Source organism: Streptomyces sindenensis, assembly GCF_014649035.1.
GTDB lineage: Bacteria > Actinomycetota > Actinomycetes > Streptomycetales > Streptomycetaceae > Streptomyces > Streptomyces sindenensis.
In genome coordinates, this window is sequence record NZ_BMSG01000001.1 from 1 (window position 1) to 230,686 (window position 230,686).

200 protein-coding genes, 2 tRNA genes, 3 pseudogenes and 1 riboswitch (1 of these 206 cut by a window edge) are annotated in these 230,686 nt (G+C 72.1%); of the genes and pseudogenes, 83 read left to right on the forward strand and 122 right to left on the reverse strand.

Annotated features, from left to right (window positions below):
* Positions 1-108: 108 nt before the first annotated feature.
* Positions 109-1,515, reverse strand: coding sequence for a family 2B encapsulin nanocompartment shell protein (locus IE145_RS00005; protein WP_189517571.1), 1,407 nt, complete (start codon positions 1,513-1,515; stop codon positions 109-111).
* 177 nt (positions 1,516-1,692) lie between these two features.
* Here IE145_RS00005 and IE145_RS00010 point away from each other — a divergent pair, with 177 nt between their 5' ends.
* From IE145_RS00010 to IE145_RS00020, 3 genes are all read left to right on the forward strand, one after another.
* Positions 1,693-2,139, forward strand: coding sequence for an RrF2 family transcriptional regulator (locus IE145_RS00010; protein ID WP_189517573.1), 447 nt, complete (start codon positions 1,693-1,695; stop codon positions 2,137-2,139).
* Positions 2,140-2,236: 97 nt separating this feature from the next.
* Complete coding sequence (locus IE145_RS00015) at positions 2,237-3,433, forward strand: globin domain-containing protein (RefSeq protein ID WP_189517575.1); 1,197 nt, start codon at positions 2,237-2,239, stop codon at positions 3,431-3,433.
* Positions 3,434-3,470: 37 nt separating this feature from the next.
* On the forward strand, positions 3,471-4,409 hold the full coding sequence (locus IE145_RS00020) for a 1-aminocyclopropane-1-carboxylate deaminase/D-cysteine desulfhydrase (protein ID WP_189517578.1): 939 nt from the start codon (positions 3,471-3,473) through the stop codon (positions 4,407-4,409).
* Here IE145_RS00020 and IE145_RS00025 read toward each other — a convergent pair.
* Entirely contained in the window at positions 4,385-5,986 is a 1,602-nt protein-coding gene (locus IE145_RS00025) for a Na+/H+ antiporter (RefSeq protein ID WP_189517581.1), read from the reverse strand. The two genes, IE145_RS00020 and IE145_RS00025, sit on opposite strands and share 25 nt — an antisense overlap.
* Positions 5,987-6,020: 34 nt before the next feature.
* Here IE145_RS00025 and IE145_RS00030 point away from each other — a divergent pair, with 34 nt between their 5' ends.
* The 3 genes from IE145_RS00030 to IE145_RS00040 all read left to right on the forward strand — a co-directional run bounded on the left by IE145_RS00030 (position 6,021) and on the right by IE145_RS00040 (position 7,878).
* Complete coding sequence (locus IE145_RS00030; RefSeq protein ID WP_189517584.1) at positions 6,021-6,281, forward strand: UBP-type zinc finger domain-containing protein; 261 nt, start codon at positions 6,021-6,023, stop codon at positions 6,279-6,281.
* 230 nt (positions 6,282-6,511) lie between these two features.
* Entirely contained in the window at positions 6,512-6,925 is a 414-nt protein-coding gene (locus IE145_RS00035; RefSeq protein WP_003966375.1) for an ATP-binding protein, read from the forward strand.
* Complete coding sequence (locus IE145_RS00040; protein ID WP_373296552.1) at positions 6,922-7,878, forward strand: RNA polymerase sigma factor SigF; 957 nt, start codon at positions 6,922-6,924, stop codon at positions 7,876-7,878. The genes IE145_RS00035 and IE145_RS00040 overlap by 4 nt, the downstream gene beginning before the upstream one ends.
* Positions 7,879-7,908: 30 nt before the next feature.
* Here IE145_RS00040 and IE145_RS00045 read toward each other — a convergent pair whose 3' ends face one another.
* Positions 7,909-8,358 carry a hypothetical protein gene (locus IE145_RS00045; protein ID WP_189517590.1) on the reverse strand — a complete coding sequence of 150 codons (450 nt, stop codon included), beginning with the start codon at positions 8,356-8,358 and terminating at the stop codon, positions 7,909-7,911.
* Positions 8,359-8,522: 164 nt separating this feature from the next.
* On the opposite strand from IE145_RS00045, the gene IE145_RS00050 reads away from it, so the two are divergent.
* Entirely contained in the window at positions 8,523-9,491 is a 969-nt protein-coding gene (locus tag IE145_RS00050) for a diacylglycerol/lipid kinase family protein (RefSeq protein ID WP_189517593.1), read from the forward strand.
* Positions 9,492-9,810: 319 nt separating this feature from the next.
* The gene (locus IE145_RS00055) at positions 9,811-10,068 is read left to right on the forward strand and encodes a WhiB family transcriptional regulator (protein ID WP_003953983.1); all 258 of its coding nucleotides are present in this window, start codon (positions 9,811-9,813) and stop codon (positions 10,066-10,068) included.
* Positions 10,069-10,267: 199 nt separating this feature from the next.
* Here the strand turns inward: IE145_RS00055 and IE145_RS00060 are convergent, their stop codons facing one another.
* Together IE145_RS00060 and IE145_RS00065 are read right to left on the reverse strand one after the other, a co-directional pair.
* A complete protein-coding gene (locus IE145_RS00060; protein ID WP_189518545.1) occupies positions 10,268-11,734 on the reverse strand; it encodes a sensor histidine kinase in 1,467 nt (488 codons plus the stop codon).
* Between the two features lie 367 nt (positions 11,735-12,101).
* A complete protein-coding gene (locus IE145_RS00065) occupies positions 12,102-13,193 on the reverse strand; it encodes an SIS domain-containing protein (protein ID WP_189517597.1) in 1,092 nt (363 codons plus the stop codon).
* A 200-nt stretch (positions 13,194-13,393) separates the two neighbouring features.
* On the opposite strand from IE145_RS00065, the gene nagB reads away from it, so the two are divergent.
* A complete protein-coding gene (nagB, locus tag IE145_RS00070; RefSeq protein WP_097991286.1) occupies positions 13,394-14,179 on the forward strand; it encodes a glucosamine-6-phosphate deaminase in 786 nt (261 codons plus the stop codon).
* 165 nt (positions 14,180-14,344) lie between these two features.
* Here the strand turns inward: nagB and IE145_RS00075 are convergent, their stop codons facing one another.
* The 4 genes from IE145_RS00075 to IE145_RS00090 form a co-directional block, all read right to left on the reverse strand.
* Complete coding sequence (locus IE145_RS00075; protein ID WP_189517600.1) at positions 14,345-15,874, reverse strand: glycoside hydrolase family 3 protein; 1,530 nt, start codon at positions 15,872-15,874, stop codon at positions 14,345-14,347.
* 9 nt (positions 15,875-15,883) lie between these two features.
* The gene (locus IE145_RS00080; RefSeq protein WP_189517603.1) at positions 15,884-16,747 is read right to left on the reverse strand and encodes a carbohydrate ABC transporter permease; all 864 of its coding nucleotides are present in this window, start codon (positions 16,745-16,747) and stop codon (positions 15,884-15,886) included.
* Positions 16,744-17,751, reverse strand: coding sequence for a carbohydrate ABC transporter permease (locus tag IE145_RS00085; RefSeq protein ID WP_189517606.1), 1,008 nt, complete (start codon positions 17,749-17,751; stop codon positions 16,744-16,746). The genes IE145_RS00080 and IE145_RS00085 overlap by 4 nt, the downstream gene beginning before the upstream one ends.
* Positions 17,752-17,865: 114 nt before the next feature.
* Positions 17,866-19,164 carry a sugar ABC transporter substrate-binding protein gene (locus IE145_RS00090; RefSeq protein WP_189517609.1) on the reverse strand — a complete coding sequence of 433 codons (1,299 nt, stop codon included), beginning with the start codon at positions 19,162-19,164 and terminating at the stop codon, positions 17,866-17,868.
* Positions 19,165-19,443: 279 nt separating this feature from the next.
* Between IE145_RS00090 and IE145_RS00095 the strand changes: the two genes are divergently transcribed.
* Positions 19,444-20,208, forward strand: coding sequence for a GntR family transcriptional regulator (locus tag IE145_RS00095; protein ID WP_189517612.1), 765 nt, complete (start codon positions 19,444-19,446; stop codon positions 20,206-20,208).
* Between the two features lie 90 nt (positions 20,209-20,298).
* On the opposite strand, the gene IE145_RS00100 is transcribed toward IE145_RS00095, so the two are convergent.
* The 11 genes from IE145_RS00100 to IE145_RS00150 are packed head-to-tail and all read right to left on the reverse strand — an operon-like array spanning position 20,299 to position 31,869.
* The gene (locus tag IE145_RS00100) at positions 20,299-21,309 is read right to left on the reverse strand and encodes an aldo/keto reductase (protein WP_189517615.1); all 1,011 of its coding nucleotides are present in this window, start codon (positions 21,307-21,309) and stop codon (positions 20,299-20,301) included.
* On the reverse strand, positions 21,266-22,405 hold the full coding sequence (locus tag IE145_RS00105; protein WP_189517618.1) for an endonuclease/exonuclease/phosphatase family protein: 1,140 nt from the start codon (positions 22,403-22,405) through the stop codon (positions 21,266-21,268). The genes IE145_RS00100 and IE145_RS00105 overlap by 44 nt, the downstream gene beginning before the upstream one ends.
* On the reverse strand, positions 22,405-23,571 hold the full coding sequence (locus IE145_RS00110) for a glycosyltransferase family 4 protein (RefSeq protein WP_189517621.1): 1,167 nt from the start codon (positions 23,569-23,571) through the stop codon (positions 22,405-22,407). The genes IE145_RS00105 and IE145_RS00110 overlap by 1 nt, the downstream gene beginning before the upstream one ends.
* Positions 23,568-24,740: an endonuclease/exonuclease/phosphatase family protein gene (locus IE145_RS00115; protein WP_189517624.1), complete on the reverse strand. Its 1,173-nt coding sequence runs from the start codon at positions 24,738-24,740 to the stop codon at positions 23,568-23,570. Before IE145_RS00115 ends, IE145_RS00110 begins: the two co-directional genes overlap by 4 nt.
* Complete coding sequence (locus IE145_RS00120; protein WP_189517627.1) at positions 24,737-25,768, reverse strand: glycosyltransferase family 2 protein; 1,032 nt, start codon at positions 25,766-25,768, stop codon at positions 24,737-24,739. Before IE145_RS00120 ends, IE145_RS00115 begins: the two co-directional genes overlap by 4 nt.
* 52 nt (positions 25,769-25,820) lie before the next feature.
* A complete protein-coding gene (locus tag IE145_RS00125; RefSeq protein ID WP_189517630.1) occupies positions 25,821-26,906 on the reverse strand; it encodes a UbiA prenyltransferase family protein in 1,086 nt (361 codons plus the stop codon).
* Between the two features lie 17 nt (positions 26,907-26,923).
* Positions 26,924-27,970 carry an NAD-dependent epimerase/dehydratase family protein gene (locus IE145_RS00130; RefSeq protein ID WP_088573030.1) on the reverse strand — a complete coding sequence of 349 codons (1,047 nt, stop codon included), beginning with the start codon at positions 27,968-27,970 and terminating at the stop codon, positions 26,924-26,926.
* Complete coding sequence (locus tag IE145_RS00135) at positions 27,958-29,406, reverse strand: aspartate aminotransferase family protein (RefSeq protein ID WP_189517633.1); 1,449 nt, start codon at positions 29,404-29,406, stop codon at positions 27,958-27,960. Before IE145_RS00135 ends, IE145_RS00130 begins: the two co-directional genes overlap by 13 nt.
* Positions 29,403-30,485 carry a lysylphosphatidylglycerol synthase domain-containing protein gene (locus IE145_RS00140; protein WP_229825134.1) on the reverse strand — a complete coding sequence of 361 codons (1,083 nt, stop codon included), beginning with the start codon at positions 30,483-30,485 and terminating at the stop codon, positions 29,403-29,405. Before IE145_RS00140 ends, IE145_RS00135 begins: the two co-directional genes overlap by 4 nt.
* Positions 30,482-31,492, reverse strand: a complete 1,011-nt coding sequence (locus tag IE145_RS00145) for a glycosyltransferase family 2 protein (RefSeq protein WP_229825223.1) — start codon at positions 31,490-31,492, stop codon at positions 30,482-30,484. The genes IE145_RS00140 and IE145_RS00145 overlap by 4 nt, the downstream gene beginning before the upstream one ends.
* Positions 31,489-31,869, reverse strand: coding sequence for a hypothetical protein (locus IE145_RS00150; protein ID WP_189517639.1), 381 nt, complete (start codon positions 31,867-31,869; stop codon positions 31,489-31,491). The genes IE145_RS00145 and IE145_RS00150 overlap by 4 nt, the downstream gene beginning before the upstream one ends.
* A gap of 533 nt (positions 31,870-32,402) precedes the next feature.
* Between IE145_RS00150 and IE145_RS00155 the strand changes: the two genes are divergently transcribed.
* The 10 genes from IE145_RS00155 to IE145_RS00200 all read left to right on the forward strand — a co-directional run bounded on the left by IE145_RS00155 (position 32,403) and on the right by IE145_RS00200 (position 43,929).
* Positions 32,403-33,395, forward strand: coding sequence for a helix-turn-helix transcriptional regulator (locus tag IE145_RS00155; protein ID WP_189517642.1), 993 nt, complete (start codon positions 32,403-32,405; stop codon positions 33,393-33,395).
* Between the two features lie 162 nt (positions 33,396-33,557).
* Positions 33,558-35,783, forward strand: a complete 2,226-nt coding sequence (locus IE145_RS00160) for a carbon starvation CstA family protein (RefSeq protein WP_189517645.1) — start codon at positions 33,558-33,560, stop codon at positions 35,781-35,783.
* Positions 35,780-35,983, forward strand: a complete 204-nt coding sequence (locus tag IE145_RS00165; RefSeq protein WP_189517648.1) for a YbdD/YjiX family protein — start codon at positions 35,780-35,782, stop codon at positions 35,981-35,983. Before IE145_RS00160 ends, IE145_RS00165 begins: the two co-directional genes overlap by 4 nt.
* 151 nt (positions 35,984-36,134) lie before the next feature.
* Positions 36,135-36,836, forward strand: coding sequence for a hypothetical protein (locus IE145_RS00170; protein WP_189517650.1), 702 nt, complete (start codon positions 36,135-36,137; stop codon positions 36,834-36,836).
* A complete protein-coding gene (locus IE145_RS00175) occupies positions 36,836-37,345 on the forward strand; it encodes a GNAT family N-acetyltransferase (protein ID WP_189517655.1) in 510 nt (169 codons plus the stop codon). Before IE145_RS00170 ends, IE145_RS00175 begins: the two co-directional genes overlap by 1 nt.
* A 64-nt stretch (positions 37,346-37,409) precedes the next feature.
* A riboswitch (cobalamin riboswitch) is annotated at positions 37,410-37,533 on the forward strand.
* Between the two features lie 137 nt (positions 37,534-37,670).
* A complete protein-coding gene (locus IE145_RS00180; RefSeq protein ID WP_189517658.1) occupies positions 37,671-40,094 on the forward strand; it encodes a ribonucleoside-diphosphate reductase subunit alpha in 2,424 nt (807 codons plus the stop codon).
* Positions 40,094-41,113, forward strand: a complete 1,020-nt coding sequence (locus tag IE145_RS00185) for a ribonucleotide-diphosphate reductase subunit beta (protein ID WP_189517661.1) — start codon at positions 40,094-40,096, stop codon at positions 41,111-41,113. The genes IE145_RS00180 and IE145_RS00185 overlap by 1 nt, the downstream gene beginning before the upstream one ends.
* Before the next feature lie 184 nt (positions 41,114-41,297).
* Positions 41,298-42,269 (forward strand): ABC transporter ATP-binding protein, encoded by a 972-nt coding sequence (locus IE145_RS00190; RefSeq protein WP_189517664.1) that lies wholly within the window; start codon positions 41,298-41,300, stop codon positions 42,267-42,269.
* On the forward strand, positions 42,266-43,123 hold the full coding sequence (locus IE145_RS00195; protein WP_189517667.1) for an ABC transporter permease: 858 nt from the start codon (positions 42,266-42,268) through the stop codon (positions 43,121-43,123). The genes IE145_RS00190 and IE145_RS00195 overlap by 4 nt, the downstream gene beginning before the upstream one ends.
* Before the next feature lie 5 nt (positions 43,124-43,128).
* Positions 43,129-43,929 carry an ABC transporter permease gene (locus IE145_RS00200; RefSeq protein WP_189517671.1) on the forward strand — a complete coding sequence of 267 codons (801 nt, stop codon included), beginning with the start codon at positions 43,129-43,131 and terminating at the stop codon, positions 43,927-43,929.
* Between the two features lie 153 nt (positions 43,930-44,082).
* On the opposite strand, the pseudogene IE145_RS00205 reads toward IE145_RS00200, so the two are convergent.
* A pseudogene (locus tag IE145_RS00205) lies at positions 44,083-44,286 on the reverse strand (hypothetical protein); the annotation flags it as partial.
* A gap of 81 nt (positions 44,287-44,367) precedes the next feature.
* Between IE145_RS00205 and IE145_RS00210 the strand changes: the two are divergent.
* The gene (locus IE145_RS00210) at positions 44,368-45,348 is read left to right on the forward strand and encodes a GlxA family transcriptional regulator (protein ID WP_189517674.1); all 981 of its coding nucleotides are present in this window, start codon (positions 44,368-44,370) and stop codon (positions 45,346-45,348) included.
* A gap of 16 nt (positions 45,349-45,364) precedes the next feature.
* Here the strand turns inward: IE145_RS00210 and IE145_RS00215 are convergent, their stop codons facing one another.
* From IE145_RS00215 to IE145_RS00255, 9 genes are all read right to left on the reverse strand, one after another.
* Positions 45,365-46,102 carry a D-Ala-D-Ala carboxypeptidase family metallohydrolase gene (locus tag IE145_RS00215; protein ID WP_189517677.1) on the reverse strand — a complete coding sequence of 246 codons (738 nt, stop codon included), beginning with the start codon at positions 46,100-46,102 and terminating at the stop codon, positions 45,365-45,367.
* Between the two features lie 167 nt (positions 46,103-46,269).
* Positions 46,270-46,908, reverse strand: coding sequence for a peptide deformylase (gene def, locus IE145_RS00220; protein ID WP_075264312.1), 639 nt, complete (start codon positions 46,906-46,908; stop codon positions 46,270-46,272).
* A 74-nt stretch (positions 46,909-46,982) separates the two neighbouring features.
* A complete protein-coding gene (locus tag IE145_RS00225) occupies positions 46,983-47,978 on the reverse strand; it encodes a tetratricopeptide repeat protein (RefSeq protein ID WP_006127468.1) in 996 nt (331 codons plus the stop codon).
* Positions 47,979-48,070: 92 nt separating this feature from the next.
* Complete coding sequence (locus IE145_RS00230) at positions 48,071-49,360, reverse strand: HD-GYP domain-containing protein (protein ID WP_189517680.1); 1,290 nt, start codon at positions 49,358-49,360, stop codon at positions 48,071-48,073.
* Complete coding sequence (locus tag IE145_RS00235; protein WP_189517683.1) at positions 49,357-50,820, reverse strand: HD-GYP domain-containing protein; 1,464 nt, start codon at positions 50,818-50,820, stop codon at positions 49,357-49,359. Before IE145_RS00235 ends, IE145_RS00230 begins: the two co-directional genes overlap by 4 nt.
* 99 nt (positions 50,821-50,919) lie before the next feature.
* Positions 50,920-51,240, reverse strand: a complete 321-nt coding sequence (gene rsrA, locus IE145_RS00240; protein WP_189517686.1) for a mycothiol system anti-sigma-R factor — start codon at positions 51,238-51,240, stop codon at positions 50,920-50,922.
* Positions 51,237-51,893, reverse strand: coding sequence for a sigma-70 family RNA polymerase sigma factor (locus tag IE145_RS00245; protein ID WP_010061546.1), 657 nt, complete (start codon positions 51,891-51,893; stop codon positions 51,237-51,239). Before IE145_RS00245 ends, rsrA begins: the two co-directional genes overlap by 4 nt.
* Positions 51,894-52,204: 311 nt before the next feature.
* Entirely contained in the window at positions 52,205-52,846 is a 642-nt protein-coding gene (locus tag IE145_RS00250) for an alpha/beta hydrolase family protein (RefSeq protein WP_189517689.1), read from the reverse strand.
* 148 nt (positions 52,847-52,994) lie between these two features.
* Positions 52,995-53,810: an SOS response-associated peptidase gene (locus IE145_RS00255; RefSeq protein ID WP_189517692.1), complete on the reverse strand. Its 816-nt coding sequence runs from the start codon at positions 53,808-53,810 to the stop codon at positions 52,995-52,997.
* A 53-nt stretch (positions 53,811-53,863) separates the two neighbouring features.
* Between IE145_RS00255 and IE145_RS00260 the strand changes: the two genes are divergently transcribed.
* From IE145_RS00260 to IE145_RS00275, 4 genes are all read left to right on the forward strand, one after another.
* Positions 53,864-54,577, forward strand: coding sequence for a M50 family metallopeptidase (locus IE145_RS00260; RefSeq protein WP_189517695.1), 714 nt, complete (start codon positions 53,864-53,866; stop codon positions 54,575-54,577).
* A gap of 103 nt (positions 54,578-54,680) precedes the next feature.
* Entirely contained in the window at positions 54,681-56,033 is a 1,353-nt protein-coding gene (gene aroA / locus IE145_RS00265) for a 3-phosphoshikimate 1-carboxyvinyltransferase (RefSeq protein WP_189517698.1), read from the forward strand.
* A gap of 3 nt (positions 56,034-56,036) precedes the next feature.
* Positions 56,037-57,053, forward strand: a complete 1,017-nt coding sequence (rsgA, locus tag IE145_RS00270; protein WP_189517702.1) for a ribosome small subunit-dependent GTPase A — start codon at positions 56,037-56,039, stop codon at positions 57,051-57,053.
* Between the two features lie 178 nt (positions 57,054-57,231).
* Positions 57,232-57,555: a DMT family transporter gene (locus IE145_RS00275; RefSeq protein WP_069737525.1), complete on the forward strand. Its 324-nt coding sequence runs from the start codon at positions 57,232-57,234 to the stop codon at positions 57,553-57,555.
* Between the two features lie 60 nt (positions 57,556-57,615).
* Here IE145_RS00275 and IE145_RS00280 read toward each other — a convergent pair whose 3' ends face one another.
* Positions 57,616-58,194 (reverse strand): TetR/AcrR family transcriptional regulator, encoded by a 579-nt coding sequence (locus tag IE145_RS00280; protein ID WP_189517704.1) that lies wholly within the window; start codon positions 58,192-58,194, stop codon positions 57,616-57,618.
* 119 nt (positions 58,195-58,313) lie between these two features.
* Here IE145_RS00280 and hisN point away from each other — a divergent pair, with 119 nt between their 5' ends.
* Positions 58,314-59,114 (forward strand): histidinol-phosphatase, encoded by an 801-nt coding sequence (hisN, locus tag IE145_RS00285; protein WP_069737523.1) that lies wholly within the window; start codon positions 58,314-58,316, stop codon positions 59,112-59,114.
* Positions 59,115-59,335: 221 nt separating this feature from the next.
* A complete protein-coding gene (locus tag IE145_RS00290) occupies positions 59,336-59,740 on the forward strand; it encodes a CBS domain-containing protein (protein WP_189517705.1) in 405 nt (134 codons plus the stop codon).
* Between the two features lie 86 nt (positions 59,741-59,826).
* Here the strand turns inward: IE145_RS00290 and IE145_RS00295 are convergent, their stop codons facing one another.
* A complete protein-coding gene (locus IE145_RS00295) occupies positions 59,827-61,278 on the reverse strand; it encodes a catalase (protein WP_189517706.1) in 1,452 nt (483 codons plus the stop codon).
* 164 nt (positions 61,279-61,442) lie between these two features.
* Here IE145_RS00295 and IE145_RS00300 point away from each other — a divergent pair, with 164 nt between their 5' ends.
* Positions 61,443-61,862: a Fur family transcriptional regulator gene (locus tag IE145_RS00300; RefSeq protein ID WP_006127442.1), complete on the forward strand. Its 420-nt coding sequence runs from the start codon at positions 61,443-61,445 to the stop codon at positions 61,860-61,862.
* A 159-nt stretch (positions 61,863-62,021) separates the two neighbouring features.
* On the opposite strand, the gene IE145_RS00305 is transcribed toward IE145_RS00300, so the two are convergent.
* The 4 genes from IE145_RS00305 to IE145_RS00320 form a co-directional block, all read right to left on the reverse strand.
* A tRNA-Met gene (locus IE145_RS00305) sits at positions 62,022-62,095 on the reverse strand.
* A 93-nt stretch (positions 62,096-62,188) separates the two neighbouring features.
* Positions 62,189-64,261: a tetratricopeptide repeat protein gene (locus IE145_RS00310; protein ID WP_189517707.1), complete on the reverse strand. Its 2,073-nt coding sequence runs from the start codon at positions 64,259-64,261 to the stop codon at positions 62,189-62,191.
* Positions 64,262-64,486: 225 nt separating this feature from the next.
* Positions 64,487-64,560, reverse strand: a tRNA-Met gene (locus IE145_RS00315).
* A 42-nt stretch (positions 64,561-64,602) separates the two neighbouring features.
* Entirely contained in the window at positions 64,603-67,599 is a 2,997-nt protein-coding gene (locus IE145_RS00320) for a UPF0182 family membrane protein (protein WP_189517708.1), read from the reverse strand.
* A 126-nt stretch (positions 67,600-67,725) separates the two neighbouring features.
* Here IE145_RS00320 and IE145_RS00325 point away from each other — a divergent pair, with 126 nt between their 5' ends.
* Complete coding sequence (locus IE145_RS00325) at positions 67,726-68,295, forward strand: PPA1309 family protein (protein WP_268246788.1); 570 nt, start codon at positions 67,726-67,728, stop codon at positions 68,293-68,295.
* Between the two features lie 88 nt (positions 68,296-68,383).
* Here the strand turns inward: IE145_RS00325 and IE145_RS00330 are convergent, their stop codons facing one another.
* The 4 genes from IE145_RS00330 to IE145_RS00345 form a co-directional block, all read right to left on the reverse strand.
* Entirely contained in the window at positions 68,384-69,496 is a 1,113-nt protein-coding gene (locus IE145_RS00330; protein ID WP_189517710.1) for a YlbL family protein, read from the reverse strand.
* A gap of 101 nt (positions 69,497-69,597) precedes the next feature.
* Positions 69,598-69,768, reverse strand: a complete 171-nt coding sequence (locus tag IE145_RS00335) for a hypothetical protein (RefSeq protein ID WP_164873541.1) — start codon at positions 69,766-69,768, stop codon at positions 69,598-69,600.
* A gap of 126 nt (positions 69,769-69,894) precedes the next feature.
* Positions 69,895-70,356, reverse strand: a complete 462-nt coding sequence (locus tag IE145_RS00340) for a molybdenum cofactor biosynthesis protein MoaE (protein ID WP_006127436.1) — start codon at positions 70,354-70,356, stop codon at positions 69,895-69,897.
* Positions 70,357-70,462: 106 nt separating this feature from the next.
* Positions 70,463-71,614 carry an SDR family oxidoreductase gene (locus tag IE145_RS00345; protein ID WP_189517711.1) on the reverse strand — a complete coding sequence of 384 codons (1,152 nt, stop codon included), beginning with the start codon at positions 71,612-71,614 and terminating at the stop codon, positions 70,463-70,465.
* Between the two features lie 190 nt (positions 71,615-71,804).
* Between IE145_RS00345 and IE145_RS00350 the strand changes: the two genes are divergently transcribed.
* Complete coding sequence (locus tag IE145_RS00350) at positions 71,805-73,265, forward strand: zinc-dependent metalloprotease (protein WP_189517713.1); 1,461 nt, start codon at positions 71,805-71,807, stop codon at positions 73,263-73,265.
* A complete protein-coding gene (locus IE145_RS00355; protein WP_189517715.1) occupies positions 73,262-73,837 on the forward strand; it encodes an NUDIX hydrolase in 576 nt (191 codons plus the stop codon). Before IE145_RS00350 ends, IE145_RS00355 begins: the two co-directional genes overlap by 4 nt.
* A 95-nt stretch (positions 73,838-73,932) precedes the next feature.
* Here IE145_RS00355 and IE145_RS00360 read toward each other — a convergent pair whose 3' ends face one another.
* From IE145_RS00360 to IE145_RS00375, 4 genes are all read right to left on the reverse strand, one after another.
* A complete protein-coding gene (locus IE145_RS00360) occupies positions 73,933-74,688 on the reverse strand; it encodes an AIM24 family protein (RefSeq protein WP_189517717.1) in 756 nt (251 codons plus the stop codon).
* 19 nt (positions 74,689-74,707) lie between these two features.
* Positions 74,708-75,388, reverse strand: a complete 681-nt coding sequence (locus IE145_RS00365) for an AIM24 family protein (RefSeq protein WP_189517718.1) — start codon at positions 75,386-75,388, stop codon at positions 74,708-74,710.
* Between the two features lie 11 nt (positions 75,389-75,399).
* Positions 75,400-77,064 carry a TerD family protein gene (locus IE145_RS00370; protein WP_189517720.1) on the reverse strand — a complete coding sequence of 555 codons (1,665 nt, stop codon included), beginning with the start codon at positions 77,062-77,064 and terminating at the stop codon, positions 75,400-75,402.
* 120 nt (positions 77,065-77,184) lie between these two features.
* A complete protein-coding gene (locus tag IE145_RS00375; RefSeq protein WP_189517722.1) occupies positions 77,185-77,838 on the reverse strand; it encodes a M48 metallopeptidase family protein in 654 nt (217 codons plus the stop codon).
* A gap of 251 nt (positions 77,839-78,089) precedes the next feature.
* On the opposite strand from IE145_RS00375, the gene IE145_RS00380 reads away from it, so the two are divergent.
* Positions 78,090-79,214: a ThiF family adenylyltransferase gene (locus IE145_RS00380; RefSeq protein ID WP_189517724.1), complete on the forward strand. Its 1,125-nt coding sequence runs from the start codon at positions 78,090-78,092 to the stop codon at positions 79,212-79,214.
* 63 nt (positions 79,215-79,277) lie between these two features.
* Positions 79,278-80,738 carry an ABC1 kinase family protein gene (locus IE145_RS00385; RefSeq protein ID WP_189517726.1) on the forward strand — a complete coding sequence of 487 codons (1,461 nt, stop codon included), beginning with the start codon at positions 79,278-79,280 and terminating at the stop codon, positions 80,736-80,738.
* Positions 80,739-80,765: 27 nt separating this feature from the next.
* On the opposite strand, the gene IE145_RS00390 is transcribed toward IE145_RS00385, so the two are convergent.
* From IE145_RS00390 to IE145_RS00410, 5 genes are all read right to left on the reverse strand, one after another.
* The gene (locus IE145_RS00390) at positions 80,766-80,966 is read right to left on the reverse strand and encodes a hypothetical protein (protein ID WP_189518547.1); all 201 of its coding nucleotides are present in this window, start codon (positions 80,964-80,966) and stop codon (positions 80,766-80,768) included.
* Between the two features lie 255 nt (positions 80,967-81,221).
* Positions 81,222-81,581: a putative WhiB-interacting protein gene (locus IE145_RS00395; protein ID WP_065491122.1), complete on the reverse strand. Its 360-nt coding sequence runs from the start codon at positions 81,579-81,581 to the stop codon at positions 81,222-81,224.
* A complete protein-coding gene (locus tag IE145_RS00400) occupies positions 81,578-81,946 on the reverse strand; it encodes a WhiB family transcriptional regulator (protein WP_065491124.1) in 369 nt (122 codons plus the stop codon). The genes IE145_RS00395 and IE145_RS00400 overlap by 4 nt, the downstream gene beginning before the upstream one ends.
* Positions 81,947-82,122: 176 nt before the next feature.
* Complete coding sequence (locus tag IE145_RS00405; RefSeq protein WP_006127423.1) at positions 82,123-82,455, reverse strand: hypothetical protein; 333 nt, start codon at positions 82,453-82,455, stop codon at positions 82,123-82,125.
* 176 nt (positions 82,456-82,631) lie between these two features.
* Positions 82,632-84,911, reverse strand: a complete 2,280-nt coding sequence (locus tag IE145_RS00410; RefSeq protein ID WP_308427776.1) for an ATP-dependent DNA helicase UvrD2 — start codon at positions 84,909-84,911, stop codon at positions 82,632-82,634.
* 257 nt (positions 84,912-85,168) lie between these two features.
* On the opposite strand from IE145_RS00410, the gene IE145_RS00415 reads away from it, so the two are divergent.
* Complete coding sequence (locus IE145_RS00415) at positions 85,169-85,423, forward strand: glutaredoxin domain-containing protein (RefSeq protein WP_030113660.1); 255 nt, start codon at positions 85,169-85,171, stop codon at positions 85,421-85,423.
* Positions 85,424-85,512: 89 nt separating this feature from the next.
* Here the strand turns inward: IE145_RS00415 and nudC are convergent, their stop codons facing one another.
* From nudC to IE145_RS00440, 5 genes are all read right to left on the reverse strand, one after another.
* Positions 85,513-86,469, reverse strand: a complete 957-nt coding sequence (gene nudC, locus IE145_RS00420; RefSeq protein ID WP_189517730.1) for an NAD(+) diphosphatase — start codon at positions 86,467-86,469, stop codon at positions 85,513-85,515.
* A 70-nt stretch (positions 86,470-86,539) separates the two neighbouring features.
* The gene (locus IE145_RS00425) at positions 86,540-87,928 is read right to left on the reverse strand and encodes a dipeptidase (RefSeq protein ID WP_189517733.1); all 1,389 of its coding nucleotides are present in this window, start codon (positions 87,926-87,928) and stop codon (positions 86,540-86,542) included.
* Between the two features lie 10 nt (positions 87,929-87,938).
* Positions 87,939-91,598, reverse strand: coding sequence for an ATP-dependent DNA helicase (locus IE145_RS00430; RefSeq protein ID WP_189517735.1), 3,660 nt, complete (start codon positions 91,596-91,598; stop codon positions 87,939-87,941).
* A 114-nt stretch (positions 91,599-91,712) separates the two neighbouring features.
* A complete protein-coding gene (locus tag IE145_RS00435; protein WP_189517737.1) occupies positions 91,713-95,084 on the reverse strand; it encodes an ATP-dependent helicase in 3,372 nt (1,123 codons plus the stop codon).
* Between the two features lie 205 nt (positions 95,085-95,289).
* Positions 95,290-95,739 (reverse strand): MGMT family protein, encoded by a 450-nt coding sequence (locus IE145_RS00440; protein ID WP_189517740.1) that lies wholly within the window; start codon positions 95,737-95,739, stop codon positions 95,290-95,292.
* Positions 95,740-95,960: 221 nt separating this feature from the next.
* On the opposite strand from IE145_RS00440, the gene IE145_RS00445 reads away from it, so the two are divergent.
* The 3 genes from IE145_RS00445 (at position 95,961) to IE145_RS00455 (ending at position 102,266) form a co-directional block, all read left to right on the forward strand.
* Positions 95,961-98,804 (forward strand): lysylphosphatidylglycerol synthase transmembrane domain-containing protein, encoded by a 2,844-nt coding sequence (locus IE145_RS00445; protein WP_189517742.1) that lies wholly within the window; start codon positions 95,961-95,963, stop codon positions 98,802-98,804.
* Between the two features lie 191 nt (positions 98,805-98,995).
* Entirely contained in the window at positions 98,996-100,588 is a 1,593-nt protein-coding gene (locus IE145_RS00450; RefSeq protein ID WP_189517744.1) for an alpha/beta hydrolase, read from the forward strand.
* A gap of 82 nt (positions 100,589-100,670) precedes the next feature.
* Positions 100,671-102,266 carry an alpha/beta hydrolase gene (locus IE145_RS00455; protein WP_189518549.1) on the forward strand — a complete coding sequence of 532 codons (1,596 nt, stop codon included), beginning with the start codon at positions 100,671-100,673 and terminating at the stop codon, positions 102,264-102,266.
* Positions 102,267-102,338: 72 nt separating this feature from the next.
* On the opposite strand, the gene moeZ is transcribed toward IE145_RS00455, so the two are convergent.
* From moeZ to IE145_RS00490, 7 genes are all read right to left on the reverse strand, one after another.
* On the reverse strand, positions 102,339-103,517 hold the full coding sequence (gene moeZ, locus IE145_RS00460) for an adenylyltransferase/sulfurtransferase MoeZ (RefSeq protein WP_189517746.1): 1,179 nt from the start codon (positions 103,515-103,517) through the stop codon (positions 102,339-102,341).
* A 99-nt stretch (positions 103,518-103,616) separates the two neighbouring features.
* A complete protein-coding gene (locus IE145_RS00465) occupies positions 103,617-104,504 on the reverse strand; it encodes a spherulation-specific family 4 protein (protein ID WP_189517748.1) in 888 nt (295 codons plus the stop codon).
* Positions 104,492-105,457, reverse strand: a complete 966-nt coding sequence (locus IE145_RS00470; protein ID WP_189517751.1) for an NAD-dependent epimerase/dehydratase family protein — start codon at positions 105,455-105,457, stop codon at positions 104,492-104,494. The genes IE145_RS00465 and IE145_RS00470 overlap by 13 nt, the downstream gene beginning before the upstream one ends.
* A gap of 226 nt (positions 105,458-105,683) precedes the next feature.
* On the reverse strand, positions 105,684-106,973 hold the full coding sequence (locus IE145_RS00475) for a hypothetical protein (RefSeq protein WP_373296553.1): 1,290 nt from the start codon (positions 106,971-106,973) through the stop codon (positions 105,684-105,686).
* A complete protein-coding gene (locus tag IE145_RS00480) occupies positions 106,966-108,855 on the reverse strand; it encodes a DUF3492 domain-containing protein (protein WP_189517753.1) in 1,890 nt (629 codons plus the stop codon). Before IE145_RS00480 ends, IE145_RS00475 begins: the two co-directional genes overlap by 8 nt.
* 237 nt (positions 108,856-109,092) lie before the next feature.
* Positions 109,093-110,544: a DUF3152 domain-containing protein gene (locus IE145_RS00485; protein WP_189517755.1), complete on the reverse strand. Its 1,452-nt coding sequence runs from the start codon at positions 110,542-110,544 to the stop codon at positions 109,093-109,095.
* An 8-nt stretch (positions 110,545-110,552) separates the two neighbouring features.
* Positions 110,553-111,518, reverse strand: coding sequence for an alpha/beta fold hydrolase (locus IE145_RS00490; protein ID WP_189517757.1), 966 nt, complete (start codon positions 111,516-111,518; stop codon positions 110,553-110,555).
* 119 nt (positions 111,519-111,637) lie between these two features.
* Between IE145_RS00490 and IE145_RS00495 the strand changes: the two genes are divergently transcribed.
* The 4 genes from IE145_RS00495 (at position 111,638) to IE145_RS00510 (ending at position 113,551) form a co-directional block, all read left to right on the forward strand.
* Complete coding sequence (locus tag IE145_RS00495) at positions 111,638-111,853, forward strand: Rv3202a family protein (RefSeq protein WP_189517759.1); 216 nt, start codon at positions 111,638-111,640, stop codon at positions 111,851-111,853.
* Between the two features lie 168 nt (positions 111,854-112,021).
* Complete coding sequence (locus IE145_RS00500; RefSeq protein ID WP_098899267.1) at positions 112,022-112,663, forward strand: TetR/AcrR family transcriptional regulator; 642 nt, start codon at positions 112,022-112,024, stop codon at positions 112,661-112,663.
* 140 nt (positions 112,664-112,803) lie between these two features.
* Positions 112,804-113,031 carry a DUF3107 domain-containing protein gene (locus IE145_RS00505; RefSeq protein WP_010061602.1) on the forward strand — a complete coding sequence of 76 codons (228 nt, stop codon included), beginning with the start codon at positions 112,804-112,806 and terminating at the stop codon, positions 113,029-113,031.
* Between the two features lie 241 nt (positions 113,032-113,272).
* A complete protein-coding gene (locus tag IE145_RS00510) occupies positions 113,273-113,551 on the forward strand; it encodes a hypothetical protein (protein ID WP_189517761.1) in 279 nt (92 codons plus the stop codon).
* 14 nt (positions 113,552-113,565) lie between these two features.
* Here the strand turns inward: IE145_RS00510 and IE145_RS00515 are convergent, their stop codons facing one another.
* Positions 113,566-114,312 (reverse strand): ferritin-like fold-containing protein, encoded by a 747-nt coding sequence (locus IE145_RS00515; protein WP_189517763.1) that lies wholly within the window; start codon positions 114,310-114,312, stop codon positions 113,566-113,568.
* A gap of 314 nt (positions 114,313-114,626) precedes the next feature.
* On the opposite strand from IE145_RS00515, the gene IE145_RS00520 reads away from it, so the two are divergent.
* Together IE145_RS00520 and IE145_RS00525 are read left to right on the forward strand one after the other, a co-directional pair.
* Positions 114,627-117,008, forward strand: a complete 2,382-nt coding sequence (locus tag IE145_RS00520) for a DEAD/DEAH box helicase (protein ID WP_229825148.1) — start codon at positions 114,627-114,629, stop codon at positions 117,006-117,008.
* 134 nt (positions 117,009-117,142) lie between these two features.
* Positions 117,143-118,000 carry an alpha/beta fold hydrolase gene (locus IE145_RS00525; protein ID WP_189517765.1) on the forward strand — a complete coding sequence of 286 codons (858 nt, stop codon included), beginning with the start codon at positions 117,143-117,145 and terminating at the stop codon, positions 117,998-118,000.
* A 48-nt stretch (positions 118,001-118,048) separates the two neighbouring features.
* Here the strand turns inward: IE145_RS00525 and IE145_RS00530 are convergent, their stop codons facing one another.
* Positions 118,049-118,969 carry an NYN domain-containing protein gene (locus tag IE145_RS00530; protein ID WP_189517767.1) on the reverse strand — a complete coding sequence of 307 codons (921 nt, stop codon included), beginning with the start codon at positions 118,967-118,969 and terminating at the stop codon, positions 118,049-118,051.
* Positions 118,970-119,177: 208 nt separating this feature from the next.
* Between IE145_RS00530 and IE145_RS00535 the strand changes: the two genes are divergently transcribed.
* On the forward strand, positions 119,178-119,330 hold the full coding sequence (locus tag IE145_RS00535; protein ID WP_006127395.1) for a DUF8834 family protein: 153 nt from the start codon (positions 119,178-119,180) through the stop codon (positions 119,328-119,330).
* 86 nt (positions 119,331-119,416) lie between these two features.
* Here IE145_RS00535 and IE145_RS00540 read toward each other — a convergent pair whose 3' ends face one another.
* From IE145_RS00540 to IE145_RS00550, 3 genes are all read right to left on the reverse strand, one after another.
* On the reverse strand, positions 119,417-120,022 hold the full coding sequence (locus IE145_RS00540) for a MarC family protein (RefSeq protein ID WP_189517769.1): 606 nt from the start codon (positions 120,020-120,022) through the stop codon (positions 119,417-119,419).
* A 141-nt stretch (positions 120,023-120,163) separates the two neighbouring features.
* Positions 120,164-121,030: a PHP domain-containing protein gene (locus tag IE145_RS00545; RefSeq protein ID WP_189517771.1), complete on the reverse strand. Its 867-nt coding sequence runs from the start codon at positions 121,028-121,030 to the stop codon at positions 120,164-120,166.
* 99 nt (positions 121,031-121,129) lie between these two features.
* On the reverse strand, positions 121,130-121,807 hold the full coding sequence (locus IE145_RS00550; protein ID WP_189517773.1) for a DUF6758 family protein: 678 nt from the start codon (positions 121,805-121,807) through the stop codon (positions 121,130-121,132).
* 180 nt (positions 121,808-121,987) lie between these two features.
* On the opposite strand from IE145_RS00550, the gene IE145_RS00555 reads away from it, so the two are divergent.
* Positions 121,988-123,226, forward strand: a complete 1,239-nt coding sequence (locus IE145_RS00555; protein WP_189517775.1) for an MFS transporter — start codon at positions 121,988-121,990, stop codon at positions 123,224-123,226.
* A gap of 36 nt (positions 123,227-123,262) precedes the next feature.
* On the opposite strand, the gene IE145_RS00560 is transcribed toward IE145_RS00555, so the two are convergent.
* A complete protein-coding gene (locus tag IE145_RS00560; protein WP_189517776.1) occupies positions 123,263-123,847 on the reverse strand; it encodes a suppressor of fused domain protein in 585 nt (194 codons plus the stop codon).
* A gap of 468 nt (positions 123,848-124,315) precedes the next feature.
* Between IE145_RS00560 and IE145_RS00565 the strand changes: the two genes are divergently transcribed.
* Both IE145_RS00565 and IE145_RS00570 read left to right on the forward strand, forming a co-directional pair.
* Positions 124,316-125,431 carry a magnesium and cobalt transport protein CorA gene (locus IE145_RS00565; RefSeq protein WP_189517778.1) on the forward strand — a complete coding sequence of 372 codons (1,116 nt, stop codon included), beginning with the start codon at positions 124,316-124,318 and terminating at the stop codon, positions 125,429-125,431.
* A 58-nt stretch (positions 125,432-125,489) separates the two neighbouring features.
* Positions 125,490-126,023 carry a hypothetical protein gene (locus IE145_RS00570; RefSeq protein WP_189517780.1) on the forward strand — a complete coding sequence of 178 codons (534 nt, stop codon included), beginning with the start codon at positions 125,490-125,492 and terminating at the stop codon, positions 126,021-126,023.
* 88 nt (positions 126,024-126,111) lie between these two features.
* Here IE145_RS00570 and IE145_RS00575 read toward each other — a convergent pair whose 3' ends face one another.
* Complete coding sequence (locus tag IE145_RS00575; protein WP_189517782.1) at positions 126,112-126,879, reverse strand: hypothetical protein; 768 nt, start codon at positions 126,877-126,879, stop codon at positions 126,112-126,114.
* Between the two features lie 287 nt (positions 126,880-127,166).
* Between IE145_RS00575 and IE145_RS00580 the strand changes: the two genes are divergently transcribed.
* Genes IE145_RS00580 through IE145_RS00590 form a run of 3 tightly spaced genes read left to right on the forward strand, consistent with a single transcriptional unit; the run spans position 127,167 to position 130,195 of the window.
* Complete coding sequence (locus IE145_RS00580; protein WP_189517784.1) at positions 127,167-128,471, forward strand: magnesium transporter MgtE N-terminal domain-containing protein; 1,305 nt, start codon at positions 127,167-127,169, stop codon at positions 128,469-128,471.
* Positions 128,458-129,018 carry a DUF1003 domain-containing protein gene (locus IE145_RS00585; RefSeq protein WP_189517786.1) on the forward strand — a complete coding sequence of 187 codons (561 nt, stop codon included), beginning with the start codon at positions 128,458-128,460 and terminating at the stop codon, positions 129,016-129,018. The genes IE145_RS00580 and IE145_RS00585 overlap by 14 nt, the downstream gene beginning before the upstream one ends.
* A gap of 43 nt (positions 129,019-129,061) precedes the next feature.
* The gene (locus tag IE145_RS00590) at positions 129,062-130,195 is read left to right on the forward strand and encodes an Mrp/NBP35 family ATP-binding protein (RefSeq protein WP_189517788.1); all 1,134 of its coding nucleotides are present in this window, start codon (positions 129,062-129,064) and stop codon (positions 130,193-130,195) included.
* Positions 130,196-130,292: 97 nt separating this feature from the next.
* Here IE145_RS00590 and IE145_RS00595 read toward each other — a convergent pair whose 3' ends face one another.
* From IE145_RS00595 to sigE, 5 genes are all read right to left on the reverse strand, one after another.
* Positions 130,293-130,964: a hypothetical protein gene (locus tag IE145_RS00595; RefSeq protein WP_189517790.1), complete on the reverse strand. Its 672-nt coding sequence runs from the start codon at positions 130,962-130,964 to the stop codon at positions 130,293-130,295.
* Positions 130,965-131,089: 125 nt separating this feature from the next.
* Positions 131,090-131,590: a sec-independent translocase gene (locus IE145_RS00600; RefSeq protein WP_189517792.1), complete on the reverse strand. Its 501-nt coding sequence runs from the start codon at positions 131,588-131,590 to the stop codon at positions 131,090-131,092.
* Between the two features lie 167 nt (positions 131,591-131,757).
* A complete protein-coding gene (locus tag IE145_RS00605; protein WP_189517794.1) occupies positions 131,758-133,722 on the reverse strand; it encodes a S1C family serine protease in 1,965 nt (654 codons plus the stop codon).
* A 92-nt stretch (positions 133,723-133,814) separates the two neighbouring features.
* Complete coding sequence (locus IE145_RS00610; protein ID WP_189517796.1) at positions 133,815-134,882, reverse strand: zf-HC2 domain-containing protein; 1,068 nt, start codon at positions 134,880-134,882, stop codon at positions 133,815-133,817.
* Positions 134,879-135,640 carry an RNA polymerase sigma factor SigE gene (gene sigE, locus IE145_RS00615; protein WP_172593797.1) on the reverse strand — a complete coding sequence of 254 codons (762 nt, stop codon included), beginning with the start codon at positions 135,638-135,640 and terminating at the stop codon, positions 134,879-134,881. The genes IE145_RS00610 and sigE overlap by 4 nt, the downstream gene beginning before the upstream one ends.
* Before the next feature lie 177 nt (positions 135,641-135,817).
* On the opposite strand from sigE, the gene IE145_RS00620 reads away from it, so the two are divergent.
* On the forward strand, positions 135,818-136,483 hold the full coding sequence (locus tag IE145_RS00620; RefSeq protein ID WP_189517798.1) for an O-methyltransferase: 666 nt from the start codon (positions 135,818-135,820) through the stop codon (positions 136,481-136,483).
* 109 nt (positions 136,484-136,592) lie between these two features.
* Here the strand turns inward: IE145_RS00620 and IE145_RS00625 are convergent, their stop codons facing one another.
* Positions 136,593-136,760, reverse strand: a complete 168-nt coding sequence (locus tag IE145_RS00625) for a DUF3117 domain-containing protein (RefSeq protein ID WP_003966491.1) — start codon at positions 136,758-136,760, stop codon at positions 136,593-136,595.
* Between the two features lie 315 nt (positions 136,761-137,075).
* Between IE145_RS00625 and chcB the strand changes: the two genes are divergently transcribed.
* Positions 137,076-137,888 (forward strand): 2-cyclohexenylcarbonyl CoA isomerase, encoded by an 813-nt coding sequence (chcB, locus tag IE145_RS00630; RefSeq protein ID WP_189517800.1) that lies wholly within the window; start codon positions 137,076-137,078, stop codon positions 137,886-137,888.
* A gap of 7 nt (positions 137,889-137,895) precedes the next feature.
* Here the strand turns inward: chcB and IE145_RS00635 are convergent, their stop codons facing one another.
* Together IE145_RS00635 and IE145_RS00640 are read right to left on the reverse strand one after the other, a co-directional pair.
* Positions 137,896-138,489 carry a DNA-3-methyladenine glycosylase I gene (locus IE145_RS00635; RefSeq protein WP_189517801.1) on the reverse strand — a complete coding sequence of 198 codons (594 nt, stop codon included), beginning with the start codon at positions 138,487-138,489 and terminating at the stop codon, positions 137,896-137,898.
* Positions 138,486-138,899 (reverse strand): DivIVA domain-containing protein, encoded by a 414-nt coding sequence (locus IE145_RS00640; protein WP_373296558.1) that lies wholly within the window; start codon positions 138,897-138,899, stop codon positions 138,486-138,488. The genes IE145_RS00635 and IE145_RS00640 overlap by 4 nt, the downstream gene beginning before the upstream one ends.
* 129 nt (positions 138,900-139,028) lie before the next feature.
* Here IE145_RS00640 and folP point away from each other — a divergent pair, with 129 nt between their 5' ends.
* Positions 139,029-139,901, forward strand: coding sequence for a dihydropteroate synthase (folP, locus tag IE145_RS00645; protein ID WP_189517803.1), 873 nt, complete (start codon positions 139,029-139,031; stop codon positions 139,899-139,901).
* 95 nt (positions 139,902-139,996) lie between these two features.
* Here folP and IE145_RS00650 read toward each other — a convergent pair whose 3' ends face one another.
* Positions 139,997-140,782 (reverse strand): LOG family protein, encoded by a 786-nt coding sequence (locus IE145_RS00650; RefSeq protein WP_069740230.1) that lies wholly within the window; start codon positions 140,780-140,782, stop codon positions 139,997-139,999.
* A gap of 103 nt (positions 140,783-140,885) precedes the next feature.
* Positions 140,886-141,977, reverse strand: a complete 1,092-nt coding sequence (dapE, locus tag IE145_RS00655) for a succinyl-diaminopimelate desuccinylase (RefSeq protein ID WP_189517804.1) — start codon at positions 141,975-141,977, stop codon at positions 140,886-140,888.
* Between the two features lie 61 nt (positions 141,978-142,038).
* On the opposite strand from dapE, the gene IE145_RS00660 reads away from it, so the two are divergent.
* A complete protein-coding gene (locus IE145_RS00660) occupies positions 142,039-142,965 on the forward strand; it encodes a hypothetical protein (RefSeq protein WP_444545668.1) in 927 nt (308 codons plus the stop codon).
* 290 nt (positions 142,966-143,255) lie between these two features.
* Complete coding sequence (locus IE145_RS00665; RefSeq protein WP_189517805.1) at positions 143,256-143,723, forward strand: ATP-binding protein; 468 nt, start codon at positions 143,256-143,258, stop codon at positions 143,721-143,723.
* Positions 143,724-143,892: 169 nt separating this feature from the next.
* On the opposite strand, the gene dapC is transcribed toward IE145_RS00665, so the two are convergent.
* Together dapC and fdxA are read right to left on the reverse strand one after the other, a co-directional pair.
* Complete coding sequence (dapC, locus tag IE145_RS00670) at positions 143,893-144,987, reverse strand: succinyldiaminopimelate transaminase (RefSeq protein WP_189517806.1); 1,095 nt, start codon at positions 144,985-144,987, stop codon at positions 143,893-143,895.
* Between the two features lie 110 nt (positions 144,988-145,097).
* Positions 145,098-145,418: a ferredoxin gene (gene fdxA, locus IE145_RS00675; protein WP_007446848.1), complete on the reverse strand. Its 321-nt coding sequence runs from the start codon at positions 145,416-145,418 to the stop codon at positions 145,098-145,100.
* Between the two features lie 117 nt (positions 145,419-145,535).
* Here fdxA and IE145_RS00680 point away from each other — a divergent pair, with 117 nt between their 5' ends.
* The 3 genes from IE145_RS00680 (at position 145,536) to IE145_RS00690 (ending at position 148,392) form a co-directional block, all read left to right on the forward strand.
* Positions 145,536-146,531 (forward strand): GNAT family N-acetyltransferase, encoded by a 996-nt coding sequence (locus IE145_RS00680; RefSeq protein ID WP_189517808.1) that lies wholly within the window; start codon positions 145,536-145,538, stop codon positions 146,529-146,531.
* A 70-nt stretch (positions 146,532-146,601) separates the two neighbouring features.
* Positions 146,602-147,483, forward strand: coding sequence for a transglutaminase-like and tetratricopeptide repeat-containing protein (locus tag IE145_RS00685; RefSeq protein WP_189517810.1), 882 nt, complete (start codon positions 146,602-146,604; stop codon positions 147,481-147,483).
* 303 nt (positions 147,484-147,786) lie between these two features.
* Complete coding sequence (locus IE145_RS00690) at positions 147,787-148,392, forward strand: response regulator transcription factor (RefSeq protein WP_189517812.1); 606 nt, start codon at positions 147,787-147,789, stop codon at positions 148,390-148,392.
* On the opposite strand, the gene IE145_RS00695 is transcribed toward IE145_RS00690, so the two are convergent.
* The 5 genes from IE145_RS00695 to IE145_RS00715 form a co-directional block, all read right to left on the reverse strand.
* Complete coding sequence (locus IE145_RS00695) at positions 148,361-150,211, reverse strand: ATP-binding cassette domain-containing protein (protein WP_189517814.1); 1,851 nt, start codon at positions 150,209-150,211, stop codon at positions 148,361-148,363. The genes IE145_RS00690 and IE145_RS00695 overlap by 32 nt on opposite strands.
* Positions 150,208-152,058, reverse strand: a complete 1,851-nt coding sequence (locus IE145_RS00700) for an ABC transporter ATP-binding protein (RefSeq protein ID WP_189517816.1) — start codon at positions 152,056-152,058, stop codon at positions 150,208-150,210. The genes IE145_RS00695 and IE145_RS00700 overlap by 4 nt, the downstream gene beginning before the upstream one ends.
* 96 nt (positions 152,059-152,154) lie before the next feature.
* The gene (locus tag IE145_RS00705) at positions 152,155-152,286 is read right to left on the reverse strand and encodes a SapB/AmfS family lanthipeptide (RefSeq protein ID WP_003966507.1); all 132 of its coding nucleotides are present in this window, start codon (positions 152,284-152,286) and stop codon (positions 152,155-152,157) included.
* A 25-nt stretch (positions 152,287-152,311) separates the two neighbouring features.
* The gene (gene lanKC / locus IE145_RS00710; RefSeq protein WP_189517818.1) at positions 152,312-154,999 is read right to left on the reverse strand and encodes a class III lanthionine synthetase LanKC; all 2,688 of its coding nucleotides are present in this window, start codon (positions 154,997-154,999) and stop codon (positions 152,312-152,314) included.
* Between the two features lie 218 nt (positions 155,000-155,217).
* On the reverse strand, positions 155,218-156,195 hold the full coding sequence (locus IE145_RS00715) for a helix-turn-helix domain-containing protein (RefSeq protein WP_189517820.1): 978 nt from the start codon (positions 156,193-156,195) through the stop codon (positions 155,218-155,220).
* 246 nt (positions 156,196-156,441) lie between these two features.
* On the opposite strand from IE145_RS00715, the gene IE145_RS00720 reads away from it, so the two are divergent.
* Positions 156,442-157,686, forward strand: coding sequence for an MFS transporter (locus tag IE145_RS00720; protein WP_189517822.1), 1,245 nt, complete (start codon positions 156,442-156,444; stop codon positions 157,684-157,686).
* The gene (locus IE145_RS00725) at positions 157,683-158,267 is read left to right on the forward strand and encodes a sugar O-acetyltransferase (protein ID WP_189517824.1); all 585 of its coding nucleotides are present in this window, start codon (positions 157,683-157,685) and stop codon (positions 158,265-158,267) included. Before IE145_RS00720 ends, IE145_RS00725 begins: the two co-directional genes overlap by 4 nt.
* A 51-nt stretch (positions 158,268-158,318) precedes the next feature.
* Here the strand turns inward: IE145_RS00725 and IE145_RS00730 are convergent, their stop codons facing one another.
* The 5 genes from IE145_RS00730 to IE145_RS00750 all read right to left on the reverse strand — a co-directional run bounded on the left by IE145_RS00730 (position 158,319) and on the right by IE145_RS00750 (position 163,135).
* Positions 158,319-158,825: a DUF4265 domain-containing protein gene (locus IE145_RS00730; protein ID WP_189517826.1), complete on the reverse strand. Its 507-nt coding sequence runs from the start codon at positions 158,823-158,825 to the stop codon at positions 158,319-158,321.
* A gap of 192 nt (positions 158,826-159,017) precedes the next feature.
* Entirely contained in the window at positions 159,018-161,279 is a 2,262-nt protein-coding gene (locus IE145_RS00735) for a hypothetical protein (RefSeq protein WP_189517828.1), read from the reverse strand.
* Between the two features lie 175 nt (positions 161,280-161,454).
* Positions 161,455-161,943: a DUF6113 family protein gene (locus IE145_RS00740; protein WP_189517830.1), complete on the reverse strand. Its 489-nt coding sequence runs from the start codon at positions 161,941-161,943 to the stop codon at positions 161,455-161,457.
* Positions 161,940-162,857: an N-acetyl-1-D-myo-inositol-2-amino-2-deoxy-alpha-D-glucopyranoside deacetylase gene (gene mshB / locus IE145_RS00745; RefSeq protein WP_189517832.1), complete on the reverse strand. Its 918-nt coding sequence runs from the start codon at positions 162,855-162,857 to the stop codon at positions 161,940-161,942. Before mshB ends, IE145_RS00740 begins: the two co-directional genes overlap by 4 nt.
* Before the next feature lie 83 nt (positions 162,858-162,940).
* Positions 162,941-163,135 (reverse strand): membrane protein, encoded by a 195-nt coding sequence (locus tag IE145_RS00750; RefSeq protein WP_006127350.1) that lies wholly within the window; start codon positions 163,133-163,135, stop codon positions 162,941-162,943.
* Between the two features lie 191 nt (positions 163,136-163,326).
* On the opposite strand from IE145_RS00750, the gene IE145_RS00755 reads away from it, so the two are divergent.
* Entirely contained in the window at positions 163,327-165,453 is a 2,127-nt protein-coding gene (locus IE145_RS00755; RefSeq protein WP_189517834.1) for a S9 family peptidase, read from the forward strand.
* Between the two features lie 30 nt (positions 165,454-165,483).
* Here the strand turns inward: IE145_RS00755 and IE145_RS00760 are convergent, their stop codons facing one another.
* The 13 genes from IE145_RS00760 to IE145_RS00820 all read right to left on the reverse strand — a co-directional run bounded on the left by IE145_RS00760 (position 165,484) and on the right by IE145_RS00820 (position 183,930).
* Complete coding sequence (locus IE145_RS00760) at positions 165,484-166,503, reverse strand: hypothetical protein (RefSeq protein ID WP_189518557.1); 1,020 nt, start codon at positions 166,501-166,503, stop codon at positions 165,484-165,486.
* A 252-nt stretch (positions 166,504-166,755) separates the two neighbouring features.
* On the reverse strand, positions 166,756-168,015 hold the full coding sequence (locus tag IE145_RS00765) for an ABC transporter ATP-binding protein (protein WP_189517836.1): 1,260 nt from the start codon (positions 168,013-168,015) through the stop codon (positions 166,756-166,758).
* Complete coding sequence (locus IE145_RS00770; RefSeq protein ID WP_189517838.1) at positions 168,005-168,982, reverse strand: ABC transporter ATP-binding protein; 978 nt, start codon at positions 168,980-168,982, stop codon at positions 168,005-168,007. The genes IE145_RS00765 and IE145_RS00770 overlap by 11 nt, the downstream gene beginning before the upstream one ends.
* 13 nt (positions 168,983-168,995) lie before the next feature.
* Positions 168,996-169,973, reverse strand: a complete 978-nt coding sequence (locus tag IE145_RS00775; protein ID WP_189517840.1) for an ABC transporter permease — start codon at positions 169,971-169,973, stop codon at positions 168,996-168,998.
* The gene (locus tag IE145_RS00780; RefSeq protein WP_189517842.1) at positions 169,966-170,889 is read right to left on the reverse strand and encodes an ABC transporter permease; all 924 of its coding nucleotides are present in this window, start codon (positions 170,887-170,889) and stop codon (positions 169,966-169,968) included. Before IE145_RS00780 ends, IE145_RS00775 begins: the two co-directional genes overlap by 8 nt.
* A gap of 104 nt (positions 170,890-170,993) precedes the next feature.
* A complete protein-coding gene (locus IE145_RS00785) occupies positions 170,994-172,631 on the reverse strand; it encodes a peptide ABC transporter substrate-binding protein (RefSeq protein WP_189517844.1) in 1,638 nt (545 codons plus the stop codon).
* A gap of 163 nt (positions 172,632-172,794) precedes the next feature.
* Positions 172,795-173,943, reverse strand: coding sequence for an ABC transporter ATP-binding protein (locus tag IE145_RS00790; RefSeq protein ID WP_189517846.1), 1,149 nt, complete (start codon positions 173,941-173,943; stop codon positions 172,795-172,797).
* On the reverse strand, positions 173,936-174,994 hold the full coding sequence (locus tag IE145_RS00795) for an ABC transporter ATP-binding protein (protein WP_189517848.1): 1,059 nt from the start codon (positions 174,992-174,994) through the stop codon (positions 173,936-173,938). The genes IE145_RS00790 and IE145_RS00795 overlap by 8 nt, the downstream gene beginning before the upstream one ends.
* A gap of 11 nt (positions 174,995-175,005) precedes the next feature.
* On the reverse strand, positions 175,006-175,962 hold the full coding sequence (locus IE145_RS00800) for an ABC transporter permease (protein WP_189517850.1): 957 nt from the start codon (positions 175,960-175,962) through the stop codon (positions 175,006-175,008).
* Complete coding sequence (locus IE145_RS00805) at positions 175,955-176,884, reverse strand: ABC transporter permease (RefSeq protein ID WP_189517852.1); 930 nt, start codon at positions 176,882-176,884, stop codon at positions 175,955-175,957. The genes IE145_RS00800 and IE145_RS00805 overlap by 8 nt, the downstream gene beginning before the upstream one ends.
* A 128-nt stretch (positions 176,885-177,012) precedes the next feature.
* On the reverse strand, positions 177,013-178,632 hold the full coding sequence (locus IE145_RS00810; protein ID WP_189517854.1) for a peptide ABC transporter substrate-binding protein: 1,620 nt from the start codon (positions 178,630-178,632) through the stop codon (positions 177,013-177,015).
* 580 nt (positions 178,633-179,212) lie between these two features.
* A complete protein-coding gene (gene typA / locus IE145_RS00815) occupies positions 179,213-181,087 on the reverse strand; it encodes a translational GTPase TypA (protein WP_006127336.1) in 1,875 nt (624 codons plus the stop codon).
* Positions 181,088-181,455: 368 nt separating this feature from the next.
* Positions 181,456-183,930, reverse strand: a complete 2,475-nt coding sequence (locus IE145_RS00820) for an ABC transporter family substrate-binding protein (protein ID WP_189517856.1) — start codon at positions 183,928-183,930, stop codon at positions 181,456-181,458.
* Positions 183,931-184,387: 457 nt separating this feature from the next.
* On the opposite strand from IE145_RS00820, the gene IE145_RS00825 reads away from it, so the two are divergent.
* Complete coding sequence (locus IE145_RS00825) at positions 184,388-185,458, forward strand: LacI family DNA-binding transcriptional regulator (protein WP_189517858.1); 1,071 nt, start codon at positions 184,388-184,390, stop codon at positions 185,456-185,458.
* A 105-nt stretch (positions 185,459-185,563) separates the two neighbouring features.
* Positions 185,564-186,757 carry a PP2C family protein-serine/threonine phosphatase gene (locus IE145_RS00830; protein WP_189517860.1) on the forward strand — a complete coding sequence of 398 codons (1,194 nt, stop codon included), beginning with the start codon at positions 185,564-185,566 and terminating at the stop codon, positions 186,755-186,757.
* A 143-nt stretch (positions 186,758-186,900) separates the two neighbouring features.
* On the opposite strand, the gene IE145_RS00835 is transcribed toward IE145_RS00830, so the two are convergent.
* Entirely contained in the window at positions 186,901-187,914 is a 1,014-nt protein-coding gene (locus IE145_RS00835) for an acetylxylan esterase (protein WP_189517862.1), read from the reverse strand.
* A 314-nt stretch (positions 187,915-188,228) separates the two neighbouring features.
* On the opposite strand from IE145_RS00835, the gene IE145_RS00840 reads away from it, so the two are divergent.
* From IE145_RS00840 to IE145_RS00860, 5 genes are all read left to right on the forward strand, one after another.
* Positions 188,229-189,473 (forward strand): sugar ABC transporter substrate-binding protein, encoded by a 1,245-nt coding sequence (locus IE145_RS00840; protein WP_189517864.1) that lies wholly within the window; start codon positions 188,229-188,231, stop codon positions 189,471-189,473.
* 2 nt (positions 189,474-189,475) lie between these two features.
* Positions 189,476-190,462, forward strand: a complete 987-nt coding sequence (locus tag IE145_RS00845; RefSeq protein ID WP_189517866.1) for a carbohydrate ABC transporter permease — start codon at positions 189,476-189,478, stop codon at positions 190,460-190,462.
* Positions 190,459-191,343, forward strand: a complete 885-nt coding sequence (locus IE145_RS00850; protein ID WP_189517868.1) for a carbohydrate ABC transporter permease — start codon at positions 190,459-190,461, stop codon at positions 191,341-191,343. Before IE145_RS00845 ends, IE145_RS00850 begins: the two co-directional genes overlap by 4 nt.
* 155 nt (positions 191,344-191,498) lie before the next feature.
* Positions 191,499-192,725 carry a glycoside hydrolase family 1 protein gene (locus tag IE145_RS00855; protein WP_189517870.1) on the forward strand — a complete coding sequence of 409 codons (1,227 nt, stop codon included), beginning with the start codon at positions 191,499-191,501 and terminating at the stop codon, positions 192,723-192,725.
* A gap of 507 nt (positions 192,726-193,232) precedes the next feature.
* The gene (locus IE145_RS00860) at positions 193,233-193,760 is read left to right on the forward strand and encodes a hypothetical protein (protein WP_189517871.1); all 528 of its coding nucleotides are present in this window, start codon (positions 193,233-193,235) and stop codon (positions 193,758-193,760) included.
* 7 nt (positions 193,761-193,767) lie between these two features.
* Here IE145_RS00860 and IE145_RS00865 read toward each other — a convergent pair.
* Together IE145_RS00865 and IE145_RS00870 are read right to left on the reverse strand one after the other, a co-directional pair.
* Positions 193,768-194,983: pseudogene (locus IE145_RS00865) on the reverse strand (low temperature requirement protein A).
* Between the two features lie 259 nt (positions 194,984-195,242).
* Positions 195,243-196,202: a helix-turn-helix domain-containing protein gene (locus tag IE145_RS00870; RefSeq protein ID WP_268246791.1), complete on the reverse strand. Its 960-nt coding sequence runs from the start codon at positions 196,200-196,202 to the stop codon at positions 195,243-195,245.
* 173 nt (positions 196,203-196,375) lie between these two features.
* On the opposite strand from IE145_RS00870, the gene IE145_RS00875 reads away from it, so the two are divergent.
* The 4 genes from IE145_RS00875 (at position 196,376) to IE145_RS00890 (ending at position 200,552) form a co-directional block, all read left to right on the forward strand.
* On the forward strand, positions 196,376-198,697 hold the full coding sequence (locus tag IE145_RS00875; protein ID WP_189517875.1) for a glycoside hydrolase domain-containing protein: 2,322 nt from the start codon (positions 196,376-196,378) through the stop codon (positions 198,695-198,697).
* A 40-nt stretch (positions 198,698-198,737) separates the two neighbouring features.
* Complete coding sequence (locus tag IE145_RS00880; RefSeq protein WP_229825155.1) at positions 198,738-199,481, forward strand: hypothetical protein; 744 nt, start codon at positions 198,738-198,740, stop codon at positions 199,479-199,481.
* Positions 199,482-199,548: 67 nt separating this feature from the next.
* Positions 199,549-199,992, forward strand: a complete 444-nt coding sequence (locus IE145_RS00885) for a peptidoglycan-binding domain-containing protein (protein ID WP_189517877.1) — start codon at positions 199,549-199,551, stop codon at positions 199,990-199,992.
* A 62-nt stretch (positions 199,993-200,054) separates the two neighbouring features.
* The gene (locus tag IE145_RS00890) at positions 200,055-200,552 is read left to right on the forward strand and encodes a hypothetical protein (protein ID WP_229825156.1); all 498 of its coding nucleotides are present in this window, start codon (positions 200,055-200,057) and stop codon (positions 200,550-200,552) included.
* A 75-nt stretch (positions 200,553-200,627) separates the two neighbouring features.
* Here IE145_RS00890 and IE145_RS00895 read toward each other — a convergent pair whose 3' ends face one another.
* From IE145_RS00895 to IE145_RS00910, 4 genes are read right to left on the reverse strand one after another with little or no spacing between them, the layout of a single operon-like run.
* Positions 200,628-201,008: a hypothetical protein gene (locus tag IE145_RS00895; protein ID WP_189517880.1), complete on the reverse strand. Its 381-nt coding sequence runs from the start codon at positions 201,006-201,008 to the stop codon at positions 200,628-200,630.
* Between the two features lie 27 nt (positions 201,009-201,035).
* Positions 201,036-201,536, reverse strand: a complete 501-nt coding sequence (locus tag IE145_RS00900; protein ID WP_189517882.1) for a hypothetical protein — start codon at positions 201,534-201,536, stop codon at positions 201,036-201,038.
* A gap of 4 nt (positions 201,537-201,540) precedes the next feature.
* Positions 201,541-202,005 (reverse strand): hypothetical protein, encoded by a 465-nt coding sequence (locus tag IE145_RS00905; RefSeq protein WP_189517884.1) that lies wholly within the window; start codon positions 202,003-202,005, stop codon positions 201,541-201,543.
* A complete protein-coding gene (locus IE145_RS00910) occupies positions 202,002-202,262 on the reverse strand; it encodes a hypothetical protein (protein ID WP_189517886.1) in 261 nt (86 codons plus the stop codon). Before IE145_RS00910 ends, IE145_RS00905 begins: the two co-directional genes overlap by 4 nt.
* A gap of 93 nt (positions 202,263-202,355) precedes the next feature.
* On the opposite strand from IE145_RS00910, the gene IE145_RS00915 reads away from it, so the two are divergent.
* The 3 genes from IE145_RS00915 to IE145_RS00925 are packed head-to-tail and all read left to right on the forward strand — an operon-like array spanning position 202,356 to position 203,661.
* A complete protein-coding gene (locus IE145_RS00915) occupies positions 202,356-203,195 on the forward strand; it encodes a DUF5753 domain-containing protein (protein WP_189517888.1) in 840 nt (279 codons plus the stop codon).
* Entirely contained in the window at positions 203,192-203,398 is a 207-nt protein-coding gene (locus IE145_RS00920; RefSeq protein ID WP_189517890.1) for a DUF397 domain-containing protein, read from the forward strand. Before IE145_RS00915 ends, IE145_RS00920 begins: the two co-directional genes overlap by 4 nt.
* Positions 203,399-203,445: 47 nt before the next feature.
* Positions 203,446-203,661, forward strand: coding sequence for a DUF397 domain-containing protein (locus IE145_RS00925; protein WP_189517892.1), 216 nt, complete (start codon positions 203,446-203,448; stop codon positions 203,659-203,661).
* 95 nt (positions 203,662-203,756) lie between these two features.
* Here IE145_RS00925 and IE145_RS33225 read toward each other — a convergent pair whose 3' ends face one another.
* Positions 203,757-204,038, reverse strand: a complete 282-nt coding sequence (locus IE145_RS33225; RefSeq protein ID WP_229825159.1) for a hypothetical protein — start codon at positions 204,036-204,038, stop codon at positions 203,757-203,759.
* A 208-nt stretch (positions 204,039-204,246) separates the two neighbouring features.
* Positions 204,247-204,750, reverse strand: coding sequence for a nitroreductase family deazaflavin-dependent oxidoreductase (locus IE145_RS00935; protein ID WP_189517894.1), 504 nt, complete (start codon positions 204,748-204,750; stop codon positions 204,247-204,249).
* Between the two features lie 206 nt (positions 204,751-204,956).
* On the opposite strand from IE145_RS00935, the gene IE145_RS00940 reads away from it, so the two are divergent.
* The 3 genes and pseudogenes from IE145_RS00940 to IE145_RS33825 all read left to right on the forward strand — a co-directional run.
* Positions 204,957-205,958, forward strand: coding sequence for a PP2C family protein-serine/threonine phosphatase (locus tag IE145_RS00940; RefSeq protein ID WP_189518563.1), 1,002 nt, complete (start codon positions 204,957-204,959; stop codon positions 205,956-205,958).
* 59 nt (positions 205,959-206,017) lie between these two features.
* Positions 206,018-206,542 carry a MarR family winged helix-turn-helix transcriptional regulator gene (locus IE145_RS00945; protein WP_229825161.1) on the forward strand — a complete coding sequence of 175 codons (525 nt, stop codon included), beginning with the start codon at positions 206,018-206,020 and terminating at the stop codon, positions 206,540-206,542.
* Between the two features lie 87 nt (positions 206,543-206,629).
* Positions 206,630-206,704, forward strand: a pseudogene (locus IE145_RS33825) (peptidase M15); the annotation flags it as partial.
* A gap of 148 nt (positions 206,705-206,852) precedes the next feature.
* Here the strand turns inward: IE145_RS33825 and IE145_RS00950 are convergent.
* The 4 genes from IE145_RS00950 to IE145_RS00965 all read right to left on the reverse strand — a co-directional run bounded on the left by IE145_RS00950 (position 206,853) and on the right by IE145_RS00965 (position 215,221).
* Positions 206,853-209,225, reverse strand: a complete 2,373-nt coding sequence (locus IE145_RS00950) for a serine/threonine-protein kinase (protein WP_189517896.1) — start codon at positions 209,223-209,225, stop codon at positions 206,853-206,855.
* Between the two features lie 84 nt (positions 209,226-209,309).
* Positions 209,310-211,949 carry a serine/threonine-protein kinase gene (locus IE145_RS00955; protein WP_189517899.1) on the reverse strand — a complete coding sequence of 880 codons (2,640 nt, stop codon included), beginning with the start codon at positions 211,947-211,949 and terminating at the stop codon, positions 209,310-209,312.
* A 171-nt stretch (positions 211,950-212,120) separates the two neighbouring features.
* Positions 212,121-213,629 (reverse strand): DUF6056 family protein, encoded by a 1,509-nt coding sequence (locus IE145_RS00960; protein WP_189517901.1) that lies wholly within the window; start codon positions 213,627-213,629, stop codon positions 212,121-212,123.
* An 8-nt stretch (positions 213,630-213,637) separates the two neighbouring features.
* A complete protein-coding gene (locus IE145_RS00965) occupies positions 213,638-215,221 on the reverse strand; it encodes a glycosyltransferase (RefSeq protein WP_189517903.1) in 1,584 nt (527 codons plus the stop codon).
* Between the two features lie 492 nt (positions 215,222-215,713).
* Here IE145_RS00965 and IE145_RS00970 point away from each other — a divergent pair, with 492 nt between their 5' ends.
* Together IE145_RS00970 and IE145_RS00975 are read left to right on the forward strand one after the other, a co-directional pair.
* Positions 215,714-217,816, forward strand: a complete 2,103-nt coding sequence (locus IE145_RS00970; RefSeq protein WP_189518572.1) for a TPM domain-containing protein — start codon at positions 215,714-215,716, stop codon at positions 217,814-217,816.
* 58 nt (positions 217,817-217,874) lie between these two features.
* The gene (locus IE145_RS00975; protein WP_189517905.1) at positions 217,875-218,591 is read left to right on the forward strand and encodes a PspA/IM30 family protein; all 717 of its coding nucleotides are present in this window, start codon (positions 217,875-217,877) and stop codon (positions 218,589-218,591) included.
* Between the two features lie 13 nt (positions 218,592-218,604).
* Here IE145_RS00975 and IE145_RS00980 read toward each other — a convergent pair whose 3' ends face one another.
* From IE145_RS00980 to IE145_RS01000, 5 genes are all read right to left on the reverse strand, one after another.
* Entirely contained in the window at positions 218,605-221,172 is a 2,568-nt protein-coding gene (locus IE145_RS00980) for a SpoIIE family protein phosphatase (protein WP_189518574.1), read from the reverse strand.
* A 214-nt stretch (positions 221,173-221,386) separates the two neighbouring features.
* Positions 221,387-221,830 (reverse strand): ATP-binding protein, encoded by a 444-nt coding sequence (locus IE145_RS00985; RefSeq protein WP_189517906.1) that lies wholly within the window; start codon positions 221,828-221,830, stop codon positions 221,387-221,389.
* Between the two features lie 164 nt (positions 221,831-221,994).
* Positions 221,995-222,399 (reverse strand): NUDIX hydrolase, encoded by a 405-nt coding sequence (locus tag IE145_RS00990; RefSeq protein WP_189517908.1) that lies wholly within the window; start codon positions 222,397-222,399, stop codon positions 221,995-221,997.
* A gap of 214 nt (positions 222,400-222,613) precedes the next feature.
* On the reverse strand, positions 222,614-222,814 hold the full coding sequence (locus IE145_RS00995; RefSeq protein ID WP_189517910.1) for an SPOR domain-containing protein: 201 nt from the start codon (positions 222,812-222,814) through the stop codon (positions 222,614-222,616).
* A gap of 198 nt (positions 222,815-223,012) precedes the next feature.
* Positions 223,013-223,765, reverse strand: a complete 753-nt coding sequence (locus IE145_RS01000; protein ID WP_189517912.1) for a GntR family transcriptional regulator — start codon at positions 223,763-223,765, stop codon at positions 223,013-223,015.
* Between the two features lie 268 nt (positions 223,766-224,033).
* Here IE145_RS01000 and IE145_RS01005 point away from each other — a divergent pair, with 268 nt between their 5' ends.
* The gene (locus IE145_RS01005; protein WP_189517913.1) at positions 224,034-225,443 is read left to right on the forward strand and encodes a glycoside hydrolase family 18 protein; all 1,410 of its coding nucleotides are present in this window, start codon (positions 224,034-224,036) and stop codon (positions 225,441-225,443) included.
* A 115-nt stretch (positions 225,444-225,558) separates the two neighbouring features.
* Here the strand turns inward: IE145_RS01005 and IE145_RS01010 are convergent, their stop codons facing one another.
* Positions 225,559-227,145, reverse strand: coding sequence for a S8 family peptidase (locus tag IE145_RS01010; protein ID WP_229825164.1), 1,587 nt, complete (start codon positions 227,143-227,145; stop codon positions 225,559-225,561).
* Between the two features lie 242 nt (positions 227,146-227,387).
* On the opposite strand from IE145_RS01010, the gene IE145_RS01015 reads away from it, so the two are divergent.
* Entirely contained in the window at positions 227,388-228,497 is a 1,110-nt protein-coding gene (locus IE145_RS01015) for a threonine synthase (protein ID WP_373296554.1), read from the forward strand.
* Between the two features lie 134 nt (positions 228,498-228,631).
* Positions 228,632-230,686, forward strand: partial view of a glycosyl hydrolase family 65 domain-containing protein gene (locus IE145_RS01020; RefSeq protein WP_189517917.1) — the 5' portion only. Its footprint extends 639 nt past the window's final position; the window shows 2,055 of its 2,694 coding nt (coding positions 1-2,055); the start codon lies at positions 228,632-228,634; its stop codon lies beyond the right edge, outside the window.

Here is a 230,686-nt window from a genome sequence, read left to right on the forward strand (position 1 = left end):
TGCGTCCGTACTGGTCATGGTCACGGTCAACTCCCTGGGGCGAGGCGATGGGTGCGGACCCGGGGGTCCGGGCGGCGACTGCCGCCCGGACCCCCGGGGTGACTGGGATCAGCGCCAGCGGCTGACCTCGACGTTCTCCAGCACTCCGAGGGCGTCCGGTACCAGGATGGCGGCGGAGTAGTACGCCGTCACGAGGTAGGAGATGATCGCCTGCTCGTCGATCCCCATGAAGCGCACCGAGAGGCTCGGTTCGATCTCGTCGGGGATGCCGGTCTGCTGGAGGCCGATGACGCCCTGCTCGGCCTCGCCGGTCCTCATGCAGATGATGGAGGTGGTACGGGCGTCGGTGACGGGGATCTTGTTGGACGGGAAGATCGGCACCCCGCGCCAGGCGGGCACGTGGTGACCTCCGATGTCAACGCTCTCCGGGACGAGCCCCCGCCGGCTGCACTCACGGCCGAAGGCGGCGATGGCCTTCGGGTGGGCGAGGAAGAGCTTCGATCCGCGGCGGCGGGAGAGCAGTTCGTCCATGTCGTCCGGGCTGGGCACCCCGTCGTGCGGCTGGATCCGCTGCCCGTAGTCGCAGTTGTTGAGAAGTCCGAACTCCCTGTTGTTGATCAGCTCGTGCTCCTGGCGCTCGCGCAGCGCCTCGACCGTGAGCCGCAACTGCTGCTCGGTCTGGTTCATCGGCTGGTTGTAGAGGTCGGCGACCCTGCTGTGGACCTTCAGCACGGTCTGGGCGACGCTCAGTTCGTACTCGCGGGGCGCCGCGTCGTAGTCGACGAAGGTGTGCGGGACGACCGCCTCGCCGACGTGACCGGCGGAGAGGTCGATCGCCGCCTCGCCGTAGTGGTTGGTCCGCTGTTCGGGGATCGAGAGCAGTCCGGCGAGATGGCCCCGCAGGGATTCGGCGCGCTCCGCGAGGTTGTACACATCGGCCCGGCTCAGGGTGAGGAGCGTGCACGGGGTGAGCGCGCGGGCCGTGTACTCCCAGACGGCATCGCCGTCGATCAGGCTCTGGTCGCCGAAGTACGCGCCGTCGGCGAGGACGCCGAGCTCCGTCTCGTCCCCGTAGAGGCCGGAGCCGATCTTCTCGATCTTGCCGTGCGCCAGGAAATAGACCCGGTCCGCCGCTTCCCCCGAGGCGGCGAGCACCTCCCCCGCGTCCACGTCCCGCTGCTCGCACCTGCGGGCGAGCTCGGCGAGGACCTCCTCGTCCCCGAAGTTGCGCAGAGCGGGCAGCTCCCCCAGCTCCGCGGGGATCACGGCCACCCGGTCCCCGGTCTGGACGAAGGTCACCCGGCCGTCACCGACCGCATAGCTGAGCCGACGGTTCACCCGGTACGTACCGCCCTGTACCTGCACCCACGGCAGCATCTTCAGCAGCCACCGCGAGGTGATCTCCTGCATCTGCGGCGCGGATTTGGTGGTCGTCGCGAGGTTCCGCGCAGCTGCCGTCCCCAGACTCTGCTGCGGCGGTGCCTGCGTGTCGCGAACCTCTTCACCAACGGACATCTGACGTCCTCTCGATCATGGGCTGACCTGCGAGGAAAAGACTTTCAGCAGGAGGGGCGGGACCGCCATTACACAAAAGAGTGTGACTAATCCACCTTCAGGCGGGGCACGTTGAGCCCCGCCGCCGAACCACCTCTTTAATTTGCATCTGCTGTGCAATTTATCTACGCTGCCCCCATGCGGTTGACGAGATTCACGGACGTGGCACTCCGCGTCCTCATGCGGCTCGCCGTGGCCGAGGACTCGGAGGCGCCGACCACCCGCGAGGTGGCGGCCGCCATGCGGGTCCCGTACACCCATGCCGCGAAGGTCGTCGCCCGCCTCCAGCACCTCGGCCTGCTCGACGCCCGGCGCGGCCGGGGCGGCGGACTCACCCTGACCCCGGCCGGCCGCTCCGCGTCGATCGGCTCGCTGGTGCGGGAGCTGGAGGGTCCGGAGGAGGTCGTCGAGTGCGAGGGCGACACCCCCTGCCCCCTCCGCTCCGCCTGCCGGCTGCGCGGGGCCCTGCGGGGAGCCCAGGAGGCCTTCTACGCCGCACTGGACCCGATCACCGTTCCCGACCTCGTCGCCTCCCCCACCGGCCCGCTCCTGCTCGGCATCGGCAGCGGGCCGCCACCCGACTGACCCACCCCGGACCCACCCCCTCGGACACGTCCGCCCGCCGGGGCCGATTCCTCCTGCCCTTAAATACGCATCCAACATTCCAATACAAGGAGCCTCCATGCTCTCCGACCGGTCCACCGCCACCGTCCGCGCCACCCTTCCCGCCGTCGGCGCGGCCATCGGGGACATCGCCGACCTCTTCTACGAGAAGCTCTTCGCCGCCCACCCCGAGCTGCTGCGGGACCTGTTCAACCGCGGCAACCAGGCCTCCGGCGATCAGCGCAGAGCCCTGGCCGGATCCATCGCCGCGTTCGCGACCGCGCTGGTCGAGCAGCCCGGCACCCGGCCCGACGTGATGCTGGACCGGATCGCCCACAAGCACGCCTCGCTCGGGGTGACCCCGGAGCAGTACGAGGTGGTGCACACCCATCTGTTCGCGGCCATCGCCGACGTCCTGGGCGACGCGGTCACCCCGGAGGTCGCCGCCGCCTGGGACGAGGTCTACTGGCTGATGGCGAACGCCCTCATCGCCATCGAGGAACGCCTCTACGCCCAGCAGGGAGTCGCGGCGGGAGACGTGTGGCGGGAATGGGAGGTCGCCGCCCGGGCCGAGGAGACCGAGGACGTCGCCACGTTCCTGCTGCGTCCCGCCGAGGACACTCCCGCGCCCGCCTTCCGGCCCGGCCAGTACGTCTCCGTCCAGGTCGAACTCGCGGACGGTGCCCGCCAGGTGCGCCAGTACAGCCTCTCCGGCGCCCCCGGCTCCGGGCTCCGGTCGATCACCGTGAAGCGCGTGCGCGGCCAGGGTTCGCCCGACGGCGAGGTCTCCCGGCACCTGCACGAGCACACCCGCGTGGGCGACGTGCTGCGCGTCTCCGCCCCCTACGGGGACCTGGTGCTCGACCACCTGGACGCGCCCTTGCTGCTGGCCTCGGCGGGCATCGGCTGCACCCCGATGCTGTCGATGCTGGAGCACCTCGCCCAGGAGGGCCACCAGGGCCCGGTCACCGTCGTGCACGGCGACCGCTCACCGGCCGACCACGCCCTGCGCACCGACCACATACGGCTGACGGAGAAGCTCCCGGACGCCGAGGCGCACTTCTGGTACGAGGTCCCGGAGGCCGGACATCCGGCGAACCGCACCGGCCTCGTCGACCTGGCCGGCATCACCGTACGACCGGGAACGCACGCCTATCTGTGCGGCCCGCTCCCCTTCATGCGGGCCGTCCGGGCCCAGCTGCTGGAGGCGGGGGTCCGGCCGGCCGACGTCCACTACGAGGTGTTCGGCCCGGACCTCTGGCTGGCCGCTTCCTGAAACGCGGCGGACACGGCGGGCGGGCGACAATGGCGGGGTGACCAGCCCGCCCCCCGGCCCGCCCCGCCTCGACGCCCTCCTCCGCCCCCGGCTCCCCTCCCCCTTGCAGGAGGTCCACGACGAGGGCTTCGCCCGCCACGGGGTGCGGCTCTTCCTGAAGCGGGACGATCTGGTCCACCCCGATCTGCCGGGCAACAAGTGGCGCAAACTCGCCCTCAATCTGGAGGCCGCCGCCGGGCGGACCGTGCTCACGTTCGGCGGCGCGTACTCCAACCACCTCCGGGCCACCGCGGCGGCCGGGCGGCTGCTGGGCTTCGGGACCGTCGGTGTCGTCCGCGGCGACGAGCTGGCGCACCGGCCGCTCAACCCCTCGCTGTCCCGGTGCGCGGCCGACGGGATGCGGCTGCACTTCGTGGACCGTACGACGTACCGGGCGAAGGCCTCCCCCGAGGTCCTGGAGGGGCTGCTGAGCCGGTTCGGGGATGTGGTGGTCGTCCCGGAGGGCGGCAGCAACGCCCTGGCCGCACAGGGCTGTACGGCGCTGGGGCGCGAGTTGGCCGGAGAGGTCGATGTGGCGGCCGTGGCCTGTGGGACCGGCGGCACCCTGGCCGGGCTCGCCGCCGGGCTGGATCCCGGGCAGCGGGCGCTGGGCGTGCCGGTGGTCGGCGGGGGCTTCCTGGCCGGGGAGGTGGCGCGGCTCCAGCACGAGGCGTTCGGCGGCCCGGCCGGGGACTGGTCGCTGGAGGAGCGCTTCACCTTCGGCGGCTACGCCCGTACGACCCCGGAGCTGGACGCCTTCGCCGACGGCTTCGAGGAGCGGCACGGGCTGCCCGTGGAGCGCGTCTACGTCGCCAAGCTGCTGTTCGCGCTGACCGCACTGGCCGGCGAGGGGGCGTTCGCGCGGGGCAGCCGGGTGGCCGCCGTGATCACCGGCACCCCGGACGTGCCGCTTCAGGAACCGTCCGGCTCCCGGTAGGCGGCCGCTTCTTCCAGGTCCAGTCGGCGCAGCAGCGTACGCATCATCTCGTCGTCGATCCGCCGCTCGTCCCGGAGCCGGACGAAGACCGCGCGTTCGGCCCCGATCATCTCCCGTGAGAGCCGCCGGTAGGTGTCGTCCGCCGATTCCCCGGTGACCGGGTCGGCGACGCCCAGCCGCTCCCAGACGGCGTTGCGGCGGCGCTCCAGCACACTGCGCAGCCGGTCGGCCAGCGGTGGCGGGAGACGGTTGTGCGGGTCGTCGAGCAGTTCCCGCAGCCGGGCCTCCGCCGCCTCTGACGCCTCACTCTGCGCCTGCGCCTCGATGAGCGTGACGGCCTGCGGGTCGCGGTGCGGCAGCTTCAGCACGCGGACGAGCACGGGCAGGGTCAGGCCCTGGATCACCAGCGTCCCGATGACGGTGGTGAAGGTCAGGAACAGCACCAGGCTGCGGGCCGGGAACGGTTCGCCGTCCTGCGTGACCAGCGGGATGGAGAAGGCGACGGCGAGCGAGACGACCCCGCGCATCCCGGCCCAGCCCACGATGAGCGGTGCCGTCCAGTCCGTGCCGGGCTCGCGCTCCCGAACGCGCCGGGAGAGCCACCGGGGCAGATAGGTGGCCGGGTAGACCCAGACGAAGCGGACCACGACGACGGCCACGAAGACCGCGACCGCGTAGCCGATGGCTTCCTGGACACCGAACGGGCCGAGCTCCTTCAGGACGAACGGCAACTGGAGGCCGATCAGGGCGAACACCGCGGACTCCAGGATGAACGCCACCATCTTCCAGACGGCCGCTTCCTGAAGACGCGTGGCGAAGTCGACCTGCCACAAACGGTGGCCCAGATAGAGGGCGACGACGACCACGGCCAGGACACCGGAGGCGTGCACCCGCTCGGCCGCCGCGTACGCCACGAAGGGGATCAGGAGAGACAGCGTGTTCTGGAGGAGCGCCTCCTTGAGGTGGGTGCGCAGCCAGTGCAGCGGGACCATCAGCACCAGCCCGACGCCGACCCCGCCGATCGCGGCGAGCAGGAACTCGCCGATTCCGGCGCCCCAGCTCATCCCCTCCCCCACCGCCGCGGCCAGCGCCACCCGGAAGGCGGTGATCGCCGTGGCGTCGTTCACCAGGGACTCGCCCTGGAGGATCGTGGTCACCCGGGCGGGCAGCCCGACCCGGCGGGCGATCGCGGCGGCCGTCACGGCGTCCGGCGGGGCGACGACCGCCCCCAGGACCAGCGCGGCGGTCAGCGGCAGGTCCGGGATGATCCGGTGTGCCAGCCAGCCCACCGCCACGGTGGCGAAGAGGGTGTAGCCCACGGAGAGCAGGGCGACCGGCCGGATGTTGGCCCGCAGATCCAGGTAGGAGCTGTCCAGGGCCGCGGTGTGGAGCAGCGGCGGAAGCAGCAACGGGAGGACGACATGGGCGTCCAGGTGGTACGTCGGAACGCCCGGCAGATAGCCGGCCACCAGCCCCGCGGCGACGAGCACGAGCGGGGCGGGCACCGGGGTGCGGCGGGCGACGCCGGCCACCGCGGCACTCGCGGCGACCAGGGCGATCAGCGGCAGCGCGTCCATCCCACCGGCCTCCATCCGTCGTAACCTGCCCAGCATGAGCCAGTGTGCGCACGTAGCGGAACTGCCACGCCCCGAGCCCGTGCCGCTCGGTGAGACGTGTCCCGAGTGCCTGGAGGCGGGCACCCACCCGGTGCATCTGCGGCTCTGTCTGACCTGCGGGCACGTCGGCTGCTGCGATTCGTCGCCGCTGCGGCACGCCACCGGACACTTCCGGGCGACCGGTCACCCCGTGATGCGGAGCTTCGAACCGGGCGAGAGCTGGCGCTGGTGCTTCGAGGACGGTTCGATCGTCTGACGCCTGGGTACGTCAATGCGGCGCCGGTTCTTCGTAATTGGACGCCGCAGACCCCTAGCCACTTTCCGTACTCATGGAGTTACCATGAGTGACGGACGCGGTGTGGGGTCCGTACGACACGGCATCATGGATCCGATAACGTCGCCGAGCCGAAGAACCGTCGACGGACCGCATGGCTCCGGGCCCTTTCCCGGAACCTCGAAAGAGTTTGTGCCACCTTGGAGGTGAGGGTGTCCCAGATCGCAGGCGAGCCCGGGAATCAGGACTTCGTGGAAGTCCGGCTGCCCGCTGCGGGTGCCTACCTGTCGGTGCTGCGAACGGCCACGGCCGGTCTCGCAGCGCGTTTGGACTTCACTCTCGACGAGATCGAGGACCTTCGCATCGCGGTCGACGAGGCCTGCGCGATCCTGCTCCAGCAGGCCGTGCCGGGCTCCGTCCTCAGCTGCGTCTTCCGTCTCGTCGACGACTCCCTCGAAGTGACGGTGTCGGCGCCCACCACCGACGGCCGGGCGCCCGAGCGCGACACCTTCGCCTGGACGGTGCTCTCCGCACTGGCCGGCAAGGTCGACTCCACGGTCGCGGACGACCGTACGGTCAGCATCAGCCTCTACAAACAGCGCGGCGCGGGCCCCGGGCCGGCGTGAGCGACGGGAACGGGGACGGTCCTGTGCGGGACGAGACGATCCGATCCGGGGTGGTGCGCCCAGCAGGCATCCCGGAGCAACAGGCCCGGCCGCATCCGGAGCACGGAGCGGACGGGCCCGAGGGCTTCGACGTCGCGGTGGAGCAGCAGTCGCAGGCAGAGCGGGCGGGCCAGATGAGCGAGCACGGGCACCACGATCCACACGACCGCAGCGGGGCCCGGGCCCTGTTCTTCGAGCTGCGGGAGCTGCCCGACGGTTCCCCGGAGAAGGCCGAGCTGCGCAACCGGCTGGTGCGCATGCATCTGCCGCTGGTGGAGCATCTGGCCCGCCGGTTCCGCAATCGCGGCGAGCCGCTGGACGACCTGACGCAGGTCGCGACGATCGGGCTGATCAAGTCCGTGGACCGGTTCGACCCGGACCGGGGGGTGGAGTTCTCGACGTACGCCACCCCCACGGTCGTCGGCGAGATCAAGCGTCACTTCCGGGACAAGGGCTGGGCGGTGCGGGTGCCGCGCCGCCTCCAGGAGCTGCGTCTTTCGCTCACCACGGCCACCGCGGAGCTCTCCCAACAGCACGGCCGTTCGCCGACCGTGCACGAGCTGGCGGAGCGGCTCGGCATCTCCGAGGAGGAGGTGCTGGAGGGCCTGGAGTCGGCCAACGCGTACAGCACGCTCTCGCTGGACGTGCCGGACACGGACGACGAGTCGCCGGCCGTGGCGGACACGCTGGGCTCGGAGGACGAGGCGCTGGAGGGCGTGGAGTACCGGGAGTCGCTCAAGCCGCTCCTGGAGGACCTGCCGCCGCGCGAGAAGCGGATCCTGCTGCTGCGCTTCTTCGGGAACATGACCCAGTCGCAGATCGCCCAGGAGGTCGGCATCTCCCAGATGCACGTCTCGCGGCTGCTGGCCCGCACCCTGGCGCAGCTCCGCGAGCGACTGCTCGTCGAGGAGTGAGCCGAGCGGTGACGAGCGGGGCCGGGAGGCTCAGGCGTCGGGGGTCACCCTCGGCCCCCGACGGATGCCCAGGTCCTGGGTGGTCGCCGGGTTCAGGACGAGCACGAGGCCGGTGACGGCGACCACCGCGAGCACGATCCCGGTGGGGATCAGCGCGCCCTGCGAGCGCAGCAGCGTCCAGGCCACCGGCAGCGCCATGATCTGGGTGATCAGCGCGGGTCCCCGGCTCCAGCTGCGCAGCAGCAGCAGCCCGCGGGCGGCGATCAGCGGGATGGCGCCGAGCGCGACCAGGGTGATCCCGACCGTCTCCGCCTGCTGCGTGCTCTCCAGCTTCCCGAGCAGCCCCATGACCAGCAGGTAGATCCCGCCGACGGCGAGAGCCACGCCTTCGAGGGCGTTGACCCCGGCGAGGACGGTGATCCTGGTCGGGCGCTCCGCGGTGGAGGAGGGCGGCGTGGACGGTGTCTGCTGAGTGCTCACGCCTTTCAGGTTGGCATCCCCGGCGCCCGGAAGTGAAGCCGGGGTGTGCGGGGGCCGTACCCGTTCGGCGGTGGACCGGGGCGGGGCGTCACGCTCCGTCACCGCCCCGGAGCGCAGTGAACCGGGCTTCGGTCTCGAACCGCCCGGTAGGTAGGCTGGCCGTCATGCGCGCACTCCTCGTGGTCAATCCAGCTGCTACCACCACCAGTGCCCGCACCCGTGACGTGCTCATCCACGCGCTGGCCAGCGAGATGAAGCTGGAGGCGGTGACCACGGAGTACCGGGGGCACGCACGGGATCTGGGACGGCGGGCCGCGGACAGCGACGACATCGATCTGGTGGTCGCCCTCGGCGGCGACGGCACGGTGAACGAGGTCGTGAACGGGCTGCTGCACCAGGGTCCGGACGTGGACAACCTCCCGAAGCTCGCCGTGGTCCCCGGCGGGTCCACGAACGTCTTCGCGCGTGCCCTGGGGCTGCCGAACGACGCGGTGGAGGCGACCGGCGCGATCCTGGACGCCCTGGAGAACCGGACCGAACGCACGGTTGGTCTGGGCCTGGCCGCCGGCACCCCGGGGACCGAGGACGAATCCGTTCCCGAACGCTGGTTCACCTTCTGCGCCGGGCTCGGGTTCGATGCCGGAGTCGTCGGCCGGGTCGAACAGAAACGCGAGGGCGGCAAGCGTTCGACGCACGCCCTGTACGTACGCCAGGTGGTGCGGCAGTTCCTGAACGAGGCCCACCGCAGACACGGGACGATCACGCTCGACGTGCCCGGCCAGGACCCGGTGACCGACCTCGCGCTCTCCATAATCTGCAACACCGCCCCCTGGACCTACCTGGGCAATCGTCCGGTCTACGCCTCGCCGAAGGCCTCCTTCGACACCGCGCTGGACGTCCTCGGACTGAAGCGTCTGTCCACTCCGGCGGTGGCCCTGTACGGCACCCAGCTGCTCACTTCGAGCCCCGAGAAGGGGCCCCGCGGGAAGCATGCCGTTTCACGCCATGACCTCACGGACTTCACCTTGCATTCAAAGGTCCCACTGCCCTTCCAGATGGACGGTGACCACCTGGGACTGCGTACGAGCGTGACGTTCACAGGCGTACGCCGTGCACTGCGTGTGATTGTGTGAGTGGAAGGGCCGAAAGTCCTTTAACTCGAACGTTTGGACTGGGTCCCACCCCCAAGAAGTGCGCCTGTGACCTAGTCGACACCGAGGAATCAAAAAAAACTTTCCAGAAGGGGTTGTATCCGTCGCCGAGGTTTGGGAATCTCTTCATGGCGATCGGGACGGCCCGCAACACCGGCCTCCACTGAGAGCCAGAACCCCTCCTCACCATCACAGACCACACCCAGTTCATCTGGGGGTCGGCCCGTCATCTGCGGGGGGATTCGTGAAAGCGTTCACATTCACAAGCACCAGCGTGTAATACCAAGGAGAGGTAGCAGCCATGGACTGGCGTCACAACGCCGTTTGTCGTGAGGAAGACCCCGAGCTGTTCTTCCCCATCGGCAACACCGGTCCTGCGCTGCTGCAGATCGAGGAAGCCAAGGCTGTCTGCCGCCGCTGCCCCGTCATGGAGCAGTGCCTGCAGTGGGCGCTCGAGTCCGGTCAGGACTCCGGCGTCTGGGGTGGCCTCAGCGAGGACGAGCGCCGCGCGATGAAGCGCCGCGCCGCTCGCAACCGGGCGCGTAACGCCAGCGCCTGAGCGACCCCCCGCACCAAGCCTCAGCCCGGCGGCGCGTACAGAGCGTACGCACAGCCCCGCCTTCGAGTCGCAGCGCGCAGTATCCCGAAGCGCATCGCAACGTGAGCATCACGGAGCGGGCCCGGACCGTCACCACGGTCCGGGCCCGCTCTGCTGTGTGCGCCCGGCGTCGCGCGTGTTCGGCGTTGCGCGTACGCGGCTACTTGAGGCCCTGCACCGGAAGGTCCAGCACCACCTGGGTGCCGCGCTCGGGGGCCGGGACCATACCGAACGTGCCGCCCAACTCCCCCTCCACCAGGGTCCGTACGATCTGGAGCCCGAGGTTGCCGGCCTGCTTCGGGTCGAACCCCTCGGGCAGGCCGCGCCCGTCGTCGGTGACGGTGATCAGCAACCGCCCCTCGGTGGGCGATCCGCCGCGCACGGCGGAGACCTCGACCGTGCCGTGGTCGGCCAGGGCGAAGGCGTGCTCCAGGGCGTTCTGGAGCACCTCGGTCAGGACCATGGACAGCGGGGTGGCGACCTCGGCGTCGAGGATGCCGAAGCGCCCGGTGCGGCGGCAGGTCACCTTGCCCGGGGAGATCTCCGACACCATCGCGATGACCCGGTCGGCGATCTCGTCGAACTCCACCCGCTCGTCCAGATTCTGGGACAGCGTCTCATGGACGATGGCGATCGAACCGACGCGCCGGACCGCCTCGTTGAGGGCCTCGCGGCCCTGCGCGGAGTCCATCCGGCGGGACTGGAGACGCAACAGGGCGGCCACCGTCTGGAGGTTGTTCTTCACCCGGTGGTGAATCTCCCGGATGGTCGCGTCCTTGGTGATCAACTCGCGCTCGCGGCGGCGCAGTTCGGTGACGTCCCGGAGGAGGACCAGGGACCCGATCCGGACGCCCTTGGGCTTGAGCGGGATGGCCCGCAGCTGGATCACCCCGCCCGCGCACTCCACCTCGAACTCGCGGGGCGCGTAACCGCTGGCCACCTTGACCAGGGCCTCGTCCACCGGCCCCCGCGACGGGGCCAGTTCGGCGGTGACGGTGCCGAGGTGCTGGCCGACCAGGTCGGAGGCGAGGCCGAGGCGGTGGTAGGCGGAGAGGCCGTTGGGGCTGGCGTACTGGACGATCCCGTCGGCGTCGAGCCGGATCAGGCCGTCGCCCACGCGCGGGGAGGCGTCCATGTCGACCTGCTGGCCGGGGAAGGGGAAGGACCCGGCGGCGATCATCTGGGCCAGGTCGGAGGCGGACTGGAGGTAGGTGAGCTCCAGCCGGGAGGGGGTGCGCACGGTGAGCAGGTTGGTGTTCCGGGCGATCACGCCGAGGACCCGGCCGTCACGGCGTACGGGGATGGACTCGACCCGTACGGGCACCTCCTCACGCCACTCCGGGTCACCCTCGCGCACGATCCGGCCCTCGTCCAGGGCCGCGTCGAGCAGCGGGCGGCGACCGCGCGGCACCAGGTGGCCGACCATGTCGTCCTGGTAGGAGGTGGGCCCGGTGTTGGGCCGCATCTGGGCGACGGAGACGTACCGCGTGCCGTCGCGGGTGGGCACCCACAGCACGAGGTCGGCGAAGGACAGGTCGGAGAGCAGCTGCCACTCCGAGACCAGCAGATGGAGCCACTCGAGGTCGGTGTCGCTCAGAGCGGTGTGCTGGCGGACGAGGTCGTTCATGGAGGGCACGTGGGGAGCGTACCCGGGGATACCGCAGGCGTTCGAACCGCCGGGGCCGGTGAGCCGTGCAGGTCTACGGGGTATGGCGATGGACAGGGGCGGCGGCCGGGCCGAGAATGTCGTGCACACGGATGGACACGGGTATTGGTCTAGTCCACAATGTTCATCAAGACCTCCGCTCTCCCCGCACAGGAGAGCGGACCGAGGCACCCGGCGCTCTCTGCCCTGACCGCGCCGGTGCCTCCAGTGGCCGGGGGCACCGCACACCGCCGGCCAGGTAGCTCCGGGCTGCGGTGCCGGATGGGCTGAGGGTCCCATCCCGGCGCCGCGGCCCGCGGGTGTTTCCGGGGCCGCACCGGCACGGCCCTCAGCGGGTCTCGGTGACCTTCGCCAGGGCGCGGGGCGCGTCCGGGTCCTGGCCCCGGGCGATCGTCACCTCGTACGCCAGCATCTGCAGCGGCAGGATCTCCAGGACCGGCTGCAACTCCTCCGGGACGCCCGCCGTGGGCAGCGAGAAGCCGGCCGACGCCGCCTCCACCTGGGCCTTCGGGCCGACCACGAAGAGATCCGCGCCGCGCCCGCGCAGCCGGTCCAGCACCGGCTGGAGCGCCTCGCCGCCCCGGCCGTCGGTGACCACGGCGATCACCGGGGAGATGTTGTCGACCATCGCCAGCGGTCCGTGCAGCAGATCCGCGCCGGAGTAGGAGAGAGCGGGGATGTAGCTGGTCTCCATGAGCTTCAGGGCCGCTTCCTTGGCCGTCGGATAGCCGTAGCCGCGCGAGGTGATCACCATGCGTTCGGCGAAGCGGTAGCGGGCGGCCAGCGCCCTGACCTCGGCCCGGCGGCCCAGGATCGCGCCCGCGAGGTCGGGCAGCCCCGCGGCGGCGTCGGTGCCGTCGCGGCCGCCCAGGCCCTCCACGAAGAGGTACAGGGAGAGCAGGGAGGCGGTGTACGTCTTGGTGGCCGGGAGCGCCTTCTCCGGGCCCGCCAGGATGTCGATGTGGTACTCGGAGACGGCGGCGAGCGCGGAGTCCGGGTTGTTGGTGACGGCGAGGGTGACGGCCCCGGCCTCCCGGGCGGCCCTCGTGGAGGCCACCAGGTCCGGTGAGCCGCCCGACTGGCTGACGGTGACCACCAGGACGTCCCGCAGGTCCGGCTTGGCCCCGTACGCCGTCGTGGTGGACATCGAGGCGAGGCCGCAGGGCAGGCCGAGGCGGATCTCCAGCAGGTACTTCGCGTACAGGGCCGCGTTGTCGGAGGTCCCGCGCGCGGTGAGCAGCACGAACCGGGGCTTGCGGGCGGCGATCTCCGCGGCGACCTCGCGGATGCGGGGCGCGCCCCGGTCGAGGATGCGGCGCAGCATCGCGGGCTGCTCGGCCATCTCGCCGGACATGATGCGGCCGGGCCGGTCGCCCTGGCCGCCCGGGTCGGCCGGGTCGGCCGGAAAGGTGGCGGACATGTGGAGACCTCCCTGTGCTGTCGGCTGCGGTGTCGCCGTACCGGACAAGTCGACCAGGCAATTCCGCGGGCCGCCAGCGGGCCGGGACGGGAGGGGGCGCCGGTGCGTGGACTCTTCTCCGTACGGCTGCCCGATTCTGCTAAATTGGAGTTTGATTGGTCTATACCACCTCCTCCCCTAGTCAGATCGGCAGGCACAGCGTGGAAGTTGTCATCGTCCCGGACGCCACGGCAGGCGGCGAACTGATCGCGGAGGCCATCGCCGCGCTGCTCCGCCGCAAGCCCGACGCCCTGCTCGGCGTTGCCACCGGCTCGACCCCGCTGCCCATCTACCGCGCGCTCGCCTCGAAGGTCGCCTCCGGCGCGGTCGACGCCTCGCGCGCCCGGATCTGCCAGCTCGACGAGTACGTCGGGCTGCCCGCGGGCCACCCGGAGTCGTACCGCTCCGTGGTGCTGCGCGAGGTCGTCGAGCCGCTCGGGCTCTCCGAGGCGTCCTTCATGGGCCCCGACGGCTCGGCCGAGGACGTCCAGGCGGCCTGCGAGGCGTACGACCGGGCGCTGGCGGAGGCGGGCGGCGTCGACCTCCAGCTGCTGGGCATCGGCACGGACGGGCACATCGGCTTCAACGAGCCGTGCTCCTCGCTCGCCTCGCGCACCCGGATCAAGACGCTGACCGAGCAGACGCGGGTGGACAACGCGCGCTTCTTCGACGACGACATCGAGCAGGTGCCGCACCACGTGATCACCCAGGGCATCGGGACGATCCTGGACGCCCGGCATCCGATCCTGCTGGCCACCGGCGAGGGCAAGGCGGAGGCCGTCGCCCAGACGGTGGAGGGGCCGGTCGCCTCGATCGTGCCGGCGTCGGCACTCCAGCTGCACCCGCACGCGACGGTGGTGGTGGACGAGGCGGCGGCGTCGAAGCTGAAGCTGGCGGACTACTTCCGGGCCACGTATGCGGCGAAGCCGGGGTGGCAGGGGCTGTAGGGCTTCGCCCCCCGCCCCCTTGCTCCTGTACGGCTCAGGGCCGGGACGCCGTTGCGGTGTCCCGGCCCTTTGCCGTGTGGTGCGGTGTGCGGTGTGCTGAAGGGTGCAGCCCGTCCGGCGGGAGGCTCTGTCCTCAATCGCCGGACGGGCTGGACAGGGCCGGTGTCAGGACTTCGTGCCGGTCAGCGCTTCCGCCGCTGCCTGGCCGCAGACCCTCGCCGCGCCGTGGGTGGCCACGTACAGGGCGCCCCTCGGGTCCGACTGGGGCAGGCCCATCTCGACCACCACCGTGTCCGGGCGGGCCGCCAGCAGGGCGTCGAGCGCCGCGCCCATCCAGGCGTACCGGTGCTCGTCGCGGACCACGGCGACGATGCGCCGCTCCCCCGCCGCCGCCAGGATCGCGTCCGCCGGTGCGGAGGCGTCGGCTGTGTAGGCGTCCGTGCCGGTACCGGGCAGGATCCGCTCCAGCTCGGCGGCGATGCCCCACGGGGTCTCGTCGCCGACCGCGATGTTGGCCTCCGCGCTGAACGAGGCCACGTACGCCGCCTCGGTCAGCCGGTCGCCGGAGCCGGTCACCCGGACCGCGCGGCGGGCGGCGATCAGACCGATGTCGGAACTGACTCCGGTGCCGGGCGCGGTCCCCTCCTGCACTGCCGCGCCCGACTCCCGGATGTCCCCCCGAACCCTCTGCGTCCAGGACGCCAGGGCTCGTACACGGGCGGCCGCGTCGGCGAGCCGCTCCTCGGTCAGTTCCCCGGCGCGCACGGCTGCGACGAGGGCGTCGCGCAGCCGCAGCACCGTCTCCTCGTCGGCCAGGCCGCCGCCCACACAGATGGCGTCGGCACCCGCCGCGAGGGCGAGGACGGACCCGCGCTCGATTCCGTACGCACCGGCGATGGCGTCCATCTCCACGGCGTCCGTGACGATCAGGCCGTCGTAGCCCAGCTCCTGGCGCAGCAGACCGGTCAGGATCTGCGGGCTCAGGGTCGCCGGGCGGTCCGGATCGAGTGCGGGAAGCAGGATATGCGCGCTCATCACCGATTTGGAACCCGCGGCGATGGCCGCCCGGAAAGGCACCAGCTCACGGGCGTGCAGGGTGTCGAGGTCCACATCGATGCGGGGCATCGCGAGGTGCGAGTCGACCGCGGTGTCGCCGTGTCCGGGGAAGTGCTTGGTGCAGGCGGCGACGCCGGCGGCCTGGAGCCCCTCGATGTACGCGGCGGTGTGCCGGGCGGCGAGCCGGGTGTCGGCGCCGAAGGAGCGTACGCCGATGACCGGGTTGCCCGGGTTGGAGTTGACGTCGGCGGACGGCGCCCAGTTGAGGTTGACGCCGCACTCGGCGAGCCGGCGGCCGAGCTCCTGGGCGACGGACCGGGTGAGGTGGACGTCGTCCACCGAGCCCAGTGCGAAGTTGCCGGGGAACGAGGAACCGTGCGTGACCTCCAGCCGGGTCACGTCACCGCCCTCCTCGTCGATGGCGACGAGGACGTCGTCCCGCTCGGCGCGCAGCCGCGCGGTGAGGGCGGTGAGCTGCTCGGGCGAGGTGATGTTGCGGCCGAACAGGCCCACGGAGGCGAGGCCCTCACCGACGCGGCGCAGCAGCCAGTCCGGTGCGGTGGTACCGGTGAATCCGGGCTGGAGCACGGCGAGCGCGTCGCGCGTCACGGTGTCGGTGGTGGAAACGAGGGTGGTCATGGGCCCGCACTATCCCTTCACGGCGCCGGAAGTCAGGCCTGCGGCCATCTTCTTCTGGATGATCATGAAGAACACGACGACGGGGATGGCGATCATGGTCGATGCGGCCATGAGGGCGCCGTAGTCCGTTCCGCGCTCGGTCGTGAACGTCATCAGCCAGACGTTCAGCGTGTACTTGGAGTTGTCGTTGATCAGGATGTACGCGAAGAGGTACTCGTTCCACGCGTTCACGAGGGCGAAGATCGACGCGGCGGCGAGCCCGGGGGCGAGCAGCGGGAAGATCACCCGGCGGAAGGCCTGGAAGCGGGTGCAGCCGTCCACCATCGCGGACTCCTCCAGCTCCACCGGGATGTTCACGACGAAGCCGCGGATCATGATGGTGGCGAAGGGCAGCGTGGAGACGAGGTAGACGACGATCAGGCCCCAGTACTCGTCGACGCCGCCCATCGCGTTGAGCTGGGCGTAGATGGGGATGAGCATCGCCGTCGGCGGCAGCATCTGGACCAGGATCATGATCAGGACCAGGGCCTTGCGGCCGAAGAACCGGAACCGGCCGATCGCCAGGGCCGCCAGGGTCGCGATGATCATGCCGCCGACCACCGCGGTGACCGCGACGATCAGGCTGGACTGGATGGCGGTGGTGAAGTTCGGCTGCTCGGTGGCCCGGACGAAGTTGTCGAAGGTGATCGACGTGGGCCAGAGCGTCTGGTCGTAGCTGCGGATCTCCCGGTTGGGCCGCAGGGCGCTGATGACCAGCCAGTAGACCGGGAAGACCATGACCAGGGCGATGCCGAGGCCGAGCAGGTCGAAGTGGAGCCGGGTCTTCTTGCGGTCGGGCCGCAGCGCCTGTGTCGTCTGGGTCGTGCTGCTCATTCGACCTCTCCCGTCTTCATGAGCTGGCGCAGGTAGTACACGGCCACGCCGGACAGCAGCAGCACCGTGATCAGAGCGATGGCGGAGCCCTGGCTGAAGGATGTGGACTCGAACGCCTTGGAGTAGGAGTAGAGGCCGAGGGTCTCGTACTCCGGCTCGGGCTTGTTGCCGCGCAGCAGCCAGATCTGGCCGAAGACGTTGAAGTCCCAGATCACCGAGAGGGTGGTGACCATGACGAAGACCGGCTTGATGACCGGCCAGGTGACGAACTTGTAGATGCCGTAGGCGCTGGCACCGTCGAGGGCGGCGGCCTCCTCCAGCTCCTGGGGGACCTGGGTGAGGGCGGCGTACAGGGTGACGACGACGAACGGGATGGCGCCCCAGACGACCAGCAGCGTGATGATGCCGAAGCCCTGGACGGGGTTGAGGTACCAGTTGTGTCCGAGCCAGTCCTCGCCGGCCACCTTGGCGATCAGGGTGTTGATGAGGCCGTAGTCGGAGTCGGCCATGAAGCGGAAGATCGAGGCGGCGACCATCAGCGGCATCGACCAGGCGGCGATGAGGCAGGCGGTGAGCACCAGCCGGACCCAGGTGGTGAGCTTGCGCATGAGCAGGGCGACCAACAGCCCGATGCCCATCGTCAGCGTCACGCAGATCGCCATGAAGACGACCGTGCGGAAGGTCACCCACCAGAACTCGGGGTCGCCGAGGATGTTGGTGAACTGCTCGAAACCGACCCAGGGGGCCGGCTCTCCGGACCACAGTTCGCGGCGGCCCATGTCCTGGAAGGACATGACCACGGTCTTGCCGAGGGGGTAGAGGTAGACGGCGGCGATCGCCACGATCGCCGGGAGGATCAGGAAGTAGGGAAGGAGCTCGCCCTTCTTCCGCTTCCTCTTCTGTACCCGGGGCGCGTCGTCGTCGGGGGACGACTTGCCGATCGCCTGCGGGTCGGGTGGTACGGGGACCGGCGGCCCGGCGGCCTTGGTATCAGCGGCAGACACGTGGCTGACCTTCCATCGCGGGTCCGGGGCGGGCCCCGGAATTCACGGCGTACTTTTGCGGGAAAGGCGCGGGGGCCCGGCACAGTGCCGGGCCCCCGCCTGGCGATCGGAAGGTCAGGATTCCTTGTTGATCAGCTCGTTGATCTTCTCGTCGGCCTTCTTGCTGGCGTCGGCGACGGAGGCGCCCTTGACGATCTCCAGGAGCATGTTCTGGAGGATCTCCTCCTTCTCCACGGAGGCCCAGCCCGGCGCGATCGGCGTGAACCAGGCGTCCGGCACCGCGTTGGCGATGGCGGCGGTCTCCGGCTTGGCCTTCAGCGGCTCAAGCTGCTTCTCGTTGTTGGGGAGGATGTTCTTCGACGCGAGGACCTCCATGGACTTCGCGTTGGTGAAGAGGGAGATCCACTCCTCGCCGAGGTCCTGGATCTTGGACTTGGAGATGGTCGCGAGGTCCGAGCCGCCGATGAAGGACGGGAGGGCCTTGCCCTCGGGGCCGGGCATACCGGCCGTGGCGATCTTGCCCTCGAGCTTCGGGTTGCCGTTCTCGCCCGTGGTGACGCTGCCGGCCTCCCAGGCCTGGCCGTAGATCACGGCGGCCTTCTCGTTGGCCATGACGTTGGCGTGGTCCTGCTCGTCCTTCGTCACGTCGGCCTTGTTGTACTTCTTGACCAGGTCGACAAAGTGCTGGAGGCCCTTCTGCGCCTCCGGGGTGGACAGGGCGGCCTTCCACTCCTTGCTGCCCTCGTCGTACGTGGCTATCTGGCCACCGTAGGCGGCGACGTAGGACATCGCGGCGTACCAGTAGCGGCCCGGGTAGTAGAGGGAGGAGGCGCGCTTGTCCTTCTTGCCCAGCTCGGCGTCGACCTTGTCCATCGCGGCGAGGAACTCGTCCTCGGTCTGCGGGAGGACGTCGCTGCCGGTGCCGGCCTTCAGCATGTCCTTGTTGTACACGGCCAGACGGGCGCTGGCGTAGTAAGGAACGCAGTAGGTCTTGCCCTCGAAGGAGCACGTGTCCTTCAGACCCTTGATCCAGGTGTCCGAGTTCTCGTACTTCTTGGGGTCGATTTCTCCGAGCGCACCGTTGAGGATGTACTGCATGGTCTCGGTGTTGCCGAGTTCGACGACGTCCGGGAATTTGTCGCCACCGAGGGAGGTGTCCAGCTTCTTGACCTTGTCGGCCCACTGCTGGTACTGAACCTGGACCTTGACGCCCGGGTACTTCTTGTTGAACTCGGCGTTGACGTCCTTGACCAGCTCCGGCCAGGTGGACTGGGCCTCGCCCATGAGCCAGACGGTCAGGGTTTCCTTGCGGTCCTTCGGGTCGGCGGACGAATTCTTGTCGTCCGAACCACACGCCGCGACCGAAACCAACATGCCCGCGACACCGATCGCCGCGATGAGCTTGCGCTTCACGTCAAACCCTCCTCAGGGATGCTGCAACCCCACCCACCGCGAAGACATTCGACGAGTTCTGCTGGGGCTGGACCTGGTCTTTAATGGTTTAGACCAGTACCGGGAGCTTGGCCTAGACCTTTAGGGGTGTCAAGGGTGTATAAGAAGTGCACTCGCGTCCGTTATAGGACCGACACCTAAGGGAGGGCGACGACCCGTGACCGGACCGTGCCACCATGTGAGCCGCGACAGACGGAGGAGCCGGTGACGGCAGCAACGCAAGCGTCGGGAAGGCGGGCCATGAGTGCCGACGGGGGCAGTACGGGGAGCGAGACCGGTACGGGTACGCGCACGGCGCGCGTACCGAAGTACTACCGGCTCAAGCGGCATCTCCTCGATATGACGGACACCTTGCCGCCGGGCACCCCGGTGCCGCCCGAACGCACCCTGGCCGCCGAGTTCGACACCTCGCGCACCACCGTGCGCCAGGCCCTCCAGGAACTGGTCGTCGAGGGCCGGCTGGAACGCATCCAGGGCAAGGGCACCTTCGTCGCCAAGCCGAAGGTCTCCCAGGCCCTCCAGCTCACCTCGTACACCGAGGACATGCGCGCCCAGGGGCTGGAACCGACATCCCAGCTACTGGACATCGGCTATGTCACGGCGGACGACACCCTCGCCGGTCTGCTGGACATCTCGACGGGCGGCCGGGTGCTGCGCATCGAGCGGCTCCGGCTCGCCAGCGGCGAACCGATGGCGATCGAGACCACGCACCTTTCGGCCAAACGCTTCCCCGCGCTGCGCCGTTCGCTGGTGAAGTACACCTCGCTCTACACCGCGCTCGCCGAGGTGTACGACGTCCGCCTCGCCGAGGCGGAGGAGACCATCGAGACCTCGCTCGCCACGCCCCGGGAAGCGGGGCTGCTGGGCACCGATGTGGGCCTGCCGATGCTCATGCTGTCCCGCCATTCGGTGGACGGCCGGGGCGAACCGGTGGAGTGGGTGCGCTCGGTGTACCGGGGCGACCGCTACAAGTTCGTGGCGCGCCTGAAGCGTCCGACGGACTGAGCGCCGAAGGCGACGGCAGCACGGACACAAGGCGGTGGCCCGGGGATCGACTCCCCGGGCCACCGCCCGTTTTCGGTCACACGAGGAGCGTCAGCGCAGTTCGGGGTCCATCTCGATCACGCTGTACGGGTACGGGAGCGCCTGGTCGCTCGCCGCGGTGAGCAGGGCCGCGTCGGCCGGGTCCAGGTCCAGGTCCGCGGCTCCCAGGTTGGTCTCCAGCTGCTCCAGGGTGCGCGCGCCCACGATGGGGGCGGTGACGCCGGGCCGGCCGAGCAGCCAGGCGAGGGCCAGCACCGGCACCGCCAGGCCCGTGCGCCCCGCGACCTCGTGCAGGGCGTCCAGCACCCGCCAGGTGCGCTCGTCGCCCTCGTACGCGCTCCAGGACTCGCCCCAGCCGAGCCGCTCGGCGGTCTCCACGCGGGTGCCCGTGGGCGGCCGCTGTGCACCGCGCCGGATCGCGCCGCTCAGCCAGCCGCCGCGCAGCGGGCTCCACGGGATGACGCCGAGGCCCTCGTTGCGGCTGACCTCCAGCAGTTCCCACTCGGCGGAGCGGTCCAGCAGGTTGTAGAGCGGCTGGAGGGCGGTGAAGGGCTCCCAGCCGTTCGCACGGCTGAGGTCGACGGCCTTCTGGAGCTGCCAGCCGGAGAAGTTGCTGGCCCCGATGTAGCGCACCTTGCCGGAGGTGACCAGGGCGTCCAGCGTCGAGAGGGTCTCCTCCAGCGGGGTGCCGGGGTCCCAGGCGTGCACCTGGTAGAGGTCGATGTGGTCGGTGCCCAGCCGTCGCAGGCTCGACTCGACCCCGGCGATCAGGTGCGCCCGGCCCAGCCCCCGGTCGTTCTGGCCTTCCCCGGTGCCGTACCGGACCTTGGTGGCGATCACCACGTCGTCACGGCGCTGTCTCTTCAGCCAGCGGCCGAGGATCTCCTCGGAGGCTCCGGCGGAGTAGATGTCGGCGGTGTCCACGAAGGTGCCGCCCGCCTCGGTGAAGCGGTCCAGCAGGGCGTGGCTGGTGGACTCGTCGGCCTCCCGGCCGAACGTCATGGCGCCCAGGCAGAGTTCACTGACCCGCAGGCCGGTCTTGCCGAGGTAGCGGTAACGCATGGTGGGTTCCTTCGTCGTGGTGGTGGACACGGAGGGCGGCCGGGGGCCGTTCGTCCGGTTCGGCGAGCGAGACGGACACTTCCTGGACGCAGTGGTCGGACAGTCCGCGCGGATCGCGGAAGCGGTAGCTGTGCACGCGGGCGCCCGGTGTGCTGAGCACCCAGTCCAGCCGCCACCAGCGCAGGCCCGGGCGAGGCTGCCAGGAGACGGGGCAGACCTTCCCGGCCAGGGCGACGGCATCGGCGCCCAGGCGGGCGATGCGGCGGGCGTCCCCGATCGCGGGGGTGGTGTTGAAGTCCCCGGCGATCAGGGCCGGGTGGGGGCAGCCGGCGACGTCCGCGAGGAGTCCCCGGTACTCCTGCCGCCGGTCGGCGGCCCGGGAGCGGACCGCGCGGTAGAAGTCTGCGCGCAACGGGCTGATCAGCCGCAGCTGTACCGGGATGTGGACGTTGAACGTGGCGAGAATCCGACCGTCGCCGGGCATCTCCAGATCCACCCGCAGGGTCCGGCGAGCGGCCGTCTCGACGGTCGCGGCGACCGGCAGGCGGGACAGGGTGATCAGGCCGCGGGCGATGACGGCCTCGTGATCGGGGAAGGCCGCGCGCAGCCGCCACTCGTCGTCGATCAGCCGGTAGGTGCCGTCGAACCGGTCGTGGTGGTACTCCTGGAGGAGGTAGACGTCAGCGTCGAGCTCGCGCAGGAAGGCGTAGAACGCCTCGGGGTCGGTGCTCTGGCACCAGTGCTGGGTGTTCCAGGAGACGATGCGCACGGCCCCGTCCGGCGGTGGGCGGCGCGCTCCCCTGACCAGTGCGCCGGGCACCAGACCGGACTGCCGGACCCCCAGCAGCAGAGCCGCGGCCGCCACCGCTCCGGCCGCGAGGTCCCCCGTCACCCCGGCGAGCGCCAGGAGCAGGGCGGGCACCACGGCGAAGAGGGGCGGCGGCAGCAGCGAGGGCAGCAGCCAGAACCACCAGCGGCCGTTGAGGGCGAGGTGGGCGGCGAGGAATCCGGCCCAGGCCAGCGCGGCCCACAGCGGCGGGCCCGGCTCCCCCGCAGCCGCGTTCGTGAGGGCCCCGCCGAGGGCGACGGCTGCCATCACGCGGGGGCTCCCTGGACGCCCCGCCGTGCCCCGGCCTCCCGGAACAGGGCGTCGTAGGCGTCCAGGCAGTGGTCCGTCCCGTACCGGGCACGGGCATCGCGGCCTCCCTCGGCGCGGCGCTCCGGCGGGTAGGCGGCCACCTCGCGCAGGGCCGCGGCCAGGGCGTGGGCGTCGCCGGGCGGGAAAAGACGGCCGAAACCCGTCTCCGTCACCGGGACGCGCATCCCGGGGGCATCGCTCGCGACCGAGGGGACGCCGAGCATCATCGCCTCCGCCTGCGAGATGCCGAAGGACTCCTCGGCGACGGACGGGAGGGCGAAGGCGTCCAACGAGGCGTAGAACCCGGCCACCTGGTCGTCGGGGAGGAAGCCGGTGAAGCGGATGCGGGCGTCGTCCCCGGCGCGGGCGCGCAGCGCCCCGACGACGCTGCCGCCGGCGACCTTGGAGTAGTCCCCCGCGATCAGCAGCCGGGCCTCGGGGTCCGGGAAGGCCCGGAAGGCGTCGACCAGGTGGTGCAGCCCCTTCTCCGGGGCGATCCGCCCGAGGAAGCCGATGTGCGGGCCCGTCGTCTCGCGGAAGGCGGCGGGCGCGGGCGCGCGCTCCCGGCAGGGCGGTGCGATGGAGAGCAGACGGCGCTCGCGCATCAGGGGCCAGTGGCGTGAATGCTCCGCGTGGTCCACGTTGTTGACGACGACGGCCGCCGAGCGGCGCAGCGCCCCGGCGACCGAGGCGTCGACCACCCTGACCTGGAGCGGGGCGAGCACGCCGCCGGGCAGCCAGACGTCGTCGTGGTGGGTGGCGACGACCGGGGTGTCCTGGGCGAGCCGGGCGACGATCCCGGCCTCCAGCATCGGCAGATGGAGGTTGACGACCCGGGAGGCGCGGGCGACCCGTCCGGCGAGCGGGGCGAAGGCGGGGCTGACCACGCCGCGTCCGACGCGGGCGACGACCGGGGCGCGGAACACCTCCACGCCGTTCACGGTCTCCCGCGCGGGGTGTCCGGGTTCGTGCCGGCAGGCGACGACGGCGACCCGGCGGCCCCGCGCGGCCAGCCCTTCGGCGACCGTGCGGGCCACTTCGGTGAGCCCGCTGGTGTACGGGAGGTAGTAGGTGAGCACGATCGTCGCGTCGAAGCGGGGCGAGCGCGCGGAGCGCCGGGTCATGACCGGTCCTTCTCGGTGGCCGGGGCGGTGGTGGCCCCGGAGGCGGGCAGGGAGAGGTCCAGCTCGATCAGCCGGTGGGTGGAGAGCGCGGCGGGCGGGTCCTGGACGGACTGCCGGTGCAGGTCCACGCGGGGCGACACGAACGCCCAGTCGAGCCGCCAGAGGGCCGGGCCGCTCACCGGGAACGTCGCCGGGTACACCGAGTCCCCGGCGTCGGCGGCGTCCCGCAGTCCGTCGAACCAGCGCAGGTCCCCGGTGCCCGGCAGCACGTTGAGGTCCCCGGCGAGGACCACCGGGTTCTCGTTGGCGTCGAGGTCGTCGCGCAGAGCCCGGAAGTGGCGGTCGCGGCGGTCGGAGAGCTGCCGTACGGAGCGGTGGTAGGAGGCGGTCAAGGGGTTGCGGTCGACGTTCAGCAGATCGGGCAGGTGCGTGTTGTAGAGGGACAGGGTCTCGCCGTCCACCACGATGTCGGTGCGCAGGACGCGGATGTTCCAGTAGTCGGCCCAGGAGGTGTCGGGCGGGGCGAGGCCGTCGGGCCGCAGCGCCCGCACCGAGGTGATCGGGAAGCGGGACAGGGTGAGGAACTCCCCCTCGGTGGCGATGTGGAAGCCGGGGAACTCCCTTCGGATCCGGGCCAGATCATCGATCGGGGCGGGTTCGTCGCCCCGGGCGTTCTGGTACTCCTGCAGGAGGTAGACGTCGGCGGAGCGGGACTTCAGGTAGCCGTAGAAGGCGTCGGTGTCGCTGTCCTGGTCCCAGAAGAAGGTGTTCCAGTTGACCACCTTCAGGGCGCCCGGGGGCACGGCCGGCTGTCCGCGCAGCAGCGCCCCGGGGTGCAGTCCGGTCTGCCAGGAGCCCAGCAGCAGCGAGACCAGGACGACGCCCACGGCCGCCCGCCGCCGGTGGCGGATCAGCGCGGCCGGGATCAACAGGACCAGCGGGAAGAGGAGATGGAGGACGGGCGGGGCGAGGCCGAGCCCGTTCCACACCCACCACCGGCCGCTGAGGAGCGCGCGGGCGGCGACGAACAGGGCCCACAGCACGGCCACGGCGAGCAGCAGCCGGCCGGGCCACCGGCGGACGTCCCTCTCCCGCTCTCCCGGCCGGGGGGCGTCGGCCGCGTCCGGGTCCGCGGGGGCGGCGCTGGCCGCCGTCAGGCCCCCCGTCATGGCGTGGCCCGTACCGTGTCGAGGTGCGCCCCCGGCTCGTACAGGCGCCGGAAGCGGCGGGAGGCCAGCCACTGGAGGACACCGACGCCCGCGCCCACCGCGATGACCGCGTTGACGACAGTGTGCGCGAAGGCGAAGTAGGCGGCGAACAGGGGGCCCCTGCGGCCCAGCACGAAGCGGTACAGGGCGGTGTCGGCGAGCAGGGCGAGGGCGAGCAGGGCGGCGGGGACCAGCAGCCAGGGCGCGGCGAGCAGGCCGAGCGGCAGGGTGGTCAGGGCGAGCAGGGCCGCGACGCTGGCCCCGGCCCGGGGTCCGGTGGCGATGCCGCCGGGAAGGTCGCCCCGGCGCACGTACAGCGGGATGTGCAGCCGGGTGCGGTGGAAGACCTTGCGCAGCACGACCCGCCAGGTGTCGTCGTGGTCGTGCCGTCCCCGGACGGCGGTGGAGCTGTGGACCTCGTAGCTCCGGCAGATGCGGGCGGCGTAGTCGCCGTCCTCGGTGTGGCGCAGCCGGGGGTTGAAGGGGCCGATCTCGGCGAAGACACGGGCGGGCATGGCGCAGATCGCGGTGTGCAGGGTGCCGATGCGGCCCTCGGTTTCGGCCAGCCAGTAGAACTGGTGCAGGCAGCGGTACTCCTCGATCAGGCTGTCGCGGATGAGGGGTTCGGCGTCGTAGGTGCCGCAGACCGCGCCGATGCGGGGGTCCGAGTCGAGCAGGGCGACGGCGTTGGCGATCGCGTCCGGTTCCATCGCCACGTCGGAGTCGACGAACACGACGATCTCGCCCCGGGCGTGGGCCGCCCCCGTGTTGCGGGTGGTGGCGACCCCGCTGTTGACGCCGGTGCTGATCACCCGCACCCCGCAGGCCTCGGCGACGGCGACGGAGTCGTCGGTGGAGCAGTCGTCGACGAGCAGCACCTCCAGGGGCTCGTAGGTCTGGGCGAGGGCGGCGCGCAGGCAGAGTTCCAGGGCGCGGCCGTAGTTGTAGTTGGGGATGACGATGGAGACGAGGGGGTGCTTCCGGTTCATGGGACGCCTTCGGGCGGTCGGAGGGGCGGACGGGCGGGCCGGACGGAGACCGTCAGCCGGAGGGGCGCGTGAGGAGGGCGAGGACGACGAGGACCGCCCACAGGCCGGCGTTGACGAGGGTCACGCGGTCCCGGAGGAGGACGTGGACGGGGTTGCCGCCGCCCTCCTCGACCAGGAGGAGCTGGAGGTAGCGGGCGAGGCCGAAGACGGCGCAGGGGGCGGAGAGCAGGATGACGAAGGAGGCCCCGGCGGCGAGCGCCGCGTCGTCGCGGAGGTAGAGGACGTAACTGACGGCGGTCAGCGCGGCGACCAGGACGACCAGGTGGTCGAGGAAGGCGGGCGTGTAGCCGCGCAGGGCGGGGCGGTGGGCGCGGCCCGCCGCCGTCATCTCGTGCCGCCGTTTGCCGAGGGACAGCATCAGGCAGAGCGAGAAGACGCAGAGCGCCAGCCATTCGGAGAGCCGGCCTCCGATGAGCAGCGCCCCCTGGAGGAGCCGGAGGACGAAGCCGGTCGCCACGATGAAGGCGTCCACCAGCGGTACGTGCTTGAGCCCCTGGGAGTACGCGAGGCTCAGCGCCAGGTAGAGGGCGGTGGGCCACCACTGCCAGGCGGGACCGGCCACCGCCCAGCCGGTCAGCGACAGGGCGAGGAGCCCGGTCAGGACGGTGGCGGCGGCCGGGGAGACGCGGCCGGAGGCGATCGGGCGGTGGCGTTTGACCGGGTGCAGGCGGTCCCGCTCCCGGTCTGCGAGGTCGTTGACGACGTAGACGACGGCGGAGGCGAGGGTGAAACCGAGGATCGCCCAGCCGGTGCGCAGGAGTTCGGCGGCCCCCCAGGGGTGGGTGTCGAGGAGTGCGAGCGGGACGACGGCCAGGTTCTTCACCCACTGGCCGGGGCGCACCAGCGCGAGCAGGTCACGGGGACGGCTGCGGCGGCGGCGTTCCTCCGGTACGGCGGTGGGGGCGACGGCCGTCTCCGGCCGGTCGTGGGCGGACCCGGGCCGCACGGTGAGGTCGGTGGGCTCGGGCAGGGACGTCAGGTGGGCGGGCTCGGACAGAGCCGTGAGGTCGACGGGTTCGGGGTCGGGCGGGACTGCCACCACGCGCGGGGGCGCGGGGGACGACCGGGTGATGTCCACGGCAGGGCTCCAGGGGATCAGAAGAAGACCTTGGCCAGGCCGAGCGCCCCTTGGCGCCACGGGTCCCGGCTGGTCCGGCCGGCTCCGGGAGCGGGGGCGCCGCCCCGCCGCTGCGTCCGCCACCACGCGTAGGTGGAGAGGATGGCGTCCTGGTTGGAGAGCGCGGGACGGAAGCCGAGGCGCTCGGTGGCCCGGGCGATGTCCACGTAGCTGTCGTCGAGGAGCTTGAACAGCAGCCTCCCGTAGACCGGGGAGAGCTTGGTGCGCTCCAGTGCGCGCAGGACCGCCAGAGCCGGTGCTGCCGGCAGCGGGACCACGCGTTTGCCGTGCCCGGCCGCGTCCAGCACGGCCTGGAAGTCCTCGCGCAGGGTGCCGAATTCGGCGGCGCCCAGGTTGTAGACGTCGTTCGCGACCTCGGGCGGGGCGTGCAGGGCGAGCACCACGGCGTCGACCAGGTCGGCCATGCCGAACATCTGGATGCGGACGTCGCCACGGCCCAGGACCGGGAAGTTGCGCCGTTCCTCGGCCCATTCGAAGAGCATCGAGAAGAGGCCCATCCGGCCGGGTCCGAGGAAGGTCTTGGGGCGCAGGACCGGCAGGCACATCCCGCGCCCCCGGAACTCCTCGCAGACCTCCTCGGCCTCGGCCTTGGCGCTGCTGTACGGGTCGACGGGTTCGCGGGGGTGGTCCTCCGGGGTGGGGACCCGCTTCGGCAGCCCGTAGACGGCGGTGGAGGAGATGTGCACGACCCGTTCGACACGGGCCCGTCGAGCGGCGGTCAGGACGGCCCGGGTGCCGTCGACGGTGATCGAGCGGATCTGGTCGACGGGGTAGGAGGGCAGGGCGGCGGCACAGTGCACCAGCGCGTGGGCCCCGTCGAAGGCGCGGGCGAGCGCGGCCCCGTCCCGGATGTCGGCGACGACGTGCCGGGCGCCGGCGGGCGGGTGGGGGTCCTCGCGCAGGTCGATCCCGACGACGTCGTGGCCGTCGGCGGCGAGCCGGGCGACGAGGTGGGAACCGAGCATGCCCGCGGCGCCGGTCACGGCGATGGTCAGGCCGCCCATCGGGACACCGCCTTGTCCTTGAAGAAGGCGGCGAGAAGGCGGTTCATGCCTTTGGCCAGGGTCCGGTCGAAGGCGTCGAGGAAGATCTCCACCTCGTCGGGGCCCGCGACCAGGCAGGGGGCGGCCACCAGGGGGCTGCGGCCGTTGAGCGTGTAGTACATGTACACGTCGTGGTCGTGGTACATCGCGTTGACGACCGCGCAGGTGATGACCTTGGTGCGCAGCAGCGGGTCGCGGGCGAGGCCGCCGGGGGCGATCTTCGCGGCGAGGTCCAGGAGGCGGGGGCCGCCGTCGAGGAAGATCCCGTACAGCGCACCGGCGCCCCGGACGTCGGCGATGAGGTCGGGGTACTGCTTGCGCAGCCTCTCCAGGCCCGGCTTCAGGACGCGTTCGATGGCGCGGGCGCGGGCCGGGTAGTCGTCCTCGACCGCGATGTTGACGGCTTCCAGCGCGGTGGCGGTCTCTTCGCCGAAGCCGTAGTAGGTGGTGCTGGTGGACTGGAGCATGGCGTCGCCGAGGCTGTCGTAGGCCGCACGGAAGACGGGCTCGCGGGCGACGAAGGCGGAGATGGAGGACTTGCCGCCGCCGAAGGACTTCGAGGTGGTCACGACGTCCGGGACGAGGTCCGGGTAGCGCATGAAGTGGAAGAGGCTGCCCGTCTTGCCCCACCCGGTGTATATCTCGTCGAAGATCAGCACGATCTTCTCGGCGGTGCACAACTCCCGCAGCCCGCGCAGGAACTCCTCGGAGCACTCGGTCATGGTGGAGGCCGAGAAGGGCTCGATGAGGATCGCGTAGACGTCGCAGCGCCCCTTTGCGTCGCGGGCCCCGGCGACGGCCTGCCGTACGGAGTCGAGGTCGCCGTACCGGAAGGCGGAGACACCGGGGATGCCGGGGAAGGCGAAGGCGTTCTGGGCGCTGCCGGTGAGGCTGCCCGAGCCGAGGAGCTTGCCGTGGAAGCTGATGTCGGCGTGCAGGATCTGCCGGCGGCGGCCTCCGTGGAACTTGTACGCGAGTTTCACCGCGCCCTCGACGGCTTCCGCCCCGGAGTTGGGGAAGAAGGAGAGGTTCAGGTCGCCGGGGAGGAGCCGGGCGAGGTTGTGGCCGAGGGCGGCGATGTAGGGCGAGAAGTAGGTCTTGTGGACCTCCATCCGGCGCCGTTCCTGGAAGCGGCGGCGGGCGGCGAGGACGCGCGGGTGGTTGTGGCCGTGGTTGAGGACGCCGACGCCGCCGGTGAAGTCGAGGATCCGGCGGCCGTCCCGGGTGTGGATCCAGGACCCTTCGGCGTGGTCGACGAGTTCGCGGCCGAAGCCGAAGGAGGTCATCAGGGAGACCTGGCTCTTGTTGACGTGGGACCGGTACAGCTCGTGCACCTGGCTCGTCGACAGTCGTTCGCAGTCGTCCACGGTGAGCAGGGGGGTGGCGTCGGAGGTCATGCGGCTCCTTCCCGGAGCGCGGGTCGTGGGGCGGGCAGGGGTCCGGCGGCGCGGGCCCAGGCGAGAGCGGCACCGGTGACGGCGACCTCGCTGAGCACGCAGACGAGCCGGCTGGCGATGACGGCGGCGGTGGCGGCGGAGAGCGGCATGACCGCGCCCAGGGGGACGAGGAGGACGAGCTCGCGCGCTCCCCAGCCGTCGGGCAGGACGAAGGCGAGGCTCCCGGCGACGGTGGCCAGGGCGAAGCCGCCGACGCAGACGGGCAGGGAGAGCAGCGGCGGGGCGCCGAGCAGGACGGCGATGACCCACAGGTGGAGTCCGGAGACCGCCCAGGAGGCGCACGCCCAGCCGATGGAGAGCCGCAGGGCGCGGGGCGAGCTGTCGGCGGCCCCGGCGGGTCGGCGGGCCAGCCGCATCGTCCAGGCGACGAGCCGGCCCACCCAGCCGGGCCGGGCCACGGCGGCCGCGGCGACCAGCACGAGCGGGGCGAAGACCCAGGCGCCCGCGCCGAACACGGCCGGGGCGACGAGGAGTCCGGCGGCGGCCCCGGTGGTCATCCCGATGACGAGGCCGAGTCCGAAGGCGGCGATCATCCGCTCGGGGGTGATGCCGACGGCCTTGCCGAGCTGGACGTGGGCGAGGACGCCCCAGATCCGGCCGGGGACGAACTTGGCTATGACGCCGATGAAGAAGATGCGGGCGGTGTCGCTGGTACGGGCGGGGGAACCGCCGTCCACGACCAGGACCCGCCAGGAGAGCATCGACAGGACGAGTCCGGCGGCGTTGGCGGCCACGGCCGCGCTCAGCAGGAGCACTCCCCCGGGCCGGCCGGCGGCGTCGGCCAGCTCCGTCCCGGCCGCGCGGAGCGAACCGCCGACGGCGAAGCAGGTGGCCGCGACGAGGACGAGCGCGGCGGCGGGACGCAGCACCCGGGCCCACCGGGAGGGACGGGACGCGGTTTCTGGCGCCGCCCGGTCCACGGGTGCGGCGTCCTGCGCCACCCCGTCCCCGGGTGCGGCGTCCTGCAACGGTCCTCGGGCCCGTACGGCTTCCGGCTCCCGGTTCCGTCCGGCGCTCACGGTGCCGCCGCCGGGGCCGGATCGTCGCTGCGGGCGCGGCGTCCCCGCACCGAGGGGCCGAAGCGCGGGTCCACCAGCCAGCGCACGCCGCCGGCCACCGCGCCGAGCACGAGGGCCAGGTGCACCGCGAAGTGCAGCGCGGTGAAGCGGAGCAGGAAGGGCCACCCCTTGCGGCGCGCCACGAAACGGGACAGGCCCACGTCCGCCAGGGCGAAGGCGGCCGCGCAGGCGAGCGGCACCGCGAGGAGCCAGGGGGTGAGCAGGACGAGCGGCAGCGTGAGCGGGACCAGGCCGGCGGCGAGCACGCCGCCCGTACGGTTGGCCCGCAGTCCGCCGCCGCGCCGGCGTTCCACGGCGGCGACGGGGACGAGGAGCTGGGAGCGGCGGTACTGCTCGGCGAGCATCGGCAGCAGCCGGTCCACGTCGTCGTGGCGGCCGGTCACCCGTTCGCTGAGCCGGATGCGGTGGGTGGCGGCGAGGCGGTCGCTGTACTCGACGTCCTCGGAGTCGCGGAGGTTCTCGTCGAAGGGCCCGGTGGCCTCGAAGACGGAGCGCTCGATCGCGGCGAGCGCGAAGAAGGCGGTGCCGACGACTCCGGCGCTGCGGCGCCGCCAGAAGTGCGCGTGCAGGCAGTGGTAGACCTCCACCGGGCCGTCGTCGAAGAGCGGTTCGGGGTCGAGGACGCCGTGGACGCAGCCGGTCTCCGGATCGTCCATGAGCAGGTCGACGGCGTTCTCGATCGCGTCGGGGGCCAGGGCTATGTCGGAGTCGAGGAAGAACAGCACCTGCCCGGAGGAGGCGGCGACGCCCAGGTTGCGGGCGGCGGAGACCCCGCCGTTCTCCGGGCGGGCCACCAGGACGCACGGGAAGGCGCGGGCGATGTCGCGGGAGCCGTCGGTGCTGGCGTCGTCCACGACGACCACGTCCAGCGGGCGCAGGGTCTGGGCGTAGACGGACTCCAGGCAGGCCCGCAGGGTCTTCTCGTAGTTGTGGTTGGGGATGATCACTGACACGGAGGGGCGCTCCCGTGGCATGGCGGGTCCGGTCCTTTCGGGTCGGGGGATCGGTGCGGGACCGGGCGGGCGAAGACGCCGCCGAGTGCGGCGGGCCGCCAGTCGAGGGAGGAGGGCCCGGCGGCGCACAGGGCCGCCAGAAGGTGCTCCAGGGCGGCCAGTTCGGCCTGGAGGGGGTCGGGGCTCTCCATGTAGAGCGCGGCGCGGACCGTGCCGTCCGGGCCCTCGACGACGTACACATGGACCGGTCCGGGCGTGGGCGGTCCGGCCCGGACGCGGTGGGAGCGCAGCCAGCGTGCCAGGTCGCGGGCGGTCCACCGGTCGGTGCGCGGGGGCCCGGTGCACACGAGGAGCGCGGTCACCAGGAACACGGAGGCGTCCCGTTCCCCCGGGTCACCCCCAGGAGAAGCCGTCCCGGGCCGGGGCGGCGCACAGGGCCGCCCCGCGGGCGGGAGAGCCGGCGGTCGACGCGCGGCGGAAGGCAGGGAGGGGAAACGCCCGCATGGGAAGACTCCTCGGAACGTAGCGGTGTGTGAATGACTTGTGACGGCCAGATCCTGTCGCCATCGCCGCGCCGGGGGCCACGGTTACCGGGTGGCCGAAAGCTGCGGGGCAGCAGAGTGCCAGCCGGGGGAACGGCCTTACGGGGCCCGCTGCCTGGGACGATGGGGTGGTGGCAGCGGACTGCCAGGCACCTTGCGGCCATCCGCCGCCGCCTTCGGGGCACCGTGCGGTCATCGCCGGGGGCCGCCGTTTTCGGCCCTGAACGCCCCGCTGGGCCCATCCATCCCGTGGACCTGGTCTATACCTTCACAACGCACCGCCCCTACACTCGCGCCCGGTGCTGAAGGGGCGTCCCGCACCGGCGTGCGGGGGCAGCGTGACATCTGCGGGGGAGCCAGGGATGTTAGAGGTACTGGGGCTGGACGAGCGGACGGAGCTGGTCTACCGGCTCGTCCTGGAGGAACCGGAACTGCGGCTCGACGAGATCGTGGCCCGGCTGGGGCGGAGCGAGGACGATGTGCGCCGGGCCCTGGACCAGTTGGCGGAGCTGTGCCTGCTGGACGACGGCCCCCACGGGGCGGAGCAGGGCCCGCCGGTCTTCCGGGCCCTGGACCCGGCGACCAGCCTGCCGTTCCTCCTCTCCCGCCGGGAGGCCGAACTGGCGCGGCAGCAGCGGGGGCTCGAAGTCGCCCGGGACGCGATGTCGGCCCTCACCACGGACCGGGGGCGGCGGGCCGGCGGCGGATTCGACGCCGTCAAGCGGCTGGAGGGGCTCGACGCGGTACGCGAGCGGCTGACCGAACTGGCCGAGCTGGCCAGGGCGGAATGCCTCTCGCTGCTGCCCGGCGGCGCGCAGTCCCCGGACACGCTGGAGGCGAGCTGGCCTCTCGACCGGCGGGCGCTGGAGCGCGGGGTGCGGCTGCGCAGCATCTACCAGGACAGCTTCCGCAACGACCCGCTGACCCTGCGCTACGTGAACCGGCTGGGGTCGCTCGGCGCGGAGAACCGGACGCTGCCGACGCTGCCCCTGGTCATGGTGGTGGTGGACGGTGAGGTCGCGCTGGTGCCGCTGGACCCCGACGACGGGCGGGCGGGCGCCCTGGAGTTGCGCAGCAAGGGGGCGGTCGCGGTGGCCCGGACGCTGTTCGAGCAGCTGTGGGTGAACGCCACCCCGCTCGGCTCCGCTCCGGCCCGCGACGACAACGGGCTGACCCCGCAGGAGGACGAGCTGCTGTCGCTGCTGGCGAAGGGGCACACGGACGCGACTGCGGCCCGCCGCCTGGGGGTCTCGCTGCGTACCGTGCGCCGGATGAACGCGGAGCTGACGGCCCGGATGCAGGTCCGCAGCAGGTTCCAGGCGGGTGCGGAGGCGGCCCGGCGGGGCTGGGTCTGAGCGGCCCGCGCCCGGTGAACCGGGCCGGCGTGCCGCCCGTGTCCTGTTGCGACACATCACCGTTGCCGGACCGCAATGCGGACAGGGGGTGACGCTGGTCGGACGCGTCCCCTAGATTTCCTGCCCATCGCACCGGTGATCAGCGAGGGGACGGAGCACCACATGGCGAAATCACCCACACCAGCACCACCTGTCTCACCCGCAGCAGGGCGGCGCGGGCCGACCCCGAAGTCCCTGGCCGTATGGAGCCTGGTGGCCCTGGTCGGCGCCATCGGCTGGGCCACCCTCGCGCTCTCACGGGGTGAGGAGGTCTCCGCCGCCTGGATGCTGGCGGCGGCCCTCGGTTCGTACGCCATCGCGTACCGCTTCTACTCCCGGTTCATCGCCAACCGGGTCCTGAAAGCCGACAAGAACCGCGCGACCCCGGCCGAACGGCTGGACAACGGTGTCGACTTCCATCCCACCGACCGCCGGGTGCTGTTCGGCCACCACTTCGCCGCCATCGCCGGGGCGGGCCCCCTGGTCGGCCCCGTGCTCGCCGCGCAGATGGGATATCTGCCCGGCACGATCTGGCTGGTCGTCGGCGTCATCTTCGCCGGCGCCGTCCAGGACATGGTGACGCTCTTCTTCTCGACCCGCCGGAACGGCCGTTCGCTCGGCCAGATGGCGCGTGACGAGATCGGGCCGGTCGGCGGGATCGCTGCCCTGGTCGCGGTCTTCATCATCATGATCATCCTGCTGGCGGTCCTCGCGCTGGTCATCGTGAACGCGCTCGCGCACTCGCCGTGGGGCGTCTTCTCCATCGGCATGACGATCCCGATCGCCCTCTTCATGGGTGTCTATCTGCGCATCCTGCGGCCCGGCAGGGTCAGCGAGGTCTCCGTCATCGGCGTCGCCCTGCTGCTCCTCGCGATCGTCGCGGGCGGCTGGGTCGCCGAGTCGTCCTGGGCGGACTTCTTCACGCTGGAGCCGGGCACGCTGGTCATCTGGATGGTCGTGTACGGGTTCCTCGCCTCCGTGCTCCCCGTGTGGCTGCTGCTGGCCCCGCGCGACTACCTCTCCACCTTCATGAAGGTCGGCACGATCGCGCTGCTCGCCGTCGGCGTGGTCGTCGCGCTGCCGACCCTGAAGATGCCCTCGGTCACCGACTTCGCCACCAACGGCCAGGGGCCGGTCTTCGCCGGCTCGATGTTCCCGTTCGTCTTCATCACCATCGCCTGCGGCGCCCTCTCCGGTTTCCACTCCCTGGTCTCCTCCGGCACCACGCCGAAGATGGTCCAGAAGGAGACGCAGATCCGGATGATCGGCTACGGCGCCATGCTGACCGAGTCGTTCGTGGCGATCATGGCGATGATCACCGCCTGCATCATCGACCCCGGCCTCTACTTCGCCATCAACGCGCCCGTCGGCGTGATCGGCGACAGCGTCCAGTCCGCTTCCCAGGCCGTGGCCGGCTTCGGCTTCACCATCACCCCGGACGCCCTGGCCCAGGCCGCCAAGGACGTCGAGGAGGCGAGCCTGCTCTCCCGGACCGGTGGCGCGCCCACGTTCGCGCTCGGTATGTCGGAGATCTTCTCCGCGGTGATCGGCGGGACCGCGATGAAGGCGTTCTGGTACCACTTCGCCATCATGTTCGAGGCGCTCTTCATCCTCACCACCGTGGACGCCGGGACCCGGGTCGGGCGCTTCATGCTCCAGGACATGCTGGGCAACGCCTACAAGCCGTTCCGCGAGGTCAGCTGGAAGCCGGGCGTCTGGTTCGCCAGTGCCGTCGTGGTCGGCGGCTGGGGCTACTTCCTCTGGGTCGGTGTGCACGACCCGCTGGGCGGCATCAACCAGCTCTTCCCGCTCTTCGGCATCGCCAACCAGCTGCTGGCCGCCGTCGCCCTGGCCGTCTGCACCGTCCTGCTCGTCAAGTCCGGCCGGCTGAAGTGGGCGTGGGTCACCGCGGTCCCGCTCGCCTGGGACGTGGCGGTCACGCTCACCGCGAGCTGGCAGAAGATCTTCTCCGACGACGTGAAGGTCGGCTTCTTCGCCCAGCGCGACAAGTACCAGGCGGGCATCGACGCGGGCGAGGTGCTGGCCCCCGCGAAGTCCATGGACGACATGCGGACCGTCGTCACCAACTCCACGGTCGACGGGGTGCTCAGCGCGCTCTTCGCCCTCCTCATCATCGTGGTGCTCGTGGACGCCGGCCGGGTCTGCTACAAGGCCATCCGCGACCCGGAGAGCGTCAAGCTCCACGAGGCGCCGTACGTCGAGTCCAGGCTCGTCGCCCCGGCGTCGCTCTTCGCCACCAAGGAGGAGAAGGCCGAACTGCGCGCCGCCGGTGTCGGCCCCGAGGGCGGCATCCGCAAGGAGCCGGTGGAGACGGGGAGCCGGACATGACGGTCGCGGACGTACGACGGGTGGCCGGGCGGATCCGCTGGTACGTCCGTGAGCTGACCGGCGAGTCCACGTACGACCGCTATGTGGCGCACGCGAGGGCGCACGATCCGGAGGCCCGGGTGATGACCCGCCGCGCCTTCGAACGCAGCCGCACGGACGCCCGCGAGGCGGATCCCCGCGAGGGCTTCCGCTGCTGCTGAGCACCGCCGGCCGAACCGGGGCCGCCGCATCCCGTCCAGGGGCACGGCGGCCCCTTTCCGTCTCCCCGTCCGGCCTCGGGCGGGCGGGACGCGGCGCCCTCACCGTACGGGCGCGGGACGCGGCGCCCTCACCGTACGAAAGGATGTGCCCATGACATCGCGCTCCCGATCGCCCCGGCTCCGGCCCCTCCGCCTGACCACGACGCTGACCATGACGCTGGCCCTGGCCCTGACGGCGACGGGCTGCGGCACCGAGCCGGCGCCCGGCACCCGGGCGGCGGGCCCGAGCGGTTCGGCCGGTCCAGCACCCGACCGGGCGGAGTTGGAGGCACGGGCGAGCGCCGCCCAGCTCGTCGCGGAGCACGTGTGGGTGACCGAGGCCGCCGGCTACGCCCTGGCCCGCCAGTCGGTCGGGGTGCTCGGCGACGACGGATTCGGCAGCGTCTACACCGAGCCGGACGGCGGGCAGATCAAGCTGTCGGTGGAACGCCTCCCGCACGCCGACGCCGACTGCACGGACGGACCCGCGACGGGCAGCGAGCAGGAGCCCCTGGTGACGTGCGAGCGGGACGGCGAACAGTGGTACCGGGCCACGGAGTCGGGTCATGCGTACGCCCGGGAACAGGGCGATCTGGTGGTGACGTTGAGCGGAAAGCGCCAGGAGGTGGACCGGGCGACGCTGCGGTCGGCGGCCCTCGCCGCCCATCGCGCCGACGACTACGAGCTGGACCGGGTCCTGCCGCCCGCCGGGGAGCCCGCCGGGGAGCCCGCCGAGCGGCAGCCGGTCGAGCGCGGCGATCTGCCGCCGGTCGGCGACGGCGCGCCGAACAACGAGGTGGGAGCGAGCGGCTGATGGACCTGACGATCAGAGTGGCGGAGCCCGCCGAGTACGGCGTGCTCGGCGAGATCGTCGCCGAGGCGTATCTGGGCGACGGTCTGCTGGACGGGCCCCAGGACCCGTATCTCGTCAGACTGCGGGCGGTGGAGCAGCGGGCCGCCGAGGCGGAGGTGCTGGTCGCGCTCGACGCGGACGGGGTGGTGCTCGGCGGTGTGACGTATGCCGCTCCCGGCACGCCGTGGCGTGACATCGCCGGTCCGGGCGAGGCCGAATTCCGGATGCTGGCCGTGGCCCGTGCGGGGCGCGGACGGGGTGTGGGGGAGGCTCTCGTACGGGCGTGCGTCGACCGGGCCCGGTCGACGGAAGGTGTCCGGGCGCTGGTGCTGTCGACGCAGCCGGCCATGCTCTCGGCCCATAGGATCTACCGTCGGCTCGGCTTTCTGCGGACCCCCGAACGGGACTGGGAGCCGGTGCCGGGCCTGCGGCTCATGGCCTTCCGGCTGCCGCTGGAGGCGGTGTCCTGAGGGGCACCGGAAATCGACGCGACACAACATGTGGGGGCCGCAGCTTCTGGCGGCCCCCACATGTATGCTCGACCTCGCTGTCGCCGCAGGGGAATCCGGTGTGAATCCGGAACTGTCCCGCAACGGTGTGATCAGTGCGCTTTTGCGCACCTGCAAGTCCGAAGACCTGTCGACAGCGCGTCCGGCTCGACCGAACCGGACGCCAGACGTCCGGGCCTCGCGGATAGGCCGGTGGACGCCGTCAGCAGTGCCGCCCCGACCCGGGTTTCACGCTGCCCGGCTCCCCCTCCTTCCGCCGGCCCCCTGCCGAGCGAGGGAAAGCCCCGTGACCATCGCGCCCGCCGATCCGGTTTCAGCCACCGAATCCGCCGTGTCCGCAGCGTCCACCACGGCCGGGAAGGCCTCCGACGACGGACCCGGGACCGCCCTGCTGCGGACCCTGACCGACCTCACCGTCGACCTTCCCGACACCGACCCCGGACGGGTCGCCGCCGCGGCCCTGCGCGGGCGCAACGCCCGTTCCGACGAGGCCGAGCTGCGCTCGCTGGCCACCGAGGCGGCGGCGGGGCTGATCTCCGAGGACCCGGCGTACTCCCGGCTGGCCGCCCGGCTGCTGACCCTCTCGATCGCCGACGAGGCGGCCGGCCAGGGCGCGACGTCCTTCTCCGCCTCGGTCGCCGTGGGCCACCGCGAGGGCCTGATCGCCGACCGCACCGCCGCCTTCGTCGAGCTGCACGCGAAGGCGCTGGACGAGCTGGTCGAGCGGACGCTGGCCGAGGGCGCGGACGACCGCTTCGGCTACTTCGGTCTCCGTACGCTGCACAGCCGTTACCTGCTGCGCCACCCGATCACCCGGCAGGTCATCGAGACCCCGCAGCACTTCATGCTGCGCGTGGCCGCGGGCCTGGCCGAGGACGAGTCGGTGCGGGCACTGGACGAGGTCGCCGCGCTCTACGGGCTGATGAGCAAGCTGGACTACCTCCCCTCCTCCCCCACCCTCTTCAACTCCGGCACCCGGCACCCGCAGATGTCCTCGTGCTACCTGCTGGACTCGCCGAAGGACGAGCTGGACTCGATCTACGACCGCTACCACCAGGTGGCGCGGCTCTCGAAGCACGCGGGCGGCATCGGTCTGTCGTACTCCCGCATCCGCGCCCGGGGTTCGCTGATCCGGGGCACCAACGGGCACTCCAACGGCATCGTGCCGTTCCTCAAGACGCTGGACGCCTCGGTGGCGGCGGTGAACCAGGGCGGCCGGCGCAAGGGCGCCGCAGCGGTCTACCTGGAGACCTGGCACGCGGACATCGAGGAGTTCCTGGAGCTCCGCGACAACACCGGTGAGGACCAGCGGCGTACGCACAACCTGAACCTGGCGCACTGGATCCCGGACGAGTTCATGCGCCGGGTCGAGGCGGACACCGAGTGGTCGCTGTTCTCCCCGGCGGACGTGCCCGAGCTGGTCGACCTGTGGGGCGACGCGTTCGACGCGGCCTACCGGGCGGCCGAGGCCAAGGGGCTGGCCCGCAAGACGATCCCGGCGCGTGAGCTGTACGGCCGGATGATGCGGACCCTCGCGCAGACCGGCCAGGGCTGGATGACGTTCAAGGACGCCTCCAACCGGACCGCGAACCAGACCGCCGAGCCGGGCCGGGTCGTGCACTCGTCGAACCTGTGCACGGAGATCCTGGAGGTCACCGACGACGGCGAGACGGCCGTCTGCAACCTGGGCTCGGTCAACCTGGGCGCGTTCGTGGCCGACGGCTCGATCGACTGGGACCGCCTGGACTCCACGGTCCGTACGGCCGTGACCTTCCTGGACCGGGTCGTCGACATCAACTTCTACCCGACCGAGCAGGCCGGGAACTCCAACTCCCGCTGGCGGCCGGTGGGCCTGGGCGCGATGGGCCTCCAGGACGTCTTCTTCCAGCTGCGGCTGCCCTTCGACTCGCCCGAGGCGCGCGCGCTCTCCACGAAGATCTCCGAGCGGATCATGCTGGCCGCGTACGAGGCGTCCTGCGACCTCGCCGAGCGGTCGGGTCCCCTGCCCGCCTGGTCCGAGACCCGGGCCGCGCGCGGAGTGCTGCACCCCGACCACTACGACACCGAGCTGAACTGGCCGGAGCGCTGGGACGCCCTGCGGGCCCGGGTCGCGAAGACCGGTATGCGCAACTCGCTGCTGCTGGCCATCGCACCGACCGCGACGATCGCCTCGATCGCCGGTGTGTACGAGTGCATCGAGCCGCAGGTCTCCAACCTGTTCAAGCGCGAGACGCTCAGCGGTGAGTTCCTCCAGGTCAACGCCTACCTGGTGGACGAGCTGAAGAAGCTCGGCGTGTGGGACGCCCGGACCCGTGAGGCGCTGCGCGAGGCCAGCGGCTCGGTGCAGGGCTTCGCGTGGATCCCCGATGACGTCCGGGCGCTGTACCGCACGGCGTGGGAGATCCCGCAGCGCGGTCTGATCGACATGGCGGCGGCCCGTACGCCGTTCCTGGACCAGAGCCAGTCGCTCAACCTGTTCCTGGAGACGCCGACGATCGGCAAGCTCTCCTCGATGTACGCGTACGCCTGGAAGCAGGGGCTCAAGACGACGTACTACCTGCGTTCGCGCCCGGCGACCCGGATCGCCCGTGCCGCGTCCGGCCAGGCGTCGGCCGCCGCCCCCATTCCCGTACAGCAGGCGCAGGCGCCCGACGCGGACGCCATCGCCTGCTCTCTCGAAAACCCCGAGTCCTGCGAGGCCTGCCAGTGATGAGCACCACCAACGAAGAGAAGAACCTGCTCGACCCGGGATTCGAGCTGACCCTGCGTCCCATGCGCTACCCGGACTTCTACGAGCGCTACCGGGACGCGATCAAGAACACCTGGACCGTGGAGGAGGTCGACCTCCACTCGGACGTCGCCGACCTCGCGAAGCTGTCGCCGGGCGAGCAGCACATGATCGGCCGGCTGGTGGCGTTCTTCGCGACCGGTGACTCGATCGTCTCGAACAACCTGGTCCTGACGCTGTACAAGCACATCAACTCCCCCGAGGCGCGGCTGTACCTGTCGCGGCAGCTCTTCGAGGAGGCCGTGCACGTCCAGTTCTATCTGACGCTGCTGGACACCTATCTGCCCGACCCGGACGACCGGGCGGCGGCGTTCGACGCGGTCGAGGAGATCCCGTCGATCCGCGAGAAGGCGCAGTTCTGCTTCAAGTGGATGGACTCGGTCGAGAAGATCGAGCGGCTGGAGACGAAGGCGGACCGCCGGCGCTTCCTGCTGAACCTGATCTGCTTCGCGGCCTGCATCGAGGGGCTGTTCTTCTACGGTGCGTTCGCGTACGTGTACTGGTTCCGCTCCCGGGGTCTGCTGCACGGTCTCGCCACGGGCACCAACTGGGTGTTCCGTGACGAGACGATGCACATGAACTTCGCGTTCGAGGTCGTGGACACGGTCCGCAAGGAGGAGCCGGACCTCTTCGACGACGAGCTCCAGCAGCAGGTCACCGACATGCTGAAGGAGGCCGTCGACGCGGAACTGCAGTTCGGCCGCGACCTGTGCGGCGACGGGCTGCCGGGCATGAACACCGAGTCGATGCGCGAGTACCTCCAGTGCGTCGCCGACCAGCGGCTCGCCCGCCTCGGCTTCCCGACGGTGTACGGCTCACAGAACCCGTTCTCCTTCATGGAGCTCCAGGGCGTCCAGGAGCTGACGAACTTCTTCGAGCGCCGTCCGTCCGCCTACCAGGTGGCCGTCGAGGGCTCGGTCGGGTTCGACGACGACTTCTAGGACCTGTCGTCAAACTGCCGTCTGCCCCACCGTGCTGCTGAGCACGGTGGGGCCGTCCGCGTCCCCGTCACGGCATGACGAGGACCGGCCCACCGGTAAATGGTTGGACTAGACTAAGTCTCCCCGTGCACACTCTCGGCTGGACTTCGCCCCGCAGGGCCGACTCGCTCCAGGAGAGGCGCACATGCCCGTCATAGAAGTGGCAGACCTCGTCAAGGAGTTCAGCCGACCGACCCGGCAGGAGGGCCGCTTCGCGGGCCTCCGTACGCTGCTGACGCGTGAGCAGACCGTCAAGCGCGCCGTCGACGGCGTGAACTTCACGGTGCGGCAGGGCGAGATGGTCGGCTATCTCGGCCCCAACGGCGCGGGGAAGTCCACCACCATCAAGATGCTCACCGGCATCCTCGTCCCGACCTCCGGCACGGTCACGGTCGCCGGCGCCACGCCCTGGCGGGACCGGTCCCGCAACGCCCGCCGGATAGGCGTGGTCTTCGGCCAGCGCAGCCAGCTCTGGTGGGACCTGCCGCTGCGCGACTCGCTCTGGCTGATCAGCCGCCTCTACGACGTTCCAGAGGCCCGGTTCCGCGAGAGGCAGCGGCAGTTCAGTGAGGTGCTCGACCTCGGTCCGTTCCTCGACACTCCCGTCCGCCAGCTCTCCCTGGGCCAGCGGATGCGCGGCGACCTCGCCGCCGCGATGCTCTACGACCCGGACATCCTGTATCTGGACGAGCCGACCGTCGGGCTCGACGTCATCGCCAAGGAGCGGATACGCACCTTCGTCGGGGAGCTGAACCGCGCGTCGGGCACCACGGTCGTCCTCACCACCCACGATCTCGACGACGTCGAGGAACTCTGCGACCGGATCATCCTCATCGACCACGGCAGGGTCGCCTACGACGGCGCGGTGGACGAGCTCAAGACCCGCTACGCGCCGCACCGCGAACTCGTGGTGCAGACCGACCGGCTGGAGAGCGTCGAAGGAGCGGAGGTCGTCCGCCGCGAGGACGGCAAGGTGTGGCTGCGCTTCGACCCCGTCCGCACCCCGCCCGCCGAGCTGGTGGCCGCGGTGCTGGCGCGGCACCGGGTGACCGACCTCTCGATCGTGGAACCCGAACTGGAGAGCGTCATCCACCGGATCTACGCGGACCGCGGATGAACGCCCCGACGGCCTCCGCCACCATGACGGCCCCCACCTCCGCGAAGCGGCCGGCCGGGACACTGCTGCGGGCCTGTCTCGCCTGCGCGCGGATGGAGTTCCGGGCCGCCCTCACCTACCGCACGGCCTATCTGTCGTCCTTCGCCATGATGCTCCTCCAGATCTGGCTGCTGACGGTGGTCTGGAAGGCCCTCTACGACGGCCGCGCGGAGGTGGACGGGCTCAGCCTCACCACCATGACGGCGTACGCGACGCTGACGACGCTCCAATACCAGCTCGTCAGCCCGTGGCGGTCCTCCCCCATCGACCAGCGGGTACGGGAGGGCAAGGTCGCCGTGGACCTGCTGCGGCCCGTCGGATTCCCCGCACAGATGCTCTCCGGCCAGCTCGGGTGGGCATCGGCCGCCGTCCCGGTCCTGCTGGTGGCACTGCCGTTCGCGCTGCTGATCGGCGCGGGCCGGGCGCCCGCCTCGGCGGCCGCGGGGTTCGCCTACCCGGTGGCGCTGATCGGCGCGCTGCTCGTGAACCAGCTGCTCGGGCTGCTGCTCGGCATGGTCTCCTTCTGGACCTTGGAGGTGAGCGGCGCCCTGATGGCCTACCGCTTCGTCGCGCAGTTCTTCTCCGGGGCCCTGGTCCCGTTGTGGTTCATGCCGGGACCCGTGCGGGCGGCCGCGGAATGGCTGCCCTTCCAGGCCACCGCGTACACCCCCGCGGCCGTCTACCTCGGCCGGGTCGAGGGGCTGGGCATCATAGCCGCTCTCGGGGTCCAGCTCGCCTGGATCTGCGCGCTCGGCGCGCTGGCCGCGTTCGTCTGGTCGCGCGCCCGGCGCCGCGTCATGTCGCAGGGAGGATAAGGGCGATGCGGGGTGCGCGCGTCTATCTGCTGCTGGCCGGTGCGGCGTTCCGGGCCGAGTTCCAGTACCGGGGGAACCTGTTCATCAACATCATCGGCGGCCTGTTCTACCAGGGCGTCGGGCTGGCGTTCATCTGGGCGGTGCTGGACCGCTTCGGGCAGGTCGGCGGCTGGGGACTGGCGGAGATCGCCTTCCTCTACGGAATCAGGCTCACCGCCCACGGCCTGTGGCTGCTCCCCGGCCACCAGCTGATCCACGTCGACGAGGTCGTCGTCGAGGGCGACTACGACCGCTATCTCGTCCGTCCGGTGCCACCGCTTGTCCAGCTCCTCACCCGCAGGGTCCGGCTGAGCTCGCTCGGCGACCTGGCGGGCGGCGTGGTCCTCCTGTCCATCGCCTCGGCCTCCGCACCGGTCGACTGGTCACCGGGAGCCGTCTGCTTCCTCCTGCTCGCCGTGGCGGGTGGTGCGCTGGTGGAAGGCTCTCTGCAACTGGCCGCCTCCGCGCTGGTCTTCAGGATGAAGCGGGTCTCTCCCATCAAGTTCGCCATCGACATGATCTTCAGCGACTTCGGGAACTACCCGCTGAAGATCTTCGGCCCGGTGGCCGGCTTCGGGCTGACCTTCGTCTTCCCCCTGGCCTTCGTCGCCTATCTGCCGGCGACCGTGCTGATGGACCGGGGGGAGGAACTCGCCGTGCCGGAATGGCTCGCCTGGGGCGCTCCGGCCATCGGCGTCGTGCTCATGTACGCCGCGTACCGCTTCTGGGAGCGGCAGTCCCGCCATTACGAGAGCAGCGGGCACTGAGCCGGACCGGCCCCGCAAACCTCTGGGGAGAACGCGCCCGGAGACCGGGTTCCGGCCGATGCGGAAGGCCGGGCCCGCCCTCACGTCCTACTGCGAGGTGCTGGACCGGATCGGCCCCGGCCTCAGGTACGACCCGAGCGAGCCGACCGAGGCCCTCGCCCCGCTCGTCGGGGAGGAGCGCCGCGTGGCCGCGACCGGCCGCGCGGCCCTTTCCGTTTCCGTGGGCTCCGCCTCCCCCCGTGCGGCGTCGCGCAGCTGGCGGTCGATGCGGCGCTCACGGGCGATGCCGAGGCCCGCGGGGAGGAGGACGAGGGCGAACAGGGCGGTCACGACGAGGTAGTCCAGGAAGAGGTTCATGCCTCTACCTTCGTCCGCCCGGGGGATTCTGGTCAGTGGCAGCACTGCCACACAGCATCAAATTACTGCCACACTGACTCCATGCTGAAAAATGTCGCCGTTCTGCTGCTGGACGATGTCCACCCCTTCGAACTCGGCGTGTTGTGCGAGGTGTTCGGCCTCGACCGCAGCGAAGAGGGCCTTCCGGTGCACGATTTCGCGGTGGTCTCCGCCGAGGGGCCCCACCTGCGCACCCACGCGGGCTTCACCATCAGTACGCCCCATGGCCTGGACCGGCTGGAGGAGGCCGACCTCATCGCTGTCCCCGCGAGCGGCGACGCCATGGCCAGGACGTATCCGGAGGCGGCCTTGTCGGCGCTCCGCCGGGCCGTGGGGCGCGGTGCGCGGGTGCTGAGCGTCTGCTCGGGAGCGTACGTCCTGGGCGCGGCCGGGCTGCTGGACGGCCGCCGCTGCACGACGCACTGGCGGCACGCGGCGGATCTGGCCCGCCGCTACCCGACGGCGATCGTGGAGCCGGACGTGCTGTACGTCGACGAGGGCCCGGTCATCACCTCCGCCGGGACCGCCGCCGGGATCGACGCCTGCCTGCATCTGGTCCGCCAGGAGTACGGGCAGGACGCGGCCAACACCATCGCCCGGCGGATGGTGGTCCCGCCGCACCGGGACGGCGGGCAGGCGCAGTACATCAGCCGCCCGCTGCCCCGGAACGCCTGCGACACGGTCGGCGGGACCCTGGTGTGGATGGAGCAGCACCTCGACCAGGAGATGACGGTGGAGCAGTTGGCCGCGCAGGCGCACATGTCGCCGCGCACCTTCGCCCGGCGGTTCCAGCAGGAGACCGGGACCACCCCGTACCGCTGGCTGCTGCGGCAACGGGTACTGCTGGCCCAGCATCTGCTGGAGACCTCCGACCGCACGATCGACACGATCGCGGGGCAGACGGGCTTCGGTACGGCGGCGACACTGCGACACCAGTTCGTGCGGTCACTGGGCACCACGCCGAACGCCTACCGCCGTACGTTCCGGGGCCCGGCGGCCACGGCCGTGCCCGACGTCGCCTGAGCGCGGCGCGGAAGGGTCAGACGCCGCAACTGGGCGCGGACCAGTGGCGGTTGGGGCCCTGGTTGACGTGCACGTGGTCGTTGTGGCCGACGTAGCCCGGGCCGAGGATCCCGCGGAAGCCGTGGTAGCGGGCCTGCTTGGCCAGCGTGCACAGGGAGTGGGGCGAGGCGCCGAGGTCGACCGCGTCGCCGTACAGGTGACGGCTGTTGCTCGCTCCGCCGACGGCCGAGTTGCAGGGGTAGGAGCGGAATCCGCTGGTGACCCGGATCGACTTGTCACCCAGCGCGTGGCGCAGCGCCTCCAGCTTCCACATGCTGCTCAGCGCGTTGGCCCTGGCCGTGCCCGCCGCGACCGCGCCGCCGGCCCAGGTGCTGTTGCACTTGTTGAGCTCGGGGTACGTGAAGTGGATCGGCGTGCAGTCGGCGTCCTGGAGCGCGTAGAGCTTGGCCTGGGTCGCGGGTCCGGCGATCCCGTCGGCGGCCAGGCCGTAGGCCGCCTGGAACCGCTTGACGGCGGCGGTGGTGGCGGGGCCGTACGAGCCGTCGATGGCGAGCACCGCGTTGTAGCCCGGATATCCGGCCACCCGGATCTGGAGCTGGGTGACGTCGCTGCCGGTGGCACCGGGCCTCAGGGTGCGGGTCCAGGTGTAGCAGCCGTCGGCCTGCGCGGTGCCGGCGGTCAGCGCCACACCACCCAAGGCGAATGCAATGGTCATGACAAATCCGAGCAGAACGCGTGCGGTGCGTTTCAGCACGGGGGCCTCCCTCTGAACGTCACGGTCAATTGAGAGCGAGCCTGGCCCAGTCAGCTACGCGCGTCAACTACCCGTGGGTAAACTGCAGTTAGCTGCCAGGGGGTTCCACGGAACGTGGCGGGGGCCCGGTGCCGGCGAACCGGCACCGGGCCCCCGCCACGGCGTACTCAGCTGTTCGGGACGGTCTCGTAGCGCGGCGTGCCTTCTTCCATCTGCCGCAGTGCGTCCTTGCGCTCCCGCTTGGAGAGCCGGTCGATGTACAGGTATCCGTACAGGTGGTCCGTCTCGTGCTGGAGGCAGCGCGCGAAGTAGCCGGTGCCCTTGACCCGGATCGGGTTGCCCTGGGCGTCCTGGCCGCGCACCACCGCGTAGTCGGGGCGGGCGAGGGAGGCATACGCGGTCGGGACCGAGAGGCAGCCCTCGTTGGAGTCGTCGAGCACCCGCATCTCGGGGGCCAGCTCCTCCAGGACCGGGTTGCAGACGACGCCGGTGTGGCGCTTGCCGTCGTCGTCCGGGCAGTCGTAGACGAAGACCTTCAGGTCCACGCCGATCTGGTTGGCCGCGAGACCGACGCCCTCGGCCGTCTTCTGGCTGGCGAACATGTCGTCGATCAGCTGGGCCAGCTCGTCGTCGAACGCGGTGACGTCCTTGCACTCCTTGTGCAGCACCGGGTTGCCCACGACCGTGATCGGACGCGAGGTGCCGCGCGCACGGTAGGCCGCCTCACGCTCCTCGCAGTCCTCGGTGTCGACGACGAACCCCTCGTCGTCCACGTCGATCCGCCCGTCCGTCTCCTGCTGCGACATGTCCGCCGTACGCCTTCCTGCAAAACCTGGGGAACCGCACCGCGACCGGTGCGCCTACAGCCTACGGGCAGCGGTCAGCAGACTTCTTCGAGATCCCGCCACTCGCGGCTGTCCGGGCTGTCGGCGACCCAGCCGTCCAGCAGCCCGCGCACCAGTCCGGCGGGGGCTGCGAGACCGCACTCGCGCTCCGGCACCCAGAGGTCGCCGGCCCCGGCGGTGCGGTGGCCCAGCGGCCCCGGGTGGCCCGGTTCGCTGTGATCGTGCGGGTCCAGGTGCTCCCCGTCGCCCTCGTCGCTCTCCATCCGGCTCTCCGAACACGCCCGGCACAGCAGGCGCACGGACGAGGACCAGTCCTCGGCGGCGAACCCGGCGTCGGAGGCCAGCTTCTCCAGCGCGTCCCGGTCCTCCTCGGTGGCCGCCTCGAGGAGCACCACCCAGGTCGGCACCGGGGAGGGCGCCCACAGCTCGATCTCGTCGAACACCGGATACGCGGGCCCGGCCGCGGTGACCCGCTCGCCGTTGGGCACCCCGTCGTGCAGGACGACCTCGCCCCAGCGCCGCCCCGAGGACGGCAGCGGGATCGAGAGCACCTCGATCCGGGCCGGGTCGAGCCGGCGGCCCCAGACCACCTCGGCCTCGCCCTCCGGCGAGAGCCGCACGGCCGCGCTGCCCAGCTCCATGCCGGTCGGCTCGGTGGTGGCCGCGCTGTGCTGGCCGCCGCCGGGAACCTTCAGTCCGTACGCCTGCCAGGCCCGCCGCGCCAGCGGCCAGTCCTGCAGCGCGGTGGCCGCGATCCCCACGTTCCACCAGTCCGGGGCGCCCGACTCGCGGTCCAGCAGCGCGACGGCCCGCAGGCCCGCCGCGCGCGCCTGCTCCCAGTCGTGCCGGAACTTGTGCAGCAGCGCCAGATTGAACCAGGACTCCGAGAGCCAGGGCTCCAGATCCGCCGCACGCGTCAGCAGCGCCCCCGCGTCCTCGTACCGGCCGTCGCCGATCAGCGTGAACGCGCGGTCCGTGGCCTGCCGCCAAGAGGCGGACGGGCGATGCCGTACCTTCCCGAAGATCCTCACGATTCCCGCCTGTCCCGACTGGGCACCCTCGTCATCCACTCTGCTTTCGCATCCAACCATGCCCGGCCGGACGCCCGCTCATTACCCATGGGTTACCCAGCTCCGGCCCGGGCCAGACCGCCCCGCGCGAGGACGCGTCCCAGCGCCTCGACCACCTGTGGCTGGTGGTCGTGCCCGGTGCCGAGCCTGAGGTGCTCCAGCGCGCCGAGCGGCCCGCCGACGCCTTCCCCGCACAGGTCGTCGTATGCGTTGACCGTCCTGACGATCCTGGCGGCGAGCGGTTGCTCCCGGTAGGGATCGGCCTGCCGCTCCACCACCGCCGCGACCTCCGGACCGGCCCCGGTACGGCGGACCACCGCCCCGCCGAGGAGGGCGATCCGGCGCTGCTCGGCGGCGGGCAGCAGGGCGGTCGCACCCCCGGCGACCGGGTCGACGAGGGAGAGCTGGCCGGTGTCGTGCATCAGGGCGGCGTGCTCCAGCACGGTCAGCCGGGGCCCGGTCAGCCCCAGCTCCCGGCCCACGGCGGTGGCGAGCGCGGCGACCCGGCGGGCGTGGCCGGGCGGGGTGTACCCGGCGATCTCGGTGGCGCGGGCGAGCGAGGCCATCGTCTGCCGGCAGGTCGTGCGGACGGCTGCGTACCGGCGGGCGGAGACCTGGGTGAGCAGCAGCGGGCCGCACAGCACGGCGGGCGCCCACGGCCCGGCGACCGCGACACCCAGCGCCGTCACGACCCCGGTCACCCCGATCGCGGTGCCGGTCCCGGCGAGCGCGCGCACCTCGTCGGCCAGGAGCGATCCGTACGGGGGCAGGGCGCCGGGCCCCTCCTCGGCACGGGCCGCCGAACGCGCCAGGAGGGCGGCGAGCACGGCGTCGCACAGGGCGGTCAGCGCCAGGACCGCGAGCGGGAACAGCGGGAAGTACGGCCCGTCGCCGAACCAGCGCTCGGCCTGCCCGGAGTCGTACAGAGGCTGGAAGCAGACCGCCGTGAAGCCCACGGTCAGGGTCCGGCGGGCGGCCCGGTCGGCGTCCGTGCGACGGCCCCGCGCTCTGCGCGGCGCGGCGGCGAGCGCCTGCGCGACGACCACCACGGCGATCACCTGGAGCGCCCCGTGCGTGGTCGGCCGCCCGGCGCTCTCCCCGAGCAGGGCGTACGCGAGGGCCCCGGCCGCGGCGAGCGGCGCGGGCTCCCGCTCCCCGGCGGCGGAGTCCCGGCGGATCAGCTCCCCGGCGGCGACGAGGAGCCCGAAGACCAGGGCGAGGCCCGGCTCGGCGAGTCCGTGCACCAGGGTGTGGGCGAGCGCGACGAGGGCGAGGAGCAGGGCGGCCCCGCGCACCGCGAGGACGGCCGGGGCGAGTGGGCCGCTGCCGTACGGGGCCCTCACCGGCGACGGTCCCGGGACGGCCCGGACAGCGGAGCGGCGCTCCGGGCGGGCGGGGCGGGAGGCGTGTCCCGGCGGGCGGCGGGCACCACGCCTCGGGGCTCACGGGCCCCGTGGGGCCCCTGCGGCTCAGGCGTCTTAAGCGATACGAACGGCTCGCGCGGTTCGTCGGCCGTGACGGCGGTGTCGGCCTCGCTCCAGCCGTGCCGGCGCAGGGCGCGGTCCAGCGCCCCCACCATCCGGGGGTCGAATTGGCTGCCCGCGCACCGCTTCAGCTCGGCGAGCGCGGCGTGGACCGGGCGGGCACGGCGGTAGGAGCGGGTGGAGGTCATCGCGTCGAAGGCGTCGGCGACGGCCACGACCCGGGCGAACTCGGGGATGCGCGAGCCGCTCAGCCCGTACGGATAGCCGCTGCCGTCGAGCCGTTCGTGGTGGTGCAGGATCGCGTCGCGGGCCTCGTCCAGGAAGCCGATGCCCCGGACGATCTCGTGCCCGTACTCCGGGTGCAGCTCCATGATCCGCCGTTCCTCGGGGGTGAGCGGCCCGTCCTTGCGCAGCACCCGGGTGGGGACGCCGAGCTTGCCGATGTCGTGCAGGATCCCGGCGAACCGGAGCCCCTCCACCCGGTGGTCGTCCATGCCGAGTTCACGGGCGATCAGAACGGAGGCGCGGCCGACGCGTTCGCTGTGGCCCCGGGTGTAGGTGTCCTTGATGTCGACGGCGTGCACCAGGGCGCGGATGGTGGCGCGGTGGGCGGCCTGTTCGCGGTGGTACTGCGCGAAGACCCAGCAGGAGAGGTACATCGGGAGCAGCACGAGGAGCGCGGAGAGCGGGCCGTACGGGCTCCGCCACAGGACGGCCGTCATCAGCCCGGCGAGCGCGTGCACCACATGCGGACCGAGCGCGAGCGGCAGGATGCTGTACACGCTGCGGTGCACGGGCCTGCGTTCCGCCGCGGCGAGGACGATGCCGTCGAGCGCGGTCAGCACCAGGCTGAAGGCGACCGCTGCGGCGCAGGCGGGCGGCAGGGCGAGAGGGAAGTCCGGGGCCGCTCCCGCACCGCCGAGGGTCGCGGGCCCGTCGAGCGCCGCATACGTCCAGGAGGCGGCGGCGCAGGTGAGGGCGAGCTGCGCGGCCCGCCAGATCCGACGGGCCGCGTACGGCGGTTGCTCCACCCGTCCGGCCAGAGAACCGCTCGCCGCCACCAGCGCGGCGGCCGAAGGCGGCAGCAGGAAGGCGGCGGCGAGGAGGATCGGGAGGAACGCTCCGGCGGCGACCGGTCCGGGGCCTCCGGGCGGCGACCGCCGGCCGGCCGCCTCGCAGCCGAGCCCGAGGGCGGTCAGCAGGGTCGCAGTGCCCCACGGGACCGGGGCGTCGGCGGCGTACGCCGGAAGCGTGCACCAGCCCGCACCGAGGACGGCGGCCAGGACGCAGACCCGCGCCGCCGCCGGTGTGCCGCTCACGGCCCGCACTCGCCCCCCAGCATGGTCGATGGACGCGCCACGCTAGCGAGTTGCGCGGCTCACCGAGCCGCTACGGGTCCGATTAGCACATTCGGGTGACTATTCGGCGGCGGTCGCCGACCGGTCCGTGCCCTGCACGGTCACGTCCTGATCGGGCACGGCCTCGCCGGCCCGGATCAGATCGATCCGGCCCATCACCTTGGAGCGCAGGTCGGTCGGGACGTCGTCCTGTCCGCAGCAGCGCTTGACCAGCTTCTTCACGGCCTGTTCCAGACCGTACTTCTCCAGGCACGGGGAGCACTCCTCGAAGTGCACCTCGAACTTGGTGCAGTCGCCCTCGGGCATCTCCCGGTCGAGAAACTCGTAGAGGTGGTCGAGGACCTCCGAGCAATCCGTCTCGTGCGGCTCTCCGCAGCTCATGAGGCCGAGCCCTTCCGATCGTCCGAGTCACCGGCACCGGCCGCGACGAGCCCGCGCTCACGGGCGTAGTCCTCCAGCATGCCGCGCAGCTGGCGACGGCCGCGGTGCAGCCGGGACATCACCGTACCGATGGGAGTCCCCATGATGTCCGCGATCTCCTTGTAGGCAAAGCCCTCGACATCGGCGAGATACACCGCGATGCGGAACTCCTCGGGGATCGCCTGGAGCGCCGACTTCACGTCGGAGTCGGGGAGATGGTCGAGGGCCTGGGACTCCGCCGAGCGCAGACCGGTCGACATGTGCGACTCGGCCCGGGCCAGCTGCCAGTCCTCGATCTCCTCGGCGGCGCTGCGCTGGGGCTCCCGCTGCTTCTTGCGGTACGAGTTGATGAAGGTGTTGGTGAGGATGCGGTACATCCACGCCTTGAGGTTGGTGCCCTCACGGAACTGGTGGAAGGAGCCGTACGCCTTCGCGTAGGTCTCCTGGACCAGGTCCTCGGCATCGGCGGGGTTGCGCGTCATGCGCAGCGCGGCCGAGTACATCTGGTCGAGAAAGCCGAGCGCGTCCCGCTCGAAGCGCGCGTTGCGCTCGGCGGGCGTCTCGGGTGCGCGGCCGTCGTCGGTCCCTGTGTCGGTCCCAGTGACCGGACCCACCTCCTCCAACGATGTGGCGGAGCCGAAACCGGACCCGCTCGCCTCGGAGAATAGTCGACCTTGCTCGGTGGCGGCCTGTCGATTACCCCCGCCCAGGGGCCGCTCGGAGGTGGTCCTCGCCGCGGGCAGCACGGTCCACTCCAGGTCAGCGGCGTTCGAGCGGCTGGGGCAGATGGTCGAACCCATGCGACGGACTCCCTCTCCACGTACGACGTTGTTGTACCGACGTCCCGAACAACAGCGCCCCGGCGCGGAGCATTCCCGGGGCCGGTGACACGGGTGCGACGGCCGTGCCGACCGGCCGCCGGGGGTCATCCGAGTGATGTGAGCCACCCGGTGACCGCTTCGGTGAGGATGCCCATCGCCTGTTCCTCGGTGAGTCCGGACCGCTTCGGCACCGCGAACCCGTGGTCGCCGTGGGGCACTTCGGCCAGCGTGTACGAGCCGGGCGGGAACTCGTCGGGCCTGCCGAACGGGTCGTTGCCGCCCTGCACCACCAGGGTGGGCACGCCGGTGCCGAGCAGTTCGTCGGCGCGGGACTTCTCCGGCTTGCCCGGCGGGTGCAGCGGAAAGCTGAGCGCGAGGACGGCCGCCGCGCCCAGTTCGGTGGCGGTCCGGCAGGCCACGCGGGCCCCGGCGCTGCGGCCTCCGGCGATGACGGGGAGCCCGGGGGCGGCGAGGGCGGGCCACAGTCCGCGCCAGCCGGTGTCCAGGGTCTTCGGGGCGGGCGCCACCTTCTTGCCGGCCACCCGCCAGGGCTGCTCCACCAGGGCGACGGTGACGCCGTGTCCGGGCAGGGCGGCGGCCAGGGCCTTCAGGTCGCGGGCCTCGATCCCGCCGCCCGCCCCGTGGCTCACGGCGAGGACGCGGCGGGGTGCGGCGGCGGGGACCCAGGTGATCCGGGCCTCACCGGCGTCGGTGGTGACGTTCTGCGTACGTGGTTGACGGCTCACCACGCCATCCTCCCCCGCGCACGCCTCGGAACGGCGCGGACTCCCCCGCGCACGCCTCGGAACGGCGCGGACTCCCCCGCGTACGCCTCGGAACGGCGTGGACTCCCCGTGCGCGCCCAGGAGCGGCGTGGACTCCCCCGCGTACGCCTCAGAACAGCGTCGATTCCTCCGGTGCCGCCAGCTCCTCCAGAAGTTCGGGCCCGTTGTTGCGGACGTTGCTGACGGCGGTGGCGACCGGGTAGGCGCGCATCAGCCCGCCCGGTGGCGGCTCCAGCAGGGCCCGCAGTTCGTCCTCGCCGGTGCGCGAGGGGTCCAGCCAGGCGTCCCAGCGGTCCGGGGTGAGCATCAGCGGCATCCGGGGGTGGATGTCGGCGAGCGCGGCGGGCCCCTCGGCGGGGGCGACGGCCAGCGGTGTGGTCTCCGCCTCGGTGGTGATCACCGAACACGTCACCCACCAGGCGCTCTCATGGTCGCCGGGCAGGGTCGTATCGCGCCAGAACTCGTACAGTCCGGCCATCGCGAAGACGGAACCGTCGGCGGGGGTGACGAAGTACGGCTGCTTGCGGGGGCGTTTCTTGCCCTTCTTCTCCTCCAGCTGCCGTTCCTCCGCGCCGGTGACCCACTCGTAGTAGCCGTCGGCGGGCAGGATGCAGCGGCGCTGGGCGAAGGCACGGCGGAAGGAGGGCTTCTCGTGCACGGTCTCCGCGCGGGCGTTGATCATCCGGGCGGCGCCGTCGGGAGTCTTGGACCAGGACGGCACGAGTCCCCATTTCAGGGCGCGCAGCTGGCGAACCGGACGCCGGTCGTCCGCGTCTTTCACAGGACGCTCCAGAACCGCGTAGACCTCTTTGGTCGGCGCCACGTTCCAGTCCGGCTCCAGGGTCTCGGTGGGCTCCCACTTCTCGACGCCGAAGAGGCCGGTCAGGTCCTCGGGCTTCCGACTCGCTGCATACCGTCCGCACATAAGTGCCAGACTGCCACGACCGCCCGCCCCGACCGCAAGGAGTCGCCCGGCCGATGAACAGCACCGAATTGGGCGATCTGTGGGATCGCGTGACCGGCACCCAACCCGCCCCCGAGCAGTGGCTGGTGGTGGTGACGGCGACGCTCGCCCTCATCGCGGTCGTACCGAATCCGCTGTGGCGGCTCGCCCGCAACACGATCACCATCGCCCACGAGGGCGGCCACGGGCTGGTGGCCCTGCTCACCGGACGGCAGCTCTCCGGCATCCGGCTGCACTCGGACACCAGCGGGCTGACCGTGAGCCGCGGCAAGCCGACGGGGATCGGCATGATCCTCACGGCGGCGGCGGGCTACACGGCCCCGTCCCTGCTGGGCCTGGGCGGCGCCTGGCTGCTGACGAACGGCAGGATCACCCTCCTGCTGTGGGTGGCGACGGCTCTGCTCGCGGTGATGCTGGTGATGATCCGCAATGTGTACGGGGCCCTCACCGTCATCCTGACCGGCACCACCTTCCTGCTGGTGTCCTGGCTGGCCTCCTTTGACGTGCAGTCGGCGTTCGCATACGTGGTGGTGTGGTTCCTGCTGCTGGGCGGGGTGCGGCCGCCGTTCGAGCTCCAGTCCAAGCGGCGGCACGGCGGCGCCCCGGACTCCGACGCGGACCAGCTGGCCCGGCTCACGCACGCCCCGGCGGTGCTGTGGCTGTTCCTCTTCCACGCGGTGTCGCTGTGCTCGCTGATCGGCGGCGGCCGGTGGCTGCTGGGCTGGTGAGGCCGGGTCGGCCGCTCCGGTCCGTACCACTCCCTGGTTACGGGACGGTTTCCGCCCTTTTGGACCGGATCCGGGTCGGCGTGGAGCCACTAAAGTAAAGGCCATGACCGAGAGTTCCGTGCAGCCCGCCCTCTGGCCCGCCCCCCACGCGAGCGGGGCCGTCGACGCCACCGTCACCGTGCCCGGATCGAAATCGGTCACCAACCGCGCGCTCGTGCTGGCCTCCCTTGCCGCCGAGCCGGGCTGGCTGCGCCGCCCGTTGCGCTCCCGCGACACCCTGCTCATGGCCGAGGCGCTGCGTGCCATGGGCGTCGGCATCGAGGAGACCATCTCCTCCTCGTCCGCGAGCAGCCCCTCCGCCGCCGCCTCCCCGGACAGCTCGGGCGAGGCCTGGCGGGTCATCCCGGCGGGGCTGCACGGCCCGGCCACGGTCGACGTCGGCAACGCGGGCACGGTCATGCGCTTCCTGCCGCCCGTCGCCACGCTCGCCGACGGCCCGATCCGCTTCGACGGCGACCCCCGCTCCTACGAGCGCCCGCTGACCGGGGTGATCGAGGGCCTGCGGGCGCTCGGCGCGCGGATCGACGACGACGGGCGCGGCGCGCTGCCGCTGACCGTGCACGGCGGCGGGGCGCTGGAGGGCGGCCCGGTCTCGATCGACGCCTCGTCGTCCTCGCAGTTCGTCTCGGCGCTGCTGCTGTCGGGGCCCCGGTTCAACCAGGGCGTGGAGGTCCGGCACACCGGGGCCGTGCTCCCCTCGATGCCGCACATCCGGATGACGGTCGACATGCTGCGGGCCGTCGGCGCCCAGGTGGACGAGCCGGAGACGGGCGGTGAGCCCAACGTGTGGCGGGTCTCCCCCTCCGCCCTGCTCGGCCGGGACCTGACGATCGAGCCGGATCTGTCCAACGCCCAGCCGTTCCTGGCGGCGGCCCTGGTGACCGGCGGCCGGGTCACGATCCCGGACTGGCCCGAGCGCACCACCCAGCCGGGTGACGCGCTGCGCGAGATCTTCACCGCGATGGGTGGCTCCTGCGAGCTGACCGAGCGCGGACTGACCTTCACGGGTACGGGCCGGATCCACGGCATCGACGTGGACCTGGGCGAGGTCGGTGAGCTGACCCCGGGCATCGCGGCGGTCGCCGCCCTGGCCGACTCCCCCTCCACGCTGAGCGGCGTCGCGCATCTGCGGCTGCACGAGACGGACCGGCTGGCCGCGCTGACCAAGGAGATCAACGAGCTGGGCGGCGATGTCACCGAGACGGCCGACGGACTGCACATCCGCCCGCGCCCGCTGCACGGCGGCGTCTTCCACACATACGACGACCACCGCATGGCCACGGCCGGGGCGGTCATCGGCCTGGCGGTGAAGGGCGTGGAGATCGAGAACGTGGGGACGACCGCCAAGACGCTGCCGGACTTCCCGGACATGTGGACCGGGATGCTCGGGATCTAGATCATGCGCCGCTACGGGAAGAACCCCGACGAGGACGACATCCGCGTCCGCCCCAACCGCAAGGGCAACCGGCCGCGTACGCACATCCGGCCCAAGCACGAGGACGCCGAGGACGGCATGGTCCTCACCGTCGACCGGGGACGGCTCACCTGCCTCGTCGACGGCCGGACCGTGGTCGCGATGAAGGCTCGCGAACTGGGGCGCAAGGCCGCCGTGGTGGGCGACACCGTCTCCATCGTCGGCGACCTCTCCGGCGAGAAGGACACCCTGGCCCGGATCGTGCGGATCGCCCCGCGCCGTACGGTGCTGCGCCGCACGGCCGACGACGACGATCCGTACGAGCGCGTGGTGGTCGCCAACGCCGACCAGCTGGCGATCGTCACCGCGCTGGCCGACCCGGAGCCCCGCCCGCGCATGATCGACCGCTGTCTGGTGGCGGCGTACGACGGCGGGCTCACCCCGCTCCTCGTGCTGACCAAGTCCGACCTGGCGTCGCCGGACAAGCTGCTGGAGGCGTACACGCCGCTCGGCGTCCCGTACATCGTGACCAGCCGCGAGGAGCTGGAGAACGGGGACGCGGCAGAGCGGGTGCGCGAGCTGCTGGACGGCAAGGTCACCGCCTTCGTCGGGCACTCCGGGGTCGGCAAGACGACGCTGGTCAACGCCCTGGTCCCGGAGGACCGGCGGCGGACCACGGGCATCGTCAACGCGGTCACCGGCCGGGGCCGGCACACCACCACCTCGGCCCTCGCGCTGCCGCTGCCCGGCGACCGGGGCTGGGTGGTCGACACCCCGGGCGTGCGCTCCTTCGGGCTGCACCACGTCGACCCGTCGCGTGTCATCCACGCCTTCCCGGACCTGGAGCCGGGCACCGAGAACTGCCCGCGCGGCTGCACCCACGACGGGAACCAGCCCGAGTGCGCGCTGGACGCCTGGGTCACCGAGGGGCACGCCGACCCGGCCCGCCTGGACTCGCTGCGCCGGCTGCTCGCCACCCGCGAGCGGCGCGAGGGCGACTGACGGCGCCAAGACCTCTTGTACGGATCGTTCCGGCGGGAATCAGCCGCGTCGCCCCGGGCATGTTTGCGAGCTTCAACGACCGGTAAAGGCATAATCGCACCGAGTGAGCGGTGCCTGACGCCGCCCACCGGTCCGTTCCCGAACCGGAGCCGGTCACCTACGCGGGAGGCAACTGACGATGGCGTGGCTGCTGGTCGTGGTCGCGGGACTGCTGGAGACCGGCTTCGCCGTGTGTCTGAAGCTCTCCCACGGATTCACCCGGCTCTGGCCGACGATCGCCTTCGCCGCTTTCGCGCTCGGCAGCTTCGGTCTGCTGACCCTGGCGCTGAAGAAGCTGGACGTCGGACCGGCCTACGCGGTGTGGACCGGGATCGGGGCCGCCGGGACCGCGATCTACGGCATGGTCTTCCTCGGCGACGTGGTCTCCACCCTGAAGCTGGTGTCGATCTCCCTGGTGATCATCGGAGTGATCGGCCTCCAGCTGTCCGGCTCGGCCCACTGAGCGCCGCTGTCCGGCTCGGCCCACTGAGCGCCGCTGTCCGGTTCGGCCCACTGAGCCCCGCTACACCCTCTCCCGTACCACCGGCCTCGTCGCCTCCCGGAGGAGGCGGAGCGCGCGGCTGTCCGTCGCGTCGTCGCCCGGCACCGGCGCGATGACACAGGACAGCGCGAGGCGCAGGACGATCTCGCAGCGCCCGGCGGTGACCCCGGGCGACGCCGCCGCCGTCCGGTCCCGTACCAGCGCGAGCAGCTCCTCGGGGCGCGGCGGCGGCATCCCGCCCGGGCGGCCCCGGGAGCCCGGCCGCCGGTCCGGCCGGGGCAGCCCCTCCACCCAGTGCCCGGTGAGCAGCGCCCTGACCAGCGCGTCCTGACGGGCGGCCCGGAGGGTCCAGAGCGCGACGGCGGCCGGACGGTCGGGCACGGGGGCGGTCAGAGCCCGGTCGACCCCGGCGAGATAGCCGTCGGCGGCGCGCCGCAGGAGCGCCTCGGCCAGTCCGTTCCTGGTACCGAACTCGTTGTAGAGCGTCTGGCGCGAGACATCGGCCAGGGCGGCGACGTCGACCATGCGCACGGCGTGCCAGGGGCGGCCGGCCAGGGCCCGGAGGGCGGCGTCCAGCAGGGCCTCTCGCGCTGTCGGCATCGTCACCCCCCGCCCCGGGATCCTGCGTTCAGCGTTGAGGCGCTCCCGGGTGCTGTCAAGGGTTCCGGGCGACAGGGGCGCTGTAGCCCGCGTCCGGCGGCGCTGGATACTGTGGCGGCATGCCCGACTACCACGATGATCTGCGCCTCGCCCACGTACTGGCGGACGCCGCCGACGCCGCGACGATGGACCGGTTCAAGGCTCTCGACCTGAAGGTGGAGACCAAGCCGGACATGACGCCGGTGAGCGAGGCCGACAAGGCCGCCGAGGAGCTGATCCGGGGCCATCTGCATCGGGCCCGCCCGCGGGACGCGATCCTGGGCGAGGAGTACGGGGTCGAGGGCTCCGGTCCGCGGCGCTGGGTGATCGACCCGATCGACGGCACCAAGAACTATGTGCGCGGTGTGCCGGTGTGGGCGACGCTGATCGCGCTGATGGAGGCGGGCGAGGAGGGCTTCCGGCCGGTGGTGGGCGTGGTCTCCGCGCCCGCGCTGAACCGGCGCTGGTGGGCGGCGAAGGGCGCGGGCGCGTTCACCGGCCGCAGCCTCACCTCGGCGACCCGGATGCACGTGTCGAAGGTGGGGCGGATCGCCGACGCCTCGTTCGCGTTCTCGTCCCTGGCGGGCTGGGAGGCGCAGAGCCGCCTCGACGGTCTCCTGGACCTCACCCGGGCCTGCTGGCGGACGCGGGGGTACGGGGACTTCTGGCCGTACATGATGGTCGCCGAGGGTTCCGTGGACATCTGCGCGGAGCCCGAGCTCTCGCTGTGGGACATGGCGGCGCCCGCGATCGTCGTCCAGGAGGCGGGCGGCCGGTACACCTCGCTGGACGGGGAGGACGGTCCGGGCGGCGGAAACGCGGCGGCCTCGAACGGCCTCCTCCACGACGAGCTGCTGGGCTATCTCAACCAGCGCTACTGAAACCGGGCCGGGCCGGCCCCGCTGGGCCGTGCCCGGTCAGCGGCGCCGAGCCGTGCCGCCCCGGCGGTGCCCGCCGTCGTGCGCGTGCTCGCGCACTCCCCCGGCGCGCGCCCGCCCACCCCTTGTCGACCCGCCCCAAGGGTGCAACTCTGAGAGTCCCCCCACTTGTGAACTTGTGAATCGACTCACAGAGTCGGCTCATCGAGGAGGTGGCTCGTTTCATGCTCGTCCGTGACGCCATGACCACGGTGGTCCTCACCATCGGCCCCACCCATACGCTCCGCCAGGCGGCCCGGCTGATGTCGGCCCGCCGCATCGGGGCAGCTGTCGTCCACGACCCGGACACCTGCGGGCTCGGCATCATCACCGAGCGCGACATCCTCGACGCGGTCGGATCGGGGCTGGACCCCGACCGGGAGACCGCGTCCGCCCACACCACCACCGACGTGGTGTTCGCCGCCCCGGCCTGGACGCTGGAGGAGGCCGCGGAAGCCATGACGCACGGAGGGTTCCGGCACCTGATCGTGCTGGACGGCGACGGCCCGGTGGGCGTCGTGTCGGTGCGCGACATCATCCGCTGCTGGGCGCCCGCCCGCCGTCGTCAGCCCGCGGCGGCGGCCGGCTGACCGCCGCCGGGGCCGGAGGACCGGAACGGCCGGTGGGCCGGACCCCCGCGAGGGGATCCGGCCCACCGTCGACGACAAGCGTCCGGTCAGCCGCGAAGGGCCTGGACCGCGGCCTCCAGCCGCTTGCCGAAGTCGCCGTCCGCCTGGCGGAAGTTGTTGATCGCGCGTTCGGCGATGTCGTCGCGCGAGACCTTGGCGATGAACCCGGCGAGGTTCTCGATCAGGCGGCCCTTTTCGTCCTGAGACATCAGCCGGTAGAGGTCGCCCGCCTGGACGAAGTCGTTGTCCTCGGCGTGGCCGGGCGCCTCGGTGTTGCCGGTGGCGCCGGTGACCGGAAGCGGCTGCCACAGCGGCCGGTCCGTCTGGGCGGGGCCGCCGAAGCTGTTGGGCTCGTAGTTCTTGGCGCCCTTGTGACGGCCGTCGTAGAGGTAGCCGTCCCGGCTGTTGGTGCGCGCCTCGGTGGCGTGCGGGCGGTTCACCGGCAGGTGGTCGGCGTTGATGCCGACGCGGTAGCGGTGGGCGTCGCCGTACGCGAAGAGGCGGCCCTGGAGCATCTTGTCCGGGGACGGGCCGATGCCCGGCACGAAGTGCGCGGGGCTGAAGATCGACTGCTCGACCTCGGCGAAGATGTTCTCCGGGTTGCGGTTGAGCTCCAGCTTGCCGATCTCGATCGGCGGGTAGTCCGCGTGCGGCCACACCTTGGTCAGGTCGAACGGGTTGAAGCGGTACGTCGCCGCGTCCGCCGCGGGCATGATCTGGACCTGCACGGTCCAGGACGGGAAGTCGCCGCGCTCGATCGCCTCGCGCAGATCGCGCTGGTGGCTGTCGGGGTCCTCACCGGCGAGCTTGTTGGCCTCGTCCTGGGTGAGGTTCTTGATGCCCTGGTCGGTCTTGAAGTGGTACTTGACCCAGAAGACCTCGCCGGCCTCGTTGTTCCACTGGTAGGTGTGTGAGCCGTACCCGTTCATGTGGCGCAGCGTGGCCGGGATGCCTCGGTCGCCGAAGAGCCAGGTCACCTGGTGCGTCGACTCGGGCGACAGGCCCCAGAAGTCCCAGACGTTGTCCGCCTCCTGCGATCCGGTGTACGGGTCGCGCTTCTGGGTGTGGATGAAGTCGGGGAACTTGATGGCGTCCTTGATGAAGAACACCGGCGTGTTGTTGCCGACGAGGTCGTAGTTGCCCTCCTCGGTGTAGAACTTCAGCGCGAAACCGCGGGGGTCGCGCACGGCGTCGGCGGAGCCGAGGTTGCCCGCGACGGTCGAGAAGCGCAGGAAGGTCTCGGTCTGCTTGCCGACCTCGGAGAGGAACTTCGCCCGGGTCCACTGCGAGACGTCGCGGGTCAGCGTGAAGGTGCCGTACGCGCCGGCGCCGCGGGCGTGCACGACGCGCTCCGGGACGCGCTCGCGGTTGAAGTGGGCGAGCTTCTCCAGAAGCGCCTGGTCCTGGACGAGAACGGGACCGCTGGGGCCCGCGGTCTCACTGTTCTGGTTGTCGGCGACCGGCGCGCCGGCCTCCGTCGTCAGCGGTCCCTGCGTCACGTGCGCCTCCTGCGTCGTATCCCTGCACAGCGGTCAAATCCTGTACAGCCCTGTCCCTTGGCCAATGCCGTTCCCGATCCTACAATGGACAATGTCTAAGTCAAGTGAGCATCCAAAGTCACACCCGATCGGGACTCGATCCCTCCACTGTTAGGCTGGGCTGCATGAGCGACCTGCTGGAACGACTTCGCGGACGCGGCTGGCGCATGACGGCGCAGCGGCGTGTCGTGGCCGAGGTCCTCGACGGGGACCACGTACACCTGACGGCGGACGAGGTCCACGCGAGGGCCGTTTCCCGACTGCCCGAGATCTCGCGCGCCACCGTCTACAACACCCTCGGCGAGATGGTGTCCCTCGGCGAGGTGCTGGAGGTCTCCACCGACCGCCGGGCCAAGCGCTACGACCCGAACGCGCACCGCCCCCACCACCACCTGGTGTGCGCGCGGTGCGGCGCGATCCGGGACGTCCACCCGGCGGGCAACCCGCTGGCGGACCTGCCGGCGGACGAGCGCTACGGCTTCACGGTCTCCGACGTCGAGGTGACGTACCGCGGCATCTGCCCGACCTGCGCCGCCACCGCCTGAGCCGGTCGCCCAGCGAACACTTCCGGGGCCCGCCTGTCACGACAGGCGGGCCCCAGCTCTTGTGTTGCGGATCGGCTCGTTGCCGCACGCCCGGACATGAGGAAGGCCCGGACATGACGAAGGCCCGGATCTCGATGAGATCCGGGCCTTCGTCTTCAGTAGCGGGGACAGGATTTGAACCTGCGACCTCTGGGTTATGAGCCCAGCGAGCTACCGAGCTGCTCCACCCCGCGTCGGTGAATGCAACATTACGTCAGCGGGTCGGGCAGCGCAAATTCATTCACGCGGCCCCGGGACCGGAGGCCCGGCGCCAAGCGGTCACCGCGTCACGCGGTGAGCTCCTGGTGCAGCGCCTCGCGCAGCCGCGCGGCCCGCTCGGCCACCTCGGCCGGGCCCAGCTCCATCGCCCGCGCGCACCAGCGCTGCCCCTCGGTGAGCTCACCCCGGCGGGCGGCGAGGAGTGCCAGGCGCAGCGCGGCACGGCCGTGACCGGCGCCGGCCGCGCGGGTCCACCACAGGGCGGCCTCGCGCTCGCTGCCCTCGCGGGCCAGCAGCAGCCCGAGGTTGAAGGCCCCGTTGCGGCTGCCCGCCTCGGCGGCCTCCCGGTACCAGTGGGCGGCGCTCTCCACGTCCCCGCGGGCGGCGGCGAGCATGCCGACCCGGACCTGGGCGCGGCGGTGGCCCTGCTGGGCGGCCCGCTCGTACCACTCCTCGCACTCGGTCTTCTCCGGCATCGGCTCACCCAGCGCGGGCGGGCCCGGCGGCGGCTGGCGCGCGTCCAGCACCCCGGCCAGCCGGAACGCGGCCTCGGCACTGCCGCCGCCCGCGGCGCAGCGCAGGTGCCGCTCGGCCTCCTGGTCATCGCCGTCGCGCAGCAGCGCCATGGCGACCTGGAGCGCCGCGTCGGTGTGCCCGGCCGCCGCCGCGCGCTCGTACCAGCCCCGCGCCGTGCGGTCCTCGTCGCGCCCGGCGTGCAGGATGCCGAGGTTGAAGGCCGCGTCGACGCTGCCCGCCTCGGCCGCCTTGGAGAACCAGGGCTCGGCCCCGGCGTGGTCGCCCGCCTGGAGGAGGAGCACGGCGAGCGCGTTGGCGGCCTCCCGGTGTCCGGCGTACGCGGCGCGGCGGTACCACTGCTCGGCCTGCGGGATGCGGTCCTGGGCGGCGCAGAGCAGCCCGAGGTTGTACGCCCCGTTGACGTCGCCGGCGTCCATGGCGGCCCGGTACCAGCGCTCGGCGGTCTGCTGCTCACCGCGTGCGGCGTGCAGCGCGCCGAGCGCGTTGGCGGCGTTGCCGTCGCCGTCCTGGGCGGCGCGCAGCCACCAGACGGCGGCGCTCTCCTCGTCGCCCGCGTCGCGCAGCAGGAAGCCCAGGGCGCAGGCGGCGCGGGGCTCGCCGTCCTTGGCGGAGGTGAGGTACCAGCGGCCGGCCTCCTTGAGCTCGCCGCGCTGCTCCAGGATCGCGCCGAGGTGCAGGGCCGCGCGCCGGTGGCCCCGGGCGGCGGCCTGGCGGTACCACTGCTCGGCCTCGCCGACCCGGCCGGCGGCAGGGCCCGCCACGGGGCTGTCGCCGTCGGCCGCGCGCCGCTCCCCCGCGGGGCCCGTCGGCCGGGCGTTCCGTGCGGGCGCGGGTGTGGCGCCGGGGAGGCCCAGGCCCGTTCCGGTTTCGCCGGAAGCGGCACTCCGGCCCAGGCCGAAGGCCTCGTGCGGATCTTCGACGGCCTTCCGCTCCAGGGCGAGGGCCAGCCGGTAGGCGGCCTCCCGGTGCCCCTGCTCGGCGGCGGCGCGCAGCCAGCGCTCGGCGCCGACGTCGCTGCGGTGCTCCAGGAGATCGGCCAGCGCGTACGCGCCCAGCGCGTGCCCCTGCTCGGCGGACTGGCGCAGCCAGTACTCCGCGCCGGGCTCGTCGCCGCGCTCGCGGAAGTGCCGGCCGAGCGCGTGGGCGGCCGCGGCGGAACCGGCCACGGCGGCGATGCGCCACCAGCCGGCGGCCTCGTCCGGGTAGCCGCGCTGGTGCAGCAGGACGCCCAGGTTGTTCGCGGCGGCCCGGTCCCCGTCGGCGGTGGCGGCGCGCAGATACCGCTCCGCGCCGTCCAGCTCGCCGCGGCGCAGCAGCAGCGCGCCCAGAACGCTCATGGACGCGGTGTCGCCCTCGTCGGCGGCGCGGCGGTGGCGCGCCTCGCTCTCGGCACTGTCCGCGGCGTCGATCGCGTCGGTGGTGTCGTCGTCGGACGGGTCCGCGGCAACGCCCGTGTCGGCGGCGCCGGTCCGCTGGACCGGTGCGCCCGCCCCGGCGATGGCAGCGGCGAAAGCCGCGTCTACCGCGCTTTCCGCATCTTGGCCGCGCTGCTGCACAAACCGCCCTGTCTCCAACAGAGTTGCCCTGTCCCCCATAAATACCATCGTCGCACCACCTGTAACCCGCGTACACCTGGTATATCGCGGCCAGTGAGGTCACTACAGCGTTTTGTCGACATGCCCACAGGGAGACAAGTCAAACACGCCTGGAGGCAACTGCTGCCCAGCGAACCGCACTTCACTCACTCAGCCCGGGACCGACACGGCCCGCACACACAACGGACACGACGAAGGCCCGGATCTCCATGAGATCCGGGCCTTCGTCTTCAGTAGCGGGGACAGGATTTGAACCTGCGACCTCTGGGTTATGAGCCCAGCGAGCTACCGAGCTGCTCCACCCCGCGTCGTTGTGGTGAAACAGTACCACGACGCGGGGTGGGCCTTACTCAGCTGCCCTGGTCGGAGGCCTGATCGGCCGAACTGTCCGGCTTCGCATCGCCCGCAGGCTCGGCATCGGCCTCCGGCTTCGCATCGCCCGCCGGCTTCTCGGCTCCGTCGGCCTTGTCCCCCTCGCTGCCCGCCTTGGGCTGCGCGGCGGCGGCTCGTTCCAGGGCGTCCTGGAGAGCCTCCTGGGCCTTGCCGTAGGCCGGCCAGTCCTGCTCCTGGAGCGCCTTCTCGCCGTCGGAGTACGCCTTCTGGGCGTCCGCGATGGCCTTCTTGAGAGCGGCGCTGCCGGTGGCCGGGGGTTCATCGGTCTCGCCCGGCGGCGGATCGTCGGAGTCCGGCGGTGGCGTGGACCCGTCGTCCTCGACCCCGAAGACCGCGTTGAGCGCGTCCTTGAGGTTGTTCTCGAAGACGATCTTCGACCCGTACGAGGCGGCCACCTTGCGCAGCAGCGGGTAGTTCTGGTTGCCACCGCGTGTGTAGACCGGCTCGATGTAGAGGAAGCCGCCCTCCAGCGGAACCGTCAGCAGGTTTCCGTACTCGATGTCCGAGTCGGTGCCCTTGAGGTTCCTCACGAACTCGGCGACGTCGTCGTTGCCGTTGAGCTCACTCTGCACCTGGCCCGGGCCCTTCACCGTGGAGGTGACCCGGAGCAGCCGCATGGTGCCGTAGTCCTTGCTGGCCGCGTCCGCGTTCACCGCCATGAAGGCCCCCAGGTTGGGCCGCCCTCTCGGGGTGAACGTGGTGGTCAGCGAGAACTCCTGCTCGCTCTGTCCCGGCATCTTCATGCTCAGGTAGTACGGCGGGACGGAGCCCGGCTCCTTGTTGGTCGGGTCGTCCGGCACCTGCCACGCGTCGGATCCGCTGTAGAACTGCGCGGGGTCCTCGACGTGGTAGCGGGTGAGCAGCTCGCGCTGGACCTTGAAGAGGTCCTGCGGATACCGCAGGTGGTCCATGAGCTCCTGCGGGATGTCACCGCGCGGCTCGACCGTGCCCGGGAACGCCTTGCGCCAGGTCTTGAGGACCGGGTCCTCGGTGTCCCACTCGTAGAGCTTGACCTTGCCGTCGTACGCGTCGACGGTGGCCTTCACCGAGTTGCGGATGTAGTTGACCTGGTTCTGCTGGGCGACGACCGCGCGCTGGTTGGTGGTCAGCGAGTCGGCCGTGGTGTCGCCGAGCGTCGTCCGCGAGGCGTAGGGATAGCCGTTGGTCGTGGTGTACGCGTCGACGATCCACTTGATCCGGCCGTCGACGACCGCCGGGTAGGCGTCGCCGTCGATGGTCAGCCACGGGGCGACCGCCTCGACGCGCTCCTTGGGCGTGCGGTTGTACAGGATCCGCGAGCCCTCGCCGATGGCTCCCGAATACATGATCTGCGGCTCGCTGAAGGCGACCGCGTACGCGGCACGGTTGAAGGAGTTGGAGAGACTGACCCCGCTGTCGCCCTTGTAGCTGGTGGTCTTCTCGCCGTCCTCCTCGTAGTCGAGCTCCTTCTGGGGCCCGCCGACGATGGAGTACTGCTGGGTCTTCTCGCCGTAGTAGATCCGCTGTTCGTACTTGCCGAACTCACCGGTGGAGGGCAGGCCCGACTCGGTGAAGTCCGGGGACCCCGTCGGGTTGGTGCCGGTGGTGGTGCCGCGGGCAGCGATGGCGCCGTAGCCATGGGTGTACGTGAAGTGATCGTTGATCCAGTTCCGCTTGGGGAGGCCCTGGATGTTCAGCTCACGCAGACCGATGATCGTGTCCTGCTCCTTGCCGTCCTTGTCCTTGTAGCGGTCGACGTCGAGCGTCTCCGGGAACTGGTAGTAGTTCCTGCGCTGCTGGAGCTGCTGGAAGGCCGGGGACACGACGTTGGGGTCCATCACGCGGTAGCTGGCCGCGGTGTTGGCCGCGGCCCGCAGCTTGCCGTCGTCCGCCGTGGCCGCCTGGCCCTCGTAGTCGTCCACCCTGGCGTCATCGATGCCGTACGCGTCGCGTGTGGCGTTGATGTTCTTCTGGATGAACGGCGCTTCCTTGGCCTGCTCGTTCGGCTGGACCTGGAACTTCTGCACGATCGCCGGGTAGAGCCCGCCGATCAGGATCGCCGAGAGCACCATCAGGCCGAAGCCGATGACCGGGAGCTGCCAGGTGCGGCGCCACAGCGTCGCGAAGAACAGCACGGCGCAGATCGCGGCGATGCAGAACAGGATGGTCTTCGCCGGGAGATAGGCGTTGGCGTCGACGTACCTCAGGCCCGTCCAGTTGTCGGTGGCCTTGAAGTCACTGGACTTCACCGCCAGCCCGTACCGGTCGAGCCAGTACGCCACGGCCTTCAGGGAGACGAAGACGCCGAGCAGGACCGAGAGATGGCCGGTGGCCGCCCCGGTGGCCCGGGCGCCGGGGCTGGTGATACGCAGCCCGCCGTACAGATAGTGGGTCAGCGCGGCGGCGATCAGCGAGAGCACGGTCGCCGCGAAGCCGAAGCCCAGCATGAAGCGGTACCACGGCAGGTCGAAGGCGTAGAAGGAGACGTCCAGCTGGAACTGGGGGTCCTTCTGCCCGAACGACGTGCCGTTGACATACATCAGCCACGTGCGCCACTGGCCGGAGGCGGAGGCTCCGGCGATCAGCCCGACGAGCGCCGTGACGGCGAGCAGCACCCACTTCTTGTAGGGGGCGATGCTCATGCGGTAGCGGTCCAGGCTCTGCTGCTCCAGCGACATCGCGCTCAGCGGCGGCCGGAGCCGGTGCGCGAGCCAGACGTTCACGCTGATGGCGATCGCCATCAGCAGTCCGAAGACGAGGAACAGCCCGATCTTGGTCCACAGGGTGGTGGTGAAGACGGATGAATACGCGACCGACCTGTACCAGAGCCAGTCCGTCCAGAACCCCGCGAACATGACGAACGCCATGGCGAGAACCGCCAGGACACCCAGAGTCATGAGCAGGGTACGGGCGCGCCGGGACGGGCGGCCGACTCTGATCCGTGGCCCGGTCGGGCCTCCGCCTCGGTCCGGCATCTGGAAAGCCAACGTGCGCACCTCGAAGTTCGCGGTCGTGTGAACAGGCCCAGCGATCCTAGAGCCCATCTATGCAACTTACGGAAGCTTTACCTAGTTCCCGTTCCCGGGGCGGAAGGAGGCAGGATGTTACCCATGCCCAACGTTTCCCCCGCAGGACCCCCGATGGCCGCGAGTCCGCTGACCGTCGCCGTCCTCGAAATCGACGCCTATGCCTCCAGCCTCGGCTGGGACCAGCCCGCCCGGCTCTTCGCCCTGGTCGACACCGACCGGCTGCGGACCCAGGAGCCCGGCCTCGCCGCCCAGCTGGGCCTGGAGGACCCGAGTTCCTCGGTCGCCGCGCTCACCCCGATCGAGCAGGACGAGCTGCCGCCGGGCACCGCGCTCGACGACTTCCTCGCCACGATCGCCTGGCCCGACGCCGTGGTCGGCTGCGCCATGACGGTGGAGCGGCTGATGCTGCCGCCCTCCGCCGAGGCGTCCGTACCCGAGAAGCTCAGCGACAAGCAGCTCACCGCGTGGGTGGCCAAGCACCCCGACCGGCAGGAGGTGCGGATGACCGTGGCCGTCCTGCGGGACGGGGCGCGCGAGTCCGCCGTACGGCTGCGGGAGAAGGACTCCCCGACGGAGGTGCTGACCGGAGCCGGCCTGGTGCCCGGCCTCGCCGAGGCGCTCGCGGCGACGTTCGAGTCCTGATCCGGCCGCTGCCCGGGGCCGTCGGTACGGGTCCCGGGCGAGGCGGTCATCGGCGCGGCTCTGTCCGCCGGACCGGCGGTGCGCGCTGTCAGCCGGTCGAACAGCTCGGCAGGCCGGCGGTCTTCCCCGCCTTGATCCGCTCCAGCGACTTCGTGGCGTCCTCAATGGTCTTGACCCGTACGAGAGTGAGCCCGTCGGGCGTGTCGGCGGCGGCCGAGGCGCAGTTGTCGTCCGGTGTGAGGAAGTAGCGGGCGCCGGCGTTGCGGGCGCCGACCAGCTTCATCGTGATGCCGCCGATCGGCCCGACGGTGCCCGCGTCGTCGATGGTGCCGGTGCCCGCGACGAACTTGCCGCCGGTCAGATCGCCCGGGGTGAGCTTGTCGATGATCCCGAGGGAGAACATCAGCCCGGCGCTCGGCCCGCCGACGTCCGCGAGCTTGATGTCGATCTCGAACGGGAACGTGTGGTCCGTCCCGGCCCTGATCCCGACGATCGCCCGGCCCTTGCCCTCCTCGCCCTCGCCCTCGGCGGGGGGAGCCTTCACGGTCCTGATCGTGACCTTCTCGCCGCCCTCGGGGGCGCGGCCCGCCTTCTCGGCCGCGGCGGCATCCTTCGCCGGGACGATGGTGAAGGTGACGTTCTCACCGGGCCGGTGCTCGGTGACGAGCTTCGCGACGTCGCCGGGCTCCTCGACCGCCGTACCGTCGACGGCCTTGATCACGTCGCCCGCGTGCAGCTTGCCCTCGGAGGGGCTGCCCTTGACCACTGTGGAGACCACCACCTGCGTGGAGACCGGGATGTCCAGTTCCTTCAGAGCGGCCACCTTGGCGCTCTCCTGGGACTGGCTGAACTCCTCGGCGTTCTCCTGGGTGGACTCCTCCTCGGTCTTGCCGTCCGGGTAGAGCGTGTCGTGCGGCACCACGACGCTGTCGTGGGTCAGCCAGCCGTGGACGGCCTCGAAGATGTTCATCCGGTAGTCCGCCCCGGTGACGCGGACGGTCGTCATGTTGAGATGGCCGGACGCCGGGTACGACTTGCGACCGGAGATCTGCAGGACGGGCTCGCCACGTGCCTCGCCGAGCGTGTTGACCGTCGGTCCGGGGGACATCTCCGAATACGGCACTTTGATCAGCACACCTGCGCAGAGCAGCGCGATGAGGACGAGAGCGGAGGCGAGCATCGTCGCGGTGCGGCGTGGCATGGAACGACAGTACGGGAAGGGCCTGTCAGTGCACCGCCGGGGCCGGTCCGTACGAGGCGACCGGAACGCGGCGGAAGACGGTCACGCGGCGTGCGTCGGTCTCAGAGAGCCTCGGAACCGGAGTGCGATTTCTCCATCGCGTCACGGAACCTGGCGTAGCCGGCGAGTTCGGTGACATCGCCGATCGTGCGATTGCGGGCTGCCCAACTCGCCCATATCGCACCACCGACAGCAGCGATAAGTGGAATCAACAGCCAAGCGAGTGCCGCCATCACGACCTCCCTACCCCATGAGCGACCGGATGCCCGATCAGCAGATTAACGATCCGGAAGACCAACGCTCGCGGCGGGGGTGCGGTTACGCAAATCGGGGCTGATGCGCCCCGGTACGGTTTGCGCTCAGCAGGCTCCGACCCACTCCTCCGTGCCGTCCGAGAACCGCTGGTGTTTCCAGATCGGAACCTCGTGCTTGAGGTCGTCGATGAGCTTGCGGCAGGCCTCGAAGGCCTCGGCCCGGTGCGGGCAGGCGACCGCGACGACGACGGCCAGGTCGCCCACGTCCAGTTCACCCACTCGGTGGACGGCCGCCAGGGCGCGGACCGGGAAGTCGGCGACGACCTTCTCCGCCACTCGGCGCAGCTCGTCCTCGGCCGAGGGGTGGCAGGAATAGCCGAGCGCGCCGACGTCCTGACCCGCGTCGTGGTTGCGCACGGTGCCGACGAAGAGCGCGATGCCGCCCGCCGCGTCGTCGCCGACGGCGCGGAAGACCTCGTCGACGGAGAGCGGGGTGTCCCGGATCGCCAGCAGCCGGACGGGGTCGGCCGCCGCGTACTCGCCCGGGTGGTCGTGGGTGGGTGCCATGCTCCCATCGTGCCGTACGGCTCCGACATCCCGGAATTGCCTCTTCTACCGGCGGCCCGCCGACCGGTTTGGAGCCTCCTACAGGACCCGCGGGCGCGGCGGGCGGTCAGATGCGGCGGCGGGCCTTGCGCGCGCGGCGGACCACGGCGGCGGCGCCGAGCAGGGCGACCGTGGCTCCGGCGGCTCCGGCGGCGGTGGCGTCCTTGCGGCCGAGACGGCGTCCGGCGAGCGTGTGGCGGCCCTCGACCTCTTCGAGGAGGGCGCCGAGCACCTCCTCGTTCGTCCACTTCGGCCGCCATCCCGCGTCGTGCAGCCGGCTGACGCTGACCACCCAGGGGTGCATCGTGTACGCCAGGTCACCCGCCGGGGACGGGGTGAGGCCGATCCGGTGGAGCCGGGCGGCGGCCCCGAGCGCGACGGTGGAGGGCAGCTCCATCCGGCGTACGCCGCTGAGCTCCTCGACCTCCTCCTGCTCCAGCCAGCCGTCACAGCCGACCGCGAACTCGCCGTCGATCCTCTCCAGGGCGGCGTACTCCAGCGCCGTCACCAGGTCCTCGACGTGACAGAACTGCCAGGTGGGACGCGATCCGGCGACGACCAGGAGGCGCGGGGACTCGAAGTAGCGGGTCAGGGCGGTGTCGGTGCCGCCGACCAGGACGGTGGGGCGCACGACGGTCACGTTGAGCCCGGGGTGGGCGCGCGGGGCCCGGCGGCCGAGCCGTTCGATCTCCAGGAGGTCGCCCACGCCGGTGGCCTCCGCGGTGGCGCGCAGCTCCGCGTCCTCGGAGAGCGGCACATCGTTGTCGGCGAGTGCCCCGTAGACCATCGCCGAGGTGCACAGCACGACCCGGTGGACCCCGACGGCCGCCGCGGCGGTGAGCACGGTCTGGGTGCCGCGTACGTTGTACGCGGTGCGCGCGGCGGGGTCGGTCTCCAGGTCGAGGTCGAGGGCCAGGTGCACGACGACGTCCGCGCCGCGCAGCTTCTCGGCGATCGCCGGGTCCCGTACGTCCAGGATGTGCCAGGTCGCCTCGGAGACCTCGCCGCGCCGCTCGTCGATCGCGATGACCTGCTTGATCGCGTCGGATGCGGCGAGGTGGGCGGTCAGCAGTTCGCCGATGCCGGTGGCGGCGCCGGTGACCGCGACGACGGGGCCCCGGTTTCTGCTGGACCTGGGGCGTTTTTCTTCGGGTGTGCTCTCGGGCGCGGGGTCGGTCAGGTTTCGCGCTGCGCGAACCTGTGGATCTGGGGAACTCACCGGGCGTCTCCAGCGGTTGTCTTCAGTACGTACCCGAATGACGCGTACGTACCAGGTGGCGTCCATCCTGCCGCAGGCCGGGAGTCGGCGGAGCACTGAGGCCCGAAGCGGGCGTGGTGTCTACGCTGGATGGTGATGTCGGGCAGTCGCCGTCGGTTCGAGCCGACGGCCCTACGAGCCGAGGAAACCCGTGAGTGACACCCCATTCGGATTCGGCCTTCCGCCGGAGGAGCCGGAGAACGGCGACGAGGGCAAGAAGAAGGACCCCACCGAAGGTGGGCAGAGCGCGGGCGGGATGGGAAACCCGTTCGGTTTCGGGCCGGGGGCGGGCGGGGACAACCCGTTCGCCGCAATGTTCGGCTCGATGAATCCGAACGATCTCGGTGCGGCCTTCCAGCAGCTCGGCCAGATGCTGAGCTACGAGGGCGGTCCCGTGAACTGGGACATGGCCAAGCAGATCGCGCGCCAGACGGTGTCGCAGGGCACCCCGGACGGCACGAAGGACGCCAGCGTCGGCCCGTCCGAGCGGACGGCGGTCGACGAGGCGCTGCGCCTGGCGGACCTCTGGCTGGACGGTGTGACGTCGATGCCCTCCGGTTCGGTCTCCACCGTGGCGTGGAGCCGTGCCGAGTGGGTCGAGGCCACGCTGCCGGCCTGGCAGCAGCTGGTCGACCCGGTGGCCGAGCGGGTGGGCCTGGCGATGGGCGATGTGCTGCCCGAGGAGATGCAGGCCATGGCGGGCCCGCTGATCGGCATGATGCGGTCGATGGGCGGCGCCATGTTCGGCCAGCAGATCGGGCAGGCCGTGGGCACGCTCGCCGGTGAGGTGGTCGGTTCCACCGACATCGGGCTGCCGCTCGGTCCTGCGGGCAAGGCCGCGCTCCTCCCGCTGAACGTGGAGCGGTTCGGCAAGGACCTCAGCGTTCCGCAGGACGAGGTCCGGCTGTACCTGGCCCTGCGCGAGGCCGCTCACCAGCGGCTCTTCGCCCATGTGCCGTGGCTGCGGTCGCATCTCTTCGGTGCCGTCGAGGCGTATGCGCGCGGCATCAAGGTCGACACCAGCAAGCTGGAGGACGTGGTCGGCCAGTTCGACCCCTCGCAGCCGGAGCAGTTGCAGGACGCCCTTCAGCAGGGCATGTTCCAGCCCGAGGACACGCCCGAGCAGAAGGCGTCGCTGGCCCGGCTGGAGACGGCTCTCGCGCTGGTGGAGGGCTGGGTGGACGCGGTGGTCCACGAGGCCGCGAAGTCCCGGCTGACCTCCTCCGACGCGCTGCGCGAGACGATGCGCAGGCGTCGCGCCTCCGGTGGACCGGCCGAGCAGACGTTCGCGACGCTCATCGGCCTCCAGCTGCGCCCACGCCGGTTGCGGGACGCCGCGCGCCTGTGGGCCTCGCTCACGGACGCCCGGGGTCTGGAGGGCCGGGACGCGCTCTGGGCCCACCCGGACATGCTGCCGACCGCCCACGACCTGGACGACCCGGACGGCTTCGTCCACCACGAGCAGGCCGACTTCTCCGAGCTGGACAAGATGCTCGGCGAGGCGGCGAAGGGCTCCGGCAAGGACAAGCCGAAGGCCCCCGAGGCCGACGCCGGTGACCAGGGCGAGGGCAAGGGCAACGACGAGGACGGCAAGGGCGGCCCCGACCAGTGACCCTGCACGACGACGCCGTCCTCGTACTGAAGGGGTACGCCCCCGAAAGCTCCGAGGGCTCCGAGGGCTCCGAGGGCTCCGAGGACACGCACGGTGAACAGGCGGAGCTGCGTCAGGCCTATCTGGACCATCTGGCACGCCATGACGACGGCGTGTGGAAGGCGTGCGGGGCCGGGCATCTGACGGCCAGCGCCCTGGTGATCGATCCGGAGCGGGGCAAGGTTCTGCTGACCCTCCACCGGAAGCTGCGGATGTGGCTCCAGATGGGCGGCCACTGCGAGCCGCAGGACGCCTCACTGGAGGCGGCGGCGCTCCGGGAGGCGACGGAGGAGTCCGGTATCGCGGGGCTCACCCTGCTGCCCGGCGGACCGGTCCGGCTGGACCGGCACCCGATTCCGTCCCCGTGCAACTGGCACCTCGATGTGCAGTACGCCGCGCTGGCCCCGGCCGGGGCGGCGGAGCGGATCAGCGAGGAGTCCCTGGAGCTGCGCTGGTTCGGCTACGAGGACGTGCCCCGGGTGGCCGACGCCTCGGTCGTCCGGTTGCTGGAGGCGACGCGGGCCCGGCTGTGACGGCGGGCTGAACGGACATGGGTAAGGGGCGACCTCCCTGGAGGCCGCCCCTTACCGCTGCCGGATACCGCTACCGGCTGTGCTGCGTGTGCCGGTCAGTTCCAGGCGTTGTTCTGGTTCTGGCCGTGGGAGCCCTGCTGGCCCATGCCGAACTGGGCGCGGGCGCCCTGGCCGATCTGGGCGTTCTGCGGAGGCATGACCTCGCTCGGCTGCACCAGCGCGAAACCCTGGCCGAGGAAGCTCAGCTCCCAGCCCTCGCCGGTGTTGCCACGACGCCTGAAGACGCCGGAGGAGTGCGTCTGGGCCTGCATCTGCACCCGAAGGGAGCTGGACCAGGCGACGATCGCGTCCGCGTCGACGTTGACGTACTTCTCGGGCGTGACCTGCATCATCAGCGGCTGGCCCGAGGTCATGAGGGCGACCTTGCCCGAGCCGGAGATGTTGAGCTGGTACTTGCCGCTGCCGGAGATGCCGTACTGGCTGTCGACCGCGATGACCTCGGTGTGCAGCGAGGAGTCGAGCGCGAGGACGTAGGAGCTGTCCACGGTCATCCCCTCACGCTCGACGTCCACGACGTGGATGTACTGCGCGAGGTTGGCGAGGTAGACGGTGCCCTGGCCGGACACGCGCATCAGGTCGAGGCCCTCGCCGGTGCGCGCGCGGGCGTTGCGCTGGCTCCGCGACTGGTACTCCCCGTCGAAGTCCATCAGGCCCTGGTAGGCGACCATCGCACCCTTGCGGGCGAGGATGTCGTCGTGGCCGGTCAGCGAGACCCGCAGGAGCTGCGGGTTCTGGATCGCGTACCGGTCCTGGGTCTGCTGCTCGGTGTAGCTGAAAAGCGGACTCTGCATGATGTGTTCTCCCTCCCCGTCAGTTCCGGATCCGCAGCCGGTCCGTGCTGTCCTCGCTCGGCTGGACGACGACGATGCCCTGGCCGGAGAACGCCATCTGGTACGCCTCGCCGCTGCCCCGCCCGATCAGCGAGCCCGCCTTGAAGCTGCGCTTGCCCTTCACCTTCAGGTTCGGGGACCAGGCGACGAGCGCGTCCGGGTCGACGTACGTCTCGTCCTCGCCGCGCCCGCAGTCGACGACGATCGGGGTGCCCCGGGAGGTGATGGCAACCCATCCGGTGCCCTGGACGACGACGTTCCACAGGCCCTGTCCGGCGAACTTGGCGAGGCCCTTGACCTTCTCGACGCCCCACGTGAGGTGGGCGTCGAAGGCGAGGAGGTTGGTGCCGTTGACGGAGATGGAGTCGTTGTTGAGGTTGATGACGACCACGTCCGCGCCGTAGTCGGCGAGGTAGAGCAGCCCGTCGCCGGAGCACTTCATGACGGGTGCGCCCTCGCCGGTGATCCACTGGGAGGCGATCTGCCGGACGGCGGGCGGGTTGGGCTCGTACTGGATGAAGCCCTCGTACGCGACCATCGAGCCGGTGCGCGCGAAGAGGTCCTGCCCGGTCGCCATGGCGACCTTGAGCATGGTGCTGCCGTGGTTCTCCATCCGGGCCGTGACGGGGGTCGGGGCGAAGCCCGCGAGTTGCTGGTTCATGACGGGCTCCCTCAGACCTCGTAGGGCTGGACGACGATGAAGTTGCCGGGGGCTCCCCGGAACTGGAGGTTCACGGTCTCGCCGCTGTGTCCGGGGTACGCGTTGCGGCGCAGCCGGACCTGGCTGGAGACGATCACCTGGGAGGCGGCCGACCAGGCGACGACCGCGTTGCAGTCGGCGAACGTGGTGGGCGTGACCGGCAGGACGACCGGGGTGCCGTGGGTCTTCACGACCACGGTGCCGGTGCCCTGGAACAGCATGGTGAACAGCGCGCCGCCGGGGATGCCGTGGCCCTCGACCCTGCGCACCTCGTACTGGAGGGACTCGTCGAACGCGAGGACGTTCTCGGCGGAGACGCAGATGCCGTCGCCCTGGAGCTCGACCGGGTGCAGGTACGAGCCCTCCTCGGCGAGGAAGACCTGGCCGCGGCCGGTACAGCGCATCAGCTGCATCTCCTGGCCGGTGGCGTTGCCCACAGCGCGGCCGACGAATCCGGCGCTCTTGTAGCCGAAGTCCACCTTGCCCTGATACATCACCATGCTGCCCTGGCGAGCCAGGACCCCGGATCCGCCCATGGTCAGGTCGACCCGCATGAGCTGCTGGTTCTGCGGGGTCCATCGCTGCCCGGTCGCTGTCTCCTTGTACGGCTGGAGGGCCGCCTGAAGACCCGCACCCGTGGCCGGCACACCCTGGGGCACGCCCTGCGGGGCGCCCGGGGGCATGGAGCCGGGGGGCTGCTGACCGTACGGGGCCGGAGCGGGCTGACCGTAGGGCGCGGGGGCCTGCTGGCCGAAGGGGGCGGCGGGCGGGGCGGCCTGGCCCGGGACCTGGCCGAACTGCGGCTGCTGGGGCGGCTGGGGCTGCTGCGGCTGGCCGTACGGGGACGGGGCCTGGGGGGCCACGGGTGCCTGCGGGGCCTGGGGGGCCTGGGGCGTCAGCGGGGCGGCGATCGTCGGTGCCGCGTGCACCGGCTGCTGCGGCGCGGGCGGCGGCGTGGGCGCGGACGGCGCGCCGAAGGATGGTGCGGGCTGCGGGGCCTGGGGCGCGGCCGGGGCGGGAGGCGCGCCGAAGGCCGGGGGCGCGGCGGCCTGGGCCGGCGGGGCGAAGCCCGGGGCGGCGGCGGGGGCGGCGGCGGGCGGCGCTTCCTCCTCGGCGACCTCGCCCCCGAAGTTCTTCAGGAGCGCTTCGAGACCGCCGTCGAAGCCCTGGCCGACGGCGGCGAAACGCCAGACGTCCTTCAGGTAGAAGTCGCCGAGCATCACCGCGCGCTCGGTGGTGAACTCCGATCCGGTGAAGGAGTACCGCACCACTTCCTCGCCGCCCGCGACGATCCGGATGTACCCCGGGCCGATCTGGGACATCTGCCCGGCGCCGTCGAGCGTCGCGGTGAAGGAGAGCTTCTGGATGGCTGCCGGGATGCGGTCGAGCGTGACGCGGAAGGACTCGGTGTCACCGGACTGCGCGCCCAGGAGCTGGATGGACTCCTCGGGCGATTTCGGCTGATTGAAGAAGATGAAGTACCGGTCGTCGGAGAGCTGCTCGTTGGCGTCGAGACCGAAGCAGCTGATGTCGAAAGTCAGCCCCGGCGCGGCGATCTGTACGCCTACGTACAGATCCGTCCCTGCCGTGAGATCACTGATCTTGGCCTTGTGGCCGCGTTGGAATTCCCTGGCCATGCGTAACGACCGTCCCCCATCCCGAAGGTAAATGCGTCGCGTCAGGCTAACCGCAAACAACGACATCGGGCCAAGCCGGTACACACCCGGTACAGAATCGGCGAACGCGAATGACCCCGGTCACTCCTCGCGGGCGGCGGGCAGCCGGGGCAGCCCCTCGGCCGCCACCACGCCCTCCAGGAACCCCCGGGCGCGCTCGGTGCGCGGATACGCCTCCAGCAGCCGCCAGAAGTCCGGACCGTGTCCGGGAACGAGCAGGTGCGCCAGCTCATGGAGGAGCACGTAGTCGACGACGTACTCCGGCATGCCCTGCAGCCGGTGCGAGAGTCTGATGCTGCCCTCGGCGGGGGTGCACGAGCCCCAGCGGGTGTTCTGATTGGTCACCCAGCGCACCGATGCGGGCTTGGCACGACCGTCGAAATACTGGGCGGAGAGCCGGGCGGCACGCTCCTCGAGCCCCGTGTCGCCCAGGTGGCGCTTGCTCTCCTGCGCGGCGAGCTTGTCCAGCATCACGCCCACCCAGCGCCGCTCCTCCGCCTGCGACATCCGGGCGGGGATGAGCACGATCGTGCGATCGCCCTCGCGGTAGGCGGTGACCGATTTTCTGCGCCGGGTGCTTCTGCGGACCTCGACCGCGCTCATCGCCGCGGCGCGGGCCGCATGGGCGGCCGCACTGTGCTGATGGCTTCCGGCGCTGCGCGCGGGGGGCTTCGGGGTCTTTCCGGCGGGGCCGGACGGGGGGTCGGCGGGGCCGGACGAGGGGTCGGCGGGCACGCCACGACGTTACCCGCTGTCCGGGAAGGATGTCCCGCCCCGGGATCGCTTGGACGGCGATCCCGGAATATCCGATCAACAGACCGCACCTGTGGACAACCCCACGCACGATTCGCGGCGGGCCCGCATTCTGGCAGTGGTCCTGCGGAAGAAGCGGAAAGTTCCGAAAAAGCGGAAAGCTGCGGAAGCTCTGCGGATCAGCAGGTTCGCGGGCGCACCCGTGCCCGTGGCACTACTCGGGGGGAGAAGCCATGTATCCGATGCTGAAGCCCGCACTGCGTCGCGCCTGGCGCGGACGGAACACCGTGCAGTTCGGTGTGACACCCGCGCACGCCGTGACGCTCGGTCCGGTGGACATCGCCACGGGGAGCTTTCTGGAACTGCTCGACGGCACGCGTGGTGTGCCCCTGCTGTACGAGGAGGCGCGCGCCCTGGACCTGTCGGAACATCACGTGGACGTCCTGCTGGCCCGGTTGGCGGAGGCCGGGCTCCTCGACGACCCGAGGTCGGCCGGCCCCTCTGCCGATGTGCTGCGTCGTCGTGTCGAAGTGATGGACCGCCAGCGCCCCGACGTGGCTTCGCTGTCGGTGGTCCGCCCCGAGCCGGGCGGTGGGCTGCGCCGGATGGGGGCCCGGCGGGCGATGCGGGTCCAGGTGCGGGGTGCGGGCCGGGTCGGGGCGTCCATCGCCTCCGTGCTGTCCGGTGCGGGAGTGGGACAGGTGGAGGTGCTCGACGGGGGCCGGGCCGAGCCCTGGGACGTGGCGCCCGGGGGCCTGCCTCCGGCGTCCGTGGGGGAACGGCGCGATGTGGCGGCCCGTCGGCTCGTCCGCCGTTCGGCGCCCGGGCCCGGTCCGGCGGAGAGCGCCGGAGAGCCCGGCCTGTCCCTGATCGTCGTCGCTCCCCGGGACGGCCTCGCGGTGTACGCCCCCGTCGCGGACACCGCGGGTCCCTGGATCGCGTCGGGTACTCCTCATCTCTATGCGGGCGTGATCGAGGCGACCGGGGTGGTCGGGCCGCTCGTCCTGCCCGGGGGCACCGGCTGCGCGGGCTGCCTGGAGTTGCACCGTGCGGACCGGGATCCGCAGTGGCCCCGGATGCTGGCGCAGTGGCGTTCCGGGCGGCGGGGAGCGGTACCCGCCTGCGATCTGGGGCTCGCGACGGCGGTCGCCGGTCTTGCCGCGGCCCATGCCCTGGCCTTCCTGGACGGGGATCTCCCCGCCTGTACGGGAACCCGCTGGGAGGCCGCTCTGCCGCTGCTGGACTGGCGTTCCGAGCAGATCGGCCCGCATGCGGACTGCTCCTGCGGCGCCGCCGGGGGCGCTGGAGGGGAACGGGTCTCCGGGGACGTTCTGGCGCAGGACACAATGGCGGGGTGACCGCCGCCGCCGGAGTGACACCGGTGGCCGAGCGGCGCGGCAGTCTGGGAACTGGAGGGGCACATGTCTGATCTTCCCCGGAAGGCGGTTACGCGTACGGCCAAGCTGGCCGCGCTTCCGCTCGGCTTCGCCGGCCGTGCCACCTGGGGTCTGGGCAAGCGGATCGGCGGAAAGTCGGCCGAGCTGGTCGCCCGTGAGGTGCAGCAGCGCACGGCGGACCAATTGTTCAAGACCCTGGGTGAGCTGAAGGGCGGGGCCATGAAGCTGGGCCAGGCCCTCTCGGTCTTCGAGTCGGCGCTCCCCGAGGAGATCGCCGGCCCCTATCGGGCCGCGCTGACCAAGCTTCAGGAGGCCGCGCCGCCGCTGCCCGCGCGCACGGTCCACGGGGTGCTCGCGGAACGGATCGGCGAGGACTGGCGGGAGTATTTCCTGGAGTTCGAGGACACGCCGGCGGCTGCCGCCTCGATCGGGCAGGTGCACCGGGCGGTGTGGCACGACGGCCGCGAGGTCGCGGTGAAGGTGCAGTATCCCGGGGCGGGCGAGGCATTGCTCTCCGACCTCGCCCAGCTCAGCCGTTTCGCCCGGCTGCTCGGCCCGCTGGTCCCCGGGATGGACATCAAGCCGTTGATCAAGGAACTGCGCGACCGGGTGTCGGAGGAGCTGGACTACGAGCTGGAGGCGCAGGCCCAGCGGGAGCACGCGGCCGAGTTCGCGGACGACCCGGATGTGGTGATCCCTCAGGTGGTGCACCAGGCGGACCAGGTGCTGGTGACGGAGTGGATCGACGGGATCCCGCTCTCCGAGGTCATCGTGGAGGGGACGGCGGAGCAGCGGGACCGTGCGGGGCAGTTGCTGGCCCGCTTCCTCTTCTCCGGTCCGGCGCGCACCGGGCTGCTGCACGCCGACCCGCATCCGGGCAACTTCCGGCTGCTGCCCCCGGCCCAGGACGCGGAGCATCCGGAGGAGGAAGGCGGCCCGGCCGGTCCGTGGCGGCTGGGGGTGCTGGACTTCGGCACCGTCGACCGGCTTCCGGGCGGGCTGCCGCAGACCATCGGCGACTCCTTGCGGATGGCGCTGGAGGGCGACGCGGCGGGGGTGTACGGGCTGCTCCGCGAAGAGAACTTCGTGAAGGAGTCGATCGACCTGGACCCGGACGAGGTCCTCGACTACCTGCTCCCGATCATCGAGCCGACGCAGGTGGAGGAGTTCACCTTCACCCGTGGCTGGATCCGTGATCAGGCGGCCCGGATAGCGGATCCGCGCTCCCCCGCCCACCAGCTCGGCAGGCAGCTCAACCTCCCCCCGGCCTATGTCCTCATACACCGGGTGACGCTCAGCACGATCGGGGTGCTGTGTCAGCTCGGCGCGACGGTCCGGATGCGCGACGAGCTCGATACGTGGCTGCCGGGGTTCCTCGCCGAGACGGCCGACGCGGCCGAGGTGGTCGACGCGGCCGAGGCAACCGAGGTGGCCGAGGCACCGGAGGAAGCGGACGAGCCGGAGGGGGAGACGGTCCAGGCGTAGGAGGTGCGGGGCCCGGGGCCTCCGGCGTCACCACCAGAGTGAGTCGAGGCGGCTCTCGATCGCGCGGATGTGGAGGCGGGCGCAGCTCTCGCAGAAGTGGAGACGGCGTCCGTCCTCGACGGAACTGAGCCAGGTCACGGGGGCGGTGTCGCCTTCGGCGGTGATGCCGCACCGGGCACACACCACGCTTCCCGCGGCGGCCTGTTCCGGGCTCCCGGGCTGGTCCACACTTCCGGCCTGGTCCACACTTCCGGGCTGGTCCACACTCCCGGGCTGGTCCGGACTCCCGGGCTGGTCCGCGCTTCCGGGCTGTTCGGGGGGATCGGTCTCCTCGTCCACATCGTGACGATATCCCCGCGACCGGACGACCGACAGCGCAAAAGCCCCGCGGGGCCGTCCGTGTGTCCGAACGGCCCCGCGGGGCGTGATGGCTGCGCAGGTCAGTGCGCCGACGGCCCGTGCACGGCCGTCAGTGCGCGACCGTCAGTGCATGACCGCCATGGCCAGCGCGCGGCGGGCGCGCAGCGAGGCGCGCTCCGCCCGGCGCTGCATGCGGCGGGCGGCCAGCAGGCGGGCCGACTGGCGGTCCTCCTGGGCCTCCCGCAGGCGGTCGTGCATATGCGCACGCGCCAGGGCTTCTGGGATGAGTTGCATTTCGCGGGTCCTGTTCTGACGCGAGTCGTTCGCGCCGATGATGGTGACGTCGGGGGTGGCGGAGCCGACGGGCTCCTTCGTGGGGGTGATCATTGGTGCCTGATTCCGGGGGTCATGTGTGTAGGGGCGGTCGATCGTTCCGAGGCGCGGACTGAGGGTGGGGGCGGGGACCCCACAGGTCGCGGTCACGCTGCGACCGGGTTCTTGCGCGGACGGCCACGCGGACGCTTGCGGGCCACGACGACACCCTGGACGAAGAGCTCGCCGCCCCAGACACCCCACGGCTCGCGGCGGTCCTTCGCACCGGCGAGGCAGGCCTCGACGAGCGGGCAGGTGCGGCAGAGGGACTTGGCGTACTCGACGTCGGCGGGCGACTCGGCGAAGAAGACCTCCGGGTCGTAGGAGCGGCACGGGACGGGCACACCGAGGTTCTCGATGGCGTCGTCGAGCGCGGTGAGCGTGGTGAGCGGGGTCAAGGTGGAGTCCTCCGTGGAGCCGGGCGGCGAGATCGGGGTGGAAAGCGGTACTGACGGGGCGTGCGTTTCGGTGTGCACGGTGGGTGGTGTCCTCGTCTGGTCGTGCCGGCCTGTTGGCCGGTTGGCGGCTTCTGGTACCAGGTCCTGCTTGTCCCGAGGCTCCTTCGTTGCGTTCCGTCCGTTCGGACAAAACAAAAGGGCCGCGGATCCCGAGTGGGGTTCCGCGGCCCTGAAGGCGCCGGCCTGATGCTGGATCAGGCTGGATCACTCCAGGGTTCAGGCCCACGGAAGGCCCACATCGTGTGGTGCTGCATCTGCGTCTGCGTCTTGACTCCGGCACCGGCTGCCGCAAAGGCATAGGCCTGAGCCTGCGCTGCCTTCGCTACTGCTGCCGCCGGTGCCTCGATCGGTCGCTCATTGCGCTCCCGCGTCACGGGGAGGCTCGCCGGGGCCAGCGGACGGGCGGCAGAAATGCCGGACAGACCGGTGGCGTGGAGCGAGGCAGCCGCGGAACGGGTGAGGCCGAGCGAGCAGGCGGAGACGACCGAAAGATCGGTCATTTTCTGGGTTTCGATGATGCTGATCACTTCAATCGCCTCCTCTCGGCGTCTCATGGGACCGGCCGGGGCCGATCCTGCGTATTCGGATAAGTACAGCTAAGTACAGCACGGAGCCAGGGCTTCAGAGAAGTCGCTGTTCCCGTGGTTAAGAACCTATGGTGACGACTGGTGCGGGCGCAAACTATTTTCTGGACGAGTTTTTCTCAGGTCTCGCCGGCACCCTCCTCGGGCCCGTCACCAACCGTCTCACCTGCGCAGATGGCCAGAACGTCGGCGCCGAAGCGGCTCAGCTTCCGGTTGCCGACACCGGCGATGACGACCAGCTCGCCCTCGCTGGACGGCACGGCCTCGGCGATCGCCATGAGGGTCTTCTCGGTGAAGACGCAGTAGTCGGGCTGGCCGAGGAGGGCCGCCTGGCCGGCCCGCCAGTCGTGGAGCCGCTCATACAGCCCCTCGTCCATGTCCGAGGGGCACTCCTCGCAGCGCATCAGCTTCATCTCGCCCGCTTCGGTGAGCGTCCGGCCGCAGACCCGGCAGCGCACCGGGCTCCTGGGCTTGCGTTCGACGGCCGGCGTCCGCCCGGCGGTCGCGGCCCGCCCGGTGCCCCGGTCGATCCCGCCGCCCCCACCGACGCCGCCCCGGGCCCCGGACCCCGTGGAGCCCGGCCGCAGCCCGTTCAGGAAGCGGGTCGGCCGGCGGCTCGCCCGGCCCCCCGGCGAGCGGGACAGCGCCCAGGAGAGCGAGAGGTGGACGCGGGCGCGGGTGATCCCGACGTACAGCAGGCGCCGCTCCTCCTCGACCTGCTCGTCGGTCTTGGCGTAGGCGATCGGCATCATGCCCTCGGTCAGGCCGACCAGGAACACGGCGTCCCATTCGAGGCCCTTCGCGGCGTGCAGCGACGCCAGCGTCACTCCCTGGACCGTCGGGGCGTGCTGGGCGGCCGCCCGTTCGTCGAGCTCGCGGACCAGGTCGGTCAGGGTCGCCCCCGGTTTCGCCGTCTCGAAGTCCTCAGCGAGGCGCACCAGCGCGGCCAGCGACTCCCAGCGGTCGCGCACGGAGCCCGATCCGGCGGGCGGTCGGGTGGTCCAGCCCTTGGTGGAGAGCACCGCCCGCACCTGGGAGGCCAGGTCCTCCGCGCCGTCGAGCAGGGAGTCGTTGCGCCCGGCGCGGGCGGCGCCGCGCAGGGCGGTGCCCGCCTCCCGGACCTCGGCCCGCTCGAAGAACCGCTCGGCGCCGCGCAGCTGGTAGGGCACCCCGGCGTCCGCGAGGGCCTGCTCGTAGACCTCGGACTGGGAGTTGACCCGGTAGAGCACGGCGATCTCGCCGGCCGGCACGCCCGCGGCGATGAGGTCGCGGATGCGCCGGGCGGTGGACTCGGCCTCGGTGGGCTCGTCCCCGTACTCCGTGTAGACCGGCTCGGGGCCCTTGTCGCGCTGCGAGACCAACTCCAGGCGGTGGTCGGCGGCCTTGCCGTGGGCCTGGCTGAGGAGGCCGTTGGCGAGGTGGACGACCTGGGGGGTGGAGCGGTAGTCCCGGACCAGCTTGACGACGGTCGCCCCGGGGTGGCGGGTGCGGAAGTTCAGCAGGTGGTCGGGGGTGGCGCCGGTGAAGGAGTAGATCGTCTGGCTGGCGTCGCCCACGACGCAGAGGTTGTCCCGGTCGCCGACCCAGAGGTCGAGCAGCCGCTGCTGGAGCGGGCTCACGTCCTGGTACTCGTCGACGACGAAGTGCTGGTACTGGCCGCGCACGTGGTCGGCGATGTCTCCCCGGTCCTGGAGGATGCCGACCATCAGCAGCAGCACGTCCTCGAAGTCGATCACCGAGCGGTCGCGCTTGAGCTGTTCGTACGTGGAGTAGATCTGGGAGAGGACCGCCGGGTCGCGGGGGGCGTCCCGCTGGGCCTTGGCGACGGCCGCCGCGTAGTCGGCGGGGACGGTCTGGGTGACCTTGGCCCACTCGATCTCGCTGGTGACGTCCCGCAGCTCGGTGCGGTCGAGCCGGAGCTCGCAGCGGGCGGCCGCCTCGGCGACCAGCTGCACCTTCCTCTCCAGCAGCCGGGGCAGCTCGCCACCGACTGCTTTCGGCCAGAAATACTGGAGCTGCCGGAGCGCGGCGGAGTGGAAGGTCCGTGCCTGGACGCCGGTCGCGCCGAGCTGGCGGAGGCGGCCGCGCATCTCTCCCGCGGCCCGGTTGGTGAACGTGACGGCGAGAACCGTGGCGGGCTGGAGGATGCCCGCCCGCACCCCGTACGCGATGCGGTGGGTGATCGCGCGGGTCTTGCCCGTACCCGCTCCGGCCAGCACGCACACCGGCCCGTGCAGGGCGAGCGCCACCTCGCGCTGCTCGGGGTCGAGCCCGTCGAGCACGGCGTCCGGGGTCTCGGGTACCTGGGGGAAGAGGGTGGAGTGCGTTGCTGCTGTCACCCCGCCATGCTGCCAGGTCCCCGGGGGCGGATGCGGCGGTCGTCCACAGGCGTGAGCCATTAGTCATACCGGGGCCCCGGACCGGCGTACCGGGGCCCCGGACCGGCGTACCGGGGCCTCGGACCGGCAGACCGGGGCTCGTACCCGCGTGCCGGGGCGCGTACCGGCATACCGGGGCCTCGGACCGGCCCCGCGGGAATGGGTGCCGTTCTCCGTACGTTCCTTAACCTTGCGGGAGCGCTGCGGTGAGCGGCCGGTCCGCAAGTGACGCTGCCGGCCGCGCAGCGGTACGGACGAGACGAAGGAGCGCCAGCGACATGGCGGGCACTGTGACGATGTACAGCACCACCTGGTGCGGCTACTGCCGTCGGCTGAAGAGCCAGATGGACCGCGAGGGCATCGCGTACAACGAGGTCAACATCGAGCACGACCCGGAGTCGGCCGCTTTCGTCGAGAAGGCGAATGGCGGAAACCAGACGGTCCCCACCCTGCTGATCGTGTCCCCCTCGGGCACCGAGTCGGTCATGACGAACCCGTCGCTCGCCCAGGTGAAGCAGGCGCTCGCCGCCTGAATCCGGCGGGAGGGACGACTCTCCGTCGCGCGTACCGCTGCCCCCGGCACCGCCGGGGGCAGTCGTGTGTCCGGACGGAGGCGCGGACCTCAGCCGGTCCGCTTCACCGCCCCGGGCTTCGGGAGCGGCTTGCCGTACCAGAGTTCGATCAGGCGGGACGCGATGGAGATGCCGAACGGCGGCATGATCTCGCCGGACTCGAAGGCGGCGGTGAGGTCCTCGCGGGAGAACCAGCGGGCCTCCTCGATCTCCTCGCCGTCGACGTTGATCTCGAAGGAGGTGGCCCGCGCCATGAAGCCGAGCATCAGGCTGGAGGGGAACGGCCACGGCTGGCTGGCGATGTACTCGACCTCGCCGACCGTGATCCCGGCCTCCTCGTAGACCTCGCGGGCCACGGACTGCTCGATCGACTCCCCCGGCTCGACGAACCCGGCGAGCGTCGAGAAGCGGCCCTCGGGCCAGTGCACCTGGCGGCCCAGCAGCGCCCGGTCCTGGTCGTCGGTGACCAGCATGATGACCGCCGGGTCGGTGCGCGGGTAGTGCTCGGCCCCGCAGGCCTGGCAGCGGCGGATGTGGCCGGCCGCCGCGATGACGGTGCGCTCGCCGCAGCGGGAGCAGAAGCGGTGGAGCCGCTGCCAGTTCTCCAGGGCGACGGCGTGCACCATCAGCCCCGCGTCCCGGGGGCCGAGGAGCAGACCCGCCTCGCGGAGTCCGGCCGGGCGTGCCGACTGGTCCATGCGGCCGGGCAGCGAGTCCTTCTGGAGCGCGAAGTAGCTGACGCCGTCCTCGTCGGTGCCGAGGAAGTACCGGTGGGTCTCGGTGACCGGGGCCTCGAAGGCCGGGGTCATGACGATCTCGGTGCCCCCGTCGGGGGTGTCGTCGATCAGCACCTGCCCGCCGGAGACGACGAAGACGCGGGTCGTCGGGTGGCTCCACGCCACGGCCAGCCACGCCTCGTCGAGACGGTGGTGTGCCGCGCGGTCGATGCCGCTCGGCGCCGTGAGGCCGATCGGGCGGTCTGCGGTGGCGTTGTCGAAGGTGCTCACAGGTACTTCCTACTCCCCCTGGGTGGATCGGGTGTACGGAGGTGGGGCGGGGTTCATCCGCCGGACACGCCTAGGGCGTGGCCAGTTCGCCCCACAGGTGGGCGGTCGTCTCCACGCCCTTGAGCAGCAGGTCCAGCTCGACCTTCTCGTCCGGGGCGTGCCAGCCGTCGGAGGGTACGGAGATGCCGAGGAAGAGGACGGGGGCGCCGAGCACGTCCCTGAGGTCGGCGGCGGGGCCGGAGCCTCCTTCACGGGTGAAGAGGATCTTCTTTCCGAAGGCCCGGCCCATCGCGCGGGCCACGGCCTGGAGGGCGGGGTGGTCCAGCGGGGTGAGGCAGGGGCGGGTGGCGGGCTGGAAGGCGATGGTGTGCCGGATGCCCGCCGGGATGCGGGACTCCACCCAGGCGCGGACGGCCTGCTGCACGTCGTCGGGGTCCTGGCCGTCGACCAGCCGGAAGCTGATCTTCACCAGGGCGGAGGAGGGGATGATCGTCTTGCTGCCCGCGCCCTGGTAGCCGCCGCCGATGCCGTTGACCTCGGCGGTGGGGCGGGCCCAGACGCGCTCCAGCGTGGAGTACCCGGCCTCGCCGGAGGCCGCCTGCGACTTCGCCGTACGGAACCAGGTCGCCTCGTCGAAGGGCAGCTCGGCGAACAGCGCCCGCTCGGTGTCGGTGAGGTCGGTGACCCCGTCGTAGAAGCCGGGGATCGCGACCTTCCCGTCCTCGTCGTGGAGGGCGGCGACCAGCCTGGCGATCTCGGTGGCCGGGTTGGGGACGGCTCCGCCGAACGATCCTGAGTGGATGTCCTGGGCGGGCCCGTACAGCTGGATCTCGCACTCGGCGAGGCCGCGCATGCCGGTGCAGACGGTCGGGGTGTCCTCGTCCCACATGCCGGTGTCCGAGACGATCACCGCGTCGGCGGCGAGCCGGTCGGCGTGCTTCTCGGCGAGGGCGCGGAAGTTCGGGGAGCCGGACTCCTCCTCGCCCTCGATCAGCAGCTTGAGGGTGACGGCGGGGGTGGTGCGGCCGGTCGCGGCGAGGTGGGCGCGGACGCCCAGGGTGTGGAAGAACACCTGGCCCTTGTCGTCGGCCGCGCCGCGTCCGTACATCCGGCCGTCCCGGATCACCGGCTCGAAGGGGTCGGTGGCCCAGCCGTCCTCGCGGGCGGCGGGCTGGACGTCGTGGTGGCCGTAGACCAGGACGGTCGGGGCGCCGGGGTCCTCGCTGGGCCACTCGGCGAAGACCGCCGGGGCGCCGGGGGTCTCCCAGATCTCGGCGACCGGGAAGCCGGTCTCCCTGAGCTTGGCGCTCAGCCACTCGGCGCTGCGCCGTACGTCCCCGGCGTGCTCCGGCTGCGCGGATACGGACGGGATGCGCAGCCACTCGGCGAGGTCGTCGAGGAAGGCGGCGCTGTGCTGTTCGGTGTACGTACGGACGGCGCTGTCCGGGGTCTCGCTCATGCTCCTGAGCCTATCCGTCCTCGGCGGCCGGCTCGTCCAGCAGGATCCGCTCCAGCTCCGCCCGGCCGGGCAGCGCCTGCGGATGGACGGTCTCGCCGGTGCGTACGTAGAGGAAGGTGGCGGTGACCGCGTCGAGCGGCAGATCGTGCAGCTCGGCCCAGGCGAGGCGGTAGACGGCGAGCTGGAGCGGGTCGGCGGTGCGGTGGCGGGTGGTCTTCCAGTCGACGATCTCGTAGGTGTCACCCGTGCGGTAGACGGCGTCGATCCGGCCCCGGATCACCCGGCCCGCCAGGGTGATCTGGAACGGAGCCTCGACCCGGTACGGCGTGCGCCGGGCGTACGCGGTGCGCTCGAACGCCTCCTTCAGCTCGGCGAGGTCCCGCTCGTCGGCAATCTCGGCGTCGCTCTCGTCACCGCCGGGCAGCTCGTCGGGGCCGAGCATGGGCAGCGGCAGCTCCTCGTACCGGGACTCGACCCAGGCGTGGAACCGGGTGCCCCGGCGGGCGGCGGGCTGCGGCGGGCGGGGCATGGGGCGGGCCAGCTCCTGGGCGAAGCCGTCGGGGTCCTCGGCCAGGCGCAGGAGCTGGGTGGCGGAGAGCGAGGGGGGGATGACCACCTCGCGCACGCCGGCACGGGCGCGGCGCAGCTCCCCGGCGAGGGAGTCCAGGTCCCGGTCCCAGGAGGCGAGGGTACGGGCCTCCTCGGGGGTGAGCCGGCCGGCCGGGCCCTCCGGAGCCAGCCGCTCCGCCGGGCCCTCCTGCGGGTGGCGAGCCGCCGGGTCGGTGGTTTCCGGGGCGTGGCGGGCCGCCGGGATGTGGGGGGCGGGCTCGGCGTGCGGGGCCGGCTCCGGGGTGGTGTCCGCCGGGACGTGAGGGGCGGGCTCGGCGTGCGGGGCCGGCTCCGGAGTCGTGTCCGCCGGGACCGGTGCGGCCCCCGGCGGGCCCGCGGGGCGTTCGGTGGGGAGCGCGTCCCAGTCCCACTCCTCGTCGGCCGGTGGCTCGTCGAGCGGAGGTTCGTCGTCCCAGGGTTCGTACGCCGGTACGTCGTCGGAGGCGGGGGCGTGCGCCGGCGCCTGCTCGTCCCCCCGGACGGCCATGCGCTCCAGATGGGCCAGGACCGTGTCGCGGGCGGCCCGGCGGCGGGCCAGGGCGTCGGCGTCGAGCGGGAGCGGCCAGGCCAGATCGGCGTCGCGTTCCGCGAGGGCCGGGTTCTCCTCGTCCTCGGCGGGCTCGTCCGCCCACGCCTCGATCTCGCCGTGACCGGCGGCGCAGTGCTCGTACAGCGCCTCCAGGAAGGCGGACGGGCCGCGCGTCCGCTTCTGGGACGGGCCCCACCAGTGGCCGGAGCCGAGCAGGAGCGAGCGGGGGCGGGTGAAGGTGACGTACCCCAGGCGCAGTTCCTCCGTGTGCTGGTGCTCCTTCATCTCCTCCTTGAACGCCTTGATCCCCTTGGCGTCGAAGCTGTCCAGGGCCGGAAGCGTCGCCGCGTCGCCGCGCAGGGCGTGCGGGAGCACCTTGGCCTGGGCGGTCCACGCGTCCCGGGACTGGCCGCTGGGGAACTGGCCGGTGACCAGTCCGGGCACGGCGACGACGTCCCACTCCAGCCCTTTGGACTTGTGGGCGGTGAGGACCTTGACGGTGTTCTCGCCGCCGGGCAGCGCGTTGTCGAGCCCCTTCTCGTACTGCGCGGCGGTCCGTAGGAAGCCGAGGAAGGCGAGCAGCGACGCCTCGCCGTCCAGCGCGGCGAACCGGGCCGCGGTGTCGAGGAAGTTGGCCAGCGTCTCGCGGCGGCGGGCGGCCAGCGCCTGCGGGGACGCGGACAGCTCGACCTCCAGGCCGGTGGTGGCGAGGACTCGGTGCAGCACGTCCATCAGGGGGTCGGCGAGCGAGCGGCGCAGGTCGCGCAGCTCGCGGGCGAGACGGGCGAAGCGGACGCGGGCCTCGGCGGAGAACGGCAGCCCGTCGTCGGCCGCGTCCCCCGCGACCAGGAAGGTGTCCAGCGCGTCCGCGAGCGATATCACCTCGGCCGGATCCGTGCCCTCGACGGCCTCCGCGAGCCGCCGGTCCGCGTCGGCGTCGTCCCCTTGGCCCGCCCGGTGCACCAGGAGGCGGGCGCGGCGGCCGAGGAGCGCCAGGTCGCGGGGGCCGATGCGCCAGCGCGGTCCGGTGAGCAGGCGGACCAGCGAGGCGTTGGCCCCCGGGTCCTGGAGGACCTCGCAGACGGCCACCAGGTCCGCGACCTCGGGCAGGTGGAGCAGTCCGGCGAGGCCGACGACCTCGACCGGGATGTCCCGGGCGACCAGGGCGGCCTGGATCTCGGGGAAGTCCCCGGCGGTGCGGCACAGGACGGCGATCTCGCCGGGCGGGGTGCCGGTGCGCACGAGGTGGGCGAGGGAGTCGGCGAGCCAGTCGATCTCCTCGGTGTGGGTGCTCAGCAGGGCGCAGCGGACCACGCCGTCGCGCTCGGCCCCCGGCGCGGGGCGCAGCGCCTCGACGCCCTCGTGCATCGCGCGCAGCGGTTCGGCGAGGCCGTTGGCGAGCTGGAGGAGACGGCCGCCGCTGCGCCGGTTCTCGCTGAGGCTGTAGCGGGTGGCGGGGGTGCCGTCGGCGTGCGGGAAGTGCTCGGGGAAGTCGTCGAGGTTGGCGACGGACGCGCCGCGCCAGCCGTAGATCGCCTGGCAGGGGTCGCCCACGGCGGTCACCGCGTGGCCGGTGGGAGGCGCGTGGCCGGTGGGAGGCTCGTGGCCGGCCGGCCCCGACTCCGTACCACCGCTGCCGGTTCCGCCGCTGCCGGTTCCGCCGCTGCCGAAGAGCGCCGAGAGCAGCAGCCGCTGGGCCACCGACGTGTCCTGGTACTCGTCGAGGAGGACGACCCGGAACTCCTCGCGCAGGATCCTCCCGACCTCCGGCCGGGTCAGGGCCAGCTCGGCGGAGAGGGCGATCTGGTCGCCGAAGTCCAGCAGGTCCCGGCCGCGCTTGGCGGCCCGGTAGCGCTCGGTGAGGCCGAGGAGCGAGCGGCGGGCCTCGGCGGCCTCGGGGATCTTGCGCAGGTCGGCGTTGCTGAGCTTGGCGGCGGCCAGGTCCCGCAGCAGTCCGGTGTCGTAGGTCTGAAGCGTCCCGGGCCGTACGAGGTGTTCGGACAGCTCCCCGTCGAGCGCGAGCAGATCGCTGACCAGGGTGGAGAAGGAGCGGGTGAGCGCCGGATACGGCCCCGGGGCCTCGCGCAGCACCTTTGCCGCCAGCTGGTAGCGGGTGGCGTCGGCGAGGAGACGGGTGGAGGGCTCCAGGCCGATGCGCAGACCGTGCTCGGTGAGGAGGCGGCCGGCGAAAGCGTGGTACGTGGAGATGGTGGGCTCGCCCGGGGGGTTGTCCGGGTCGATGACGTCGGGGTCGGTGACCCCGGCGGCGATCAGCGCCCTGCGCACGCGCTCGGCCAGCTCGCCCGCCGCCTTGTTGGTGAAGGTGAGGCCAAGAACCTGCTCGGGCGCGACCTGTCCGGTGCCCACGAGCCAGACCACGCGGGCGGCCATCACCGTGGTCTTGCCCGACCCGGCCCCGGCCACGATCACCTGCGGGGCGGGCGGCGCGATGATGCAGGCCGTCTGCTCCGGGGTGAACGGAATCCCGAGGAGCTCCTTGAGCTGCTCGGGATCGGTGATGCGTGGGGACACCCGGACAACGGTAACCGGGACCGCCGACAACCCCGTACGAACGGGACGGCTGCTCCGCCGCCCCGCCGAACCGGATGCGGCGGCTGTCCACCGCCCGGCGGCCGGACGCGGCGGCTACTCCACCACCTGCCGCCCCTCCGGCTGTGCGCTGCACGAGGCCCGGAAGGTGCAGTGGGAGCAGTGCGTTCCGGTGGTGGGCGTGAAGCGTTCGTCCAGGACCTTTCCGGCGGCGGTGGCGAGCAGGTCGGAGACCCACTCCCCCGCCGGCGGTTCCTGCGCCTGGACCTTGGGGAAGGCGTCGCCGCCCTCCTTCTTGGGGGCGGGCTGCCGGAGCTGGACCAGTTCGGCGCCGCCCGGTTCGGGACGCCGGCCGTCGAAGACCTCGTCGACCGCGCCCTCGCGGACGGCGAGCTGGTAGACGGCGAGCTGGGGGTGGGCGGCGACCTCGTCCTTGGTGGGGGTGCCCTTACCGGTCTTGAAGTCGACGACGTACGCCCGGCCCTCGGCGTCCTCCTCCACCCGGTCCATGGAGCCCCGGATGCGGACGGCGTACTCGCCGGCCTCCAGCGTCACGTCGAAGTCGTGCTCGCTCGCGGTGGGGGTCCGGCCGCCCCGGTCCAGGACGTGCCAGTGCAGGAAGCGCTCCAGGGCGGCGCGGGCCTGGTCCTTCTCCTGTTCGGACTTCCAGGGGGCGTCGAAGGCGAGGCCGTTCCACACGGAGTCCAGGCGCTCCATCAGGATGTCGAGGTCGGCGGGGGTCCGGCCGGAGGCGACCTCGTCGGCGAGTACGTGGACGACGTTGCCGAACCCCTGGGCGGCGGTGGCCGGGGCGTCGGCCTTCACCTCGCGGCCCAGGAACCACTGGAGGGCGCAGGTGTTGGCGAGTTGGTCCAGGGCGGAGCCGGAGAGGGTGACGGGCTGGTCGCGGTCGCGCAGCGGGACGGCGGAGCGGGTCGGCTCCTCCAGCCCCCACCAGCGGTACGGGTGGGCCGCGGGCACCAGCGGCTGCCCCTCGTCGTCGGTGAGCGCGGCGAGCCGGGCGAGGCGGTGGGCGGCGGCCTCGCGCAGCGCGTCGGACGCGGTCGGGTCGACGGTGGTGGCGCGCAGTTCGGCGACGAGCGCGGCGACGGCGAGGGGGCGGCGCGGGCGGCCGGTGACGTCGCGGGGTTCGACGCCCAGCTCGGTGAGGAAGCGGGAGGGCTGGTCACCGTCGTCGGCGGGGGCCTTCACGGCGGTGACGACGAGGCGCTCCCGGGCGCGGGTGGCGGCCACGTAGAAGAGGCGGCGCTCCTCGGCGAGGAGGGCGCCGGGCGTGAGGGGTTCGGCGAGCCCGTCGCGGCCGATCCGGTCCGCCTCCAGGAGGGAGCCCCGGCGGCGCAGATCGGGCCAGACGCCCTCCTGGACCCCGGCGACGACGACGAGCCGCCACTCCAGGCCCTTGGAGCGGTGGGCGGTCATCAGGCGTACGGCGTCGGGGCGGGCGGTCCGCCGGGAGAGGGTGTCGGCGGCGATGTCCTGGGCGTCGACCTCTTCCAGGAAGTTGAGGGCCCCGCGCCCGCCGGTGCGCTCCTCGGCGCGGGCGGCCGTGTCGAACAGGGCGCACACCGCGTCGAGGTCGCGGTCGGCGTTGCGGCCGCCCGCCCCGCCGCGCAGCGCGGCCCGCTCCAGCCTGCCGGGCCAGGGCGTGCCGTTCCACAGGGTCCACAGGGCCTCCTCGGCGGTGCCGCCGCCTTCGAGAAGCTCGCGGGCCTTGCGCAGGAGTGCGCCGAGGCGTTGCGCGCCGTGGGCGTACGCCGGGTCGTGCGTGACGAGGCGTTCGGGCTCGGCGAGAGCGCGGGCCAGCAGCTCGTCGGAGGGGGCGGGGACCCGGATCCCGGCGGCCCGCTCCTCGTCGCGCAGGGCGCGGCCGAGACGGCGCAGGTCGGCGGCGTCCATGGAGCCGAGCGGGGAGGTGAGGAGGGTGAGGGCGGTCTCGGTGTCGAGCCAGGAGGGCGTCTCGACGTCGTCCGGGTCCCCCTCGGGACGGCCTCGCAGCGCTGCCGTCGCCACCGCCCGCAGGGCCGTCAGCAGCGGGGCGACGGCCGGTTCGTGGCGCAGCGGCAGGTCGTCGCCGTCGACCTCCAGGGGAACGCCGGCGGAGATGAGGGCGCGCCGGACGGCGGGCAGCGAGCGGCCTCCGGCCCGTACCAGCACGGCCATCTCCTGCCACGGCACCCCGTCCTCCAGATGGGCGCGGCGCAGCAGGTCCGCGATGTTCTCCAGCTCCGTGGACGCGGTCGGGTAGGTGTACGCCTCGACGCGGCCACCGTCCCGGACGGCGTGCGGTTCGCGGTGGGCGCGGACCGTGTCGGCGGGCAGCCGGGTCAGCGGCATCCGGCGGGTGAGCAGCCGGGTCGCCGCCAGCAGTCCGGCCCCGGAGCGGCGGGACGTGGTGAGGACGCCCACGGGGGCCGGGGTCCCGTCCGCCCGGCGGAAGGTGTCCGGGAAGTCGAGGATGCCGTTCACGTCGGCGCCCCGGAAGGTGTAGATCGACTGGTCCGGGTCGCCGAAGGCGATCAGCGTCCGCCCGGCGCGCGCTCCCGCGCCACGCGCCCTTCCTGCCGGCCGGGCGTCCTCCGGCGCGCGCCCCCGGTTCCCCGCCAGCGCGTGCAGCAGGCGCACCTGGGCGGGGTCGGTGTCCTGGTACTCGTCGACGTACACCGCGTCGTACCGGCCGGCCAGCTCCGCCGCCACCTCGGGGCGCTCGGCGAGCAGGACGGCGCGGTGCACCAGCTCGGCGTAGTCCAGGACGCCCTGGGCGTCGAGGATGTCGAGGTACTCGGCGAGGAACTGGGCCGCCGCCGTCCAGTCCGGGCGGCCGGTGCGGCGGGCGAAGTCGGCCAGCGCGTCCGGGCCGAGGCCCAGCTCACGGCTGCGGGCCAGCACGGCGCGCACCTCGTCGGCGAAGCCGCGGGTGGTCAGGCAGGCGCGCAGCTCGTCCGGCCAGCGGACCTGGGCCAGGCCCTCCTTCTCCAGGTCGAGCTGGCCCGCGAGCAGTTCGCGGACGGTGACGTCCTGCTCGGGCCCGGACAGCAGGCGCAGCGGATCGGCGAACAGGTCGGCGTCCTGGTGGGCCCGGACCAGGGCGTAGCAGTACGAGTGGAACGTGGTGGCCTGCGGGCCCCGGGCCGCCCCGAGCCGGGCCGCCATCCGGTCGCGCAGTTCGACGGCGGCCTTGCGGCTGAAGGTGAGGACGAGGATGCGGGCGGGGTCGCCGCCCCGGTTCACCCGGGCGGCGACGGATTCGACGAGGGTGGTGGTCTTGCCGGTGCCCGGCCCGGCGAGGACCAGCAGCGGGCCGCCGGGGTGATCAACCACCGCGCGCTGGCCTGCGTCCAGGAGGGGGGGATCCACGGAACCCGGCGGAGTGCGCACCAGTCGGTACGCGCCCGTGGTCCGCGGCCGTGACTCACGGCGCGGACTGTGCCGGGTGGAGGAGGAACTCACGTGGATCGCCGGTCCTGGTGGGTGTACAGGTGATGAGGAACAGGTTCGAGGCAGTCGGGACAGCCCGAGGAGAGAGGGGCGGAGCGTGCCGCGCGAAGACGACGCTACGCCAGCGGCGGCGCGGGAGGCAGCGGCTGCGCTGCGTCCCTCGTCACGTGCGCGGCCGCGTCGGGCCGCTCCTGCCGGGGGCACATGGCGGAAGCTGTCAGGTGTGAGCTTCCTCGCCCGGACCGCCCCTGCCTCCCGCACCGCCGTCGTCTCCCGCGCCGCCGCCGTCCCAGCGGGCGCGCCGCATGTCGATGCGCGGGATGTGCCCCTCCGTCAGGCGGGACGCCTCGCGCAGCGGGGTGGCCTCCGCGCGGTAGTGCTCCAGCGCCCGCAGCTCGTGGGCGGGGAGCAGCGTCCCGTCGGCGCGGACGACGCGCCACCACGGCACGGCCGACCCGTACAGCGCCATGACCCGGCCGACCTGGCGGGGCCCTCCCTCGCCCAGCCACTCCGCGATGTCTCCGTACGTCATCACCCGGCCGGGCGGGATCAGCTCGGCCACGTCGAGGACCCGCTCCGCGTACTCCGGCAGCTCCGGGTAGTCCGGCGGTCCGGCACCGGGCGGGGCGACGCCGGAGCCGCCCCCGTCCGTCTGGTCCTGGCTCATCCGCACCATCCTGCCGTACGCCACCGACAGCCCGGCCGAAACGGTGTCCGTCCGGGCACGCAGCGTGCACGCGGGGGCGAAGCAGCGTATGTTGCGCTTCCCGCGCCCGTGCAATGCACCCTGATGCCCCCCTCTGTCTACGGGCCGTGCCACCATCATGCGGGCGGTGACCGGTGATACGAGAACACGAAGACGAACCAGAGGCGACGAAGGAGCAGGGCGTGCAGCCACCGAAGGCGGCGGACGCCTCCGATGCCGGAGAGCGCCCGCAGGGTGCTCCCGAGTCCTCCCCGTCACCCGGTGCCCCCGGTGCCGCCGCCGGTCCGCCCCGCGCCGACGGCCCCACGGCATCCACCACCGGACATCTGGCCGGCTCGACGCTGGCCTCCGCCGAGGCCGCGCTGACCGACCGCGTCTCCGGGGACGAACCGCTGCTCCCCGCCCGGGTGCACCGCCCCTCCGACCTGATGCGGCTGCTCATCGGCATCGCCGCGATCGGTGTGCTGTTCGCGATCGCCGCGTTCGCCCAGGGCACCACCACCGGTCTTGAGGACGACATCTCCAAGGGCACCGAGCAGGCGCCCGATCTGCTGATCAAGCTCGCCGGTCTGGTGTCCAGCATCGCCGTGCTGCTGGTGCCGGTCGCCTTCGCCATCGAACGCCTCGTCAAACGCGACGGGTTGCGCATCGCGGACGGGGTGCTCGCCGCCGTGCTCGCCCACGGGGTCACGCTCGCCACCGACCTCTGGGTCTCGCGGACCGCGCCCGGCACCATCCAGGACGCGCTGACCCAGCCGCAGACGGCGGGCGGTCTGACCGACCCGGTGCACGGCTATCTCGCGCCGGTCATCGCGTACATGACGGCGGTCGGGATGGCCCGGCGGCCACGCTGGCGCGTGGTGCTGTGGGTGGTGCTGCTGCTCGACGCGTTCGCGATGCTGGTCGGCGGGTACACCACCCCGTTCTCGATCATCCTCACCGTGCTGATCGGCTGGACGGTGGCGTACGGCACGCTGTACGCGGTCGGCTCGCCGAACGTCCGCCCCACCGGCCAGCACCTGATGGCGGGTCTGCGGCACGTGGGATTCCGCCCGGTCGCGGCGATGCGCACCGAGGACACCCCGGACAAGGACAACGCCGACCAGGGCGACCGGGGGCGGCGCTATCTGGTCACGCTGGAGGACGGGCCGCCGCTGGACGTCACCGTCGTCGACCGGGAGCAGCAGGCCCAGGGGTTCTTCTACCGGGCCTGGCGGCGGATCACGCTGCGGACGCTCACCCAGCGGCGCTCGATCCAGTCGTTGCGGCAGGCGCTGGAGCAGGAGGCGCTGCTCGCGTACGCGGCCATCGCCGCCGGGGCGAACGCGCCCAAGCTGATCGCCACCTCGGAGCTGGGCCCGGACGCGGTGATGCTGGTCTACGAGCACATCGGCGGCCGGTCGCTGGACCAGATGGAGGACGAGGAGATCACCGACGCGCTGGTGTGCAGCGCCTGGCGTCAGGTGAAGGCCCTCCAGTCGCGGCGGATCGCGCACCGCAGGCTGACCGGCGACGCGCTCCTGGTGGATCGTTCCGGCAGGGCGTTCGTGACGGATCTGCGCGGCGGCGAGATCGCGGCGGGCGATCTGGTGCTGCGGATGGACGTGGCCCAGCTGCTGACCACGCTGGGGCTGCGCGTGGGGGCCGAGCGGTCGGTCGCCGGGGCGCTGGCCGTGCTCGGCCCGGACGCGGTGGCGGACTGTCTGCCGCTGCTCCAGCCGATCGCGCTGAGCCGCTCCACACGGGCGACGCTGCGCCGGATCGCCCGCGAGCGTTCGCAGCGCGAGCGGGAGGCGGTGGTGCAGGCCTCGCAGGCGACCAAGCAGGCGAGGGCGGAGCAGGAGAGCACCGAGCCGGCGGCGGGCAGCCCGGCGGCCGGGTCCCCGGCCGGGTCCGTGCCCGCGTCCAAGGCCGCGTCCAAGGCGGAGTCCAAGGCCGAGCGCCGATCGCTGCGCACCGAGAAGCAGGCCGAGAAGCGCGCCATCGACGATGCGCTGGAGGAGGCCCGCGAGGAGGATCTGCTCGCCCAGATCCGCCGTCAGGTGCTGCTGATCCGCCCGCAGGCCCCGGTCGAACCGGTCCGCCTGGAGCGGATCAAGCCGCGCACCCTGTTCAGCTTCATCGCCGGGGCCATCGCCGCGTACTTCCTGATCTCGCAGGTCACCCAGGCCGACTTCGGGACGGTCGTGGAGCAGGCGGAGTGGGGGTGGGTCGCGGCGGCCCTCGGTTTCTCTGCGCTGAGCTATGTGGCGGCGGCGATGAGTCTGCTGGGCTTCGTGCCCGAGCGGGTGTCGTTCCTGAAGACCGTGCAGGCGCAGGTGGCCGGCTCGTTCGTGAAGATCGTGGCGCCCGCGGCGGTCGGCGGAGTGGCGCTGAACACCCGCTTCCTCCAGCGCGCCGGGGTACGCCCCGGTCTCGCGGTGGCGAGCGTCGGGGCGTCGCAGCTCTTCGGGCTCGGCGCCCACATCATGCTGCTGGCGCTGTTCGGCTATCTCACGGGTACGGAGAAGACACCGGACTCGCTGACCCCGTCTCGGACGGTGATCGCGGGTCTGCTGACGGTCGCGGTGCTGGTGCTGGTGGTGACGGCGATCCCGTTCCTGCGGAAGTTCGTGGTGACCCGGGTGCGCTCGCTGTTCGCCGGGGTCGTGCCGCGCATGCTGGACGTGGTGCAGCGGCCGCAGAAGCTGCTCACCGGCATCGGCGGCATGCTGCTGCTGACCGGCCTGTTCGTGCTCTGCCTGGACGCCTCGATCCGCGCGTTCAGCGGCCCGGACGTCCCCCAGCTGAGCTACGCGAGCATCGCGGTGGTCTTCCTCGCCGGGAACGCGCTCGGCTCGGCCGCCCCGACGCCGGGCGGTATGGGCGCGGTCGAGGGGGCCCTGACGCTGGGCCTGATCGCGGTCGGGCTGCCCAAGGAGGTCGCGGCGCCCGCGGTGCTGCTGTACCGCGTGATGACACTGTGGCTGCCGGTGCTGCCGGGGTGGATCGCCTTCAACCAGCTGACCCGCAAGGGCGAGCTGTGATCGGCGAGGGCGGGCGGTGATCCGGCCGGGCGGGCGAGGGGCGGTAGCGGCCCGGCCGCCGTTCACCGGTCGCGGCCCGGCACCGTCCCACCGGTAACGGCCCGGCCGCCGTCCACCGGTCGCGGCCCCACCACCACCCGCATGGACCGCGCCCGGCCGCGCGTACCGACGGCCCGCCGCACGATGGGGGCATGAGGACTTCCCCCGCTCTGCGTGCCGCCGCCCTCGCCGCCACCGCCACCGTGCTGCTGCCGCTGGCGGCCTGTTCGGACGACGGCGACGGGGACGGGTCCTCGACGCCGACCGGGGCCTCCACCGCCTCGCCGACCGCCACCGCCGACGACCTGACCTCGCAGAAGCTGGAATGGTCCCCCTGTCCGCCGCCGAACACGGCCCAGGGCGGCGGCGAGTCACCGTCCCCGCTGCCCGGCGGCGTGGTGTGGGAGTGCTCCTTCATGGACGTACCCCTCGATTACGCGAAGCCGGACGGCCGCACGATCGAACTGGCGCTGGTGCGGGCCAAGGCCAAGGACCAGCAGCGGCGGATCGGCTCGCTGGTGTTCAACTTCGGCGGGCCCGGCGCGTCCGGCGTCGCGACCCTGCCGGCGTTCGGCACCGAGTACGACAGGCTCCGCACCCGGTACGACCTGGTGAGCTTCGACCCGCGCGGGGTGGGCCGCAGCGAGGGCGTCCAGTGCGCGGACGACGCCCAGCTGGACGCCTTCTACCAGGAGGACTCCACCCCGGACGACGCGGCCGAGGAGAAGCAGTTCGTGCAGGGGCAGAAGGACTACATCGCCGACTGCGAGGAGAACTCCGGCCCCGAACTCCCCTTCGTGGGCACGACGAACGCCGCCCGGGACATGGACCTGCTGCGGACGGTGCTGGGCGACGACCAACTGCACTACTTCGGGATCTCGTACGGCACCGAACTGGGCGGTGTGTACGCCCACCTCTTCCCGGACAAGGTCGGCCGGGCGGTCTTCGACGCGGTGGTCGACCCCACGAAGAACGCCGAGCAGTCCTCCCTCGGCCAGGCCGAGGGGTTCCAGCTCGCCCTGGACAACTTCACGAAGGACTGCGCGGAGCGCGACGACTGCGCCCTGCCCGGGGCCACCCCGCAGGAGGTCGAGCAGGGCATCGCCGATCTCCTGGGCGAGCTGGAGGAGGAGCCCGTCGACGGGCTCGGCGACCGGACGCTGACCCAGACACTGGCCACCACCGGCATCGCGTCCGCCCTCTACTCCCAGGAGACCTGGCCCCTGCTGGAACAGGGCCTCGACGAGGCGGGCGGCGGGAACGGCGGGCTGCTGCTCGCCCTGGCCGACTCCCTCAACGGCCGCTCGGAGGACGGGCGGTACGACAACTCCAACGCCGCCAACATCGCCATCAACTGCGCCGACTCCAAGCAGCGGTTCACCCTGGAGCAGACGAAGGCGGCGCTTCCCGCGTTCCGCGAGGCGTCCCCGCTGTTCGGCGAATACCTGGGCTGGGGGCTGATGAGCTGCACCGGCTGGCCAGTGGCGGGCGCCTGGGAGACCCCGGACGTCAGCGCCCCCGGGGCGGCGCCGATCCTGGTCATCGGCAACACCGGTGACCCGGCCACCCCGTACGCGGGGGCGAAGGCGATGGTGGAGAAGCTGGGCAAGGGCGTCGGCGTGGAGCTGACGTACAAGGGCGAGGGGCACGGGGCGTACAACAGCAAGGACGCGTGTGTGCAACGGGCGGTGGACGGCTACCTGTTGAACGGGCGGGTCCCGAAGTCCGGCACGGTCTGCGGCTGATTCCCTACCCTTCTCCCCGACTCCCTTGCGACACAGGGTGGTTAGCATGACCGCACATCCCCCGAGCAAGGGAATCCGGTTCATGCGCACGCACCGCGGCACCCGACGAGCCACCGCACGGACGGGCACCGCCCTTCTCACGGCCGTACTGCTCTCCGGGTGCGGACTGTCGAGCGGCGAGCCGGAGCCCTCCGGGACCGCGGACAGCCGTCCCGCCGACGTCTCCGCGCCGCCCGCCCCCTCCGCCGCCCAGAACTCACCCACGACTCCGCGGCTCCCCTCCGCGCTCACCTCCCAGCGTCTCGACTGGAAGCGCTGCACGGCCCCGCGCGGTGGCAACGCCCCTGATTCGTCTTGGCGTTGCGCGAACGTCGACGTACCACTGGACTACGCGGAACCGGCCGGAAAGACGCTTTCCGTCGCGTTGATCCGCAAGGAGGCCCGCGACCGGGGGCGGCGCATCGGCTCGCTGCTGTTCAACTTCGGCGGCCCGGGCGGATCCGGCGTCGCCACCCTCCCGCGCGCCGCCGGGCAGTACGAGAAGCTCAACTCCCGCTACGACCTGGTGAGTTTCGATCCGCGCGGGGTCGCCGCCAGCTCCGGGGTGCGCTGCCGTCTCGACCAGGAGCAGGAGAACGCCCACCGGACCGTCGACCTGACCCCCGACACGGCGGCGGAGGAGGACGCGTTCTTCGCGGACGCGGCGGACTTCGGCGCGGGCTGCGAGCGCCGCTCGGGCGAGGTCCTGCCGCACGTCGGTACGTCGAACGCCGCCCGCGACCTGGACCTGATCCGCCAGGTCCTGGGCGACGACAAGCTGTCCTACCTCGGCTTCTCGTACGGTACGGAGCTGGGCGGGACGTACGCGCACCTCTTCCCGCACCACGTGGGGCGCACCGTGCTGGACGCGGTCGTCGACCCGACGGCCGACGCCGTCGGGCACGCCCGCAACCAGACCAGGGGCTTCCAGCGCGCCCTGGAGAACTACCTGAAGGACCGCGGCCAGGACCCGCGTACGGGCTCCGAGCGCATCGCCCGGCTGCTGGCCCGGATCGACCGGAGCCCCCTGCCGACCGGCTCGGGCCGGGAGCTGACCGAGTCGCTCGCCATCACCGGCATCGTCACCCCGCTGTACTCCGAGTCGTCCTGGCCCGAGCTGACGGCCGCGCTCGACGAGGCGGAGAACAACGGCACGGGCGACGAACTGCTCCGGCTCGCCGACGCGTACAACGGCCGTGACGCGCAGGGCCGTTACGACACCCAGAGCCACTCCCAGCGGGCGATCTCCTGCGCGGACTCGGCGTCCCGCCCGACCCTGGACGAGGCCCGTGCGCTGGTGCCGGAGTTCCGCCGGCTGTCACCGGTCTTCGGCCCGTTCCTGGCCTGGGACACCGCGGGCTGGTGTGCGCTGTGGCCGGTCGACGGGGAGCACGAGACACCCCGGACCAGTGCGCCGGGCGCGGGCCCGATCCTGGTCGTCGGGACCACGGGCGACCCGGCGACCCCGTACGAGGGGGCGCGGCGGATGGCGGACGAGCTGGGCGAGGGCGTCGGCGTGCTGGTCACCAACGAGGGCGAGGGGCACGGGGCGTACGGCTCCAACGCGTGCGTGACGTCGACGATCGACGACTACTTCCTGGACGGGAAGGTCCCGGCGGACGGGAAGACCTGCGGATAGCGTGCGGCGCGGAGAGACGGAGAGGGGCCGGTCCGCACTGCGCGGACCGGCCCCTCGAACGTCATGCGGGTACTAGTAGACCGGCTTCGCGGGCTCGATCTGGTTGACCCAGCCGATCACGCCGCCGCCCACGTGCACCGCGTCGGCGAAGCCCGCGGACTTGAGGACCGCGAGGACCTCGGCGCTGCGGACACCCGTCTTGCAGTTCAGGACGATGCGCCTGTCCTGCGGGAGGTCCTGGAGGGCGTTGCCCATGAGGAACTCGTTCTTCGGGATCAGCCGGGAGCCGGGGATCGCGACGATCTCGTACTCGTTCGGCTCGCGGACGTCGATGATCTCGATCTTCTCGTCGCCGTCGATCCACTCCTTGAGCTGCTTGGGAGTGATCGTGGAACCGGCCGCCGCCTCCTGGGCCTCCTCGGACACGACGCCGCAGAAGGCCTCGTAGTCGATGAGCTCGGTGACGGTGGGGTTCTCGCCGCAGACCGCGCAGTCGGGGTCCTTGCGGACCTTGACCTGGCGGTACTGCATCTCCAGGGCGTCGTAGATCATCAGCCGGCCGACCAGCGGGTCACCGATGCCGGCGAGCAGCTTGATGGCCTCGTTGACCTGGATGGAGCCGATGGACGCGCAGAGCACGCCCAGCACGCCGCCCTCGGCGCAGGAGGGGACCATGCCCGGCGGCGGGGGCTCCGGGTAGAGGCAGCGGTAGCAGGGGCCGTGCTCGGCCCAGAACACGGAGGCCTGGCCGTCGAAACGGTAGATCGAGCCCCACACGTACGGCTTGTTCAGCAGCACCGCGGCGTCGTTGACGAGATAGCGGGTGGCGAAGTTGTCCGTGCCGTCCACGATCAGGTCGTACTGCGCGAAGATCTCCAGCACGTTGTCGGCCTCGAGCCGCGTCTCGTGGAGGATGACGTTCACGTACGGGTTGATGCCGAGCACCGAGTCCTTGGCCGACTGCGCCTTGGAGCGGCCGATGTCGGACTGGCTGTGGATGATCTGGCGCTGCAGGTTCGACTCGTCGACCTCGTCGAACTCGATGATGCCGAGCGTGCCGACACCGGCCGCGGCCAGGTACATCAGGGCCGGCGAGCCGAGGCCGCCGGCGCCGACACACAGCACCTTGGCGTTCTTCAGGCGCTTCTGTCCGTCCATCCCGACATCCGGGATGATCAGGTGGCGGGAGTACCTGCGGACCTCGTCGACGGTGAGCTCAGCAGCTGGCTCGACCAGGGGTGGCAGCGACACAGGAACCTCAACAATGCAGGTGGTCGGATTCTACGTAGACCGGCTTCTTACGGTCGACTACGTACGGTTGTTCTCCTCGTAACACTGCCACGCCCCTCCTCATTCCGAGATACCTGGTCCGATCCGCGAGACGATTTCGTCCCAGTAACTGGGCAGCGCCGCAAATGGATCACTTTGCGCCATTCGACCGTCCCGGCTGTCCGAGCCGTCGCGGTCGCTCCGGTGGCTCCGGTCGCTCCGGTCGCTCCGGTCGCTCCGGTCGGTGAAGAAGATCGTCCCGGCGCCCTGCCAGCGGGCGATCCGCATGGCCTCCTCCAGATGGGTGCGCGGGACCCCGTGGACGAAGTGGGCGAACCGCTCCGGCGGGTAGTCGGCCGTCCACTCGGCCACCTGGGACCAGCGGTAGTCGGTCCAGGGACCCTGGAAGGTGACCAGCTGGTCGGCGGCCTCCGCGTACCCGGGGTACGGGTGGCTGCCGTGGCCCAGCACCAGGCGGCCCCCGTCGTCCGCGCTGTCGCTCTCCGCCAGCAGGGCGTGCAGGGTGCCGGTGAGCCGCCGGACGGCGGGCAGGCGGTCGCGGTCGGCCGGGCAGCGGGCGAGGTAGAAGCCGCCGATGCGGTACCAGTCGATGAAGGACCGGGCGTCCGCGATCAGTTCGTCGAAGGGCCGCTCGCCGTGGGCCAGGTCGAGGTGGCCCAGCAGCCGGCCGCCGACGGCGCGGACGCTGTCGTTCGGGGCCGCCCCGTGCAGGGCGCGCTCGCGGGCGTTGCGCAGCCGGCCCGCCGCCTCCAGGCAGTGCGGGTCGGGCCGGGAGCCGGGGCCGTTCGCGATGTTGAGGACGGCCCAGTGCAGCGGGGTGCCGGGGCGGGCCAGCTCGGCCCATTCGGCGGGGGCGAGGAGCGGGTGGGCGTAACCGGGGACGCCGAAGCCGAGCTGTTCGCCGCCCGCGGTCCGGCGGGCGTCGGCGGGGGCGGTCAGATACGGCACGCCGCCTCCATCCAGATGTCCGCGAGGGACTCCTCCAGGTTGATGCGGGGCCGCCAGCCGAGGCGGTCCCGCGCGGTGCGGACGTCGGCCTGCTGCCAGGCGCCGCAGCCGTCCGGATACGGGGACGGGGTGGCGGAGAGGTGTTCCATGACGGACTCGGCGGAGGTGCGCGGGGCCCCGATGGGCAGCCGCTGCGGGGGTGAGTCCAGCTCGTGGAGCGCGCCCGCGTATCCGGCGACGCGGGCGAGTACGGCGGCGGTGTCCCGGAGCCGGACGGCGCGCCCCGTGCCGATGTTGACGACGCCCTGGGCGGCGGAGAGCGAGGCGGCGTGGACGGCCCGCGCCACATCCCGCACGTCGACGAAGTCCCGCTGCACACCGAGTCCGCTGAGCTTCAGCTCGCCGTCGCCCGCCTGCATGGCCCGGCGCATCGCCTCGGCGAGCCGGCCGAGCGGGGAGCCCGCCGGGGTGCCGGGGCCGACCGGCGAGAAGACCCGCAGGACCACCGCGTCGAGGCCGGAGCCGAGGACCAGCTCGGTGGCGGCGAGCTTGCTGACCCCGTACGGGCCGCCGGGGCGCGGGACCGCGTCCTCGGCCGTGGAGGAGCCGGGCTGCGAGGGCCCGTACTCCGAGGCACAGCCGACCTGGACGAGCCGGGCCCCGCAGCCGCTGCGGCGCAGCGCCTCGCAGACGGTGGCGACGGCGACGGTGTTGTGCCGGGTGAGGTCGCGGGCGTTGCCGCGGGTGGCGCCCGCGCAGTTGACGACGACCCCGGGGTGGACGGCGTCCAGGAAGCGGGTGAGGGCCCCGGGGCTGCCGCCCGCGAGGTCGAACCGGACGTCGGCGTCGTCGCCGCGCCCGAGGGCCGTGAGGTGAACGGCGGGGTCGGCGAGGAGACGGTCGGCGACGAAGCGGCCGAGGAATCCGTTGGCTCCGAGCAGCAGCACCCTCATCGCGCACCGCCTCGGTGCCGACGGCTCACTGCCGGTGCGGGGGATTGGGGGGTCATGGCGGGTTTCTCCTAGGTCAGTCAGTCGGTCGTACGGTGCCGGGACGGGCCCGCGGCGTCGGCTCCGCGGGAGTGGTGCGGGGTGGTACGTGAGTGGTACGTGGGCGGTGAGTCGGTGGTACGTGGGTGGTACGTCGGTGGGGCGGCCGGCCCTCGGGTCCGCCGGGCCCTCAGCTCCGGGTGTGGGCGGAGGCCCGGGAGAGCGCGAGGGCGGCGTGCAGCAGCAGTCCGAGCGCGGCCCCGCCGCAGGCGAGGGCGGACACGGCCCCTGTCCCGCCTGTCGAGACGAGGGCGTTCACAGGCTGGGCAAGGGGTTCGAGCCCGGGGAGCCGGGCGGCGAGGACGAGGGCGGGTGCACCGGCCTCCACGGCGCACGCACCGGCCAGCGCGACGGTGCCCGGCTCGGGCAGTCCGTGTGCGGCGAGCAGCCGGGCCACGAAGAACAGCACCCCCAGGGCGACTGCCGCCACGGGCACGCCTCCCCCGCCGAGGCCGAGGTCGGCCAGGTACAGCAGGGGCAGCAGCGCGCCGAGGAAGAGGCAGACGGCCGTCAGGAGCAGGGGGCGCACGCCCGCGCCGAACTCCTCCAGGGCGCGGCTGCCGGACAGTTTGCGGTGGGCGCGGACGGTGAAGAGGTGGGCGCACCAGGCTGCCGGGGCGATGGCGGCGGCGAGGCCGAGCAGCGGGGCGGGGCTGCCGCCCCACGGGCCGTCCGGGCCGCCGGTCATGACCTGGGCGAGCAGCTCCTCGCCGTACACGGTGTAGCTGAGGAGCCAGCAGGCGTACATCCCGGCGCGGCCCGCTCCTTCGGGGGCGCGCAGGGGACCGCGGCCCAGGCACGCCCGGAGCGCCAGGCAGGCGAGCAGCGCGCCGGCGACCGTGACGAGCGCCCGCACTCCGTCGCCGAGGAGGCCCTCGGTGACGCGGAGCACCCCGGCGGTCGCCAGGCAGGCGGCCCCGGGCAGCAGGGCGAGGAGCGTCCAGGCGGCCCGCGCCTCGGTGTCGGGACCGGGGCCCGGGGGGCTACCGGTGGCGGAATCGTGCGTCCTGGGCGGTATGCGGGCGTACAGCTCCTCGGCGAGGGCGAAGACGTCCCGGTGGCGGTAGCGGGCGGCGGTGCGGTCGGTGAGTCCGTGGGCCTCCAGACCGGCGGCGATCTCCAGCGGGTCCACGGCGCGTTCGCACAGGTCGCGGTGGTCGTGCAGCAGGGTCTTCACCGGGTCGGCCGGACCCCGCCGGGCGGTGGCGCCCGGCGCCCGGCGGGCCGGGGCGCGGAGCGGGATCTCCGCGGGGCGTTCCGGGGCGGCAGCGGGGGGCGTCGCCGGGTCGTCCGGACGGGTCATCGGGAGGTCTCCGTGGTCGTGAAGCGTCGAGTCGTGGAGCGTCGGGCCCTGAAGGGCCGAGGCGTGGTGGGCCGGGACATCGAGGGCCGAGGCGTCAAGGGCCGGGCGGTCACGCATCGCCGTCCCCCGCCGGGCCCGCCGCCACCGCGCAGAGGCTCTCGGGCTCCGGCTGCCGGGCGTGCTCCGGCTCGGGCTCGCCGGGCCGGTCCGGCAGCCGGGCTCCGGCCGGGGCGGCCCGACCGGGCACGTCCACGGAGCGCTCCGGGTCCTCCGGCGGCCGGAGGTGGGATGCGGGCTGGGTCCAGTGGCCGGGGAAGCGGGCCTCCGGTGGGGTGGCGAACGGCAGCGGGTCGCCGTGGGCGTCCACCGTGTCGGCCTCCCGGCGCACCGGGTTGTGCGACATCAGCTCCAGGTAGATGCCGCGAAATGCCGCGAGGTTCTGTTCGACGGTGAAGAGTTCGAGCGCGCGCGCCCGGGCGGCGGCGCCCAGCCGGGCCCGGCGCTCGGGGTCGCGCAGCAGCGCGACGCAGGCGTCCGCGAGCGCCTTGGGGTTGCGCGGGGGCACCACCAGACCGGTGCCGCCGATGACTTCGACGACCGCGCCCACGTCGGTGGAGACGGTGGCCCGGCCGCAGAACATGGCTTCGACGAGGCTGACCGGGAAGCCCTCGACGGTGCTGGAGAGGACGACCACGCCGCCCGCCCCGTACGCCTCGGCGAGACCGGGGATCTCGGGGCCGCCGATCTCCTCGAAGGTGACCGGGCCGCGGACCTCGGTGTGGGCGCCGGTGGCCTCGTCCGGGAAGAGCTGGGCGGCCAGGGCCGTGCAGTGCGCGAGGTAGGTGGCGGCCTCGTCGCCCTCCGCCGGGACGCCGAAGATCCGCAGCCGGGCGGTCGGCCGTGCGCGGCGGACCTCGGCGAAGGCGTGGAGGAGGGCCATCAGGTCCTTGGCGGGCTCGATCCGGCCGACCCAGACCAGCGTGTCGGGGCCGCCCGCCTCGGCGTTCCCGCCCGCCGGGCCGAGCCGTTCGGCGTCCTCGCCGACCGGGGCGAAGCGCTCGGCGACCATGCCCGGGTAGACCGTGCGCTGCTTGGCGGGATCGGCTCCGCAGCGCTGCTGCCAGCGGCGGACGTGGGTGTTGCCGGGGGTGACGAGCGCGGCCTGCCGGTAGATCTCGGTGGCGAGGCGGCCGTGGAACGCGGCGAGGAGGGCGCGCACGGGGGCTCCGTACGGGGTGCCGGACGCGGCGGCCAGGTAGTGCGCGCGCAGCGGGACGCCGTGCTCGGTGACCAGCAGCGGCACCCCGAAGAAGCGTTTGGCCAGGAGTCCCGGGAGGGCGGCCGCCCCGCCGGAGGCCGCATGGCAGAGGTCGACCGCGCCGAGGCTCTCCTGGTCGTACCAGTCGAGTGAGAGCGGGCGCAGCGCGCGTTCCAGCTCGGCGGCGAAGGCGAGGAGGTCGGGGACGCCGGCGCTCTGCACGGTCCGGCCGGTGCCGTGGGCGCGGGAGGCCGCCTCCAGGATCCGCACGGTGGTCTCGGAGCGCAGGGCGAGGTGGAGTCCGCCGCGCTCACGGGCCAGCTCGGCCAGCCCGTGGAGGCCGGTGGTGAAGAGCTCGGCGCCGGGGCCCGCGCCCGGTGCCGTACCGGCCGGGTCGGGGGTGCAGACCGCGGTGGCGAGGGCGGTGAAGTGCTCGGTGAAGCGCTTGCGTTCGCGCCGCCCGTAGGACTGCTCGCCGCCGGTCACCAGCCGCGCCAGCAGGCCGCGTTCGCCGCTGCCGTGCAGGGTGCCGTCCTCGGTGGTCCACAGCGGCGCGGTGCGCACCCGGCTGACCTGGTACGGCAGTTGGACCCAGCCCTGGGCCTCCTGGTGGGCGGAGCGGCTCAGCGCGAACAGGTCGAACTCGTGCTGCGGCAACCCGCGCACCAGTCGGTCGCACCAGAGTCTGGACTCACCGGTCGCATACGGATAGCCACCGTCGGTGAGCAGTCCGATCCGCACGAGTACACCCCCGATCTCCCTTGTGGGCGGCCGCCGTTGAACCGGCGACTCACAGCGGGACGACGTTATGCGGATACGCCGGTGGTGCGACGGACGGTTGTCCGTCGCACCACCGAAAGGGGTGAACCGTCGTAACTTTCCCGCACCGGTCGCGTTCCGTCGCGATACGGCGGTCGGTTGTCACGGAGGGTCAGGCCCGGGCCAACTCCTGATGGCCGGCCGAGGGGCCCTGAGGCATCAGCCCTTGGGGTGCACCCAGGGGTTGGGCTTGCACTTGATGCCTTCGAGTTCGAGCGTCTTGGTCTGCTGCTGCATGACCGGGGCCGGGGCGCCGGGCGTGCGGCAGTTCACGTGGTTGTAGCCGAGCCGGTGGCCGACCTCGTGGTTGATGAGCATCTGCCGGTAGGGCAGCAGCTTGTCCGGGCCGAAGGTGGCGGCGCCCTGGGCCCACCGATAGGCGTTGATCATGATGCGGTCGGTCGACGCGGAGTCGCAGGAGACGTTGTCGATCGTGGTGTCCAGACCGGACTTGGCACACCAGTCGCCGGTGGTCCCGGGGCTGGCGAGGGTGATCACGAAGTCCGGCTGACCCGACGAGATGCGCTCGAACGTCATCGCGCCGTTGTGCGCCCAGCTCCGGTCGTCGTTGAGCGTCTTCTGCACGGCTTCGGCGAACAGGCCGGCGTCGAGGCCGATCCCCTTCTCCACGTCGATGCGGTAGCGGTGCTTCTGCCCCTTGCCGGGGGCCTTGGCCAGACCGGGCACCGCCTCGAACTCCCCGCTCCCCCTGAGGTCGGCGGCGATCGGATACGGCTGCGCCATCCTGTCCGCGTACGAGAGGGGCTTGACCTCGGGCTTCGGCGCGGGCTGCTCCGGGGTCGGGCGGGCGTCGGAGCGGGAGGCCTCTTCGCCCGGGCCCTGCCGCTCCACCTCGCCGGCGCGCGCCTCCGCGGCGCGGTCACCGGAGTCCTCGGCGACCTGGCCGGCGACGACGACCGCGAGCACGGTGGTCACCGCGGCGGCGGCGATCCCGGTGAAGGTCCGCCCCCTGCCGCCCCGGGGCGCGGCCCGTTCGTCGGGCTCCGCCGCCTCGCCGTCGTCCGGGCCTTCGGGGCCGCCGGCCGACGGCGCGGACGTGGTCCCGGGGGCCTCGGCGTCGAAGGCCTCCAGGAACTCCTGGCGCGGGCCCGGCACCGGGGGTCCGGCGGGCTGCTGCTGTGCGGCCCGGCCGTCCGCGGCGCGCTGGGCCGCGCGCTGGGCGGAGACCTGGCGGGCCACGGCCTGCTGCCGGGCGGCGGCGTCCTGGGATCCGAGGGGCCCGGCGGACCCGCCGGGACGGCCGTCCGGGCCGGGGTACTGGTGGGGCGTCTGCGGATGCGGGGCGCCGTGGGGGGCGGGGACGCCGAGCCCCTGTCCGTAACGGGGCTGCGGGCCGGTGCTCCGGGTGCCGCCCCAGCCGCCGCCCCCCTCGCGCTGTTCGGGGTGGCCGCCGCGCACCTGCGGGGCGTCGGGCGGGAGCGGGCCCTGCCCGTCACCGGTCAGCGGGGAGAACAGGTTTTGCCCGTCCGCGGTCCGCCTGCGGCGGCCGGTGCCGGACGCGGGACGCGCCGCGGCGCGCTCACCGCCCGGCTCCGCAGCTGTCACGTCCGGGCGGATCGCCCCGGAGCCCTTTCGACTGTGTCGTCCCACGCCCCGGATCAGCTCCCGCCGCTATCGTCCAGCAGTTCCCGGAACGCCTGGGCGACCGCCTCCGGGTACTCCATCATCGCCACGTGCCCCGCGTCGGGCAGGGTCAGCAGCCGGGCGTCGCGGAAGGCCGCGGACGCCTTGCGTGCCATCCGGTACGAGACGAGCTGGTCCCGTCCGCCGTACACGAGCTGGGTCGGTGCGAGCACCCGCTCGGCCTGGCGCCACAGTCCGTGCTGGCCGCCCAGGGTGTACGCGTCGACGATGCCCCGGGCCGAACGCGTCATCGCGTCCCAGAAATACGGCAGCTCCAGCCGGCGCTCCATCTCGGCCACCGCATGGCGGAAGGCTTCCTCGGAGACCCGTGCCGGATCGCCGTAACAGAGTGCCATGACTCCACGCGTCCGCTGCTCCGCCGTCCAGTCCTTCGTGAGCCGGGCGAACAGGGAAGCGACCCCCGGCACCGCCAGCAGACCGGTCGGGACGGCCGGCCGTTGCACCCGCCACTCCGGCAGGGCGGGCGAGATCAGGGTGAGGGTGCGCACCAGGTCGGGGCGGACGGCGGCGACGCGGGTGGCGACCGCGCCGCCCAGCGAATTGCCGAAGAGATGGACGGGGCCCCGCTCCTCCGCGTCCAGCAGCCGGATCACCGCACGGGCGTGTCCGGTCACCGAGTAGTTGCCGTCGTCGGGCGGCGGCGAATCCCCGAATCCGGGCAGGTCGACCGCTTCCCCGTCGACCAGGCCGGAGAGCAGCGGCATCAGCGCGGACCAGTTCTGCGACGATCCGCCGAGCCCGTGCACGTACAGCGCGGGAGGCAGTCCGGGCCGGTCCCCCGGCCGGCAGCGGATGTTCAGACCGATCCCCGGGAGGGACACGGAACGCAGCCGTTCGCCGTCGGCGACCCGGACGGCACTGACCGTGGGGGCCACCGCGGCGGCGGCGGCCTGGACACCCGGCAGCTCGGTCGAAGACATGCGCCAATGTTACGAGACGATCACGCACTGATTCATGTGTTCGCCGTCACAAGGCCGCATCGCGGGGTAGACGCGTAGCTCCTAGGCTTCAGGGGGAACGACAGGAAGGGAGCTGCCACATGACGGTCGACCCGAGCGACCCGGACACCTTCGAGAGCGCGGAGCCGGACGAGCCGGGGCCGGAGGCCCCGGAGGCCGACGCCGCCGAGCAGCGTGCGGACGTCCGGCCGGAGCACGACGAACGGACCGGGATCGTCGACCCGGCCGCCGCCAACGAGGCCGACGTCGCGGAACAGCGCAGGGTGATTCCCCTGGACGAGGACGATTACCGCTGAAACGCCCCGGTTTTACTCACGACCGCAAAGAACTGTGGCTTCCACAGCCGTCCGGTCCATGAAATTCTGCGTCCGCGCCGCGCACTCCCGGGTTACCCAAAAGTACGATGGCAGTACGGCGCAGCGTGCACGGACCGGCTGTGCTGGAACACATATTTGGGAGGCGGCGTGACAGCCATCGAGCAGACAGAGGCGGCGCGCCCGCGGGGCACCCGCCTGCCCCGCCGCGCCCGACGCAATCAGCTGCTGGGCGCCGCGCAGGAGGTCTTCGTCGCGCAGGGCTACCACTCCGCCGCGATGGACGACATCGCCGAGCGGGCCGGGGTCAGCAAGCCGGTGCTCTACCAGCACTTCCCCGGGAAGCTGGAGCTGTATCTGGCCCTGCTCGACCAGCACTGCGAGTCGCTGCTCCAGGCCGTCCGCACGGCGCTGGCCTCGACGACGGACAACAAGCTGCGCGTCGAGGCGACGATGGACGCCTACTTCGCGTACGTGGAGGACGAGGGCGGCGCGTTCCGGCTGGTCTTCGAGTCCGACCTGACCAACGAGCCCGCCGTGCGCGAGCGGGTGGACCGGGTGTCGCTCCAGTGCGCGGAGGCCATCTCCGACGTGATCGCCGGGGACACGGGCCTGTCCAAGGACGAGTCCATGCTGCTGGCGGTCGGGCTCGGCGGAGTCTCCCAGGTGGTGGCCCGCTACTGGCTCTCCAGCCGGTCCTCCATCCCCCGGGACACGGCCGTGCAGCTTCTCACCTCGCTGGCCTGGCGGGGCATCGCGGGCTTCCCGCTGCACGGTGTCGAGCAGCACTGACCCCTCCGCGCCGGGACGCCTGACGCCGTGTTCGCTGCGGGCGTTGCCGGTCGGGCCCTGAGCGCCGCTTCCGCCGGGCTAATGTGGCTGCGTACGGCGCGGTTCGCCGCGCAGGGACTGACCGTCGGAGGGACATAGCCGTGGAGGTCAAGATCGGGGTGCAGCACACGCCCCGCGAGATCGTTCTGGAGAGCGGGCTTTCCGCCGAGGACGTCGAGAGCGCGGTCGCCGCGGCACTGGGCGGCAAGGCGGAGCTGCTCAGCCTCACGGACGACAAGGGCCGCAAGGTCCTCGTGCCGGCCGACCGGATCGCGTATGTGGAGATCGGTGAGCCGACCACCCGGCGGGTGGGGTTCGGGGCGCTGTAGTCCACGGGACGCGTTGATCAGGCGATCACAGGAGCGGCCCGGCGGGAACATCCCGCCGGGCCGCTCCTGTGTCGCGTACGGCGTTGCGGGTGTGCGGGGCCGCCGCGTGCACGGGATGTCCGCTTCTCCCGTTCCCGTACGGGCCGGAAGGAGCCGTCGGAGGGTTGCTCGCCGCCGCCGGGGGGTAGTACCGCCTACGACCGATTTGCCCGCCCCGCACACCCCCGCGAGGTGATCCTCTGTGATCTGGGAATCCTTCGGCGCCGCCGTGCTCGGACTGGCCCTGTCCTGGATGGCGCTCCGATCACTGGCCGACCGCCTGCCGGCCGGCCGTGCGGTTTATCTCACCGGCACGCTGGGTGCCCTCTTCGGCGCGTATCTGACACATGCCGCGCTGGGTCCCGGCCATGCCCTGGCGACGCTGATCGGAGCCGTGTCCGTCGGAGCGGTGACGCTCTCGCTCCTGATCCGGCCACGCGGCCGCCGCCTCAACCGGTCGGCGGCGGCCCAGGCCCAGTAGCCCCGCCCGCGGCGTTACGCGGCCAGGCCGAGAGCGGCCATCCGCTTGGTGTGGGCCTCGGTGATCCGGGAGAACATCCGGCCCACCTCGGCCAGGTCGAAGCCGTCCGCGACGCCGCCCACCAGCATCGTCGAGAGGGCGTCGCGGTCGGCGACCACCCGCTGGGCCTGCGAGAGCGCCTCGCCCATCAGCCGGCGGGCCCAGAGCGCGAGCCGCCCGCCGACCCGGGGGTCGGCCTCGATGGCGGCGCGCACCTTCTCCACGGCGAAGTTCCCGTGGCCGGTGTCGTCGAGCACGGACAGCACGAGGGAGCGGGTGTCGGTGTCGAGCCGGGCCGCGACCTCGCGGTAGAAGTCGCTCGCGATCGAGTCGCCGACGTACGCCTTGACCAGGCCCTCCAGCCAGTCGGACGGGGCGGTCTGGCGGTGGAAGTCGTCGAGCGCCTTGGCGAACGGCTCCATCGCGGCGGTCGGCTCCTCGTCGACCGCGGTGAGCCGCTCGGTCAGCTGCTCGAAGTGGTGGAACTCGGCGGCGGCCATCTTCGCCAGCTCCGCCTTGTCCCCGAGGGTCGGCGCGAGCTTCGCGTCCTCGGCCAGCCGTTCAAAGGCCGCCAGCTCTCCGTAGGCGAGGGCGCCGAGCAGGTCCACGACGGCGGCGCGGTACTGCGGGTCCGTGGCCGCGGTGGCCCAGTCCTGGGTGGCGATCCCGGTGGCTCCGGAAGAGTCGGCGGGGGTGTCGGTGGCGTGGTCTGGCGTCTCCATGAAACGGAACGATAGCCCTCCGCGCGCAGGGCGGAAGGGCCTGGTCAGCCGGGGCCGCCATACCGTTCCGATGAATTCGTCCAACACACATGCGCGAATCCGGGGTACAGTGGTATTGCGCTTACTGAGCACTGTGCTGTGCCAGGGGCGCGCCCTTTGAATGAGGATGCCCGGTCGGAGGCCCGATCGGCTCCGACCCGACAGCCCTCCACGCGGTGCGTACGACACGTATGACTGCAGATGAGGGGCCCCCTCAGCGGCACGAGCGCTCGAGCGACGGCAGTGGTCCCGCGCCACCCGGCCACCACGGCCGGATGACCAACCCGGCACGGTACGACCCCCAGCGTTCGCCTCGGACCGCGTCTCACAGAAGAGGCAGCACCCTGACTACGTTCCGCGACCTCGGCATTTTTCCCGAGACGGCCGAAGCCCTTGAGGCGGTCGGCATCACGTCCCCCTTCCCCATCCAGGAGCTGACGCTCCCCGTCGCCCTCTCCGGCTCCGACGTCATCGGCCAGGCCAAGACCGGCACCGGAAAGACGCTCGGCTTCGGTCTCCCGCTCCTGGAGCGCGTGACCGTCCCCGCCGACGTCGAGGCGGGGCGGGCCAAGCCCGAGCAGCTGACCGACGCGCCGCAGGCGCTCGTCGTCGTCCCCACCCGCGAGCTGTGCACCCAGGTCACCAACGACCTGCTCACGGCCGGCAAGGTCCGTAACGTCCGCGTTCTCGCGATCTACGGCGGCCGGGCGTACGAGCCCCAGGTCGAGGCCCTCAAGAAGGGCGTCGACGTGATCGTCGGCACCCCGGGCCGCCTGCTGGACCTGGCGGGCCAGCGCAAGCTCGACCTCTCCCACATCCGCGGGCTCGTCCTCGACGAGGCCGACGAGATGCTGGACCTGGGCTTCCTGCCCGACGTCGAGCGCATCATCACGATGCTGCCGGCCAAGCGCCAGACGATGCTGTTCTCGGCCACCATGCCCGGTGCCGTCATCAGCCTCGCCCGCCGCTACATGTCGCAGCCGACGCACATCAACGCCACGTCGCCCGACGACGAGGGCACGACCGTGAAGAACACGGTCCAGCACGTCTACCGCGCCCACAACATGGACAAGCCGGAGATGCTCGCCCGCATCCTCCAGGCCGACGGCCGCGGGCTCGCGATGATCTTCTGCCGGACGAAGCGCACGGCCGCCGACATCGCCGAGCAGCTGGAGAAGCGCGGCTTCGCCTCCGGCGCGGTCCACGGCGACCTCGGCCAGGGCGCCCGCGAGCAGGCGCTGCGCGCCTTCCGCAACGGCAAGGTCGACGTCCTGGTCTGCACCGACGTCGCCGCGCGCGGTATCGACGTCGAGGGTGTCACCCACGTCGTCAACTACCAGTCGCCGGAGGACGAGAAGACCTACCTCCACCGCATCGGCCGCACCGGCCGCGCGGGGGCCAAGGGCACCGCGATCACGCTGGTCGACTGGGACGACATCCCGCGCTGGCAGCTGATCAACAAGGCCCTGGACCTGAAGTTCCCGGACCCGCCGGAGACGTACTCCACCTCGCCGCACCTCTTCGAGGAGCTGGGCATCCCGGCCGGCACCAAGGGTGTACTGCCGCGTGCCGAGCGGACCCGTGCGGGCCTGCGCGCCGAAGAGGTCGAGGACCTCGGCGAGACCGGCGGCCGCGGCCGCAAGGCCGCCGCGTCGGCACCCGCCCGTGAGGAGCGCGAGCCCCGCACCCGTACGCCGCGCCAGCGCCGCCGCACCCGTGGCGGGGCCGGCACGGAGGCGGACGCCGCGACGGTGCCCGCACCCGCCAAGGAGGCCACCCCGGTCGCCCCGGCCGGTGACGAGGCGCCCGAGGCGCCGCGTACGCCGCGCCGTCGCCGCCGTACGCGGGCCGGCGCGGCCGAGGCCGCTGCCACCGAGGCGGCCGTGGCGGTCGCCGAGCCTCCGGCGGTTCCCGCCCCCGTGGCCGAGGCCGCACCCGCGGCGGAGCCGGTCGCGGAGGCGGTCGCGGAGACCAAGCCGCGCCGTCGTCGCAGCCGCGCCGCGGCGAAGCCGGTGACCGAGGAGACGGCCGCGCCCGTCGCCGCCGCTCCGGCCGCCCCGGCCCCGGTCGACTTCCAGACGGTGGCCGTCGCGGCGGGTGCCGTCGAGCCGGTCGCCGAGCCGAAGGCCGTCCGGCCGCGCCGTCGCACCCGGATCGTGAAGCCGGCCGACGAGGTCGACTTCCAGATCGCCCCGGCCGCCGAGCCGGAGCCCGAGGTCAAGACGCGTCGCCGCCCGGCCCGCACCACGAAGCCGAGGACGGAGTCGAAGGCGAAGGCCGAGCCCAAGGCCGAGGGCCAGGCCGCCGAGTCCACGCCGGCCGCCGAGCCGAAGGCCCGGACGGCCAGGGCGACGAAGTCCCGCGCGAAGGCGGAGACGGCGGAGCCCGCGGAGAAGAAGGCCCCGGCGAAGAAGGCCAAGGCCGCGCCGAAGGCCGTCGCCGCCGAGCAGCCCGCCGTCGAGGCTCCGGCCGACGGGGCGGAGGCCAAGCCGCGCCGCCGCCGCGCCACCCGCAGCGTCACCTCGACCGCGACGCAGGAGGCCGCCGTGGTCTCCGCCGCCGAGGCCGTGGTGAGCGAGGCCGCCGCCGAGCCGAAGCCGCGCCGCCGCCGGGCCACCCGCCCCGCGGGCGCCGCATCGGCGACGACCGAGGGCTGACGCTTCGGGCGACCCCGCACGACAGGCACGACCACGGCCCCGGCCCCCGCACTCCGCGGGGGCCGGGGCCGTTCGTCGTCCGGAAGGCCGCCCCGGGCGCGGCGGGCCCGGGGCGGCGGGGATAGCCTCGCCGTATGAGCCGCCCGCCGACCTTCACCCCGCCGCCCTGCGCCGACGCCCGCGTCCTGGCCACCGAGCGCGGCGACTTCGCCGTCCTGGACGCCGTCCCGCGCACCCCGGCCCGGGCCACCGCCCTGCTGCTGCCCGGCTACACCGGCAGCAAGGAGGACTTCGTCGCGCTGCTGGAACCGCTGACCGGGGCGGGCTACCGGGTCATCGCCGTGGATGGTCGGGGGCAGTACGAATCTCCGGGGACGGACCGTCAGGAGAGTTACGCCCAGGGCGAGTTGGCGCGTGATGTGCTGGCCCAGGCGGCGGCCCTGGGTGAGGCGCCGGGGGGCCTGCACCTGCTCGGGCACTCGCTCGGCGGCCAGATCGCCCGCGCCGCCGTCCTGCTGGACGCCGCCCCGTTCCGTTCCCTGACGCTCATGTCCTCGGGCCCGGCCGAGGTCGTCGCGGCGCAGCGGGACAAGGTGAAGATGCTGAGCGACGCGCTGGCCGTGCTGTCCATGGACGAGGTGTGGCAGGCGATGCAGGCGCTGGATCCCCCGCAGGACGCGGACACCGGCGACGGCGCGGACATGCGCCGCCGCTGGCTGGCTCACAACCCGGCGCAGTTGATCGCCACCGGGGCCCAGTTGACGGCCGAGCCGGACCGGGTGGACGAGCTGGCCGCCGTCGGGCTGCCCGTCCATGTGCTGTCCGGGGAGCGCGACGACGTATGGCCGGTGGAGCTGTTCGACGCCATGGCCCGGCGTCTCGGCGCCCGCCGCACCACGATCGCCGGCGCCGAGCACTCCCCCAACACCGCCCGCCCGCAGGAGACCGCGAAGGCGCTGGCCGCGTTCTGGGACGGCCTGCCGGACGCCTGACCGGCCCACCGACGGCCTGCCGCCCGTACCGCTCGAAAAGCCGCCGCGTCAGTACTGCGCCTGGAGGTGCTGCCAGAAGCCGTCGCGGAGCGCCCGCCGCAGATGCGCGTGGCCGCGCAGCGAGTGCTGGAGCAGCCGCTCGGCCTCCACCAGGAGGTCCTGGTCGACGGAGCCCGGCAGGTAGGGATGGCCGGGCAGCAGGTCGGCGAGGGATTCCCGGCCCCGGGCGGCGAGCCAGGCGGCCGCGATCTGCGCGCCGACGAAGCGGACGTCCTCCCGGGAGGGGGCCGGGGTGTCGTCCTCGTACGTCGTGACGGGGCGCCGGGTGACGTAGGGGCGGCAGAAGTCGAGATCGAAGGTGCGCTGGCTGTCGACCTCCCAGAGCAGGGGTTCGGCCTGGTTGCGGCCTTCGGCGGCCTCGATGCCCCAGAGGTGGACGCGGGCCCCGTACCCCTGGGCGGCCTCGACCGCCGAGACCAGGTCCTCGTCGCCGCCGACGAGCGCCGCGTCGCTGATGGCGCGGTGCCGGGCGAGGGATTCGAGGTCGGTGCGGATGAGCGAGTCGACGCCCTTCTGCTGGTTGTTGGCGTTGAGGTTGCCGAGCCGCACCTTGACGTCGGGGAGTTCGGCGATGGCCTGCTGCTCGGTGGTGTGGATACGGCGGCGGGCCCCGTCGTACCAGTAGACGCGCAGCAGCCTGCTGTCCGCGAAGATCGTGCGGGCCTTGTCGATGAAGGCCTCGATCAGCCCTTCGGCGTCGAGGTCGAAGGAGCGCCGGTCCTCGGTGCCGGTGACGAGCAGCCCGGCCGCGGCGTAGACGTAGCCGGCGTCCACGAAGATGGCGTGCGTCGAGGGGGTCTTCGCCACCTCGACGAGCATGCGCTGGAGCAGCTCGTTGGTGCGGTCCAGGCGGGCGCCGAGGCCGGCCTCTCCGGTGCCCCCGATGAGCTGCGGGTCCGCCTCGTTCATGCGAACCTCGTGGTCTGTGGCGGTGTGGCTACCGACGGGTAGTTAGACATCCAAAAAATTTCCTTAGCGTAGGGAATGTTTGCAAGGGGCATCTCGTTGTCACCCTTGTGGAACGCGAGGGAAACCCCGCGTTCCTAGTCTTGCCGGTGGGGACGCCCCCTCGGCGCCAGCAGTTCTCCAGCAGGAGGATCAGACGAAGGGAAGCACTGTGCGCTTCGAGATCATGCGACTCGACGACGTCGACGGTACCGCCGTGGACAGCACCGTCGTGGACGCCGCCTCCGTCAACCGGATCGTGCAGCAGGCCGCGGCGACAGGCCAGCGCATCTACATCCGGCCGGCCGACAGTTCGGCCTCGTAACACCTGACGTTGCAGAGACGAGGCACCCCCGCACGGAACGTCCGTGCGGGGGTGCTGTGGTGTGCGGGGCCCTTCGAGGAGCCTGCTCAGGAGTTCTGGATGACCTGGGTGACACCGTTGATGATCTGCTGGACGGCGATGGCGGAGAGCATCATGCCCGCGAGCCGGGTCACCAGCACCACGCCGCCGTCCTTGATCACGCGGATGATGACCAGCGAGTAGCGCATGGTCAGCCAGAGCACCACGTGCATGGCGACGATCGCGGACCACACCGAGAGCTGGCCGCCCACGCCGTCGGCGTGCTGCACCGCGAGGATGACGGAGACGATGGCGCCGGGTCCGGCGAGCAGCGGCATGCCCAGCGGTACGAGCGCCACGTTGACGTCCTTGGTCTGCGTCGGCTCGTCCGTCTTGCCGGTCAGCAGGTCGAGCGCGATGAGCAGCAGCAGGAGCCCGCCCGCGATCATCAGCGCGGGCACGGAGACATGCAGGTAGTCGAGGATCTGCTGACCGAGCAGACCGAAGACGGCGATCACGCCGAACGCGACCGCGACCGCCTGGAGCGCCATCTTGCGCTGCACCCTGGCGGGGCGGCCCGCGGTGAGCGCGAGGAAGATCGGCGTGATCCCGGGCGGGTCCATGATCACAAATAGGGTGAGAAAAAGGGATCCGAAGACAGCGACGTCGAACACAGTGAGCCTTGCGAGAGATGAGCGGGTGGTACGGAGGGGGCGCGGGTCCGGGCAGCGGGCGTCACGGTGCGTCGGGCACGCGACGGCACGCACGGGGCGCGCGGGGAGAAGAACGGGGTACGGCGAAGGGTGCGGCGAGCCTCAGCGGCGGTCGGCTCCGCCGGCGCCCGGCACCGGGAAGGCTCCGGTGGCGCGCCGGGTGATCTCGCCGTAGATCTCGGGGTCGGTGGTGAACGCGCCGAGCTCGACGGATTTCCGGCTGCCGTGGTAGTCGCTGGAGCCGGTGGTGAGCAGCCCCAGCTCGCGGGCGAGGCCGCGCAGCCGGGCCCGGGTGGGCCCGTCGTGGTCCATGTGGTCGACCTCGATGCCGTCGAGGCCCGCCTCGGCGAGGGCGACGATCGTGGACTCGGGGACGACCGCGCCGCGTTTCACCGCGCCCGGGTGGGCGAAGACGGCGACCCCGCCCGCCGCCTTCACCAGGCGGACGGCCTCGAAGGGGTCGAACTCGTGCTTCTCGGCGTACGCCCGGCCGCCGTTGCCCAGCCAGTCGGGCGTGAAGGCGTCGGAGACGGTGGGCACGACGCCGAGTTCGACGAGGGCGGCGGCGACGTGCGGGCGGCCGACCGAGCCGTCCCCGGCGATGCGGGCGACCTGCTCCCAGGTGATGGGGACGTCGAGGGCGCGCAGCTTGCGGACCATCTCCTGGGCGCGCGGCACGCGGTCGTCGCGGACGAGTTCCCGGGCGCGCTCCAGCTCGGCGTCGGCCGGGTCGAAGAGGTAGGCGAGCAGATGCATGCCCACGCCGTCGACGCGGCAGGAGAGCTCGGCGCCGGTGACGAGGGTGAGCCCCTCGGGCAGTGCGTCGATGGCCTGCTTGTGGCCGCCCACGGTGTCGTGGTCGGTGAGCGCGACGACGTCCAGGCCCGCGGCGGCGGCGTTGGCCACCAGCTCGGCGGGGGTGTCCGTGCCGTCCGACGCGGTGGAGTGGGTGTGCAGGTCGATACGCACGACGGCTGACTCCGGGGCTCGCGGGCGGACGGGGGACCGCTCAAGGATAACCGTCGCCCGCCGGACCTCAGGCCGCGAAAGCCCTCCGCTCGACGTGATCTACCGCTCGCTCTTCCCCTGCCGGGGCGGCGTCTCCGGGGTGGTGAGGAGGCGTGGGGTGAGCGCGCCGCAGGGGACGAGGTCGACCTCTCCCCCGGCGTCCCGCAGATCGGTGAGGACGAGTTCGTCGTACATCAGGAGCCCGGACTGCTCGGGCCACAGGATCGCCCAGAGCCAGAGCCCTCGCGCCTCTCCGGCGAAGACGGCGCGGTCCTCCGGGGCGTTCCTGACGTGCCAGAGCGGGGTGGGGCGGCCGGCGGCGTGGACCTTGGCGTCGGGGGCGGAGTCGACGTTCAGGTGGTGGCCGGGGTCGGGGCCCTCGATGCCGGCGTACCGGGCGCCGAGTCCGACGCCGAGCTCCTCGGCGACGAGGAGCAGCTCGCCCATCCCGCCCAGCGGGCCGGGTCCGGAGCAGGCCACGGCGCTGGCGCGTCCGCCGCTGCGGTCGTCGCCCGCGCTGGCGGCCCCGGTGAACAGCCAGCCCACGGGGAGCGGCCAGGGCATCCAGACGGGGACCTGGGTGCGGTGCACCACGACGCCGAGCGCCTCGACGCTGGGTGGGACGACCGGCTGCATCGGGTGGACCTGGCCGTGCACGGAGCACTGCCAGGCGTCGGCGAAGAGACCGGGCGCCCTGACCCGGCCACCGCACTTCGGGCAACTGGGTTCGCCCCTCATAAGGACCAACCGTCCTCTCCGCCGGTCCTCCCGTCAAGGACGATCACCCGTCCGCAGCGTGGTCCTGACCCGGGAAAATAGGTGTAGCTTGCATTTATTAGATTGTCTAAATTATCCTGTGTCCAGCGCATCGGCCCTGCGAGGCCGGACGGAGAAGGCCGGAAGAGAAGGAGACAGCCCATGCGGGGAGAGGATCCGTTCGACGAAGGCGCGGCGGGAGGCGGCATCCTGCGTCAGCCGAAGGCCGTCTGGGCCACTGCGGGCGCCTCGGTCGTGGCCTTCATGGGGATCGGCCTGGTGGACCCGATCCTGCCGTCCATCGCCCGGGGCCTCGACGCCTCGGCGAGCCAGGTGTCGCTGCTGTTCACCTCGTACTTCCTGATCACCGCGTTCGCGATGCTGGTCACCGGCTTCGTCTCCAGCCGCATCGGCGGCCGCAAGACCCTGCTGGCCGGTCTCGCGCTGGTGGTCGTCTTCGCCGCGCTCTCCGGCACCTCGTCCTCCGTCGCCGAACTGGTCGGCTTCCGGGCCGGCTGGGGCCTGGGCAACGCCCTCTTCGTCTCGACCGCCCTCGCGGTGATCGTCGGAGCGGCGGCGGGCGGCAGCGCGGCGGCGATCCTGCTGTACGAGTCGGCGCTCGGCCTCGGCATGGCGTGCGGGCCGCTGCTCGGCGCGCTGCTGGGGGACGCCAGCTGGCGCTACCCGTTCTTCGGCACGGCGGCCCTGATGGCGATCGGCTTCCTCTGCATCGCCGCGTTCCTCGGGGAACAGCCGAAGCCCGCCGTCAGGACCTCGCTGCTCGATCCCGTGAAGGCGCTGGGCCACGGCGGGCTGGCCTCGGTGGCGGCCTCGGCGTTCTTCTACAACTACGCCTTCTTCACGGTCCTGGCCTTCACGCCGTTCGTGCTGGACATGACCCCGTACACGTCGGGCGCGGTCTTCTTCGCCTGGGGCCTGCTGCTCGCCGTCTTCTCCGTGCTGGTCGCCCCGCGCCTCCAGCGCCGCTTCGGCTCGCTCAAGGTGCTCGGGGCCTCGCTGGTCCTGCTCGCCGCCGACCTGCTGGTCCTCGGCTACGGCAGCCACACCACGGCGATCGTCGCCACGATCGTCTCCGGCGCGTTCATCGGCATGAACAACACCGTCTACACCGAGCTGGCCCTCGGGGTCTCCGACGCCCCGCGGCCCGTGGCCAGCGCCGGTTACAACTTCGTCCGCTGGTTCGCCGCGGCGGCCGCCCCCTTCCTCGCCCCGAAGATCGAGGAGTGGACCGACAGCCACGTCCCGTTCGTGGTGGCCGCGCTCGCCGCCCTGGCCGGAGCGGCCGTCGTGGGAGTACGGCGTACGGCACTGACCCACGAGGCCGAGGAACTGGAGCCGGTCCACGCGCTGGAGGACGGCGTGACGGTCTTCGCCGACTGACCGCCCAGCAGAGGAACCGGTCAGCAGAGGAGCCGGTCAGTCCAGCGGTACGGACGTGCGCTGCGGATCGCGCAGGTCCGTACCGTGCGTCAGCCACCGCTCCTGGAGCTCCTGCGCACCGCGCACCCGCTTCCAGGCGGCCTCGTTGTGCGTCATCGGCAGCAGCGGCAGGAAGCGGACCGGGTCCATCGGCGCGTCCAGCTCCAGGTCCTCCACCAGCCCGCCGGGCTCCGCGACCAGGACCGAGGTGAACGGCGCCCCGGTCCACAGCGGTTCACCCAGGTCCAGCGAGGCGCCCGGGGCCACGATCAGCCCCTCGACCTGCGGGGAGGCGGCCAGTACGGCGAGCGGGCGCAGCACCTGGTCGGTGTCGGCGATTCCGCCCCGTACGGACAGGATCAGCTCGGCGCGGGGCCCCTTCACGGGGTCGGCGAGCGGCGAGGTCGGATCGGCCATCGGCGCGCCCGACATGCCGAGCGTCGCGTAGCGCACGATGTCGCCGTCGAGGAAGCGGAGCACCTGGATGCGGTCCGTGCCGAGGAACGTCACGTCGGCGCGGGCGTCCGGCTCCCCGAGGGCGGAGCGGAGCCGGGCCTCGACCAGCGGAAGAATTTCTGCCATGCGGCGAGCATAGATCGCGTAGTGAATGGGCAAAGTACGGGATTGGGTCTTGAGCGGCTGATAGCCTGGCCGCCGGTCGGGACAGCACGCAGAAGCGTCGCTCTTCTTCGTCCCGACGACACGTCGTCCCCCACGGGGGACCGGCCGGAGGAGGTGGGGACTGCCATGGATCCAAGTCGACCGTGCAGTACCGACCGCTCTTCCGAGCCTCACCTCTCCCGCTGATCCGACGCCTCCCGTCGGTGGCCCGGGGCCGACATCGCCGTCGTGTCCGAACGACTTCCCGACAGCGGTTCGCGTGACGGAAGAGCCCTTCGTTCCTGCCTGCCCGAAGCGCATTTTTGCCTGTCTGTAGCGAACGCCGTCATCGCGCCCGCGCGGTGGAGCCCGCTTTGCGGACGTGAGCACACGTCCCCATTCCGGGCTGTTCCACGCCCTCGCCGACGGCCCTCCGTGAAGGAGCCAGCCATGTCGATGATCCGTGACCTGCGCGCCGCCGTGCGCCCGTCCCTCCGTAAGAACAGCGCCCCGTACAGCGCGTACGACACCACCCGCGACCCGTCCGCCTCCAGCGCCGTCGTCGACTGCGCGGTCTACCGCGACGGCCGCCGACTGGTGACGCCCGCCACCCCGACCCCGCACGAGGCGATGCTCCAGGTGCGGGAGGAGGGCGGTTTCGCCTGGATCGGTCTGCACGAGCCGACGGAGGCCGAATTCGCGGGTATCGCCCGGGAGTTCGGGCTGCACCCGCTGGCGGTGGAGGACGCCGTCCACGCCCACCAGCGGCCCAAGCTGGAGCGGTACGACGACACGCTGTTCACCGTCTTCAAGACGATCCACTACGTGGAGCACGCCGAACTCACCGCCACCAGCGAGGTCGTGGAGACCGGTGAGGTGATGTGCTTCACGGGCCGGGACTTCGTCATCACCGTCCGGCACGGCGGCCAGGGCTCCCTGCGCGCCCTGCGCCACCGCCTCCAGGACGATCCGGAGCTGCTCGCCAAGGGCCCGTCCGCCGTGCTGCACGCCATCGCCGACCACGTGGTCGACGGGTACATCGCGGTGGCCGAGGCGGTGCAGGACGACATCGACGAGGTGGAGATCGATGTCTTCTCCACCCCGGCGAAGGGCTCCGCACGCGGTTCGGACGCCGGCCGGATCTACCAACTCAAGCGCGAGGTCCTGGAGTTCAAGCGGGCCGTGTCCCCGCTGCTGCGGCCCATGCAGCTGCTGAGCGAACGTCCGATGCGGCTGATCGACCCCGACATCCAGAAGTACTTCCGCGATGTCGCCGACCACCTCGCCCGGGTCCAGGAAGAGGTCCTCGGCTTCGACGAGCTGCTGAACTCGATCCTCCAGGCCAATCTGGCGCAGGCGACGGTCACGCAGAACGAGGACATGCGCAAGATCACCTCCTGGGCGGCGATCATCGCCGTGCCGACGATGATCTGCGGGGTCTACGGCATGAACTTCGACCACATGCCGGAGCTGGAGTGGAGGTACGGCTATCCGCTGGTGCTCGGCGTCATCGGGGTGGTCTGTTTCTCGATCCACCGCATCCTCAAGCGCAACGGCTGGCTGTGAGCGCGGGCTCATCAGGACGAGAGGCCCTGGGGTCCTCGGGCCCGTCTAAGCTCGGCCCATGACTGACGCCACCGCGACCGACGCCGCCGGCCTGCTGGAGCGGGCCCTCGCCGAGGAGGCCACCAAGAAGTCGGGCCTGGTCTGGGTCCGGGGCTCCGGGCCCGCCCGTGCCGTCTGGCACGTCTGGCACGAGGGCGCGGCGCTCCTGGTCGGCGGCGGCCCCGGCGAGCAGCCGCTGCCTCGGGGCCTGGCCGACGGGGGCCGCGCCGAGGTGACCGTACGCAGCAAGGACAAGGGCGGCCGGATCGTCGCCTGGAGTGCGGCGGTACGTTTCCTGGCGCCGCACTCCGAGGAGTGGGAGGCGGCGGTCGCCGAGCTGAAGGGCAAGCGGCTGAACGCGCCGGACGCCGAGGCGATGCCCGAGCGGTGGGCGCGCACGTGCACGGTGGTGCGGCTGACACCGGAGGCGGTGAGCACCGTGCTGCCGGACTCCTCGCTGGCGGCCGTTCCGCTGCCGACCCCGGCCACCACCCGCGAGCCCGCCCCGGCGGCGGTCCCCCGGCTGCTGCTGAAGCGCCGCCGGAAGGGCTGAGCGGCCCCGCGGGGGCCGTCGGCCCGGCCGGAGGACGCAGACCGGGGCGCGGAGCGGAGGACTCGGCCGGAGGACTGAGGCCGTCGGCTCAGCCGGAGGACTTCGGGAGCTGCCCGCCGTAGTCGACGGTGTCGTCCTTCTCGGGGGCCTCCAGCGGGAAGGCCTGCCCCCAGTCGGCCAGCGAGACCGTGCCCCCGCCGCCGGCCCGGGCCACCCGTACCGGATACGGCTCCTTCTCCAGCGAGACGTCGAAGGCCCCGCCTTCCCCCTTGCCGCCGAGGATCTGGATGGTGCGCTGCCCGGCGACCGTGTCCCGGCCGCCCTTGTTCAGCTTGCCGTGCAGCGCCAGGAGCCCGTCCAGCAGGACCTTCTTGTCGGTGAAGCCGCGCAACTGACGGTAGCTGGGGTCGCCCTCGGGGACCTTCACGTACTTGCCGCCCAGCTTGTCGGCGGCGGCCACGTCGCCGGTCTCGCTCCCGCCCTCGCTGCCCTCGTGGGTCCAGAACTCGGCCGGCGCCTTGAGGAAGAGCTCGTCCTCGACCCGCAGCAGGGCGAAGCTCTGCTTCTTCGAGGTCACCGACCCCATGCCGCCCTTCGCGTTGAGCTTCATCTCCAGCCGGTAGGTGCCGCCCTTGCTGACGAGCGTGCCCGACAGGCGTACGGCACTGGCCGCTTCCGCCGCCGCTCTGGCCTTCTTGTCGATCTCGGCGGCGGAGAGTCTGGCGACGCCGTTGGTCCCCTTGTCCGGGTCCTCCTCCGTGCCGCAGGCGGCCAGGACCACGGTGAGCCCTCCGCACAGCACGAGAGCGAGGGCGGTCCGGCGATGGTTCCGCACGGCCGGGGCAAAAGAGGTCACGGGCGCACTGCCTCTCCACTGCGATCGGGGGTAGCAGACGGCAGCGTACCCGTGCGGCGCGCGCCGTCCGGCAGCCAGCCGTACGGACGGGTCCGCCGGGGCGCGGCGCGTCGGTACGGGCTAGCCTGATCCCGGTGTACCGGCGAATTCCGCTGGTCGGCGGCGGCAGGCAGGGACGACCGGGGACGCACGGCCACGGACCGGACGAAACGGTTCCGGCAGAACGGCGAGACGGTTCCGGCCGGATACGGGACCACCCGGACACGGACGGACGAAGGAGGCGGCGGATGGCGGCGGTCACCCCCAGGGTCTTCGTCTCCCACCTGTCCGGGGTGCCCGTCTTCGACCCCAACGGGGACCAGGTCGGCCGGGTCCGCGACCTGGTGGCGATGTTGCGGGTCGGCGGACGGCCGCCGCGCATCCTGGGACTGGTGGTCGAGGTGATCAGCCGCCGACGGATCTTCCTGCCGATGACCCGGGTGACGGGCGTCGAGTCCGGCCAGGTCATCACCACCGGCGTCGTCAACATGCGGCGCTTCGAACAGCGGCCCACCGAGCGGCTCGTCCTCGGCGAGTTCCTGGACCGGCGGGTCCGGCTGGTGGAGGACGACGAAGAAGTCACCGTCCTGGACGTGGCCATCCAGCAGCTGCCCGCCCGCCGCGACTGGGAGATCGACAAGTACTTCGTCCGCAAGGGGCGCGGCGGTGCGCTGCGCCGCAAGGGCGAGACGCTGACGGTGGAGTGGTCGGCGGTCAGCGGCTTCTCGCTGGAGGAGCACGGGCAGGGCGCGGAGAACCTGGTCGCCACGTTCGAGCGGCTGCGGCCCACCGATGTGGCCAACGCCCTGCACCACCTCTCGCCCAAGCGCCGGGCGGAGGTGGCGGCCGCCCTGGACGACGACCGGCTCGCCGACGTCCTGGAGGAGCTGCCCGAGGACGACCAGGTGGAGATCATCGGCAAGCTCGCCGAGGAGCGGGCCGCCGACGTCCTGGAGGCGATGGACCCCGACGACGCGGCGGACCTGCTCTCCGAGCTGCCGGAGGACGACAAGGAACGGCTGCTGGCGCTGATGCGGCCGGACGACGCCGCCGACGTACGACGGCTGATGTCGTACGAGGAGCGGACGGCGGGCGGTCTCATGACGACCGAGCCGATCGTGCTGCGCCCGGACGCCACGGTGGCGGACGCGCTGGCCCGCGTACGGCAGGCGGACCTGTCTCCCGCGCTGGCGGCGCAGGTGTACGTGTGCCGCTCGCCCGACGAGACCCCGACGGGCAAGTACCTGGGCACGGTGCACTTCCAGCGGCTGCTGCGCGACCCGCCGTTCACCCTGGTCAGCTCGATCGTCGACAGCGATCTGGTGCCGCTGCCGCCGGACACCCCGCTGCCGTTGGTCACCAGCTACCTGGCCGCGTACAACATGGTCTCCGCCCCGGTCGTGGACGAGAGCGGCTCCCTGCTGGGCGCGGTGACCGTCGACGACGTCCTGGACCATCTGCTGCCGGACGACTGGCGCGAGACGGACCTGACGGATCTGCACGGGGAGACGGGTCTGCACGGGGAGGAGGGGGTCGGCCGTGGCGGGCGATGAGCGGGCGAAGGCGTCCTCGACCGGTGCCTCCGGGCTGATGCGGCCCCCGCGCACCCGGCTGGACCAGCCGAGGGCGCCGCGCCGGAGGCTGCTGCCGGAGTACGACCCGGAGGCGTTCGGCCGGTTCTCGGAGCGGATCGCGCGGTTCCTGGGGACCGGGCGGTTCATCGTCTGGATGACGCTGATCATCATCGTCTGGGTGCTGTGGAACATCTTCGCGCCCGAGGACCTGCGGTTCGACCAGTACCCGTTCATCTTCCTGACGCTGATGCTCTCGCTCCAGGCCTCGTACGCCGCGCCGCTGATCCTCCTCGCCCAGAACCGGCAGGACGACCGTGACCGGGTCACGCACGAGCAGGACCGCAAGCAGAACGAGCGCTCCATCGCCGACACCGAATACCTGACCCGGGAGATCGCGGCCCTGCGGATGGGCCTGGGCGAGGTCGCCACCCGGGACTGGATCCGCTCCGAGCTCCAGGACATGGTGAAGGACATGGAGGAGCGGCAGATGCTGTTCCCGGCCGAGAGTGACGAAGGCGACCGCTGACGGGCTACCCGTCCGTAGGCCCGCGCGCCGTAACATCGTCTGTATGGCTACGGAAGACACGGTGCTTGAGGCACTGTCGACAGTGAACGACCCGGAGATCCACCGCCCGATCACCGAGCTGGGCATGGTGAAATCGGTCGAGATCGATCCTGACGGTGTAGTCGCTGTCACCGTGTATCTCACGGTCTCCGGCTGCCCGATGCGCGAGACGATCACCCGGAACGTGACCGACGCGGTCGCCCGGGTCGAAGGGGTCTCCCGCGTCGAGGTGACCCTCGACGTCATGAGCGACGAACAGCGCAAGGACCTGGCGAGCGCGCTGCGCGGCGGCACCGCCGAGCGCGAGGTGCCCTTCGCCCAGCCCGGCTCGCTGACCCGGGTGTACGCGGTCGCCTCCGGCAAGGGCGGCGTCGGCAAGTCCTCGGTGACGGTGAACCTCGCCGCGGCCATGGCCGCCGACGGGCTGAAGGTCGGTGTCGTGGACGCCGACATCTACGGGCACAGCGTGCCCCGGATGCTGGGCGCGGACGGCAAGCCCACCCAGGTCGAGAACATGATCATGCCGCCGTCCGCACACGGCGTGAAGGTCATCTCCATCGGCATGTTCACCCCGGGCAACGCGCCCGTGGTCTGGCGCGGTCCGATGCTGCACCGGGCGCTCCAGCAGTTCCTCGCCGATGTGTACTGGGGCGACCTGGACGTGCTGCTGCTGGACCTGCCGCCGGGCACCGGTGACATCGCGATCTCGGTGGCACAGCTCGTGCCGGGCGCCGAGATCCTGGTCGTCACGACCCCGCAGCAGGCGGCCGCCGAGGTGGCCGAGCGGGCCGGTTCGATCGCCGTGCAGACCCACCAGAAGATCGTCGGCGTGGTGGAGAACATGTCGGGCATGCCGTGCCCGCACTGCGACGAGATGGTCGACGTGTTCGGCTCGGGCGGCGGCGCGCGGGTCGCGGAGGGGCTGACGCGGACGGTCGGCGCCGAGGTGCCGGTGCTGGGCGCGATCCCGATCGACGTACGGCTGCGCGAGGGCGGCGACGAGGGCAAGCCGGTCGTCCTGTCCGACCCCGACTCCCCGGCCGGCAGCGCGCTGCGGGCCATCGCGCAGAAGCTGGGCGGCCGTCAGCGCGGTCTGTCGGGCATGTCGCTGGGGATCACCCCGCGCAACAAGTTCTGACGCGACACGTCCGCGCGTACAGCACGCTTCAGGGCGGGCCGGTGGTCGTCCGGCCCGCCCTGACGCGTGTTTGCCGTGCTTCCTGCTCCCGCCGCCGTTACGCGTACGTCTCGATGTCCTTGATGACCGCGAAGCCGAGACCGTACGCGCTCATCCCCCGGCCGTACGCGCCGATGTGCACGCCCTCGTGGGCGGATCCGGCGAGGACCCAGCCGAACTCGGACTCTCGGTAGTGGAACTCCACCGGAACCCCGTCCACCGGCAGGGAGAGCGTCGTCCAGGGCGCGCTGCCGAGGTCGTCGGCGAGGGTGAACGCGGTCTCGGTCTGCTGGTCCAGCCAGTCGTCGCGCAGGGTGTGGTCCATCTGCGGCGGCCAGGTGTACGCCAGCAGACCGGAGCCCGCGAGCCAGGCCGCCGAGGACACCGTGGTGGCGTCCAGCACGCCCGTACCGTCGCCGCTGCGCCGTACGGGGCTCGCGGCCACCGTGATCACCGCGGCGAACCGCTCCTTGTCGACGGAGCCGTCCGACTTCACCGACGGCTCGTCACCGTGGCCCGTCGCACCGTGCTGCACGGTGCCGTCGGCCGCGGTGCCGACCTGCATCAGCCAGCGCGGGCCCGTGAAGGCCTCGTCCAGCCCGTACCAGGGAAAGGTCGCCGCCCGGTAGCCGTCGGCGGCCCGCCGGGCCGCCGGGGCCTCCTGCGGCTCCTCCTCCGCCGTGGCCGTGCCCGGGACACCGTCCGTGTCAGTCCGACTCGTCGTCTCCATGTGCGCGGCCGCTCCTCGATCGGTCAGGATCCGGAGCGGCCCGCCCCCCGCGGGCATGGGCGTCCTCGCAACCGGACAGATGGAGAATAGCGATACCGTCCGGACGAGTCGGGATTGACCGGGGCTCAGGTGGCGTCGGAGTCGAACGGCGGGCGCTCGGGCCGGTTCGGCGCGGGATCCTTCTTCAGCAGGTCAGGAGCGGTGTCGCCGGTCTTGGTCAGGCTGGTGGAGGGGGCGGCGGCCGACGCGCCCGCGGAGCCGTTCGCCGCACTGTTGGCGGTATCGGACGCGGCCGGGGTGCGGCCGTTGACCGCGTCGGTGACATCGGCCAGGTCCTTGCGCAGGTCGAAGCTCTCGCGGATCTCCTTCAGCCCCAGGTCGTCGTCGCCGTCCATCAGCTGCTTGCGGACGAACGTCTTGGGGTTGAGGTCCTCGAACTCGAAGTCCTTGAACTGCGGTCCCAGCTCGGAGCGGATGTCTTCCTTGGCGCTGTCCGAGAACTCGCGGATCTTGCGGATGGTGCGCGTGACGTCCTGGATCAGCTTGGGCAGCTTGTCGGGGCCGAAGACCAGCACGGCCAGCACCCCGAGCGTCAGCAGCTCCAGTGCGCCTATGTCATTGAACACCTTGTTGCTCCTCGTGTTCTCCGCGTGTTCTCCGTGCGATCGCGGCCCGGGTCCGCCTGCTGCCCGGACCGCTCAAAGGTACCTGTCGAAGGTGTCCGGGCGGTACCTCGCGGTGGCGCGCACGTGCCGGATGCCGTGCCGGGTGCCCTGGTGGCTCACGGGGCGGATCATGTGCCGCTCGCCGAGCCGAGTTTCAGGGTCACGGTCCGTTCCTCGCCGCCGCGGGTCAGCTTGAGGTCGAGATCGTCGCCGGGGCGGTGGGCCCGGATCTTCACGATCAGCTCCTCGCCGCTGTGCACACGCTGGCCCTCGACCTGCGTGATGACGTCGCCGGACTTGATGCCCGCCTTGTCCGCGGGTCCGTCCTCGGCGACGGCGGGCCCGCCGTCGGCGCCCTTCGTCCCGACCTTGGCCCCGTCGCCGGTGAACTTCATGTCCAGCGTGACGCCGATCACCGGGTGGGTGGCCTTGCCGGTGCTGATCAGCTCCTCGGCGACGCGCTTGCCCTGGTTGATGGGTATGGCGAAGCCGAGGCCGATGGAGCCGGACTGGCCCCCGGACTCGGGGCCCCGGCCGCTGTCGGCCGCGCGGATGGCGCTGTTGATGCCGATGACGTGGGCCTGGGAGTCGACGAGGGGGCCGCCGGAGTTGCCCGGGTTGATCGGGGCGTCGGTCTGGAGGGCGTCGACATAGCTGATGTCGCTGCCGTCGCCCTTCTCGCCGCCCGCGGTGATCGGCCGCTGCTTGGCGCTGATGATGCCCGAGGTCACCGTGTTGGACAGGTCGAAGGGGGCGCCGATGGCCACCACGGGGTCGCCGACCTGGACGTTGTCGGAGTTGCCCAGCGGCAGGGGCTTGAGGCCCGAGACGCCGCGGACCCGGACGACCGCTAGGTCGTAGCCGCTGTCCTTGCCGACGAGCTCGGCGGAGGCCGTCTCGCCGGTGCTGAACGTGACGGTGATGTCGCCGCCGGATCCGGCCGGGGCGACGACGTGGTTGTTGGTGAGGATGTGGCCCTGGCCGTCGAGGACGAAGCCGGTGCCGGTGCCGGACTCGGCGGTGCCGCTGACGTGCAGGGTGACCACGCTGGGCAGGGCGCTGGCGGCGATGCCGGCGACGCTGTCGGGGGCCCGGTCGCCGTTGTCGCGGCCGGCCTGGGGCAGTTCGACGGTGGTCAGGCCGCCGTTGCGCTCGATGTACGCGCCGACTCCGCCGCCGATGCCGCTGGCGACCAGGGCCAGCAGGAGCACCCCGGCGAAGGCCCCGCCGCGCCGCTTCCTCTTCCGGCCGGGATCGGCGCCCTCGGGCGGACCGGGCCGGGTGAGCGGCTGCCCCGGAGCGCCCCAGGGGTCGTACTGCAGCCACTGCGTCGGCCGGTGCTGCTCCTGCCCCGGGTGGCCGGGCTGCTGCGGCTCGTGGGCCACCGCGTGGGCGGGCTGCTGCCCGTGCGCCGTCGCGTGCTGGGCGTGCGGGGCGTTCGTGTGGGCCTGGGGCTGCGGGGGCGGCGGTGCGAAGGGGTCGGCGGGCGCGGGCCGGGGCGGCGCGAAGGCGTCGTTGGGCGCGGGCCGGGGCGGCGCGAAGGCGCCGGCGGGCTGGGCGTGCGGGGGCGTGTGGCCGTCGGCGGGAGCTGGGGCGGCCTGCGGTGCGGGGGCCGGGGCCGAGCCGGAGCCGTTCGTCGCGGCGTACTGCGGGGACGGTCCTCCGGCCTCCGGCGGTACGACCGTGCCGTGGGCCGGGGTCGGCCGCTGCACCGGCGGGGCGGGCGCCCAGGGGCCGGGGCCGCCGTAGGGCGGGGTGCCGTACTCATCGGGCTCATGCAGCGGCTGCCCGGCCGGCCGCGGGCGCGGAACCGCCTGGTCCGGGGCGGCCGGGGAAGCCTCGTCCTGGGCCGGGGAGAACGCCTGGTCCTCGGCGGCCGAGGCGGAATCCCGTGCCTCGGCGGCCGACGCCGGGGCGGTGCCGGGCGCGGCCGGGGCCGCAGCCGCCGGGGCACGGTCCGGAGCGGTGGGCTCCTCCGGTCCCGGGGCGCCCGCCGGGGGCAGGACGCTGTCCGGCTCCGGATGGTCGGCGCGCCTCGCCGTGGGGCGGCTCCACCACTTCGCCTGCGGCCCGGTGGGCTTCCCGTCGTCCATGCTCTCCCCGCAACTGGCCTCTGTCGTACGCCCCACAGAGGCGTCCCTCACCGGAATTCAACCAGGTTTGCGAAACCCTGCGCAGGGTCCCGTCAGGGCCGGGGGGAAAGCGGGCTCGCCAGATCGTTGGCCGGCGAGCCCGGGGGCGGCCCCGAGGACAGCGAGGAGGGGACCGTCTTGGGCACCGCACCGCTGCCGAGCGCCGCCGCCAGCAGCGGGGTGGCGGAGGTCGCCGGGCGTATCAGCGGCGGCACGGACACGTTCAGCACGGGGAGCATGAAGGGGTGTCCCCCCGAGGTCGAGGCGCCGAACAGCGGCGGAGCGGTCGGGGGCCCCTGCCGGTTCACCGGAGGGGTGACGGCCGGAGCCACCGGGGTGCCGGTGAGCGCCGGGGACACCGTGTTCGTTCCGGTGCCGGCGCTGCCGGAGCCCGGCCGTTCGGCCGCCCGGCCGTCGTCGGTCACCGCGAGAGTGCCGCCGCCCCGGCGGCTGACCGCCGTGGCGCCGTTCGCCGCGCGGGTCTCGGCGTCGAGCGGGGTGACGTTGTTCCCGGCGCCCTCGGCGCGCAGCGCGGATTCGGGGCCGGAGTCCAGCGGCAGGGTGCCGCCCAGCGCGATCGCGGCGAGGGAGACGGCGCTCGCCGCGGCGAACGCGAAGCGCCGCCCGCGCCAGGGCGAGCGGTCCGCTTCACGGGCCACCTCGTGTATGCGGAAGGCCGAACCGGCGGCCGCCCCGCCGCGCAGCACGGCGGTGGAGCCGTGGGCGGCCGGGAGATAGCCGAACCCGTCCAGCGGGGAGGGCCCGGTGTCGGCGCGCGTGCTGCCGGCGAGGGGCCGCAGGCCGGGGAAGAACTCGTCGGCGAAGGGCCCCCGGCCGCCGAACGGTCCGCCGGAGCCCGTGTCGTCGCCGCCGGGGCCCCCGGGAAGGCCCTGGAGACGGGCCAGGAACCCCTCGGAGGGCGAGGGTGAGGCGGACATGGCGAAGGCGCTCTTCAGGCGGCGCTGGGCGTCGGCCTCGGCCTTGCACTTGGCGCAGGTCGCCAGGTGGGCCAGGACCCGCTCACGGGCGTCGTGTTTCAGCTCGCCGTCGACCAGCGCGGCGAGCCGGTCCCCCAGGTGCGCTTCGGCAGGGGTGGGACCGGTGGGACCTGTGCCGCTCACGCCAGTCCGCCCTCCCCCGCCAGGACCGCGTCCGCCAGGGAGCGCTGCTCGGCGCGGGCCTCGGGCGAACGGTGCTTGAGCGCCTTGCGCAGATGCGAACGGCCGCGGTGGATCCGGCTGCGCACGGTGCCCAGCTTCACCCCGAGGGTCGCGGCGATCTCCTCGTAACTGAGGCCCTCGATGTCGCAGAGGACCACGGCCGCGCGGAATTCGGGCGCGAGGGTGTCCAGCGCCTGCTGCACGTCGGCGTCGAAGTGGGTGTCGTTGAAGATCTGCTGCGGGGACGGCTCACGGCTCGGCAGCCGCTCCGCCGCGTCGTCGCCGAGCGAGTCGAAGCGGATGCGCTGCTTGCGCCGGACCATGTCCAGGAAGAGGTTGGTCGTGATGCGGTGCAGCCAGCCCTCGAAGGTGCCGGGGGTGTACGTCGACAGCGAGCGGAACACCCGGACGAAGACCTCCTGGGTCAGGTCCTCGGCGTCGTGCTGGTTTCCCGTCAGACGGTAGGCAAGGCGGTACACGCGACCGCTGTGCGTGCTGACGATCTCTTCCCATGAGGGCGGGGTCCACGCCTGAGAGTCCGCATCAGAGGCGAAGGTCGCGGTCGGTGCGGAGTCTTCGGAAGAACGGTCAGCAATGTTGGTCACGGATTTCGGCTCACCGGCCGACCTGAGCAGGCGCCGCAGCACCCCTCCCCGGTCCACAGGCGCAGCCGCACCTCCCCTATCGGCTCTGGTGGTGTCCAGTGGAGCCCCTACCATAGCCACCTCGCCCGTTAGCTCCGGATAAGCCTTTTCCCTGTTGGGGCCGGGCGTCACCCGGGACTTTCACCCAGCTCACCGGTCCGATCCGCGGACCCGGTCGCTGCGCTTTCCCCACTCCTTGCACAACGCCCGGTCCCATCTGCGGGTTCCCGGGTCCAGCGGATACAGTCACCGTTGCGCCAACTACGGGGACAGGAGAGGGTCATTACCGCCAACCGGCAGACGAGCTGGGCGTTCGCCGACGCCTTTGTCGCCGAGGACGAAGCACTGCACGTGGCCCGGGAGCGGGCTCACGAGCTGGGGCTCCGCCCGGTGTCACCGGGCACCGGCGCCGCGCTGCGCCTGCTGGCCGCCGCCGCGGACGCCAAAGCGGTGGCGGAAATCGGCACGGGCACCGGCGTGTCCGGCATCTACCTCCTGCACGGCATGCGGCCGGACGGGGTCCTGACCACGGTGGACCCCGAGCCCGAGCGTCAGCAGTTCGCCCGGGAGGCGTTCCGCGCGGCGGGTTTCGCCACCAACCGGGCCCGGTTCATCCCCGGCCGCGCCCTGGACGTCCTGCCCCGGCTCGCGGACGGCGGTTACGACCTCGTCTTCTGCGACGGCGACCGGCTGGAGAGCCTCGACGTGCTCGCTGAATCGTTGCGCCTGCTGCGTCCGGGCGGCCTGGTCTGCTTCGAGGGCGTCTTCGCGGACGGCCGCACCGTTGACTCGGCCGCCCAGCCGGCCGAGGTGCTGCGGCTGCGGGAGCTGCTGCGCGCGGCGCGCGAGAGCCAGGAGCTGATGTCGACCCTGCTGCCGGTCGGCGACGGGCTGCTCTGCGCGGTCCGGCGCGGCTGAGCGGCGCGGGGCCGGGACCCGGGCACCAGCGGGACGCACCACTGCCCGGCACGGAGACCGTGCCGGGCAGTGGTGGAAGGTGATGGGCGTTCCGCGTCGGCCGACGACGTCAGCCGACGACTTTCTTCAGCGCGTCGCCGAGGGCATCGGCCTCGTCCGGGGTCAGCTCGACAACGAGCCGACCGCCGCCTTCGAGCGGAACGCGCATGACGATGCCCCGCCCCTCCTTTGTCACCTCGAGCGGGCCGTCGCCCGTCCGCGGCTTCATGGCCGCCATGCTCGTTCCCCTTCCTGAAACCAGCTCATCGCAACCGGCGGCCCCATGACAGGCGCTGCCTCACCGGCATCGAACACATTGCTTCTTCGCCATTATCCCGCATCAACGACCCCGATGACCAACATCGGTCTGCATCGCTTGCGCAACGCGCTCTCTCAAAACCACCCAATTCGGCGATCCGGCTGCGATACTGCGCCGCCCCGGACCCCTGGGTGAGGGCCAATTGTTAGACGCAGGTCACATCTCTGCCCCGGTCCGCGTCGGCCATGCTTGCCTGCAAGGAGCAACGACGCCCGAGCAGCGAGGGGAAACGGAATGACCGACGAGCAGGCGAACACCGTTCTGTACGACGTGAGCGAGGGGCTCGCGACGATCACGCTCAACCGGCCCGACGCGATGAACGCGCTGAACACGGCGGCGAAGGTCGCGCTCCGGGACGCGCTGCTGGAGGCGTCGGCGGACCCGGCGGTACGGGCGGTGCTGCTCACGGCCACCGGGCGCGCCTTCTGCGTCGGCCAGGACCTCAAGGAGCATGTCGCCACGCTCATGGCGACCCGCGAGGCGGGCGACGGCAACGCGCTGAGCACCGTACGGGAGCACTACAACCCGATCGTGCGGGCGATCACGGAGATGCCGAAGCCGGTCGTCGCCGGGGTGAACGGGGTCGCGGCCGGAGCCGGGTTCGGTTTCGCGCTGGCGGCCGACTACCGGGTGGTCGCGGAGACCGCCTCCTTCAACACCTCGTTCGCGGGCGTCGCGCTCACGGCGGACTCGGGCGTGTCCTGGACGCTGCCCCGGCTGATCGGGCAGAGCCGCGCCGCGGACCTGCTGTTCTTCCCGCGGTCGGTCTCCGCCCAGGACGCGCTGGAGCTGGGGATCGCCAACCGGGTCGTCCCGGCCGACGAGCTGGCCGGGCAGGCCGCGGCGGTGGCCCGCACCCTGGCCGCCGGCCCCACGGTGGCGTACGCGGCGCTGAAGGAGTCGATGGCGTACGGCGCCGGGCACACGCTCGCCGAGACGCTGGAGAAGGAGGACGAACTCCAGACCCGGGCGGGCGCGTCGCAGGACCACACCATCGCGGTGGAGGCCTTCCTCGCCAAGGAGAAGCCGGTCTATCTGGGCAAGTAGCCGCGGCTCAGCCCGGTGTGCTGCCGCCGCCGCGCGCCACGCAGTCCGCGAGGTGGTCGTCCACCAGTCCACAGGCCTGCATCAGCGCGTAGGCGGTGGTGGGGCCGACGAAGCGGATCGAGCGCTTCTTCAGCGCCTTGGCGAGCGCGGTGGACTCCGGCGTGACGGCCGGGACGTCCGACAGCGTGCGCGGGGCGGGTCGGCCGGCCGGGTCGGGGGCGTAGGACCAGATCAGCTCGTCCAGCTCTCCGGCCCGCCAGCCGGCGAGCACCTTCGCGTTGGCGAGGGTCGCGTCGACCTTGGCCTTGTTGCGGATGATCCCCGGGTCGGCCAGGAGCCGTTCCCGGTCGGCGTCGGTGAACTTCGCGACCGCCTCGATCGCGAATCCCTCGAAGGCGGTACGGAAGGTCTCGCGGCGGCGCAGGATCGTGAGCCAGGAGAGCCCGGACTGGAAGGCCTCCAGGCAGAGCCGTTCGAACAGGGCGTCGTCGCCGTGGACCGTCCGGCCCCACTCGGTGTCGTGGTAGGTGAGGTAGTCCTCGGTGGACAGGCCCCAGGGGCAGCGCAGTCCGCCGTCGGGGGCGGGCAGGGCGGCGCTCATCGGCCGTCCTCCTCGGTGCGGTCCGGGCCGTCCGCGCCGTCGTCCGGTTCCGTCGCGGGCCGGTCGCCGGGCTGCTTGAACAGGTCGGTGCCCGTCGTCACCGCGGCCGCCCGGTCCCCGGCGAGGGCGGACTCCAGCTCCGCGATCCGGGCGTCGCGCTCGGCCAGCTCCGCGCCGAGCCGGGACAGCGCCTCGTCGACGTCCGCCATCCGGTAGCCCCGCAGCGCCATCGGCAGGCGCAGCGCCTCGATGTCCGCCCGGCCGACCGGGCGGGCCGCGGGCAGCGGGTCGGTGAACCGCTCGGGCGGTACGTCCTGGAGCACCGCGCTCCCACCGCCTCCGACCACCGCGAGGGTGACCGCGGTGACGACCACGACCATCGTGAGCAGCAAGAACCAGAACACGCGCATCTCCCCGGGGGCGGAAACCTCGTCCGGCTCCGATCGTGCCATGCGGCACCGACAGGTCGGGGCCGGGCCACGAAAGGCCGTAGGGTCGGCAGGCGGGTCGTAGGCGGTCAGCTGAGGAGGAAAGACGGGATGCGCAGCGGTGCACTCAGGTTGGGGCGGCGGGAATTCGGTCCCCACGAGCCGGTGATCATGGCGATCGTGAACCGGACCCCCGACTCCTTCTACGACCGGGGCGCCACCTTCCGGGACGAGCCGGCGCTCGCCCGGGTCGAGCAGGCGGTGGCCGAGGGCGCGGCGATCATCGACATCGGCGGGGTGAAGGCGGGGCCCGGCGAGGAGGTGACCGCCGAGGAGGAGGCGCGCCGTACGGTCGGGTTCGTCGCCGAGGTGCGCCGCCGCCACCCGGACGTGGTGATCAGCGTGGACACCTGGCGGCACGACGTGGGCGAGGCGGTCTGCGAGGCCGGGGCGGATGTGCTGAACGACGCGTGGGGCGGGGTGGATCCGAAGCTGGCGGAGGTCGCCGCGCGGTACGGGGCGGGGCTCGTGTGCACGCACGCGGGCGGCGCGGAGCCGCGGACGCGGCCGCACCGGATCGCGTACGACGACGTCATGGCGGACATCCTGCGCGTGACGGTGGGGCTCGCGGAGCGAGCGGTGGAGCTCGGGGTGCGGCCCGACAGGATCATGATCGATCCGGGTCATGACTTCGGGAAGAACACCCGGCATTCGCTGGAGGCGACGCGCCGTCTCGAGGAGATGGCCGAGACCGGGTGGCCGGTGCTGGTGTCCCTGTCCAACAAGGACTTCGTGGGCGAGACGCTGGACCGGCCGGTGAAGGAACGCGTCATCGGGACGCTGGCGACGACGGCGGTGTCGGCGTGGCTGGGGGCGCGGGTGTACCGGGTGCACGAGGTGGCGGAGACCCGGCAGGTTCTGGACATGGTGGCGTCCATCGCCGGGCACCGGGCGCCGGCGGTCGCGCGGAGAGGGCTGGCGTAGGCCTGCCGCCTGCCCGACGGGCGGGGCCCGGGGCGCGCTGCCCCTGGACCCCGCTCCTCAAGCGCCGGGGGAGTGGCCGGACGGGCCGGGACCGGTTACCGGCCCACCTCCTTCGTGACCAGCATCACCGCTTCCTCCACGTCGTCCGTCACGTGGAACAGCAGCAGGTCCTTCTCGGATGCCTTGCCCTGGGCCACCACCGTGTCGCGGAGCCAGTCGACCAGGCCGCCCCAGTACGCCGTGCCGAACAGGACGATCGGGAAGCGGGTGACCTTGCCGGTCTGGACGAGGGTGAGGGCCTCGAAGAGTTCGTCGAGGGTGCCGAGGCCGCCGGGCAGGACCACGAAGCCCTGGGCGTACTTCACGAACATCGTCTTGCGGACGAAGAAGTAGCGGAAGTTGACGCCGATGTCGACGTGCGGGTTGAGGCCCGACTCGAAGGGCAGCTCGATGCCGAGGCCGACCGAGACGCCCTTGGCCTCCCGGGCGCCCTTGTTGGCCGCCTCCATCGCGCCCGGGCCGCCGCCGGTGATCACCGCGAACCCCGCGTCGACCAGGGCCTTGCCGATCGCCACCCCGGCCTCGTACTCCGGTGATCCGGCGGGGGTGCGGGCCGAGCCGAAGACGCTGATCGCGCTCGGCAGTTCGGCGAGCGCGCCGAAGCCCTCGACGAACTCCGACTGGATGCGCATCACCCGCCAGGGGTCGGTGTGCACCCACTCGGAGTCGCCCTCGGAGTCCAGCAGCCGCTGATCGGTCGTGCCGGGCTGGACCTGCTCCCTGCGGCGCAGGACCGGGCCCAGCCACTGTTCCTCGGGGCTGACCGCTCCCTCGGGAACCTCCGCGCCCTCGGGGATCCGTGCGTCCTCGGCGTTGCCCATGTTCCGCTCCCTCCACCGACCTGCTTCGTGCCGGGTCGTACGTGTCGTGCTGCGTGCGGCCAGCGTAGATCGGCGGAGGTTACGTACGGGGGAATGCCGGGCGTCAGCCGGTCAGCCAGGAGCGGAGGCGGTCCTCGCAGTGGGTGATCTTCTCGACGGCCACGTGCTCGTCGCGCTTGTGGGCGTACATCGGGTCGCCGGGTCCGTAGTTCACCGCGGGGACGCCGAGCGCGCCGAACCGGGAGACGTCGGTCCAGCCGAACTTGGGCCGGGCCGTGCCGCCGACGGCGGCCATGAACGCCTGGGCGGCGGGGTGGGAGAGGCCGGGCATGGCGGCGCCGGAGTGGTCGTCGATGACGATCTCGGTCACGGGGCAGTCGGCGAAGACCTCGCGGACGTGGGCGATGGCCTCCTCCTCGGTGCGGTCGGGGGCGTAGCGGTAGTTGACGACGACGGTGCAGGCGTCCGGGATGACGTTGGTGGCGACGCCGCCCTCGATGCCGACCGCGTTGAGGCCCTCGTGGTATTCGAGGCCGTCGATGACCGGTCGGCGGGGCTCGTACGCGGCGAGGGCGGCCAGGATCGGGGCTGCGGCGTGGATCGCGTTGGACCCCATCCAGCTGCGCGCCGAGTGGGCCCGCTCCCCCGCGGTCCGCAGGTGGACCCGCAGGGTGCCCTGGCAGCCGCCCTCGACCTCTCCGTCGGAGGGCTCCAGCAGGACGGCGAAGTCCCCGGCGAGCCAGTCGGGGTGCGCGTCGGCGATGTGGCCGAGTCCGTTGAGGTGGGCGGCGACCTCTTCGTTGTCGTAGAAGATGAAGGTCAGGTCGCGGTTGGGCTCGGGGACCGTGGCGGCGATCCGGAGCTGGACGGCGACGCCGGACTTCATGTCGGAGGTCCCGCAGCCCCAGAGGACGCCGTTCCCGTCGAGGCGGGAGGGGACGTTGTCGGCGATCGGCACGGTGTCGATGTGCCCCGCGAGGACGACGCGCTCGGCGCGGCCCAGGTTCGTGCGGGCGACGACGTTGTTGCCGTACCGGTCGACGGTGAGGTGCGGCAGGGTGCGCAGGGCCGATTCGATCGCGTCGGCGAGGGCCTTCTCCTCCCCGCTGACCGAGGGGAAGTCGACGAGCCGGGCGGTGAGCGCCGGTCCGTCCAGGGTGAGGTCAAGGGCGGGGTCAAGGGTGCTGTCGGCCATGGACCCGACCCTAAGGGACTTGGGTATCGGCCCCGCCCGGGGCCTCCAGTACGGTGGGCCCGTGTCCAGGACAGTCAGCCCTCGCCGACGACGCCTCTTCCGCTACGGGGCCGCCTTCGCCGTGCTCGCGGCGCTCGGCGGGTACCTGGCCGTGCAGTACGACTCCTCCGGTTCGAAGAACCCGCCGCGCTGTGTCGTGGAAGCGAAGGACGGGGACGAGGGCGAGACGCAGCGTTACGAGATGAGCCTGGCCCAGGCCGTCAACGCGGCGACGATCTCGGCGGTGGGCACCACCCGGGGGATGCCCGAGCGGGCGGTGACGATCGCGCTGGCGACCGCGCTCCAGGAGTCCACGCTCCGCAACATCGACTACGGGGACCGGGACTCGGTGGGCCTGTTCCAGCAGCGGCCCTCGCAGGGCTGGGGCACCGTGGAGCAGATCATGGACCCGGTCTACTCGGCCGGGAAGTTCTACGAGGGCCTGGCCGAGGTGCCGGGCTATTCGCGCCTCCCGCTGACCGTGGCCGCGCAGCGCGTGCAGCGCAGCGGGTTCCCGCAGGCGTACGCGAAGCACGAGCCGGACGCCGCGCTGCTGGCGGCCGCGCTGACCGGGCGCCGGGCGGCCTCGCTGAACTGCACCCCGTCGAGGGCCACGGCCGACGGCCCGGGGGATGCCGGGCGGGTGCGGGCCGAGTTGGTGCGGGCCTTCGGCAAGGACGTGCTGCCCGCCGCGAAGGCCGCGGGCGCGTCCGCCGCCTCGACCGTTTCGGTGCCCGTCCCGGCGACCTCGGCGCGGGCCGAGGACAAGGCATCGCCGCGACGCGGCTGGGAGCTGGCGCACTGGGCCGTGGCGCAGTCCGAGGCGCTGCGGATCGAGCGCGTGAGCTATGCGGACCGGGTCTGGGACGCCGGTACGGGCTGGCGGACGGAACGCGCGAAGGACAAGGAAACGGGCACGACCGCGGTCAGGATCCAGGTCGTGCAGTAGTATGCCCCATCACTCGTACGGGCCACGGGGGCCCTGTCCCCGGGCCCTTTCCGCGACCCTCCCCGCCGTCGCGCCACCCTGCTCCGATTCCCTTGCCGGACAAGGGAAGTGACGGTTCATCGGATCCCGGCGGTATGGATTGTTTGCCCGGGTTCTTCCGCTGCGGATAATCGGACGCATTACTCAGTCTTTACCTTGGCCCGCCGCAACCTTCCCCTCCCCCGAAGCGGTTGTCAGTGCGTCCGATCACCGGACAAACAAATTCGTGCACAACCCGCTGAAGGAGCATCATGTCCCTCCCCCTGACCCGTCGGATCGCTCGTGCCGCGCTGCTGATCGCCGCTGGCGCGACCCCCGTGGTCGGTGCGGCCGGTGCCGCGAGCGCCGCAGATCTCCCGGCGGCCCCGGAGCTGGGCGGCCTGACCGCCCTGGACGGCGCGAACGTCGGCGACACCCTGGACAGCACCGCCCGGCAGGGCACCCAGGCCGCCGGGGAGACCGGTGGCCGGCTCGTCGGCACCGCCCTCCCGGCGGCGGGCGAGACCGTCGGCAAGTCCGCCAAGGTCGCCGTCCCGGCCGCCCAGGAGACCGCCGGCCAGGCCGCGGGCAACGCGGGCCAGGCCGTCGGCGGGGTGACCGAGGCTGCCGGTGGCGGTCTGCCCACCGACGGTCTCGGCGAAGGTCTGCCCACCGAAAGCCTCGGCCAGGGCGGCCTGCCCACCGACGCCCTGCCGCTGAACGGCCTGCCGATCGGCTGACCGCCCCCGCACACACGCGGGAGGGCCTGAGGAGTGCGCACTCCTCAGGCCCTCCCGCGTGTCCGGGCCCTCCCGCGTGTCCGGACCCTCCCCCGGATCCGGGCCCCGCGTGTCCGGGCCCTCCCGCGTGTACGGGCCCCGCGTATCCGGGCCCTCCCGCGGATCCGGGTCAGGACAGGCGCTTGACCGCCGCCGCCACCCGCTCGTCCGTCGCGGTGAACGCCACCCGGACGAAGCTCGCGCCCGCCGGGCCGTAGAAGTCGCCGGGCGCGACCAGGATGCCGCGCTCCGCGAGGTACGCCACGGTGTCCCAGCACGGCTCGTCGCGGGTCGCCCACAGGTAGAGGCTCGCCTCGCTGTGCTCGATCCGGAAGCCGTGCGCCTCCAGGGCCGCGCGCAGGGCCAGGCGCCGGTCGGCGTACCGGGCGCGCTGCTCGGAGACGTGCACGTCGTCGCCGAGGGCGGCGACGGTGGCGGCCTGGACGGGAGCGGCCGTCATCATCCCGCCGTGCTTGCGGATCAGCAGCAGCTCACCGAGGACGGCCGCGTCACCCGCGATGAACGCGGCCCGGTATCCGGCCAGGTTGGAGCGCTTGGAGAGCGAGTGGACCGCCACGATGCCGTCGTAGTGGCCGCCGCAGACGTCCGGGTGGAGCACCGAGACCGGTTCGGCGTCCCAGCCCAGCTCCAGGTAGCACTCGTCGCTGAGGACGAGGACGCCGTGCTCGCGCGCCCAGGCGACGATCCGGGTCAGCTCGTCCTTGGGCAGCACCTTGCCGGTGGGGTTGGACGGCGAGTTGAGCCAGAGCAGCTTCAGCCCCGCCGGGTCCAGCTCGGTCGGGTCGTCGTAGGCGACGGGCTCCGCACCGCAGAGCCGGGCTCCGACCTCGTACGTCGGGTAGGCGAGCCGGGGGTAGGCCACCTTGTCGCCCGCGCCGAGCCCGAGCTGCGTCGGCAGCCAGGCCACCAGCTCCTTGGAGCCGACGACCGGCAGCACGTTGGCGTGGGTGACGCCGACCGCGCCGAGGCGGCGCTCCACCCAGCCGGTGAGCGCGTCCCGCAGGGCCTCGGTGCCCCACACCGTCGGATAGCCGGGGCTGTCCGCGGCGGCGACCAGCGCCCGCTGGATCAGCTCGGGGACCGGGTCGACCGGGGTGCCGACCGACAGGTCCACGATGCCGTCCGGGTGGGCCTGGGCCGTCGACTTGTAGGGCGCGAGCTTGTCCCAGGGGAAGACCGGGAGGCGGGAGGAGACTGCGGACACGGGGCTCTGCTTTCTCGGGGTGTTCGGGTACGGCGGCCGCACGGGGAAACGGCTCGGTCCCGCACGGGGACGAGCCGTACGGGACCGGGCTGCGCGCGTGTCGCCGCCGCTTACTGGTTCTGCGGCGGCAGTCCGGCGATGAACGCGTGGTCGCGCTCGATGAGACCGAGCTTGGAAGCACCGCCCGGCGAGCCGAGGTCGTCGAAGAACTCGACGTTCGCCTTGTAGTAGTCCTTCCACTCCTCCGGAGTGTCGTCCTCGTAGAAGATGGCCTCGACCGGGCACACCGGCTCACAGGCTCCACAGTCGACGCACTCGTCCGGGTGGATGTACAAGGACCGCTGGCCCTCGTAGATGCAGTCGACGGGGCACTCTTCGATGCAGGCCTTGTCCTTCACGTCGACACAAGGCTGCGCGATGACGTAGGTCACGCTGTCGTTCCTCCTCGGTAGGGCGTTGGCTCTCGCGCGGGAGCGCGGCGTCGTCGATGCCCGCCCCTAGTATCTCCGTTCTCGGGCACGATCCGAACAGGAGGGGCGGACAGAGCTGTGGAATTCACCATCGGCGGACGGCTGGAAGTCCGCATCACACCCGCTGACGTGGGCAAACGCGTGTCCGTGCGGCGCCGGACGGACAACGGCGGCTCGGGCGCGGAGTTCACCGACGTGGTCGGCGTGCTCACATCATGGAACGACGGTGTGGTGTCGATCACACGAAAGAGTGGGGAGTCTGTCCACATCGTGGAATCTTCCCTGGTCGCGGGGAAGGTCGTGCCCGCCGCCCCGGCCCGGCGCCGGGGTCCCGCCGCCTCCTTCGAGGAGCTGGCGGCCGTCACCGCGCGTGCCTGGCAGCCGGTGGAGAGCGAGGCGCTGGGCGACTGGCGGCTGCGCGCGGCCGGAGGGTTCACCCGGCGCGCCAACTCCGTACTGCCGCTCGGCGATCCGGGTCTGCCGCTCGGCGAGGCGCTCGGGCGCGTCCGCCGCTGGTACGAGGAGCGGGGCCTGCCCGCGTACATCCAGACGGCGACCGGGGCCGAGGGCACACAGGAGCTGTTGTCCGCGGAGCTAGAGGGGCACGGCTGGCGGCGCGAGGGGTCGGCGGAGGTGCGGATCGCCGCGCTGGCCCCGGTCGGGGACCGGGAGGCGGAGGTGGCCGCGGTCCGGCTGACCCGGGAGCCGGACGCGGCCTGGCTCGCCCGCTACCAGCGCTTCTCCACCTCCGGCCCGCATGTGCTGCGGGTGCTGGGCAGCGGCCCCTCGGTCTGGTTCGCCACGGTGCCGGGCAGCGGCGACGCGCCGGACGCGATCGGCCGGTGTGTGGTGGACGGGCGGTGGGCCGGATTCATGGCCGTGGAGGTCGCGCCGGAACAGCGGCGGCGCGGGCTGGCCACGGCGGTGATGACCGCGCTGGCCCGCCGCGCGCTGGACGAGGGCGCTTCGGCGGCCTGGCTCCAGGTCGAGGAGGACAATGAGGGGGCACGGGCGCTGTACGACGGCATGGGCTTCGCGGGCCACCACCGGTACCACCACTACCGCTCGGTGTGAGGGGACGCGCGGCGCGCCGCGCAGGCCGGGACCGGGGCGGGGACAGGACGGGCAGGGGCGTGGATCGGACATGAGCGGGCTGGATTCCGGGGCGGCCGAGCGGCGGCGGCAGTTCGCCGAGGAGGCCCGGTCCGAGCGGCCGGACCTCGCTCTCCTGTGCCTGCTGCTGGGCGCGGAGGCCGGACCGGTCGGCCCGGCCGAGGTCGTCCCGGTGCCTCCGGGGGAAACCGTCTTCGACCCGTACGGCATCGACGCCGCGCAGATCGAGCTGGACCGGCTGGCGGGTCTGCTGCCCCACGGCTCCCGCTCCCCCGCCGGCTGGGCCTCGGCGCTGGCCGAACTGCTGGGTGAGCGCTGCGGGTTCGGCGGCTCCTCGGCCGACTACCAGCGGCTGGACTCCTCGCTCCTCCAGCAGGTGCTGCGCCGCCGCCGGGGTCTGCCGATCCTGCTCTCGGTCGTCTGGATCGAGGTCGCGAGGAGGGCGGGCGCACCGGTGTACGGCGTGGCTCTGCCCGGGCACTTCGTGGTCGGCTTCGGCGACCGGGAACAGCCGTTGCTGGCCGATCCGTTCGCCGGGGGCGCGCCGCTGTCCGGCCGGGACGCGGAGCTGCTGGTGACGGGGGCGACCGGGGCGGCGCTGGAGCCGTCGATGATGGTGCCCGCCCGTCCGCTGGAGATCGTGCTGCGGATCCTGAACAACATCCGGGCGTGGGCGGCGGCCCGGCCCGAGCGCACGGATGTGGCCCTGTGGGCGGTGGAGCTGTCGCTGCTCCTGCCCTCGCATCCGGCCAGGCTCCGCTACGAGCACGCCCAGCTCCTCGTCCAGCGCGGTGATTTCCTGCGCGGGGCGGTGGAGATGGAGGAGTATGCGGAGGTCCTCGCCGGGATCGAGCCGACGGCGGCCGAGAACATCCGGCGCAAGGCTCATGCGGCGCGCGCCCTGCTGAACTGAACCCGGGCGTCCGGTAAAGATTTCCGTGGATCGGCGGATCCACGGACCTGGCGATCCACGGAAATCCGCCTGACGTCACTCGTGCCAGCACCCCGGCCGTGACGAGTCGGATGGGTCCGTGAGCGATGTGCGCTCCCGGTTTACATCCGAACGCCCCCTTCCGCCCCCGACAGTGGCGTTATTCGGCCCGTTCGTCCGCGTACACGAATGCCCATGCGCTCAACTGGAAACCCGTCACGGGGCGCGCACAGTCCATCGCATTCCGCGTTGGGCGGCCGGAAGAGAAGAGCTGAGGGCAGATTGATGACAACCGTGCTGCTGGTCCACACCGTGCCGTTGTGGCGCGCATCGCTGGCCTCGTTCCTCGGCACGGGGCAGGGCATAGAGGTCCGCACCGCCGAACGAGGCGCGATACGCGCCGCGCTGAACGGGGCGTGCCCCGACGTGCTGCTCACCGACCTCGACTGTCCGGGCGCACGGGACGTGCTCGACGAGGTGAAGACGGTCACCCCACCGCACGGAGGAACGTATCCCCTCGCCGTGCTCACACGCAGCGATCAGCCGCGCGGCCTGCGGCGGGCGTACGAGGCGGGAGCGCTCGGCTACATCGACAAGTACCGCCCGGTGGACGACCTGTCCGAGGTGATGCACAAACTGGCGGACGGCGGACGGCATATCGACGAATCACTGGCCTTCAGTCTCCTTCAGGTGGCCGACATGCCGTTATCACCAAGGGAATTGAGTGTGCTCTCGTTGGCCGAGGAGGGGGACAACGTGGCCGGGATAGCCGCGCGACTGCATCTGACCCCGGGGACCGTCCGCAATTATCTGGCCGCCGCCATCCGGAAGTCGGGGGCGCGGAATCGGCTGGACGCGATCAGACGGGCGAAGGAGGCGGGGTGGATCTGACGATGCCGCGCTCCTCCCCCCGTCGCCGCTCTTCCTCCGGTGCTTCCGGCTGTGCCTCCGGCTCCCAGAGGCCGGACAGGTCGCGGTAGAGGGCGCTGGAGCGCAGGAGTTCGGCGGGGGTGCCGCACCGGGTGCGCGGGCCGTCCATCACCAGGGTCCGGTCGGCGCGACGGGCCGAGCTGAGCCGGTGGGCGACGACGACCAGCGCTCCGGGCAGGGCGGCGAACGCCAGCTCGGCGCGGGTCTCGGCGGCCGGGTCGAGCCGGCTGGTGGCCTCGTCGAGGATCAGCAGCGGCGGGGCGGCGAGATAGGCGCGGCCGAGGGCGACGAGCTGCCGTTCGCCCTGGGAGAGCCGGTCCGGTTCGACGGCCGCGTCGAGGGAGCCGAGCCGGGAGAGCAGCGCGTCCAGGCCGACCGCGTCCGCCATGGCCGCGATCTCCCGGTCACGGGCGTCGGGCCGGAGGTAGCGGAGGTTGTCCCGCAGCGTGCCGCTGAACACATAGGCGTGCTGGGGCAGCAGGACGCGTACGGACGTGGCGTCGGCCGGCCGCGCCGGGCGCCCCCGCCACCGCACCGCTCCCCCGGTGGGCCGCTCGGTCCCGGCGAGGACGGCGGCCAGGGTCGACTTGCCACTGCCGCTCGGGCCGACGACCGCGAGGTGCTCACCCGCCCCGACCGTCAGGGAGAGCCGGTCCAGGACGGGGTGGGCGCGGGGCCCGTAGGCGAAGGTGACCGCGTGGAGCTCGGCGACCGGGGTGTGCCGGGCGGGGCTCCGAGGGGGCGGCGGGGCGTCGTCGGAGGTGGCCGGGGCCGGTTCGTCCGCGGGCGGGGGCGGGGCGTCCGTGAAGCGGTCCAGGACCACGACGAGACGGCCGCCCGCCGTGCCCAGCATGGTCATCAGGGCCTGGACGGCCGGGGCGAGCGCCTGGGTGAGATAGGTCAGCGCGCCGACGAGACCACCTGCTGTGAGCCCGTTCCGCAGCAGCCAGGGCGCGCCCAGGAGCAGCAGGAGCGGCGGGAAGCGGCCGCAGACCGCGAGGGCCACCACCCGCACCGCCGACCAGCGGGCCAGCGAACGGGACGCGGCGAGCTGCGCGTCGGCCAGGGCCCGGGACTCGGCCACCGTCCGCTCGGCGGTTCCGGCGGCGGCGATGTCCCGTACGGAGGCGGCGAGCTCGCCCGCGTGCGCGGCGTACGCCTCGTCGGCGGCGAGGTAGGCGCGCTGGCGGGCGGCCATCGGCGGCAGGGTGCCGAGGAACAGGGCGGCCCCCAGGACCAGCGGTGGCAGCACGAAGAGGAGGAGGGCGGGCGAGAGGGCCAGGAGGCCGGTGACGGCTCCGGCGGCCGTGAACACGAACGACCGCAGGGTCAGGACGAGTCCGGCCCAGCCGTCCCGGGCGATCTCACTCTGATGGGTGACCTGGGAGAGGGACCGGGTGCTGACGTCGCCGGAGCCGCCGAGCGCACCGGACAGCGCCCGCGCCACCGCGCGCCGCACCAGCCCGTCGCGCAGCGGCTCCACCAGGTCGGCGAGCCGGCCGAACACGCCTCGGGCGGCGAGCACGGAGGGCAGCACGGCGACGGCGGCGACGGCCAGCCAGAGGAGGCCGGTCGCCGGACGTCCGGCGAGGAAGCCGTCGTCGAGGGCGCGGGCGACCCCGTATCCGCCGAGGAAGGTCTGCGCGAACTCCAGCAGAGACCATCCGGCCAGCCGCAGGATCGCCCCGGTGCGCGCCCGCAGGAAGGGCCGGGCCTCGCGGGCGACCCGGCGCAGGGCCGTATCGCGGGCGGGGCGCGCCGGGGCGGGGCCGCGTTTCATCGGGTCTCCGCTGCGGCGAGGGAGGGCGCGGTGCCGTCGGCGGTGCGGCGAGGGCTGCCTCCGTTGTGCGTGGCGCTGTTGTCCGAACCGCTGTCGTCCGAACCGCTGCCGTCCGTACCGCCGTTGTCCGCGCCGCCGTCGTCCGTGCTGAAGACCGACCGGTAGTCCGGGTCCTGCCACAGCTCGTCGTGGCGGCCCGTCGCGCGGAGCCTGCCGTTCTCCAGCCAGGCGACCCGGTCCGCCCGCGCGGCCGAGGAGAGCCGGTGGGCGACGATGATCCGGGTGCAGCGCCCCGCCCGCGCGTCGAGGGCGCGGCGGACGTGGTGCTCGGTCACGGTGTCGAGGCTGGACAGCGCGTCGTCCAGGATCAGCAGCCGGCCCGGGTGGGCGAACGCGCGGGCCAGTCCCAGGCGTTGGCGTTCGCCGCCGGAGAGCGGGGCGTCGGCCACCGGGGTGGCGTAGCCGTACGGGAGCAGCGCGAGGAACCCGTCGGCGCGGGCGGCGCGGGCCGCTTCGCGTACGGCGTCGGGCGAGGCGGTCCAGGGGCCGTGGGCGATCGTGTCCTCGACGGTGGCGCCGAGGAGGGCGGGGCGGGCGAAGGCGTACGCCACCTCGCGGCGGAGCCGGGCCGGTTCCATGGCGTCCAGCGGGACGCCGTCCAGCAGCACGCTGCCGGCGTCCGGGTCGAGCAGCCGCCCGGCGACCGCGGCGAGCTGGGACTTGCCGGAGCCGGAGCGTCCGACGACGGCCAGGGACGTGCCGCCGGGGACGGTCAGGTGGACGCCGGCCAGCAGGGGCCGGCCGTCCTGTTCGACGCCGACGTCCCGGAGTTCGAGGTGTCCGGGGGCGTCGGGAACCGGGCCCAGCCCGCGGTGCGGCAGCGGGGCGAGGGTGAGGAGGGGGTCGAGGCTCCGGGCGGCGGCGCGGCTGCGGGCCAGGGAGCCGAGCGCTCCGGTGAGGGCGCCGATGCCGACGGCGAGGCTCGCGTAGCGGGAGGCGGCGACGAGCTCGCCGACGCCGATCGCGCCCGCGGCGAGCCGGAGTCCGGCGACCGCGAGGACCAGCAGCATGAGCAGGGGCAGCAGGAGTCCGCTGCGGCCGACGGCCCGCCCGTACACGGTCCAGGTGCGGCGGCCGTGGTCGGCGAGGGCGGCCAGGGGTTCCAGGACGCGGCGGTGTTCGCGGGCGCCGGTGCGGGCGGCGCGGATGGTGTCGGCGCCGTCCAGGGCTTCGGTGAGCCGGTGGGCGATGAGCGACTGGGCGCGCTGGTAGTCGGCCCCGGCGTCGGCGGTGTGCCGGGTGAAGGTGCGCAGCAGGGCGACGAGGAGCGGGGTGCCCAGGAGGAGGGCGGCGGCCGTCCAGACGTCGATGAGGAGGAGCCCGACGAGCGCGCCGAGCGGGAGCAGGACGCCCGCGACGGCTCCGGCGGCCGTGACGGGCGCGGACGCGGCGTCGGCGGTGCGGGCGGTGAGCCGGGCGGTGAGGTCCCCGGTGGGCAGGGCGAGGGCTCTGCGTGGTTCGGCGGCCAGGATCCGGGCGGCGGTGCGGGTGCGCAGGGACGCGGTGAGCCGGGCGGTGGTGGTCGTGCCGGTGACGGCGGCCGCCGCGTCGCACCCGGTCTCGGCGAGGGTCAGGACGGCGCAGAGCAGCAGCCCGGACCAGGGCACGGGTCCGCCGGAGACGAGCCGGTCGACGGTGTGGCCGAGGGCGGCGGGCAGGGCGAGGGCGGCGAGCGCCCCACCGGTGGAGCAGAGGAACAGCCAGGTGAGGGCGGCCGGGTGGAGCCGGGCGAGCCGCCGGGCGCCGGACGCCGTGCCGGGGCTCGGGTCCGGGGGCGGCTGCGGCACGGGGTCGCCTTTCGGATCGGTCGGGGGGACGGCCCCTGGGGGCACGTGGCCGGCCGGCCCGCCGGTGGTGCGCACCGACGGGCCGGCCGGTGCGGGTCACGGGGTGCAGAGGACCACGCTGAGGGAGCTGTACTCACAGACCAGCAGCGAGACCTGGCTGCCCGTGGCGAGCTCGCCGAACGAGTCCTCGGCCGGGGTGTCCATCGCCTGAAGGTCGAGAAGGGCCATGATGTGTCCTTTCGGGGACGGTTGCCTACTGAACGGTGGTGTTGCCACGACCCCTGGAGGGGCCGGTCCGTGGGGCCGCTTGCGCGGCCGGTTGCGCCGCCGGAGCGGCGGGCAGGAAGGGAAGTCCGGTGGGGCGGCCCGACGCGGCGCCCAGGGCGAGGAGAGCGCCGGCGGTCCCGGTGGCCAGGTCCATCGACAGGCGCATCAACTGCTCGCCGGGGAAGGCGAGTCCGCCGCCGTACCGCAGGGCGTGGCTGCCCAGCAGATCGGTGTGGCGGTCGATCGCGCGCCGCCGGTCGGCCGGGTCGCACAGCGGGGTGGCCGCGAGGTGCAGCAGGAGTCCGGCGGAGCCCCTGAGCAGTCCGGGCTGGACGTAGAAGGCGGAGAGCGCGGCCGGGAGCAGGGCCCGGCCCGCCGCCGTCAGCTCCGGGTCGGGGCGCTGGGCGAGGTAGGCGTCGATGACGGCCGCGATGCCGGCGCTGCCCGAACCGACGTACGGCATCAGCCGCTTGCCCTCGACGACGAGGAGCGCCCCGTCGTCCCCGGCCCGGCAGCGTTCCAGGTCGCGGCGGAGTGCGGCGGCGGCCAGGTCCAGCAGGGCGGCGTCCCCGGTGGTCGCGTACCGGCGGATCAGCAGCAGGGCGATGCCGCTCGCGCCGTGCAGCAGTCCGGTGCGGGGCGACGGCGGACCGTCGACGAGCGCGCGGACGGCGAGGGCGGTGCAGCGGGCCGCGGCGGCGGACAGGGCCGGGGCGTCGGTGGCGGAGGCGGTGCGGGCCAGGTCGTCGAGGGCGAGGCCGATGCCCGCGTACCCGTTGTGCAGGCCCGGCGCGAGGCCCTCCAGGGGCTGGTCGAGGATGATGCGGAGGAGGTCGGCGGCCTCGGCGGTGCGGCCGATCCGGTGCAGGGTCCAGACGATGCCGGTGAGCCCGTCGTAGAAGCCGAGGGGGCTGCCGGACGCGGGGTCCTTGGCGTGCCGCAGGAGCCATTCCTCGGCCGGTGCGCACGGCGGAGCGCCGGTCTCGTGGAGGGCGTAGAGCACCCCGGCGGCCCCGTACGCGAAGGACTGGCCGCCGGTGGCGGTGGCGAACTGGGCGATGTCCCCGGGGAAGCAGCGGTCGTCGCGCTCCGGTGTGCAGGAGGCGGCGACGGCCCGGGCCAGCGCGTCGCGGGCGCGCGGCCAGTCGCGGAGACCGGCGGCGTAAGCCGTACCGGAAGCCGCTGCCGACGCCGTCCGGGAGGCAGCCTCCCCCGTGTCCCGCACATCCTGCACGTCCCGCACATCCCGCAGGATCTCCTCGACCGCCGGACGCAGCGCGTCCTCCGTCACCGGGAAGGCGCGGGCGATGTCCCGGGCGAGTCCGGCGGCCTTCGTGCGGTCGATGCCGAACAGCGTGGTGAGCGGCAGGTACAGGGCGAGCCGCAGACAGGCGAGCGCGTAGTGGTCGATGTCGGTGCCGCGCCGGTCGGGCGGGGCGACGAAGGCCGGGTTGGCGACGATCTGGCGGCGGCGTTCGGCGGCCGGGGAGGCGGCCTCGAAGTCGAGCAGGACGATCCGCCCGGCCTCCTCGTCGACCATCACGTTGCTCATGTGCAGATCACTGATGACGATGCCCCGGTCGTGCACCGCGGCGACGGCCCGCTCGACCTGCCCGTACACCTCCTCGGCCCACGTGACGTGTTCGGCGAGGAGTTCGGGCGACGGGTGCTGCCGGGCGAGCGGGAAGCGGCGGGCGAAAACGGTGTTGAGGGTGGTGCCGGGGATGTACTGGAGGACCAGGAAGTGGTGGTCGCCGACCTCGAACACGTCCCGGACGGCCGGTACGCAGTCCAGCCCGGCCAGTTGCTCCAACGCGGTCCGCTCCCGCTCAAGGCGCGCCACCGCGTCCGCCCCGTCGGCGGCCAGACCGGCGTACGGCCGGGCCTCCTTGAGGACGACCTGCTCGCCGGTGCGGGTGTCGCGGCCGAGGTAGACCCCGCCGCCGTTGGAGAAGTGCAGCGCCTTCTCCACGGCGTACGGGAGGTCGGCGAGGCCCACGGCGGCCCGGGCTTCGAGGTGCGGCGTCAGAAAGCCGGGCGGGGTCACCCAGGAGGGGACACGGAAGGCGGGGCCCCGGTCGTCGGGGACGAGCCGGCCCCGCGGGTCGGCGACTGCGGGCACGGGCCGGCCGTCCGGACCGGAGCAGAAGCGGGCGGCGAACGCGCCGTACCGGGTGTGTACGGGCCCGTTCCCGCACCGCAGATCGCTCAGGATGTACGGGCCGTGCTCGCCCTCCAGGAGCCGCATCAGGGCGGTGCACACCTCGGGGAACGCTTCCTCGGACGGCGGGTAGACGGTGATGAACTTCCCGCTGCCCGCCCGGTCCGCGTACTTGGCGTTGCGCAGGGCCAACAGCCCCGCGTCGGGTATGCACTTGAAGGCGAGGCGGTGCTCCAGGCAGTGGGCGGTGACCCGGTCGAGCACGGACGCCGCGTTGTCGAGGGCGGCCGAGACGTGGATCTTCCAGCCCTGGGCGGGCAGCCGCAGCCCGTCGGGGCTGTAGGAGAGCCAGTCACCGCGCCGGGAGCGGGTCCACCCCTCGGGTGCGGAGCCACGGACGGCCGCGTAGAACGAGCTCTCCGCGTCGACGGCTCCGCCCGGTCCGAGGGAACGGTGGGGTGCGTCGTAGAAGCGGCGGTCCGCCTGGCAGTACGCGGCGTACTCCGGATTCACGCACGGCCCCCTCGCTCGGTTCCTCCGCGTCGTTCGCGGCGAGAGAGAAGTTGTCACAACGACGAGCGGTGCCCATAGTCACCGTTGTCACGACTCGTACATGCGCGCCAACCATGCGGAGCACACCCCGTACTGATGCGTATCCGCTCGTCGCCCCGCCAGGAAGGGGCAGCGACCGGGGGCGCGTGGGGGCGCGCACAGGGCGCTTCCGTCTCCCCTCAGCCCGCGCTGTGCACCAGGGCGTCGCCCGCCTCGGTACGGAAATAGAGCACGGAGCGGCCCGCCCGGCGGCGGCGGACCAGTCCGGCGTCCAGCAGGATCCGCAGATGGCGGCCGACCGACCCCAGCCCCTGGCCGGTCAGGGCGACGAGCTGCGTCGTGCTGAGCGGGGAGGCCAGCAGCAACAGGACGGCGGCCCGCGCGGGGCCGATCAGCGCGCCCAGGGCGGCGGGTACGGGAACGCGTCCGGCCTCGGCGAGCACGCCGGAGCACGGGTACACCAGCCCGTACCGGTGCGGGATGTCCCAGCAGACCCAGGACCGGTCCGGGGTGACGGGGATGAACAGGAGCTGCGCGCGGTCCAGTTCGCGGGGCGGGTGGTCGTAGGTGTTGATCTGCAACCGGCTGTCGCCCAGCCAGCGGACCCCGGGCCGCATGCCGTTCAGGGCCCCGGCCCATCCGGCCCGTCCCAACTGGGCGGTACGGGCGACCACATCGGCCTCCAGGATCCGCCGCCGCCTCGGCCAGTCGGGCAGCACGGTGTGCGTCCAGACCCACTCCACTGCGTCGGCGGCGCGCTCGGCCAGGTCGTCCCGGTCCAGCGCGGCGGGCAGCGGCTTGCTCAGCGCCACGGCCAGATCGGCGCGCGCCCGGTCGGGCGGGGTGGCCCGGATCCGCGCCAGCTCCTCGGCGAAGGAGGGCGGGGCCTGGCCCGGTGGGGCGAGGACCGGGGCGGGGGTGAGGAAGTCGGCGGTCCAGCGGGGCGCGAGGGCGGAACGGATCACGAGGGCGGAGACCGGGCCGTCGGCGGCCCGCCGGCGGTACGCGGGCAGATGGGCCTCCAGCCAGGCGCGCTCCCCCGGGTGCGCGGCGGTGGCCCGCTCCAGGAGCAGCAGGCAGGCGACGGCCTCCGCGAGCGGCGAGACGACGAACCGGCTGCTCGCGAGCGTGTCGGCACTGACCTGCCACCACCCCACGCCACCACCGCCCGTTCTCTGTCAGCCCTGTCAGCCCTGTCGGCCCTGTCGGCCCTGCTCAACCGTGTCGGCGAAGCCGCCTTGCCGGCCCCGTTCGCCGGGCCCCTCCCGGACCGGCCGCCCCGTTCCGGTGAGATCCATCAGCCCCGACCGTTCAGCAGACCCGCTCCACCCCCCTCCGCTCCAGGCTTTCGCGTCCGCGCGAAACAGTAACCGCGCCCGTGACGGCGTCCGGAGACTCCGCCCATGCGCACCTACCGCGAACTGTTCCGGACCCCGGAGTTCACCCCCTTCTTCGCGGCCGTCTCCGTGCAGACGGCCGCCCAGACCGCGACCGGCCTCGCCCTCGGCACCCTCGTGTACGCGCGGACGGGCTCACCCCTGCTGTCGGCGCTGGCGATGTTCGGGCCGTCGCTGGCCCAGGTGGCCGGGGCGCTGACCCTGCTGTCGGCGGCGGACCGGCTGCCGCCGCGCGCCGCCCTGACCGCTCTCGCCCTGCTGTCGGCGGGGGCAGCCTGCGTGCAGGCCGTTCCCGGGCTGCCGCTGGGGGCCTCGTTCGCCGTTCTGCTGGTGATGGGTGTGGCCGGGTCGCCGGGCGGGGGCGTGCGGTACGGGCTGCTCAACGAGATCGTGCCGCGCGAGGGGTTCCTGCTCGGCCGCTCGGTGCTGAACATGGCGGGCGGCGCGATGCAGATCTGCGGATTCGCGGCGGGCGGGGCGCTGGTGGCGGTGTTCTCGGCGCGCGGCACACTGCTGACCGGGGCGGCCCTGTACGTCGTCGCGGCGGCCGTGACCCGGCTCGGGCTGACCGCCCGGCCGGCCAGGGCGACCGGCCGCCCCTCGGTCCGGGAGACCTGGCGGACGAACGCGTCGCTCTGGTCGTCCACGCCGCGCCGGTACGTCTTCCTCGCCCTCTGGGTCCCCAACGGGCTCGTCGTCGGCTGCGAGTCCCTGTACGTGGCGTACGCGCCCGGGCACGCCGGGCTGCTCTTCGCGGGCGGGGCCCTGGGGATGCTGGCCGGGGACACGCTGGTCGGGCGGTTCGTCACGCCCCGGTGGCGCGCGCGGCTGGGGGCTCCGCTGCGGCTGCTGCTGGCCGCGCCCTACCTCCTCTTCGCGCTGCGCCCGGGGCTGCCCCTCGCACTGGCGCTGGTCGTCGTGGCCAGTGCCGGCTTCGCCGCGAGCCTGCTGCTCCAGGAACGGCTGCTGGCACTCACCCCGCCCGGGCTGAGCGGCCAGGCGCTCGGGCTCAGCTCCTCGGGAATGCTCGCGATGCAGGGGGTGGGCGCGGCCGTGGCGGGCGGTATCGCCCAGCTGACCTCCCCGGCCACGGGCATGGCGGCGGTCGCGGGCCTCTCCGTGGCGGTGACGCTGGCGCTGGCCCCGGGGCTGCGTACGCCGCCCGGCGCCGACGGGGGCAGACTGCTCGGAGCGGACGGATCACCGTCACCGCGAGCGCCCCGGACACCTCGCAGGGAAGAGACGACATGAGCGACAACGCCAGGCCCAGCCAGAAGGAAGCCATGCTCTCCGGCGAGCTGTACCTCGCCGACGACCCCGAACTGACGGCGGAGGCCCTGCACGCGGCCGTGCTGAGCGAGCGCTACAACGCCGCGTCGGCCGCCGACCCCGAGGCCCGGCGCGCGGTCCTGGCCGAGTTGCTCGGCGAGGTGGGCGAGGGCGTGGAGGTACGGCCGCCGCTGCGGGTCGACTACGGCTACCAGACCACCATCGGCCCGCGGACGTTCATCAACTTCGGCGCGGTCCTCCTGGACGTCGCCCGCATCACCATCGGCGCGGACGTCCAGATGGGCCCCAACGTCCAGCTGCTCACCCCGACCCACCCCATCGACCCCGAGCAGCGCCGCGCCAAATGGGAGGCCGCCGAGCCGATCACCATCGGCGACAACGTGTGGCTGGGCGGCGGGGTGATCGTCTGCCCCGGGGTGACCATCGGTGAGAACACGGTGGTCGGCGCGGGAGCGGTCGTCACGAAGGACCTGCCCGCGAACGTGGTGGCGGTCGGCAACCCGGCCCGGGTGATCCGGACGATCGGCGAACCGGAGGCGTGACCCGCCGACGCGCCACGCCGTCGGCGAGCCGGAGACGTCACCGCCCGCGCCCTACGCCGACCGCCAGGCGTCCGTGACGCACGAGACCTCGAAGTGCCACCAGCCCTCCTCCCGCCCCCGGGTGAGCAGCGCCTTCACCCCGCGCAGATCCGCGCCGCCGGGCACGGTCAGGGCGACCAGCGGAAAGTCGGCGCTGAAGACCTCGCCCGTGAGCCCGAACCCGGCGAGCCGCTCGTGCACGGCCCGCGCGTCGTGCCCGAGCGGGCCGTCCGGCACGGGCAGCACCCGTACGGTGCAGTTGCCCGAGTCGGCCACCCGCTCGCCGGCCCAGTGCACCCCGTCCCCGTCCGTCCGGAAGCGTACGGTCTCGCCCTCGGCGACCCCGTCGCGCAGGAAGGGCACGTTGTCCACCCGCGCGGTGTCCGGGCCGAGCCGCGTCGCCCACAACCCCTCGGTCTCGTACGGCAGCGGCCGGTCCTCGCGCGGGGCCAGCCGGAACCAGACCTTGATCTGATCGGCTTCGCGGGACGGGCGCTCCGGGCCGGCGGGGGAACTCATGGTCCCATCGTCCCCCGCACGCGGCACGTCCGCCTGTCCACGGCCACCGTCACCACGAGGACCGGGCACGGCATCAGCTTCCCAGGTGGTGAACTTCCCGTAGCCCTCTCTCCCGCTACGGGAACCCGTACGGAAGCGGGGCCCGGCCGCTGATGAGCGCCGAGCCCCGCTTCGCCGCGTCTCTCGCCGGGCTCAGCCCTCGCCGGTCAGGCTGATGGTGACCGTGCGCTCGGCCGGGGTCTTCCCGGTGAGGGCGGTCTTCATCGCCTGGGCCACGTCGTCCGGGCCGACCTGGTGCTTCTTCCCGTCGGCCTTGACGGCCATGATGCCGTCGAAGACGCCGTCGAGCAGCGTGTCGATCGCCTTCTTGTCGTAGACGTCGACCAGTCGGCCGTCCACCGGCTTCATGGACAGGATCTGCGGCAGCGACCGGGCCGGGCCGAACTGGATCTGCTTGGGACCGGCCTTGATGGTGATCAGACCGGACATCGCGGGCTGGGCGAACTCCCTCATCGCCCGGTCCAGTTCCGCCTTGGTGATGGTGGGTTGGCTGATGGTGACGGGGAGTTCGACCACTCGGGCCTTCCCGGTCTGCACCTGGGCGCGGTAGGCGTCCCGGACCGAGATCAGGGACTGGCCGGCATCCAGCTTCTTGCCCGGCTTGCCCGGCACCGCCACGGCCTTGTTCGGCTCGAAGCGGATCGTGCCGTCGTTGGCCGAGCCGGACGCGCCCGCCAGGTCGGTCAGCGCCACGCCGAGCTTCTCCTCGTCGACCGGGATCACCGGGTCGGCGGGGCGCTCCCCGCCGAACAGCGAACCGATCACCGAGACGGGGTTGTAGTCGCTGCCCGCCGCGCCGCGCACGGTCTCCTGGCTGTCCAGGGTGAGACCGGCCTTCTCGGGGTCGAGCTTCTCCTCCTTGCCGTCCACCGACAGCGTCAGAGGCGTCTTGGCCCGCTCGCCGAGGGCGGCTTCGAGCTTGGTGACCGCCTCCTCCTTCGTGCCGCCGCCGATGTCGACGCCGAGCACCGTGGTGCCCTTGGGGACCTCGGCGTGGTTCAGCAGAAGGCCCGCCCCGTACGCGATGCCGAGCAGGACGACCGCGGCGACCCCGAGCAGGACCAGCTTGGAGCGGCCCTTCTTCGCGGGGGCGGCGGGGGCCGACGCGGTCGGCGACGCGGGGCGCGGGGCGGCGGGCCCCGGCGTGGGAACACCCGGTCCGCCCGGTCCTCCGTGGCCCGTCACCGGGGCGCCGGGGGTGCCGGGCCCACCCGGGAACGGGGTGCGCGGCTCGCTGGGCACCACGGGGATGCCGCTCGTCAGCGTGTCGCCCGAGACATGGCCGCCGGGGCCCGGCTCGGGCGCCGGGGCCTGCGGCGTGAGGATCGCGGTGTCGTCGGACATCCGGGGCGGTACGCCGCCGGGGGTGCCCGGGACCATCGGGCCGGGGCCGCCGAGGCCCGGAACGCCGTCGAGGTTCGGGGTCAGCGAGGAGGTGCCGGTGGCCGGTCCCGTGGTGGGGCCGGACGGGCCGGGCGTACGCGCTCCGGAGCCGGGGGTGGCACGCGGGCCGCCGCCGGGGGGCTCGGTGCCGTAGCTGTCGAGCGCACTGCGGCCGGGGCCGGAGCCGGGCGCACCCGGTCCGCCGCCGGACTTCGGGGCGTCCGAGAAGTACGGCAGGTCGGGGCGCGAACGTCCCGCGCCCCCGTCGGACGCGCCACCGGGACCGCCCGGGCCGCCGGGGCCGGGACCAGCGGGACCGCCCGAGCCGGGACCGGGGGGTCCGGCGGGGGCCGGACCGCCCATGCCGCCGGGTGCCGGGCCGCCGAGGCCGCCCGAACCCGGGCCGCCCTGGCCACCCGGACCGCCGGGCGCGCCCGCGCCCGGACCACCCTGGCCGGCCGTCGCCGGGCCTGCGGTCGGGGCCTTGCGCGGGGCGAACCAGTCGCTGCCGCTCTTCTCCCGGGCCGGCTTCTCCGCGGGCGTCGGGTCGGTGGCCGGGCCGCCGTCCCCGGACCGGTCCGCGGGCGCACCGCCGTTGGAGCCGGCGCTCGGGCCGCCGGAGCGGTCCGGGGATCCGGCACCGGGGCTCGCGTTCCCACCGGCGCCCGGTGCGGCCGGCGGCGTGCCGGGACGCGGGGTCGCACCCGTGCGCTCGGCGTCGGAACGGCCGCCGCCGGAGATGTCGCTCTCCGCCATCGGCGTACGCATGACGACCGGCGGGATGGGACGCGAGCCGGGGATGTTGATCCGGATGCGCGTCGTCAGCGTCGTCTCGGTCTTCGGTTCCTCGGGCCGGGGCGGATCCACGGATTCCGGGTTCTCGTCAGAGCCGTCCCGCGACGGGTGGAGCGACGGATACTGGCGGGATCCGTACGGCGGCGTACCCGAGGGGTACGCGGCTCCGCCACGGCCCTGGGGCCCGGAGGACGAACTGTCAGTTTCACGACTCAAAGCAGGTTCTCCCGATTGGCTCCGCCGCCCGTACTTCCCCCATGCCGCAGGCCAGGGGACGGCTCGGCGCGCGCACCACCATACTGGCCGCCGCCGTCGGACACTCCGCGACCGGGTGAAACCTCCACCCCTGCCTCACACCTGTGAGGGTCGCCGACGACCCGGACATGGCACTTCATGTACCGGACCGGCCGCTGCGGATGGCTGATTGCGGCACCTTGGACGTGGTGGCGCAGATCACAGCGACGGCCGTGCCGCCGAGCATGAAGAGCACCAGGCCGAGTTCGTCACCGAAGACGTAGTCGCCCTCCGGCCGGCCGCTCAGCAGAAGGAAGACCGTGATGAACCATCCCGCCGCCGGGGCGAGCGCGCCGATCTGGGTACGGGTCAGGATCCGGCCGCCGTAGAAGAGGCCGCCGGAGCCGAGCAGGGCGATGATCAACCCGCCCGGGAACCAGGCCGCTTGGACGAGGGTTCCGGCGAGGGCGACGAGCGCGCCGAGGACCGCGAGGCCCGAATAAGCGGCGATCCGGGCCGGGTTCGGCCGGGCTGCGAAACCGTAGGGCTCGGGCCCCCTGGGCTCGGGCTCCCTGGGGGGCGCGTTCCGTCGCGGCGCCTGGGAGGAGTCCGCACGCCCGCGGGCCTTTTTGGGGTTGCCGCTCATGCCGCGCCTCCCTCGGCGCCCGGGGCGTCCGCGAGCGGGACGCCCGCGAACAGGTCGCTCTCCCGCTCCGGCCCGGCCACCCCGCGAACGCCGCGCACCAGTTGGTAGCACTCGGTCGTCAGCAGGGGCTGGCCGAGATCGTTGGAGAGGGCGAAGAAGGGACCGTCCACCGCGATCTGGGTGCCGTGGGCGCGCATCGCCGCCGACTTCGCCCCGGCGTACGCCGATCCGTCGATCTCCGCGGTGATCTGCTCCGCGTCGGTCACGCCCGGGACGTCGGCCACCGCCGCGATGCCGGGAAAGGCGTCGGGCGCGGTGGTGCGCAGCCGGTCGAAGGCGGCCTCCAGCACCTCGCGCTCCACCCGGTTCCAGTAGATCTTGGCGATGGTGTGCGGGGCGTCGGAGCCGTACGCCGGGTCGGCGGCCAGGTCGGCGGCGCGCATCGCGACGCGGTGGGCCTGGATGTGGTCGGGGTGGCCGTAGCCCCCGTCCGGGTCGTAGGTGACCAGGACCTGGGGGCGGACCTCGCGGATCACCTCGACGAGGTGGGCGGCCGCCTCGTCCACCGGGGTGGACCAGAAGGAGCCGGGGCGGCCGTTCTGTTCGGCGCCCATCATCCCGGAGTCCCGGTAGCGGCCCGCGCCGCCGAGGAAGCGGTGGTCGGTGATGCCGAGCTCCCGCATCGCCGCGGCCAGCTCGCCGACCCGGTGGGGGCCCAGCGCGTCGTCCCGGTCCGCGGTGAGGCGGGCGAGCGCGGGCGGGATGACCTCGCCCTCCTCGCCGAGCGTGCACGTCACCAGGGTGACGTGGGCGCCCTCGGCCGCATACCTGGCCATGGTGGCGCCGTTGTTGATCGACTCGTCGTCGGGATGCGCGTGCACGAGCAGCAGGCGGCGGGCGGGGAGGTCCTTCATGGGGACCACCCTACGAGCCCGGAGGCCCCCCGTGCCCCCGCGCCCTCACGCCCGCCTGCCGCCCCCGGCGGCCGACGTCCGGATCAGAACTTGATGCTGCTGATCATTCCCGCCACGTTGGTCGTCAGATCGGAGATGGTCGGTGCGATGGACGAACTCGCGATGTAGAAGCCGAGCAGCATGCAGACCACCGCGTGCCCTCCCTTCAGCCCCGATTTCTTGATCAGCAGGAAGACGATGATCGCCAGCAGCACTACCGCCGAAATCGAGAGCGCCACGGCGGTTCACCTCCATCGGTACGTTCGGACGGTCGGAACGGGGGTACACGGTGTGCGGGTTGTCAGCGGGTTCCTACCCACCGAGCGCTACGGATCATAACTTTCCGTCCCAACGCATTGATCGGGGCACAGCAGCACGAGGGGCGCACGAACCGTGCCACGCGGCCGAGTTCGGCACTAGGTTCAGAGCCATGACCTCGCAGAAGCTGTCCTTTCCCCGCCAGCACGCCCGGACCCAGCGCTTCACTCTCGGCGCACCTCGCGCCTTCACCGTCTCACCGGATGAGACACGTGTGATCTTCCTGCGGTCCACGTCCGGAACGGACCGGACCACCCGGCTCTGGGTGCTCGACCCGGCGACCGGCGAGGAGCGGGTCGCCGCCGATCCCGACGTCCTGCTGGGCGGTTCGGCGGAGAAGCTGTCGGCGCGGGAGCGGGCCCGGCGGGAGCGGACCCGGGAGGGTTCGGCGGGGATCGTCTCCTACGCGGTGGACGCGGCGGCGGAGTTGGCCGCGTTCGCGCTGTCCGGAAAGGTGTACGTCGCCGAACTGCGGGCCGGGACCGCGCGGGCGCTGCCGGTGCCGGGTCCGGTGATCGACCCCCGCCCGTCCCCCGACGGCCGGCACATCGCGTACGTGGCCCAGGGCGCGCTGCGGGTGGTGGAGGCGACGGGCGAGGGCGACCGGGCGCTGGCCGAGCCGGAGGACCCCCAGGTCACCTATGGTCTGGCCGAGTTCATCGCGGCCGAGGAGATGCACCGCCACCGGGGTTTCTGGTGGTCGCCCGAGTCGGACCGGCTGCTGGTCGCGCGGGCCGACGAGAGCCCCGTACAGCGGTGGTACATCGCCGATCCGGCGCACCCCGAGCGCAGGCCGGCCGAGGTCGCCTACCCGGCGGCGGGAACGCCCGACGCGGAGGTGCGGCTCTTCGTGATGGACCTGGAGGGGGACCGTACCGAAGTGGTCTGGGACCGGGAGGCGTTCCCGTATCTGGCCCAGGTGCACTGGTCGGCCGCGGGCGCCCCGCTGCTGCTGGTGCAGGCCCGTGACCAGCGCAGTCAGCGGTATCTGGCGGTGGATCCGGAGACCGGCGCGACCCGGCTCGTCCATGTCGACGAGGACCCGGTCTGGCTGGATCTCTTCCCCGGGGTGCCCGCGTGGGCGCCGGACGGGCGGCTGGTGCGGATCGCCGACGAGGGCGGCGCGCGGGTGCTGGCGGTCGGGGACCGGCCGCTCACCGGGTCGCAGCTGCACGTCCAGGCGGTGCTGGACATCGGGGAGTCGGACATCCTGATCTCGGCGGTGGCCGGTGAGGACGCGGCCGAGCCGGAGGTCGGACAGATCCATGTGTACCGGGTCAACGAGCTGGGAATCGAGCGGATTTCCGAAGGGGTGGGTGTGCACTCCGCGGTCCGCTCGGGCGCTCTGTCGGTGGTGGTCTCGGCCGTTCCCGAGGAGCCCGGAACCGCCGCGTGGGTCGTGCGGGACGGCAAGCGGCTGGTCCGCGTCGCGAGCTTCGCCCAGGAGCCGGTGCTCGCCGCCCGCGTGACCCTGACCGAGGGGGGCGCACGGCGGATTCCGTGCGCCGTGCTGCTTCCGTCGGACTACCAGGAGTCGGACGGTCCGCTTCCGGTCCTGCTGGATCCGTACGGTGGTCCGCACGGCCGCCGGGTGGTCGCCGCCCACAACCCGCACCTGACGTCACAGTGGTTCGCGGACCAGGGCTTCGCGGTGGTCGTGGCGGACGGGCGGGGCGCGCCGGGCCGTTCGCCGGCCTGGGAGAAGGCGGTGCGGGACGACTTCACCCTCACCCTGGACGACCAGATCGAGGCGCTGGAGGGGCTCGCGGGGCGGTTCCCGCTGGATCTGTCCCGGGTGGCGATCCGCGGCTGGTCCTACGGCGGCTATCTGGCGGGCCTCGCGGCGCTGCGCCGCCCGGACGTCTTCCACGCGGCCGTGGTGGGCGCCCCGGTCACGGACTGGCGGCTGTACGACACCCACTACACCGAGCGCTACCTCGGCGATCCGGCCCGGCAGCCGGAGGTGTACGCGGCCAACTCCCTGGTCACCGACGACGGGCTGTCCGAACCCGCTTCCGAGGTGCGCCCGATGATGATCGTGCACGGGCTCGCGGACGACAACGTGGTGGTCGCGCACGCCCTGCGGCTGTCCTCGGCGCTGCTGGCGGCCGGGCGGCCGCACGAGGTGCTGCCGCTCAGCGGGGTGACGCACATGACGCCGCAGGAGCAGGTCGCGGAGAACCTGCTCCTGCTCCAGGTGGACTTCCTCAAGCGGTCGTTGGGGATGTCCGGCGCCTGAGCCGCCCGCCGCTCCCCGTCCGCCCCCGGATCACCAGCGGGGCGGCGGGGACGAGGGCGGAGGCCCGAAGCCGCCGCCGGGCGGAGGGCCGAAGCCGGGGGCCTGGGGCGGCTGATGGCCCTGCGGTCCGGGCTGACCGGGGGCCGGGGCGCCCCAGCCGCCGTCCCAGGAGTTCGGGCCGCCCCAGGGGCCCGCGGCACCGCCGGGGGTCCGTTCGACGCCCTTGCGGGCGAGCAGGAGGATCACCACGGGCCCGATGAGGAGCGAGCCGACGTGGCTCAGCAGGGTCAGCTGCGCCTCGATGTCCAGGTCGGTGAACCGTTCGTACAGCTCGAAGTGGATGATGCGCGCCAGGCCCAGCGCGCCGGAGGCGAGGATGAACCCGCCGGCGATCAGGCCGAGCGGTCGGGCGAGGGCCGCCCCGGCGACCGCGCCGACGGCCGCCACCAGGGACATCAGGATGATCGCCACGGTGACCCAGCCGGGCGGCCCCTCGGTGAGCGGGGTGTTCAGGGGTGCCCCGCCGATGAACCACTCGGGGTAGAGCCCGGACGGGAGGACGAACGGCTGCCGGATCTCCCAGGCGGTGAAGATCACCGCCTGAAGACCGAGGAGCAGGAAGACGGCCACCCCCGCACCCCGCCCCGGGCCCGCCGGGCGCTCCTCGCCCTGCGGCACGGGGCGGCGGCCCGCCGCCCCCACGACGATCAGGGCGAGCCCGGCCACCAGCGCGGCGTACGTGGTGAGCAGCGCCCGGTCGCGGAGCTCCTCCGGGGCCGGGGCGTCGGCGACGGTCCAGACACCGGGCAGCCGCAGGACGACGGTGACGACCCCGGTGACGATCAGGACCGAGGCCGCGGAGGCGGATCGGAGTGCCGCCACGGCGGCAGCGGCGTAGGCCAGCAGCAGGACGAGGCTGGTGGAAGTGGTGGTGGGCCGCAGCACGTCCCGGAGGTTCGCAGTGCCCGACCAGTACTCCCAGACCGGCCCCGGTCCGTCGGCGGCCCGTATGTCCCGCCCGATCCAGGCCACAACCACCAGTGCCAGCACCGCGCACAGAACCGCGCCGGTGATTCTCGCTCCCCGTGTAAGTGTCACCCGCTGATACTCCATTGCCCCGAACGGATGAACAAGTCCGCTCGCGGGGCGGGGCGGTGGCGGCGGGCGACCGGCCGGAGCGCCAGGACGACGCTCCGGCCGGACCACGGCACCCGCACGGCCGTACGCTGTTCAGCATGGGGCGTTCGTATATCGGAGCGGCGACGGCGAAGTTGCTTACGTGTTAACGGTCCTGACGCCGGTTCATGACGTTTCGTCCTCCCTGGACCCCGGCTGTTCCCTCGGCTCCTCCGAGCCCTCCGAGCCCTCCGGCCCCTCCGGCTCCTCCGGCTCCTCCGCCCCCGGGGCCTCCGCGGGCCCCGGGATCTCCAGCTCCGCCTCCGTCGGCACCACGTGCTTCTCCTCCGCGAAGTGGCAGGCCGAGTCGTGCCGGGCCGGGGTGTCGACGAGCCGGAACTCCGCCGGGACCGCCAGCAGCGGGACCTCCAGCTCGCACCGCTCCTGCGCCTTCCAGCAGCGGGTGCGGAAGCGGCAGCCGGAGGGGATGTTGGCGGGCGAGGGGACGTCACCGTGCAGGATGATCCGTTCCCGGTGCTCGCGGGCGGTCGGGTCGGGTACGGGGACGGCGGACAGCAGCGCCTGGGTGTACGGGTGGGTGGGGTGGTCGTAGATCTCCGCGTCGGAGCCGATCTCCACGATCCGGCCCAGGTACATCACACCGACCCGGTCGGAGATGTGCCGGACGATGGACAGGTCGTGCGCGATGAAGACGAAGCTGAGGTTGAACTCCGCCTGGAGCCGGTCCAGCAGGTTGACCACCTGGGCCTGGACGGAGACGTCGAGCGCGGAGACGGGTTCGTCGGCGACGATGATCTCCGGGTTGAGCGCGAGGCCGCGCGCGATGCCGATGCGCTGGCGCTGACCGCCGGAGAACTGGTGCGGATAGCGGTTGATGTACTCCGGGTTGAGTCCGACGACGTCCAGCAGATCCTGGACCTTCTGGCGGCGGCTGCCCTTCGGGGCGACCTCGGGGTGGATCTCGTACGGCTCCCCGATGATGTCGCCGACCGTCATCCGCGGGTTCAGCGAGGTGTACGGGTCCTGGAACACCATCTGGATGTTGCGGCGCACCGCCTTCAGCGCCCGGCCGGAGAGCTTGGAGATGTCCTCGCCCTTGTAGCGGATCGCCCCGGCGGTGGGGCGTTCCAGGTGGACGAGCATCTTGGCGACGGTGGACTTGCCGCAGCCCGACTCCCCCACGATGCCCAGCGTCTCGCCCGCGTACAGGTCGAAGTCGACGCCGTCGACGGCCCGGACCGCGCCGATCTGCCGCTTGAAGAGGATGCCCTGGGTGAGCGGGTAGTGCTTGGCCAGGCCGCGGACCTGGAGGATCGGGTCGCCCTCCGTGTACGGCGCGACGGCGTCCTCGCGGGCCTGGGAGAGCAGCGTGGAGCCGGCCGCGCCACCGCCGGTCTTGGCACTCTCGTCGCGGTCAGCGTGCATCGAGCGTCTCCTTCCAGAAGTGGCAGGCGCTCCGGCGCTGCTGGTCCACCTCGTAGAGCGGCGGCACATCGCTGCGGCACACGCCCCTCGCCATCGGGCAGCGGGGGTTGAAGGCGCAGCCGGGCGGGATGCGCGTGAGGTTGGGCGGCAGGCCCTTGATCGCGTACAGCTCCCGGCCCTTCTGGTCCAGGCGCGGGATCGACTGGAGGAGGCCCTTGGTGTACGGGTGGGCGGGGGCCTTGTAGATCTCGTGGACGGGGGCGGTCTCGACGATGCGGCCCGCGTACATCACGGCGATCTTGTCGGCGACGTCGGCGACGACGCCGAGGTCGTGGGTGATCAGGATGAGGCCCATGTTCAGCTCGCGCTGGAGCTCCGCGAGGAGGTCCATGACCTGGGCCTGGACGGTGACGTCGAGCGCGGTAGTGGGCTCGTCGGCGATGATCAGGGAGGGTTCCAGGGCCATCGCCATGGCGATCATGATGCGCTGGCGCATACCGCCGGAGAACTGGTGCGGGTACTGGTTGACGCGTTCCTTGGCGGCGGGGATGCGGACCCGGTCCATCAGTTCGACCGCCTTGGCTTTGGCGTCCTTGCGGGACATGCCGCGGTGCACGACGAACATCTCGCCGAGCTGTTCGCCGACGGTGAGGACCGGGTTCAGCGAGGACAGGGCGTCCTGGAAGATCATGGCCATCTCCTGGCCGCGGATCTTCCGCCGCTCGTCCGGCCTGAGCTTCAGCAGGTCCTGGTCCTTGAAGAGGATCTCCCCGCCGGCGATCTTCCCGGGCGGCATGTCGAGGATGCCCATGACGGCCTGGGCGGTGACGGACTTGCCGGAGCCGGACTCGCCGAGCACGGCGAGCGTCTCGCCCTCGGCCACCGAGTAGTTGACCCCGTTGACGGCCTTGGCGACGCCTTCGCGGGTGTGGAACTCCACGTACAGATCGCGCACTTCGAGCAACATGGCAACCGGCTCCTCAGCGCAGCTTGGGGTCGAGGGCGTCGCGCACCGCGTCGCCGAGCATGATGAACGCGAGCACGGTGACCGCCAGCGCTCCGGCGGGCCAGAGCAGCATGTGCGGGGCGTTGCGGATGTAGTTGGCGGCCGCGGAGATGTCGATGCCCCAGGAGACGGCCGGGTCCTTCAGGCCGACGCCGAGGAAGGAGAGGGTCGCCTCCAGCGAGATGTACGTGCCGAGCGCGATGGTCGCCACGACGATGACCGGGGCGATGGCGTTCGGGGTGATGTGGCGCAGCATCATGCGGGAGTTGGAGGCGCCGAGCGCGCGGGCCGCCTGGACGTAGTCGTTCTGTTTGGCGGTGATGACCGAGCCGCGGGCGATGCGGGCGATCTGCGGCCAGCCGAGCAGGACGATGAACCCGACGACGGGCCAGACGGTGGAGCTGGTGACGACGGAGAGGAAGACCAGGCCGCCGAGGACGACGGGGATGCCGAAGAAGACGTCGGTGAGGCGGGAGAGGATCGCGTCCCACCAGCCGCCGAAGAAGCCCGCGAGTCCGCCGAGGACGCTGCCGAGGAGCGCGACGCCGAGGGTGGCGCAGACGCCGACGGTCACCGAGGTGCGGGTGCCGTAGACGACGCGGGTGTAGACGTCGCGGCCCTGCGGGTCGAAGCCGAAGGGGTGGCCGGGCTCGGAGCCCTTCTGCGCGTCGGCCAGGTCCGCCTGGAGGGGGTCGCCGCTCGCGATGAGCGAGGGCCAGATCGAGATGATCACCAGGAAGAGGATGACCAGCGAGGAGATGATGAAGACCGGGTTGCGCCGCAGGTCGCGCCAGGCGTCCGACCAGAGGCTGCGCGGCTTTCCGGCCGGTCCGGTGCCGTCGGGCCCGCCCGGGTTCTTCTCCAGGCTGGTGCCCTCCTCCATGGCGAGGTCCGTCGGGGCCCCGGCGCCCCCCTGGGAGATCGCTTCGTCCGGCGTCTGCGGCTCAGGCATAGCGGATCCTCGGGTCGAGTACGGCGTACAGGAGGTCGACGATCAGGTTGGCGGCCAGGAAGACGAGGACGAGGATCGTGACGAAGCCGACGACGGTCTGGGAGTTCTGTCGCAGGATGCCCTGGTAGAGCTGGTAGCCGACGCCGTGGATGTTGAAGATCCGCTCGGTGACGATGGCCCCGCCCATCAGCGCGCCCACGTCGGTGCCGATGAAGGTCACGACGGGGATGAGCGAGTTGCGCAGCAGGTGCCGTACGACGACCCGGCGGCGGGGCAGGCCCTTGGCGACGGCGGTGCGTACGTAGTCGGCGCGGGCGTTCTCGGCGATCGAGGTCCGGGTGAGCCGGGTGACGTAGGCGAGCGAGACCGAGGCGAGGACCAGTCCGGGCACGAGGAGTTCGTCGAAGGTGGGGTCGGCGGAGACGGAGGGCTTGATGATGCCCCACTTGACGCCCAGGAGGAGCTGGAGCAGCAGGCCGGTGACGAAGGTGGGGACGGCGATGACGATCAGCGTCAGGATGAGGACGGTGGTGTCGACGGGGCGGCCGCGCCGCAGACCGGTGACGACGCCGAGGCTGATGCCGATGACGACCTCGAAGACGACCGCGACGATGGTCAGCCGGATGGTGATGGGGAAGGCGGTGCCCATCAGCTCGGTGACCTTCTGCCCGTTGAACGCGGTGCCGAAGTCGCCGGTGAACACGTTGCCCATGTAGGTGAGGTATTGCTGCCAGACCGGCTTGTCGAGGCCGAACTCGGAGCGCAGCTGGGCGGCGGTGGCCGGGTCGCACTGGCGGTCGCCGCAGAGGCCCGCGATGGGGTCGCCCATCACGTTCACCATGAGGAAGATCAACAGCGTGGTGCCGAAGAAGACGGGGATCATCTGCAGCAGCCGCCGGATCACATAACGTCCCATGAGGGGCTCCGGGGGTCGGTTCGAGCAGTACCGGGCATGGAGTGCGCGGACGGCCGGGGCGCCGGTGTGCCGGAGCGCCCCGGCCGTCCGCGTCGCTCAGCGCGTCACTTGACGGTGATCTCTTCGTAGACCGGGACGCTGAACGGGTTCAGCGCGACGTTGTCCACCCGGTCCGAGTAGCCGGCACTGCCGTTCTGGTACCAGAGCGGGATGACCGGCATCTCCGTGACGAGGATCTTCTCCGCGTCCTGGAAGGTGGTGATCGCCTTGGCCTTGTCGCTCTCGGCGTTGGCCTTGTCGACGAGGTCGTCGAACTGCTGGTTGCTCCACTTGCCGTCGTTGGACGGGGCGTTGGTGTAGTAGAGCGGCTGGAGGAAGTTCTGGATCAGCGGGTAGTCCATCTGCCAGCCCGCGCGCCAGGCGCTGGTCAGCTTCTGGGTGGAGACCTGGGCGCGGAAGTCGGCGAAGGTGCCGACGGGCCCGCCGACGCAGGCCTTGTTGTTGCCCATGACGTTGTTGATGCTGTTGCAGACGGCGTCGACCCATTCCTTGTGGGAGCCGGTGTCCGCGTTGTACGAGATCTTCAGCTGGCCGCCGGGGATGCCGCCGCCCTCGTCGATCAGCTTCTTGGCCTCGGCCTTGTTGTACGTGCACTCCTTGCCGCAGAGCCCTTCCTTGAAGCCGCCCTCCTCGCCGAGGACCGGGGAGGTCCAGTCGGAGGCGGGGGTGCGGGTCTTCTGGAAGATCTGGTCGGTGATCTGCGGGCGGTTGATCGCCATCGACAGGCCCTGGCGGACCTTGCGGGCGTCGTCGGTGTCCCACTCCTTCTCGTAGAAGGGGAAGGCCAGGGTCTGGATGATGCCGGCGGGGGTGTTGATGTACCGGTCGCCGAGGTCGGCCTCGACGTTGCGGAGCTGGGAGGCGGGCACGTCGTCGACGAGGTCGAGGTTGCCCGCGGTCAGGTCGGTGTAGGCGGTGTTGTTGTCGGTGAAGACCTTGAGGTCGACGCCGCCGTTCTTCGCCTTGTCCTCGCCCGGGTAGTCGTCCCACTTGCGCAGCTTCATCGAGGAGCCCTTGGCGTACGACTCGATGGTGTACGGGCCGTTCCCGATGGGCTTGGAGAGCCAGGCGTCGTGGTCGTCGTAGAACGCCTTGGGCAGCGGGACGAAGGCGGAGTAGCCGAGGGTGTCGGGCCACAGGGAGAACTTCTGGGTGAGCTTGGCGGTGAAGGTCAGGTCGTCGACGACCTTCAGTCCTGACAGGGTCTCGGCGGAGGCGGACCCGGACTCCGGGTGGACCTTGTCGTAGCCCTCGATGTACTGGAAGAAGTAGGCGTTCTTCTGGTTGTTCTTCAGGGCCGCGCCGTAGTTCCAGGCGTCCACGAAGGACTTGGCGGTGACCTTCTCGCCGTTGGAGAACGTCCAGCCGTCCTTGAGCTTGATCGTGAAGTTCTGGGAGTCCTTCGAGTCGATGGACTCGGCGAGCATGTTCTTCGCCTCGCCGGTCTTCGGGTCGTAGCGGATGAGTCCGCGGAAGACCATGTCGAGGACCTTGCCGCCCTGCACCTCGTTGGTGTTGGCCGGCTCCAGCGGGTTCTGCGGGTCTCCCCAGGAGGAGCTGACGATGCCGTCGGCGCCGCCGCCGCTGCCGCCACCGTCGCCGTCACCGCCGCCGCAGGCCGTCGCTGCCAGGGCGACGGCCACCGCACATGCGGCCCACCTGACCTTTGTGGCTCCGCGCATGAAGTGCCTCCTAGAGTCATCGAGTAGCTCAATGCCTCATATCACCCCATAACGTTGCGTACCGCATGCGGGATTGCCCCGTACGGGCGGGAGGACAGCGAAGACGACCGAGGCCCGGCCCCCTCGGGGGGCCGGGCCTCGGTCGTTCGACCTGCGGGATCGGTTACGCCGCGTGCACGACGTCCTTCTCCTCGGCGAAGTGGCACGCCGACTCGTGCGCGGCCGGGGTGGCCGACGAGACGAAGCGCTCGGGGATCGCCAGCAGGGGCTCCTCCGTCGCGCAGCGCTCCTCCGCCTTCCAGCAGCGGGTGCGGAAGCGGCAGCCCGACGGCGGGTTCGCCGGTGACGGGACGTCACCGGTCAGGATGATCCGCTCGCGTCCCTCGCGGGCCGACGGGTCGGGGACCGGGACCGCGGAGAGCAGCGCCTGGGTGTAGGGGTGCGTCGGGTGGTCGTAGATCTGCGTGTCCGTGCCGATCTCGGCCATCTTCCCGAGGTACATCACGCCGACCCGGTCGGAGATGTGCCGGACGATGGACAGGTCGTGCGCGATGAAGACGTAGGACAGGTTGAACTCGTCCTGGAGCTTCTCCATCAGGTTGATGACCTGGGCCTGCACCGACACGTCGAGCGCGGAGACCGGCTCGTCGCAGATGATGATCTCCGGGTTGAGCGCGAGGCCGCGCGCGATGCCGATGCGCTGGCGCTGACCGCCGGAGAACTGGTGCGGGTACCGGTTGATGTACTCCGGGTTCAGACCCACGACGTCCAGGAGCTCCTGGACGCGGCGGCGCCGGTCGCCCTTCGGGGCCACCTCGGGGTGGATGGCGAAGGGTTCCCCGATGATGTCGCCGACCGTCATACGCGGGTTCAGGGACGTGTACGGGTCCTGGAACACCATCTGGATGTTGCGGCGCACCGCCTTCAGCGCGCGCCCGGACAGCTTGGTGATGTCCTGGCCCTTGTAGAAGACCTCACCGGCCGTCGCCCGCTCCAGGGTCATCAGGAGCTTGGCGACCGTGGACTTGCCACAGCCGGACTCGCCCACGATGCCCAGGGTCTCACCGGCGTACAGGTCGAAGGAGATCCCGTCGACGGCCTTGACCGCGCCGATCTGCTTTTTGAAGAGGATGCCCTGGGTCAGCGGGAAGTGCTTGACCAGGTTGCGCACCTGGAGAATCGGCTCGCCCTGGCTGACGGGCGCGTCGATGGCGGCTACGGCCTCCGCCTCGGTCGCGGCGTCCACGGCCTCCGCCTCGGAGACGTTCGGGGTGGCGTCCACGGGCTCCTGCTCCTTCTTGAGCTCAGCCATGGATCGTCTCCTTCCAGAAGTGGCACGCGCTGCCGCGGCCGGCCAGCTCCGTGCCGTCCTGCTCGGTCACCGGAGCGAGCGGCGGGACGTCGGTGCGGCAGATGTCCTGTGCCTTGGGGCAGCGCGGGCTGAAGGCGCAGCCCGTGGGGATACGGGTCAGGTTGGGCGGCAGGCCCTTGATCGCGTAGAGCTCCTGGCCCTTCTGGTCCAGGCGCGGGATCGAGTCGAGCAGACCCCGGGTGTAGGGGTGGGCCGGGCGGCTGTACAGCTCGCCGACCGGGGCCGTCTCCACGATCCGGCCCGCGTACATCACGGCGATCTTGTCCGCGACGTCGGCGACGACGCCGAGGTCGTGGGTGATCAGGATCAGACCCATGTTGTACTCGCGCTGGAGCTCGGCCAGCAGGTCCATGACCTGGGCCTGCACCGTCACGTCGAGCGCGGTGGTCGGCTCGTCGGCGATGATCAGGTCCGGCTCCAGGGCCAGCGCCATGGCGATCATGATGCGCTGGCGCATACCGCCGGAGAACTGGTGCGGGTAGTCCGAGACACGGGCCGCCGCCGCCGGGATCTTGACCTGGTCCATCAGCTCGATGGACTTGGCCTTGGCGTCCTTGCGGGACAGGCCCTGGTGAACCCGGAACATCTCGCCGAGCTGGTAGCCCACGGTGAGGACCGGGTTCAGCGAGGACAGCGCGTCCTGGAAGATCATCGCGATCTTGCGGCCGCGGATCTTCCGGCGCTCCTCGTTGGACATCTTCAGCATGTCCTGGCCGCGGAAGAGGATCTCGCCCTGCGTGATCTTCCCGGGCGGCATGTCGAGGATGCCCATGATGGTCTGCGCGGTCACGGACTTGCCGGAGCCGGACTCGCCGAGCACGGCGAGCGTCTCGCCGGCGCTGACGGTGTAGTTCACACCGTTGACCGCCTTGGCGACACCGTCGCGGGTGTGGAACTCCACGTGCAGGTCGCGGACGTCGAGCAGTGGACCGTCGCCACTCACGGACTCCCGCGGTGCGGGGACGTGAGCCGTCTTGTCGATGGTGGTCACGAACGCCTCCCTCAGCGCATCTTGGGGTCGAGGGCGTTGCGGACCGCATCGCCGAACATCAGGAAGGACAGCACCGTGATCGAGACCATCACCGAGGGGATGATCAGGACCGTCGGAACGTTGCGGAGCTGGTCCTTCGCTGCGGACACATCGATACCCCACGAGACCGTCGGCTCGGCGAGGCCGATACCGAGGAACGACAGGGTGGCCTCGGCGGCGATGTAACCGCCGAGCGCGATGGTGGCGACCACGATCACCGGAGCGATGGCGTTCGGCAGGATGTGCCGCGTCATGATCCGGGTGGTGGAGGCGCCGAGCGCCTTGGCGGCGACCACGTAGTCGGACTGCTTGATCGTGATGACCGAGCCTCGGGCGACACGGGCGATGGACGTCCAGCCGAGGAAGGACAGGGAGAGGATGACGACCCAGACGGAGCGCTCCTCGAAGGTGGTCAGGATGACCATGGCGCCGACGATGAAGGGAACGCCGAAGAAGACATCGGTGACACGGGACAGGATCGTGTCGATCCAGCCGCCGAAGTATCCGGCGAGCATGCCGATCACCAGACCGGTGATGGTGACCGCGATGGTCACGATCACGCCGACCATGATGGACGCGCGGGCTCCGTAGATCAGACGCGCGTAGATGGAACGGCCCTGGACGTCGTAACCGAGCCAGTCGGGGGCGAAGAAGTGTCCCCAGTTCGGCCTCTGGAGGTAGTGCTCGGCCAGGTTGGCGTCCCGCGGCGAGGCGCTGGTGAACAGGCCCGGGAAGATCGCCATGACGGCGAGCAGCAGGATCAGCACCATCGAGACGAGGAAGAGCGGGTTGCGGCGCAGGTCGTGCCAGGCGTCGGACCAGAGACTGCGCGGCTTGCCGGGCGTGGGCCCGGAGTCCGTCGTGGTCGGTGTCTGAGCTGCGGCGGCCGAAGCGTCGGTGCTCTTGGTGAGTGCGGTGGTGTCAGGCATACCGGATCCTCGGGTCCAGGACCGCGTAGAGCAGGTCGACGAGCAGGCTGCAGACGAGGTAGACGATGACGAGCAGCGTCACGATCCCGACGACCGTGGCACCTTCACGCTTGGACAGGGCCTCGAAGACGAGGGATCCGACGCCCTTGATGTTGAAGATGCCCTCGGTCACGATCGCGCCGCCCATCAGAGCGCCGATGTCGGTGCCGAGGAAGGTGACGACCGGGATGAGCGAGTTGCGCATCAGGTGGATGCCGACGATGCGGCGGCGCGGCAACCCCTTGGCGACAGCCGTACGGATGTAGTCGGCGCGGATGTTCTCGGCGACCGAGGTACGGGTGAGCCGGGCCACGTAGGCGAGGGACAGCGACGCCAGCACGATGGCCGGCATGATCAGCTCGCTGCTCGTGGGTTCGAGACTCACGTTGGGCTTGGCGATGCCGAGCTGGAACGCGAAGAAGTACTGGACGAGGAAGCCCAGCACGAAGGACGGCATGGAGATCAGCACCAGCGTCAGACCGAGCAGACCCCGGTCCCGGAGCGAATCCGCCTTCAGACCGGCGATGATGCCGAGCGAGATACCGGCGACGACCGTGAAGACGAAGGCGAAGATCGCCAGTCTGACGGTGATCGGGTAGGCGTCGGCGATGACTTCGGCGACCGGACGCTGCGTTCCGATCTGGGTCCCGAAGTCGCCCTGGAACAGGTTGCCCAGGTAGTTCAGATACTGCTGCCAGATCGGCTGGTCGAGACCGTACTCGGCCTTCAGTGCCGCGATCTGCGAAGCATCTACGTGCTGTTCACCGGCAAGAGCTCTGACGGGGTCGCCGGGCAGTGCGTACATCATCAGGAAGACCAAGAGGGTCGACCCGATGAAGACCGGGATCATCTGGAGCAGTCGTCGTGCGACATAGCGCCCCATGGGTGCCTCCGTGTGGGGATAACTGCGGCGCGGGGGCCGTCTCTTCGCAGAGACGACCCCCGCGCCTCCGGCCGAGCTGAGTGCCAGCGCGGCCGGATGACGGCCAGTTGGGGAATGACCCGCAGGCGTTACTTGACAGTGACGCCGGTCAGTTCGAGGTCACCGTGGAAGTCGACCTTGACGTTCTCGACGTTCTTGCCGTGGCCGCCGTTGATGGCGTAGTACCAGAGCGGGATGGCGGGCATCTTCTCCACCAGGGCCTTCTCGACCTCCTGGTAGGCGGCGACGGACTCCTCCAGGGAGTCGGCCTTGTCGCCCTTCGCCATCAGCTCGTCGATCTCCTTGTCGTTGAAACGACCGTTGTTCGACTCCGCCTTGGAGTGGTAGAGCTCCTTGAGGAAGTTCACGTTGACGGGGTAGTCGGCCACCCAGCCACCGCGGTAGAAGCCCTTGACCTCGTTGTTGTCACGCGCTTCGAGGTCGGTCGGGAAGTCCGGCTTGGCGTCGCCCACGCAGTCGACCCCGGTGGCGTTGCGGATGGACTCGCAGACAGCGGTCACCCACTCCTTGTGCCCACCGTCGGCGTTGTACTGGATGGTGAACTTGTTCTCCGGGACACCGCCGCCGGCCTTGATGAGCTCCTTGGCCTTGGCCGGGTTGTACTTCAGGATGTCCGAGTCGAGGGTCTGGTTGCCCTTGACCTGCGGAGGCGTGAAGCTCGTCGCCGGGATGCGCGTGCCGTTCAGGACGGTCTTCGTGATGGTGTCACGGTCGATCGCCATGGACAGACCCTGGAGGACCTTGGGGTCGATGTCCTTGAACGTCTTGGAGTAGAACGCCGGGACCAGGGTCTGGATCGCCGCGTACGGCTGGTCGATGGCGCCGTCACCGAGGTCCGTCTTGTACTTCGGCAGGTCACGCGGGCCGACCTGGCGGATCATGTCCAGGTTGCCGGAGACGAGGTCGGTGTACGCGGCCTCGACGGTCGAGTAGTTCTTGAACTGGATGCCCTTGTTGGCAGCCTTGTTCGGGCCCTGGTACTCGGGCCAGGCCTTGACCTGGATGAGCTTCTTGTGGGTCCACTTCTCGAACGTGTACGGGCCGTTGCCGATCGGCTTCTGGCCGAACGCCTTCGGGTCGTCGTAGAAGACCTTCGGCAGCGGCGCGAACGTCGCGTAACCGAGCTTGTAGTTGAAGTACGGGACCTTGTCGGTCAGCTCGATCGTGAACGTGGTGTCGTCCACGGCCTTCAGACCGGACATCTCCTTGGACTTGGGCGCACCCTTCTCGGGGTGGACGTCCTCGTAGCCCTTGATGTCGGAGAACCAGAACGCGTTCTGCTGCTTGTTCTCGACGTTGGCGTACCAGTTCCACGCGTCGATGTACGACTGCGCGGTCACGGCCTCACCGTTGTGGAACTTCCAGCCGGCCTTGAGCTTGACGGTCCACGTCTTGGAGTCCTCGGTCTCGACGGACTCGGCGTTCGTGAGAACGATCTCGCCCTTGTCGTCGAAGTCCAGCAGCTGGGTGAACAGCGACTGGATGACGTAGGAGCCGTTGCTCTCGTTCGTGTCGGCCGGCATCAGAGGCTTCTGGGGCTCGCCGACGTCGATCGAGACGTAACCGGCGGGCTGACCCGACGTGTTCTTCTTGCCTTCGTCGCTGCTGTCGCTTCCGCCACAGGCAGTCGCGGCCAGGGCGATGACGGCCGCTCCCGCGACCCACTTGGCGCTCTTGGCACCGCGCATGGGTTTCCTCCTCATGAGTCCACTTTTGACTACAAGAAGGGCACTGGAGAGATTCACCGACACCCCTGACGGTGATCGTTCAGTGCCCCGAGTGTGCTCGTGAGTCGGCACTCCCCACAGTGCGTGACCCATTGACCCGAGCTCAATGCAGCCAACTATTGAGTACGACCGGGCTGTAAACCACACTTAAAGGGTCTCGGTTTGACAACATCAGACCCTTCCGTGTGCCCGAAATCCGGACAAAGCGATCCCAGACAGACACGCCCGAAACGGACTGTTAACACATGTTCCGGAGAGCGACCCCCGATATCCGGACACCACGGTCAGGAAAAGAGATTGACGAAGGCCCGGCCCACCACAGTGTCCGTGGTGGGCCGGGCCTTCTGTCAATGCCTGTGCTGACGGTCCGTCCGAGGGGTGAACCGCCCCCGGCCGGGCCTTCGCATACGGAGCGTACGCCTCCGGCCTCCCCCGGACCCCCGGAAGGGCTCAAGGGCACCCCGGGAAGGGCTCGGAGGAGGCCCAGGAAGGGCTCAGGGACGGCTACTCGCCCTGCGTCGGCCGTACTTGGCGGGCCAGGTCAGCCGTGCTTGGCGCGCGAGGCGGCGCGGCTGCGCTCGCGCTGGTCCAGGACGACCTTGCGGATCCGCACGGTCTCCGGGGTCACCTCGATGCACTCGTCCTCGCGGCAGAACTCCAAGGACTGCTCCAGCGACAGCTTGCGGGCCGGGACCACGTTCTCCGTGGTGTCCGCGGATGCCGCACGCATGTTGGTGAGCTTCTTCTCCTTGGTGATGTTCACGTCCATGTCGTCGGCGCGGGAGTTCTCGCCGATGATCATGCCCTCGTAGACCTCGGTGCCGGCCTCGGTGAAGATGACACCGCGCTCCTGGAGGTTGACCATCGCGAACGGGGTGACCGAACCCGCGCGGTCGGCGACCAGCGAACCGTTGTGACGGGTGCGCAGCTCGCCGAACCACGGCTCGTGGCCCTCGAAGATGGAGTGCGCGATACCGGTGCCGCGGGTCTGGGTCAGGAACTCCGTACGGAAGCCGATCAGGCCGCGGGACGGAACGATCCACTCCATGCGCACCCAGCCGGAGCCGTGGTTCGTCATGGTCTCCATACGGCCCTTGCGGGTCGCCATGAGCTGGGTGATGGCGCCGAGGTGCTCCTCGGGGGAGTCGATCGTCATGCGCTCGATCGGCTCGTACGTCTTGCCGTCGACCTGCTTGGTGACGACCTCGGGCTTGCCGACGGTCAGCTCGAAGCCCTCGCGGCGCATCTGCTCGACCAGGATGGCGAGCGCCAGCTCACCACGGCCCTGGACCTCCCAGGCGTCGGGGCGCTCGGTGTCCAGGACGCGGAGCGAGACGTTACCGATGAGCTCGCGGTCGAGGCGGTCCTTCACCTGACGGGCGGTGACCTTGTGGCCCTTGCCGCCCTTGCCGACGAGCGGCGAGGTGTTGGTGCCGATGGTCATCGAGATGGCGGGCTCGTCGACCGTGATCAGCGGCAGCGCGATCGGGTTCTCGGGGTCGGCCAGGGTCTCGCCGATCATGATGTCCGGGATACCGGCGATGGCGCAGATGTCACCGGGGCCCGCCACCTCGGCGGGCTTGCGGGTGAGCGCCTCGGTCATCAGCAGCTCGGTGATGCGGACATTGGACATGGTGCCGTCACGCTTGATCCAGGTGACGCTCTGGCCCTTGCGCAGCTCGCCCTGCTCGACGCGGCAGAGCGCGATACGGCCGAGGAAGTTGTCGGCGTCCAGGTTGGTGACGTGGGCCTGGAGCGGGGCGGCCTCGTCGAACTCGGGGGCCGGGACGTGCGCCAGGATCGTGTTGAAGAACGGCTCCAGGCTGTCGCTGTCCTGCGGGACGGTGCCGTCCTCGGGCTTGGTCAGCGAGGCGACGCCGTCACGGGCACAGGCGTAGACGATCGGGAACTCGATCTGGTCCTCGTCCGCGTCCAGGTCCAGGAACAGGTCGTACGTCTCGTCGACGACCTCGGCGATCCGGGAGTCGGGGCGGTCCGTCTTGTTGATGCAGAGGATGACCGGCATCCGCGCGGCCAGCGCCTTGCGCAGCACGAAGCGGGTCTGGGGCAGCGGGCCCTCGGAGGCGTCGACGAGCAGCACGACGGCGTCCACCATCGACAGACCACGCTCGACCTCGCCACCGAAGTCGGCGTGACCGGGGGTGTCGATGATGTTGATCGTGATCGGGTCCCCGCCGTCCTTGGGGTGATACTTCACCGCCGTGTTCTTGGCGAGGATCGTGATGCCCTTCTCACGCTCCAGGTCGTTCGAGTCCATCATGCGGTCGTCGAGCGACTCGGCAGCGTGCGCGGCGAAGGAGCCGGCCTGCTTGAGCATGGCGTCGACCAGCGTGGTCTTGCCGTGGTCGACGTGGGCGACGATGGCTACGTTACGGATGTCGTGGCGCGTGGGCATGGGTGGCTTGCGCTTCTCTCGGATCGTGGGATCAGGCGTCTCAGTCGGTCTTCGAGTCCTCGTACGCCCGCCGGGCGGCACGCCACGGCTCGTCCCATCGTACGGGCCTCGGGCGCGCCGGGCCTCCCGGGCCGATCCGCGAAGGCGGTCTTCCCGTGTGATTCAGGCGATATTCAGCCGGTGTCAAGGAACTGGCGGGCCATCGATGTGGCCGGAATGCGGGCGTAGCCAGGTGGGGGGGTGAGGAGAGATGAAGCGACGAACGGCCCGGGTCAGGGCAGAAACCACACTGCCCGCCGGGCGAACCGGCGGGCAAGGGTTTTGAGGTGCATCTGAGCTTGGCGGCGGGAGGGTGTGGTAGTAACCCGCTACTTCTTGCGGTCTGCGGGGGAACCTGCTGCTTGCCGGTTCTTGAACCCGATGTCCTGGTACCGGGGGGCGGCGAAGCCGAACGCCCCGACGTTGGCGAGCTTCTTGTCGACCGCGACGAGCTGGGGTCGCTGGAAGAGCGGGATCGATCCGGCGGCGGCCCAGATCCGGGCGTCCGCCTGCTTCATCAGCTCCCGGGCGGCCTTCTCGTCCAGCTCGGCGGCGGCCTTGTCGAAGAGCTGGTCGATGTGGTCGGTGCCGACCCGGGTGTAGTTCTGCTCCACGAGGAGCGATCCGTCGGTGGCGGGCTCCGGCTTGGCGTAGATCGGGCGTCCGTCGGTGGCCGGGTAGGCGGTGGCGGGCCAGGAGTAGAGCGCCAGATCGTACGCGCCGGAGGCGATGTGGTCCTTGAAGTAGCTCTCGTCGGGGACCTTGGTGATCTCCGTGCCGATGCCGATCTTCTCCAGCATCACGGCGATCTTGTCGCCGACGCTGCGCAGCGACTGGGAGCCGGGTCCGGAGGGGAGCACGAACCGCAGGGTCAGCGTCTTGCCGTCCTTGCCGAGCTGCCCCTTGGCCGCGGCGGGCGCCGGGGCGGCGGTGCCGACGGGGGCGTACGCCCCGGCGGCTCCCCCGGGCTTCTTCTCCGGGGCGGCGACGGTCCCGTCCTCACCGAGGACACCGGCCTGACGGAGCAGGGCGGTGCCCTGGGCGCCGGCGGTCCGTGCGGGGGCCAGGACGTGGACGGCGGAGGCACTGCCCACGGTGGCGGGAGCGGGGGCGCCGGGCTTGTTGTCGTCGCCGACGATGTAGAGGCCCTCGTCGCGGGAGGCGGCGCTGTCCTCCGAGTCGCGGTCGGCGGATGCCTGGTCGGCCTTGTCTCGCTCGGCGGCGGCTTCCTTGTCGGTGCTGCCCTTGTCGGTTTCCTTGTCGGTTTCCTTGTCCGTTCCCTTGTCGGCTTCCTTGTCGCTGCCCTTCTTCGTGCCGTCCTCCGCGTCCTTCTTGGTGCTGTTGTCCTTGTCCTCCTCGTCCCCCTTGTCCTCCTTGTTGTCCTTGCTGTCCTTCTTCTCCGCCTCGCTGCCCGCCTTGGTGTCCTTGGGCGGCTCGGCAGCGCCGCCCCGGGTCCAGCCGGCGTCCGCCAGCAGGGCCTGGGCCTCCTTGGTGTTCTGCTCGCCGAGCGCCCCGCTGCCGTCCTGGTAGCCGGGCTGCCCGGCGAGAGCGAGGTGGCTGCCGAGGGGCTTCGCCGGGAGGCCCAGCGGCCCCAGCACGGTCCGGGCCAGCTCCTCGCGGTCCAGGGCGCGGGCCACGGCCCGGCGGACCCGGTCGTCGGCGAGCGGGCCGGACTCGCCGTTCAGCGCGAGCTGGGTGTAGGCGGGCTCCAGGGACTTGCGGACGACGAAGTCGCGCAGGGCCTTCTGTTCCGCGGCGTACGCCACGACGGCCTTGCGGTTCTTCTCCCGGGCGGCCTGCGCGATCTCCGCCACGTCCTCGTCGGAGCCGTGCGCCTGCGCCCAGGAGCGCAGGGCCTGGGCGGGCGTGATGTCGGAGCCCGGGCCGTGGTTGAGGGGCTGGCCGTTGTTGCCCCGGTCGCGGCGGGCGAGCGCGATCCGGTCGGCGGTGGCCGCGTCGATGTCGGCGACGTCCACCGTGCCGTCGGCGAGTGCCTGGGTACGGTCCTTCGCGGCGACCTCGCGGAAGACGAGGGTGTCCAGCTTGGCCCTGTCGCCCCACCAGCGCGGGTTGCGGGCCAGCGTGACGGTGCCTTTGGACTTGCTCACGCCGCGCAGGACGAAGGGCCCGGCGGTGTTCTTCAGGGTGGTGCGCGCGCCGTCGTTGAAGGCGTCCGGCGACCCGGTGATCTCCTTCGGGTAGAGCGGCGAGAACAGCGCGCGCCAGTCGGCGTACGGCTTGGAGAACGTGACCCGCACCTGGAGGTCGTCCGCGCCCCGCTCGATCTTCTCGATGCGCTCGTACCCGGCGTTGCGGGCGGTCCAGAACGCGGAGTCCTTGCCCCGGAGCGCCCGCCACTGGGCGACGAAGTCGGGGGCCCCGATCTCCCGGCCGTCGCTCCACACCGCCTGCTGGTTGAGCTTGTAGAGCACGACCTGCCTGGGCTCGCGCTCGATGACCTTCGCGGACTCCAGGTAGTCCGGGTTGAGCTTCGGCCGCCCCGTCCGGTCCATCGGGAAGAGGGTCGGGAGCAGGGCTCCGGTGATCCGGGTGGTGGCGCTGTCCGCGTCCGCCTGGAAGGCGTTGAAGGTGGCGGGCAGGGCGTCGACCGCCCAGTTCACCGTGGACCCGTCGGCGACCGTCTCGCGGGCGGCGGGCGCGATGTCCTGGGGTACCCCCCGGGAGGTCTCCTCGCCGCCGGAGCTGCACCCCGCCAGCACGGGGATCGTGAGCACCCCCGCCGTGAGGAGCGCGAGCGATCGGCGCTTTCGAACCGTCCCGCGCGGGACGCCGACGTGGGACATGGCTGATACCTCCGGGGCCGGCCCGGACCACCCCGTACCGGAATGGACCGGATAGTGCGTATGTGGTGGCATTTGCAGTTGATCACACTGATTCCTTCCGTCCACTGAAATCGCCCCCTCGCGCGAGGGGGCGCAGACACGACGGCCGGGAGGCACAAGCTCACCCGCCCGGAGGAACGTCCCGCCCGCAACGGCCGTCCGGGCCGCCCCTCCGGTACCGCACGGCCCGCACGCCCCGTCCGGCACCGGAGGGGCAGTTCGGGCGGCACCGGCGGGGCAGTCGGCGTGACCCGGCCGACCTTGCCCCTCGCGCGGCCCAGGACCTAGGGTGAATGCGCTTTCACGAGTCTCGTGATCGCATCGTCCGGCGGGCAGCCCGCCGGGCCGGAACCAGCAGCCGCACCCGCACCGCCGGACGCGGGGCCGCGGAAGAAGAAGCGGACGGACGGTGGGTCCAGTGAGCGCCCCCACGGTGTACGACGTCGCCGAGCGGGCGGGCGTCTCCATTGCCACGGTCTCCCGGGTCTACCGGAACCCCGATTCCGTACGCGCCCAGACCCGCGAGAAGGTCATGGAGGCGGCCCGCGAGCTGGGGTACGTACCGAGCGGCAGCGCCCGGGGGCTGGCCAGCCGGACGACGGGCGTGCTCGGGCTGTGCTTCCCCGACTACGCGGACCCGGACGCCGAGTCCGCGGCGGCGGCGAGCGAGGCGGACGACGACCAGGCCGTGATGCTCTACTCCGACCAGATCATCCGGGGCATGGAGCGGGCGGCCCGGCGGCACGGCTACGCCCTGCTGATCGCGGCCTCGCTGGACGGCGGCCCCGAGAGCCTGGTGGCGAAGGTCGCCGGGCGGGTCGACGGCTTCGCCGTCCTGGCGCGGACCGTGCCGACGGCGGACCTGGAGGTGATATCGCGCCGACTGCCGGTGGTGATGCTCGCCGGGCCCCGCGAGATCGACCACCTGGACCACATCGTGGTGGCCAACACCGAAGGCGAGCGCGAGCTGACCCGCCATCTGATCGAGGACCACGGGCTGCGCCGCCTGGCGTTCGTCGGAGCCGAGGAGGAGTCGCCGGACGCCCAGGCCCGGTTCCGGGGCTTCCGGGAGGCGTGCCGGGACGCGGGCCTTCCGGTGCCCACCCGGCCGGAGGTGTGCGCCGGGATGATGACGCAGGCCGAGGGCGCGCTGGCGGCGGACGCCCTGCTGGACCGGTCGGAGGGTACGGGGGTGGAGCGGCCGGAGGCGATGCTGTTCGCCAACGACCAGATGGCGGTCGGGGCGCTCCAGGCGCTGGAGCGGCGCGGAGTGCGGGTGCCGGAGGACATCGCCGTGACCGGGTTCGACGGCATCCCGCTGAGCCGGATCGTGCGCCCGCCCCTGACGACCGTCCGTCAGCCGATCCGCCGGCTGGGCGAGGAGGCGGTGGAGCTCCTGGTCCAGCGCCTGGCCGACCCGGGCCGCGCCCCCGTCTCCCTGGAACTGCCCGTCTCGGTGACCCGCCGGGCGAGCTGCGGCTGCGGCTGACCCGGGCGTTCCGGGTGCTTTTGTCCGCACATATAAGCCGCGTATCTCACCCCGGGTGCTGATTCGGGTCTGGGAGGGCACAAGCACCTCCTACCCGAGGAGGCTGTGGTGAGCGACAGAACGGGACTGGGCGCGGTGCTGACGGCCGCGCGGGATTCCGCGCCGGTGCATTCGCTCGATGTGGTGGCGCGTGATCTGCGCGCCCGGTTCGGCGCGCGGTACGTGTCGTTCCTTTTCGTGGACCTGGTCGGCAGCCGTCTGCTGCGGGTCAACGACATGGACGGCGCCTCCCGCGAGGGCCGGACCGAGAGGGTTCCGCTGGCGGGCAGCGGCATCTACGACAAGGTGCTGCGTTCCCAGAAGCTGGTGCAGGTGGAAGAGGACGGGCAGGGCCAGCGGGTCCTCGCCCCGGTGACCAACCGCGGTGACGCCATCGGCGTACTGGAACTGTTCCTCGACGCCGTCACCGAGGAGGTGCTGGCTCAGGTCGAGGACGCCGCGCACGCGCTCGCGTACATCATCGTCACCGACCGCCGCTTCACCGACCTCTACCACTGGGGCAACCGCACCACGCCGGTCAGCCTGGCGGCGGAGATCCAGCGCCAGCTCCTGCCCTCCGCGCCGTCCTGCGACGCGGCCGAGTTCGCCCTCGCCGGAGCGCTGGTTCCGGCCTCCGACATCGCCGGGGACACCTACGACTACAGCCTCGACCACAGCGACCTTCACCTGTCGGTCACCGACGCCATGGGGCACGACGTCAACGCTTCGCTGATCGCCACCCTCGTGGTGAACGCCTCGCGCGGCGCCCGTCGCTCCGGGGCGGAACTCGCCGAACAGGCCCGCCAGATGCATCAGGCACTGCTTGACCACGGAAACGCCACCTTCGCCACGGGGCAGTTGCTGCGCATCGCCCTGGACGGGGGCCGTGCCCAGTTCGTCAACGCCGGCCACCCCGCGCCGCTCCGGCTGCGCGACGGCTCGGTCGAGGTGATCGCCCCGCGGGTCGACATGCCCTTCGGCTTTCCGCCTCAGGGGCCGTACGAGATCCAGGACCTGGACCTGCGCCCCGGTGACCGTCTCCTGCTGTACACCGACGGCGTGCAGGAGCGTGAGTCGGCGTCGGTCGACCTGCCCGAGACGCTGCTGCGGACCGCCGCCGAGCACCCGCGCGAGGTCGTCCGCACGATCGTCACCGCGGTCGCCGAGGCCTACGGCGGCCGCCCGCCCAAGGACGACGCCACCGTCCTGTGTCTGGACTGGCGCGGCCCCCGGAGCGAGCCCGGCGCACCGGACGCCTGAACCCGGGCCGGGGCGGCGGCCGGACCCCTCAGGCGACCCTGTCCCGGGCCCCGGCCCCGCAGGCAGCGTGTCCCAGCCCCCGGCCCTCAGGCACCACGCCCCAGCCCCCGGCCCCGCAGGCACCGTGTCCCGGCCCCGGCCCCTCAGGCGACCGGGGCCAGCCGCTCCCCGAAGAACCGCGTCCGCCGCGCGTCCAGCTCCGCCGCCTCGGCCGCCATCCCCCGGTACGCGAAGTGCCCCGCCGTCAGCACCTGGAGCTCGCGCTCACCGGCCAGCGCGTTGTGTACGGCGAACTGCCCCGGCGGCGGCACCGACGGGTCGAACAGCGCGGCCGCGACCAGCGTGGGCAGCGTCAGCCGGGTCGCCGCCGTCGCCGCGTCGAAGTAGCGCAGAACGTCCGTGACTTCGGGGTGCTCGCGGTGGTGCGCCCGGACCGCCTCGCCGCTGCCCGCGCAGGGCAGGGTCAGCCGCAGCGGGTGGTTGCCGAAGGTGGGCACGGTGAGCTGGGCCGCGCCGAAGCGGTCGTCCCAGGGCAGCGCGAGGGCCCCGAGTCCGCCGCCGAAGCTCTCGCCGACATAGCCGAGGCGGGGCCCGCCCGGCAGGCCCGCCGAGGCCAGCTCCGGCACCAGCGCCGCGAGCGCGGAGGCCGCGCACCACAGGTCGGCCACGCAGTCCCCGATGACGTACGAGTCGCGGGAGCCGATGCCGTGCAGGACATGCGCGTCGGCCACGTCCGGGATGGGGTCGACCCGGCTCCGCTCCCCCATGCCCCGTACGCACGGCAGGATTGTCGCGGCCCCGGGCAGCGGCGCCGGCAGGTCCCGGCCGGCGTCCCGGCGGCCGCCGTACCCGTGCCCGACGACGAATCCGTACCGCACAGGGCCCTCGGCGGGAAGGGCGAGCCAGCCGCCGAGCCGGACGCCGCCCACGGAGGTGAAGGCGACGCCGTGCACGCGGACGCCGTCGCGCTCCTCCTCCACCGGACCGAGGACCGGTCGCGGCTCCACCGCACGGGCTCGCGCGTACCGGCCGCGCCAGAACGCGTCGAAGTCGTCGGGGGCGGGCGGGGCGGGGATCTCCAGCAGCGCGTCCGGCGCGTCGTACCCGTAGGCCGGGTCGAACGGGAAGTCGTGGGAGAACGCGACGGGTGAGGCCATGCCGCGAGAGTAGACGCCGACCACGCAGGCGCAGGCCGCAGGGCCGCAGGCCCGGAGCGACGAACCGGTCACATCGCCTGTTGTTCCACAAACAGCACGTTTACGGTTCAACAACAGGGCGCCGAGAGGCCGGACGCCAAGGCGCCAGGATGCCGGGCGACAGGACGCCGGGATGCCGGGCACGTTGCACGAGTGTGACCCAGCACCCTCTTGCGGATTCGCGAGCGGCTGGCGCAGAGTGATGTATGCGCTTACAGGCAGCGCATACATAGCGCACAGCGCAGCATCCGGAATGCTCAAGGAGGAGCCCTCCCATGTCCCGCATCGCCAGAACCGCTCCCGCCGGCATAGCGCTCGCCCTCGCCGTGACCCTCTCCGCCTGCGGCTCCTCCGGCGGCGACGTCGCGGCCGGCGAGAAGCAGACGCTCACCGTGTGGGCCATGGGTGCTGAGGGCGAGAAGCTCGCGGACGTGGCCGAGGTCTACGAGAAGGCCCACCCGAACATCACCGTGAAGGTGACCCCGATCGGCTGGGACGTCGCCCACCAGAAGCTCGTCTCGGCCGCGGCGGCGGGCACACTGCCCGACGTGGCGCAGATGGGCGGCAGTTACCTGGGCGAGTTCGCCGAGCTGGGCGTGCTGGAGCCGGTGGACACCGAGGTCTTCGACAAGAAGGACTTCTTCCCGGCGGGCTGGGAGCAGGGCGAGGTGGACGGCACTGCGTACGGAGTGCCGTGGTACGTCGACACCCGCGTCCTCTACTACCGCACGGACCTGGCCGAGAAGGCGGGCGTGACCAGGGCCCCGGCGAACTGGAAGGAGCTCCAGGACCTGGCGGGCGCGTACCAGAAGAAGGCCGGTACGAAGTGGGGGCTCTCCATCCAGCCCAGCGGCATGGACACCGTGCAGAACTTCTACTCCTTCCTGTACTCGGCGGGCGGCGAGATCGTCAACGACCGGGGCGAGGCGGTCATCGACAGCCCGCAGGCGGTCAAGGCGCTCAAGGAATACGGCAGTTACTTCGACAAGGGGCTCTCCAACAAGTCCGTCCAGCCCGGCTACGACGTGGTGAAGGACTTCGGCAACGGCCGGGTCCCGATGTTCTTCGGCGGCCCCTGGCACGTGACGCTGCTCAACGAGGGCCAGCCGCAGATCAAGGGCAAGTGGGCCATCGCGAACGTCCCGGCCGACGCCTCCTCCACCTCCATGGCCGGCGGCTCCTCGCTCGTCGTCTCGAAGGACAGCGAACACAAGGCGGCGGCCACCGAGTTCATCCAGTACCTGACCGACACGAAGGGGCAGGCCGACTGGTACGAGCGGACGAAGGACCTGCCCGCCAACACCTCCGCATGGGAGTCCGGCGTGCTCGCCGACGACGCCGACCTCCAGATCTTCAAGAAGCAGATGGACACCGCCAAGTCCTCGCCCTCCCTGGCCAACTGGACCGAGATCACCGACAAGGTGGACCAGGCCATCGCCAAGGTGACGCAGGGCAAGGCTTCCGCCGAGGACGCGCTGAAGACGGCGCAGTCCGAGATCGAAGACCTCGTGAAGCAGTAGCCATGGGCACCTCGACCACCACGACCGAGAAGGCCGCAGGGCCCGCGAAGGCGGGGGCGGCGGGCCCGTCCCCCGCCCCCGCCCCGGGCGGCGGCCGCCGCAAGCGGACGCTGGGCATGCAGAACGCGGCGGGCTGGCTGTTCTCCACTCCGTTCCTCGTCCTGTTCGCCGTCTTCATGGCGTTCCCCATCCTCGCCACGCTGGCGATGAGCTTCACCGACTTCGGGCTGCGCAATGTGACGCGCCCGTGGGAGGCGGAGTTCATCGGACTCGACAACTACGTCGAGCTCTTCGGTGACGAGAAGTTCCTCAAGTCCCTTTTCAACACGGGTTACTTCGTGATCGTGGGCGTACCGCTGACGATCGGGCTCGGACTGGTCGTCGCCGTCCTGCTGAACAACGGGATCGACCGGGCGCGGACCTTCTTCCGGGTCGGCTTCTACGCCCCCGTGGTCACCACGATCGTCGCGGTGGCCGTGGTCTGGCGGTTCGTGCTCGACCCGAGCGACGGGCTGATCGCGGGCCTCTTCTCCGAAGTGGGCTGGACCGCACCGGACTTCCTCGGCTCCGAGACGCTGGCGATGCCGTCGCTGATCGTCATGGCCGTCTGGCGGAACGTCGGCACGGTGATGGTGCTGTTCATCGCGGGCCTCCAGGCGATACCCACGGAGGTGCGGGAGGCGGCGAAGCTGGACGGTGCGAGCGTCTGGCACGAGTTCCGGTCCATCACGATCCCGCTGCTGCGCCCGACGGTCCTCTACGCCACGGTGATCACGACGATCGGCTACCTCAACGTGTTCGAGGAGCCGTTCGTGATGACCCAGGGCGGACCGTCCGACTCGACCCTCACGGTCTCGCTGAACATGTACCGCGAAGGGTTCAACTTCTTCCACATGGGCTACGCGAGCGCGATGGCGTACGTCCTGTTCGTGGTGATCATGGGCATCACGGTGCTCCAGCTCCGACTGCTGAAGGACAACACGAAATGAGCGCCACCAGCAGCCCCAACGCCCCGGCCGAGGCGCTGGACAAGCGGTCCCCCGGCACCCGGAGCATCACCCGGCCCCTGGTCCACGTCCTGCTCTCGCTCGGCCTGCTGGTCATGTCGGCGCCCTTCCTCTGGATGGGGATCTCCGCCTTCAAGACCCAGAGCGAGCTGTCGGCCAGCCCGCCGGTGTGGATCCCCACCGAGTGGACGCTGACCAACTTCCGGCAGCTGCTCGACAAGCTGGACCTGCCGCTGTACTTCATGAACTCGGTGATCGTGGCGGTCCTGGTGACCGTCTCCAACCTGGTCTTCTGCTCGATGCTCGGCTACGCCCTGGCGAAGCTGAACTTCGTCGGCCGCAACAAGATCTTCGGCCTGGTGCTCGGCGCGCTCATGGTGCCCGGCAATCTGATGCTGCTGCCGCTGTTCGTGCTGATGAGCAAGTTGCGACTGATCGACAGTTACGCGGGTCTGGTGCTGCCGTTCGCCGCCGGGGCCTTCGGGGTCTTCCTGATGCGCCAGTTCATGCAGTCGATCCCGGACGAGCTGCTGGAGGCGGCCCGGATGGACGGCGCGAGCGAGTGGTACATCTTCTGGCGGATCGTGATGCCGCTGGTGAAGCCCGCCCTGGCGACCCTGTCGATCTTCACGTTCCTGGGTTCCTGGAACAACTTCGTCTGGCCGCTGATCGCGACCAACGACCCCGACAAGTACACCCTCCCCGTGGCCCTGGCGACCTTCGCCACCGACCCCAACAAGGCGGGCGGCTCCAACGGGATGCTGATGGCCGGGGCCTTCCTGATCGTGCTGCCGGTGCTGGTCGTCTTCATCGCGCTGCAACGGCACTTCACCCAGGGCATCGCCACGGCGGGCATGAAGTAGCGCCCCCGCCACAGCACTCCACGTGCGCCGAAGCACCCCACGTGCGCCGGAGCACATCCCGTACAGCCGGAGCACTTCCCGTACGAGAGGCCGCGCTCCACCCCTGAACGCCCGCGCGGCCACACCCCACACCACCACCAGAAAGACATGTCGCGATGACGAACACCCCTGCCCCGAACCAGCCGACGCCGGCCTCCGTACCGTTCCCCGAGGGCTTCCTCTGGGGCGCTTCCACGGCCGCCCACCAGATCGAGGGCAACAACACCGACTGCGACTGGTGGGTCAAGGAGCACGCCGCCGGCACCCACATCGCGGCACCCAGCCTGGACGCCTGCGACAGCTACCACCGCTGGCCCGAGGACATGGACCTGCTGGCCTCCCTCGGCTTCACCGACTACCGGTTCTCCATCGAGTGGGCCCGGATCGAGCCGGTCGAGGGCCGCTTCTCGCGCGCCCAGCTCGCCCACTACCGGCGGATGGTGGAGGGGGCGATCGAGCGCGGCCTGCGCCCGATGGTGACCCTGCACCACTTCACGGTGCCGCAGTGGTTCGAGGCGCGCGGCGGCTGGACGGCCGAGGGGGCGGTGGAGCTGTTCGCCCGGTACGTGGCGGCCTGCGCCCCGGTGATCTCCGAGGGGGTCTCCCACGTCTGCACGATCAACGAGCCGAACATGATCGCGGTGATGGCGGGCCAGGCCAAGCGCGGGGACGACAGCTTCCCGCCCGCCGGCCTGCCCACCCCCGACGACGAGACGACCGCGGCCGTCATCGCCGCCCACCACGCGGCGGTGAAGGAGGTCCGGGCCCTGGACGCGGGCATCCAGGTCGGCTGGACCATCGCCAACCAGGTCTACCAGGCCCTCCCCGGCGCGGAGGACGTCACCGCCGCCTACCGCCACCCGCGCGAGGACGTCTTCATCGAGGCGGCCCGCGGCGACGACTGGATCGGCGTGCAGTCCTACACCCGTACGCGGATCGGCCCCGACGGACCGATTCCGGCGGCCGACGACGTCGAGCGGACGCTGACGACCTGGGAGTACTACCCGGGCGCGGTCGGTGAGGCGCTGCGCCACACGGCCGAGGTCGTCGGGGACGTCCCGCTGATCGTCACGGAGAACGGCATCGCGACCGCCGACGACAGCCGCCGGGTCGACTACTACACGGGCGCTCTGAACGAGGTCGCCTCGGCGCTGGAGGACGGCCTCGACATCCGGGGCTACCTGGCGTGGAGCGCGCTGGACAACTACGAGTGGGGCACCTACAAGGCCACGTTCGGTCTGATCGCGATCGACTGGGAGACCTTCGAGCGCACCCCGCGCGAGTCGGCGAAGTGGCTGGGTTCGCTGGGCCGCACGCGCGAACTTCCGCGCGCCGCAGCGTAATCGCGGCGCCTCCCGAACCCCGGGGGACGCCACGACCCGGCGTCTCCCGCCCCTCGGGGGACGCCCCTCACACGGGGAGCCACCTGACGGCTCTCCCTCCGGCTCGGGCGCCGGCGGAACCTGACGACCGCCGGCTCCCGAGCCGCCCGCACGAGCACGGGCCGCGCTCGACCGGAGGGTGATCGTCGCGGCTCTCGCCCGGGAGCTGCGGCCGGGCCTGCCGCAACGCCCTTCCCGCACAGGGGTTTTCGGGAGCCGGGTGCGGCCGCTGCCGGAGTCGTTCTCGGTCCGCGGTGGCGGCGCGGCCCGTCTCTTGTGGTGGGCGTGCGGCCCTCGGCGAGGGCTCTGCACTCAGCACCGGGAGCGGGCAGCGCGGTTGCGGGCCCGGCAACCAGCGGCCCCGCACACTGCAGGAAGCGGGAATGCCGGGAGCGGGTGGCGCCTCCCTACCCTGGCGGCGCATCCGGCAGAACGCCTGCCGGACCGAGTCCGGGGGTGGGTGGCACGGTGTATTCACTGGTCTGGGGAGCGTTCGCGACAACGCTGGGCTGGGTCCTCGCGACGGACGTCCGGGGAGCCGCACACCGCTTCCACGCGTTCACCCACGCCGCCACACCGTTCAGGGGACCCGGAGCGCCCGTCGTGGGCGTCGGCTTCCTCCGCCTGGTGGCGGGGATCTTCGCCCTGATCGGTCCGATCGTCCTGGTCTCCGGACTCCTGGACCTGTGGCGCGGAGAGGCGGAAGGCTTCAGGTCGCCGCCGGTCAGCGGCTGGTTCGTCCTGGTGGAAGCCGTGATCGTCGGCGCCGTCCTGTGGAGCGCCTGGCGGCGGTCCGGTTTCCTGCGCCGCCAGTGGGGCGCGGGCAGCGTCCTGTGGCGCACGGCGGCCGCAGGAGTCACGGCCTCCGTGGGCGTCTTCGCCGCGCTGCTCGCCCTCGGCTGGGGAACGTGGCTGCCGGCCCCCTGGCTGCTGGGCGGTCTGTGCGGCATCACCCTGCTGCTGAGCGGTCCGACGGGCGGGCCGTCGGACGGCTGAGCGGGCTCTACCCCGCCCCGATCCCCTCCAGCATGCGCCGCTGATGCTCGCGCCCGAGCGTCTGGTAGCCGATCACGGTCACGAAGGGCGCGAGCATCACGACGATCAGGCAGACCGCCGGCGGCGCTCCCGTCACGGCCAGCAGGCACCCGGCCAGCAGGACCGCCAGGGTCAGAGCGATCAGGAGCAGGTGGAAGCGGTCGGCGGCCGAGAGCAGCAGGGTGTGCAGCAGGTAGACCACCAGGAGATAGAGGGCCACCGGGAGGGCCAGAGTGAGGACGACCGTCGTCTTGGGGATCTCCGTGTGGTGTTCCAGGTAGAGGCCCGCCACGTGCAGCCCGGCCCCGGCTCCGGCCACGCCGATGAACAGCGGGATGTGGCCGTAGCCGAAGAGGTAGCCGAGGTTGCGGCGGCGCTCCAGGACCTTGCCGAACGGGGTCGTGAAGTAGACCCACCACATGCCGAAGGTCAGGCCCACTCCGGCGACCACGACGGCGATCGCGTTCCCGGTCCAGGCCGTGCCGTCGGCCCCGCCGAGCAGTTCGCCCGACGAGGCGACCGTGCCGACCACGCTCTCCCCGAGCACGATGATCGCGAACAGGCCGTACCGCTCGGCCATGTGATGCGGGTGCCACGGCGTGCCGCCCGCAGCGCCCTGGGCGAAGACGGGCAGGGCCAGTTCCAGTACGCCGAGGACGACGAACGCCGCGAACACGACGTAGGCGGGCAGTCCGACGAAGGCCAGGACGACCCACCCGACCTGGGCGATCACCGTCCAGCGGATGTTGGCCAGACACACGCCCCGGAACTCGGGGGCCTCCCGGGCGGCGCGCGCCCACTGGCACACCATCGCGATCCGCATCACGACGTACCCCGCGACCATCGCCCGCAGTTCGAGGTGGCCGCTCGTCGACGGAGTGGAACATCGCCGGGAGACCGAGCGAGAAGACGACGACCCCGATCATCTGGAGCATCGTCAGGACCCGGTAGAGCCAGTCGTCGGTGGCGAAGGCCGAGGCGAACCAGCTGAAGCTGATCCAGGCGACACTGATCGCGAACATCGCCATGACGAACGCGGTGACCGCGTGCGCCAGGTGCCCCTCGGCCAGGAGCTCGGCGAACTGTGACGAGGCCGTACCGACCGCGACGACGAAGGTCAGGCCGAACAGGAGCTCCAGCGGAGAGGCGGCCCGGCCGCCCTCCTCGGGGTCGCGTGCGGTCATCGGGAGGAGCCGCCACCGCGACCGGCCGGATGGATCGGACCTGCCGCTCTTGTCGCTTGTACCACTTTCGGGGTGTTCTGGCATGCGTGCCATCATCCCGACACCGGGCCACCGCGACCGGGAATCACACGCCGCCACGGGGCGCGAGATGGGGGTGCTCCTGAGCGAGCAGGGCGTCCACGGCCACCAGCGTCGGATCGACGATGGACCGAAGCTCCACCCACCCGCCTTCTGCCGGCCCCGGGCAGAAGGCGGCTCCCTACGGCTTCCGCTCGTCGGTGACCGCTGCGGGCAGCGGCGAAGCACCGCCGTGGGCGGTGCAGACCTCCTTGCCCCCGTCCTTGATGACCACGCAGGCCCGGGCGGCCGCGGGGTAGGGGGCTTCGACCATCGGTGAGTAGGTGTCCCGGTCGTAGGTGATCGCGCGGGCGGCCGAGTGGTTGTGCTGCCCCTCGACCCGTGCCGTGTCCCCGACCCGGCCCTCGGTGATCCTGGCCCACGCGGCTCCGCAGCGAGGGCTGTAGCGCAGTTCGAGGTGGATTCCGTCGACCTTCTCCGCCGCGGCGGTCCACACCCCGATATGGCACTCCATGCCCTGGGCGTCCTTGTTCCGGCATTCGAACCCGGTGCACTTCGCGGAACTGCCTCTGGACGTCGGCTCCCCCTGGCTCTCCGGGGCACCGACGAGCATGCCCGCGAGCAGTCCGGCGGCCATCCCGGCTCCGGTGGCTGCCCCGACGATGAGGCCCCAGCGCCGGGGCCTCCGGCGTGCGGCGGCGGGGGCGTGAGGCGCGGGCGACTCCGTCTCCGGGGCCGGGGACGCCTCCTCTCCCGCCACCGGATCGGTCTCGGGACCGGTCTCGGCGGTATCCGTACCGGCATCGGGATCCTGGCCGGCCGTGGGCGACACCTCGGCGACGGCGTCCCCCGGGGTCGTTCCGTCCGGCTGCGACCGGCCGCGCTCGGCGATCTCCAGCAGAAGGAGCAGACGGTCGGGTTTCATCTGGACCGCCTGGGCGAATTCCCGCACCGCCTGCCGGGGCGGCAGTGCCTTTCCGCTGAGGTAGCGCCCCCACGACGACTTGCTGTAGCTCGTCCGGTTGGCGAGCGTGGCGAGGGTCATTCCGCTGCGCCGACGCAGCAACCGGAGTTGTTCAGTCAGAAGTCCGGCTTCCCGGGACGGCTTCCCGGCCCCGGGTCTCCCGGCCTGTCCCGCCATCGCTCGTCCTCCCACGCTGTGTCCCCTGGTCCAGGCTCTGTTGACGTGTCCCGCTTCCCATCATGTCCCAACCGGTCCCACCGCTCTAGCGGGCACTCTCGTCCCGGCACGAGCATCTGTCGAGCCGGCCCGGCACGTATCCGGCGGGCCTTCACAGACAGACGGAGACAGTTGTGGCGGATGCCAAAGTCCTGGAAGCGCAGAAGTGGGTCAACCGCACGTACGGGGGCGTGCCCGGCTACCAGCGCTGCGCCGAGGACGGGCAGACGGGTTGGGGCACCATGTACTCCCTGACCATGGGCCTCCAGCACGAGCTGGGCATCAGCCCTCTCGCCGCGGCGTTCGGCCCCACCACCCTTGCGCGGCTGACCTCCTACGGCACGATCAAGCAGGGGCACGCGAACGCGAATATGAACAACCTCGTCCAGTACGCCCTGTTCTGCAAGGGCTACTGGGGAGGCGACGGCGACGGCGTCTTCGGTGCCGCCACGAAGGAAGCCGTCATCAACATCACCCTGGACATGGGCGCGCCGGACTACGAGGGCAGGGTCACCCCGAAGGTGTTCAAGGCGCTGCTCACGATGGACGCGTACGTCGTCCTCGCCGGCGGCACCGATGCGATCCGCACGATCCAGCAGTGGCTCAACCGGACCTACCTCAACAAGTCCACCTTCTTCATCGGACCGTGCGACGGCCACTACTCCCGTGATGTGCAGACGGCACTCATGAAGGCGATCCAGTACGAGATCGGCATCCCCGAGGACCAGGCCAACGGGAACTTCGGCGCGGGCACCCAGGCTGGGCTGAGGGCCAACACCCTGGCGCAGGGCGACACCGGCACCCTCGTGAGGCTCTTTTCCGCGGCATGCGTCTTCAACCAGCCTGTTCTCCACGAGGGCGAGACCTATCGCACCGAGTTCAAGGACACCTACGACGCCGCCCTCGCCGAGTTCGTCAAGGCGTTCCAAGGCTTCTCGATCCTGGGTGTGAACGGGCGGGCCGACTACCCCACCTGGGCCCAACTGCTGGTCTCCACGGGGGATCCGGAGCGCGACGTCGACGCCTGCGACACCCGCTTCACCATCACCGCCTCCCGGGCACGGGCCCTGGCCGCGGAAGGGTACACGTACGTCGGGCGCTACATCTACGACCCGCCCGGCAGCACCCTGGACAAGGAGATCCAGCCGGGCGAGCTCGACAACATCTTCGGCAACGGTCTCCGCGTCTTCCCGATCTACCAGGACAACGCACGGCAACTCGGGGACTTCAGCCACAGCACCGGCTACCGGCACGCGCGGGAAGCACATGAGCGCGCGGTCGGCTACGGGTTCAATCGAGGCACGGTCATCTATTTCGCGGTCGACTACGACGCCACCGACCCGGAGATCACGTCCCACATCATCCCCTACTTCCAGGGAGTCGCCGCCGGGCTGGCTTCCAAGGGCAAGCGGTACGTGCACGGCGTCTACGGGTCCCGCAACGTGTGCGCGCGGATCACCGACGCCACGTATGCGCGCTGGTCGTTCGTCTCCGGTATGTCGTGGGGCTTCTCCGGGAATCTCGGGTTCCCCCTGCCGGCCAACTGGGCCTTCAACCAGATCAAGGAGTTCCGCTTCCCCAACGGCTCGGACTCCTTCGACCTGGACAACAACGCCCACCGCCCGCATACGGACGAAGGCCAGAACCGCGTCAACAGCACCGTCTCCCCGTCCCAGGACTTCATCACGTACGTCGCAACGATCTACGGGTACGCGCTCCGCTACGGGAAGGGGAACCCGAATCAGCTCGTCATGGAGTACCTCCGCCACAAGTCGTACGACGACGCCCTGTGGACAGGTCTCATCGGCGGGACTGACAAGGACTTCATCCAGATGGTCTACGGCACGCACGGCGCACCCGCCTTCAAGCACAATTTCGTCGACAGCTCCACGGGCCAGGAGATGGGCGTCGAACACCTCATGGCCACCTGCAACGGTCATTTCCGCTACCCGAAGCCCGTTGACGCGCAGCAGGTCAACCACGGGGACGTCGCGGGCTGGGGCGGCGACCTCATCACCTTCTACGCGGAGTGGCAGCACGACCGCGAGAGTTACGCCTCCGGCTATCAGTACTGCGTGGAGCGGCTGGCGAAGACCGGAATCCCGTCGACCTTCGGCTACTCGGACCTCCTGGAGGACGCGGACGGCTATCTGATCGCCCAACGCGTCAGAGAGGGCGCCAACATCGCCGACGCGGTGCAGCACCACTACGGCAGCGGGGGGAACAACGGGCGGTTCCGCGACTACCGCAGCCACCGCTTCGGGAGCAAGGCGAACACCGAGGCACTGGCCCGGGCCATGCTCACGACGAACAGCCCCGTCATCGCGGCCGGACGAACCTTGCTCATCAAGAGGACCGGGGGCTTGGGAGCACTACTGCCCGAGTCGCTGCCCGCAGCCCAACTCAACGACTTTCTCTCCGGGTTCACCGACGTCCTCCACGGAATGGCTGGCTGACCATGCGCATGTCCCACGACAGAGAAGGAGCGGACCACCGGTGAACCAGCACGGGAACGCCGCACCGCACACACCTCTCCACCGCCGCCAGGTCGTCACCGGCTTCGCCGCGATCGGCGGGGCGGCCCTGTGGTCCGCCATCGGAGGCACCGGGTCGGCCGTGGCCGCTCCGACGGCCGGACGGGCCGCGACCACCGCCTCATCGGCCGCACGGTGGAGCGGCACACACAGCGCCAACGGCTGGCCGGTCGTCGAGCGTACGCCGGAGCACCGGATCGGAGGAGCGGGCGGAACCCGCGTGTCCTGCCTCGGCGGGGACGTCGCCACCGTCCTGCTCCACCTGGTACGCCGCTACCACTACGAGGTCCGCGCGATCGGCCCCCGGGACGTCACCGGGCACACCACGGACCGGGTGGTAGGCCCGCCGTACGAGAGCAACCACCTCTCCGGTACGGCCATCACCCTCTTCCTGGCCCTCCACCCGACGGGAGCGAAGGGCAACGTCTTCCCTCAGGCTCTCGCCACGCTCCGGGACATCCTGGCGGAGCTGGACGGCGTGGTGGCGTGGGGCGGCGACCAGAAGCACGCCAAGGAGTCCCATTTCCAGATCGACGTCGCCCCCGGGGACAAGAAGCTGGCGGAGGTCGCCGCGCGCGTCGGGGCCTGGGACCGCCGCCCCGGTGCCGGTGCGGGCGTGGTCCCCGACGTCTTCGCGCCCGGGCGACGGACCCACGCGAGGGACCTGCGCAACCGCCAGAACCAACAGCACCGGCGGAACCGCTAGGAGTTCCGGCCTACCTCACCCGAGTCGCTCAACAGCGGGCGGCTCCGAACGGAATGAAGGAGTCTGTATGCGCACCATGACGAAAGCACTGGTCAGTGTCGTCACAGCCGCCGGAATAGCCGCCGGCGGCCTGGCCGCCGCGGGCACCAGCGTCGCGGCGGTTCCGGAGAGGAGCCCGGCGGCGAGTGCGGAGGCGATCGCCCCGCTCTCGTGGAACAACCTCGGCCTGTCGACCTCCGACGCCAAGAGCATTCAGGGTAAGTACCTGAGGCATTACGGCTACAACGGAGCGATCGACGGGCTGCTCGGCACCAACAGCTGGAAGGCGATGCAGCGCCTCCTCAAGGACACCCGGGACTACAGCGGCACGGTCGACGGAATTGTCGGCCCCCTCACGGTGAAGGCGTTGCAGCGCTATCTCAAGCGGTGGCATCGCTACACCGGCGCGATCGACGGAATCGCAGGCCCGGCAACCACGGCGGCCTTCTCGCGGATGGCCCGGGTGACCTGAGCCGAACTCGAACGCCACCCGGAGCACGCACAGTTCACCGTCCCACCCATCGAAGGATGAAGATGCGCAATCGAACCATCGCGTCCCTGGCCGCAATGGCGTCCGCCGCGGCAACCGTCATCACCATGACCGCCACACCGGCCAACGCCTACGGCCAACTGATCGTCCTGGACCGTGATTCGGCGGTGACGGACTACTGCCCCTGCAACTTCGGCGACGACATCGACGGAACCGAATTCAAGTACGACGCGGGCGGCGCGGGAACCAAGATCGTCCATGGAAACGCCAGCGGATACGCGGTAGCGAAGGTCGAGTTCCACCCGTACGACGAGATCGTCCTGATCTATGACGTCGCGAACGACGGCGACACCTTGTACTACAAAGTGGACTTCGCTGGTGACGGCAAGGCGGGAAAGCTGTACTCGGCTCCGGGAACGTCCAACATCTGGGATGTCAATAGGCTGAACTTCAACATGCCGGAGAACGTGACGGTGACGATCACGGTGTACGACGACAAGGCGATGAATGAGAAGGTCGCCCAGATCTCCGGCAGAACCTGATCTCGGTCGGCCCGCTTCCGGCAACGCGGTGACGGCCCCGACCCACGGCCGGGGCCGTCACCGCATGCCTGCTCATCACAGGCAATCGCGGGGCGCGAGATGCGGGTGCTCCTGAGCGAGCAGGGCGTCCACGGCCACCAGCGTCGGATCGACGATGGACCAGTCGTGGGCGGAGGGGTGACCGGCGAACAGCCCGCACGCGTCCTCGCCCCCGGGGCCGACCGCACCGCACCAGCCCAGCTCCGCCAGGATCGCCCGCTCGCCCCTCCAGCGGGCCCAGACGGCGGTGCGGTTCGCATCGTTGTCCCACAACGCCACCGCGTGGTCGCCGTCGTGGCCGGCGGCCAGCTCGCAGAGAAGGTGTCCGGCTTCCGGGCGGCTGCCGCCGTCGGCAGCGGCGAGGCGGAGCACGAACTCCGGGGGCGGCAGCAGGGTTACGGCAGTGCACTGGTCCATGGGGCGGGAATCCTCCGGTCGTCGCCGTCAGGGCGCGTCGGTGTCGGGAACATCAGGTACGTCGGATACGTCAGAGGCGCCGGGTGCGCCGGGTGCGCCGGGATCGCCGTCCTCGGAGACGAGTCGCCGGACCTCGCTGTGGACGTGTTCGGCGATGAGGTCGCCGAGCGGGTCGGTCACGGAGAAGGAGTGCGGCCCGGGGTGGTGGTCGAAGTACGCGCACGGGGTCACCGTGCGGGTCGCCGGCTCGCGGAGCACGGCAGGGCACAGACGCAGCGTGTCGAGCCGGTGGACGCGGTGGGCCCCGGTCCCCGACCAGAGGAGCCACAGGTCCTGGTCGTCCGGGGTGTCCGCGGTCCACAGGTGCGCGGCGTGTTCGGCCCGCTCGTCGTGGTCGCCGAGCTCGCACAGGACGAACTCCTCCGGCTCCACGGCATCGGGTGGGTGCTCGGGCCCGCCCTCCATCGTCGCGAGCGCCAGCAGCGCTTCCGCGTACGGGACTTGGGTCACGGCAGTGCATTGCAGCACGCGGTCAGGCCCCTTCCGTACGGGGGCGAGGCGGGGACGGGTGGTCCGCCGGGGCCGCCGCCGCCCATCCCCACAGATCCACGGGCCACGCGCCGAGCGTGACGCGAAGCCCCACGAAGGGGTCGACCACGGTGAGCAGGGCGGGGAGCCCGGATTCCAGCGCGCTCAGGGCGTGGTCCTGGCTGCCGTGGTCGCCCGCCCACGCCCGGAGCGCTTCGGGGGCGTCGGAGCCGTGGAAGGCGACCGGCCGGACGTCCCTGGCCCGGAGCCACGGGGCGGCCGGGGGCAGATTCCGGCCGTGGGCGTCCGCCAGCCGCAGGGCCTGCCGCCGGAGCCAGCGGAGGACGAGTCGGCGGTTCGGCAGAGCGACTCCGCCGAGCGGGAGGGCCCGGCCGCCGCCCGTCACCGTGACGGCCGCGACGTAGTCCAGCACTCTCGCACCGCCCGCGCCCGCAGCGCCCGCCCTCACAGCACTTCCCCCCGGCTGCGGGCGTTGAGCCGCGCGGTACGGGCCCGAAGCTGCTCCATGAGCAACGCGGGCCGTACGTAACGCGGTTCGACCTCCCACTCGCGCCCGCCACTGACCGGTCGGAGGGACCAGTACGGGCCGGCGACGCCCTGGAACTCCCCCACGCGGTCACCGCGACTGGTGTCCGCGAGCAGGGTCCCGGGGTCCGGGACGGGTAAGGGTCGCTCCGTTTTCGAGCTGGCGTTCTCGCCGTACACCGTTCGCTCCTCTCTGTAGCCGAACGACTACCGGGGCGACTCAGCGTGGCCTAGCGTGGATACGTCTTCAACGTTTCGGAACTGGGGGATACGTTGGTCAACCGCAAGGAAGTGAACCCCGACGGGGGGCCGGAGGCGGCCTACGGCGCACGTCTGCGTAGGGAGCGGGAGGCTCGGGGCTGGAAACAGGACGACCTCGGCGGGCGCATCGGCTACACGGGGCGGCACGTTTCCGGCGTGGAATTGTGCCACAAGTCCCCAACTCGCAAGTTCTCGATCGCCGTTGATGTGGCGATGGGATACACGGGAACCGCTGATTCGTTCGAGCGCGAGTGGCGCAAGATCAAGCACGGGGTGCTGTTGCAGGGCTTCCCGGAGTACGTGGCGCTGGAGGGCCGGGCGGCGGAGATCCGGCTGTTCGAGGTGGGCGTCATCCCGGGGCTCTTGCAGACCCGGGAGTACGCGGAGGCGCTGGCCCGCGGGGCGGTCGACCGGGGCGTCATCACCCCCGAACAGGCCGATCAGCGCGTCTCGTTACTCATGGAGCGCCAGGGCGCGCTGTTACGCACCGTGCCGCCGATGCTGATCGCGGTGCTGGACGAGAGCTGCATCCGCCGCCCGATCGGCAGCCCTGCCGTGATGGACGCCCAGTTGCAGCACCTGGTCGACTTCGCCACGCAGTCCCACACCATGCTGCAGATCGCCCCGTTCAGTATCGGCGAGCAGCGGCCCTTCAATCGGCTGGTGAATCTGCTGACGCTCCAGGACCGGTCCGTGTTCTCCTACGTCGAGTCCGAGTCGCAGGGGCATCTGGACCGTGAACTCAGCTCGGTCATCCCGATGGTGAGGGCCTACCATCAGTTGCAGGCTGTGTCTCTGTCGCAGACCGATACCGTGGACATGATCCACCAGCATCGAAAGGGCACCCCGTGACGACCGAATCCACGACCCCGCAGTGGGTCAAGTCCTCCTACAGCGACAACGGCGGTTCGTGCGTCGAGTGGGCCCCGCGCACCGCGTCCGCCACCGGCACCGTCCCCGTACGCGACTCGAAGAACCCCGGCGGCCCCGCCCTCGGCGTCCCCGCCACCGCGTTCGCCGCCTTCGTCGCGGGTATCAAGTCGGGCGAGCTGTAGTACCGACCGCAGCAACGACCGGACAACGACGAAAGGGCGGCACGCAGATGACTACCGAAGTCACGACCCAACTCTGGGTCAAGTCCTCCTACAGCAACAGCGGCACCTGCGTCGAGTGGGCCCCGCGCACCGCGTCCGCCACCGGCACCGTCCCCGTACGCGACTCGAAGAACCCGGGCGGTCCGGCCCTGGCCGTCGCCGCCGACGCGTTCTCCTCCTTCGTGGCGGGCGTCAAGGCCGGAGGCTTCGGCACCACCGCCTGATCGCCACCGCCTCAACGGAAGCCCCGCCGCGCACGGCGGGGCTTTCTGCTGTCCGGAGCGTCACCGTCGCCGGGCGGCCCGGCCCAGTGCGGCCTTCAGAGCGCCTTCCTCCGGGCGCGGGCGCGGCCCACGGCCTGGTTCGCGGCCTCCAGGGCGAGGCCGACGACTACGACCGTGATCAGGCGCAGCCACCACGGGAAGCCGAAGAGCTCCCCGCACACGAAGACCGTGGCGACCGAGACGACGAGGGTCACCGCGAACGGGAGAGTCTTCACCTCGCCGGTCGAGGAACCCGTGGAGTCCGTGGGACCCGTGCGGTCCGTGGAGTCCGTGGGACCCGTGCCGCCCGTGGGACCCGGCCCGGAAACCGATGTCATGCCGAAGCACGTCCTTCCTGTGACTGATGACGGAAGAACTCGCTCAGTTCACCGGCGAGCCACCGGGCTTCACCCCGGACGCGACGCGGCGCTCACTCACTCCCCCGTGCATTCCCCTGTCGGTGAGCCGCAGGGCACCGATGTGGTCAGCATCGGGCACGGCGTACGACCGACCATAACAGCGCCTCCGGTGGAGCATCCGCGCTGGTCAGGGGAGGCGTTGGCCCCGGGCCGCCTCGAGGCGCACGAGGGTGGGAGGCTTCCCCGCCCGACCGCTCGTCCGGGCGTCGGCGTTCTCGGCCATGCGGCCCACGGGGCATGCGCGTCGCGGACGGCGCCGACCGCCCGTGCCGTGTCTCCCCACGATCTCGACGGCTTCGCCGGCGTCCGGGAAGTGAGCGGTCACGGCGTAGTGATGGTTGCCGACCTGGACGGTCGTCATGGGTGCGGCCAGAAGGTCCAGGTACCAGGGCGCGTCAGCGGAGGAAGCCAGGACCCAGCAGCCGCGCTCCGCGTCGTAGGTGAGGGTCTCCAGCACGGTGTGATGGATGTGACCATCGGCTCTGGCGGTGTGGTGCAGGAGCAGCAGACGACGGCCCAGCACTGGCCCCAGCCCTATCCGGAAGAGGCTGACGGGCAGGCGTGCGACGTGTCGCCGCCAGCCGCCCGACGGTGGAAGGTGGTGATGGACGCCGTGGCGTTCTGTTCTCATCGAGCCGCCTCCTCGCGCCGTGCAGGGGAACCGATTGCGTAACGGAAGCCGGAGCCAACCCTTAGCAGGGGCAATCTTTGCATAATCTAAAGCTGGGCCGCCAGGGACGGCGGCCCACCGCAGGACGTCCGTCTGGTAGGAGCGCCGTGATCACTGACAAGCGAAGGGACGCCGGAGCGGTGCTGTCCTGGCTGCCGATCGTGGTGATGGCGGTCGTCGCCGGGATCGACCTCTCGGCGGGGCCGGAAGCCGGCTTCCTGCCTCTGGTCTCCCTCGGCCCCGCCTTCGCCGGGCTGATCGGCACCTGGCGGCGTACCGCTCTCATCGGCGGGGTGGCCCTGCTGCTGTGCGTCGTTCTGGGCGTGTACGACGGTCTCTTCGACACCCAGCGGGGCTGGACGGCCATGGCCTCGGTCTCCGGGGTCACCCTGGCAGGCGTCCTGGCCGCCGGTTCCCGGATGCGGCGCGAGGCGGAGCTGGCCGGTGTGCGTTCGATCGCCGAGGCGACACAGAGCGTGCTGATGCGTCCCGTGCCCCGTCGCGTCGGGGAATTGCGGACCGCGGTCTCCTACACGTCCGCGGTCGCGGAGTCACGTATCGGCGGCGATCTGTACGAGGTGGTGGCATCGCCGTACGGAGTCCGCGTCATCGTCGGTGACGTCCAGGGCAAGGGCCTCGCCGCGGTGGCGACGGCGGCCTCCGTCCTGGGCGTGTTCCGGGAGGCGGCGCACGACGAGCCGGATCTGACCGCACTCGCCGAGAGGCTGGAGCGCACCGTGGCCCGCGAAGAGGACGGGGAGAAGTTCGTCACGGCCATCATCGCCGAGATCCACACCGACGAGCGGGTCGCCGTCCTCCTGAACTGCGGACATCCCCCGCCCATGATCGTACGCGCCGACGGCTCCACCGATCTCCCTTCCCCGCCCGCCTACGCCCTGCCGCTGGGCCTGGGCATCCACGGTGGAGAACCTCCCCGGACCTACCGGACCGGGTTCGCGCCGGGCGACCAGCTCCTCCTCTACACCGACGGAGTCACCGAAGCGCGGGACGCCGACGGAGCCTTCTACCCCTTGCGGGAACAAGCCGGACTTCTCGGTGCCGCGGACACCGGAGAAGCTCTCGAAGCCCTGCGCGAGGACGTGGTGCGGCACGCCAACGGCCCCCTGCACGACGACGCGGCGATGCTGCTGCTGCGCTACCGGCGGTGACGTCGCGCAATGACGGCCCGCGATGTACTCCCGGTGCGGACACAGGATAGAAAGGTGCCATGAGCAGCAAGGGCGCTCCGCCGAAGCGCATGGACGATGTGGACGCGGTGACCGAGGCGGTGCTGACGGCCTCCCGGTTGCTGGTCGCGGTCTCGGCGCGTTCGCTGGCGGAGGTGGAGGAGCGGGTGACCCTCCCCCAGTTCCGGATGCTGGTGGTGCTCTCCTCCCGGGGCGACACCAAGCTCGTCACGCTGGCGGAGCTGCTGGGCGTGGCCCCGTCCACGGCGATGCGCATGATCGACCGGCTGATCACCGCAGGGCTCGCCGACCGGCAGACCAACCCGGACAACCGCCGCGAAACCCTGCTTCGGCTGACCTCGGAGGGGCGTCGCACGGTGGAGAACGTCACCGCGCGCCGGCGCGAGGAGATCGCCTCGATCGTCCAGCACCTCTCCCCGCACCAGCGGACGGCGCTGATCAGTGCCCTGACGGACTTCAACAGCGCCGGCGGGGAGCGGCCCGCACGGCTGCCCGACGAGAGCCCCGGGCCTCACCCCCTGGGCTGGGGCGAGACGGCGGGCTGATCCGGCACTCACCCCCGACCCGGGGCCCTGTGGCAGCAAATTGACATGACCTTGACATTTACAACGTCCGCGCCCGAGGCTCGGGATCCGGGCCACGACGACCACACCCACGTCGTCGGAGGCAGCGGCCGCTTCCGGTCCGCGCCCGGCTGCGGCATCTGACGCCGCGGCACTCCCCTGACGTGCGGGGGCCTCCGGTCGGCGGACCGGAGGCCCCCGCACTCGCATGGCGCAGGTCCCGGGACCGGTGTGCGCCGGGCATGCGGAGCGGTGGAGAACCGCATGCGCCCGGCGCCGTCCGGGGCGGGGCTCAGGAGGCCGGGGCCGTCATGACCGTGCCGTCGTCGAAGGTCAGGAAGCAGGCGCCCCCGGACACCAGCACCGTGGTCGGCTGGGCTTTGACGCCATCGAAGGCGCTGCCCTTCCGGGGCCAGTCCCGGATGTTGCCCAAGGTCGCCTCCGGGGCGCCGTCGTCCAGTGCGAAGGCGCGTACGCCGTTGACGCCGAAGGTCAGCAGCCTGTCCCCGGCCACCACCACGGAGTCCCCGCGCTTCCAGGGCGCGGTCCACCGTTCGTCCCCGCTGCGCGCGTCGATCGCCTGGATGTACCGGGAGCCCTCGCGCAGCCCCTTCCCCTCCACGAAGAGCAGTCCGTCGCGGCTCACGGCCTCCGGGGAGGGCGCGCGCGTGTCCCCCACCTTCCGCAGGGTCCGCGCGTCCACGATGCCGCCGCCGCAGACGTCGTACGGGGCGCTGCGGATGCGGCGGTCGCAGTTCCAGGGGGCCTCGGCCAGTGTCTTCCCGGTCGCCGGGTCGAGGGTGAGGGTCTCCTGGCTGCCGGTGAGCCACACGCGGTCGCCCACGACGTCAAGACTGGGCGGGAACGCCCAGGCGATCACCCGCTCCCAGACCTGCGCGCGGTCGTCGGCGTCGTACGCGCGGAAGAGCATGTTGGCGGCGCCGCCCGCTCCGCCGACGCCTGTGTACGAGACGAAGATCCGCCCGTCGTGGACGCGGGCCACCGAGGGGGTGTACCCGGTCCGGCCCGGGAGCCGGGCGACCGGCTTTCCGTCGGACAGGTTCAGCACGTCGAACCCGTCTCCGTCGGCCGCGGTGACATAGGCGTGCCGGTCGTCGACGTCGAGGCCGCCGACACCGAGGAGGCCGGTGGGCGCGCCCTCGGCGGGATAGCGCCACAGCCGGGAGCCGTCGGAGGCGTCGCGCGCCTCCAGCCGGGTCTGCCGGGTCGCCTCGTCCCGGAGCCGGCAGACGAGGACATCGCCGCTGAGCGCACAGTCGTCAGCCGCGCCCGGACCGTCGAAGGAGGTTGCCCACGGGCGCCAGTTGTCGGGTTGGAGGGTTCGGTCCAGGCTGTCGGGCCCGAAGTCCGCCATCCCGCTGACGGCCACGGGCGCGGTGCGCGCGGGCGGTGTGGCCGAGGGGGCGGTGCTCCCGGCGCTCCGGTCCGGCGCCGGAGCGGCGTTGCCCGGGGTTCCCGGTTCGGGGTCGTCGTCCGGGAGGAGCAGCGAGGCTGCCGTCAGCACTCCCGCGAGCAGGCCCGCTCCCACGCCGATGGCAAGGCCCAGGCGGCGGCCGCGCGCCCACGCCGGTCTCCCGGTGCGGGACCGCCCCGCCCGCTGCCCCGGCTGCCCGTCCGCCGCGCCGTTTCCGTCCCCTTCGCTCTGCCCGGGCCGCGAAGCCCGGGCGGCACCGGCCGGGGCAGCGGCCGGGGCGGCCCGGGGCATCGGGGGTGCTTCGAGAGCCGCCACCACGGCGGTCTCGTACGTACCGATCAGTTCGCGTACGCCGTCCGGCCAGGGGAAGGCTCCGGGGGCCGACGCGGGCGGGACGCCCGGTCGTTGCGGCCGGGACGAGGTGTCGAGCGCCCGGATCAGCTCGGCCGTCGTCGGCCTGCGGGCGGGGTCCCGGTGCAGGCAGTCGGCCACGGTCTGCCGCAACTCGTCCGGCACCCCGGAGAGTTCGGGCCGCCCCTGGGCGATGCGGTGCACGATCGCGGCGAGTTCGGTGTCCTCGAACGGCCCGTGGCCGGTGGCGGCGAAGCAGAGCACCGCCCCCAGGCAGAACACATCGGACGCGCCGGTCACCGACCGGTCGCCGGCGACGTGTTCGGGCGACATGAAGCCCGGCGAACCCACCATGACACCGGTCGCCGTGAGCGCCGTCATGTCGTACGCCTGGGCGATTCCGAAGTCGATGAGCCTCGGTCCCGTGGCGCCGAGGACGACGTTGGCGGGCTTCAGGTCCCGGTGGACGAGCCGTGCGCCGTGCACGGCCGCCAGCCCGCGGGCGATGGCCGCGCCGAGGTCGCGGACGACGGGAACGGGCAGCGGACCGTGCCGGCCCACCGCCTCCTCCAGCGACGGCCCGGCGATGTACTGGGTGGCCAGCCACGGCCGTTCGGCCTCCGGGTCGGCGTCGACGAGTGCGGAGACGTACGGTCCGCGCACGGCACGCGCCGCCTCCGCCTCGCGCCGGAAGCGGAGCCGGAAGTCCCCCGCGTGCTCCAGGTCGCGGCGGACGGTCTTCAGTGCGACCAGGCCCTCGGGACCGCCGCCGGGCGGTACGGCGAGGTGGACCGTTCCCATCCCGCCGGAGCCGAGTCCGGCGAGCAGCCGGTAGGGGCCGATGTCGTACGGGGCGTCGGCGTCGAGCGGGCGCAGCACAGGGCACCTCTCCGGAGCGGTCTGCCCTCACGGGCGTCGGGCGGGTCTGCGGGGCGGACGGGGGGTGGAGCTGTCGGACGGGTGTCAGGCGGGGAGTTCGAGGGACCGGACGGTCCCGTCGTGGAAGGCCAGGTAGACCAGTCCGCCGAGCGAGATCACCTCGGGCGCCCAGACCTTGTTCGCCACGTCGTCGAACTCCCCGAAGTCGTCGGATCCGGCACCGGAACCGCCGGGCGGCACGTACCCGGGCGCCCCCTCGATCTCGTGCCGGGCACTCTCGCCGCCGCGCAGGGGCAGCGTGTAGAGGTTCCGGTTGTCGGCGAAAAGCGCGGTGGATCCGACGATCACGGGCTCCGAGTGGAGGTAGCCGCCCTTCGCCGACTCGACCTGGTCCGCTTCCCGTCCGGGCAGCGCGCCGACGGTGCGCGGAGGCCGGTCACCGCCGGGGGCCGAGAGGTCGGTGAGTTCCACCGCGCCACTGGACGCGTTCGGCTCCAGCCCGTACTCCCGCCCCCCGGCGGCGACGACGCCCCGGGCCCTCGGGGCGCGGGCGTCAGGGTCCTGGTCCGCCGCCACCGGGCGCAGCGTGACCGCGTCCAGGATCGCGGTGTCCTGGCCCTCGATGTCGCAGTACACCTGACCGCCGTGGACGCGCATCGCGGTGCAGCTCCCGTCCCCCGGCACGATCACCGGTGTCCGCTTGCCGGTCCGGCCGTCGAACGCGACCAGGCCGCCGTCGGTCACGGCGATGAGCCTGCCCTCCACGAAGATCTCGGCGCGGTACATCCCGTACCCGGCCATCGGCGCGTCGTGCGAGGTGAGCCCCTCCTTCCACAGCCGTTCGCCGCTGCGGACGTCCACCGCGTAGACGGTCGCCGCGCTGCCGCCGAGGGTGAAGAACGCGACCTTGTCGCCGAGGAGCGGGTCGCCGTACAGCTCGGTCTCCTCACCGCTCCCCGTGTCGCTCTCCCAGCGGACCTTCCCGTCCTTGGCCGCACGTCCCCGGACGACGCCGGCCTCCATGGTGACGACGACATCGTCCTGGATCAGCGGACTGCTGCCGCGGCCCGGCAGGACCACACCCCGGTTGCTGGTCGCGGCCCGGCCACCGGGGGCGGGAGAGGCCGCCTTCCACAACGGCTTCCCGTCGGACGGGCGTACGGCCTCCAGGCCGCCTGCGAGGGTGCGGCAGACGAGGATCTCGCGGCTGAGCGCACAACTCCACGGCCGCTCCTCCAGCTTCCCCGACCACGGCTTCCACCCGGCCGGGCGCGCGGCGGAATCGGCCGGGAAGTAGCGGCTGCGGTCGACGCCGAGCCGGTCCAGCCCGGCGCCCGCCGCGATGCCGGCCGCAGGTGAACCCGACGCCGAGGGGGAGGCGGCACCGGACCGCCCGGACGAGGCGCCCGGCCCGCCGCTCCCGGCCTCGTTCCCGCCGTCGTCCCGCAAGGTCCTCAGGCCGACCACGCTCAGCACGCTCACGGCCAGCACCGCCGTGACCGCGATGAGGGTTCGACGGCGCCGGCCGGGGCGGGGGGCTTCGGCGGGCGACGCGGCGACGTTCTCGTCCGGCGGGCGAGTGATCGTCGCGGCGCTGTGGAGCGGAGACGCACCCGGCATCGTGGGCACAGGGGTGGTCAGGGGACCCGCCGCCGCGACGACAGCGGCCAGCTCCCTCTCGTGGGTGGCCACCAACTCCCGCACCGCGACCGGCCAGACCCGCTGCCCGACGCCGTCGCCGGAACGGGCGTCCGCCGCCGCGCCCCGCTCCGCGCCGACGCCCGCCGCGTCCGGCTCCGCACCGACGCCCGCCGCGAACGCGTCCGCGGCGGCCCCGGCGTCCGCCGTCACCGCCGTCCGGAACCGTTCCTCCAGGACCACCGAGTCGGGTCGCCGGGCCGGATCGGGGGAGAGGCAGTCCTCGATCAGCTCGCGCACGGCGTCCGGCACCGCGTCGAGATCCGTCTGCGCCTGCGAGATCCGGTAGAGCACGGCGGCCAACGGGCCGGTGCCGAAAGGGGATTCTCCGGTGGCGGCGTAGCACAGCACCGAGGCCATGCAGAAGACGTCGGACGCCGCCACCACGTGCCGTCCGCCCAGCACATGCTCCGGGGACATGTATCCCGGTGAGCCCAGCATCGCCCCGGTCGCGGTCATCGTGCTGGCGCCGAAAGCCCGCGCGATACCGAAGTCGATCACCTTGGCGCCGTCCCTGCCGAGCAGGACGTTCGACGGCTTCAGATCCCGGTGCTGGACACGGGCGTGATGGATGCCGCGCAGCCCCCGCACGAGATCGAGCCCCAGGGCGCGCACCGTCGCCACGGGCAGGGGCCCGGCCGCGCGGACCGCACGCTCCAGCGTGGGCCCGGCCACGTACTCGGTGGCCAGCCAGGGCTCCGCGGCCTCGGCGTCACCGGACAGGAGCCGGGCGGCGAAACGGCTCTCGACCGACCGGGCGGTGTCGATCTCGCGGCGGAACCGGTCGCGGAACGCCTGATCCCCCACCAGCTCGGGCCGGACGGTCTTGACCGCCGCCAGCTGCGGTCCGGAGCCCTCGGACACCGGCCGGGTGTCGGCACCGAGGTAGACCTCTCCCATACCGCCCGCGCCGAGGCGGGCGAGGATCCGGTACGGGCCGATACGCCGGGGAGCCCGCTCCGGCAGCACGCCGAGAGCTTCACGCCCCCGGTCGGCCGCGTCCCCGCCGTGCCCTTCGACTGCCATGCCCCACTCCCCCGTTGACCCGTGACGGCCCTGCCTGCCCTCTTGACGATCAAGCCTGGCATCTGGCCGAGCCCCGCGCCACCCCCGACCGTGAGCGGGGGCTCCTCGCGGCCCGGCCGCCCGTGGGGCCCATGGAGAACCAATGCCAAAGCCGCCGTACTTCGCCGGGCCTCAGTGTCCCCGGGCCCCGTCCGTGACCCGGTCGAGCCGGTAGAAGTCGGCGACGCACCCGCCGGGCCAGTACTGCTCCCCGCCCGCGCTGAACGGCTCCAGCATCTGGCTGATCACCAGGCGCTCGTACGGCAGGACCCGCTCCCCGGCCGCCGCCCCCTCGCGCAGACGGCGGTCCTGGGCGTCCCACTTCTCGGCCCGGGACCGCGTCGCGGTGCCCAGGTCGGTCAGGGCGATCGCCGGGCCGACGCAGACCAGGACGCAGAGCGCCGCGCACACCGCCTTCGCCGGGGCGGTGCGCCGGGCGTACCGACGGGCCGCCAGGCCCAGCAGGGCGCCCGCGCCGACCAGCAGGATCACGTACAGCAGGAGGTAGTCGTTCCAGAGCCGGTTGGCGCTCCTGTCGCTCACCCGGTCGCCGAAGACGGGGTAGGCGATGACCGCGCAGAGGTAGCCGGAGACCAGGAGCGTGACCAGCCCGGCGGAGGTGAGCAGCCACCAGTGTGCGGGCGGGCGGGGCGTCGTCCCGTCCGCCCGTCGGCACAGCAGTCCCAGCAGGACGCCCGCCGCGACCGCGCCCACGTACTGCCAGGTCGTCACGACCGTCACGGTGATCTCCGCGAACGCGCGCAGCGACGCGGCGAGGGAGTCCGGGGCGAGCAGGAACGTGGTCTCCGCCCCGAAGCGTTCCCTGCGGTTCGTCGAGCCGGGTGAGGTGATGAGGACGAGGGCCCCGGCCACCGTTCCGGCGATGCCCCCGGCACACCACAGGCGGACGAACCCCCGCTCGGCGGCCGGGACGACCCGGCCGGAGACGACGAGCGCGGCCAGCAGCACCATCACCGCGACGATCGCCGTCTCCTCGGACAGCGTGGCGAGGAAGGCCGCCATCAGCACCGCGACCGCGATCGCGAGGGCGCGCCCCCGGCGGCCGGCGGCGAGCAGCAGCGGAACCAGCGCGGCGCACGCCAGGACCGGCGGCAGCGTGTGCGAGACGGACGCCGCGGGCCAGTAGAACGTCTTGTACGTGTTCGGCGTGGCGAACAGGAACAGCGCGGTGGTCATGGCCGCGAGCAGGAGCGGCATCCCGCGCGGGGTGCGCAGCCGGGCCCGGCGCAGCGCCAGGACGGCCACCGCCCACAGGACCGCGAGCACCAGGCTCCCGCTGACCACGGGATACCACTGGTGTCCCGCGATCGGGAACTTCGCGTACACGCCGACCAGGAGCGCGTTGGCGACCCGCCCGTTGTCGTCCAGGTAGAACTGCCCGACGAGACCGCTGATGCCGTCGTCCCGCACCCGGGGCAGGAAGCACCAGTCGTCGGCGCCCGGCCTCACCCACCGCCCGAACCAGGACGCTGCGGCGAGCAGGGCGAGCGGTGGCAGCGCGAGCGCGGTCACCCAGAGCGCCGTCCAGGGGCGGTCGGCCGGGCGTCCGGCCGGGTCCGCCGCCGCCTCGCCCGGCCGCACCCCGTCCGGGGCGGCGGCCACGGGCACGTCGTCGGACATCGCGGCCGTCACCCCTTCCGGGACGAGCGGGTGGGCAGCGGTTCGGGCACCGCGCGGCCGGGCAGCGGTCCGGGGTGCGGCTCCGCCGTGGCGGCCCTGGCCTGGCCCGAGGTGATCGCCCACCGCGCCAGCAGGAACGAGACGGGGGTGACGATCACGCCGGCCGCCAGCGCGGCGAGGTTCTTGTCCATCCCGAGGCCGCTGACCGCCCCGTAGAGGAGCGCGCCGGACGCCACCAGGTTGACCAGGCTGGAGAGGGGAAAGCGGACGAACGCGTGCCAGGTCGGCCGCGTCCGGCAGGTGACGTAGGAGTTGAGCAGGAACGAGCACACGATGCTGACCACGTAGCCGATGACGTGGGCGGTCAGATAGGGGATCCAGCGGTTGAGGGAGGCGTAGACGCCGAGGTAGACGGCGGTGTTCACGCAGCCGATGAGGACGAAGCTGCCGAACTGACGGACGGTACGGGACCGGCCCGGGGCCCCGGTCGCCGTGGCCGTGCCGGTGCACGGGGCGGCGGAGGCGGTGGCAGAGCCGGTGACGGAGCCGGAGCCGGAGCTGGTGACGGAGCCGGAGCTGGTGACGGAGCCCGCGACGGCTTCGACCGGTCCTCCCCCGGGCAGGCGCGGGAGCGGCCGTGGGCCCTCCGGCAACACCGCCCGGCAGGTCGCGTCGGTCTCCCGTACGACGTACGGCGGGCGATGCTTCGCCTCGTGGTAGATGCGGCCCACGTACTCCCCGATCACCCCGAGCGTCACCAGCTGGATACCGCTGAGGGCGACGACGGCGGTGAGCAGGGTGGCGTAACCGGGGGTGTCCACGCCGTGCAGGACGACGCGCACGACGGTCCACAGGGCGTAGACCAGCGCCGAGACGAAGACCCAGAAGCCGGTGTAGATCGCGAGGCGCAGCGGCCGGTTGTTGAAGGAGAGCAGTCCGTCGATGCCGTAGTTCAGCAGCCGCTTGCTGCCCCACTTCGACCGGCCCGCCACCCGTTCGCTGTTGCGGTAGCGGAAGGTGACCGTGTCGAAGCCGACCCAGGAGAAGATCCCCTTGGAGAAGCGGTTGCTCTCGGGGAGGGACAGCACGCTCTCCACCGCCCGCCGCGACAGCAGCCGGAAGTCGCCCGAGCCGTCGATCAGCTCCACGTCCATGCAGCGGCGGACCAGCGCGTAGTAGGTGTGGCTGAGGGTGCTGCGGATCATGCCCTCGCCCGTGCGGTCGCGGCGCGGGATGACCTGGTCGTAGCCGTGCCGGTGCAGTTCCAGCATGCGGGGGATCAGCTCGGGCGGGTGCTGGAGGTCGGCGTCCATGATGACCACGGCCGCCCCGCGCGACATGCGCAGGCCCGCGAGCATGGCGGCCTCCTTGCCGAAATTGCGGCTGAAGGCGGTGTAGTGGACGCGCGGGTCACGGGCGGCGATGGCGTTCAGCAGCGGGCGGGTGCGGTCCCGGCTGCCGTCGTCGACGTAACAGATCTCGAAGCTTGCCCCGAGGGGGTCCAGGACGCCGAGCAGCGTGGTGTGGAAGGACTCGATGACCTCGGCCTCGTCGAAGCACGGCACGACGACCGACAGCTGAAGGCCAGTCACTCGTCACCTCCGGACTTGGGGCCTCTCCCGGGGCCGGGCCCCTGACCGGCGCCCGCGCCGTCGGCCTCCGGCGCCGGGGCCCGGGGCGCGCCGCGTCCGCCCCATCTGACGACGGGCGGCGGCCTTTCGTCTCTCCGCACACGCGTGGGCCGACCGCTTTCCCGCGCCCTTTCATGCGAACAGCGGATGCGGGCCGGTGCGACGCTCCGGCGGACGGCGGGCTCGGTTCGCCTGATCGCGGTGGGCTCGGTCGGCCGGATCGCCGGGTCGCCGGGGTGGAGAAGCACCCCGATCGCCGGGTCGTAGGGGTGGAGAAGCACCCGGATCGCCGCATCGCAGAGGTGGAGAAGCACCCGGATCGCCGCATCGCGGAGGTGGAGAAGCACCCGCATTGCCGGGTCGCGGGTGGGGAAATCCATACATAACCTCGCGAAGGTGACGTCTCCTCGATCGCCACGGATCACCGGCCGGTTCGCCGCGCCGCTCGCCGCCCTGGCCTGTGCGCTGCTCGCCGTGGGCTGGCTGGTGCTCCCCGCCGCCGTGCCCGCGCGCGCCGACGACCCCGTCGAGCTCTCCCGGGACGGGCAGATCACCGACCGGGTCGGCGCCCTGGGCGACCGGGCGGGGCAGGTGGAGGACGCCCTCAACCGGTTGTACGACGAGCAGCGCGTCCAGCTCTTCGTGGTGTACGTACGTGACTTCTCCGGCCGGTCCGGACAGACCTGGAGCGACGAGACCGCCGACCGCAACGGGCTGGGCCAGGACGACGTGCTGCTCTCCGTCGCCACGCACGACCGGCAGTACGCCTACTCCGTCGATGTGGACTCCCGGCTCACCGATGACCAGCTGCGGGCTGTGGCGGGTACCGCGATCGAGCCCGCGCTCCGGGAGAACGACTGGGCGGGGGCGGCGATCGGCGCGGCCGACGGCTACGCCTCCGTGCTGGCCGGGCGCCCTGTGACCGCCCCCGCCATCACCCCGGGGCCCGCCGACCCCGGCGCGGGCGGCTCCGACTCCACCGGTGCCCGCGACTTCATCCTTCCCGTGGCCGTCGTCGCGGGCGTGGGCGCGGTCGGCGTCTACGCGTACGCCCGGCGCAGACGGCGCACGACGACGCGCACCACCCCGGCGGCCACCGGCTGGGGCCGGGGCGTGGGGGCGGGCGGTGCGCCGGAGCCGCCGACGCCGCTGCCGGAGCTGGACGCGCAGGCGAAGCAGGTGCTGGTGGACACGGACGACGCGGTGCGCACGAGCGAGGAGGAACTCGGTTTCGCCACCGCTCAGTTCGGCGAGGAGGCCGCGAAGCCGTTCACGGCGGCGGTCGCGCGGGCGAAGGACGAGCTGACGCAGTCGTTCCGGTTGCGCCAGCAGCTCGACGACGCCTTCCCGGAGGACGACGCGACCCGCCGCCGGATGCTGGACGAGATCCTGCGCCGGTGCGCGTCCGCGAACGACGGGCTCGACACCGTCTCGGAGGACTTCGACCGGCTGCGCGCTCTGGAACGTACCGCTCCGCAGGCCCTGGCCGCCGTGGACGCCACCCACCGCGAGCTCGCCGGGCGGGTCGCGGCGGCCGAGTCGGGTGTCGCCGGGCTGCGCGAGCGGTACGGGGAGGGCGCCGCCGCCCCCGTCGCGGCCGACGTCGAGCAGGCCGAGGACCGGCTCGTCTTCGCGGGCTCGGCCGTGGGCGAGGCCCGTACGGCGGTCGAGGGCGGCGAGAACTCCCGGGCCGCGGTGTACATCCGGGCGGCCGAGGGCGCGGTGGGCCAGGCCGGCACACTGCTGGACTCGGTGGACCGGCGGGCGGCGGAGCTGGGCGAGGCCGCACGGAGGCTGCCCGCCGCGCTGACCGAGACGGAGACCGACCTCGCGGACGCGGGCGGGCTGCTCGAAGGGACCGCCGAGGGGGCCTCGACCGCCGATCTGCGCGGCCGGGTCGCCCGCGCCGAGGCCGTACGCGCCGATGTCCGGGGCGCGATGGCGGCGGGACCGTACGACCCGATCGACGCGCTGCGCCGGGTGGAGGAGGCGGACGCGGCCCTGGACGAGGCGCTGGCGGGGGCCCGGGACCAGGAGCGCGGCACGGCGAAGGCCCGCTCCCTCCTCGATCAAGCGATGCTCACCGCCCGGTCCGCGATCGGGGCGGCGGCCGACTACGTCACGACCAACCGGGGTGCGGTCGGCAGCCAGGCCCGTACCCGGCTGGCCGAGGCGCAGCGGCGGTGGGAGCGGGCCCGGGAGCTGTCGGCCACGGACGCGCGGGGGGCGCTGGCCGAGGCGCGGCAGGCGGACGCGCTGGCCGGGCAGGCGATGGCCCTGGCCGAACAGGACGTACGCGGCTTCCGCTCCCGGCAGGGCCCCGGCGGCACGGGCGGGGCGGTGCTCGGCGGCATCATCCTCGGCGGCCTCTTCGGGGGCGGCGGCCGGGGCGGGGGCATGGGCGGGGGCATGGGCGGCGGCTTCGGCGGAGGGTTCGGCGGCGGCCGGTCCGGTGGCTTCGGGGGCGGACCGGGCAGCTTCGGCGGCGGCAGAACCAGGGGGCGGCGGGGCGGCGGCGGAACCCGGGGGCGGCGGGGCGGTGGCGGCCGCTTCTGAAACGACCGGCAGAGCAGGACCACAGCGTGAACCGTCCCGACTTCCAAGGAGCCGTCCCATGACCAAGCAGACCGTCCTCGGCCGTGTCACACAGCTGGCGAAGGCCAACATCAACGCCCTCCTCGATCAGGCCGAGGACCCCCAGAAGATGCTGGACCAGCTGATCCGGGACTACACGAACAACATCGCGGAGGCCGAGCAGGCGGTCGCGGCCACCATCGGCAACCTCCGGCTGATGGAGCAGGACCACCAGGAGGACGTGGAGGCGGCGGCCGAGTGGGGCGGCAAGGCGCTGGCGGCCAGCCGGAAGGCCGACGAGCTGCGCGGGGCCGGGTCGGTGGCGGAGGCCGACACGTTCGACAACCTGGCGAAGGTGGCGCTGGGCCGTCAGCTCCGGTCCGAGCAGGAGGCGAAGACGGCGGAGCCCACGATCGCCTCGCAGACGGAGGTCGTGGACAAGCTGAAGGCGGGGCTGGACCGGATGAAGGCCAAGCTCTCCGAACTCAGGGCCAAGCGCGACGAGCTGGTCGCGCGTGCGCAGTCCGCCCAGGCGCAGAACCGGATGATGGACGCCGTGAAGGACATCGACGTCCTCGATCCGACGAGCGAGCTGAGCCGCTTCGAGGAGAAGGTGCGGCGCGAGGAGGCGAAGGCCCTGGGCAAGCAGGAGCTGGCCGCCTCCTCGCTGGACGCCCAGTTCGAGCAACTGGACAGCCTCGGCGACAGCGCGGAGGTGGAGGCCCGGCTGGCGGCTCTGAAGGCCGGTTCCGCGTAACGCGCGTACCGGGTCAGTACATGCTCAGCAGCTGCTCCACGGAGAGTTCGGCGGCCGGTTCCCCGTCCGGCAGGGCCAGTTCGAACCAGACGGTCTTGCCGCGCGGGGTCCGGCGCGAACCCCAGGCGGCGCTGAGCAGGCCGACCAGCTGGAGCCCGCGGCCGCCCTCGTCGGTGTCGCGGGCGCGGCGGCGGCGCGGCTGGACGAGGCCGGCGTCCCAGACCTCGCAGACCAGCGTGCGGTCGCGCAGCAGCCGGAGCCGGATCTCGCCCTCGCCGTAGCGCAGGGCGTTGGTGACCAGCTCGCTGACGAGGAGTTCGGTGGTGTCGACCAGGTCGTCGAGGTCCCAGGCGAGCAGTCGGGTGCGGGCCAGCTCCCGCGCGCGGCCCACCGAGCGGGGTTCGCGGGGCAGCGTCCAGTCCCCCACCGCCTCCGCGGGCAGCCCTTGGATACGGGCCATCAGCAGGGCGATGTCGTCCTCGCCGTGCCGGGTGTCGAGGGTGGAGAGGACGAAGTCACAGGCGTCCTCCAGCTCCATCTGCGGGCCGGTGAGCACGGACCGCAGCGCCTGGAGGCCCTCGTCCAGCGGCTGGTCCCGGGACTCGACCAGGCCGTCGGTGTAGAGGGTGAGGAGGGCGTTCTCGGCGAGCTCGACCTCGACCTCCTCGAACGGCTCGCCGCCGACGCCCAGCGGCATCCCCGGGGGTACGTCGATGAGCCGGGCGGGCCGGCCGGGTTCGACGACGGCCGGGGGCATGTGCCCGGCGTTGGCGAACGTACAGCGCCGGGTGACCGGGTCGTAGACCGCGTACACGCAGGTCGCGAGGTACACCTCCGAGAGGTCCGCCTCGCGGGACTTCTGCGCGGCGCGCGAGGGCCACTGCGCTCCGCCGCTGCCGCCGAGCCCCTCGCTGCGCTCGCCGCCGCCCGGGGAGCCGAGGCCGCGGGCGACCTCGTCGAGGGCGGAGAGCACTTCGGCGGGTTCCAGGTCGAGGAGGGCCAGGGTCCGCACGGCGGTGCGCAGTTCGCCCATGGCGACGGCGGCGCGCAGGCCGCGGCCCATGACGTCGCCGACGACGAGGGCGGTGCGGTGGCCGGGCAGCTCGATCACGTCGAACCAGTCGCCGCCGACCTCGGTGGCGGTGTTGCCGGGCAGATAGCGGCAGGCGATGTCGAGTCCGGCGGCCTCGGGGTCGCCGGGGGGCAGCAGGCTGCGCTGGAGGATCAGGGCGCGTTCGTGCTCGCGGCGGTAGAGGCGGCCGTTGTCGATGCAGACGGCGGCTCGGGCGGCCAGTTCGGTGGCGAGCGCCCGGTCGCGCTCGCCGAACGGCTCGCTGCCCTTCGTCCGGGAGAACTGGACGAGGCCGACGACGGTGTCGTGGGCGACCATCGGCACGGCGAGCGTCGACTGGACGAAGCCCATCTCGTCGCCGGGGACGTCCTCGACCCGGCCGGAGCGCAGGGCCACGGCGCAGGGCGAGCCGAACGGGAAGCGGTGGACGGAGCCGAGGGCGGGCGGCACGTCGTCGGGGCCCGGGGCCCCGCTGCCCGCCACGGCGGTGGGCAGGGCGTCGGCGACCGCGCTGGCGTGGGCCACCCGGCGCAGCTCGGCCGAGCCTCCGGCGGACTCGCGGTGGGCGGGGGCCCAACTGCCGGGCGCGGCCTCCTCACCGGTGAGGAGGCCCTGGTAGAGGTCGACCGAGGCGAGGTCGCAGAAGCCGGGCACGGCCACGTCGAGGAGTTCGCGGGCGGTGGTCTCCAGGTCCAGGGAATTGCCGATGCGGGCGCTGGCCTCGTTGAGCAGGGCGAGGTTGCGGCGGGCGCTGGCGGCCTCCCGGGCGGCGATGTGCCGACGGGTGACGTCGGTGGCGAGGCCGGCGATGCCGACGGGGCGGCCGGCCCCGCTGTGCACCCGGTAGAGGTTCATGGACCAGTGGCGGCGCTCGGTGGTGCCCGGGGCGGTGCCGACGAGCTGGAGGTCGGTGACCGACTCCCCGGTCTCCAGGACCCGTTTCAGAGTGGCGGACAGCCGGTCGGCCTCGGCCCGCGGGAGGTAGTCGTCGACCGTGCGGCCCCGGTGGTCCTCGGCCGCGCCGCCGAAGACCGTGGCGAAGCGCTGGTTGGCCCGGACGACCGCGAAGTCGGTGCCGAACAGCACGAAGCCGAAGGGAGATTGGCCGAATATGGCTTGTGACGCGGCGAGGTCGGTCTCGATGCGCCGCAGGGCCCGGACGTCGACGACGATACAGAGCGCGGCCCGCTCGCCCTGCCCCGTCAGACTCGGCATCACATAGACCTCGGCGACGCCGTGCGCCCCGCCCTCGCCCGGCATCCGGAACGGGACGAGGCCCGTCCACTCCTTGCCGTCGAGGATCTCGCCGACCCGCCGGTGGCCGTCCGAGCGCAGCTCGGCGGGCATGAAGGCCTCCACCGGGTCGCGGCCGATCGCCTCGGTCGAGGCCATGCCGAACAGCGCTGCGGCCCGGCTGCTCCACTGCTCGATCAGACCGTCGGGGCCGATCGAGAAAGAGGCCACCCTGATGTAGTCGTAGATCGAGCCGGGCGGGCTGTTCTGCCACACGACGTCACCGGCCGTCCCGACGGCGTCGCCCGTCGTCCCAGGTATTTCGCTCACGCGACCGTCCCCTCCAGCTCACACACCGGACCGGTCCTGCCCGCAGTATTCAGCACTACGGCCCCGACCGACACGGCGTTCACGATCACAGCAAGGTCTCAGTCCCTTTCAGCCAGGTTCTGCCCGACCTCTGGTGATCGCTGTGCTTCCCTCCACTCTCCTAACCAGGGAGAGCCAGCTCGAACCACACGGTCTTGCCGCTCTTTCCGCGACGGGTCCCCCAGCGGCGTGCGGAACAGGCCACGAGCTGGAGTCCACGACCGCCTTCGTCGTCGGGTCCCGCAGTGCGTTCGGTGGGTGGATCCGGAAGCGGATCGGAGACTTCCACCAGCAGTCCCGGGGTGGCGGGCGGGTGGTCGGCGGGCGGAGGGCCCCCGTCGGGGTACGTACGGGCCAGGCGTACGCCGATGGGGCCGGAGGCGTAGCGGAGGGAGTTGGTCACCAGCTCGCTGACGAGCAGGACCGCCAGGTCGCCCACCGCCGCGTCGAGCCCCCAGGAACCCAGCGCTCCCCGGACGGCGTGCCGGGCGCCGCGCACGGAACCGGGTTCGGCCGCGAAGGTCCACTCGGCGCAGTCGCCTTCGGTATCGATCACGCCGATCACTTCCCAGGGACGACCGCGGGCGCACCCCCTGTGCAAATGGGGACTAAACAGCCCATACCCACCATTGATTGCCCGCTACCGCGCAACCGGGTGTTTGCTACAGACGGCCGTACGCCCCACGCCCGTCACGGGTCGGCGGGTCAGCGGGTCAGCGGGTCAGCGGGTCAGCTCAACGCGCCCGTCACCCTCAGGTCGTCGAAGAGCAACCGGTCCACGGGCGGCACGAGGGCCCGGTCGGCGAAGGAGAACCACGCCATCTCCTCGATCTCGCTGCTCGCGGCGAGCGTGCCGCGGTAGTCGCCGTAATAGCAGCTCATCCGCACGACGGCGGCGCCGGGCCGGTCGTCGACGGGGGCCTCGTAGGTCCCGGCGTGGACGACGGTCTCCCGGATCAGTCCGACCGTCAACTCCTCCTCGATCTCCCGCAGGAGGGTCTGCAGATCGGTCTCCGTGCCCTCGCGCTTGCCGCCCGGGATGTAGAAGACGTCCTTGCCCCGGGGCCGTGCGCAGAGGATCCTGCCGCCCTCGATCCGCACCCACGCCACCGTGTCGATCAGCACCGACGTCACCTGGTCACCACTCCGTCATCACTCCGCCCCGCTCGCGGCGCCGTTCCGCCGGGGGCTGCCGCACCCCGGTCGGGCCGGACCCTACCGTCCGGGGCGTCGGCACGCGGAATGCGAGCGGGGGGAGCCGGGGGCGTACGCGCCGCCCTGAAGGGCCGGAAAGCCCGTGCCCCCCGGGCAGCACGACAGCCGCCCCTCGGGCCCCCGGGGCCGTCCGTCAGGAACCGGCTCCCTGGCCCACGCGCTCCACCCGGTAGAGCTGGTGGTGATGGCGGTCGTCGAGGCCGTCGGCGACCTTCTGGGCCTCCGCCTGCGTGGCATACCGGCCCACCCGGTAGCGGTTGCCGCCGTCGTCCTGCCGTATCACCTGCCACGGGAGCGCGGCGCCGCTCTCACTCATCGTGTCGCTCCCCCGCATATCGCCCCTCTCCCCGCCGGCGTGCACGTCTCTAAGGATCCCCAGGAAACCGCAGTACGCATATGCCCGAGCGTACGCCTGACCTTCACTCAGTGCAGGCGTCTTTGCACAAAGAGATACACATCCGGCCATCACAAAGGGGGCGCATCCATCGGAATGCGCCCCCTGATGTCACGCCCGACGCGGCGTCACCTCATGTCATCTCACCGGCAGGTGGTACGCGATCCGGTACCGGTCCGCCGGGACGACCACGTCAGCCGTCTCCACGGCCCGGCCGGACGCGTAGTAGGTGCGCCCGATGACGATGACCACATGGCCGGGCACACCGCCGAGCGCCAGGAGCTCCTCCGCCAGCCCCGGGCGCGCACCGACCTCCTCGGCGACGTTGTCCACGACGATGTCGATCGCGGCCATCCGGTCGACCACCCCGCAGCCGCCCAACGGGCCCTCCTCCGGCAGCATCACGGGCGTGCGGCCCGTGACGGCGAGCGGCTCCCAGGAGGTGGAGAGCATGATCGGCTCGCCCGCCTCCCGGAAGACGTAGTGCGTGCGCATCACGCGGTCGCCCGGCTCGATGCCCAGCCGCTCGGCGATCTCGGGGCCCGCCGCCTCCTGCTCGCTGCTGGACTCCCAGGTCCCGCGCGCCCCCTCGGCCGTCTGCTCCTGCCGGAACGGGCTGGCCCCCTTGTCCGGCCGGTAGCCGGAGCGGGCGATCATGCGGGGCACGGGGCGCTCGCGCACATAGGTGCCGGAGCCCGAGCGCCCCTCGACCAGCCCCTCCGCCATCAGGACCTTCCGCGCCTCCAGGGCGACGGTGTCCGAGACCCCGTACTCCTCACGGATGCGGGCCTGCGAGGGCAGACGGGTACGAGGCGGCAGCGCGCCGTTGACGATCTTCTCCCTGAGATCGCTCGCCACGCGCAGATAGGCGGGCTGCTCACCGAAAGTCACAGGCCACTCCCAACGGGTTGACAGTCTGCGACAGCCTGGCAACCGTGGGTTGTATACCGCAAGCATGGGCCAGAGTTTCACTCAATGTGATGATCTTGCGGCGGTCCATGCATACCTCCACCCCCCACATCCCTGCCCCCGCCCTCCCCGTCCACGCGTCCGCGAAGTCCGGCAACTCCGGGACTCTTGACCATTTTTGGTCCAGACCAATACCTTCCCTGTGCACAGCACGGCTCTCCCCCGCCCCTTCCGCACAGGAACGAGCCCCATGCGTCGAAGAAACCTGTCCCGAATGACCATCGCCGGCGTCGCCCTGGCCCTGCTGGCGGGTGCCGCGCCCGCGGCCACGGCCGGTACCGGCCACGACCGGACCGACCGCGGCGACCGCGGCAAGGGCCACCACCGCCCCGCGTACAAGAACATCGGCTACTTCACCCAGTGGGGCGTCTACGGACGCGACTTCCAGGTCAAGGACCTGGACACCAGCGGGGCCGCTGCCAGGCTGACCCACATCAACTACGCCTTCGGCAACGTCAGCGCCGAGGGCAGGTGCTTCACCGGCAACATCCCCGGCCAGGCCGACGCCTGGGCCGACTACGCCCGTCCGCTCGACGCGGCGGGATCGGTGGACGGCGTCGCCGACACCGACACCCAGCCGCTCGCGGGCAACTTCAACCAGCTGCGCGAGCTGAAGGCCAAGCACCCCGGTCTCAAGGTCATGATCTCGCTGGGCGGCTGGAGCTGGTCCACCCACTTCTCCGACGCGGTCCGCACCGCGGCCTCCCGCAAGGCGCTCGTCGCCTCCTGCATCGACCTGTACATCAAGGGCAACCTCCCCCAGGACGGCGCACGCGGCGGCGACGGCGCGGCGGCCGGCCTCTTCGACGGCATCGACGTCGACTGGGAGTGGCCCGGCTCGCCGGCCAACGAGGGCACCGTCTTCCGCCCGGAGGACAAGAAGAACTTCACCGCCCTGATCCACGAGTTCCGCACCCAGCTCGACGCCCACGCGAAGAGCGAGGCGAAGGCCGAGAGGAAGAGGGGCAAGGGCCACGGCCACGGGCACCACAAGCCGAAGCCCAAGCACTACGACCTGTCGGCGTACGTTCCGGCCAACCCGAAGGCCATCGACGCGGGCTTCGACGTGCGGCGCCTCATGAAGGACTTCGACTTCGTCAACATCCAGGGCTACGACTACCACGTCTCGGGCGAGAAGAAGACGGCCCAGCAGTCCGCCCTGTACGCGCGGAACGACTTCAGCGTCGACCGGACCGTGCGGGACTGGGTGCGCCGCGGTGCGCCCAAGCACAAGATCGTGGTGGGCATGCCGACGTACGGCCAGGGCTGGACCGGTGTGACCGGCGGCGGTACGGGCCTGGGGCAGCCGGCGACGGCCCCGGCCCCGGCCACCTGGGCGGCGGGCTACGAGGACTACAAGGTCCTCAAGAAGCTGGCCGCTTCGGGGACGTACGAGATCCACCGCGATGTGAGGAACGGCCACGCGTGGCTGTTCGACGGCACGACGCTGTGGACGTACGACGACCCGCAGGTGCTGCGCACCAAGGCCGCGTACGTCCGTGACAAGGGGCTCGGCGGGGCGATGTTCTGGTCGCTGGACGGCGACACGGAGGACGCGGAGCTGGTCACCGCGGTGGACCGCGCGCTCAACCGCCGCTGACGGCACGGATCCCGTCGCCGGACGGGCGAAGGGGCCGGGACGGTCGCACGACGCGACCGTCCCGGCCCTTCTCACGCTGTCCCACACGGTGCGGTGGTTCACCGCCGGGGCGGGATCAGAACTGGAGCGCCCAGCTGTTGATCCGGCCCGTGTCGTACGTCCAGTTGTCGCTGACCCGCAGCTTCCAGGTGCCGTTGGCGACCTCGGAGGAGGCGTTGACCGTGTACGTGGTGACCACGTTGTCGCTGCTGCCGCCCGAGCCGTACGCCTTCAGGTTGTAGACCGAGCCGTCGGGCGCGACCAGGTCGATCTTCAGGTCACCGATGTAGGTGTGGGAGATGTTGACCGGGACCTGGAGCGCGGACGGGGCGTTGCCCGAGATCCCGGTGACGGTGACCGGGGACTCGACCGTGGCGTTGTCGTTGATCGCGTAGCCGGTGGTGTTCTCGAACCGGTCACCGGGCGGCGGGGTGGTGCCGCCCGAGCCCACGTGCAGCAGTCGGTTCGGCGATCCGCTGCCCGGGTTGCCGACGACGCCGGTGGTGGCGGCCGCGACGAGCCCGGCGGAGACCTGGGCGGGGGTCGAGCCCGGGTTGTCGGCGAGGTAGATGGCGGCGGCGCCGGCGACGTGCGGGCTGGCCATCGACGTGCCGGAGATGGTGTTCGTGGCGCTGTCGCTGGAGTTCCACGTCGAGGTGATCGACGAACCCGGCGCGAAGATGTCCACGACCGAGCCGTAGTTGGAGAAGCTGGAGCGGGCGTCGGAGCTGGTCGTCGAGCCCACCGTGATGGCGTCGGCGACACGCGCCGGGGACTTCGTGCTCGCGTTGGTCGACTCGTTGCCCGCCGCGACGGCGTAGGTGATGCCCGAGTCGATGGACCGCTGCACGGCCGCGTCGAGGACGGAGTCCGCGCCACCGCCGAGGCTCATGTTGGCGACGGCGGGCTTCTGGGCGTTGGCCGTCACCCAGTCGATGCCCGCGACGACCTGTGCCGTGGTGCCGGAGCCCTGGTTGTTCAGCACCCGGACGCCGACGATCTTCGCCTTCTTGGCGACGCCGTGGGCGGTGCCCGCGACGGTGCCCGCCACGTGCGTGCCGTGGCCGTGGCCGTCCTGGGCGACGTTGTCGTTGTCGATGGCGTCGTAGCCGTTGAAGGCCCGTCCGCCGAAGTCGTTGTGGCTGATGCGCACCCCGGTGTCGATGACGTAGGCGGTGACGCCCTCGCCGGCCTTGTCGGGGTAGGTGTAGCGCTGGTCCAGCGGGAGGTTCCGCTGGTCGATCCGGTCGAGCCCCCAGGAAGGCGGGTTGGTCTGGGTGGCGGAGACCGTGAAGGTGCGGTTCTGCGAGACGGACGCGACGGCCGGGTCGGCGGCGAACTTCTTCGCCTCCGCGGCGGTGGCCTCGACCGCGTAGCCGTTGAGGGCCGAGCGGTAGGTGCGCTCGATGCTCGCGCCGTACTTCTTCGCGAGGGCCTTGCCCTTGGCGGAGTCCGACTTCGCGGCCGAGTCCTTCAGCGTGACGATGTAGCTGTCGCTGATGGTGCCGGGAGCGTCCGCGTTCAGGACGACGCCTTCGGGTGCGCGCTCGGCCGCGGTCGCCGGAAGGGCGGCGGTGGCGAGGGCGACGGCGGCTGCGGTGGCTATGACGGTCGCCGCGGCGAGTCTTCGACGGGCCTGGGGGGTCTGACGCGTCACTGACATGTGAGGGGTCCTCCTCATAGGCGGTGCTCTGGTGGGGGGTGCTGCAGGAGTCACACGACCGACTCCCGACAGGGGCATGACAAATCAACCATCGGAACGCCCCACGTTCTGCGTCGTCCGGCCGGCGGCATGCCCTGCTGCCAGCGAAAGATTGACCGATCCATGGCGAACCCACAAGGGTGCCTTGAGGTGTTTCCCCGCGCCTGGCGTTCACCCGCCATACGCCTGACATGCTGGCGGACATGGCGATCTATTACTGTCCAGTGGATGGGACGCGATCCGCGATCACCGCTCTGACCTGGTGTTGTCCGGTCTGCCGGGGGCCCTGGGATCTCGACTTCACCCCTGCGCGGGGCGGCGGGATGAACGCGCTTGCCGACCGGATCGATTCCTTGTGGCGTTACAAGGATTTCCTCCCGCTCGACACCTCGACGATCTCCCTGGGCGAGGGGCGCACCCCTCTCGTCCCGCTCACGGACACCGTCTCGGCGAAGCTCGACTACCTGATGCCGACGCTCTCCTTCAAGGACCGGGGCGCGGTGATGCTCGCGGAACTGGCCCGGCGGCTGGGCCCGGACCGGGTGGTGGCGGACAGTACGGGCAACGCGGGCACATCGGTCGCGGCGTACTGCGCACGGGCCGGACTGCCGTGCACGGTGTACGTCCCCGAGGGCACGCCGGCGCAGAAGACCGAGCAGATCCGGGCCCACGGCGCGCGCTTGGTGGCCGTCCCGGGCGGGCGGGAGGCGACCGCGCTGGCGGCCCGCGCGGCGGCGGACGAACCGGGGGTCTTCTACGCCTCGCACGTCTTCAACCCGTACTTCCTGCACGGGACGAAGACGTACGTGTACGAGCTCTGGGAGGACCTCGGCGGCCGGCTGCCGGACGCGCTGGCCGTCCCGGTCGGCAACGGCACCCTGCTGCTGGGCGCGGCCCTCGCCGTCGCCGAACTGCACGCGAGGGGCCTGATCGAGACCCGCCCCCGCCTGATCGCCGTCCAGGCGGAGGCGGTCTCTCCGCTGGCCGCCGCCTTCCACGCGGGCGCGGACGACCTGCTCCCGGCCGACCCGGCCACGCCGGCCGCCCCCACGCTCGCGGAGGGCATCGCGATCCCCCGCCCGCCGCGCGCCCGCCAGATCCTGGCGGCCGTCCGGGCCTCGGGCGGCACGTTCCTGACGGTCACCGAGGACGACATCCACGACGCCCAGCGGGATCTGGCGGCACGCGGCCTCTACGTCGAGACGACGGGCGTGGCCTGCTGGGCGGCGGTCCGGGACGGGGGCGACGCGGTACGGGGCAGCGTGGTGGTACCGCTGTGCGGGGCGGGGCTGAAGACGGGGATGGCGGGGTAGGGGGCGTTCCCCCGGCGGGACGGTGGCCGGATCTGCTCCATCCGGCGGGCAGGCGGACGTCCCGTGCGGGGGCGGTCCGGGGGCTTCGCGTGCCGTGGCCGCCGACCGCACCGCCGCCTTCCTACCGTCGTACCGTGAGCCTCCCCCGCGTCCTTGCCCGCACCCTCGCGCCCCTGGTCGTCGCCGCCCTGATCGCCCCGCTGCCGCCGGTCGCCGTGGCCGCCGGGCCCCGCCCCGCGACCCCGGCCGGCCAGGACCGGCCGTCGGCGCCTTCCCCCGGCCCCGGGGAAGGCGCCGACGGCCGTCCCCCCGCCTGCGGGAACGCCTCCGACCCCGCCTGGGCCCCGTCCTCCACCCGCTTCGGGGAGGCCGACGGCTACGACCCGTACGTCGGCAACGGCTACCTCGGCCACCGGGTCCCGGCCACCGGCGCCGGGTACGCGTCCACCGGGGAGAAGACCGGCTGGCCGCTCTACACCCCCCGCTACGACGGCGCGTTCGTCTCCGGGCTGTACGCGGCGGACAAGGCCGTCGCCGAGGGGCGGGAGGTGGTCGCCGCGCTGCCCAGCTGGACCGGCATCGGCCTCCGCGTCGGCGGGGAGACGCTGGGCGACGCCACCCCGGCGGGCCGGATCTCGCACTACCGGCAGACCCTCTTCCTCTCCTGCGGCCTCGTGCGCACCTCGCTGCGGTGGACGACCGCGGACGGCCGCGCGACCGACGTCACCCACGAGGTCCTGGCCGATCGCTCGGACGTCCACACCGGTGCCGTACGCCTGCGGATGACCCCGCACTGGAGCGGCACCGCGACCGTCACCGGCCGGCTCGACGAACGCGGCGCGCGCCGGATCACCCTCCGCGAGAACGGCACGTTCCGCACGCTCGGCACGCACGTCGAGGGGGCGATCGCGCAGGCGATGCGGCGCGGCTCGGGTGTGGTCGAGACGCTGCGCGCCGGTACGGCCCCCCGGCCGGCCCCGGTCCGCGCGGGCCGGACGTACACCTTCGAGAAGTACGTCGGTGTCGACACCGCCCTCACCTCCGCCGCCCCCGCCGAGGACGCTCGCGAGGCGGCGCACCGGGCGGCCCGGCGCGGCTGGGACCGGGTGTTCGCGGCGAACGAGGCGGCGTGGCGCGAGGACTGGTCCGCCGATGTGCTGGTCCCCGGCGACCGCGAGTTGCAGGGCCGGCTGCGCTCCGCCCAGTACGGGCTGCTGGCCAGCACCCGGCGCGGCTCCGCGGACAGTATCGCCCCGGCCGGTCTGACCAGCGACAACTACGCGGGCCTGGTGTTCTGGGACGCCGAGACGTGGATGTTCCCGGGGCTGCTCGCCACCCGCCCGGAGCTGGCGCGCTCCGTCGTGGAGTACCGCTACCGCACCCGTGGCGCGGCCCGGGGGAACGCCGAGAAGCTGGGCCACGACGGGTTGTTCTACCCGTGGACGAGCGCGAGCCGGGGCCGGCTGGACTCCGAGTGCCACAGCGTGGACCCGCCGCACTGCCTGACCCAGAACCACCTCCAGGGCGATGTGTCGCTCGCCGTCTGGCAGTACTACCTCGCCACCGGCGACCGCGACTGGCTGGCGGCACGCGGCTGGCCGCTCCTGAAGGGCATCGCCGACTTCTGGCGGTCGCGCGCCACGGCGAACGCGGACGGCAGCTACTCCATCAACGACGTCGCGGGGCCCGACGAGTACAGCAACGGCGTCGACGACGGCGTGTTCACCAACGCGGTCGCCGCCACCGCCCTGCGCAACGCTACCCGCGCGGCCCGCCTCCTCGGCCAGAGCCCGCCCCCCGGCTGGAACCGGCTCGCGGACCGGCTCCGTATCCCGTACGACGCGGAGAAGAAGGTCTTCCTCCAGTACGCGGGCTACAACGGCTCCACGATCAAGCAGGCGGACACGGTCCTGCTGACGTATCCCCTGGAGTGGCCGATGGAGCCGGGCGCGGCGGCGGCCACCCTGGACTACTACGCGGCCCGCACCGACCCGGACGGCCCGGCGATGACGGACTCGGTGCACGCGATCGACGCGGCGGCGATCGGTGAGCCGGGCTGCTCGGCGTACACCTACCTCCAGCGTGCGGTACGGCCGTATCTGCGGGGTCCGTACGATCTGTTCTCCGAGGCGCGCGGCGACAAGGCGGGCTCGCAGGACCCGCTGTCCGGCTTCCCGGCCGAGGACTTC

Bases quoted from the DNA above. Each gene is read 5' to 3' on its own strand.
- IE145_RS00005 (WP_189517571.1), bottom strand. From the start codon at position 1,515: ATGTCCGTTGGTGAAGAGGTTCGCGACACGCAGGCACCGCCGCAGCAG.
- IE145_RS00010 (WP_189517573.1), top strand. From the start codon at position 1,693: ATGCGGTTGACGAGATTCACGGACGTGGCACTCCGCGTCCTCATGCGG.
- IE145_RS00015 (WP_189517575.1), top strand. From the start codon at position 2,237: ATGCTCTCCGACCGGTCCACCGCCACCGTCCGCGCCACCCTTCCCGCC.
- IE145_RS00025 (WP_189517581.1), bottom strand. From the start codon at position 5,986: ATGGACGCGCTGCCGCTGATCGCCCTGGTCGCCGCGAGTGCCGCGGTG.
- IE145_RS00030 (WP_189517584.1), top strand. From the start codon at position 6,021: ATGAGCCAGTGTGCGCACGTAGCGGAACTGCCACGCCCCGAGCCCGTG.
- IE145_RS00050 (WP_189517593.1), top strand. From the start codon at position 8,523: ATGCGCGCACTCCTCGTGGTCAATCCAGCTGCTACCACCACCAGTGCC.
- IE145_RS00055 (WP_003953983.1), top strand. From the start codon at position 9,811: ATGGACTGGCGTCACAACGCCGTTTGTCGTGAGGAAGACCCCGAGCTG.
- IE145_RS00060 (WP_189518545.1), bottom strand. From the start codon at position 11,734: ATGAACGACCTCGTCCGCCAGCACACCGCTCTGAGCGACACCGACCTC.
- IE145_RS00065 (WP_189517597.1), bottom strand. From the start codon at position 13,193: ATGTCCGCCACCTTTCCGGCCGACCCGGCCGACCCGGGCGGCCAGGGC.
- IE145_RS00075 (WP_189517600.1), bottom strand. From the start codon at position 15,874: ATGACCACCCTCGTTTCCACCACCGACACCGTGACGCGCGACGCGCTC.
- IE145_RS00080 (WP_189517603.1), bottom strand. From the start codon at position 16,747: ATGAGCAGCACGACCCAGACGACACAGGCGCTGCGGCCCGACCGCAAG.
- IE145_RS00095 (WP_189517612.1), top strand. From the start codon at position 19,444: ATGAGTGCCGACGGGGGCAGTACGGGGAGCGAGACCGGTACGGGTACG.
- IE145_RS00100 (WP_189517615.1), bottom strand. From the start codon at position 21,309: ATGCGTTACCGCTACCTCGGCAAGACCGGCCTGCGGGTCAGTGAACTC.
- IE145_RS00105 (WP_189517618.1), bottom strand. From the start codon at position 22,405: ATGGCAGCCGTCGCCCTCGGCGGGGCCCTCACGAACGCGGCTGCGGGG.
- IE145_RS00110 (WP_189517621.1), bottom strand. From the start codon at position 23,571: ATGACCCGGCGCTCCGCGCGCTCGCCCCGCTTCGACGCGACGATCGTG.
- IE145_RS00115 (WP_189517624.1), bottom strand. From the start codon at position 24,740: ATGACGGGGGGCCTGACGGCGGCCAGCGCCGCCCCCGCGGACCCGGAC.
- IE145_RS00120 (WP_189517627.1), bottom strand. From the start codon at position 25,768: ATGAACCGGAAGCACCCCCTCGTCTCCATCGTCATCCCCAACTACAAC.
- IE145_RS00130 (WP_088573030.1), bottom strand. From the start codon at position 27,970: ATGGGCGGCCTGACCATCGCCGTGACCGGCGCCGCGGGCATGCTCGGT.
- IE145_RS00135 (WP_189517633.1), bottom strand. From the start codon at position 29,406: ATGACCTCCGACGCCACCCCCCTGCTCACCGTGGACGACTGCGAACGA.
- IE145_RS00155 (WP_189517642.1), top strand. From the start codon at position 32,403: ATGTTAGAGGTACTGGGGCTGGACGAGCGGACGGAGCTGGTCTACCGG.
- IE145_RS00160 (WP_189517645.1), top strand. From the start codon at position 33,558: ATGGCGAAATCACCCACACCAGCACCACCTGTCTCACCCGCAGCAGGG.
- IE145_RS00165 (WP_189517648.1), top strand. From the start codon at position 35,780: ATGACGGTCGCGGACGTACGACGGGTGGCCGGGCGGATCCGCTGGTAC.
- IE145_RS00170 (WP_189517650.1), top strand. From the start codon at position 36,135: ATGACATCGCGCTCCCGATCGCCCCGGCTCCGGCCCCTCCGCCTGACC.
- IE145_RS00175 (WP_189517655.1), top strand. From the start codon at position 36,836: ATGGACCTGACGATCAGAGTGGCGGAGCCCGCCGAGTACGGCGTGCTC.
- IE145_RS00185 (WP_189517661.1), top strand. From the start codon at position 40,094: ATGAGCACCACCAACGAAGAGAAGAACCTGCTCGACCCGGGATTCGAG.
- IE145_RS00190 (WP_189517664.1), top strand. From the start codon at position 41,298: ATGCCCGTCATAGAAGTGGCAGACCTCGTCAAGGAGTTCAGCCGACCG.
- IE145_RS00195 (WP_189517667.1), top strand. From the start codon at position 42,266: ATGAACGCCCCGACGGCCTCCGCCACCATGACGGCCCCCACCTCCGCG.
- IE145_RS00200 (WP_189517671.1), top strand. From the start codon at position 43,129: ATGCGGGGTGCGCGCGTCTATCTGCTGCTGGCCGGTGCGGCGTTCCGG.
- IE145_RS00210 (WP_189517674.1), top strand. From the start codon at position 44,368: ATGCTGAAAAATGTCGCCGTTCTGCTGCTGGACGATGTCCACCCCTTC.
- def (WP_075264312.1), bottom strand. From the start codon at position 46,908: ATGTCGCAGCAGGAGACGGACGGGCGGATCGACGTGGACGACGAGGGG.
- rsrA (WP_189517686.1), bottom strand. From the start codon at position 51,240: ATGAGCTGCGGAGAGCCGCACGAGACGGATTGCTCGGAGGTCCTCGAC.
- IE145_RS00255 (WP_189517692.1), bottom strand. From the start codon at position 53,810: ATGTGCGGACGGTATGCAGCGAGTCGGAAGCCCGAGGACCTGACCGGC.
- IE145_RS00260 (WP_189517695.1), top strand. From the start codon at position 53,864: ATGAACAGCACCGAATTGGGCGATCTGTGGGATCGCGTGACCGGCACC.
- aroA (WP_189517698.1), top strand. From the start codon at position 54,681: ATGACCGAGAGTTCCGTGCAGCCCGCCCTCTGGCCCGCCCCCCACGCG.
- rsgA (WP_189517702.1), top strand. From the start codon at position 56,037: ATGCGCCGCTACGGGAAGAACCCCGACGAGGACGACATCCGCGTCCGC.
- IE145_RS00275 (WP_069737525.1), top strand. From the start codon at position 57,232: ATGGCGTGGCTGCTGGTCGTGGTCGCGGGACTGCTGGAGACCGGCTTC.
- IE145_RS00280 (WP_189517704.1), bottom strand. From the start codon at position 58,194: ATGCCGACAGCGCGAGAGGCCCTGCTGGACGCCGCCCTCCGGGCCCTG.
- hisN (WP_069737523.1), top strand. From the start codon at position 58,314: ATGCCCGACTACCACGATGATCTGCGCCTCGCCCACGTACTGGCGGAC.
- IE145_RS00290 (WP_189517705.1), top strand. From the start codon at position 59,336: ATGCTCGTCCGTGACGCCATGACCACGGTGGTCCTCACCATCGGCCCC.
- IE145_RS00300 (WP_006127442.1), top strand. From the start codon at position 61,443: ATGAGCGACCTGCTGGAACGACTTCGCGGACGCGGCTGGCGCATGACG.
- IE145_RS00310 (WP_189517707.1), bottom strand. From the start codon at position 64,261: ATGGTATTTATGGGGGACAGGGCAACTCTGTTGGAGACAGGGCGGTTT.
- IE145_RS00320 (WP_189517708.1), bottom strand. From the start codon at position 67,599: ATGCCGGACCGAGGCGGAGGCCCGACCGGGCCACGGATCAGAGTCGGC.
- IE145_RS00325 (WP_268246788.1), top strand. From the start codon at position 67,726: ATGTTACCCATGCCCAACGTTTCCCCCGCAGGACCCCCGATGGCCGCG.
- IE145_RS00330 (WP_189517710.1), bottom strand. From the start codon at position 69,496: ATGCCACGCCGCACCGCGACGATGCTCGCCTCCGCTCTCGTCCTCATC.
- IE145_RS00335 (WP_164873541.1), bottom strand. From the start codon at position 69,768: ATGGCGGCACTCGCTTGGCTGTTGATTCCACTTATCGCTGCTGTCGGT.
- IE145_RS00340 (WP_006127436.1), bottom strand. From the start codon at position 70,356: ATGGCACCCACCCACGACCACCCGGGCGAGTACGCGGCGGCCGACCCC.
- IE145_RS00360 (WP_189517717.1), bottom strand. From the start codon at position 74,688: ATGCAGAGTCCGCTTTTCAGCTACACCGAGCAGCAGACCCAGGACCGG.
- IE145_RS00365 (WP_189517718.1), bottom strand. From the start codon at position 75,388: ATGAACCAGCAACTCGCGGGCTTCGCCCCGACCCCCGTCACGGCCCGG.
- IE145_RS00370 (WP_189517720.1), bottom strand. From the start codon at position 77,064: ATGGCCAGGGAATTCCAACGCGGCCACAAGGCCAAGATCAGTGATCTC.
- IE145_RS00380 (WP_189517724.1), top strand. From the start codon at position 78,090: ATGTATCCGATGCTGAAGCCCGCACTGCGTCGCGCCTGGCGCGGACGG.
- IE145_RS00385 (WP_189517726.1), top strand. From the start codon at position 79,278: ATGTCTGATCTTCCCCGGAAGGCGGTTACGCGTACGGCCAAGCTGGCC.
- IE145_RS00410 (WP_308427776.1), bottom strand. From the start codon at position 84,911: ATGGCTCACGCCTGTGGACGACCGCCGCATCCGCCCCCGGGGACCTGG.
- IE145_RS00415 (WP_030113660.1), top strand. From the start codon at position 85,169: ATGGCGGGCACTGTGACGATGTACAGCACCACCTGGTGCGGCTACTGC.
- IE145_RS00425 (WP_189517733.1), bottom strand. From the start codon at position 87,928: ATGAGCGAGACCCCGGACAGCGCCGTCCGTACGTACACCGAACAGCAC.
- IE145_RS00440 (WP_189517740.1), bottom strand. From the start codon at position 95,739: ATGAGCCAGGACCAGACGGACGGGGGCGGCTCCGGCGTCGCCCCGCCC.
- IE145_RS00450 (WP_189517744.1), top strand. From the start codon at position 98,996: ATGAGGACTTCCCCCGCTCTGCGTGCCGCCGCCCTCGCCGCCACCGCC.
- IE145_RS00455 (WP_189518549.1), top strand. From the start codon at position 100,671: ATGCGCACGCACCGCGGCACCCGACGAGCCACCGCACGGACGGGCACC.
- IE145_RS00470 (WP_189517751.1), bottom strand. From the start codon at position 105,457: ATGAGGGTGCTGCTGCTCGGAGCCAACGGATTCCTCGGCCGCTTCGTC.
- IE145_RS00475 (WP_373296553.1), bottom strand. From the start codon at position 106,973: ATGCGTGACCGCCCGGCCCTTGACGCCTCGGCCCTCGATGTCCCGGCC.
- IE145_RS00490 (WP_189517757.1), bottom strand. From the start codon at position 111,518: ATGTCTTCGACCGAGCTGCCGGGTGTCCAGGCCGCCGCCGCCGCGGTG.
- IE145_RS00495 (WP_189517759.1), top strand. From the start codon at position 111,638: ATGACGGTCGACCCGAGCGACCCGGACACCTTCGAGAGCGCGGAGCCG.
- IE145_RS00515 (WP_189517763.1), bottom strand. From the start codon at position 114,312: ATGGAGACGCCAGACCACGCCACCGACACCCCCGCCGACTCTTCCGGA.
- IE145_RS00520 (WP_229825148.1), top strand. From the start codon at position 114,627: ATGACCAACCCGGCACGGTACGACCCCCAGCGTTCGCCTCGGACCGCG.
- IE145_RS00525 (WP_189517765.1), top strand. From the start codon at position 117,143: ATGAGCCGCCCGCCGACCTTCACCCCGCCGCCCTGCGCCGACGCCCGC.
- IE145_RS00530 (WP_189517767.1), bottom strand. From the start codon at position 118,969: ATGAACGAGGCGGACCCGCAGCTCATCGGGGGCACCGGAGAGGCCGGC.
- IE145_RS00550 (WP_189517773.1), bottom strand. From the start codon at position 121,807: ATGAGGGGCGAACCCAGTTGCCCGAAGTGCGGTGGCCGGGTCAGGGCG.
- IE145_RS00555 (WP_189517775.1), top strand. From the start codon at position 121,988: ATGCGGGGAGAGGATCCGTTCGACGAAGGCGCGGCGGGAGGCGGCATC.
- IE145_RS00560 (WP_189517776.1), bottom strand. From the start codon at position 123,847: ATGGCAGAAATTCTTCCGCTGGTCGAGGCCCGGCTCCGCTCCGCCCTC.
- IE145_RS00565 (WP_189517778.1), top strand. From the start codon at position 124,316: ATGTCGATGATCCGTGACCTGCGCGCCGCCGTGCGCCCGTCCCTCCGT.
- IE145_RS00570 (WP_189517780.1), top strand. From the start codon at position 125,490: ATGACTGACGCCACCGCGACCGACGCCGCCGGCCTGCTGGAGCGGGCC.
- IE145_RS00580 (WP_189517784.1), top strand. From the start codon at position 127,167: ATGGCGGCGGTCACCCCCAGGGTCTTCGTCTCCCACCTGTCCGGGGTG.
- IE145_RS00590 (WP_189517788.1), top strand. From the start codon at position 129,062: ATGGCTACGGAAGACACGGTGCTTGAGGCACTGTCGACAGTGAACGAC.
- IE145_RS00595 (WP_189517790.1), bottom strand. From the start codon at position 130,964: ATGGAGACGACGAGTCGGACTGACACGGACGGTGTCCCGGGCACGGCC.
- IE145_RS00605 (WP_189517794.1), bottom strand. From the start codon at position 133,722: ATGGACGACGGGAAGCCCACCGGGCCGCAGGCGAAGTGGTGGAGCCGC.
- sigE (WP_172593797.1), bottom strand. From the start codon at position 135,640: ATGGTAGGGGCTCCACTGGACACCACCAGAGCCGATAGGGGAGGTGCG.
- IE145_RS00625 (WP_003966491.1), bottom strand. From the start codon at position 136,760: ATGGCGGCCATGAAGCCGCGGACGGGCGACGGCCCGCTCGAGGTGACA.
- chcB (WP_189517800.1), top strand. From the start codon at position 137,076: ATGACCGACGAGCAGGCGAACACCGTTCTGTACGACGTGAGCGAGGGG.
- IE145_RS00635 (WP_189517801.1), bottom strand. From the start codon at position 138,489: ATGAGCGCCGCCCTGCCCGCCCCCGACGGCGGACTGCGCTGCCCCTGG.
- IE145_RS00640 (WP_373296558.1), bottom strand. From the start codon at position 138,899: ATGCGCGTGTTCTGGTTCTTGCTGCTCACGATGGTCGTGGTCGTCACC.
- folP (WP_189517803.1), top strand. From the start codon at position 139,029: ATGCGCAGCGGTGCACTCAGGTTGGGGCGGCGGGAATTCGGTCCCCAC.
- IE145_RS00650 (WP_069740230.1), bottom strand. From the start codon at position 140,782: ATGGGCAACGCCGAGGACGCACGGATCCCCGAGGGCGCGGAGGTTCCC.
- dapE (WP_189517804.1), bottom strand. From the start codon at position 141,977: ATGGCCGACAGCACCCTTGACCCCGCCCTTGACCTCACCCTGGACGGA.
- IE145_RS00665 (WP_189517805.1), top strand. From the start codon at position 143,256: ATGTCCCTCCCCCTGACCCGTCGGATCGCTCGTGCCGCGCTGCTGATC.
- IE145_RS00685 (WP_189517810.1), top strand. From the start codon at position 146,602: ATGAGCGGGCTGGATTCCGGGGCGGCCGAGCGGCGGCGGCAGTTCGCC.
- IE145_RS00690 (WP_189517812.1), top strand. From the start codon at position 147,787: ATGACAACCGTGCTGCTGGTCCACACCGTGCCGTTGTGGCGCGCATCG.
- IE145_RS00695 (WP_189517814.1), bottom strand. From the start codon at position 150,211: ATGAAACGCGGCCCCGCCCCGGCGCGCCCCGCCCGCGATACGGCCCTG.
- IE145_RS00705 (WP_003966507.1), bottom strand. From the start codon at position 152,286: ATGGCCCTTCTCGACCTTCAGGCGATGGACACCCCGGCCGAGGACTCG.
- IE145_RS00720 (WP_189517822.1), top strand. From the start codon at position 156,442: ATGCGCACCTACCGCGAACTGTTCCGGACCCCGGAGTTCACCCCCTTC.
- IE145_RS00725 (WP_189517824.1), top strand. From the start codon at position 157,683: ATGAGCGACAACGCCAGGCCCAGCCAGAAGGAAGCCATGCTCTCCGGC.
- IE145_RS00730 (WP_189517826.1), bottom strand. From the start codon at position 158,825: ATGAGTTCCCCCGCCGGCCCGGAGCGCCCGTCCCGCGAAGCCGATCAG.
- IE145_RS00740 (WP_189517830.1), bottom strand. From the start codon at position 161,943: ATGAGCGGCAACCCCAAAAAGGCCCGCGGGCGTGCGGACTCCTCCCAG.
- mshB (WP_189517832.1), bottom strand. From the start codon at position 162,857: ATGAAGGACCTCCCCGCCCGCCGCCTGCTGCTCGTGCACGCGCATCCC.
- IE145_RS00755 (WP_189517834.1), top strand. From the start codon at position 163,327: ATGACCTCGCAGAAGCTGTCCTTTCCCCGCCAGCACGCCCGGACCCAG.
- IE145_RS00765 (WP_189517836.1), bottom strand. From the start codon at position 168,015: ATGCACGCTGACCGCGACGAGAGTGCCAAGACCGGCGGTGGCGCGGCC.
- IE145_RS00770 (WP_189517838.1), bottom strand. From the start codon at position 168,982: ATGTTGCTCGAAGTGCGCGATCTGTACGTGGAGTTCCACACCCGCGAA.
- IE145_RS00775 (WP_189517840.1), bottom strand. From the start codon at position 169,973: ATGCCTGAGCCGCAGACGCCGGACGAAGCGATCTCCCAGGGGGGCGCC.
- IE145_RS00780 (WP_189517842.1), bottom strand. From the start codon at position 170,889: ATGGGACGTTATGTGATCCGGCGGCTGCTGCAGATGATCCCCGTCTTC.
- IE145_RS00785 (WP_189517844.1), bottom strand. From the start codon at position 172,631: ATGCGCGGAGCCACAAAGGTCAGGTGGGCCGCATGTGCGGTGGCCGTC.
- IE145_RS00790 (WP_189517846.1), bottom strand. From the start codon at position 173,943: ATGGCTGAGCTCAAGAAGGAGCAGGAGCCCGTGGACGCCACCCCGAAC.
- IE145_RS00800 (WP_189517850.1), bottom strand. From the start codon at position 175,962: ATGCCTGACACCACCGCACTCACCAAGAGCACCGACGCTTCGGCCGCC.
- IE145_RS00805 (WP_189517852.1), bottom strand. From the start codon at position 176,884: ATGGGGCGCTATGTCGCACGACGACTGCTCCAGATGATCCCGGTCTTC.
- IE145_RS00810 (WP_189517854.1), bottom strand. From the start codon at position 178,632: ATGCGCGGTGCCAAGAGCGCCAAGTGGGTCGCGGGAGCGGCCGTCATC.
- typA (WP_006127336.1), bottom strand. From the start codon at position 181,087: ATGCCCACGCGCCACGACATCCGTAACGTAGCCATCGTCGCCCACGTC.
- IE145_RS00820 (WP_189517856.1), bottom strand. From the start codon at position 183,930: ATGTCCCACGTCGGCGTCCCGCGCGGGACGGTTCGAAAGCGCCGATCG.
- IE145_RS00835 (WP_189517862.1), bottom strand. From the start codon at position 187,914: ATGGCCTCACCCGTCGCGTTCTCCCACGACTTCCCGTTCGACCCGGCC.
- IE145_RS00840 (WP_189517864.1), top strand. From the start codon at position 188,229: ATGTCCCGCATCGCCAGAACCGCTCCCGCCGGCATAGCGCTCGCCCTC.
- IE145_RS00845 (WP_189517866.1), top strand. From the start codon at position 189,476: ATGGGCACCTCGACCACCACGACCGAGAAGGCCGCAGGGCCCGCGAAG.
- IE145_RS00850 (WP_189517868.1), top strand. From the start codon at position 190,459: ATGAGCGCCACCAGCAGCCCCAACGCCCCGGCCGAGGCGCTGGACAAG.
- IE145_RS00855 (WP_189517870.1), top strand. From the start codon at position 191,499: ATGACGAACACCCCTGCCCCGAACCAGCCGACGCCGGCCTCCGTACCG.
- IE145_RS00870 (WP_268246791.1), bottom strand. From the start codon at position 196,202: ATGGCGGGACAGGCCGGGAGACCCGGGGCCGGGAAGCCGTCCCGGGAA.
- IE145_RS00885 (WP_189517877.1), top strand. From the start codon at position 199,549: ATGCGCACCATGACGAAAGCACTGGTCAGTGTCGTCACAGCCGCCGGA.
- IE145_RS00890 (WP_229825156.1), top strand. From the start codon at position 200,055: ATGCGCAATCGAACCATCGCGTCCCTGGCCGCAATGGCGTCCGCCGCG.
- IE145_RS00895 (WP_189517880.1), bottom strand. From the start codon at position 201,008: ATGGACCAGTGCACTGCCGTAACCCTGCTGCCGCCCCCGGAGTTCGTG.
- IE145_RS00925 (WP_189517892.1), top strand. From the start codon at position 203,446: ATGACTACCGAAGTCACGACCCAACTCTGGGTCAAGTCCTCCTACAGC.
- IE145_RS33225 (WP_229825159.1), bottom strand. From the start codon at position 204,038: ATGACATCGGTTTCCGGGCCGGGTCCCACGGGCGGCACGGGTCCCACG.
- IE145_RS00935 (WP_189517894.1), bottom strand. From the start codon at position 204,750: ATGAGAACAGAACGCCACGGCGTCCATCACCACCTTCCACCGTCGGGC.
- IE145_RS00940 (WP_189518563.1), top strand. From the start codon at position 204,957: ATGGCGGTCGTCGCCGGGATCGACCTCTCGGCGGGGCCGGAAGCCGGC.
- IE145_RS00945 (WP_229825161.1), top strand. From the start codon at position 206,018: ATGAGCAGCAAGGGCGCTCCGCCGAAGCGCATGGACGATGTGGACGCG.
- IE145_RS00955 (WP_189517899.1), bottom strand. From the start codon at position 211,949: ATGGCAGTCGAAGGGCACGGCGGGGACGCGGCCGACCGGGGGCGTGAA.
- IE145_RS00960 (WP_189517901.1), bottom strand. From the start codon at position 213,629: ATGTCCGACGACGTGCCCGTGGCCGCCGCCCCGGACGGGGTGCGGCCG.
- IE145_RS00975 (WP_189517905.1), top strand. From the start codon at position 217,875: ATGACCAAGCAGACCGTCCTCGGCCGTGTCACACAGCTGGCGAAGGCC.
- IE145_RS00995 (WP_189517910.1), bottom strand. From the start codon at position 222,814: ATGCGGGGGAGCGACACGATGAGTGAGAGCGGCGCCGCGCTCCCGTGG.
- IE145_RS01005 (WP_189517913.1), top strand. From the start codon at position 224,034: ATGCGTCGAAGAAACCTGTCCCGAATGACCATCGCCGGCGTCGCCCTG.
- IE145_RS01010 (WP_229825164.1), bottom strand. From the start codon at position 227,145: ATGTCAGTGACGCGTCAGACCCCCCAGGCCCGTCGAAGACTCGCCGCG.
- IE145_RS01015 (WP_373296554.1), top strand. From the start codon at position 227,388: ATGGCGATCTATTACTGTCCAGTGGATGGGACGCGATCCGCGATCACC.